Here is a 230,686-nt window from a genome sequence, read left to right as displayed (position 1 = left end):
GGCATCGAAATTCAACTGACCGACGCGCCGGAAGAGGCGTAATGACGACGATCCGCGAAGCCACGTCCGCCGATGTCGGCGCGATGCTGTCGCTGATGCGCGAACTCGCCGAGTTCGAAAGTCTCACGCACCTGTTCGTCGCGACGGAAGACGGCTTGCGCGATGCGCTGTTCGGCGCGCGGCCGGCAGCCGAAGCGCTGGTCGCGGAAAAAGCCGGCAAGCTGGTCGGCTATGCGCTGTTCTTCCACAACTACTCGACCTTCGTCGGCCGGCGCGGCCTGTATCTCGAAGACCTGTACGTGCAACCGGACCAACGCGGCACGGGTCTGGGCACCGCGCTGCTCAGGCGGGTGGCGGCACTCGCGGTCGAACGCCAATGCGGCCGCTTCGAGTGGACTGTCCTCGACTGGAATCAGCGGGCGATCGATTTCTACGAGAAGATGGGCGCGTCCATCATGCCCGACTGGCGCGTGGTGCGCGTCGCCGACGACGCACTCGAACAACTGGCCACCGGCGCCAAAGCCAGCAACGGCTGATTCGCCACGCCATTGCCAATCGCAAGAAATCTCGAAGCCGCATACGCGGCTTTTTTTGCGCGCGGCCGGCCGCGCTAGCCCTACCCGCGTTCGCCTATTCGTCCGCATCCGCGCCGGACAGCGCGTCTCCGAGCACGCCCGCCGCTTCATCGCCGGGCAACGCTTCGACATCGCGCAACTTGCGATTCATCACCCGAGCGCGCGTCTCGGCCGCTTCGATCGACCGCGTGACCGTTTCCAGTTGCGATTTCGTGCGCGCGAGAGCATCGCCGAACTTGCCGAACTCGGTTTTCACCGCCCCGAGCACCTGCCACACTTCGCTCGACCGCTTCTCGATGGCGAGCGTGCGGAAACCCATCTGCAAGCTGTTCAGCAATGCGGTCAGCGTGGTCGGACCGGCGATCGTCACGCGATAGTCGCGCTGCAGCATATCGGTCAAACCGGGCCGCCGAAGAATCTCCGCATACAGCCCTTCGGTCGGCAGGAATAGCAGCGCGAAATCCGTGGTGTGCGGCGGCGAAACGTATTTCTCCGCAATCGTGCGAGCCTCGGCGCGAATCCGCTGCTCGAGCGCGCGCGACGCTTCTTCGACTGCCGCCGGATCGGCCCGCTCCTGCGCATCGATCAGCCGCTCGTAATCTTCGCGCGGAAACTTGGCATCGACCGGCAACCACACCGGCTCGTTATCGCCGCCCGCCTGACTGCGTCCCGGCAACTTGATCGCGAACTCGACGCGGTCGTTGCTCTTCGGCACCGTCGCGACGTTTTTCGCGTATTGATCGACGGTCAGCAACTGTTCGAGCAGGGCTTCGAGTTGCACTTCGCCCCATGTGCCGCGCGTTTTCACATTGGTCAGCACTTTCTTCAGATCGCCGACGCCCGCCGCCAGCGTCTGCATTTCACCAAGCCCGCGATGGACCTGCTCCAGACGGTCCGACACCAGCTTGAACGATTCGCCCAGCCGCTGCTCGAGGGTTGCGTGCAGCTTTTCATCGACCGTGCGACGCATTTCCTCGAGCTTCGTCGCGTTATTGGCCTCGATGTCTTTCAGACGCTGTTCGATGGTCGTGCGCACTTCGGCGAAGCGACGGTCGTTCGCTTCCGTCAATTGCGCGAGTTGCAGCGTCAGCGTGTCGCCGAAACGTTTCAACGTGCCGCCCTGCTCGTCACGCGCCTGTTGCGCCTGCTGCTGCAAGCTGAGCCGCACGGCATCGAGTTGTTGCGCGTTGGTGTCGGTCAGCTTCACGAGTTGCTGCGCAAAGCCGTCGATCTTGCCTGCCTGCAACGTCGTCATGCTGGTGAATTGCGCTGCGAGCGTTTGCTGAAACTGCGCGAAACCGCCGTTCAACTCGACGCGCGACACGCGCGCCGTCTCCGTGATTTCGCCGCGCAATTCGCGTTCGAGCCGCTCATACGAGCGTGACTGCGCTTCGCCGGTGGCGGCGAGATGATCGGCGAGACTGTCGAACATCGCGTGCATGTCGTCGTCATCGTGGCCGCGACCGCGACCGCGCAACAGGATTGCCACTGCAATCAACAACGCGACCGCCAGTACGACGACGGCCGCTAACAGCAGAATCATCGTCATTGACGCGCCCGGCCCATCACGTCGGCGTTGATCGGGTTCGGCGGATTGCCCGCGCGCGGACCCTCGCCCAATGCGGCAATCAGGTTGTCAGCCGCGAGATTCGCCATCGCACGACGGGTGGCCTCGGTCGCGCTCGCGATGTGCGGCGTCAGCACGACATTCGGCACCGTCAGCAAAGCCGGATTCACCGACGGCTCGCCCTCGAACACGTCGAGCCCCGCCGCCGCAATCTGCTTCGTGCGCAGCGCTTCGGCCAGTGCCGCATCGTCGACGATGCCGCCGCGCGCGATATTCGTCAGCGTAGCGCTCGGCTTCATCAGCGCGAGTTCGGCCGCGCCGATCGTGTGATGGCTGTCCTTCGTGTACGGCAGCACCAGCACGACGTGATCGGCGCGGCGCAACAGCTCCTCTTTCGACACGTAGTGCGCGTTCAGGTCGGCTTCGATCTCAGGCGCGACCCGCGAACGGTTGTGATAGATCACCTGCATGTTGAAGCCGCGCGCGCGACGCGCCAACGCCTGGCCGATCCGCCCCATGCCGATCACACCGAGCGTCGAGCCGTACAGATCGCCGCCGAGAAAACCGTCGTACGACCATTTGCCCCACTTGCCCGCGCGCAACCAGTGCTCGGATTCGGCGATGCGCCGTGCCGCAGCCATCATTAGCGCCCAGCCGAAATCCGCGGTGGATTCGTTCAGCACGTCAGGCGTATTCGTGCCGAGCACGTTCGATGCGTTGAACGCCGCCATGTCGAAATTGTTGTAGCCGACCGCCATGTTCGACACCACGCGCAAGCGCGGCGCGGCGGCGAGCACCGAGCCGTCGATCGGATCGCCCGCGCTCAGCGCGCCGTCCTTGTCGGCGAGACGTTGCTTCAACGCGTCGGCGGGCAGCACGTCGCCCTGATTCCAGTCCACGTCGAAATACTGTTTGAGGCGATCGATCACGTCCGGAAAAATGGGACGAGCAACGAGGATCTTCTGCATTTGCAATTCTCCGATTCGCGCGCCGCACGTGTTGCGCGGCGCTGTCACATGCTTGATGAACGCGCTTGAAATGACACAGGACGGGCGAGAAAAACGACCCGCCCGTAAGAATGGACTCGTGCGACGCAGCGTGGACTCACATGACGCCGACGCCCGATGACGTGCGACGGAACGCGCGTGTGTGCCCGATGCGTGGCGATCTACCGAGGCCGACGCGCCGTCACGCGCCGCGAACGACGATCGCGTGGACGCGATACGGTCCGTGCGCGCCGAGCACGATGGTCTGCTCGATATCGCCGGTACGCGACGGGCCCGACACGAAGTTGACCGCGCGCGGCAGTTCGCCACGCTCGGAGCGGATCAGGCCGAACGCTTCTTCATGACCCGACACGATGCGCGAGACCGGCACGATGGCGATATGCGTCTCCGGCAGCAAGCCCGCCGATGCATAGGTCTCGGGACCGGACAGCAAGGCCAGCGTGCCGGTCTCGGCCACCGCGCAAAAACAGCCGGTGATACCGACGACATCGCTGTCTTGCGGCTTGCGGAATGCGACATCGATACCGGCTTCGGCCCACGCGAGACCGGTCAGCGTTTGCCATGCAATCGCCGTCGTGGACAGGCCGTGTTCCGACAGATAACGATGCGCGGCAGCCGGCACGTCGCTGAGAGTGTTCACGGTATCGACCGTGGTGGACATTTTCTGCGCCTGCTCGATGAAGCGCGCGGTGAGGTCGTCCGGCATGGGCGGACGCGGGCCGGGAGGATGACGCGAAAGATAGTCGGCTGCGGCTTCGCGACCTTGGGCAGCGCGAATACGCGCGAGGATGTTGCGGCGGGCGAGCGATGTGTCCATGGCGAAAATCCTCGTAGCGAAGGCCGTGTGAATCGCGAGAATTATACCGGCCGCAGCGGGCGCGAACAGTCGGCCGAATGGCCAGGTAGCGGCGCGCGGCGCACGCTGCTAATGTCGTGGATCGGGGTTGAACGACACCGCGCGCCGCTGCAGCGTGAATGCAGCATCGGCACGCGGCGTGCGGCGATCAGATCGCGTTTTCCTCAGGCTGCGGAATGCCGAAAACCTGGCGCAGATAGGCGAGATACGCCTTGTCCTCGCACATGTTCTTGCCCGGCGAATCCGACAGCTTCGCCACCGGCTGACCGTTGCAGCGAACCATCTTGATCACGATCTGCAGCGGGTTGTAACCGAGGTCGTTGGTGAGGTTCGTGCCCACGCCGAAGGCGAGCTTGCAGCGTCCGCGAAAGCGTTCGTACAGTTGCAGCACCTTCGGGATATCGAGTGCGTCGGAGAACACGAGAATCTTCGTGCGCGGGTCGCAGCGGTTCGCCTCGTAGTGCCTCAACAGGCGCTCGCCCCAGTCGAACGGGTCGCCGGAATCGTGACGCGCGCCGTCGAACAGCTTGCAGAAGTACATATCGAAGTCGCGCAGAAACGCCTGCATGCCGTACACGTCCGACAACGCAATGCCGAGGTCGCCGCGATATTCCTTCGCCCACATCTCGAAGCCGAAAATCTGCGAATCGCGCAGACGCGGACCGAGCGCCTGGCATGCCTGCAAGTACTCGTGCGCCATCGTGCCGAGCGGCGTGAGGCCGTGCTTCATCGCGTAGTAGACGTTGCTGGTGCCCGCGAACTGCTCGCCGAGGCCGTCTTTCAGCGTGAGGATCACTTCCTCGTGCCACTGCTTCGAGAAGCGGCGGCGCGTGCCGTAATCGGCGATCTTGCAGTCGGCGAATTCCGACCGCGCGCCGAGCAACTGGATCTTGTCCGTCAGACGCCCACGGCCTTCGGTGTAGGCCGGCTGCTGCTGCGTATTACGGAAATAGACTTCGTTGACGATCGCGAGCAGCGGAATCTCGTAGAGAATCGTGTGCAGCCACGGCCCTTTGATATCGATGTCGATCTCGCCATTGCCCTTCGGCGACGGCGTGATCGAAATGTACTTTTCGCTGAGATGGAACAGCGCGAGAAAGTCGATGAAGTCGCTTTTGATAAAGCGCATCCGCCGCAGATAGTCGAGCTCGTCGTCCGTGAAGCGCAGGTCGCAGAGCTTGCGGACTTCGCCGCGAATCTCTTCGATATACGGCACGAGATCGACATTCGGCGTGCGGCACTTAAAGCGGTATTCGACGTTCGCCGCCGGGAAATGATGCAAAACCACCTGCATCATCGTGAACTTGTACAGGTCTGTATCGAGCAGCGAAGTAATGATCATGATGTGGCAAACCAGACTGCGAAAACGGGAGGCTTGATGGCCGAGCCATGCGCTGGCGGTGCGCCCCTGCGTACCGTCTGTCGCATGTTACCCGAATGCGCGACAATGCTGCGGCAACTGGCCGCACGTTGCACCTCATAAACTAATCACGAAAACGTCTAAACCCGGTGGACCGATGGTGCATGTCCCACTTGACGTTACGATACAATACCGGTTTTGGCGTTTCGCCTCCCCCGATACACCATGCAGGAGCTGCCTGAATGACTCACGTTGTGACCGAAAGCTGCATCAAATGCCGCTATACCGACTGCGTTGATGTGTGCCCGGTGGACTGCTTTCGCGAAGGTCCCAACTTCCTCGCGATCGATCCCGACGAGTGCATCGACTGTGCCGTGTGCGTCGCCGAATGTCCGGTGAACGCCATCTATGCCGAAGAAGACGTGCCGGGCGACCAGCAAACCTTCATCGAACTGAACGCGGACCTGGCCAAGAACTGGCCGAGCATCACCAAGACGAAGGCGCCGCTTCCCGAAGCCGACGAATTCAAAGACATCAAGGAAAAGCTCGCGTTGCTGGCACGCTGAGCACGTAGCGGCTGACGCCCTGCCGTACCTGACGGAAGCGGTTTCTAAAACGGATAAATCCGCAGGTATTGACAGGTCATAAAGCAGCCCCTACAATTTCGCTTCTCTGCTGTTGATGTTCCCCGATAGCTCAGTTGGTAGAGCGCCGGACTGTTAATCCGTAGGTCCCTGGTTCGAGCCCAGGTCGGGGAGCCAAGAATTGCAAGAGCCCGTTAATCACAGCGGGCTTTTTTATGTAAGACAAGTTGTACTGCTGTTCCTCGATAGCTCAGTTGGTAGAGCGCCGGACTGTTAATCCGTAGGTCCCTGGTTCGAGCCCAGGTCGAGGAGCCAAAAAATTCGAAGGCCCGCATTCATCTGCGGGCCTTTTTCTTTTTGTGGCTCGGTTTCACCGATCGCCCTGCCCATTCGCTTCAAAGCAAAAAGATAGACCGCCGCGCACGTCGGCCTGCCGCTTTCGCGGTATAGGATGGCTGTTCCATTTCACGCGCCGCCTCGTCGCTCATCTTTATGCCCATTCTCCGATCCTCGCGCGTTTCAGCGCTGACTTCCACTTCCATTCACGCGTGTGCCGTCGCTGGGTTGGCGCTCGTCGCGTCGATTGCGCATGGCGAGGAAGTCGCCAGCGTCAACACCAACTTCCGGATGACCGGCTCCGACCGCGTCGTCGTCGAAGCGTACGACGATCCGCTCGTGCACGGCGTCACCTGCTACGTGTCGCGCGCGCGAACCGGCGGCATCAAAGGCACGCTCGGTATCGCCGAAGATCCGACCGAAGCGTCGATCGCGTGCCGGCAGGTCGGCGCGATCTCCTTCACCGGTCAGCTCAAGCAGCAATCCGACGTCTTCAGCGACCGCATGTCCTTGCTGTTCAAAACGCTGCACGTCGTGCGCGTCGTCGATCCCAAACGCAATACGCTGGTCTATCTGACCTACAGCGACCGGATCGCGACCGGCAGTGCAAAAAACAGTGTCACAGCCGTGCCGATGCCCGCCGGCACGACCATTCCGGTCAAGTGAGCGCAGCGGCGAATACCGCCGTTTCCGGCGCGCGTGCGGAAGGTCGCGAGACCGTCGATCGCGCGCTACACTGTCAGACCACATAGGACTTTTCCTATTTTCGATTGATCATGACCGTCAACCGTTTCCGCAATTCCGCCCGCTACTGGCGCACGCCGATCCTCCCCGGCGCGGATCTGGTCACGGCTGAATATCACGATCACACGTTCACGCCGCATTGGCACGACGCGTACACGATCCCGGTGATCGTCGCAGGCGCGGAGGGGTATCGCTATCGCGGCACGGATTACGTCGCCGAAACCGGCGGCGTGCCGATCATCAATCCCGGCGAACTCCACACCGGATCGCGCGCGACCGACGACGGCTGGCGCTATCGCGTGCTGTATGCGCCGGTGGATTTCATGCATCGACTGGCAAACGACGTCGCCGGACGCGCGTGCCCGATGCCGTGGTTCGAGCCCGGCGTGATCCGCGATCCGCAACTCGCGCGCAGTCTCGCCTATGCACATTGGGCGATGGAGCGCGCCACTACCGACGCACACTCAACCACCGCCGCACCCGGCACGGAAGCCGCCGAAGCCGCCGAAGCCGCGATGATCGACGCGCTGTCGATGCTGCTGATCCGCTATGCGTCGGCGTGTCCCGATACACCGCGCATCGCCGCCGACGATTCGCGCGTCGAGTCGATGAAAGCCCGTCTCGCCGACGATCTCGGCTCGCCGGTGCTGCTCGGCGAACTGGCCGAAGCGGTCGGCCTGTCGCCGTTTCATGCGGCGCGGCTGTTCAGTCAGACGACCGGTCTGCCGCCGCACGCGTGGCGCACCCAGTTGCGTTTGCAGCGCTCGCTCGCGCCGTTGCGCGCGGGCGTGCCGGTCGCCGATGTCGCCGTCGAAAGCGGCTTTAGCGACCAGAGCCATTTCACCCGACATTTCCGGCGCATGTTCGGCGTGCCGCCGGGCCGCTGGCAGTCCGCCTGACGCCGATACCGCAAGAACGTACAAGCGCCCGCGTCCTTCGCTCCGCTATGCTCCCGGCATAAAGGAGATGAGCTTGACCCAACGCACTACCGCCCCTTCCCGCCTGACCGAATTCACCGACGGCGCCCGCGACATCATTCCGATGATGGTCGGCGCCGCGCCGTTCGGCGTGATTTTCGGCACGCTCGTGAGTTCCGGCCCGCTGCATGCGTGGCATGGACAACTGATGTCGCTGCTGGTGTTCGCCGGTTCGGCGCAATTCATCGGCGTCGGACTGATCGCCGGTCACGCCAGCTTTGCCGTGATCTGGGCGACCACGCTGGTCGTCAATCTGCGTCACGTGCTGTACAGCGCAACGCTCGCGCCGTACGTCGCGCATCTGCCGATGCGCTGGCGCTGGACGCTCGGCGGCCTGCTCACCGACGAAGTGTTCGCGGTGGTCTGGTCGCGCTACCGGCTTCGCCCGACCGCCGACGCCAACCCGTACTACTTCCTCGGCGCGGGCGTCGCGATGTACGTGAACTGGCAACTCTGGACGCTCGCCGGTCTCCTGTTCGGCGCCGCGTTTCCCGGCCTGCAATCGCTCGGACTCGACTTCGCGATGGTCGCCACCTTTATCGCGATCGTCGTGCCGCAACTGGTCGCGCTGCGTTATCTCGCGGCCGCGGCGACCGCTGGCGCGCTGGCCTTTTTCTGGCAGGCGTGGCCGTACAAACTCGGCCTGCTCGGCGCGGTCTGCGCGGGCGTCGCGGTCGGCGTGCTGCTGTCGCGGCCGGGTTTTCATCAACCGAAAACGGCTGAGGCATCGTGATGAGCTACGCAATTCTGATCGTCGGCATGGCGCTGATTACGTGGCTGATCCGTTCGGCGGTTTTCGTCCTCGGCGACCGTCTGGTTTTTCCGCCGCTGGTACGCACCGCGCTCGGCTTCGTCCCGGTGACCGTGTTGACGGCGATCATCGTGCCGATGGCCGTTTCGCCCCACGGCGCAGACGCCGAATTGACGTGGCGCAATCCGCAGCTGGTCGGCGCACTGGCCGCCGTTGCCGTCAGCGCGTTGACACGACGCCCGCTGCTGACCATCGCGGTCGGGCTGGCGGTGTTTTTCGCGTGGCAAGGAATTGTTATCAAGTAGTGCGCAGACCCTAATTCTGCACACTCAAGTCCGACCGTCAACTGGCCGTAATGCTGGATACAGGTGTCAACCGAAACCGGGTCCAGCCGGTCCGGACAGATTTCAGCCAGACCACGCGCCCGTCCGCCGCACCGCCGGCGGACGCCGCTACGCGCACGCCCTCGCGGCATTTCCCGCCTCGCCGATAGTCCTCAAGTTTTCCCCCACCCTGCCGATAAACAGTCGAAGTCCGCTCGTCGGGAACGATTTTCGGGTTGGCGATGCCGTTGACGGCAACACCAGCGCGAAACACATCGGTGGCGCTCCGGGGTCGAGCGCCAGTCGCAGTCGGCGACACCCCACGATGCGGCGCGGCAGGACCAAACGGGATTACACATGGGTCAGATCACCCTCACACTCAAGCAGGAAACCCTTGTTTCGCTACGCAAGGATTTCGATGCATTTCTGCGCGTATCGCTGAAGCTCGATCCGCAGTTCGCGACGCCGTCGTTCGAAGACTTTTTGCGCGCCAAACTGCTCGACAACATGGTGCCGCTGACCGAACACGCGGTTCAACGGATGTTGAACGGCGGTCAGTACGCATGGGCGAAACGCACGCTGGACAAGGAATTTCCGGACGTCGTCGCGATCCTGATGCGGCAGGCGGCCGAATACGGTTTCGGCTTTGCGGTGCGTTCCGAATGGACGCCCGAGGAACTCGCGAAGCAGTGTCACGCGTGGGCGACGGCAATCGTCAAGGAAGCCGAAGGCGAAGAATCGCTGATCGAACCGCTGGCCGCGCAGATCAAGGGCGTCGCGCAGGACATCCAGGCGCTCGAAGAAGCCATGCAGACGCCCGCGTGGCGGCTGGCGGAGTCGCTGCGTCAACGGGTCTACGAGGCGAAAGTGGCGTGCGAGACCAGCATAGGCAGCGCCGCGCGCGAGAAGCTCGGCGAGTTGCGCGGGTTGTTGCGGCTCGGCTTGTCGCACGGCTCGTTTCAGAAGCAGGAAGCGCAGCAGATGATGGAATATTTGCGTCTGCTGAAGCCGGAAATTTTCGTCGAAGAGCCGTACGACGTGTTCTCGCGTCTGGCCGCATGGCTGCGCGCGTTTTTCACGCCGCCGCCGCGCCCCCAGCATCAACCGCAGCAACGCCAGCAGTAAGCCCGGACGCGGCTGCCTGACACCGCTCCGGTTCGCCGCGCTCAAGTCCGGCCTTCCCGATCGGGCGGCCCGGCGCCACGCTCAGTCCCACATCTTCCGCAACTTCGCGGCAATCTCGATCTTCGCCTGCGCGGCTGCTGCGAGGCCGGTTGCGCTCGGCGCGGACGGCACGGGCACCCGCGGCCACGCGTGAACATCGAATAGCGGCAACAACTCCGACGGAATGAAGCGCGTGCGCGACGCCCACACGTGCCGGTCGCCCAGGTGCGTCTGGTTGTGCACGTAAAAGCGCTGAGGCACGACGATATGCAGGTCTTCCTTCGCGCGCGTCATCGCGACGTAGAGCAGGCGGCGCTCTTCGTCGATCTCGGCCTCGGTGCCGGTGCCCAGATCGGACGGAATGCAGCCGTCGACGCCATTCAGCACGAACACGTTGCGCCACTCCTGCCCTTTCGCCGAATGGATCGTGGACAGGATCAGATAATCCTCGTCGAGCAGCGGCACGCCGGATTCGTCGCTGGTCGCGTCGGGCGGATCGAGCGTCAGTTCGGTCAGAAAACGCTCGCGCGACGCATACGTGCCCGCGATGCTCTCCATTTGCAGCAGATCGGCGTGCCGCACGGCGGCATCGTCGTGATTGCGCGCCAGATGCGGCTCGTACCAGCGACGCACCTGCTCGAACTCGGCCGGCCACGGCGACAGTTTTCCGCAGACGTTAGCCATCATCGCCGCGAACGCCGGCCAGTCTTCGAGCGCACGCGCCGGCGGCTGAAACGCGCCAAGCGCGCGTGCCGCGCCGCGCGAATGCGCGAGTGCGGCGTCCATCGCGCGGGCCGCTCCTGCGGGCGCTGCGGCCTCCGTGAACGCATCAGAGGCCGCCGACGCAGCGGCATTTGACGTCAACTGCCCGACCAGCTGCGCAGCCACGCCGCCATCCCTATTCATCGCGTCGAGCAGACGCGCCGCCGTCGCCGGGCCGACGCCCGGCATCAGTTGCGCGACCCGGAAACCCGCGACCCGATCGCGCGGATTTTCGGCCCATCGCAACACCGCCAGCACGTCCTTCACGTGCACCGAATCCAGGAATTTGAGGCCGCCGAACTTGACGAACGGAATGTTGCGCCGCGTCAGTTCAATCTCCAGCGCTGCGCTGTGATGCGCGGCCCGAAACAGCACCGCCTGCGACTTCAGCGTCATGCCCGCTTCGCGCGCCTCGAGGATCTGCCCGACGATGTAACGCGCCTGATCGGCGTCGTCGGCGACGGTGACGAGACGCGGACGCTGCGCCGACGCCGTCTCCGTCCACAGGTTTTTGGTGAAGCGCTCCGACGCCAGTTCGATCACCGCATTGGACGCGGCGAGAATCGGCGCGGTTGACCGGTAGTTGCGCTCAAGCGTGACCTGCCGCGCGGGCGGATCGAACTGCGCCGGAAAATCGAGGATATTGCGCACAGTCGCGCCGCGAAACGAATAGATGGATTGCGCATCGTCGCCGACGACGGTGAGACCGCGCCCGTCGGGCTTCAGCGCGAGCAGGATGGACGCCTGCAAGCGATTGGTGTCCTGGTATTCATCGACCAGCACGTGATCGAAACGCGCCGACAGATCCGCCGCGATCGACGGCTCGGCGGCCATATGCGCCCAGTAGAGCAGCAAATCGTCGTAGTCGAGCACGCTTTGCTGCTGCTTGGCCGCCACGTACGCGGCGAACAGGCGGCGCAAATCGTCTTCCCACTCGCAGCACCACGGAAACGCGTCGTTCAGCACGCCGCCGAGCGAGCCGCCCGTATTGACGACGCGCGAGTAGATCGAAAAGCAGGTGTTCTTCGACGGAAAGCGCTTCTCTTTGGCCGAAAACCCGAGTTCGTGACGCACCAGATTCATCAGATCCGCCGAATCTTCGCGGTCGTTGATCGTGAAAGTGGGCGCGAGGCCGATCAGATCGGCATATTCCCGCAATAGCCGCGCGCCGACGCTGTGAAACGTGCCCGACCACGTCAGCCCTTGCGCCAGCGACGCCCGCGCCCCGAGCGCGTGACTCGCGATGCGCGTCACGCGGCGCGTCATTTCGAGCGCGGCGCGGCGCGAAAACGTCAGCAGCAGGATACGGCGCGGATCGGCGCCCTTGACCACCAGATTCGCGACCCGATGCGCAAGCGTGTTGGTCTTGCCCGACCCCGCGCCCGCAATCACGAGCAGCGCGCCGGACGGCCGCGTCACGTCGTCGGTGTCGTGCTCGACGGCTTCGCGCTGCGCGTCGTTGAGCTTCGACAGCCACGCGGCGGCGTCGAACCGGGCGGAAGCACCGGATGCATCCGGCGCGTGGCGTGTGTCGGGTGTGTCGGACGAAGGAAAATCGGCAACGGAGAGCACGGGATCGGACAGGAAAAAGTCGCATCGCGACGGCGATGCATACTGTATATCCATACAACGATTGGCGACAAGCGACCCTTTTTCCCGTTCGTCCGCGCGTTGGCAGGCGTGCGCCCGTCGATCGCAAATAAAACGGCCCGACGACGCGTTCGCGTGCCGGGCCGTTCTCGTCTCCTCCGCGCTAAACCGTGGAGCGGGTGGCTGTGTGCGTGATCGCGATGCGATACACTTCCGCCGCCCTGCCTGAATCCGGGGTCGAAGGTCGAAGGCGGACCGTCAGTCCTTCTTCGCGTCCTTCAGTTTCGCGTCGGCGTTCGCCTTGTCGGCGTCCGATTGCGCGTCGGTTTTCTTCTTGTCGGCCTTCGCCTGCGCGACGGACGCCTTCTTGTCCGCTTTCGACTGCGCCTTCGCAGCCTTGTTGTCGGCGTGCGTCACGGGCGCTGCAGCGGGATCGCTGGCTTGCGCGAACGCGACGGACGACAGGCAACCGGCGATCAGCGCGGCGTAAATGCGGTTCATATTTGTGCGAGTCATGTGAAACCTCCCTGTTCTGTTTTTATGTGCGATCCGCCGACGTGGCTTCCACCCGGTGCTGAACCGGATGCGCCGCGCCGCCGGAGGTCATGCGCTGATTAATGCTTGATGTCGGCCGGGTCCGATTGGGTCGCGGCCTGACCTTGCATCTGCATCTTCATTTCGTTGTTGGCCGTCTGCTTGTCGGCCTTCTTGTTGATCTTCGCGTCGCGGACCTGCTCCTTGTACGCGTCCTTCGACGCCTTTTGCTGCGCCTTCAGATCCGCCTTCGACATCTTCTTCGACGCGCGATACTCGGCGTTCGCCTTCGCGTTCGCGTCACGCTTTTGCACCAGCGGATCGGTCGAACCCGACGCGGTCAGGTTTTGCGGCGCGGGCGTCGCTGGCTGCATGCCTTGCGCGGCCGGTGCCGTCAGGCCCGGTGTGCCGGTTGCCGGCGTTTGCGAATCGTTGGCGGTTTGCGCGAACGCAGCGCTGGTGGCACAGGCCGTCAAAGCGGCACCGATCAGAATCGAACGAATCTTGGTCATAGCTTCCTCTCTACAGTTGTCGGAATGGCGACCTGACCCGTAGGCCAATGACGTGACGCAAAGCGCGACGCCGGTCTTCCGGTCTTTATCGTGTCTACCGCAAAAAGCAGCAGGCTGTTCTTCGGAGTCTCAGTTTATGAGTGAAGTTCGGAGGAAACGACCGCTGTTACGCAAGGTTTCATTTCCAAACAATCGCATAACATCCACTTACAGACGCTCACCCGTATGAACCCGAGCCGCTTCTGGCTTATGATGCGAACCCCGTTCCGTTGCCGCAATCGCTATGCCTAACCTCCATTTCACGCTAACCGGCGACTACGTCGAACTGCATAATCTCCTGAAGATAACGGGTCTCGCGGACAGCGGCGGCTCGGCGAAAATCATCGTCGCGTCCGGTGCCGTGACCGTCGACGGTCAGGTCGAAACGCGTAAAACCTGCAAAATCCGCGCAGGTCAGGTCGTGTTGCTGGGCGACACACTGATCGCCGTTCACGAATAGCGCGACGGCGGCACGCACCAAAACCGTGCTCTAAGATCGACAGCCGTGTCGCAAAACAATAAGCTGTCCGTTTAGACAGGAAACAGGAAACGCGCGGACAGGCTCCGCGTCGTCCGACTTCGATGACCCACTCCACCTCGTCCCGGACCGCCGTCCGGGCGCCCTCGCTGTCCCGCCACGCCGCCGACACCGCGCGCCTCGCCGCGCCGCTCGCGATCGCCCAGTTGTCGCAGATGGCGATGGGCGTCACCGACACGATCCTGCTCGGCTCGCTCGGCCCCGACGCGCTCGCCGCCGGCGGACTCGGCGCCAACGTCTTTTTCGTCGTCGTCACGCTGTTGCAGGGCATGCTCACGTCGGTCAGCGTGAGCGTGTCGCACGCGCGCGGAGCGAAAGACGACGACCGGATCGCGCCGATCTACTGGACCGGCTTCGCGCTGTCGATCCTGCTGTCGCTGCCCGCCTTCGTGCTGCTGTCGTTCGCGCAACCGCTGATGAACGCGTTCGGCGAACCGGCGCTGCTCGCGCGGCAGGTCGGCGAATACGCGGCGGTGCTGCGCTGGGCCGCGCCCGGCAGCCTGATCGGGATCGGCCTGATGCGCTCGTTCCTGCCCGCGATCGGCGCGGCGAAGCGGCTGCTGTGGGTGTCGATTGCGGGCGTGGGCGTCAATGCCGTGCTGAACTACGGACTGATCCACGGCGCGTACGGCTTGCCGCGGCTCGGCTTTCTCGGCTCGGCGGCCGCCACCACGCTGACCGTCTGGATGACCGCGCTGGTGTTGATGGGGCTGTTGCATCTGCGCCCGCGTTTCCGCCATTTCGTCGTCGCGACGCGGCCGCAATGGCCGTTGATGGGCGAACTGTTCGGCATCGGCTGGCCGGTCGCCATCACATACGGCGTCGAATCGATGCTGTTTCTCGCGACCGGGCTGATGGTCGGTCTGCTCGGCGAGTCGCAACTGGCCGCGCATCAGATTGCACTGAACGTCGCGTCGGTGTCGTTCATGGTGCCGCTCGCGATCGGCCAGGCGGGCAACGTGCGGGTCGGTTACTGGGCGGGCGCGGGACAAGCGCTGGCGGCCCGGCATGCGGGCTTCGTCGCGCTGGCGCTCGGCGTCGGCTTTATGAGCGTGTCGGGGCTGGTGCTGATCCTCGCGCCGCATTCGATCGTCGGGCTGTATCTGCATCTCGACGACCCGAAAAACGCCACCACGGTCGCGCTCGCCAGCTCGATGCTCGGCGTCGCGGCAATTTTCCAGATCGTCGACGGCATGCAGACAGTGGCCTCGGGTTGTCTGCGCGGCCTGAAGGACACCCGCATTCCGATGATCGCAGCGGCGTTCGGCTATTGGGGCATCGGCTTTCCAACCGGCTACACGCTCGCGTTTCACTACGGAATGGGCGCGCGCGGCCTGTGGTGGGGGCTCGCCGCCGGACTCGCGAGCGTCGCAGCGCTGATGACGCTGCGCTTTCACCGGCTGAGCCTGCGGCAGATGCCGGGGCAGACGACGCCTCACACCGAACCCGCCGCACCACCAGTCTGAGCGGCGCACACGCCGGACCGCGAAAACCGGACGCCGCTCCCGGTAGAATGCGCGTCTGACCGCTCGCCCGCCGACTGGCGGCGATGCGCCGGCTCGATCCGATCGACCTGCCAGCCGGACATCGCCTCGTGCGCCGCGACTCACAGTCCGGCGCGCGACGCCGTGCAGCCGCGCGCCCCACAAGGCACCGCGCGGCGCCTGCCCGACACCGTTGCCTGAACCCGATGCCCCGAGGCCCGAACCCGCGTTCGGCCCGGCTATCCGGCTCCGTTTTCCATCTATCGACCGACCCTGTCTTGAGGACTGCTTTCATGCTTGCCCGTGTCACCCGACTTTTCCCGCTGTGGGCCGTGCTGGTCTCGCTCGCGGCCTACTTCTCGCCCGCTTCGTTCACGCCGATCGCGCCGCACGTCACCACGCTGCTGACGATCATCATGCTGGCAATGGGCGTCACGTTGTCCATCGCCGATTTCCAGCGCGTGTTCACGCGTCCCGCGCCGGTCGTGGCCGGCATCGTCCTGCACTACCTGGTGATGCCGCTCGCCGCGTGGGCGATCGCCAAAGCGCTGCGGATGCCGCCCGATCTGACCGCCGGCATGGTGCTGGTCGGCAGCGTCGCGAGCGGCACGGCGTCGAACGTGATGATTTATCTGGCGCGCGGCGATGTTGCGCTGTCGGTGACGATCAGCGCGCTGTCGACCCTGGTCGGCGTATTCGCGACGCCGCTGCTCACGCGCCTGTACGTGGACGCGTCGATCGCGGTGGACGTGCACGGCATGCTGATGAGCATCCTGCAGATCGTCGCGCTGCCGATCGTGGTCGGCCTCGTGATCCATCATCTGTTCACCAAAGCCGTCCGCGCCGTCGAGCCGATCCTGCCGCTGGTGTCGATGGTCGCGATCCTGCTGATTATCTCGGCGGTCGTCGCGGGCACGCAGAAGAGCATCGCGTCGGTCGGACTGGTGGTGATGATCGGCGTCGTGCTGCATAACGGTATCGGCCTGCTCGGCGGCTATTGGGGCGGTCGTCTGCTCGGTTTCGACGAAGCCGTCTGCCGCACGCTCGCGATCGAAGTCGGCATGCAGAATTCCGGTCTCGCGGCGACGCTCGGCAAGCTGTACTTCACGCCGATCGCCGCGCTGCCGGGCGCGCTGTTCTCGGTCTGGCACAACCTGTCGGGTTCGCTGCTGGCCGGTCATTGGGCGGCACGTCCGGCCAAAGGCTCGACCCACCAGGAAGCCGCCGACGCCATCGCCACCCCGCGTAGTTAACCGGCGTCATCCTGAACCGGACACGCGTAAAAACGCGTCGTCCGGTCCGACGGCGGACGGTGCCGTGCAGGCTTTCGAACCTGCGCGACACCGTCCGCCGTTTTCTTTTTGCGCGCCGCTCGCGCGCTTGCGCGGCATCGTCGCCACCGCGCCGATGCTCGCTATCCGGCGCGTCGTCCGATCGTGTCCGGCCCTCAATAGACTTAGAATCGTCGGGCACGCGGGCGTGGCGCTGCCGTGCGGCGCGATTCTTGCTCGAGTGCTGCGCCCAGACAGACAGAACAATCAAATGGAGGATTGCAGCGTGCCGGGGATCCATCGCAACAACCTGAGCGCGGCGCGCTGGCCAGGCGGCCACGACGCGTTGCAGACGCTTCGCCGGATGGTCGGGCTGACCATGCTCACGCTCGCCGCGGCGGCGCTGTCGGCGTGCGCGACGCGCCCGCCCGCGACCGCCTATCACCGCGACGTCACGCACGCGCTGGCCGCTACCGACACCACGCCGTTACGCACCGCGCTCGCGCCGCTCGAAGCGACGCATCCGGGGCAATCCGGCTTCCGGGTGCTGTCGAACGGTACGGAAGCGTTGCAGATGCGCATCGCGCTCGCGCGCGCGGCGACGAAAACGCTGGATATGCAGTACTACATCGCCAACGAAGACACCACCGGCAAGCTGCTGCTCGGCGCCGCGCTCTACGCGGCCGATCACGGCGTGCGCGTGCGGATGCTGGTCGACGATCTCAACTTCAAGGACATCGACAAGATCATGGCGGGGCTGAACACGCACGACAACATCGAGATCCGCGTGTTCAATCCGTACGGCAGCGGCCATCGCAGCGTCTTTCAGCGCAGCACCGACGTGTTCACGCAGATCGGACACTTCACGCGCCGCATGCACAACAAGGCGATGATCGCCGACAACCAGCTTGCGATCGTCGGCGGACGTAACCTCGGCGACGAATACTTCAGCGCCAGCCCGACGCTGCAATTCCGCGACCTCGACGTGCTCGCGGCCGGTCCCGTCACCGACGATATTTCGCAGAGCTTCGATGCGTTCTGGAATAGCGCCGGGTCGTATCCGTTGCGCGTTCTGAACCGGCAGACGTTCGCGCCGAAAGAGCTCGACGCGACCCGCGACGACCTGCGGCAACATTGGCGCACCAACGCCGATCCGTACAACGCCAAGCCGATCAACGCGACGCCGCTCGCCGCGCAGATCGCGAAAGACGATCTCGGGCTGATCTGGGCGCCGGCCGAGTTCAAGGTGGATTCGCCGGAGAAGATCGACCGGCCGTCGCCGGATTACGTGAGTCCGCCGATGCAACGTCTCGTCGAGCTGACGCACGACGCGCAGCAGGAAGTGCTGATCGTGTCGCCGTATTTCGTGCCGCACGACGTCGGCGTCAAGGCGCTCGCCGCGTTGACGAAGCGCGGCGTGCGTGTCGCCGTCCTGACCAATTCGCTGGCCGCCACCGACGCGGTCGCCGTGCAGGCCGGTTACGCGCCGTATCGCGTGCCGATGCTCGAACACGGCGTCGAGTTGTACGAGTTCAAGCCGGTGCAGCGCAGTCCGTCGGCGAGCGTGACGGGATCGCGTTCGCGCGCGAGCCTGCATGCGAAAACCTATGTGATCGACCGCAAGATTCTGGTGATCGGCTCGATGAACCTCGACCCGCGCTCGGCGAACCTGAACACCGAACTGGCGCTCGTGATCCACAGCCAACCGCTCGCCGATGAAGTCGCGACGATGTTCGATCGTGCGAGCGCGCCGGGCGTCAGCTATCGCGTGACGCTCGCCACGCCCGCGCAACTCGTCGGGCTCGCGCCCGTCGGCGATCCGTCCAGACAACTGGTCTGGACCGACGACGAAAACGGTCAGATTCATACGTACTCCGTCGATCCCGGCGCGGGCTTCTATCGCAATGCGATGACTGGACTGTTCTCGCTGCTGCCCGTCGACGGCCAGCTTTGATCCGGCGCATCGCAGCACGATCGACGCGCGACTGGAGTGAGATCGCGGCGTCGTGATCGGGGTCGAAAAAAAGCCGTAAGAATCCTAAAGACCCTGATCGCGTCATGGCCGGTTCGACGCACACGTCGTGCGACTTTGCTATGGTTCTGTTCGACGGCCGCGCGGCTGACGCTCGCGCCGGCCTGCCGTCTTAACCCGATCACCCAAGCGGAGTGGACCATGACTGACGATGTACGGATGGAGCGCGACACTTTCGGCGAGATTGCCGTGCCGAACGCGCGCCTGTGGGGCGCACAAACGCAGCGCTCGTTGCAGAACTTCAAGATTTCGACGGAAAAGCAGTCGCTCGAACTGATCAACGCGCTGGCCGTCGTCAAGCGCTCGGCGGCTGAAGTGAATCTCGGACTCGGTGTGCTCGCCGACGACAAGGCGCGCGCCATCATCGCTGCCGCGGACGAAATTCTCGCCGGCAAGCATCCGGAAGAATTCCCGCTCGCCGTGTGGCAAACGGGCTCCGGCACGCAGACCAACATGAACCTGAACGAGGTGATCGCCAATCGCGCGAGCGAACTGATGGGCGGCGAGCGCGGCGAATCGCGCAAGGTTCATCCGAACGACGACGTGAATCGCGGCCAGTCGTCGAACGACGTGTTTCCGACCGCCATGCACGTGGCCGCCGCCGACGCGATCGTCAAGCATCTGCTGCCTGCGCTGAAGACCTTGCGCGCCACGCTCGACGGCAAGGCGAAGGCCTTCGCGAAGATCGTCAAGATCGGCCGCACGCACTTGCAGGACGCCACGCCGCTGACGCTCGGTCAGGAGTTTTCCGGCTACGTCGCGCAACTCGACCACGGCATCAAACACGTCGAATCGGCATTGCCGCATCTGTATGAACTCGCGCAAGGCGGCACGGCCGTCGGCACGGGTTTGAACGCGCATCCGAAGTTCGCCGACAACGTCGCCGCGGCAATTGCGAAACAGACGGGCTTGCCGTTCGTGTCCGCGCCGAACAAGTTCGAAGTGATGGCCGCCGCCGATTCGCTGGTGTTCGCGCACGGTGCGTTGAAAACCGTCGCGGCGAGCCTGATGAAGATCGCCAACGACGTGCGCTGGCTCGCGAGCGGTCCGCGATGCGGGCTGGGCGAACTGTCGATTCCGGAAAACGAACCGGGCAGCTCGATCATGCCGGGCAAGGTCAACCCGACCCAATCCGAAGCGGTCACGATGCTGTGCTGTCAGGTGTTCGGCAACGACGTCGCGGTGAATATTCGGTGGCGCGAGCGGCAATTTCGAGCTCAACGTGTTCCGTCCGATGATCGCGCATAACGTGCTGCAATCGGTGCGTCTGCTGGCCGATGGCGCACTGAGTTTCAACGACAACTGCGCCGTGGGCATCGAGCCGAATTCGGATCGTATCGATACGCTGCTCAACGAGTCGTTGATGCTGGTGACCGCGCTCAATCCGCATATCGGCTACGACAAGGCCGCGAAGATCGCCAAGCAGGCGCACAAGGAAGGCACGACGCTGAAAGCGTCGGCGCTGGCGCTCGGCTTCGTCACCGAGGCGCAGTTCGACGAGTGGGTGAAACCGGGCGATATGGTCGGCGACGTGAAGGTGTGATACCTGGCGTTGCCGGGCGCTAGTCGGGCGCACGATGAAAAATGCCGGTCGGCGTCAGCGGACCGGCATTTTTTTTATGCGTCGGATGCAACCGGCATCCGCGTCAGATCTTGCCTTGCGCGACCTCTTCCGGCTTCATTTCGACGATCGCGTCGAGCGCTTCCTTCACGTCCATCGCGTATTTGGCGAGGCGCTTCTGTTCGTCCGTTTCCGGCACGAAGGTGGGCACCGGCACCGGATGACCGTTCTCGTTCACCGCGACCATCACGATCAGGCAATCGGTGGTTTGCAGCAGTTCGCCGCCCTTCGGATCGCCCGCATGCACCGACACATGGATATGCATGCTGGTGCGCCCGGTCGTCACCACGCGCGCGCGCAGTTCGACCAGATTGCCGACCAGAATCGGACGACGAAACCGGATATTGCCGACGCTGACCGTCACGCAATAACGCCCTGACCACACGGCCGCGCACGCGTAGGCGGTTTCGTCGATCCACTTCATCAACGCGCCGCCATGAACCTTGCCGCCGAAATTGACCGACGTCGGCTCGGCGAGGAAGCGGAAGGTCGTTTCCGAACGGTCCAATGGCGCGATTGCGGGGGTGCCCATGTTGACTCCAGTCAAACTCTATATAGGAAGGACTGAATTATACGGGGGCAATATTACCGGCGAGTCCGGCCGCCCGGCCCGCGTTCACGGCCCGCGTCAGCTTCTCACGCCCGCCGGCGCGGCTTCGCCGGTGGCCGACGCGAAGCGCTCGCGGTAATCCTGCGGCAACACGCCGAAACGTCGCACGAACGCGCGTCGCAGATTCTGTTCGCTGCCGAAGCCGCATTCGAGCGCGATCCGCTTCAGCGGCCGACGCGAACCCGCCAGCGCGCGCGACGCCGCTTCGAGCCGCAACGCCGACACCGTCTTCGCGGGCGTGCGGCCGACTTCATCGACGTAGCGTCGCGCGAATGTGCGTGGACTCATACGCGCCTGCCCGGCAAGCCGCTCGACCGACAGATCGTCGCGCAGGTTGTCCTCCATCCAGCCGTGCAATGCGTCGAACGGACCGCCCGCCGACGCCTGCGCAGTCAGCGCCGCGCTGAACTGGGACTGGCCGCCCGGCCGCTTCATGAACACCACCAGACGCCGCGCCGCCTCCATCGCGACCGCGTGACCGACATCGGCTTCGATCAGCGCGAGCGCGAGATCGATTCCCGCCGTGACGCCTGCCGAGGTCCAGACTTCGGCGGCGTCGCGCGCGGGGTCGCCGTCGTTGCGTACGTCGCGGATAAAGATCGGATCGGCATCGACGCGGACTTTCGGGAAAAGTCGCGCGAGCTGCGGCGCATCGCGCCAGTGCGTGGTCGCGCGCCGCCCGTCGAGCAGACCCGCTGCCGCGAGATAGAACGAGCCGGTGCACACCGCGCACACGCGCCGCGCCCGCGACGCGTTGTTCGCGAGCCACGCGACCAGTTCCGGCTGCAATGCGCGGCCGTCGGCGACGGGGACGCCGGGCACGATCAGCGTGTCGATCGGTTGATCGTCGAGTGCGTCGAGGCGCTGCGTGACGACCGGCAAACCGGGAAAAGTCTGCAACACGCCGCCATCGATCGACGCGACCGTCGTGCGATACGCGACCGCACCGGCGTGATCCGCCGCATCCCGCCGACGTCCCGCCGCAAGCGTCAACTCGGCGCGCCAGAAGGCTTCGAGCGGACCGCATGCGTCGAGCAGCACGAGGTCCGGCGCAACCGCGAACACCACATGCCGCACACGGTCGTGCGGACCGGCCGCGCCGGACGAACCGGATTTCGACGCGTCGATCAAAACGGATTCCATCGCCTCATCTTTCAAAAGAACCTCTCTGCATCACGCCGCCGCCGACGACGCCTGCCTGGCGCGCGACCACGCATAACCGAGCGTGGCCAGCGCCGCGAGCGCCAGTAACGGGAAAATCGCCGTATTGATCGCGGCCCAGCCGAAACGCGCCAGCAGTTGCCCGGCGAACAGCGAGCCGAGCGCGGACGCGGCGAAGGTGGTGAACTCGCTCGCCGCCTGCGTCCGGGCGCGCTCCGACGGCCGGTACGACTGCGCGAGCAAGGTCGTCCCGCCGACGAACATCAGGTTCCATCCGACGCCCAGACACGCGAGCGCCGCGTAGAAATGCGGCAGATCGGTCGAACCCAACGCCAGCACGCCGCAGAGCGCGGACAGCACGATCCCCACGCCGATCACGCGCAGCACGCCGAAGCGCCGGATCAGCCACGTCGACACCAGCGATGGTGCAAACATGCCGACCAGATGCCACTGGATGATCTGCGCGCCGTCGCCGATCGTATGCCCGCACGCGACAGCGGCAATCGGCGTCGCGGTCATCACGAACATCATCACCGCGTAGCCGAGCGCGTTGTTCGCGAGCGCCGCGATAAAGATCGGCTGACGGACGATCGCACCGAGCGGTCGCGCGGGCGACGCGTCGTGGGCGGCGTGGGGCACGGGCGGCGCGTTGCGATACGCCAGTGCCAGCAAGCCCGCCGACAGCAAACCGAGCACCGTGACGAGCGCGTACGACCCGGCGAACGTGACGGGCGCGAGCCAGTCGCGGCTCGATTCGGCCAGCCACGGACCGAGCACGGCGGCGACCACGCCGCCCGTCAGCACGGTCGAAATCGCGCGGCTTCGGGCGTCGGGGGCGACGGCATCGGCCGCTGCCAGCCGGTAGTACTGCGCGAACGCCTGAAACACGCCGACGGTCGCGGTTCCCGCGCAAAACGCCCAGAAGCTGTGATGGAAAATCGACCACACGGAGATCGCGCCGCCCAACGCGCCGACGCTCGCGCCGAGCATGAAGCCCGCGCGACGGCCGATGCGCGCCATCAGGAACGACGCGAAGATCGTCGTCATCGCGGCGGCGACGGTGATCAGCGAAAACGGCAAGGTTGCCAGCGACTTGTCGTCGGCGAGCGTGTAGCCGACGAGTCCCGTCAACGTCAGATCGATCGATACCGACGACGTGTACAACGCCTGGCACACGGCGAGCACGCGGGCGGCGCGGCGGCCGTGACGGTCATCGACGGCGGAAACGGAGGGGGCGGAAGGTGCGGAAGGTGGAGACGATACGGGCGATCCGGACATCGACGGGCCTCGGAAATGGGAACGATCAGCAGCGAAGTCGCTATCGTCACATGTCCGATTGTGGCAGAAATGACAATCACACTTCAATTTCTGCCACGCTGCGGCGTGCGTTATTTGCGGACGGACACGCCTTCGTCGATCGTGCCGTACATCGTGATGCTGCCGGAGCCGGGCGTCGCCGCCGACCCGCCGCCGCCCGCGCAGGCGCTACACAGCAGGACGACGGCGATGACTGCGAGAAGACGTTTCATGACTGCATGTTCCAAAAACCAAGGTCGGATACCGATTGTAGCGCCGGCGCATAGCGGCCCGCGAAAGCGCGCAGCGCGGCCGTCGCGCATTCGATATTTCACGTCAGGCTGAAACATCGAATCCGGCATCGGGCTACAGTAGACAGCGGTAAAGCATCGCCTTTGAAGGAGATCGAAATGGCCACCCTGCCCGACGAACAGCACGATCACAACCACTTTCCCGGTCTGAGCCGGATGGGCGCGTTGCTGGCCGACCCCGGCCGCGCGGCGATGCTGTGGGCGCTGATGGACGGCAGCGCCCGACCGGCAGGCGAACTGACGATGATCGCGCGCGTGTCGCCGTCGGCGGCGAGCGCGCATCTGTCGCGGCTCACCGATGGCGGGTTGCTGGAGGTCGAAGTGCGCGGGCGGCATCGCTATTTCCGGATTGCGTCGGCGGATATCGCGGCGTCGATCGAGGCGCTCGCGAACGTCGCGCAAGCTACCGCGCCGCAGCGCACGACGCCACGGCCCGCGCGTACGGTGCCGGTCGACATGCGCTACGCGCGCACCTGCTACGACCATATGGCAGGCGAACTGTCGGTGCGTCTGTTCGAGCGGATGGTCCACAGCGGACTGCTGGTCATCGACGGCAACGCGATCGACGCAACCCCGGCCGGTGCCGCACAGTTCGCCGAATGGGGCATCGACGTCGCAAGCCAGCAAACGCGCCGCCGACGTTTCGCCTGCACCTGCCTCGACTGGAGCGAGCGCCGCGCGCATATGGGCGGCGCGCTCGGCGCGGCGTTGCTCGCGTCGTGGTCGGAGCGCGGCTGGGTCGCACGCACCGACCGGCCGCGCATCTTACGGATCACGCCCGCCGGTCAGCAAAGCTTCGAAGCATTTCTCACGGCTTAATCGGCTTTGGCGTCGCTTTCTCACGAGGAATTACGCCAGGAAAGACTTTTTGTTACACGGTAGCGGCACGGCCTTACAAATGTGGCGGCCTTGAAACAGAGCGTTTGGGTACAGTCAATCCGGGATGTGGCAAACCGCTGCGTTCGCCGGAGACAACAATGAGACCTGACCGTAACGCTAACCGTGGCCGCCTGTCGGCGCGTATTTCATCGCATTTTTCGTCGCGTGATTCGTCGTGTGATGCGTCATGCGTCACGCCGGACGGCGGCTCGCAAGATTCACAACGCTCGCGCGCACCGCGCCGTTCGCGCGCGGCGATGGGCGTGACGGCCGCCGTGTTCGCGCTGATCGCGCAGACCGTTGCGACCCAGCCCGCGATGGCGCAGGAAGCGCCGCCCGTCGCGACCGCCGACGCATCGCAAGCCGTCGATCCGCCGGGACGGATCGCGCGCCTGAACTACATGGCGGGCACGGTCACCACCGAACCCGCAGGCGCGTCCGACTGGTCGTACGCGCAACTGAACCGGCCGCTGACCACCGGCGATCAGGTCTGGAACGACCGCAACGCCCGCTCGGAAATGCATATCGGCTCGACGGCCGTGCGGCTCGGCGCATCGACCAGCCTCGATGTCCTCAACCTCGACGACAGCAGCGCGCAACTGAAGGTCGCGCAAGGCACGCTGTCGGCGCGGGTGCGTGAACTGCCGCCCGGCGCCGCCTACGAAATCGATACGCCGAACCTCGCGCTCGGCCTGAACGGCCCGGGCGACTATCGCGTCGATGTCGCGCCCGACGGCAGTTCGACCACGGTGACGGTCAGAAACGGCAGCGCGACCGTCTACGGCGACAACGCGCAGGTGCCGGTTGCGGCAGGCCAGCAGATTCGCTTCGCAGGAACCAATCTCCAACAAATCGCCGACAACGGCGCGCCCGGTCCCGATCCGTTCGATCAATGGGTGGCATCGCGCGATGCGGCGGAAGACCGGTCGGTGTCGGCCCGTTACGTGTCGCGCGACATCCCCGGCTACCAGGATCTCGACGCGAACGGCACGTGGCGCGAGACGCCGCAATACGGCCAGGTGTGGACGCCGAACGCGGTGCCGGCGGGCTGGTCGCCGTATCACGATGGACATTGGGCATGGCAGGCGCCGTGGGGCTGGACCTGGGTCGACGATGCGCCGTGGGGTTTTGCGCCGTATCACTACGGCCGTTGGGCGCAGGTCGATAACGCGTGGGCATGGGTGCCCGGTCCGATGGTCGCCGATGCGCCGCCCGTCTACGCGCCCGCGCTGGTCGCGTTCGTCGGCGATGGCGGTGGTGGCAGCGGCGTCGATTGGGGCGTGAGTCTCGCGATCGGCGGTGCGGTGGCGGCGGGCGTCGCGTGGTTTCCGCTCGGTCCCGGCGAGCCGTGGCATCCGCGCTGGGGCGGCTACAGTCCGCGCTATTACGACGCGGTGAACCGCTACGGCGGCGGCTGGCATGGCCGTGGCGACGTCAACGTGACGAATATCAACGTCCACAACACCTATATCAACTACCGGCAAGGCGCGGTGACGGCGATTCCGGCCACGGCTTTCGTGCACGGACAACCGGCCGGACGGTACGCGCAACGCGTCGATCCGCGTCAATGGCACAACGCGCAGATCAATCCGGGCGGTCCGGGGATTGCGCCGGTCAAGGGCAGTTTCGGTCCGGGGATGCGCACCGCGAACTTCCGGCCGCCGTCGGCGGTGGCCGGCCGTCCGGTGATCGCGACGCGCAATCCGGCGACGCCCGCTGCATACCGCGATAACCTGGCGCAACGTTTTGCGAATGCTGGCGGACGGGTGCCCGGCGCCGGCCAACCGATCGTCCGCACGAATGTGCCTGCGCATTTTGCCGGTGGCTTCCAGCGTGGTGGCGCGACGCCCGCGCAGAACATGCAGAACGTGCAGAACGTGCGGGTGGTGCAATCGCATCTGCCGGGCGGGATGCCGGGTGCGGCGCCGCGTGCGCCGCAACAGAGCGTCGCGGGCGTGGCGAACGGGCGGCCGGGTCAGCCGGAGCAGCCCGGTCAGCATGGACAGGCGCCGCAAGCAGCCAACGGCGTGCCGCATCCGCCGCAAGCAGAACGCGGCAACGCACCCGGATTTGCGCAACAACACGGCGCGCAGCCGGGGCAGCCAGGACCAGGCGTCGCAGGCAACGTGGGTCAGGCTGCGCCAGGCGGACAGCGTCATGAACCGGCGTGGACGCAGCCGCATACGCCGATGGCGCAGCAGCCTGGGCGGCAGGGCTTCGAGCCGCACGCAGCCGCGCAACCGGGCGGCGTGCAGATGGGCCAACGACCGCCGCAGCAGCAAGCGCAGCGGGCGGAAGGCAATCCCGGCCTGGCGCAGCAACAGGCGCGTCAGCAACAAGAGGCGCAGCGGGCGCAGCAAGCTCAACAAGCGCAACAACACGCACAGCAGACGCAGCAAGCGCCCCGCCCCGCCGAGATCCACGCGCCGCAGACGCAGCAGGCTCAACGGCCGCAACCGCAGCAACAACCACGCGTCCAGCCGCAATCGGAGGCACACGTGCAGCCGCAGCCTCAACAGCAACGGCCTCAACCGCAGCAACAACAGGCACGTCAGGAATTCCATCCGCAACCGCAGGTTCAGCAACCGCGTCCGCAGCCTCAACCGCAGCAGGCGCGCCAGGAATCCCACCCGCAGCAGCAGCAGCAACCTCATCCTCAGCCGCAACAGCAACCGCACCCACCGCAACAGGCGCAGCAGCATTCGAACGGCGGTCATGACGAACATCACCACGGCTAAGCCCGCCGCCTTCCGGTGACGCCAACAAAAAAGCCCGCAGCTTGCGCTGCGGGCTTTTTTTCTCACTTCTGAATCGACTTCGACGTGTCGCGTTTAAAGCGCCGCCGATGCGCGTCGACTCAGGGTAAGCATCAGGTTCAAACCGCCATCGGCGCGGTCAGCGGCTCATGATGGCGATACCCTTCGAGCGCGAAATCGGACGGTTCGATCTGCTCCAGCCACTCCGGCGCATACACGCCGGTTTGTGCGTACGCCGGCACGCGATCCGAAATCGTCAGGCGCGGGCTTTCGTACGGTTCGCGCGTCAACTGCGTTTCCAGCATCGGCAGCTGGTTTTCGTAGATATGCGCATCGCCGATGAAATACGTGAACCAGCGCGGCGTATAGCCCGTCAGCCGTCCGACCAGTTCCAGCAACGCCGCGCCTTCGGTCAGGTTGAACGGCGTGCCGAGCCCGATATCGTTGCTGCGGATATACAGGCACAGCGAGATTTCCTTGCGCGTGACGTTCGGCAGAAACTGGTACAGCAGGTGACACGCGGGCAACGCAATCTGGTCGAGCACCGCCGGATTCCACGCGTGAAACAGAATGCGGCGGTCGGACGGGTTCTGCATGATGGTGTCCAGACACTGGCGAAGCTGGTCGATCGCCTTGTACAGCAACACTTTCGACACACCGTCTTCGTCGAATTGCGTGACCACGCTGAAGCCGCGCGATTGCGCGTCGGCGATCTGCGCGCCGGCCGACGCGTCGAGCACCTTGTAGCCCGGCCACTTGCGCCATTGCACGCCGTACACGTCGCCGAGATCGTCCGGGCCTTCGCGATACGGATTCGCCAGCCATTGCGGATTCTGGTTCGCGTTCGCGTCCCACACCTTGCAGCCGAGATCGCGGAAATCGGCCGCGCTTCGCGACGCGCGCAGGAAACCGACCAGTTCGCCGATCGCGGACTTGAACGCGAGTTTCTTCGTCGTCACCGCCGGAAAGCCTTGCTGCAGATCGAAGCGCAGCATCGCGCCGGGCATGCTGATCGTGCGGATGCCGGTGCGATTCTCCTGCCACGTACCGGTGTCGAGGATCGTGCGGACGAGGTCGAGATATTGTTTCATTCGGTTCCTGGGGGCGGCCGGGCCGCGCGCTGTTTTCGCGATAATCCGGGATTTTAACAAGCTGGCGGATCTGCCGCCGTCCACCGAAAAAGTCCGCGCCGATTTCCACGAACCACGCGACACGCGAACGCCCAATAAAAAACGCGGCTCACCGGCCGCGCTTTTCGCTGTCCTGCCCGCTCGCCGACGTCATCAGCCGATATGCGGCACCACCGACGCCACGTCGCCATGCGGCGCGAGCGGCTCGTTTTCCATATGCCGCATGCCGTGCGAGCACAGCAGACGGTACAAGGTCACACGCGAGATGCCGAGTTCCTGCGCGGCGTCGCCGAGGCGGCCGCGATGACGCAGCAATGCCAGTTCGATCGCCTGACGTTCGGCCGCTTCGCGCGCCTGCGCAAGCGACACCGGCACGATCTCCACGTATTCCGCGAGTTCGAGATCGCGCGCGGTGATTGCGCGCCCCTCCGACATCACGATCGCGCGACGCACGCGGTTGATCAGCTCGCGCACATTGCCCGGCCAGCTGTAGTTATGCAGCGCGGCAATCGCGTCCGGCGCGAAGCCGCGCAGACGGCGGCTCGCATCTTTCTTGAAACGTTCGAGCATGTGACGCGCGAGCAGTTCGATGTCCTTGCCGCGCGCGCGCAGCGGCGGTTCGTCGATTTGCAGCACGCACAAACGGTGATACAGATCGGAGCGAAACCGCCCTTCGATCATCGCCGCGTTCATATCGACGTGGGTGGCCGAAATGATCCTCACATCGACGTCGATCGCGCCGTGTCCGCCCAGCCGCTCGACCTTGCGTTCCTGCAGGAAGCGCAGCAGGCTCGCCTGGCTTTCCAGCGGCAGATCGCCGATTTCATCGAGAAACAGCGTGCCGCCGTTGGCCGCTTCGACGCGACCGATCTTGCGCTGGTTCGCGCCGGTAAAGGCGCCGCGCTCGTAGCCGAACAGTTCGGATTGCAGCAGATGCGGCGGGATCGCGCCGCAGTTGATCGGCACGAACGGCGCGGTACGCCGCGCGGAACGTTCGTGAATCGCGACCGCCGTGAGCTCCTTGCCAGTGCCCGATTCGCCGGAGATAAACACCGGCGCATCGGTCATCGCGACCTTGCGGATCGAGCGGAACAACGCGAGCATCGCGTCGCAGGTGCCGACCATTTCGCCTTCGGTACCGGCCGGCAGAACGTCGTTCGACGCGGGTTCGCCGAGCGAAATCATGCCGTACGCGTGGCCGATCGAATCGATGATCCGGTCGCCCGCGTCGGGCACGGTCACGTAGTCGAAACAGTAGTCGCGCACGAGGCGGCGCAACGCGGTGTCCTGCAACTGGCCGGCCATCGTCGCGGCCACCCAGCCGACATTCGGCAAGGTCAGACAGGATTCGAACGCGGCGATTTCATGCGGCTGAAACTTGCTCGACAGATCGAGCAGGCCGCCCGCTGCCATTCCATTACGTACTGCACGACGGACATCGCGTGCCGAAGCGGCCACTTCGACATGCCAGCCGCGTTGATGAAACCTTGAATGCAACTCCGCGCTCGGGTCGCGCGAAACATAAATCAATTGCCGCGGTGCCGGTTCCATTGTTCAGATCCTTTCGTCAGCGAACGTTAAGGATGACGGTGGCGTAACTCGTTGCGAAACTCACAATGCAGATACGCGGACTTAGTTCGGAATTCGCATAAAGTTAATAACCGAACGGTCATTCCATTCCGTGCGGACAGCTGATCTCCGAATAAGCGACGTGTGTAATGGCAGGCCGGAAGAAAGCCTTTTTTTATAAGCGATGCTCTTTTTTGAGAGCTTACTATAGCCGGGACCCGACGAAAACAGGTAAGCGCACTAAATCAACAGAGCCTTATCCCGTAAGGGTTCTAGGTATTTTCACCGTAGTCGCGGCGCAACGGGAAACGCTTCCATAGTTTCTTTCTCCGCGTAATCCCCAGGACTTTTCAAGAAGCGAATTTTCGCGAAAACACTGAAAACCGGGCCTCTCGTTTCAGGCCTGAAACGTTTTCGCCCGATTTTTGAATTAACCCCGCACCTCCGATCGGCACAAGCCAATCGCATCAATGGATTCCGCCTGATGGCACACGTTTCGCTAAATGTCTCACATCAAGGAGACACACCATGCGACACGTTTTCCGCATCGCCCTTCGTCATATTCCGCCACGCGCCGCACTGTATGTCGCGCTGATCGCAATCGGTCTGCCGGTTGCCGCGAATGCGCAGGAACCGGCGGCCAGCGTCGGCGGCGAAACCAGCGTCAGCACGGTTGCGGCCGCAACCATCATGACGGAACCGGCTACCGCCACCGAAATCGCCGGCGACGCCGCGCGCCTGCCGGACGCCACTGTCGAACAAGGCATCGCGTCCACCGACGATGCCACTAGCGTATCGGCCGATGCTTCATCGCTGAACGGCTTTGCACTCGACGACCAGATGCTCAACCGTCAACGCGGCGGCCGCAACGGCATGGTGATGGTCGCCGCGACGCCGCAACTGACGCACGGCATGGGCAGCGGCAACAGCGTGACCTTGTGGGACGAGATCGCGCCGCCGTCGCCGCTGCCGATACCGGTCGATGCCGCCGCGCGTGCCGCGCAAGGCAACGTCGCCAGCTACCAGCGTAAGTGACCGCCCGACGAACCAGGAACGTCACCGACCGACGCCCGCCCGACGCGGACCAGTAAGGAACCGACATGAACGCTTTGAACTCGACGCCGCGTCAGCGCGGCCCGCGTGTGGCCCTGCTCACCCTCGCGATTTGCGTAGTGGCAGCCGGCGCCGCCGCCAGCGCCTCGGCGCAGCAGGCCACGAACCCCGGCGACATCATCGTCGAGCGGACCATCACGCCGCGCAACGCATTCGATTCCGTGCCGAAAAGCCAGGATCCGGTCGCAGTCCGCGCCACGACCTTTCCGGCCAACAGCTTCAACCCGGCGATCGCCCAGATGGTCAGCGACACCGACCTGACCAACGCGCACGGTTCCAGCGGCGTCGCCACCGGCGGCGTGCTGGCTGCGGGCACCGGCGTTCAGGCGGTCACGCAGATCCTGTCGGGCAAGAGCACCGGCAACAACATCGCGTTGAATGCCGGACTCGGACAGCCCGGTCCGACCGGCGGCATCGGCAATCAGATCTCGTCGACGATCACCGGCTCGCTGGCGCCGCTGACCAACGCGCTCGGCTCGCTGGGAGCACTGAAATGAGCGCGCCCCGTCACGTCAGGCTGCGGGCGACCGTGACCGCATTCGCGGCATGCGCGGCATGCGCGGCGCTCACCTCGCTCGCAAGCGTCGACGCGCATGCGCAATCGTTTTCGCCCGACCGTCCGGCGCGGATTTCCGCCGACGCGACGATCGGCGACGGTGCCGCGGCCGGCGCGACCGGCGCGATCGCCGTCAACGAAACGGCCGGCATCAACAACGTGCAGGCCAACCAGCTGACGCTGACCAACGGCGGCGCGATCGCCAACGTCAACACGATCTCGCAGGAAGCGAGCGCGAACGCGAAGGTGACGTCGGCCAGCGCGTCGATCAACGGCAATGCATTTTCGAATTCGTCCGGGGCGGTGATGTTGAACCAGTCCGCGGGCGCAGCAAATCTCCAGCGCAACAGCGCCCAGTTGGGCACCGCGGCGATAGGAGGTGTCGAGACCGTCTCGGATGGGGAGCTATCCGCGACGGCCCCGAAAAACGGCAGTCAGGGGCAACCACTCGGGGTTCATAACGTACGCGAGGCAAACATCTCCAACGATGCCTTCAAGAACGTCAGCGGGATCGTCCAGATCAACCAGACAGCCGGCGCCGGTAATGCCACGGCAAACAGTTTTGTGCTCCGTCCCCCGGCGGGCACTTTTTTTAACTGACCACACTTAAAGTATCGGAGCGAAATCATGAAGCGCACTCTTATCGCCGCAGCCGTGTTGACCGCCGCCTCCAGCAGCGTGTTCGCAGCCAGCAATCCGTATATCTTCAATGCCACCATGGTCGGTACGGCCGTCGGCGTCGAAGGCTGGGTCGCGCTGTACGGTTGCGTTCACGTGTCCAGCAGCGCGGGCGCCGTGATCAACAACAATCAGTCCGTGAACTTCAAGGCATCGCTGGATCCGCAGGCGCAAAGCTACGTGACGGGTTCAGTGACGACGCACTTCAACAACGCCAACTATGCGGTGGTCGGTTCGGGCACCAACAGCACCTACGACAACCGCACCAACAGCGGCTCGCAGTCGGCGTCGTTCAGCGAATCGTCGTCCAGCTCGCGCTCGCAAAGCTCCAGCTCCAGCAAGAACTCGAGCAGCGCGTACGGCTATAACAACACGGCATCGTCGAGCATCGTGGGCGCCTATCACGCCACCAGCGACAGCGGCACCGCTCACGTGACCAGCAACACGTCCGGCCAGACCACCACCCACGTCGATGCCAACACGCATGCAGCCAGCGCCGGCGCGAACTACACGGCCTCGCATTCGCAAGGTGCACAAGGTTCGGTCACGCTCGGCGTCGCGACGTCGAGCAGCGGCAACATCGGCAACGGTCAGGCCGCGATCACGTTCGGTGCGGCAGAGCAGACGTCGTCGGGATCGAGCGGCGCGATCGCCGGCAACTTCGGATCGAGCCAAACCAACACGTCCGGCTCGCAAGACACGCATTCGGACGGCTCGACATCGACGGCAGCCAATGCCGGCTACGCGGACGGCACGCTGTCGGCTGGCGTGACGAAGGCGAACAGCGGCAACGGCAGCAAGTCGTATCAGGCCTCGCGCAGCGAATCGAGCAGCAGCTCGCGCTCGCAAAGCGCATCGGCATCCGAATCGTCGTCGCACTCCAGCCAGTCGTCGAGCGGCCATTCGTGGGGCTATAGCGTGAACGACACGCTGGCCATCACCGACCAGACGACCACCGGCAGCGTCACGCAGCACTACAACACGCAGGTCGCCGGCACGCTGAACGCCACGACTGGCACGAATGCTGCATCGGGAGTGTCCGGCAACCTCGGCATCAACATCGCGGAAGGCGCGAACAACGCCCAAAGCAACGATGTCGCGCTGGCGTCGGTGGATATCGGCAACGTGTTCGGCAACGCGCAGATCTTCAACACGCAGACGACGGCAGGCACGGCCAAGATCAACAACTTCAATCTGAATGCGTCGATCGGGGACGGCTCGCTGTCGAATGTTACGGGTAACGTCGGGGTGAATGTGGCGTCCGGGCTGGGTAACGTGCAGAACAACAGCCTTGCCGGTGCAGTCACGACGACGAAGGCAGGTCAGGCCAACACCACGGCCATGGTCGCAACGGATGAATCGACGCAAACGGCAGCACTCGACGTCAAGGGCCAGTTCCAGGGTACCGCGATGCTCGGTGCGAATGCACTTAACGGCGCGTCGGGCAACATCGGTGTGAACATCGCGGGCGGTGCGGGCAACCTGCAACACAACGGGCTGGCGATCGCCGCACTGAATAGCGGTCACTAAATCAGTACATCGCAGCACATCGGGTGGAGCGCGCCGGCGGCCGGTACAGCCGGCGGCGCGCAATGCAGGAGACCAGCATGACCGCGTTATATCGGTTTCCAGCGCTTCGGCTTGCCGTCGCGCTGGCAAGTTGCTCTGTGTGTGCGCAAAGCCACGCACAGGCCACTATCGATACGTCTACGCTGACGGGCGTCCCGTTGCATAAAACGGTCCGCTCGATGAGAGACATCCGCTACAGCCACATCGTCAATCAGCAATTCGACTACAGCTGCGGCGCGGCTGCGCTCGCGACCCTCCTCAAGTACGGCTACGGCATCGACATTCCGGAAACGGAACTGATCGGCCGCATGATGGCTTTCTCCTCGCCGGACGTGGTCGTGAAAAACGGCTTCTCGATGCTCGACATGAAGAAATTCGTCGAGACCATCGGGTTGCGCGGCCGGGGCTTCCGTGTCACCACGGAAGCGCTCTACCACCTGCAAATCCCCGTGATGGTTCTGATGAACATCGAAGGTTACGAGCATTTCGTGATCGTCAAGCATGCGCAGGACGGCCGCATCTTTATCGCGGACCCTGCCCTCGGCAATCGCATCGTGCTCGAAGAGGACTTCACGAAGACCTGGAACGGTCTCGTGTTCGCGGTCCTCGGAAAACCGTTCAGGGAGGATTCACCGCTGTTGCAGGACAACGAGTCGTTAGCCCTGAAGCTGCGCGCGAGCGCGCTGGCGAACGGGACGGCGGCGACTCCTTTTGTCGAATACGGCTTGATCAAGGCAGACCTGTTCTGAATCAACCATGAAGCGCCACCTCTCACAGTTTGGCCTGGCACTCTGCACGACGATGTGTGGCCTGACCAGCGGTGCCTTTGCCGCCGAAACCGCCGGGATGCCGGCGGCCTCGGACATTCTTTCAACCCGCGGACTCGATCCGCAAATGCTCAAGGTTCAACCGGTCGACGACGACGTGCTGTCGCAACAAACCGGCAAGTACGCCGGTTCGTCGATGATTTCCGGCTTTGTTCTGACCGTGTTGTCGCAATGGCAGGCCCCGAACGGCGCAACCGCGCTCGCGCAGGGCACGCTCACCGCAGTACAGAATGCGGCGGGGCAGATGCAGGCCACCGTCAGCACCCTTGCGAAAGTCACGGAAGGCGCGCTGGGCGACACCGGCGCGAATCCCAACGCACAGGTGAACGGCGGACAGAACGTCGCCGTGAACGGCGTGTCGCAGGTCACCCAGGTGGCCGGAGATCGCAACCTCGGTTCGAATTCGGCCGTGATCGATTTCAACAATAACAACGTTGCAAGCCTCGGCACCGCGGGACCCGCGGCATCGACGGCCACCAATTCGACCGGCACCGTCAAAGCCGGCATTGCATTCGGGAGCAACGGCGTGACCGTTGCCGTACAGACGCCAGCCGGCATCGCAACGCAAACCATCAAGCCAGGCAGCGCACAGATCGCCCAGTTACTCCAGATCGCAGGCAACAGCCAGCAGGTCGCCAATCAGTTGCAACTGCACTTGCAGACGCAACCGATGTCGGCGGCCATGCTCCGCCAGGTCGGCGTCCTGCAAGCTCTGCAAAGCTCGAGGAGATAACCCGGGCGGCAACCCGACAAGGACGGAGACAGGCACTCATGGACGGCACGACGCATAGGGAGGTTTGAGCGCCGTGTCGCCCGAATACCGGGGGAACAAAAATGAACAATATCAATGAAGCGAGGCAGCCGCGCATCCGGCTTGCGGCGATACCGGCCGCAGCCATGCTGTTCGCACTGTCGCAAGGCGCGGGCGCGCAGGCGCTCGGCAACCAGTCGCTCGAAGAGCGGCTGAACACGCTGATGCGGGTAGTGGACGAGCAGCAACGGCAGATTCACTCGCTCGAACGGCAGGTGACCAACCTGGAGATGTCGCAGCGCGGCCGGGGAGCGCCCGGCTACGGTGCGCCCGCGCCCGACGGCGCGACCATCGCCGAACAACCGGGCGCCGACGGATTGCCGGTGCCGTTGCCGCCGCTCGCGCAGGTGTCGCCGGGAGCGTCCGCGCCCGGCAGCGCGACCGGCACCGCGACCGGCGTGCCGGTCACGCCGCCGTCGCCCGAAGGCGGTGGCTCGATGGCCGCAGGCAGCCTGCCGGCCGCGACGGACGGCTCCGGCGCAATGGCGCCCGGCACCATCGGACAGACGCAGAAGGCGGCCGAACCCGTGCGCACGCAGGCGGAAAACGCCGTCGTGCAGAAAGAGCACGCCCCGCTGTTCGATCACAAGCTGACCCTCGACTGGGGCCTCAGCGATACGTACTACGACCGCCGTCAGTTGCAGTTGTCGGGCTTCCTCGCGCTCGACGCGATTTTCCTCGGCAACATCAATCTCGGCGAGACGAAGTCGCACCAGGTGATGGCGGACCTGGACACGCGCTACGGACTGACCGACCGGATGAGCGTCGACGTCGACGTGCCTTACGTGTACCGGCATAGCAACTTCATCGTCGGCGGCGCCGGTGGCGCGGCCAGCACGATGTCGGACGCGTCGGTCACGGGACACAACATCGGCGACGTGAACTTCGGGATTTACTACCAGTTCCTCAAGGAAACCAACAACTGGCCGGACGTGGTGGGCAGCTTGCGGATCAAGGCGCCGACGGGTTCGTCGCCGTTCGGCGACAAGGTCGTGCAGATCGATGCGAACAACACGAATCTGGTCGCGCCGAGCAAGCTGCCGACCGGCACCGGCTTCTGGAATATAACGGCCGGTATGTCGGTATTGAAGACGTACGACCCGGTCGTGCTGTTCGGCAGCGTGTCCTACACGTACAACATTGCCCGCTCGTTTGCGGACATCTCGTCGGTGCAAGGCCAGGTGCAACCGGCGACCGTGAAGCTCGGCGACATCATCCAGTTTGGTGCCGGTGTCGCGCTCGCTTTCTCGGACAAGGATTCGGCCAGCATCTCGTACACGATGGCGCTGGAACCCGAGTCCAAAACGAAAACGCCAGGCGGCGAATATTCGAAGGTGCCGGGCAGCGAAACCACCGCTTCGGCGATGAATTTCGGTCTGAACCACGTGGTGAACAAGCATCTGACGATCAACGGCTCGGTGTCGATCGGGCTGACGCCGGACGCGCCGAATTTCGTGGTCGGTGTGCGCTTTCCCTATACATTTTGACGTGCCAATACGAGGTTGATCGTGCGTGAATCACCCCATCTGAGTAACGTCACACCGCGTGTGGGCGCGGGTTCGCATCTGTCGATCGCGCGCCCGCCGCAGTCGTCGCAATCATCCGACGCGCTTTCGACTGCGTTGCCGGCCGCCAGCCGTGCGCACGACAGCGCGAAGCCGCGCGCCGACGACGCAGCCGTGCCGGACGGCGCGCTCGAACGCAGCCTGCTGTACGTGTCGCGCACCGCCGACGACGGCCTGATCGCGTTTCTGAAAAGCCGTGGCTGGCATGTGTCGGTGGCGCGCTCGGCGCATGAGCTGTCGCGCCTCGTCAAGCCGGATGCGAGCTGCGCCGGCATCGTCGATCTGGCGAGCTTTGCGCTGCGCGATATCGCCGGACTGGAAGTGGGTCTGCGCCAGCAGCAGATCGGCTGGATCGCGCTCGCGACGCGCGAGCGGCTTGCCGATCCGGACGTGCGCCGGATGATCCGCCATTACTGCTTCGACTACGTGAAGACGCCGGTTGCAAACGCAACGATCGATTACCTGGTCGGTCATGCGTTCGGCATGGTGACGCTGTGCGAACCCGATTTCAACGTCGCTGCCGCCCCCGCCGGCGACGATGAAATGGTCGGCACCTGCGAAGCGATGCAGCAACTGTTCCGCACCATCCGCAAGGTCGCTAACACCGACGCGAGCGTGTTCATCTCCGGCGAATCGGGCACCGGCAAGGAACTGACCGCGCTCGCGATCCACGAACGCTCGCCGCGTCGCAAGGCGCCGTTCATCGCGATCAATTGCGGCGCGATTCCGCACTCATCTGCTGCAATCCGAACTGTTCGGCTACGAGCGCGGCGCGTTCACCGGCGCGAACCAGCGCAAGATCGGACGCGTCGAAGCCGCCGACGGCGGCACGCTGCTGCTCGACGAAATCGGCGATCTGCCGCTCGAAAGTCAGGCGAGCCTGCTGCGCTTTTTGCAGGAAGGCAAGATCGAGCGGCTCGGCGGACGCGAATCGATTCCCGTCAGCGTGCGGATCATTTCCGCCACTCACATCGATCTCGAAGACGCGATGCGCGAAGGCCGTTTCCGGGCCGACCTGTTTCACCGGCTGTGCGTGCTGCGCGTCGACGAACCGCCGTTGCGCGCGCGCGGCAAGGACATCGAGATTCTCGCCAATCACATCCTGCACAAGTTCAAGGCCGACAGCGCGCGCAAGATTCGCGGCTTCGCGCCGTCGGCGATCGAGGCGATGTACAACTACAACTGGCCGGGCAACGTGCGCGAGCTGATCAACCGCGTGCGCCGCGCGATCGTGATGGCCGAAAGCAAGTTGATTTCCGCCGACGACCTCGACCTCGCCCACTTCACCGCGCAGGAAACCGTGAGCCTCGCGCAGGCGCGCGAAGCCGCGGAAAAGCGCGCGATCGAAGCGGCGCTGCTGCGTCACCGTCACCGTCTGAACGAAGCCGCCGCCGACCTCGGCATCTCGCGCGTCACGCTGTACCGGTTGATGGGCACGCACGGTTTGCGCGAACCCGGCGCCACCGATGACAAGGCGCTGTTCGGCGGCGAAGCGGCGGGAGCGTTGCAGGAGTCGTAGCGTGCGCGGCGGCGGTCGCGGCAACACGGTGGCGGGATCGTGGTGGCGGGATCGCCGATTGGCGGATTGGCGGCGCGCCGGGTGCGCGCGGTGCCGGACGGAACGCGTGCGTCAGGTAGAATCGGTTCGACCCAATTCCCTGTTTCCTCGATGACGACGCTCACCCTGATCGTCGCTCGCGCCCGCAACGGCGTGATCGGCCGCGACAACCAGTTGCCCTGGCGACTGCCCGAAGACCTCGCGTTTTTCAAGCGCACGACGATGGGCGCGCCTATCGTGATGGGTCGCAAGACGCACGAGTCGATCGGCCGGCCGCTGCCGGGACGGCGCAATATCGTCGTCACACGCGACGCCACGCGCCGCTTCAACGGCTGCGACACGGCCACCAATCTCGACGAAGCATTGGCGCTGGCAGGCCAGGACGGTGCGCCGGAAGCGTTTCTGATCGGCGGCGCGCAGCTTTACGACGAAGGCATGCGTCACGCGGACAAACTGATCGTCACCGAAATCTCGATCGATTTCGAAGGCGATGCGCATTTCCCGGCACTCGATCCGAACGAGTGGGAAGAAATCGCTCACGAGACCCATCGCGCGCACGCGCCGAACGATTTCGACTACGCGTTCGTCACGTACCGTCGCAAGGGTCAGGACGGCTGAGCGCGCCGCACGCATCGGGCGCGGGTCCGGTCCAGACGAAAAAACGCCACGAAAGCGCGAGCTTTCGTGGCGTTCTGTTTTGTTGCGCGGCTTCGCCGCGCGTGAACCGCGCGCTTATTGTCCGGCGATCGTCATGCGTTCGATCAGCACCGAGCCGGTCTGCTTGGTGCCGCGCACGAGCGTATCCGCGCCGATCGCGACGATGTGGCGGAACATCTCCTGCAACGTGCTCGCGACGGTGATTTCTTCGACCGGATACTGGATCTTGCCGTTTTCGACCCAGAAGCCCGACGCGCCGCGCGAGTAGTCGCCCGTCACGTAGTTGACGCCCTGCCCCATCAGTTCCGTCAGCAGCAAGCCCGTGCCGAGTTTCTTCAGCATCGCTTCGAAGTCGTCTTCGGGACGCGTGTTCGAGCTGAGCAGCGACAGGTTGTGCGAACCGCCCGCGTTGCCGGTGGTTTTCATACCCAGCTTGCGTGCCGAGTAGGTGGACAGGAAATAGCCTTCGACGACGCCGTCTTTGACGACCGAGCGTTTCTGGGTGCGCACGCCTTCTTCGTCGAACGGCGCGCTGCCCATTGCCCGCGCGACGTGCGGATCTTCGACCACCTGAATATGCGGCGCGAACACCGGTTTGCCGAGGCTGTCGGTGAGGAACGAGGTCTTGCGATACAGCGCGCCGCCGCTGACCGCTTGCGTGAACGCGCCGAGCAGGCCGGCCGCGAGTGGTGCTTCGAACAGCACCGGCACCTTGCGGGTATCGAGGCCACGCGCGCCGATGCGGGCCAGCGCGCGTTCCGCCGCGTAACGGCCGACCGCTTCGGGCTCGGCCAGTTCGCCGGCGCTGCGCTTGGACGTATACCAGTCGTCGCGCTGCATGTTGCGGCCGGAGCCCGCGATCGGCGCGCACGCGACGTAATGCCGCGAGTACGGATAGCCGCCGACGAAGCCGCGCGACGTGGCGAGCACGAATTGCGAGTGCTGCGCGGAGACGCTGGCGCCTTCGGAGTTACGGATTTGCGGGCTGGTGGCGAAGGCGGCGTCTTCGGCGCGGCGGGCGAGTTCGACGGCTTCGTCCGCGTTGAGATTCCACGGATGATAGAGGTCGAGGTCACGCGGATCGGTTTCGAGGAGTTCTGCTTCGGCGAGGCCCGCGCAGTCGTCTTCGGCGGTGAACCGGGCGATGTTGTAAGCCGCCGCGACCGTGTCCTTGAGCGCTGCCGACGAGAAATCGGACGTGCTGGCGTTACCGCGCTTGTTGCCGATGAAAACCGTGACGCCGACCATTTTGTCGCGGTTGTGCTCGATGGTTTCGACTTCACCGCGGCGCACCGAGACCGACAGGCCATCGCCTTCGGAGATTTCGGTGGCGGCGTCGCTCCCGCCGAGGTCTTTGGCGTGACGAAGGATATCGGAAGCGATCTGCTTCAGTTCGTCTTGGGTATGCGGAAAAAAGCGTTGCCGGGCGTCCATGTCTGCTGCCATATCGTTGCCGTCCTGTTCGAGGCCTTGGCGGCCCTGTTCTGTGGTCCGTCGGATGCGGTGTGTTGCTGCGCGGTTGGGCGTGGGCCGCGGCGCGGGCCGTGGCTTCGTTTTCGTTCGCTGCTGCGCATCCTGCGATCATAGCAAGGGTTGTGTTTGTGTACCCGGTGGGAGGTTTGGTTATTTGGGTTTTGGTTTGGGTTTTGGTTTGGGTTTGGTTTTGGTTTTGGTTTTGGTTTTGGGTTGCGTGGGTTGTGTTTGGTTGTTTGGTTGTCCCGTCTTCACGCTGGTCTGCCTGGATCGTCCCTGTGCGGGACCGCACCTACTTTTCTTTGCCCGCGCAAAGAAAAGTAGGCAAAAGAAAGCGCGTTTACCCCGCCGCTTCGTAGCGAGTGGCGTCCATCAATTTTCGGGTAGTGGACCGCGCACGTTTGGAGTTGCCGGTCCGTTTTTCCCGGTGGCGCGCGCCCGCACATCCCGCCCGCTTCGCGGCGGTAGCCTACTTCAAAAACCCATTTTCGCCACGCCGCTCGCCAGCCGTTTCGACGGTTCCAGCGGCCGGACCGAAGCCCGGTTTACGCCCGACGATCCGTCCGCTTTCCGACGGTTTCGACGTTTTGATTGGTCTGGAATTTTGCGCGCGACCAACCCGGCGCAGGCCTGGAAAGTGGGTTTTGTGACCGACGGAGTGCAGCGCGCGAATGACGCTGAGAGATGAAGACGGGGCTGTGCCCAACGGCTGTCGCGGAGCGAACAGCCGGAACGAATGACTACCTTGTCACCAAGACATGCGGTGCGGCAACTCAAATCGTGCGCGGTCCACTACCGGTAAATGAACCGACGCCACTCGCTACGGAGTGGCGGTGTAAACGCGCTTTCTTTTGCCTACTTTTCTTTGCGCGAGTGTACAGACTGGAGACATGGTTGACACATGTACGGGGACATCGTTGACACATGATGCTCAGGTTTTTACGGTCTTCAGGTCAAGTTCTGTGAGGCGGTGATGCGCAAACCAGAGCTCGATGACGCCATCTTCGCCGTCCTTCGGACGAGCCGCCACGTCGAGTCCCTTCAGCGCGATCGATAGCCGCAGCGCCCGCCCGTGCAGGCGCACCACGCCGTTTGAATTGACCCGCAGCACTTCGTCGCCGGGACCGTATTGCAGTTCGGGCAACCGATCCGGCATGGCGCGAGCACTGGGCCTGTAGCGCGTAATCGGCGTCGCCATTCCAAGCGCCTCATGCGGGCGCTGCGTGTTGTACACGTGGCGCCAGCGCTGCAGTTCCTGCTGCACGTGTGCGTGCGTAATGAATGCATGACGCGCCAGCACTTCTGCCTTCAGTGAGCGGTGAAACCGCTCATCCTTGCCGTTGGTCTGCGGGTGATACGGTCGGCTGTAGCTCACGTGGATACCCAGCCGGATCAGCCACACGGCCAGTTCCGTCAGCTGTCCAGGGGCACTGGGCGAGCCCCACGGTGCGCCGTTATCGGTGTTGATGCGCGACGGCAGCCCGTAGCAACGGAACGCCTGCGCAAGCTCGCCCTGCACCACCTGCGTGGTCGTGCGCGCGCACGCGGCCAGCACGATGTTAAAGCGTGAGTGATCGTCGATCACGGTCAGCGGCATGCAGCGCCCGCTCTCCAGCGTCTGAAATTCACCCTTGAAATCCATCTGCCAGAGCGAATTCGGATGCTCGTGTTCGAAGCGATGCCAGTGCTGGCGCTGCGCGCACTCGTTGGGCTGGAGCAGCCCGTGACGGCGCAGGATCTCGGTAATCGTGGCCGGCGCGGGCACGTGCGCATGGCCCAGGTCACGCAGGCGACGCTCGATCTTGCGTCCTCCCCAGCCGTACTGGCGACGCAGTTCAAGCACGACCTCTACGACGTGTTGCGGTGAGCGCGTCGGGCTGTGATGAGGGCGGCGCGACTGGTCGGCCAGACCCTGCACGCCCTGCGCCTTGTGGCGATCGAGCCATTTGTAGCCGGTCTGGCGGCTGATGCCAAAGCGCCGGCATAGCTCGCTGAACGGCAGATCCTGTGCAGTTGCCAGACTGACGAATTCCTGTCTGAGATTCATGGTGTCTTTTACGTTCCAGGGCATAGGTGGCTCCGGGCGTTCGATTGCCCGAAAGTGTCAACCATGTCCCTGTACACCTGTCAGCTATGTCTCCAGTCTGTACACGCGAGCAAAGAAAAGTAGGTGCGGTCCCGCACAGGGACGATCCAGGCATACCAGCGCAAAAACAGGCCACGCCCACCAACACAAGACCAACCAAACCAGCGCAAAAACACCGCCAAAACGCACCCGCCCCCGCGCAGGGCCAAACCACGCATACCGCCCCGAAACCGGAACAACCAAACACAAACCAGCCAAACCAAAGCGAAACCGACACAACCAGGCAACACGCTACAATACCAACATGACACGCAAAACCCGCATTCAACCCATGGAACCCGAAACCGTCGTCGACGAGAACGGGTACGATCGTCCGAGCAAATCGCAGCTCAAGCGTGATATGCACGCGCTGCAGGAACTCGGCGAAGCGCTTATCGCGCTGCCAAAAGACGCGCTCAAACGCATGCCGATGCCCGAAAAGCTCGACGACGCGGTCCGCGACGCGCGACGTATCACCGATCACGAAGGCAAACGCCGTCAGGTTCAGTACGTCGGCCGCGTCATGCGCACGCTCACCGACGAAGAAACCGGCGCTATCCGCACGGCCATCGATTCGTATAACGGTGTCAACAAGGCCGAAACCGCCAAACTGCACTGGATCGAACGCACTCGCGAAAAACTGCTCGCCAACGACGACGCGCTGACAGAATTCATCCGCCAGCATCCCGACGCCGATCCGCAAGCGGGCCGCACCCTGATCCGCAACGCCCGCAAGGAAGCCGAGCAGAACAAGCCGCCGCGCGCATTCCGCGAACTGTTCCAGTGGATCAAGTCCGCCGACGGCAAATCCGCCCAGGATGACGACGCCGAAGCAGAAGACCGCGACGACGATGAAGATCAAGCGTAACCACCCCGATGAAATCGTCATCGGCCTCGTGTCGATCAGCGATCGCGCATCGACCGGCGTCTACGAAGACAAAGGCATTCCCGCGCTGCAAGACTGGCTCGGACGCGCGCTCACGTCGCCGTGGCAAGCGGTCACGCGCCTGATTCAGGACGACGCACCCACGATCTCGGCCACGCTGATCGAACTGGTCGACACGATCGGCTGCGATCTGGTGCTGACCACGGGCGGCACCGGACCGTCGCGTCGCGATGTCACGCCGGAAGCGACGCTCGCCGTCGGCACCAAAGACATGCCGGGTTTCGGCGAACAGATGCGCCAGATCAGCCTGAATTTCGTGCCGACCGCCATCCTGTCGCGCCAGGTCGCGGTGATCCGCGAGACCTCGGACAATCCCGGCAGCGCCGGTTCGAACACCGCGCCTCACGCCGCGCTGATCATCAACCTGCCCGGTCAACCGAAATCCATCAAGGAAACGCTCGAAGGCCTGCGCAATGCCGACGGCAGCGTGAACGTGCCTGGCATCTTCGCGGCCGTGCCGTATTGCGTCGATCTGATCGGTGGGCCCTACGTCGAAACGAACGCCGAGGTGGTCGCGGCGTTCCGTCCGAAGAACGCGCAGCGAACGCCGCGCGCCTGATACCTGACTACGAACTTATTCCGAAACCGGCTGGCTCGCGGCCGGGATCAGGAAATGCTCGCGGTAGTACTTGAGTTCGTCGATCGATTCATGAATGTCGGCAAGCGCCGTATGCATCGCGCGCTTCTGGAAACCCTTGTAGATTGCCGGTTGCCAGCGGCGGCACAATTCCTTCAGCGTGCTCACGTCGAGATTCCGGTAGTGGAAAAACTGCTCCAGTTCCGGCATCCAGCGTGCCATGAAACGGCGGTCCTGGCAGATCGAATTGCCGCACATCGGCGACTTGCCCGGCGGCACGTACTGGCCGAGAAATTCGCGGATCTGCGCGGTCGCGTCCGCCTCGCTGACGGTCGACGCCTTCACGCGATCGATCAGTCCCGAACGGCCATGCGTGTTCTGATTCCATTGATCCATCTTCGCGAGCGTTTCGTCGCTTTGATGAATGGCCAGAACCGGCCCTTCGATCAGCTTGTCGAGTGTTGAATTCGTCACCACCACCGCAATCTCGATGATGCGGTCGCTATCGGGCTCGAGCCCGGTCATTTCCATGTCCAGCCAGATCAGGTTCATGTCGCTGCGAACGAGTGCAGGCTGGTCGGCGGTGTCGAGGATGTCGGTCATGAAGGAAACTTAGAAGGCAGCTTTGAAATTAGGCACGGTCCCGCCTTGCGGCGGGAAGAAACATATAATTCTCGCATAGATACCACGGATTCCCCGGATGCCCACTCTGTCCCTCACCATTCTGTTTGCCGTCGCCGTCATCGCGATGGTCGGCACGAAACTCTGGCTCGCGTCGCGGCAAGTCCGCTTCGTCGCCGCACACCGCGATCAGGTGCCGCGGCAATTCGCCGGCACGGTCGCGCTGTCCGCGCATCAGCGCGCGGCGGATTACACCGTCGAACGCACACGCCTGACCATGCTCGAAGTGGTCGTCAGCGCGGCGGTGCTGATCGGCCTGACGCTGCTCGGCGGCGTCCAGGCGCTCGACCTCGCCGTTTCCGGCGCGCTCGGGCGCGGCTATATCGGCCAGATCGCGCTGATCGCGGTCGTGATCGCCATCACCAGCGCGGTCGATCTGCCGTTCGACTACTACCGCCAGTTCGGCATCGAACAGCGCTTCGGCTTCAACCGGATGAGCAAAGGCATCTTCTTCGCCGATCGCCTCAAGGGCACGCTGCTCGGCGCCGCGTTCGGCCTGCCGCTGCTGTTCGTCGTGCTGTGGCTGATGAATCAGGCGGGCAGCCTGTGGTGGCTGTGGACATGGGTCGTGTGGGTCGCGTTCCAGATGCTGGTGCTGATCCTCTACCCGACGTTTATCGCGCCGCTGTTCAACAAGTTCGAACCGCTGAAGGACGAGGCGCTGAAAAGCCGCATCGAGGCGCTGATGAAGCGCTGCGGCTTCGCGGCGAAAGGCTTGTTCGTGATGGACGGCAGCCGCCGCTCCGCGCACGGCAACGCGTATTTTACCGGTTTCGGCGCAGCCAAGCGGATCGTGTTCTTCGACACGCTGCTCGCGCGTCTGTCCGGCAACGAGATCGAAGCCGTGCTCGCGCACGAACTCGGCCACTTCAAGCGCCGTCACGTGATCAAGCGGATGATCGTCACGTTCGGCATCAGCCTCGTGATGCTGGCGCTGCTCGGCTGGCTCACGCAATGCGTGTGGTTCTACGAAGGGTTGGGTGTGCGGCCATCGCTGACAGGCGGCAATAGCGGTCTCGCGCTGATCCTGTTCTTCCTCGCGTTGCCGGTGTTCCTGTTCTTCGTGACGCCGCTCGGCAGCCTCAGCTCGCGCAAGCACGAGTTCGAAGCCGACGCGTTCGCGGCAACCCAAACCGACGCGCAAGACCTCGTCAACGCGCTGGTCAAACTATACGAAGACAACGCATCCACCTTGACGCCCGATCCGCTTTACACCGCGTTCTATTACTCGCATCCGCCGGCGTCGCAGCGGATCGACCGTCTGTTGCGGCACGCATGACGAGCCGTCCTCCGAAGAAAGGCGCGGCGGCGCGCCAGGTCTCGAGCACGCGCATTCAAGGCGTCGTCGTGGCTGCGCACGGCCGCCACTATCTGGTCGCACCGGACGACGGCAGCACGCCGCTGCAATGCTTTCCGCGCGGCAAGCGCAGCGAAGTCGCAGTCGGCGATCGGGTCACCTACGAGCCGACATCCGCGGATCAGGGCGTGATCGTCGAGATCGGCGAGCGTCGCAACCTGCTCTATCGCTCGGATCAATACAAGTCGAAGCTGTTCGCGGCGAATCTCGATCAATTGCTGATCGTGCTCGCCACCGAACCGCATTTCAGCGAAGACCTGCTGGGGCGCGCGCTGGTCGCGGCCGAAGCGAACGAACTGAAGCCGTTGATCGTGCTGAACAAGATCGACGTCGAGGCCGCTGTGCCGGGCGCGCAAAAGCGGCTCGAACGGTATCGCGCGCTCGGTTATCCGGTGCTCGAAGTGTCGATCAAGATGCAGCCCGACGCGGCGCGCGCGATTCTCTCCGAGCATCTGCACGGTCACGCAACCTTGCTGCTCGGACAGTCGGGGATGGGCAAGTCCACGCTGGTCAACCTGCTGATTCCCGACGCGGATGTCGCAACCCGCGAGATTTCGACCGCGCTCAACAGCGGCCGGCATACGACGACGTTCACGCGTCTCTACCCGCTTCCCGACGATGCACACGGCAAAGGCGGCGCGTTGATCGATTCGCCGGGCTTCCAGGAATTCGGCCTGCATCATCTGACCGAAGGGCGCCTGGAACGCGCGTTCCCGGAGTTCCGGCCGTTGCTGCCGAACTGCAAGTTCTACAACTGCCATCATTTGCACGAACCCGGTTGCGCGATTCTCGAAGCGATCGACGATGGCCGGATCAGGCGCGAACGGCACACGCTGTACGCGCAACTCGTGCACGAAGCCAGCCAGATCGTGCGCTGAACGCGCCGTCGCGCTCCCGCCGTCCATCGCCATGATGAAACTGATGCTCGCACCGAATCTCGTCACCGGTCAGCACTGGATCAACGTGCTGGCGGCAGCGGGCGTGCAATGCGAGATGCACAACCGCTATCTGAACGGTGCGCTCGGCGACATCCCCGCGGATCAATGCGCGCCCGAACTGTGGCTCGCGGACGAACGTGACGAAATACTGGCGCGTCGCCTGATCGACGCGGCCCGGCAAGGCCCTGCCGCCGATGCCCCAGCGTGGCGATGTGGGCAATGCGGGGAATCGCTGGAGGCGCAGTTCACCGTGTGCTGGCAATGCGGTACGCCGCGCGATCCGCTGGACGGCTAGTCGCACGAGCGGTGCTGGATCGGGCGTAGAAATAGTCTTGTGTTGGGCGCGCTCAACGAAAAAGGCCGGTTCATTCTGAACCGGCCTTTTTTTATTTCATCGCGCGACGACGCGTAGGGATGCGTGGCATCACGCCAGCCATACGGCGATGGTCAGCATCAGCAGCAGAATCATCCACAGGATCACTGCGCGCCACACCAGCCCCACCGCCGATTGCAATGCGCGCGGCGTGCAGTCGTCGCCGACCGGCATCGGGCCGCCGTCGCCGGTGGCCAGCGCATCGATGCTCAACGGCTCGGCCAGCGGACCGGCGAGGCGCGCACCCAGCGCGCCGCTGCCGGCGGCGAGCAACACGCCGTCGTTCGCGTTCGGCCATTGACGCGCGTGATTGCGCCACGCGTAAATCGCATCTTCGAAATTACCGACGATCGCGAAACCCAGCGACGTCAAACGCGCCGGCACCCAGTCGATCACGAAAAAGGCCTTCTGCGCGAACGTGGAGAACGCGGGCGTACGGTCGACGGCCGGCTGCGACCATGTGCGTGCGAGATATTCGGCGATCCGGTACAGCACCGCGCCCGCCGGACCGACCGGCACCAGAAACCAGAAGAACACGCCGAACACGTGCCGATGCGACGCCACCACCGCGTGAATCAGAGTATGCCGGACGATTTCGCTTACCGGCATGTCGACGGTATCGAGGCCGGTCCATTCGTTGAGAATTTCGCGCGCGCGCGGCACGTCGTCGTTGTTGAGCGCGAGATGGATGTCAGTGAAATAGTGGCTGAACTGCCGGAAACCGAGCGTGAAATACACGATCACGACGTTCCACATGAACGCCAGCACGAAACTGATCCGGTACAGCACGTAATAGACGAGGCCGACGGCGAGCGTCCACGGCAACACGACCGCGAGCCATGCGAGCACGCCATGCTTCTGCTTGCCGGCGTCGAACCCGTGCGCCGCCGATTCCGCGTGGTACTGAAGCAGCGCCGACACCGGGTTGCCGGGTGACAGCGCGCGTAACTGTTCAATGATCAGGGCCAGCAATACGGAGAAAAAAGTCATGCGTTGCGCCGTGCTTTTCGAGTTTTACGATTGTTTTATAACGATAGCACAGGGCCGGATGGCGCTGAGCGAGTGTGGTGCATGGCGCATCAGCCGTCGCGCCGTGGGGACGTCAGTGTGCGCTTGCGCGTGGTCAGGCTTTCCTGACGAGCGGGTCGGTGTTTTCTGCGCCGCTTTCTGGGGGCGCTTACGCCGCCAGAAAGCGGTAGACGTTGCGCAGCATGCCGGCTGTCGCGCCCCAGATGAAATAGTCGCTGCCGAGATCGTGCGACGCGCCGTGCGGCACGTCGCGCTGGGCGCGTTCGCGCGGATACGGCATCGCGAAGAAGCGCCGCTCGCCGCCTTCCCAACGGAACACGCGCACTTCGTGGTGCGCCGGATCCATCAGAAACGACAGCGGTACTTCGAACACTTCTGCGACTTCGAGCGAATCGGCTTCGAGCGTGAACGGCGGATGAACGAGGCCAACGACGGGCGTGACCCGAAAACCCGTGCCGGTCAGATAGTCGGGCAACGCCCCCAGCACTTCGACTCGCGACGGATCGAGACCGACTTCTTCCTGGGCTTCGCGCAACGCGGTAGCGGTGGCGTCGGCATCGAAAGGTTCGTGACGGCCGCCGGGGAAACTCACCTGGCCGGCGTGGTCGTTCAGATGATCGGCGCGCTGCGTGAGCAGGACGGTCAAGCCGCCCTCACGCACCACCAACCCGACGAGCACGGCCGCGACGCGTGGATCGACATCGGTACGCCAGCGCACTTCGACAGCTTCCGGCGTCCACGGCAGGCGCTGGTCGAAACGCGCGCGCAAACCATCGGGCGTGAGGCGTCCGGCACTGACGGCCGGCAGATCGGCGCCCGTCGATTCGACAGGCAGGGATTCGGGCTCAAAGACGGGACGGGTCAACGGGACTCCAGCGATTATGTTGCCAGGCCAGAACCGGCCTACATGGGCTAACCGCTATTCTGACCTGGCAAACAAAAAAGCACCCACAAGGGGTGCTTTTTCTTACAGCTCTTACGCCTGGGAAGCAGCGCGGTCTTTCGAGACCAGCTTTTCCTTGATCCGGGCCGACTTGCCCGAACGGTCACGCAGGTAGTACAGCTTCGCACGACGAACGTCACCACGACGCTTGACGACGATGCTTGCCAGCAACGGCGAGTACGTTTGGAACGTACGCTCGACGCCTTCGCCCGACGAAATCTTACGGACGATGAATGCCGAGTTGAGGCCACGGTTACGCTTGGCGATAACGACGCCTTCGTAAGCCTGGACACGCTTACGCGTACCTTCGACCACGTTCACGCTAACGATCACCGTATCGCCGGGAGCGAATTCGGGGATGGTCTTTTCGCCCAATGCGCGGGCGATTTCTTCCTGCTCAAGCTTTGCAATCAGATTCATAACTGACTCCTAGTGCCATCTTGTCGGCGTTCGTACCTGCCTTGCTCAGGTTGCCCTGGTGCGCGGCGACGGCCCCGATAGAGGATGGGTTCACATCTGGCGCCGTACACGCATGTGCGACACCGCCTATGTCCGCCAGGAATGCCGGGGGCTTACGCCTTCGACGCTTCTTTCGCGAGACTTGCGAGCCATGCCTCGTCGGCACGACTCAACATCTTGTTCTTTCTGGCGCGCTCGATCAGATCGGGGCGCTTGTGCCACGTATTGCGCAATGCTTCACGACGACGCCACGCTTCGATTTCCTTGTGGTGACCGCCAAGCAGCACGTCCGGTACGCGCACGCCGTCGTATTCTTCGGGACGCGTGTAGTGCGGACAATCGAGCAGAACATCGACAAAACTGTCTTGTACCGCCGACTGCGAGTCGTTCAGCACGCCGGGCAACTGACGCACGACGGCGTCCATCAACGCCATTGCCGGCAATTCGCCACCGGACAGCACGAAGTCGCCGAGACTGACTTCTTCGTCGACGACTTTGTCGAGCAGACGTTGATCGATTGCTTCGTAACGGCCGCACAACAGGATCAAACCGGGTTCTTCGGCGAAGCGCATCACGCGTTCGTGGTTCAGCGTCTTACCTTGCGGCGACATCATCACCACACGTGAACCTGCAATGCCCTGCTCCGCCTGCGCTGCTTTTGCTGCGTCGATTGCGCTTTCCAGCGGTTTGGCCAGCATGACCATGCCTGGGCCACCGCCGTATGGACGATCGTCGATTGTCCGGTAGTTGTCGGTGGTGAAATCACGGGGATTCCACGTCCGCAAACCGTAGCGCGCCTGCTTCACGGCGCGACTGGTAATGCCCCAGTCGGTCAGCGCGCGAAACATCTCGGGAAAGAGCGTGACGATATCGAACTGCATCGCTCTCTCCAGTCAGCGAATCATTTAATAATCAGCTTCCCAGTCGACGATGATCTGCTTCGCCGCCTGATCCACTGTTTTGACATAGACGCCGACGAACGGGATCAAGCGTTCGCCGGTGACCGGCTTACCGTCTTTACCGGCGTCCGGGTACTCGATACGCATCACCGAATGCGCACCGTTGTCGATCATGTCCGCAACTTTGCCGAGTTCGACCCCGACTTCATTGACGACATTCAGGCCGAGCAGGTCGACCCAATAGAATTCATCGGACTGGAGCGCCGGAAATTCGCTGCGGCAGATGTAGATTCGATGACCACGCATCGCATATGCCGCATCGCGATCGGCGATGCCGCCCAGACGGGCAACCACGGTGTCGCTATGGATCTTCGCCTGCAATGCAGGTGTGGATTTGCGCTCGTGGCCTTTGACCAGCCACCACCGCTTTGCCGTCAGCAATGCGTCGCCGCCGCTGCCGGCATCGGCGTGCGCGATGACCTTGACCCAGCCTTTGAGGCCGTAGGCATCGACTATAGCGCCGACTTCGACGGCATCGTCCGGCCAACTCTGTTCGGTTTCTGCCCGCATTTCGCCGGCGTCGCGTGAGTCGCTGCCGGTTTCCGCTTTCGCGGAAGCGCGCGCGGCCGGTTTGCGAGCAAACACGCCGAACGAGGGTTGCCCCGCCGTTCGCGCGGTACCGGCTGCCTCGTTTGACGCCTTGGCGCGATCGGAACTATCGGAATCACGCGTAGACATCAGGCAACCTCACGGCAAACGTCGAAGCTATGCTTCTGTACAACTCGCGCATCGGACTTCTCGCCCATGACGCGCGAGCCACTCACGATGCGCATGCGAACTGGCATTAAGCAGCCGGTTGCGCCTTTTGCGCTTCCTTGACCAGACGCTCGACGGTCGGCGACAGTTGTGCGCCAACGCCTTGCCAATACGTCAGACGGTCTTGAGCGATACGCAGCGATTCACCCTTCGTAGCGACCGGGTTGTAGAAGCCGACGCGCTCGATGAAGCGGCCGTCACGGCGGCTACGCGAATCAGTTGCGACGATGTTGTAGAACGGGCGCTTCTTGGAGCCGCCACGAGCCAAGCGGATGATGACCATACTAGAATCCTTGAAAACCGGGGTTCGGAACCACTGAAACACGCGATTATAGCCCGAAACTGAAGCCATAACAAACACTTACCGGGATAAACTGATCAACCGCGCCGCCCCGCCCGTCCAGACGGGGCAAGCCCGCCGCGGTCGAGCGGCGGAATAACCGGATGGGAAGCCCGTGAAAAAGACGTCTTTTGTACCGGCTGTTTGGCGCTTGCACTTCATTCATAACTGGCGCGTCCAGCGTTGCTGCGCGCTGCTGCTATTCATATTGTCGGCGCCCGTGCTGGCCGCGTTGCCGGTCGACCGGATCAAGTTGCCGCCGGGTTTCCGGATCGACGTATTGTCCGACGCGGTGCCGAGCGCCCGCGAAATGGCGCTTTCACCGAAAGGCATCTTGTATATAGGCAGCACCGACGGCCATGTCTACGCGCTCGAACTGCGCGATAACCGCGTCATCGCGCGTCACGTGATTGCGTCCGGCCTGGAAATGCCGGCCGGCGTGGCCTGGCGCGACGGTGCGCTCTATGTTTCCGCGGCGTCGAAGATCATACGCTTCGACGCTATCGATACGCACCTGAACGATCCGCCCAAGCCTGTCACCATCAACGGCTCGTTGCCGACCGAAACGCATCACGGCTGGAAATTCATCGCGTTCGGGCCGGACGGCAAACTTTATGTACCGCAAGGTGCGCCGTGCAACATCTGCCTGCCCGACCGCGATCGCTACGCGATGCTCGGCCGGATGAACGCCGACGGCAGCCAGTACGAAACCATCGCGCGCGGCATCCGCAATACCGTGGGTTTTGCGTGGCATCCGACGACGCACGAACTGTGGTTCACCGACAACGGCCGCGATCTGCTGGGCGATGACGTCCCCGACGACGAACTCAACCGTGCGTCGAAACCCGGGATGGATTTCGGCTATCCGTTTTGTCACGCGGGCAACGTCCCGGACCCGGAATACGGCAAGAACCATCCATGCAGCGCGTTCACGCCGCCGGTTGCAAAGCTCGGCGCGCACGTCGCCGCACTCGGCATGCGCTTTTACACCGGCGCGATGTTCCCGCCCACCTACCGCGACAGCATTTTTATCGCCGAACACGGCTCGTGGAATCGCAGCAAAAAAAGCGGCTATCGCGTGGTGCGGATCACCGTGAACCCGGACGGCAGCGGCGCACAACAAGATGTATTCGCCGAAGGCTGGTTGATGCCGGACCAAAGCGTCTGGGGCCGCCCCGCCGACGTCCTGCCCATGCCCGACGGCTCCCTGCTGATCAGCGACGACTACGCGGGCGCGATTTATCGCGTCACCTATACAGCGCCGTGACGGGTGACATGGGCCGAGCCCCAACCCGTCCGCAACCTCAACCGCACCCGCAAAACCAATCCCGGGCATCCGCCCACACCATGCCTCAGCGTCGACGCCGGGCGTAAAATGCGCGACGGTTCAATGCGCCACGAACCATCCCTTCGACCGCCGTCAACTCGCTACTTGCCCACATGTCCAGTCACGCGCTGTCTTCCGTTCGATTCAGGTCAAAAACGATTACCGCAGCACTCGCGTTCTTCTTCGGCAGCCTCGGCGCGCACCGTTTCTATCTGCACGGCCCACGTGATGTATTCGGCTGGGCGCATATCGTCGGCACGCTGATCGGCATTCCGGGCGTTTTGCTTCTGATCGCCACCGAACGCGCGTCGATCGCCGGATGGGTTCTGGTGATGCCCGGCGCGATCTCGTTGCTGGCGGCATTCCTCGCGGCCATCGTCTACGGTCTGCGTCCCGATGAAAAATGGGACGCGCAATTCAACGCCGACACCGGACGCACCAGCCGATCCGGCTGGACCGTGATTTTCGTCGTGATCTTCTCGCTGTTGATCGGCGCGTTTTTGCTGATGACGGGTCTCGCGTTGTCGTTCCAGACATACTTCGAGTCGCAAGTCGAAGCGGCGAAAGCGCTTTCACAATAACGTCCACATCCCACCCGCATCACGCCGCGTGCCGTCCTAAAACAGCTTCAGCTGCGGGCTGACCGGTGGCGCTGGCGGCGGTTTGGCCTTGAATTGCGACATATCCAGAATGCCGCGCTGCCGCTCGTTCAACCCCAAACGCCGGACCGCTTGCTGGAAACGCTGTTTGAGAAGATCGGCCCACAACCCATCACCCTTCATTCGCGTAGCGAAATTCGAGTCGTAATCCTTGCCGCCGCGCATATCGCGCACACGGTTCATTACGCGCTCGGCCCGATCCGGGAAGTGTGCGGCCAGCCAGTCCTTGAACAGCGGCGCGACTTCCCAAGGCAAGCGCAGCACGATATAGCTCGCGCTTGTCGCGCCTGCATCGGCGCAAGCTTCGAGCACACGCTCGATATCCGGCTCGGTGACGAACGGAATCACCGGCGCAATACTGACGCCGACCGGCACGCCCGCTTCGCTCAGCGCGCGGATGGTGCGCAGACGCCGTGACGGCGTGGCCGCGCGCGGCTCGAGCGTGCGGGCGATGTCGGCGTCGAGCGTCGTGATGGTGATCGCGGCCATGACCTGACCGCGCGCCGCCATCGGCGCCAGCAAATCCAGATCGCGTTCGATCAACGATGACTTGGTAATGGCCGCAAACGGGTGATTTCGCTCGCTCAATACTTCGATCACGCGTCGCGTCAGCCGCAGATCGCGCTCCACGGGTTGCCACGCATCCGTATTCACGCCCAGCGCAATCGGCTCCGGCACGTAAGACTTCTTCGACAACTCGTGTTCGAGCAATTCCGGCGCATTGATCTTCGCGTAAATGCGGCTCTCAAAATCCAGCCCCGGCGACAAGCCGAGATAGCTATGCGTGGGCCGCGCGAAGCAATAAATACAGCCATGCTCGCAACCCCGATACGGATTCAACGACACGCCGAACGAAATGTCCGGCGACGCATTTCGCGTCAGGATGGTCTTGGCCCTTTCCTCGAACACCTCGGTACGCAGCGCAGGCGCCTCTTCCGGCACCTGCCCCGGCACGAGCCAACCGTCGTCGACGGACTCGCGCTGGTCGAGCTCGTAACGGCCCTGCACGTTCGTCACCGCCCCGCGCCCTTTTCGGGGCGCTGGCGGCGCAATAGGAAACTCCGGCACATCCGGGAAGTCACGGTCGAAATCAGTCACGGCACAGAACGAATAAAGGCGCAAACACTGTATAAATATACAGGGTTTGCGCCTTTTGTCGAGTAGGTCATTCGGCTAATTTCGCATGCCGACCGCCGCCCGATCAGTCCCCAACCGCAATGGTCAGCGTTTCCTTGATTTCTTCCATCACTACGTAGCTTTTCGACTGAACCGCGCCGGGCAGTTGCAAAAGAATGTCACCGAGCAGCTTTCGGTAGTCCGCCATTTCGCCAATCCGCGCCTTGATCAGATAGTCGAAATCGCCCGAAACGAGATGACATTCGAGCACCTCGGGAATCTTCTGAACCTCGCGTCGGAACTGGTCGAACATATTGCCGCTTTTGTGATCGAGCGTAATTTCGACGAATACCAGCAGCGCCGCGCCCAGCTCCGCCGGGTTCACGCGGGCGTGGTAGCCGGTGATAACACCGTCGCGCTCCATTCGTTTCACCCGCTCGATGCAAGGCGTGACGGACAGTCCGACCTGCTCCGCCAGGTCTTTCATCGCCATACGGCCGTCCTGCTGCAGCAGCTTCAGAATCTTGTGATCGAGCTTATCGAGGGCACGAACCGGCGCACGGGTTGTTCGCATGGTGTTTCACACTGAAAATCATGGAAAAAGATTAACAAAACCTACATCGCTGTTAATAGTATAGCGGTTAACACTGGGCTGACCGCCAAACACCTCCTGAATCGAGCGATCTGCAAAAGATCGACGCGCGAGGCAGGCGCCCGCAGCCCTGAAACCTTTTCCGGATCTGGAGCAGCTATGCGAGTCGTCGTTTTGGGCAGTGGCGTCGTCGGGGTAACGAGCGCCTTTTATCTTGCGCGGGCGGGACACGAAGTCACCGTGATCGATCGCGAGGCCGGTCCGGCGCTCGAAACCAGCTTCGCCAATGCCGGGCAGATCTCGCCGGGTTACGCCGCGCCGTGGGCCGCGCCGGGCGTGCCGCTGAAAGCCGTCAAATGGCTGTTCCAGAAACATGCGCCGCTCGCGATCAAGCTCGACGGCACGCAATTCCAGTTGCGGTGGATGTATCAGATGCTGCAAAACTGCACGTCGTCGCGTTATGCGGTGAACAAGGGCCGCATGGTGCGTCTGGCCGAATACAGCCGCGATTGCCTGCAAGCGCTGCGCGCGGACACCGGCATCCAGTACGAAGGCCGCACCGGCGGCACGCTGCAACTGTTCCGCACCGACAAGCAACTCGAAGGCGCGGCGAAAGACATCGCGGTGCTGAAGGACGCGAACGTGCCGTACGAACTGCTGTCGCCGGCGGAACTGGCGCGCGCAGAACCGGCGCTGGCGGCCGTATCGCACAAGCTGACGGGCGGTCTGCGTCTGCCGGGCGACGAAACCGGCGATTGCCAGATGTTCACCACGCGTCTCGCCGCGATGGCCGAGGAACTGGGCGTCACGTTCCGCTACAACACGCCGATCGACGCGCTGGCGCAAGCAGGCGGCCGGATCGCGGGCGTGCAGTGCGGCCCGGAACTGATCCGTGCCGATGCATTCGTCGTTGCGCTGGGTTCGTATTCGACCCGTTTCCTGTCGGGCATCGTCAAGATTCCGGTGTATCCGCTGAAGGGTTATTCGATTACCGCGCCGATCGTCGATGCGGCGGCGGCGCCGGTTTCGACCGTGCTCGACGAAACCTACAAGATCGCGATCACCCGTTTCGACGACCGGATTCGCGTCGGCGGCATGGCGGAAATCGCGGGCTTCGACAAATCGCTGAACCAGGCGCGTCGCGAAACCCTGGAAATGTGCGTGAACGACCTGTTCCCGGGCGGCGGCGATACGTCGAAAGCCACGTTCTGGACCGGTCTGCGCCCGATGACGCCGGACGGCACGCCGATCGTCGGTCGCACGCCGCTGCCGAACCTGTTCCTGAACACCGGACACGGCACGCTCGGCTGGACGATGTCGTGCGGTTCGGGTCAACTGCTCGCCGACCTGATCTCCGGCAAGCAACCCGCCATCAAGGCCGACGATCTGTCGGTGCATCGTTATCTCGGCGAAACGGGCGGCGCACACAAGCCCGCTTACGCGTAATCCGCACGCGTCTTCACGTCACACGCAGCAAATAAAAACGGCGCTTAAGGCGCCGTTTTTCACATCCGGTGGTCGAGTCGAAATCAGAACTGATCTTCCGACAACGCCAGCACACCTTCACCGCTCTTCGCGCTGACCGCCGACGCAGCCAGCCCGCTCGCCTGCGACAGCACGTGGTCCGCGTAGAACTGCGCGGTGGCGATCTTCGCGCCGTAGAACGACGGATCTTCGTCACGCTTGTCCGTCGCGATCAGCAACGCGCGCGCCATCTGCCAGCCGCCGAGCACGATGCCCGCGAGCTTCAGATACGGCACGCTGCCCGCGAATACCGCGTTCGGATCGCGCCGGGTATTCTCGACGACGAAATCCACCACCGACGCCAGCGCGTCGTGCGCCGCCGCGAGTTGCTTCTTCATCGAACCGAAGGCTGCGCCCTCTTTGCCACCGAGCGCCTCGACCGTTTGCGCCACGTCCGCCAGCAACTTCTTCGCGACCGCGCCGCCATCGCGCACGGTCTTGCGACCGATCAGATCGTTTGCCTGGATTGCGGTCGTGCCTTCGTAAATAGGCAGGATGCGGGCGTCGCGGTAGTACTGCGCCGCGCCGGTTTCTTCGATAAAGCCCATCCCGCCGTGAACCTGCACACCGAGGCTCGTGACGTCGATGGAAAGCTCGGTGCTCCAGCCCTTCACGATCGGCACGAGGAATTCGTAGATTGCCTGATGGTCGGCGCGCGTCGCTTCGTCGGCGTGACGATGTGCGATGTCGCAATGCGACGCGGCGACATACGCCAGCGCGCGTGATGCTTCCGTCAATGCGCGCATCGTCGACAGCATGCGTCGCACGTCCGGATGATGAATGATCGCCACCGACTGCTTCGCTGATCCATCGACCGGGCGGCTCTGCACGCGATCCTTCGCATACGCGACCGCTTTCTGATACGCACGATCCGACACGCCGATGCCCTGCATGCCGACCGCGAACCGCGCGGCGTTCATCATGATGAACATGTATTCGAGACCGCGATTCTCTTCGCCGATCAGGAAGCCCTTCGCGCCGCCGTGATCGCCGAATTGCAGAACAGCCGTCGGGCTCGCCTTGATACCGAGCTTGTGTTCGATCGACACGCAATGCACGTCGTTGCGCTCACCCAGCGAACCGTCTTCGTTGATCAGGAACTTGGGCACGATAAACAGCGAAATGCCCTTCACGCCTTCCGGCGCGCTCGGCGTGCGCGCCAGCACGAGATGGACGATGTTCTTCGCCATATCGTGTTCGCCCCACGTAATGAAGATTTTCGTGCCGAACACCTTGAACGAGCCGTCGCCTTGCGGCTCCGCGCGGCTGCGTACCAGCGCGAGATCGGAACCGGCCTGCGGCTCGGTCAGGTTCATCGTGCCGGTCCATTCGCCGGAGATCAGCTTCGGCACGAATTGTTGTTTCTGCGCTTCGGTGCCGGCCGTGAGCAACGCTTCGATAGCGCCGTCGGTCAGAAGCGGACACAACGCGAACGACAGGTTCGACGCGTTGAGCATTTCGACGCACGGCGTGCCGATCAGCTTCGGCAAACCTTGGCCTTCGTAGTCGACAGGATGCTGGACGCCTTGCCAGCCGCCTTCGGAGAATTGACGGAACGCGTCGGCGAAACCGGGCGTTGCGGTGACGACGCCGTCTTTCCACGCGCTCGGATTGCGGTCGCCTTCGATGTTCAACGGCGCCAGCACTTCGCCGCACAGCTTCGCGGCTTCGTCGAGCACGGCCTGCGCCGTGTCGAGGTTGGCGTCTTCGAAACCGGGCAAAGCCGCGATGTCGTCGAGGGCAGCCAGTTCTTTCATCACGAACAGCATGTCCTTGATGGGCGCCGTATAGCTCATGTCTTATCTCCTCCTGTCTGCGTATAAAAAAGGGGCGCCGGAACAGGTTCCTTGCACCCCTTCGTTTACTGCTTCACGCCCCTTGCGGGGCGTGGCGTCGATCGACCGGGTGTTAACCCAGTTCGCCGACCAGTTCAGGCACTACCGTGAACAGATCGCCGACCAGACCGTAATCGGCGACGCTGAAAATCGGCGCTTCCGGGTCCTTGTTGATCGCGACGATCACCTTCGAGTCTTTCATCCCGGCCAGATGCTGGATTGCACCCGAAATGCCGACCGCGATATACAACTGCGGCGCGACGATCTTGCCGGTCTGGCCGACCTGATAGTCGTTCGGCACGTAACCCGCGTCCACCGCTGCACGCGATGCGCCGAGCGCTGCGTTCAGCTTGTCGGCCAGCGGTTCGAGCACCTTCGTGTAGTTCTCGCCGCTGCCCAGACCACGACCGCCCGACACGATGATCGATGCCGACGTCAGTTCCGGACGATCGAGCTTCGTGATTTCACGGCTGACGAACGCGGAAATGCCTGCGTCCGCTGCGGCTTCGATCTTCTCGACTGCGGCGCTGCCGCCTTCGGCTGCAACCGGATCGAAACCCGTCGCGCGAACCGTGATGACCTTGATCGGATCGCTCGATTGAACCGTTGCAATCGCATTGCCCGCGTAGATCGGACGCTCGAACGTGTCGGCGCTGTCCACGGCGGTGATGTCGCTGATCTGCGCGACGTCGAGCTTCGCGGCGATACGCGGCGCGATGTTTTTACCGTATGCGGTTGCCGGCGCGAAGATGTGCGAATAATCCTTCGCGATATTCAGCACGGTCGCTTCGACGTTTTCCGCGAGGCCAGCCGCGAGTTGTGGCGCATCGGCCAGCAATACTTTCGACACGCCTGCGATTTTCGCTGCCGCATCTGCCGCGGCCTGTGCGTTGTGACCTGCGACCAGCACGTGCACGTCGCCGCCAACCTTGGCTGCAGCCGCAACCGTATTCAACGTCGCGGCTTTCACCGACGCGTTATCGTGTTCCGCAATTACCAGAATCGTCATTTCACCGGTCTCCTTACAGCACCTTGGCTTCGGTCTTCAGCTTCTCGACCAGCGTCTTCACGTCAGCCACCTTCACACCGGCCGAACGCTTCGCCGGCTCGACCACTTTCAGCGTCTTCAGACGCGGCGCGACATCCACGCCCAGGTCTTCCGGCTTGACGATTTCGAGCGGCTTTTTCTTCGCCTTCATGATGTTCGGCAGCGTCACGTAGCGCGGCTCGTTCAGGCGCAGATCGGTCGTGATGACTGCGGGCAGCGTCAGCGACAGCGTTTCCGCGCCACCGTCCACTTCGCGCGACACGGTCGCCTTGCCGTCGGCAACCGTCACTTTCGATGCGAACGTTGCTTGCGGCAGGTTTGCCAATGCGGCCAGCATCTGGCCGGTCTGGTTCGAATCGTCGTCGATGGCCTGCTTGCCGAGGATGATCAGCGACGGTTGTTCCTTGTCCACGAGCGCCTTGAGCAGCTTCGCGACCGCCAGCGGCTGCAGGTCTTCGTTCGACTCGATCAGGATCGCGCGATCCGCGCCGATCGCGAGCGCTGTACGCAGCGTTTCCTGCGATTGCGTCACACCGGCGGACACGGCGATCACTTCGGTCGCCACGCCCGCTTCGCGCAATCGCACCGCTTCTTCAACGGCGATTTCATCGAACGGATTCATCGACATCTTCACATTGGCAATGTCGACGCCCGTGCCGTCCGACTTGACGCGGACCTTCACGTTGTAATCGACCACTCTCTTGACTGGCACCAGGATTTTCATGCACACGCTCCAAAGTTACGAATACGTCAACCCAGCGGACATTATAGCGATAGCCCCTTGCGGGCCGCCGCGCCGCGGGTCGATTGCGCCGGGACCGCGCTCGATGCGCTTCCCGGCAGCGTGACGGCATTGAGATACATGCAGCAATGACAGCGATAACGAACGATCGTTCTATTTTAGTCGCGAAAAAACCCGGGGGACAACCCCGGGTCCCGACAGACGACTCTAATTCGAGACGCGCCGCCTCGTTGTCCTGCATCAACACCTGACGTCACGCGGATTTTTCTGCGCTACGCGCATTACCACGCGGTGATGACCGCGCCGCCGAACGTGCTGTCCACGTACTGCTTCACTTCCGGCGAATGATAGGCCGCGACCAGTTTCGCGACCCACGGCTTGTTGCGATCGGCTTCGCGGATCGCAATGATGTTCACGTACGGACTTTTCGGATCTTCGATCGCGATCGCGTCCTGGCGCGGCTTCAGGCCGGCCTGCATCGCGAAATTCGTGTTGATCGCGGCGGCATCGACGTCGTCGAGCGAACGCGGAATCTGCGCTGCGTCGAGTTCGACGATCTTCAGCTTTTTCGGGTTCTCGATGATGTCGAGCGGCGTCGCCTTCAGGCCCGCGTCCGCGCGCAGCTTGATCAAACCTTGCTTTTGCAGCAGCAGCAAACCGCGGCCGCCGTTGGTCGGATCGTTAGGCACGGCGATACGCGCGCCCGGCTTCAGTTCGGCCAGCGACTTGATCTTCTTCGAGTAGATGCCCATCGGATACGTGACGGTATCCGCAATACGGATCAGCTTGTAGCCGCGATCCTTGACCTGCGCCTGCAAGTACGGGTCGTGCTGATAGCTGTTCGCATCGAGATCGCCGCCCGCCAGCGCCGCATTCGGCTGCACGTAATCGGAGAATTCGACGATCTTGATATTCAGCCCGTTCTTCGCCGCGACGGTTTTCACGACTTCCATGATCTGCGCGTGCGGACCGCCGGTGACGCCGACCTTGATGGTGTCTTCCGCGTGAGCGCCGGTGGCGAACAACGCAGCGGCGCTGAATGCCGCGGCAAGCTTGAGTACGAAACGACGTTGCATTGACTGACCTCTTTTCCGATTGTTGCGGCGGGTTCGACGACCCGCGCTTATAGGTGTAGCCGGACGCGCCCGATTATTTGTGGCTCAGACGTCGCACCAGCCAATCTCCAAACGACTGCACCAGCTGCACGAAGACGATCAGGATCAACACGACCGTCCACATGACTTCCGGTTCGTAGCGCTGATAGCCGTAGCGAATACCGAGATCGCCGAGGCCGCCGCCGCCGATCGCGCCCGCCATCGCCGAATAACCGACCAGCGATACGAAGGTAATCGTCAGGCCCGCGACCACGCCCGGCCACGATTCCGGCAACAGCACCTTGAACACGATCTGGCGGGTCGTCGCGCCCATTGCCTGCGCGGCTTCGATCAGCCCGCGGTCCACTTCGCGCAACGCGGTTTCGACGAGGCGCGCGATAAACGGCGCAGCCGCGATGGTCAGCGGCACGACGGCCGCCGCCGTACCGATCGACGATCCGACGATGACCCGCGTGAACGGGATCACCGCGACCAGCAAAATAATGAACGGCGTGGAACGCACCGCGTTGATGACGACGCCCATCGCACGGTTCAGCGCGACGTTCTGCAGCACGCCGTTGCGATCGGTCAGATACAGCAGCACGCCCAGCGGCAAGCCCACCAGCGCGCCTACGACGCCCGAGATGCCCACCATCACGAGCGTTTCCCAGAACGACTGCACGAACATATCCAGCATTTCACTCAACATACGACAGCTCCTCCACCACCACACCCTGTTCGCGCAGATACGTGATTGCCTGCGACACCTTCAACGGCTGACCGCCCGCGAGCACCGCGAGCGAGCCGAACGCCTGCCCCTGGATCTCGTCGATCTGGCCGTGCAGGATATTGAAGTCGAGTTCGTAGCGACGAATCGTTTCGGAGAGGATCGGCTGATCGACGCCGGAACCGGTGAACGCGAGACGCAGCAGATGGCCACGGCCGTTCTTCAGGCGCTCGGCGACACGCGCTTTCATCGCCGGCGGCAATTCCTGCGCGATCACATCGCCGATCAACGCGCGCGTGACTTCGTGATGCGGTTGCAGGAACACGTCGATGACCTTGCCCTGCTCGACGACGCGCCCCGCGTCCAGCACCGCGACGCGATCGCAAACCTGCTTGATCACGTCCATCTGGTGCGTGATCAGCACGATGGTCAGGCCCAGCTCGCGATTGATCTTCTTCAGCAGATCGAGGATCGCGCGGGTGGTTTCGGGGTCGAGCGCGGACGTCGCCTCGTCGGACAGCAACACTTTCGGCTTGCTCGCCAGCGCGCGTGCGATGCCGACGCGCTGTTTCTGGCCGCCGCTGATCTGCGCCGGATAGCGATCCTTCTGTGCCGACAGGCCGACCAGATCGAGCAACGGCAGCACCGTCGCCTCGATCTCGGCCTTCTTCATGCCGGCCAGTTCGAGCGGCAGCGCGACGTTCTCGTAGACCGTGCGCGACGACAGCAGGTTGAAGTGCTGAAAGATCATGCCGATCTCGCGCCGCGCTTCGCGCAGTTGCGCGGCGGGCAGCGTGGTCAGATCGCGGCCGTTGACGACGATATTGCCTTCGCTCGGCCGGGTCAGCAGATTGATGGTGCGCACCAGCGTGCTTTTGCCCGCGCCGCTTCGGCCGATAATGCCGAACACTTCGCCCGCGGGGATCGTCAGATTGACGGAATGCAGCGCCTCGACCCAGCCCCGGGGCCCTGCGAAACGCTGGGAAATATTGCGTAGTTCGATCATGAAAAACGAAACGGCGGAACGTGCCAGCGAGCGTTGTGCGCTCCCGACAGGCGGCCGCCGTTACCTGTGTTGGATTTGAGACGCGATTCTACCGCAGCGTCGTCATTCCCTTTAATAATCAATTCCGATCTTTTCATAACCCAATCGAATTAGAGACAAGCATCCACTTTGCTTAACCGATGACAGGTCGCCTGTCATGGCGCGGCGTCTATCATCGTGCGGGCATCGCCGCACACCTGCACAACAAAAGGATAGCAATGGAGACGACCTGGCACGATCCAGCGGACCGACCGGCCCAACCTGCCGCGCAGCATCTCGCGCAAACGGGCGCATCGTCGCAACACGGCCAACCCGAACGCTCGACGGTGACGACCCGCGACCGCATCGAACTGCCGCTCTACCGCTGGCCGGCGAAAGCGCCTCGCATCGCCACCGTCGCACTGGTACACGGTCTCGCCGAACATGCCGGCCGCTACGCCGCGCTCGCCGCGCGCCTGAATGCGGCCGGCGTCGAACTGGTCGCGATCGATCTGCGCGGCCACGGCGACGCGCCCGGCAAACGCGCACGCATCCAGCGCTTCGACGACTATCTGCACGACACGGCCGCGTTGCTCGAAGACGCATCGCACAGCGACGCGCCGTTGTTTCTGATGGGTCACAGCATGGGCGGCGCGATTGCCGCGCTTTACGCGATCGAACGGCTTGGCGCGGGTGGACGGGTGCGCGGACGCGCGCTGTCGGGGCTGATCCTGTCGAGTCCCGCGCTCGTGCCGGGTCGCGACGTACCGCGCTGGATGCTCGCGCTGAGCCAGTTGATCAGCCGGATCTGGCCGGGATTTCCGGCGATGAAAATCGATGCGTCGCTGCTGTCGCGGATTCCGGCTGTCGTGAAAGCGAATCTCGACGATCCGCTCGTGCATCACGGTCCGGTTCCGGCGCGCACCGGCGCCGAACTGCTGCTGGCGATGAAACGGATCGAGCACGGACGCGACGCGTTGCGCGTACCGCTTCTCGTCTTTCACGGCACCGACGACAAACTCACCGAGCCCGACGGCAGCCGCGAATTCGCGACATACGCGGGCTCGCCGGACAAGACGCTGGCGTTGCACGCGGCCAGTTATCACGAAACGATGAACGATCTCGACCGGGATCGCGTGATCGGCGAGCTGGTTCAGTGGATCACGACGCACGCGACGCACGCAGTCTGAAACGTGCCGTTCAGCACGCGCCCGACCGGGCGCGCGAAATCCGTCAGATGCCGGCGAGCGCGCGCACGTGCGCGACCACGCTGCGACCGAGCGCCGACAGGTTGTAGCCGCCTTCGAGGCAACTGACGATCCGCCCGCGTGCATAGCGGTTCGCGATGTCGCGGAGCTGGTCGGTCATCCACACGTAGTCGTCTTCGACCAGACCCATGTTGCCGAGATCGTCCTCGCGATGCGCGTCGAAACCCGCCGAGATAAACAGCATCTGCGGCTTGAACGCTTCGAGTCGCGGCAGCCACAGCAGGTCCACCGCTTCACGCACGGCCATGCCTTTCGAGCGCTCCGGCATCGGCACGTTGCACATGTTCGGCGCCTGATGGTCCGCGCCGCTGAACGGATAGAACGGATGCTGGAAAAAGCTGCACATCAGCACCCGCGAGTCGCCCGCGAACGCGGCCTCGGTGCCGTTGCCGTGATGCACGTCGAAATCGATGATCGCGACGCGCTCCAGGCCATGCACATCGAGCGCATGACGGGCGGCGATTCCGACGTTATTGAAGAAGCAGAAGCCCATTGCGCGCGCCGGTTCCGCGTGATGGCCGGGCGGCCGCACACTGCAAAACGCGTTGTCGTAACGGCCTTCGATCACGGCGTCGGTCGCGGCGATCGCCGCACCCGCCGCGCGCAACGACGCCTGCCACGTGTGCGGATTCATCGACGTGTCGGGATCGATCGCGGCGTAGCCGGTTTCGGGCGCGAGATCGCGGATGTAGTCCACATGCGCCTGCGTGTGCACGCGCAACAGTGCGGTTTCGTCGGCAAGCGGCGGCGATTCGTGCTGGATCAGACTATCGATCCCGCTCGCGATCATCTGGTCGTCGATAGCCTGCAAACGGGCCGGGCATTCGGGATGCCATTGCCCCATCTCGTGCAGCAGGCAGTCTGCGTGGGAATAAAAACCGGTGGCCATAGGTGTATTTTTCAACGCGGCTGTTAAGCGCCGCCTGTCTCCGTCCACGGCGTGCAATGGTCGCGCGCCTCCTGTGCAGCAAGTTACCACACCATTTACAGAAGGCGCGACGATGCGGCGCGGACAACCGTTCTTGACCATTGATCCGAAGACCGTCGGGTATACTGCCCCGTACTGTCTCGCCTCTCTCGCCGTTTCCCTTTGTCTCCTTCCGCTTCAGTCAATCCGTCCACTATGACCGTCAAGCTTGCCCAGTCCGCACGAAACCGAGCACGCAACCCGCTACGCATCACGTCGTTGGTAGCCGCACTGTCCGTCGCATGCTGTGCCCTGACGGCCGTCACGCCGGCGACGGCGCAAACGGTCTCGCGCAAGCCGATGCTGCTCGCACAGGCGCAGCCGCAATCCGCAGTGCCGCAAGGGCAAACCTTCGAAGAAGAGATCATTCCGCAGCGCTACGCGAACAACCCGAATGTCGACGCGTTCATCAACGACATGACCGCGCGCTACGACTTCGATCCCGCCGCATTGCACACGCTGTTCGCGGGCGTCAGCTATTCGACCACGGCCGTGAAGCTGGTCACGCCGTCGGCCACACCGTCGGTGAAGAACTGGCGGTCGTATCAGGCGCGTTTTCTCGATCAGGTTCGCATCAACGCGGGCGTGCGCTTCTGGCGCGCGAACCAGGCCACGCTGCAACGCGCGTACGAGCAGTTCGGCGTGCCGCCGGAAGTGATCGTCGGGATCATCGGTGTCGAGACGATTTACGGGCGCTACATGGGCAACTTCCGTGTGCTCGACGCGCTGACCACGCTAACGTTTGACTACCCGGACACGAAGAACCGCGCCGAGCGTCAGACCACGTTCCGCAAGAATCTCGAAGACTATCTGGTGTGGACGCGCGACTCGCAAATCGATCCGACCACGGTGCTCGGTTCGTACACGGGCGCGATCGGTATCCCGCAATTTCTGCCGAGCAGCATCGTGCAATACGCGGTGGATTTCGACGGCAACAAGCAGATCGATCTGCGTAACAGCCAGGCCGATGCAATCGGCAGCGTCGCGAACTATCTGAAGCTGAACGGTTGGGAGACGGGTCGTCCGGTGGTGTGGAAAATTGGTAGCGACACCGGCAGTCTGGGCGTCGCGCAGGCCGCCGCCGACGGTCAGCCCGAACCGCACTGGCCGCTCGAACAACTGCTGCGCGCGGGCATGCTGATGGGCGATCAGAACGTCGACGTAGCAGCGGAGGCCGGCACGCCGGTCGCGGTCGTCGATCTGCCCACGCCGGGCCGCGCCACCGAATACATGCTGGGCCTGAAAAACTTCTACGTGCTGACGCGCTATAACCGCAGCTTCTTTTATGCGCTCGCGGTTTATCAACTGGGCGAACGCGTGAAGAGCCAGATGATGGCGACGGGCGGCGTCAGCGGTCCGGGTGCAGACATTCCGTCGTCGGCACCGCAGATTCAGCAAGCGCCGCAGATGCCGCAAGCGCCGCAATCGTCGCAGCCGCAATAACGGGCGGCCGCGCGCGGAACATCGCGCGCAACGCCAGCCGTAAAAAAAAGCGCCGGTTTTCACCGGCGCTTTTTTATTGCACGCGCGTCAGTCGATGCGACGCGCGACCGGCCATTTCCGCGCGGCTCAAGCCGGGAACACGCCCGTCGACAGATAGCGGTCGCCGCGATCGCAGACGATAAACACGATGGTCGCGTTCTCGACCTGGCGCGCGATACGCATCGCCACTTCACACGCGCCGCCCGACGAAATACCCGCGAACACGCCTTCCACCGATGCCATCCGCCGCACCATCGCTTCCGACGCGGCCTGGCTCACGCTCTCGACACGATCCACTCGGCTGCGATCGAAAATCTTCGGCATATACGCTTCCGGCCATTTGCGGATACCCGGAATGCGCGAGCCCTCTTCCGGTTGCGCACCGATGATCTCGATGGCCGGATTCATTTCCTTCAGATACGTGGACGTGCCCATGATCGTGCCCGTCGTGCCCATCGCCGATACGAAATGGGTGATGCGGCCTTCGGTATCGCGCCAGATTTCCGGACCGGTGGTTTCGACGTGCGCCGCGAGGTTGTCGGGATTCGCGAACTGATCGAGGATCACGCCCTTGCCTTCGCGCTGCATCTGCTCGGCGAGATCGCGCGCGTATTCCATGCCGCCCGTGACCGGCGTCAACACGATCTGCGCGCCGTATGCCGCCATGCTCTGCCGGCGCTCGACCGACAGGTCTTCCGGCATGATCAGCACCATCTTGTAGCCGCGAATGGCCGCGACCATCGCCAGCGCAATGCCGGTGTTGCCGCTGGTCGCTTCGATCAGCGTATCGCCCGGCTTGATGCGGCCGCGCGCTTCAGCCTTGCGGATCATCGACAGCGCCGGACGGTCTTTCACCGAACCCGCCGGATTATTGCCCTCGAGCTTGCCGAGAATCACGTTGTTGCGCGCGCGGATTTCGTCGTCGGGCAAGCGGACCATCTGGATGAGCGGCGTATTGCCGATCGTGTCTTCAATCGTTTTATAGGCCATAAGGATTCAGTAAAGCGGCTGCGCGGAAGTCTCAATCCAACGATTCTAAACCACGCCGCGCACGGCTGCCGCGCGTCTCCGCGTACGCCATTGGGCAGACTCGCCGTTGCGATGTTTTTCGGACCCAAAAAGCCCGCGGACGAGCGGCCGCGGGAGCCATTCACTCACATGACGGCTGAAGGAGCACCGGACAGATCGCTCCGACCTGAAGAAACTGGATCACACGCGGGCAGCGCGGCATGCCGGGGCACGACGCCCTGCGCGACGCTGCCCATAAAGGCACTACCGGTTGACCGCCACGCTGGCGTTTTTGGGCGCGGGCGACGCCGCTCTGGACGCGCCTGCCTGAGCGGGCGACGCGGCTGCCGCGGATTTAGCCGGCGCACCAGCAGCAGCGCCAGCCGGACCGACAGCGAGACCTTCCGCCTGCAAGCGCTCGACGGTATGCCCGCCCATGCCCTTGACGCGTTTGCCGAGATCCGCCGGATCCTTGAATGGACCGTGCGCGCCGCGCTCGTCGAGAATCGCCTTGGCTTTCGCCGGGCCGATACCCTTGATGCCCCGCAGTGCGCCTTCGTTGGCCGTGTTGACATCGACCGCCGCGTACGCGTGGCCGAACGCGGCCAGCATGGCCGCGGTAACGAGAATTTTTCGAATCATGTGGGATCTCCGTTGAGCTACCGGACGGTGACGATCACCGACCGGGAGATCCCAGTGTAAAGACGCTTACGAACGAATTACACCTGGCCAGATAGCCAACGCACGTAACGATCGACGCCTTCCTGGACGGTCAGGAACGGCGCATCGTAGCCGGCCGAACGCAGCTTCGTCTGGTCGGCTTGCGTGAAGCACTGGTACTTGCCGCGCAACGCGTCGGGGAACGGCACGTATTCGATCAGTCCGCTTTGCACCTGCTCGGCGAGCGACAGCGGCGCGTCGCCCTTCAACGCGCGCAGCGTGTTGACGACCGTGCTGGCGATATCGTTGAACGGCTGCGCGCGACCGCTGCCCAGATTGAAAATGCCCGACTTCTCCGGATGATCGAAGAAGAACAGATTGACCTTCACGACGTCTTCGACCGACACGAAGTCGCGCGTCTGCTCGCCGGCCGCATACCCGTTGTACTCGCCGAACAGCTTGACCTTGCCTTCCGCGCGGAACTGGTTGAAGTTGTGGAACGCCACCGACGCCATCCGCGCCTTATGCGTCTCGCGCGGCCCGTACACGTTGAAGTAGCGGAAGCCGGCAATCTGGCTCTTCGCGTCCGGCAACACGCGGCGGATCACCTGATCGAACAGGAACTTCGAATAGCCGTACACGTTCAGCGGCGCTTCGACCTCACGTTCTTCGACGAAGCGCGTCGAACCGCCATACGTCGCCGCCGACGACGCGTACAGAAACTGCGTGCCGTTCGCCTGACACGTATCGAGCACCGCGCGGCTGTAGCGGAAGTTGTTGTCCATCATGTAGCGGCCGTCGGTTTCCATCGTGTCCGAACAGGCGCCTTCGTGGAACACCGCGCGCACCTTGCCGAAATCGCCGCGCGCAAAGCGCTCGACGAACTCGGTCTTGTCGAGGTAATCGTCGATCTCGCAATCGACCAGATTCTTGAACTTGTCCGCGCGCGTCAGGTTGTCGACGGCGATGATGCGTTGCTCGCCGCGCTCGTTGAGCGCCTTGACGAGATTGCTACCGATGAAGCCGGCCGCGCCGGTGACGATCAGAGTCATGATGAAGGTTCTGTCAGTGTGAGTTCAGCGTGGAGCGTGTGCGTTGCGCATGCGCCCGGCATCAGGCGAAAAGTTCGTCGTAATCGACCGTGGCGGTGCCGAGCTTGCCGACCACGATCCCGGCCGCACGATTGGCCAGCGCGACCGCGTCGATCAGCGGCAAACCCGCGCCGAGCATGACGGCCAGCGTCGCGATCACGGTGTCGCCCGCGCCCGACACGTCGTACACCTCGCGCGCCTGCGCCGATGCGTGCCACGTGCCGTCGTTCGAAAACAGCGTCATGCCCTCTTCCGAGCGCGTCAGCAGCAACGCATCGAATTGCAGATCGGTGCGCAGCTTCGATACGCGCGCGTGCAGGTCTTCTTCCGACTTCCACTGCCCGACCACTTCGCGCAATTCCGCGCGATTCGGCGTGATGAGCGTCGCGCCGCGATAGCGTTCCCAGTCGTCGCCCTTCGGATCGACCAGCACCGGTTTGCCCGCCGCGCGCGCATTCGCGATCATCTTCGTCACGTGCGTGAGGCCGCCCTTCGCGTAATCCGACATCAGGATCACGTCGTGCGACGGCAGCAGGTCGTCGAAGCGCGCGAGACCCGCGAGCAGCACTTCGTGCGCGGGCAGATTCTCGAAATCGACGCGCAGCAACTGTTGCTGACGCGACAGCACGCGCAGCTTGATGGTGGTCAGCAACGCCGGATCGCGTTCGATGAACGGCGTGACGCCGCTGTCGCCGAGCAACTGGATGATGCGTTCGCCCGGTTCGTCGTGGCCGATCACGCATAGCAAACCGGCTTGCGCACCGAGCGCGACGGCGTTGCGCGCCACGTTCGACGCGCCGCCGAGCCGATCTTCCTGGCGTTGCACATGGACCACGGGCACCGGCGCTTCCGGCGATATACGATTGACGTCGCCGAACCAGTAACGGTCGAGCATTACGTCGCCGACCACCAGCACACGTGCGCCGCCCAGTTGCGTGCGCGGCACGACGCCGGTTTCAGGTACCGGCGTGGCGCCGATTGGCGTGCGCTCAGGCGCGGTCGGAGTTTGCGGAAGGTCGTGCATAAGGGCGTCCGATCGAGTGATAGTCAATGCCGAGTTCGGTCATCGCGTCCGGTTCGTACAGATTGCGGCCGTCGAAAATCAGCGGCGTTTTCAGCACCGACTTCAGATGCATGAAGTCAGGGCTCTTGAATTCTTTCCATTCCGTGACGATCACGAGCGCGTCCGCGCCCGTCAGCGTCTCGTCCTGCGTGGCGGCGAAATGCAGGCGGGCGAGATGTTCCGGCGCGTCGTGCAGATCGAGCGCGAACACGCGACGCGCTTCCGTCACCGCAACCGGATCATAGGCGCGCACGGTCGCGCCGCGCGCCAGCAGATCGGCGATCACGCGACGGCTCGGCGCTTCGCGCATGTCGTCGGTATTCGGCTTGAACGCAAGGCCCCACACGGCGAACGTGCGGCCGGTCAGATCGTCGCCGAGCTGCCCGGTGATCTTGCGCACCAGCGTTTCCTTCTGCTGGTAGTTCACTTCTTCGACGGCTTCGAGGATGCGCAGATTCTGGCCGATCTCGCTCGCCGTGCGGATCAGCGCCTGCACGTCCTTCGGGAAGCAGGAGCCGCCATAACCGCAACCCGCATACAGGAAGTGATAGCCGATACGCGGGTCGGAACCGATGCCGCGACGCACCGCTTCGATGTCCGCGCCGACGCGATCCGCCAGATTCGCCATTTCGTTCATGAACGAAATTCGCGTGGCGAGCATCGCGTTGGCCGCGTATTTCGTGAATTCCGCCGAACGCACATCCATGTACATCGTGCGTTCGTGATTGCGATTGAACGGCATGTACAGGCGCTTCATCAGTTCGCGCGCTTTCTGGCCGGATGCGTCTTCGTCGCTGCCGATCACGATCCGGTCTGGACGCATGAAATCGTCGACGGCCGCGCCTTCTTTCAGAAACTCGGGATTCGACACGACCGAGAAGCGATGTTGCTCGCTGTCCGACAGACCGCGCTTCGCGAGCTCTTCTTCGACCACGGCGCGCACACGCTGCGCAGTGCCGACCGGCACCGTCGATTTATCGACGATCACCTTGAAGCCGTTTGCATAACGTGCGGCCGATATTGCGCGCGGCCTCGAGCACGTACTGCAAGTCGGCGGAGCCGTCTTCGTCGGGCGGCGTGCCGACCGCGATGAACTGCACGTCGCCGTGCGCGACGCTGGCCTGGATATCCGTCGAAAACGTGATGCGGCCGGCTGCGCGCGTGCGCTTGATGATCTCGAGCAAACCCGGCTCGTGGATCGGCACGCCGCCATTGTTGAGGGTTTCGATCTTGCGCGGATCGACGTCGAGGCAAAAGACGTCGTGGCCGATTTCGGCGAGGCACGCGCCTGTGACGAGGCCGACATAGCCCGTGCCGATAATGGTGATTTTCATACGCGTTCCGGTAAAGGTTCCGGTCGTCTGTCCGGTTGATTCAGTGCGGTTTCGTGACGCCCCGGCGCGGAGTGCGCAGCCTGGGCCGCTTGTTCCGCTTGTGGTCTTTTGCCCTTTGCCGTCTCAGGCCCGGCGTTTCGCCGGACCCGTTGGCCGGGTTACATCAGCCGCACGCTGCGGCCCGCGTGCGACGAGGCCGGTTGCGGCCGTGCGGGCGCCGCGCGTTCAGTTCGACGCCGTGATCGGTTCGACCCGGCGCGGTGCGTAAGTTTCCCAGCCGCTACAGCCCGGGCATTGCCAGTAGAAGAGACGCGCCCGGAAACCGCAATTCTGGCATGTATAACGTGGCAAATTTTTGGTGCGCTGCCGCAGCAGCGTACGCATCAGTTCCAGTTCGCTGCGACGCGGTTCTTCAGCCGTTGCCTGCTGCGCTTCGAGCAAACGCGTCATGCCGGCGAGATTCGGCGACTTCTGCATCTGCGTGCGCGCCAGCGTGTGCGCCGCCTCGGGACCGCGCAACGTCGCGACGTGCTGATATGCGACATCCAGCAGATCGTTCGACGGATAACGGTCCACCCACGTGGTCAGCAGATCGGCACCCGCTTGCGGATTGCCGGTCGCGTCGTACGCTTTCATCAGCTTTTCGGCAACCAGAGGCAGATACGCGGCGTTCTGTTCCTCGACGCGCTGCCACTGCGTGATCGCCGCCTGCTGCTCGCCGCCCGCCGCATCGACGTCGCCAAACAGGATCGTCGCGCGCACGCTTTGCGGATTGGCCTTCAACGCGAGATTCAACTGGTTGCGCGCGTCGTCGGGCTTCTTCTGTTGTAGCGCTTCCTGCGCGAGTTCGCAGTGGAATTGCGCGATTTCCTTCGCCAGCGAATCCGCGCCCATCGTTTCCAGATGACGCGCGATTTCGATCGACTTCACCCAGTCTTTCTCGATGCCGTAGATCGTCAGCAGTGCGCGCTGCGCGCCGAGCGCGTAGTCGCCCGCTTCGAGCGACCGGAAGGTTTCTTCCGCGCGATCCAGCAGACCCGCCTTCAGGAAATCCTGGCCGAGTTCGTACATCGCGTGATCGCGCTCGGTGACCGGCAGGTCCACGCGGCTCAGCAGATTCTGATGGACGCGGATCGCGCGGTCGGTCTCGCCGCGACGGCGAAACAGATTGCCGAGCGCGAAGTGCAACTCGACCGTTTCCGGATCGAGTTTGACAACTTCGATAAACGCGTCGATTGCCTGATCGGGTTGCTCGTTGAGCAGAAAGTTAAGGCCGCGGAAATACGAACGCGGCAGATTGGCGCTCTCGGACAACAGCGTCTTGAGGTCGTAACGCGCGGCCATCCAGCCGAGCGCGAAAGCGACGGGTACGATGAGCAGCCACCAGAAGTCTAGATCCATGCGATTGGTCGGGAATGCAGAAGCGAAAGCCGCGTGCGGCGCACGCGGCGGAGGAATGGCTAGATCAGCGGCGGCATCGGCGGTTGCGGCTCGACGACGGTCGGCGCTTCACGCGCGACACGCAATTCGCGCTTCAGACGGCCGTTTTCGAGGCGCAGCCGAACCGACGCCGGCATCGACGAAATCAGTCCGGCCAGCAAGCCAACGACGAAGAACGCCAGGCCGATCAGAATCAGCGGTGCCGACCACGCGTAGCCGGCGAGGAAATTCAGCGTAGCGGTTTGCGTATTGGACAGTGCGAGCACCAACAGCAGCACGAACACCAGCACGCGGATCAACCAGACGATAAATTTCATGAATAGGTCTCTTGACGGCAGTTGCGGGGTGACGCCGGCTTGATGACGCGTCGCGCCACGGTGTTGCCCGCGCCGAAGTGACCCGTATTGTAAAGGAAGGCCTCGACGGTGGGCAGCAACACACGGGCTGACGCATGAACCGGCGGCTTACAGGAGTTTATGCGAACGCACGTTCCGTAACATCGAGCAATCTGCGGACCGCGCCGCACGCGCCCCCAAAATCACGATCGACAGACGAAAAAAAAGCGCCCGTAGGCGCTTTTTCTGGTCTTTGCCGTCTGGCTTTGGCCGCTGACGATCAACAACAACACTGCGAAACGTCACAGTGCCGATTTACAGATCGTCGTCCGGCTGTTCGTCTTTCAGCGGCTCGCCCGAACGTTGATCGACCCGTTCGCGCAGTTCCTTGCCAGGCTTGAAGTGCGGTACGTACTTCTCAGGTACCAACACCTTCTCACCCGACTTCGGATTACGCCCGACGCGGGAAGGACGACGATTCAGGCCGAAGCTGCCGAAGCCGCGAATTTCAATGCGATGGCCCTTGGCAAGTGCCTCGGACATCGCATCGAGCATCGTCTTCACCGCGAAATCCGCATCTTTAAGTACAAGCTGCGGAAATCGCGTAGCCAGCTGGGCGACCAATTCCGATTTGGTCATACTGCAGCAGACCTCTTAAGGCTTACTGATTCTGGCCGTCGAGCTTGGCCTTCAGCAGCGCGCCGAGGTTCGTCGTGCCGGTTGCGGCCGAGCTCGTATCAGCTGCCAAGCCGCGAATCGCTTCCTGTTGTTCAGCCGAATCCTTAGCCTTGATCGACAGGTTGATACCACGCGACTTGCGATCGATGTTGATGATCATCGCGTTGACCTTGTCGCCGTCCTTCAGCACGTTGCGTGCATCTTCCACGCGGTCTTGTGCGATTTCCGAAGCGCGCAGGTAGCCTTCGACTTCTGCCGACAGCTGAACCACTGCACCCTTTGCGTCCACCGACTTGACCACGCCGTCGACGATCGAACCCTTGTCGTTCATTGCAACGAAGTTGCTGAACGGGTCGCCTTCGAGCTGCTTGATGCCCAGCGAAATGCGTTCCTTCTCGACGTCGATGCCGAGAACAATCGCTTCCACTTCGTCGCCCTTCTTGTACTTGCGGACTGCTTCTTCGCCCGTTTCGCTCCACGACAGGTCCGACAGGTGAACCAGACCGTCGATGCCGCCCGGCAGACCGATGAAGACGCCGAAGTCGGTGATCGACTTGATTGCGCCTTGCAGCTTGTCGCCCTTCTTGAAGTTGCGGCTGAAGTCATCCCACGGGTTCGGCTTGCATTGCTTCATGCCGAGGCTGATACGACGGCGGTCTTCGTCGATCTCGAGAACCATGACTTCGACTTCGTCGCCCAGCTGAACAACCTTCGACGGTGCAACGTTCTTGTTCGTCCAGTCCATTTCCGACACGTGAACCAGGCCTTCGATGCCCGATTCCACTTCGACGAATGCGCCGTAGTCGGTGATGTTCGTAACCTTACCGAACAGGCGCGTGCCCGACGGGTAACGGCGGGAAATGCCTTCCCACGGATCGTCGCCCAGTTGCTTGATACCCAGCGAAACGCGGTTCTTCTCTTGGTCGAACTTGAGGATCTTCGCGGTAACTTCCTGGCCAACCGACAGAACTTCGCTCGGGTGACGCACACGACGCCATGCGATGTCGGTGATGTGCAGCAGGCCGTCGATACCGCCGAGGTCCACGAACGCGCCGTAGTCGGTGATGTTCTTCACCACGCCTTCCACGATCGCGCCTTCCTTCAGCGTTTCGAGCAGCTTTGCGCGCTCTTCGCCTTGGGTCGCTTCGATCACAGCGCGGCGCGACAGCACGACGTTGTTACGCTTGCGGTCGAGCTTGATAACGCGGAACTCCAGCGTCTTGCCTTCGTACGGGGTCGTGTCCTTGACCGGACGCGTGTCGACCAGCGAACCCGGCAGGAACGCGCGGATGCCGTTGACCATCACGGTCATGCCGCCCTTGACCTTGCCCGTGATCGTGCCGGTCACGAGTTCGTTGTTGTCGAGCGCTTTTTCCAGCGACAGCCACGAAGCCAGACGCTTCGCCTTGTCGCGCGACAGGATGGTGTCGCCGTAGCCGTTTTCGAGTGCGTCGATCGCGACCGAAACGAAGTCGCCCGCCTGCACTTCCACTTCACCCGCGTCGTTCAGGAATTCTTCGAGGGGGATGTAGGCTTCGGACTTGAGACCAGCGTTGACGACCACGAAGTTGTGGTCAACACGCACGACTTCGGCGGAAATCACTTCGCCGGCGCGCATGTCTTGCTTGGTCAGCGACTCTTCGAACAGAGCCGCAAAAGATTCGGTATTCGGGTTGGAGGTTTGCAGGTCGGACATAAAAATCAGAATTTGCATGGTCTTCGCGATGCCGGGCTTACCTGAACGGTGAGCCAGTACGGCTAGAGTGCGAACGCCAAGCGGGGTTAAGGGGTTAAAACACGCTCCACGCGTTACACGGAGCACCTACACGACTACGACTGCCTGAACTACGTATTACCTGGGATGCCGCCACACGCTCAACTGACACTGCGCGGCGTCACTACCCGGAACCACTTGATCACCTGTTCGACCGCCTGGTCGACCGATAACGCCGAAGTATCCAGCAGCTGCGCATCCGCTGCAGGCTTGAGCGGCGCGGCTGCGCGCTGACTGTCTCGCGCATCGCGCTCACGCAAATCCCGGAGCAAGTTATCAATATTAGCAGAAAATCCTTTTTGGATCAATTGCTTATGCCGTCTGGCCGCGCGGGCCTCCACGCTTGCCGTCAGAAACACCTTCAGCGGGGCATCCTGGAAGATCACCGTGCCCATGTCGCGGCCGTCGGCGACGAGGCCCGGCTCCTTGCGAAACGCCCGCTGGCGCGCCACCAGCGCGGCGCGCACGGGCGCATGAACCGCAATCGCGGACGCGCGATTGCCGATCTCTTCCTTGCGGATTTCAGCGGATACATCGACGCCGTCGAGTTGCGCGAGACCTTCGCGGAACGTGATGTGGAGATCGCCGACCAGCTTGGCAAGCGCGTCGGCGTCGTCGGATTCGATGCTGTAGCGCAGGCTTGCCAGCGCCGCGAGCCGGTAAAGCGCGCCGCTGTCCAGCAGGTGGAAGCCAAGTTCAGCGGCGACCAGCGCGGCCACCGTTCCCTTGCCGGAAGCGGTCGGGCCGTCGATCGTAATGACGGGCGTCTGGTGAAAGGGACGGGTCGGTTTCATCTAGGGAGTCGCACGTCGGTCGTCGGAGTCAGGGTTGGGCAAGCGCCAGAAAGCGCTCGAAATAGTCGGGGAAAGTCTTTGCCACGCACTTCGGGTCGTTGATGCGCACCGGCACGCCGAGCAGGCTCACCAGCGAGAAACACATCGCCATCCGGTGATCGTCGTAGGTATCGATTGCGGCGTTCGGGATCAGATCGGCCGGCGGCGTCAGTTGCGACGGCGGCGTGACGACCAGGTAATCTGCGCCCTCTTCGATCTTCGCGCCCAGCTTGCGCAACTCGGTCGCCATGGCCGCCAGCCGGTCGGTTTCCTTCACGCGCCAGCTCGCGATATTGCGCAAGGTGGACGTGCCGTCGGCGAACAGCGCCGCGACGGCGATCGTCATTGCCGCGTCCGGAATCAGGTTGAAGTCCATGTCGATCGGTTCGAGCTTGCCGTGATCGTGGCCCACACCGCGCACTTCGATCCAGTCGTCGCCCATCGTCAGGTTCGCGCCCATCCGGATCAGCGCGTCGGCAAAACCGACGTCGCCCTGAATGCTCTCCCGCCCGACGCCTTCGACGCGCAGCGGTCCACCGCCCAGCGCGCCGGCCGCCAGAAAGTAAGACGCCGACGACGCGTCGCCTTCGACCATGATCTTGCCCGGCGACTGGTAGCGTTGCCCGGACGGCACGACGAACCGATGCCAGCCGTGACGCTCGACGTTGATGCCGAAGCGCGCCATCAGCTTGATCGTGATCTCGATATAGGGCTTGGAGATCAGTTCACCGTCGACCTGCACGGTCGTCGCGCCACTTTCGGTGCGCAGCAACGGCAGCGTCATCAGCAGCGACGTCAGAAACTGGCTCGACACATCGCCGCGCACGCGGATCGGCGCGTCGGCGTTGATCTGCGCGGGACGAATCCGCAGCGGCGGATAGCCGTCGTTGGCTTCGTAGTCGATCACGGCGCCGATCTGACGCAGCCCGTCGACCAGATCGCCGATCGGCCGCTCATGCATGCGCGGCACGCCGTGCACGCGATAGTCGCCGCCGTTCACAGCCAGCGCCGCCGTCAGCGGACGCACCGCCGTGCCCGCATTGCCGAGGAACAGATCGGCGCGACGCGCGGTGAAAGCGCCACGCGTGCCGGTGACGACGCAGGTGTCGCCGTCGCGGTTGAGCTTCACGCCGAGCGTTTCGAGCGCGGCCAGCATCACGCGCGTGTCGTCGGAATCGAGCAGGTTGGTGATCGTCGTCTCGCCTTCGGCGAGCGCGGCTAGCAACAACACACGGTTCGAAATGCTCTTCGAGCCGGGCAGACGAATCGTGCCGGAAGCACGGGAGAACGGTCCGAGATCGAGGTAGTCCATGAGAGATCCTGTGTCGGTTATTTCGACGCGTCGTTGGTCACATTGACCGCGCCGCGTTGCGTCTGCCATTCGGTTCGGGCGATGCGCGAGCGGGCGAACACCGCTTCGAGCGCAGCGCCGTCGCCGGCTTCGATGGCCGCGCGCAGACGCGCGAGCACCGCCGTGTAAGCGTCCAGTTCGTCGAGCAGCGCGGCGCGATTGGCCACGCAGACATCGCGCCACATTTCAGGACTCGACGCCGCAATCCGCGTGAAATCGCGGAAGCCGCCGGCGGCAAAAGAAAACTTCAGCGCGGCATCGGACGAATTGAGAATCTGCTCGACCAATGCGAACGACAACACGTGCGGCAAATGGCTAACCGACGCGAACACGCGATCATGCTGCGCCGGATCCATTTCGCGGACGGTAGCGCCGGTGGCGCGCCACATCGCAGCGATCCGCGCGACCGAACCCGGTGCGTTTTCCGGCAACGCGCACAACACGACGTTGCGGTCGACGTACAGATCCGGCAACGCCGCATCGACGCCGCTCGATTCGCGTCCGGCAATCGGGTGGCCCGGCACGAACTGGACGATCCGCTCGCCCAGTGCTGCGCGCGCGGCCGCGACGACGTCGGATTTCGTACTGCCAGCGTCGGTGATAATCGTGTCGGACGACAGAAACGGCGCGAGCCGTTCGAGCAAAGGCTGCGTCTGCGCGACGGGCGCGGCAAGCAGCACGATGTCCGCGCCGTCCAGCGCGTCACGCAACGCGGCGTCGTCGGTCAAAGACGCACTCGCGTCGATCACGCCGAGTTCGAGCGCACGCGCGGTGGACGCGGCCGAACGGCCGACGCCGATCACCTGACGCGCGCCATCGACATCGCCGTGCTCGCGCAGTCCGCGCGCAAGCGATCCGCCGATCAGCCCGACGCCGAAAATCACCAGTTTGTTAAATGAGAATGCGGCCACGACGGTTATGGAAAAAGCGCGCCTGACGGCGCGCGGGGTGGATTCATCGCGTAGCGGCCGGACGCGACGCCCGGCCGGGATCGCACGTCACGATCAGGCAAGCGCCTTTTCGAGCGCGGCGATGAACGCTTCATTTTCTGCCGGCAGGCCGATCGTGATGCGCAACCATTGCGGCAAACCGTAGTTGCCGACCGGCCGCACGATCACGCCCTGCTTCAGCAGCGCGAGGTTCACGCGGTTGCCGGCGTCCGCGTCGTCGCCGACACGCACCAGCACGAAGTTGCCGTACGACGGCACATATTGAAGGCCGAGTGTGTCGAACGCTTCGGTCAGACGGCGATAACCTTGCGCGTTGAGCGTCGCGCTCTTTTCGAGGAATTCGGCGTCGTTCAGCGCGGCGATCGCAGCCGCCTGCGCGAGCGTGTTCACGTTGAACGGCTGACGCAGACGGTTCAGCAGATCCGTCAGTTCCGGCTGCGCGATCGCAAACCCAACGCGCAAACCGGCCAGACCGTACGCCTTCGAAAACGTGCGCGACACCATCAGATTCGGGTAACGGCGCGTCCAGCCAATCGCGTCGTAGCGCTTGTCTTGCGGCAAATACTCGGTGTACGCCTCGTCCAGCACGACGACAACGTGACGCGGCACCTTGTCCAAGAACGCTTCGAGCGCCGGACCTTCGATAAACGTGCCCGTCGGATTATTCGGATTCGCGACGAACATCAACCGCGTGTCGTCGGTGATCGCGGCAAGCATCGCGTCGAGATCGTGACCGTGATCGACGGCCGGCACGACGATCGCGCGTGCGCCGATCCCTTGCGTGGCCAGCGCATACACCGCGAACGAATACTGCGCGTAGACGATCGCTTCGCCCTTTTGAACCAGCGCGTGCGCGGCGATTTCGAGAATGTCGTTGCTGCCGTTGCCGAGCGTGATCCAGTCGGCCGGGACGTCGTAGCGTGCCGCCAGCGCCGCCTTCAGTTCGAATGCGTTCGAATCCGGGTAACGGCCGAGTTCGCTGGCCGCCTGAGTCATCGCGCGCAACGCGGATTCCGGCATGCCAAGCGGGTTTTCGTTCGACGCGAGCTTCACGATGGCCGCTTCGTCCAGACCAAACTCACGCGCGACTTCCGAAATCGGTTTGCCGGCGATATAAGGCGCGATCGCGCGCACGTAGGAAGGGCCGAATGGCGTAGTCATGAGTCTCTCCGGACAGCGATTGATTGAATGTGTGCGACGGCGGCGCGGCGGCGAATCAACGCGCGCGCGGGTACGAGCCGAGAATCTTCAGGAACGCGGCTTTCTGGCCGAGTTCGGCGAGTGCGGCGGCAACCGCCGGTTCGTCGCGATGACCCTCGAGATCGATATAGAAGTAGTACTCCCATCGACTGACGCGCGCGGGACGCGATTCGAAACGCGTCATCGACACGCCATGACGCGCGAGCGGCTCCAGCAGCTTGAACACCGCGCCCGGCTCGTTCTTCACCGACACGATCAGCGACGTCTTGTCGTAACCGCTGATGCCGACCGGGTCCTTGCCCATCATCACGAAGCGCGTGCGATTGTGCGGATCGTCCTGGATCAGCGCAAACGCGACCTGCAAGCCGTAATGCGTGGCCGCGCGGTCGCCCGCGATGGCCGCGACAGTCGGATCTTCCGACGCGAGACGCGCCGCTTCCGCATTGCTCGACACGGCCTGGCGCTCCAGATGCGGCGCATTCGCCGCGAGCCAGCCCTGACACTGCGCGAGCGCCTGCGCGTGCGCGCACACGCGCGTCACGCCCGACAAACCGCCGTTCAGCGTCAACAGATTGTGATGGATCGGCAAAGCCAGTTCGCCACCGATCAGCAGTTGCGATTCGAGCAGCAGATCGAGCGTGCGCGACACTGCGCCTTCAGTGGAGTTTTCGACCGGCACGACGCCGAATTCGGCAGCGCCCGCCTCGACCGAGCGGAACACTTCGTCGATCGACGGACACGGCAGCCCTTCGATCGAGCGACCGAAGTACTCGTGCATCGCCTGTTCGCTATACGTCCCGACCGGCCCAAGAAACGCGGCCTTGATGGTTTTTTCGAGCGCGCGGCTGGCCGCCATGATCTCGCGCCAGATTGCGCTGATGTGATCGTCGGCGAGCGGCCCGGCGCTCATATCCTGCAGACGTGCAATGACCTGCTGCTCGCGCTCGGGACGAAACACCGGCGCGTTGAAATGCTTCTTCACTTCGCCCACTTCGAGCGCGACGGCGGCGCGCTGATTCAGAAGTGCGATGAGTTGCGCGTCGAGCGCATCGATGCGCTCACGCAGAGGTTTGAGTCGTGAATTAAGTTCGTCGTCCATGCTGAATACGGCCTAGCCTGAAAATGCGCGGTAAGTGCGGGAAAGCGCGTGCCCGACAGTCTGAAGCTGACGCTCAGGCGCTGCGTTGTTCGAATTCCTTCATATACTCGACGAGCGCTTTAACGCCTTCGAGCGGCACCGCGTTGTAAATCGACGCCCGCATGCCGCCGACGGACTTGTGGCCCTTCAGCTGCACCAGCCCGCGCGCCTTTGCGCCGGCCAGGAAATCTTCGTTGCGCGATTCGTCGGCGAGGAAGAACGGAATGTTCATCCGCGAACGCGACGCGCGTTCGACCTTGTTCCGGTAGAAGCTGCTGGCGTCGATCGCGTCGTACAGCAATTGCGCCTTTTCGACGTTGCGCGCTTCCATCGCGGCAAGACCGCCCTGCTTCTTCAACCACTTGAACACCAGCCCGGCGACGTAGATCGCATAGGTTGGCGGCGTGTTGTACATCGAATTGTTATCCGCGACGGTCTTCCATTCGAAAGCCGACGGGCAAATGGGCATCGCGCGATCGAGCAGATCTTCGCGCACGATCACGAGCGTGACGCCCGCCATGCCGATATTCTTTTGCGCGCCGCCGAACATCACGCCGTAGCGCGCGACGTCCATCGGGCGCGACAGGATATGCGACGACACGTCGGCCACCAGCGGAATGTCGCCGAGATCGGGAATCTCGAAGGTTTCGACGCCGTGAATGGTCTCGTTCGTGCACAGATGCACGTAGGCCGGATCGTCCGACAACTGCCATTCCGCGCGGCGCGGCGCACGCGTAAAGCCTTCAGGCGTTTCGCCGGTCGCGGCGATGTGCGCGTTACCGTAGCGATGCGCTTCCTTGAACGACTTTTGCGACCACGAACCCGTGATCACGAAGTCCACGCGCGGCTTGTTGCCGAGCAGGTTCATCGGCACGATGGCGTTTTCGGCGAGACCGCCGCCTTGCAGAAACAGTGCGCGGTGCGTGGACGGAATGCCGAGCAGATCGCCCAGATCGGTCAGCGCTTCCTCGTGAATCGACATGAATTCTTTGCCGCGATGGCTCATCTCCATCACGCTCATGCCGCTGCCATGCCAGTCGAGCATTTCGTCGGCGGCCTGGCGCAGCACTTCTTCGGGCATTGCCGCAGGTCCCGCGGAGAAATTGAAAACACGCATCGTGGAGTTCCCGGAAGCAGGCGCGTAGCGAGAAAACAGCGAATTCGCGCCCGAAAAAGAAAATGGCCGTTTGCGCGTGTGCGCAAACGGCCATTATCGCATTGTCACCGGCAACCCGCCAAACACCGGGCACCGTGAAGCGCCCTCCGTGCATTGACCGCGATTGCGGTAACTCAGCCTGAACCGATTACTTGGCCGGCTTGACTGCGGCGACTTCCTTGTCAGCCTGGTCGCGCGTTGCCTTGATCGATTGCGGCATGTACTTCTGCATCAGACCGTTCACGACGTCGCGGCCAACCTGGTCCTGGACCTGGATGAACTTGCGGCCCGTCGGGCTCTTGTAGAACGTGGTCAGATCCTTGATTTCCTGCGTGCTGTAGTACTTTGCGTAAGCGTCGTACTGGGCAGCCATTGCGTCCTGACGGAACGAATCCGTTGCGAACACCTGACCTGCCGAGTCAACCAGCTTCGGCACGGCGTTCTTTTGCAGTGCCGGAACCGACGCTTGCTTTTGCTTGTCGTTCAGCGTCTTGTTTTCCGACAGTGCGTCGGACAGGATTGCCGGAACCAGTTGCTTCGCTTGCATTTGTGCGCTGTTACCGATTGCGCCGACGAGCTTTTGCGCGTCGATCGCATCCAGCAGGTCCTTGATCGCGGCTTGCTTTGCCGGATCGACCGGGGCTGCAGCGGCAGGTGCTGCCGGAGCGGCCGGTTGCTGGGCTTGAAGTGCTTGAGCCATCGCGAAGGTCGGCACGAAAGCGGCCAGCAACATCAATTGTTTGAATCGTTTTTGCATCATTACTCCCAAAGAGAAATTAGTCGTATAGCTCGCCACGCGGACTGCGCTCCGGTCATGCCGGATACGCCAGTCTCGTCCACGCGGCTTTCATGCAATTACTGAAACCGATGTGATGCAGATCAGGCTGCGCCACCTTCCTCACCGCTTCCGTCGACGTCAGCGGGACCTTCGGCGTCGCCTTCCACTTCTGCTTCCGCCTCGGCAACCTGTTGCAGACCGGAGAGCTTCGTGCCCTCATCGAGGCTGATGAGTGTAACACCTTGGGTTGCACGCCCCATTTCGCGGATTTCCGACACACGCGTGCGAATCAGCACGCCTGTATCGGTGATCAGCATGATCTGCCCCTCGCCATCCACCAGCGTTGCGGCGACCACCTTGCCGTTCCGCTCGGACGTCTGGATCGCGATCATGCCCTTCGTGCCGCGACCATGGCGCGTGTACTCGGTGATCGGCGTGCGCTTGCCGAAACCGTTTTCGGTTGCCGTCAGCACCGATTGCAGTTCGTCGCCCGCGACCAGCAGCGCGATGACGTTCTGACCGTCGTCGAGCTGCATGCCACGCACGCCGCGCGCTTCGCGGCCCATCGGACGCACGTCGTTTTCATCGAAGCGAACTGCCTTGCCCGAATCCGAGAACAGCATCACATCGTGCTGGCCATCGGTGATTGCAGCACCAATCAGGTAATCACCGTCGTCCAGACCGACCGCAATAATACCCTTGCGCAACACGCGGCTGAAGGCTTCTAGCGGCGTCTTTTTTACGGTTCCTAACGCGGTGCCCATAAACACGAATTTATCCGCCGAGAATTCCTTCACCGGCAAGACAACCGTAATCTTCTCGCCGTCCTGCAGCGGGAAAATGTTGACGATCGGACGACCGCGCGAGTTCCGCGAACCTTGCGGCACTTCGTAGACCTTCACGCTGTACACGCGACCACGATTCGAAAAGCACAGAATGTGATCGTGCGTGTTCGCGATGAACAGCGTGTCGATCCAGTCGTCTTCCTTCATCGCCGTGGCCTGCTTGCCGCGACCGCCGCGCTTCTGGGCGCTATATTCGGACAACGGCTGCGATTTCACGTAACCCGCATGCGACATGGTGACGACCATGTCTTGCGGCGTGATCAGGTCTTCGGTGTTCAGCTCGGTTGCGTTCAGCTCGATCTTCGAGCGGCGCGCATCGCCGAATTCGGCGCGAATGGACGTCAGTTCGTCGACGATGATTGCCGTAATACGCTCCGGACGCGCGAGGATGTCGAGCAGATCCGCGATTTCCGCCATCACGTCGCGATATTCGCCGATGATCTTGTCTTGCTCGAGACCCGTCAGGCGTTGCAAACGCATTTGCAGGATTTCCTGCGCCTGCGTGTCGGACAGACGGTACAGGCCGTCAGTCTGCATACCGAATGCCGGATTCAATCCGTCCGGACGATACGCATCGCGACCACCCATCGTGGCGTTATCCGTCTCGGCGCGCGACAGCATCTCGCGAACCAGCGACGAATCCCACGGACGCATCATCAATTCCTGCTTCGCGATAGGCGGCGTCGGCGCAGCCTTGATGATCGCGATGAATTCGTCGATGTTCGCGAGCGCGACGGCGAGGCCTTCGAGCACGTGACCGCGCTCGCGCGCCTTGCGCAGTTCGTACACCGTGCGCCGCGTCAGCACTTCCCGACGATGCGACAGGAAGCACGACAGCATTTCCTTCAGGTTCAACAACTTCGGCTGGCCGTCGACGAGCGCGACCATGTTCATGCCGAACGTGTCCTGAAGCTGCGTTGCTTTGTACAGATTGTTAAGAATGACTTCGGGCACTTCACCGCGCTTCAACTCGATCACGACACGCATGCCGCTCTTGTCGGATTCGTCGCGAATATCGGAAATGCCTTCGAGCTTCTTCTCGTTGACCAGTTCGGCGATGCGCTCGAGGAGTGAGCGCTTGTTCACCTGATACGGCAACTCGTCGACGATGATCGACATGCGCTGACCGCGGTCGATCTCTTCGAAGTGCGTGAGCGCGCGCATCAGGACGCGGCCGCGGCCCGTGCGATAGCCATCGCGCACGCCGGCGACGCCGTAGATGATGCCGGCGGTCGGGAAATCCGGCGCCGGAACGATCTCGATCAGTTCGTCGATCGTCGCTTCCGGGTTTTTCAGCAGATGCTGGCAAGCGTCGACAACTTCGTTCAGGTTGTGCGGCGGAATGTTGGTTGCCATCCCGACCGCGATCCCCGACGAACCGTTGATCAGCAGATTGGGAATCCGCGCCGGCAGAATGGCCGGTTCGTTTTCGCTGCCGTCGTAGTTCGGCTGGAAGTCGACCGTTTCCTTGTCGATGTCGGCGAGCAGTTCGTGACCGATCTTCGCCATGCGGATTTCGGTGTACCGCATGGCCGCGGCGTTGTCGCCGTCGACGGAACCGAAGTTACCTTGACCGTCCACCAGCATGTAGCGCAGCGAGAAGTTCTGCGCCATCCGGACGATGGTGTCGTAGACAGCGGTGTCGCCGTGCGGGTGATATTTACCGATCACATCGCCGACGATACGAGCGGACTTCTTGTAGGCACGGTTCCAGTCGTTGTTGAGTTCGTGCATCGCGTACAGCACGCGCCGGTGGACCGGCTTCAGGCCATCGCGGACATCGGGAAGCGCACGCCCCACGATCACGCTCATCGCGTAATCGAGATACGAACGGCGCATTTCCTCCTCTAGGGAGATTGGCAGAGTCTCTTTGGCGAATTGATCCATTATCCGTATCTTTTACGTGCCAGGACGCGCATGCTGCCGCGCCCTCGCGTAAGCATTGCAGGCGCAATGCATCACGCGATTCTAACACGTGCGACACCCCCGCCCGAGGCCTGGGGTCGTCACACGTATACCTATTAGTTGAAGACGCGCCGGACGCACCACGAGGCCGCATTTAAAACGGTGCCAGAAGCGGTGTCAGGCCCGTTTTATGCGTGGGCAAATTTCGCGCGAAGCCTTGACTGGCGGACCGCTGACGCCCCTCGCCGTGTGTTGCTCATGCACCACAATTGGATAGGGGGCGGGATGGGGTCTTGATTTTTTTATCGTCGGAAGGGAACGATATGGCAAAATGCCAACGCACAAAGTTAGACACGGCTCGAAGTCTACACAGCGCGTCTTTTGTTCCGCACCAATGTTATACTTCGAGCAATGTATGACTTGTCTTCGTCAACAAGCTCGCAGTAAACCTGCGGTAATCTCAATTTCGAGAGGAGAAATATGAATAAACTTTCAAAGCTCGCGTTCATTGCAGCTACCGCAGTTATGGCTGCATCCGCTATGGCGCAATCGGTGCCGGCGTCGCGACAAGCTACGAACGACAACTGGGTGAACGGCACCGGCGAATACGTGTGGATGAACGGCACGAACGAGCTTTGCTGGCGCGATGCATTCTGGACCCCGGCTACCGCTAACGCAAAGTGCGACGGCGCGCTGGTTGCCCAAGCTCCGACGCCGCCGGCTCCGGTTACGCCGCCGCCCGCTATCGTCAGCCAAAAGGTCACGTACCAAGCTGACGCGCTGTTCGACTTCGACAAGGCTATCCTGAAGCCGGCTGGCAAGGAAAAGCTGGACGATCTGGCATCGAAGATCGGCGCGCTGAACCTGGAAGTTGTGGTTGCGACGGGCTACACCGACCGCATCGGTTCGGACAAGTACAACGACCGTCTGTCGCTGCGTCGTGCACAAGCTGTCAAGGCATACCTGGTCAGCAAGGGCATCGAAGCCAACCGCATCTACACGGAAGGCAAGGGCAAGCGCAACCCGGTCACGACCGGTTGCAACCAGAAGAACCACAAGCAACTCGTCGCCTGCCTCGCACCGGATCGTCGCGTGGAAGTCGAAGTTGTCGGTACTTCGAAGCAGTAAGCTGCGAGTTACCGCAGAATCAAAAGCCCCGCCTCGGCGGGGCTTTTTTTATTGTGTCGCGTCAAATCAACGCGTGAAACGGGTCCGAATCATCCGCTGATACCACCCTTTGGATGCGCCGCTATTTTGCCCGGTGCGACGTCGGCCTATATACTCGGGGCTTTGATTGCCCGTCCCGCCCATTGTCTTCATCAAGGCCGCCTTTGCCATGACCAACGCCGATCCCCACGAACTACAAAAATTCAGCGATCTCGCTCATCGCTGGTGGGACCCGAATGCAGAATTCAAGCCCTTGCACGAGTTGAATCCCGTGCGCCTCGGCTGGATCGACGCCCATGCGCATCTGCCGGGAAAACGGGTGCTGGATATCGGATGTGGCGGCGGCATTCTGTCGGAATCGATGGCAGGACGCGGCGCGAATGTCAAAGGCATCGATCTGTCGACGCAAGCGCTCGGCGTCGCCGATCTGCATAGCCTCGAAAGCGGCGTCACCGTCGATTACGAAGAGATCGCCGCCGAAGCGCTCGCCGCCCGCGAACCCGGCACATACGACGTCGTCACCTGCATGGAAATGCTCGAACACGTGCCGCAACCGGCCGGTGTCGTCGAGGCATGCATGACGCTGGTCAAACCGGGCGGCTGGGTGTTCTTTTCGACGCTCAACCGGAATGTGAAGTCGTACCTGTTCGCGGTGATCGGCGCCGAATACATTGCGCGCATGTTGCCGAAGGGCACGCACGATTACGCGCGCTTTATCAAACCGTCGGAACTGGCGGGCTACGTACGTGCCGCTGGACTGCGCACGGTGGAGATCAAAGGCATCGTGTATCACCCTCTCAGCAAGCATTTCGCGCTGTCGGACGATACCAGCGTGAACTATATGCTCGCCTGCCGGCGCGACGTCTGACGCGCGCGACCTAACTTTCCTACACTGCCCATGTCCGATCCTACGCCCCTGCCCCAGCGCGAAGACAACGAAGCCTCGATCGGTCTCTGCCAGGCCGTTCTGTTCGATCTCGACGGTACGGTCGCCGACACCGCGCCCGACCTCGCCGCCGCCGTCAATAAAATGCGCCACGAGCGCGGCATGGACATGGTGCCGCTCGAAGATCTACGTCCGCTCGCCTCGGCGGGTGCGCGCGGATTGATCGGCGGTGCGTTCGGCATCGGACCGGACGATCACGAATTCGCGTCGATGCGCGAAGAGTTCCTCGCCAACTACGAAGCCGACCTCTGCATCGAAACGACGCTGTTCCCCGGCATCGACGCGTTGCTCGACGACCTCGACGACCGCAATGTCCGGTGGGGCATCGTGACGAACAAGGTCGCGCGACTGACCGATCCACTCGTCGCCCAACTCGGACTCGATGCGCGCGCCGGTTGTGTGGTCAGCGGCGATACCACGCCGCATTCGAAGCCGCATCCCGCGCCGTTGTTGCATGCGGCGCGCGAACTCGGTTTGCCGCCGGAGCGCGTGGTGTATGTCGGCGACGACCTGCGCGACGTGCAGGCCGGCTTCGCTGCGGGCATGGTGACGGTCGCGGCCGCCTACGGCTACTGCGGCAACGACATCCCGCCGACCCGATGGCACGCCACTTATGTCGTCCATTCGCCGATGGAACTGCAAAAGCTGCTGAGCGAAATCGGGCTGTGAGCGCGGCGAATCTGCGCGATTGATCATAGCGGCCGAGAACAATCGGGACAGGCTTACCGAACTATTGTAAAATCCTCTTTCGCCCAATATATCAGGGCATCTTAGCTGCGGGGGCGACCTGGTTTCGACAGGGGTTGCGAAGCGGCCAGGGCATGTCGAGGCCCCGTAACCTCGTAAATCAGCGGGAAAAACGTAACTGCAAACGACGAAACGTTCGCACTGGCAGCCTAAGGGCTGCCGTCCTCTGCCTAGTTCACTGACGGGCTAGAGTCGCAAGACCGGTAGCAATACCGACAGAGGTCATATACGTCAGTTAAGCCTTGGTGGTGTCACGACATCCGGGTCGAAAAATTAGTGAATCGCCGTAACGCAGCGTGTTCGTCCGCGTCGTTGCGGTTAAATCAAAAGACAGAACTACACATGTAGAACTGGTCGTAGAGTGCTTCTGGACGCGGGTTCGATTCCCGCCGCCTCCACCAATATCAATCGCTGGGAAAACCCGCCAGGCAAGGAAAACCAGCACTGGCAAGGGTTTCACGGGGATGACTAAGGGAAAGCGTGTCGGCGCAGTGTGTCAATCTGGAGCGACACACATGCCGTCCAAACTGCCCACCGGAGTCAGCCTTCGCGGCTCCGTCTATCAACTGCGGGTCGTCATTCCTGACGATATACGCCATCTGTTTCCACAGCAAGCGCACGGGAAACCGGCGACCGACGCATTCCGTGCAAGCCTAAAAACGTCCGATCCCAACGAGGCGTCCGCGCGAGCGCACGCGATCATTGCGGAGTGGAAGCGCCGATTTGAAGACATGCGGACTAGCACACGCCCTGCTCCGTTCACGCCGATTACAGACGAATTAATTGCGTTTATCTGCGACCGTGAGGCCCGAGCTATTCTCGCCTTCGATGATGGCATACGCTTCAACCCTGATGAGTTAGGGCAAGTGATGAGGCACATAAGCCCGACGCAGCCTGGCTGGCTCACGGGAAAGCCCGTAAGAAACACTACTTGGGACGCAATCGGTAGCTATCTCGGGGACGCCCAACATGACAGCCTTAGCGCCCTCCACCGGTCGATTGTGTTTGGCGTGAGAACCGACTTGAGCCGAGGCAGGCTCGACACAGCGCAGCAGGCCGCTCTGGCCGCATGCGCGGCGCTCGGGGTCGTTGTGGATTGGGGTCAACCGTCTGCGCGTGTGGGACTGGGGCGAATCATGCGAGCCATCGTGAAGGCATGGGAGGCCGTGGAAGCCCGCGATGCAGGGCAGTCGGTTGAGACGCCGCCCGCCCCCAAGCCTCCCGGGGACGCGACCGGGAATCAAGCTGCGCCGGAAACTCCGGTCAAGTTGGCCGATGTCCTGCCCGAGTGGATTACGCGGACCAAACCGCCAGCGAAGACCACCAGCGCGTGCAAGCGGGCGCTGGCGCTGTGGGCTCTAGCCACCAGCGACCCGAAGCTGAAAGACATCTCGAAGGCTACCGGCGCAAAGTTCGTGTCTTTCCTGCTCGATCCTAAACAGAAGTTTGGCAACAAGACCGCCCACAATCACGCCAGCTACATCAATGCACTATTGAATCTAGCCGTGAAGCTTGACCTGATCGAGCGCAACCCGGTGGACCTGACCTTTGACAAGACCGAAGGAGCGCAACGCCGAGAGCCGTGGTCGGACAAGGAACTCGCGACTATGTTCAGTAATTGCCTGTTCACAGACAAGATGGACGAAGTGCCCCACTGGCGCGGCGTGAGTCCCGCCGAGGGTCGCGCAATGTTGCTGCTGACCTTGCACACCGGGGCACGCATTGGCGAGATTGCCCAGCTACGCGCCCAAGACATTCAACAGCGCGGTGGCCTCACCGTGATTCGCATTACCGCCGAGGCGGGTACGGTCAAGACTGCTGAGTCCGAGCGAACCGTACCCCTACCCGATCATTTGCTCCAGAACCAATGGTTTGCAGTTTGGCTTCAGTCCACAGCGAAGCTAAGCGGTCCTTTGTTCCCTGCGATGCACGGGACAATCTCAGGCCCCAGCGATGTCGCAGTTAAGTGGCTCAGGGCGTTCCGTGCATACGCAGGCCTGCCCTCCGGTGGCCTGAACGGGGCGCACAGATTTCGCCACACCCTTCGCACGTGGCTCGCTGAGGTCGGCGTGAACACCGAGACCGCCGACGCAGTTACTGGGCACGCGGCAACGGGTTCAAGTGGACGGAGAGTTTATACCGCTAACGTTACGGTGCCCGCCATGAAGACGGCATTGGATCGCATCCCTTGGCCTAAGGCGTGAGCCGACTGCGACGTTTTGACCAGCCTCAATGCGTTCCCGCCTTCACCGATTAATAAACGTTCCGCATACTTTTATTGTTGTCTCTGCTGACGAAAATTGACGGTTCGGATTACACTGAGTGCTGCGAGCACTCAGTGGTCTCGGGGCGGCAAAAATTGCCGAGTGCGGTGGAATTGTTGCGATATCGACTGAAATCCACTTACGTCTGACTTGTGTGATTTTTGCGTATGGCGCACAATTCGCGACGCTAGAAAAAGAACGCATTGCAAGAAAGAGAGCGGCACAGAAAGTGCTGAAAAACAATGACAACGAACGTATTCGATGGGGCATCTGTGGTCGTTGCCACAGACTCGCGGTGGTCGTACAGGTACGGTAACTACTTGATTTATCTGGACGACACTGGCTTCGAAAAGATCGAGGTAGTTGAAGGCGCAGCCTTCATGTTTGCCGGACGGGGTGATCGGGTTCAGGAATGGAAGCACTGGCTGCGGACGAACCCGACCAGCCCTGAACACCAGCCCACAGAGACTAAAGGAATGTCTGTCTGTGTCGTTAGTAAGGCGACGGGGACGGTGATCATGTCGGTGGGCGACTATCACGTGCATGAGGTTTCCCACTTCGCGGGATCAGGTCGCGATCATGCGCGAGGCTGTTGGATCAAGAATCGCGACGCATTGAAGTGCGTCGAGACGGCGAAGAGTAAAGACATTTACAGCGGTGGTGAGGTGAAATATTTCAGTGTCAAGGACAGCAAGCACAATCTGTATCCTTCGGCACCCGTCACCATCCAGATGGTTAATAACGCACTGCACACGAGAGGACTCGTTATGTCTATCAATGACACAACCGCAACTCCTTCTGCTGTCCCTTTCAAGATGGCCGCTGCCAATGACGCGGGATTGGAAGAGTTTGGTCAGAAGATCGCTAACGGCGAAATCGCGCCGAGCGCCCCCTTTGACGGAATGGATCGCGACTGGACCGCTGCGGAAAAAAAGGGATTTCATGATGCGCTGGCCAACGTATTCGGTTGGAAGTGATTCATCTTCGTCAGCACGAGAAGCCGCCTTCGGGCGGCTTTTTTATTGGCGATAGTCACCGCTGGATGACCGGTCCGCTGCGTGCTCCCGGCCGTACAGATACGCGACCAGCGCTTGCGAAGATTCATCCATAAGCAATACTTCGTCACTGCCGTCGCCATCCATGTGTGATCCCCTCACGATAACGACCGCAGATGAGACAGAGCTAATCGCTCGCGGGCGCAAAGCCTGGGCGACCATCCAAGCGTCCCGACCTGTAATGCGATGGGAGTGGCAGGCTTTGGGGCGTGCGCTGCTCATTGGTCGCAGGGAGTGCCCCGACAACGCCAGCTTTGGCCGCTGGTGCCACGCCCACGATCTCGCAGGCATTCCGGCGCTCGCGCAGACCGGTGCCGAAGAGTTCGCGAGCGCCGCCAAGAGTCGTGTCACGCAGGGAACCGTTCCTGCCGGAATTCGAGAATGGTATCGAGATCGCGCCGTAAAACTTCAAACGCAACGAATCCACCGCACGGTCCAAGATGAAACCACATCCAAGCGCCCAAAATCTCGCGGAAGTACAAAGCGCATCAAACTGATGGACGACCTGACGCTGGTCACTCGCGGGCAGGCCGCGTGGGCGCGTATCAAAGAATCAGCGTCTGCTCGACGGTCAGTGTCGCGCGGCTCTGGACCAGCGGCAAAAGTCCGTCGCGAAAAATCTAAGAATGAACATATCCAATGGTGGCGTGAGGTCGGAGAGGCTCTAGAGGTCGGGAAGAATTCAACGGCCCTCGAACGTCACGGCGCTTACGGCGCATGGCTTAGGGCAAAAGGCTTTGATGACATCCCCGATCCACCTGCGGCGATTTGGCTCGCCGCCAACATCGAGAGCCTTGGGGAAATTCCCGGCAACATGACGAACCCGTCGTCTATCCGTAGTTGGCGGTATCAGCAGCAGACCACGAAGCGAGCGCCCGCGCCCGAAGACATAGCACTACAGGCCGCAGCAGACGCGCTTCGAGTCGCGACCGTCGAAATATCGCGCTGTGCGCGGGCGCTGCGTTCAGCGACGCAGATTGCCGAACGTGCGGAGCGGGAATTGAGAGACGTCTTGCGTCTTCGCGCCCGCGAGAAGCGAAAGGCTGCTTGGGAAGACGACTAACTCCGCACAGGGTAGAACCCTATCGCTCACAACGGCCCCTTCGGGGGCTGTTTTTCGTTTACGACCGGAAATGACAACAATCGAAGAACTCCCGCCGACCCAGGCCGACCCCGAGTCCACCGGCATCCCCACTCCCGGCATGCGCCTCACCAGCCTCGCGCTGGACATCCTGTGCGCCCGCCTGCAAGCCTATGGAAACCGCCTGGGCTCGGACCATCGCAAGGCCCTCAATATGATGCTGGACGGCTTCACTCGCCTCGCTGAGGGTGCCCGTGACCGCCGAGCCTTCGGCGCTCCCACCGGTAGCGGCAAGTCGCAAGCTATCGTTGCCTGGTGCGCTGCTGCGCATCGCCTTGGGCGTCTCGGGAGTCTCTCGGTCGCCATTGCATGCGAGCAGGTTGAATCCCTGTGCGACCTGGTTCGCGAGATGGTGAAGGCGGGCGTCCCGCGCGACAGCATCGGTCTGTTTCATAAATACGATCTGGACCCCACGAGCGGCGCCTGGACCACTGGAGCCCCGCCGCCTGGCTACTGCCCGCCCGATGGCAAATCGAGCATGGCCGCCGACTCTGCTCCGCACACACGCCCGATACTGCTGTGCACACACATGCGGGTGAAGAACGGGAACGCACTGGACTGGTATCACTATCAGGGCCTTCCCCGGTCGTTGCTCATCAATGATGAAGCCATGTTCCGATCCGAGGGCAAAGCGATGACCTGGCTCGACCTCGCGGACGCGATGGACGCCGCAACGCGTCGCCTGGCTTTCGGGGCCGCTCGGGATTTCCTGGCAGGCGTGGAGCAGACCGTTGAACGCGAATTGCGACGTCAGGCGAAGGCCGCCGAATCCGGTAAGGCATGCGAGCCCAAGCCGTTCCGTATCGAACTGTCGGAGCCCGAACGCGACCAGCACCGCCGAGAGCTTACCGACGCACTGCGGCAGACATCAGGCTCCAGGTCAGCGAAAGACCTACGGGCGCATACCCAGACGCTCAGGGACTTCATTGAAATGTGCGGCACGGACACCATTGTGACGGGCATAGGTCACGCTGACGCGCTTCTGACCTTCCGTCCATGCCTAGATGACGGTATCCAGGGCGTGGCGGTCCTAGACGCTTCCTTTCGGGTGCGTATGCTGTACCAATACGACAAGACGCTGAAGGACGCGCTGGTGGGCTACGATGCCCGCATTAAGACGTTCGAAAACGTCACCGTCCGGCACACGCATCTCGCAGCCGGTCGTGAATCCGTGACTGCTGACCTAGACGACAAGGGGCCGGGGCGTTTCATTGACTACGTGGTGAACGCCGTGAAGTGCGCGCCCGTCGATGAGCACGTGCTGGTGTTCACGTTCAAGACGCGGGAAACACGGAACGCCATGGACTACGAAGGCATTCTCAGGGACGGCCTGCGCCGCGCCGGGATCGACCCGAACGAGCAAATCCCGCTGAAGGCCGAGGTGGACCCGGTGAACGCAGGGAGTCTTCGCCCGCGCGTCAACTTCCTCACTTGGGGCCAGGAGACCTCTCGCTCTGACCTGAAGTTTTGTACAACGGTCGTGCTGGCGGGGCTTCAGTTCCTGCCTCGGGAAGCGGTCCACGCTCAGATGCGCGGCCAGGCGCGGGACATTGCGCTTTCAACGACCACCGCTGAGGTCAGCGACGTGCATCTATCGGAGACCATCTCCGCCATCTACCAGGCGAGCGCTCGGGGTTCGAGTCGGACCATGGACAATGGGAAGGCTTGCCGCATGGTCATGCACCTGCCTAACGCGACATCGACCCGCAAGGTCCGCTCTCGGTTGCGCGAAGTGATGCCAGGAGTCCAATGGGTCTCCGAGCCCGACCCGGTGGTGGATGTGGCGGAAGCGATGGAGCGGTATCTGACGGACCAGCCCAGCAACGTCACTAAGGTCTCGCTGAAGAAGCTGAACGACGAGGCGCTGGCGGGCCTGGCGGAACGCTGGGGCGACCGGTTGACCCGACGCGTCATCGAGACGGGCCGCGACGACATGGGGCGCGAGTGCGGCACCTGGCGTAGAGATGGCCGCTCGATGGTCCGCGTGTAGCGTTCACCTCTCTCTATAGGCCGATGTGCGTTATCTTTTTGATGGGCCGCAAACCCTTACCCAGCAAGGGTTTCAGAGATAACGCACAGAACCCTATAGAGAAGGAAAGACGCTATGTGAGCGTGTTGATTGTCGCTGGGAGATTCACGGGGACGACCAAGGAGCTATGCGAAGCGTGAGTGCCCCGTGCCGTCTCGACCACATACCCATTAGGTCGACCAATGTTTGTTTCTGAGGGGGTGTGTTCAGCGACGGCCTTCGGATTCTGGGGGGGCGAATGTAGTCGCAAACCCTTGCCCAGCAAGGCTCTCGAAGATAACGCACAGAACTCTATAGAGAAGGAGAGACGCTAATCCGGTCGATGCACCAAACGTCACTTGGGGTGGAGATGGATCAACAGCACGGCGAACCCGGCGACCATGCCTGCGGTCACTACGCCGCCCACGATAAACGCTCCCAGTTGCCTCGCGAACCCCCAAGGGCCTCTACTGCGTTCATATGCCCTCGCTGTGTCAGCGAACACCCGCTCGACCTGGGCTTGGTATTCCTTGTGATTCATGGGCCGCTCCTGAGGCGAGTTCTTGGGTCGCTGGATAACCGGACCCATTTTACTCACGAAAATCCGTGACAGGGTGTTGGTTGCCGCGCGAGCCAGATTCCCCCGTACCCTCCCCATGCCGCGTTGTGGGATGGTCGAGGGAATCTCCTGCTGCCACGGAGACGCAAAAAAGCCCGCCTTGCGGGCGGGCCTCGGGTATCGCTCCTCGGCGCTTTGGGCTCAGTGCGCCTCACGTCCGCTGAGACGGTCCAGCAGCGCCCGCTCTTCAGCCACCGTGAGCGCTCTGACTGATGAGGGCACCTGGGCCGCTGGGGCGTAGTGTTCCGTAAGCGCGACGATCATGACCTCCTGTACAAACGCCTCGTGCTCGGGGAGTGGATGCTTGCCACCGCCAAGGGCGCTCTGTTGATGTGCCAACTCGATGCCTTGGGCACGCAGTTGGCCTTTCGATATGGAGACGCCGTAATCACGGGCCAAGATGCGCGAAGCGATACCAGCGGCGCTGGTGACCGCTGCGACGACATGGGCGGGCAGTTGATTTGCATTTGCTTGCGTTGAGTTCATAATGCTGGTCCTAGTTGTTAGTCGTTTGCTGCATTCAAGGCGCGGGAGATTGTCGCCACGCCTACCCCAAAGTGTTCCGCCAGCGTCCGCACCGAGCCCCCATGCTCGGCGTGGTACGCCCGGACCTCTTCATAACTGACCGCTGGTTTGCGGCCCTTGTACTTCCCCTCCTGTTTTGCAATGGCGATGCCTCTTGCCTGCATCTCACGCCGGTTCCGATAGTCCGCCTCACCTTGGGCCGCCATGAAGGCCAAGATGGCGTCACGGATGGCCTTGCGCGTCGCATCGGTCTCTTGGCCGTCGAAGGCCATCTCGTTGAGCGTGCATTCCACGCGAACGCCTTTCTTCATTAGGCGCTGCATCGTCTCGTGTAGCTCGTCGTATCGCCGCGAGATGCGATCAAGCCAACGCACCACCAAGACAGCGCCCGTCGCGTGGTCCGTGCAAGGCGTTTCCGCGCGAGAGCACGGGCCGCAGCAACCTTCAAGGAACAACATGAGACAACGTAAAGAGCCCGAGAAGGCCCCGATTACCGGGCTGCCCCGTGGCATGCTGGCTACTTTCGCATTCCGCAAGGGCGAACTGGACGAAGCGACATACACCCAGATTCAACGCGAGGCCAGCGAGTGGCTCAACGCAAGCGGGAAGCGCTTAACGCCTACAAAGCCACCGCGGAATTCCGGCGCTCAGGCCGGAAGACCCTTGTGCCCATGCGGAACGTCGCAGGGACCGTCACGGTTCGCACCGAATCCCATCAACGCTTAATGGCGGAAGGATTCTGCGGGTCGGGCTGGGCATACGATGAAGAAGCCGGGTGCGTCCGTTGCCGTCTGCGGAACGTCCCGAAGACTCACCCGGACTACGGCGTATGGTTCGACGTCGGGGCGCTGCTTCTTGGATTGAGCGACGGCGAGGAATATCGCGTAAATGACCCGTTTGACCTGACGACGCTGCGGATGGCTCGGTGACTTAATCGACTGTCGCGTTCCTATCTTGGCAGCATCCGCTGCCGACGTTCTTTCAGTTGCGTCTCAGTCTTTAGGAGACTCGGATGGGACTTGCAATTCCGCAAGCAACATCTTTCGCGCTACAAATCGCAGCACGGGTATGCGCTGCGAACATTGTTTAATATCACCGTATTTGTCCGCAACCAAATGACTTTCCAGTGGGTTGAGGTGCGCTAAGGCATTGCGAACCGTTGCACGCATATCATCTATCACCGCATTGAAACGCTTTCCAGCGAGGCGTGTCGCGACGTTAGAGAGGACATCGGGGAACTCTGCGACCTCAGTCGGGAAGCGCTCCACGACTTCGGCGTTTGTCGGTCCATTTTTGCCATGCTTCTTTCGTCTGTGGGTGCGCAATTTATGCACCCCCTCTACGACCTTAAAGAACGAAAGGAACTGATAGAAGGGGTTGGTTGCGTTCGTCCCTTCCCTATACGCCGCCAACAGAGCACGGCGCTCTGGCGTGGAAGGCCCGCCAAAATTTATATCCAATACCTGCGGCGCTCCGACTATGCCAAAACTGGCTAAAAGTACATGCGACGCCTTTTCGCGTATCTGGTAACCGCTCACGTCGATCGCGCTGTCGTGTCGAAACGACCAGACACTGAGCATGTCACTGATGAGATTCCACGCTATTTCCTCTGCTTGTTCGAACGAAGGGGCATGAAAGGTCATTTCGGCACGCGCCACCCTGTTCTCAGCGTTGGGTGTGAAGCAGATTTGCGCAACGACACCGGCCCCTTCGATCATGCACTGCAACTGCACGGAGTCTGGGGGCATTAGAAAAAGTGAGTCCCCTGTCGTCAACAGCCTTGGAATATCCAGGCAATCCTGAAACAGCGTCGTGCCGGGTACGCCGAGTACAAAGATAGCCTCGTACTCTCCCTGCGAGCCAGAAGGCGAAGCGGGCGGCCGATCATTAAAAATCGGAACAATCGTTACTGACACTCGTTCGTTTACGGTCGGCCGAGGCAGTGACGCTGTAGTTCCCGCTGTTTGAATCACAGTTTCAGTCATTTTTTTGCTTTTATAATTTTGGAATTTGTTCGGGTCGGTCACCGACCTCTGGTTCGATTTTACGCGCCTATGAGACCGCATAGAGCAAGTCCGAGCTACCGTCGCGACTTTTTAGGCGGACGGGTACATCGGGACCGGCTGGCGACGCGACGAAGAGCCAGGGGCTATCCGCTACCGTCAACAGCGGCTTCCGAAAGACCGCCCAAACTTCGGCGTATAGTTCGATGTCGCTGCGCTAATTCTCGGGCTCAGGGGCGGTGAGGCGTACGCCATGACCGCCCCATTGGACCTCACGAACACTAGTGTCGCTTTGGATAAGTAATCAGACAGAGGCGGTATTAGCTTGTAGGATGCGCAGAAGTGAATCGAAGGGTATTGTATTCTTCTAAAAATAACCGATCGATTCTCGCTCGCACCCAACATGTCCTCCCGCGATCCCTCTCCCCCTCGTCGCCACTACTATTCCGTTAGAGCAGGAAAGCGCCCAGCCGACGAAGGCTTCACGCTTTCTGATTTCAAACGCTTTTTCAGGGAGGCTTTTAGCCGTCTTGAAGCAAACGGCCTCTTCCAAGAATGGTTTGGCTACGACTGTGTAGATGACGGCGGAGTATCGGGCAAGGCCGGTTTGGACCCGTCATTGTATGTATTTCGCAAACTACGCCGAAACGGGCCACAGCCCGTCCTACAGGGCTTGGATACGTACACCGAGGATGATCTCTTTGACATCATTGAGTTTCTTTACGACCATTCCTCCGAGGGCATCGAGGGTTATCACCACCAGTCATTCGACTGCGGATGGCACTACAAATCTTTCGATGGTCGCTCAGGTCGAGAAATCTTCAGGCGCGAGATGAATGACATCTTGGTCGATTACGGCTCAGGATTCGAGCTCTCGCATGCCGGTGAAATACTAGCGCTCCCAGACGACGAGTTTGCGCCTATGCTTGCAGCAGAACTACCGCACGCTGATGCAGCAAACATACGGGAAAAAGTTGAAGCTGCGAAACTTAAATACCGTCGAAGAGCGCTCTCGGAACGACGAGATGCCGTACGCGACTTGGCCGACATATTGGAGTTTTTAAGGCAGGAGGCGAAAACCGTCCTTAACTCAAAGGACGAAGCGGACCTTTTTAACCTCGCCAACAATTTCGGGATTCGCCATCACAACAAAGACCAGAAGACAGACTATGACCAATCAATCTGGCTCAGTTGGGCGTTCTACTATTACCTAGCCACGATTCACGCGTGCGTGCGCCTGATCGAGAAAGCAAAGAACTAGGATCAACGCGCTCGTCCTGAAATTTGTCATAGAGGCTCATGCGTCCAGTTGCGACCAAACTTGGGCTAACGTAGAGGGGTCCGATTCGTTCGGTGCTGCTGCGTCTTCGCTGCTCTAATGCTGTAGACTATGTGTCAATCAACCGCACATGCTGCGTCAACGCACTTTCGCTAAGCCATTGATTTTATTGGTCGGTTCGCGGGTTCGATTCCCGCCGCCTCCACCACTTGCTTTGGGAAAAATCCCGTAAGGTCAACGCCTTACGGGATTTTTTCTTTTTGGCGTGCAGCATTCAGGTCAGCGCTGGGATGCGGGGAACGGTGACTTGAGCGTGAAATGGCGGCCGGATCTACGGCGCGCGCTCCGCGTTCTTTTATTGCGTGACCATCCCGACTACCGTTCCCGCCGCGTCCTGTTACCGGGGAATTTCGTCCATATCCCTTCGCTTATTCCCTATGCGAGTATCGAGGTCGCGATTCGCGTCCTGGGTTCGTCGAAGATCATCCCGTAGCCGCTGCAGCCGCTGCTGTGCATCCGCGGGCGGGTTGGGATTTGAACGCATTGTCGCTTCGGTATTGTTGATATCACGCTGTATTTCCTGCTCGAGGCGTCGACCGTTGTCACGGTGCACCGGGTCGGCCATGACCTTGGTGTAAGCGGCATCCACGGCCGCGTCCACGTTCCTGGCCATGACCTGCTCGACCTTCTGTCGATCCGACGCCGTCGTCGCGGATTCGTATTCGCCAAGACCTTGTGTCTGCATTCCGCCAAACCGGTCGCGGTCCTGTCGCGACAACGCTTCGATCTTCTGGCTGGTCAGCGTCTGACGGGCTTTAAACCTGTTTTCATCCGGAGGACTGCCGCGTTGCTCGTCCGCCGCCATGTTTGCGAACGCGCGGGCATTCGTGCTGTCGTCGGGACGAGCCAGGCCGTTGTCGCGGCTGCCGATCAAGTGCTTCGCCTCGGACGCGGAAATAGCGGCTGGCGACGCAGCACGCGTGCCGGATGGCGTAGCCGGCGCATCGGCGGCTTGCGCGTGGTTGACTTGCGTGAGCGTCGGAATCGACTTGGGTTGTTCGGCCGCCTGGCCTTGCTGGGTTTGCCGGTTCTGCTGAGCGGATTGCGCCTGTTTGCCTTGCTGGCTTTGCTGGGTCTGTTTGCCTTGCGGGGTCTGCTTGCCTTGCTGGGTTTGCTCGCTCTGCTGGCTATCATCCAATGGTTGACCGGACCAGACATTGGGATCGCTACTGTTGATTGAAATCGACATATGCTCACCTCGCCTTGCTGTTGAGAACGTCCACGCCAGCGCGTGGACAGACTCATGACAACCGATTCGCCCGAACCCGAGGTAATAGCCAGGTATCGGCTCAGCCGCGCACATGTGAAGCAGCGGGATCGATCAGCGTCAGCGCAGCGTCGTCTGTGCGGGTGAGCGCGACGCACGCCACGCTTCAAGCGCGTTCACGGCAAACGAGTCCGAAGCATTGCGCGCTGCCCCTAAAGGCGCCGTGGGTGTGGGCGCGGGCGCCGCCAATGCCGTCGGTGCCCCAACACCCACTCGCACAGCCTCGCCCACAGCCATCGGCACCACCGTCGTCGCCACGACCTTCCGCACCGGCGCCTCAACCGCGCCGCCGCTCGCTGCGTCCCGCACAGACGCAGCCCCCGCAGCCCGCGCACTCCCTGCGACCAGCAACCCATTCACTCGCGCAACCTCGTCAAAGTCCAGCGACGCCGTCGCCGCCTTCAGTTGCAGCAACGCCACGATCGTCGAATAGCGCGCCCGGATCAGATCACGACGATTCGCATACAACGCATCGGACGCACGCAACACGTCGGCACTCGTACGACTGCCGACCTTGTAGCCGATCTGCGTCGCGTCGAGCGCCGCGCGCGAGGTCTGCACCAGACGCGTCAGCGCGTCCACCCGCACCACGCCCGCACGAAAGCGCGACCAGTATTCGCGCGCGGTCCCGCTCGCCATCCGCTGCGCCGCGAGCAGCTCGTCTTGCGCCTTGTCTTCGAGTGCGAGCTTCTCATCGACGATCGCGTTCGCCTCGCCGCCCTCGAACAAAGGAATCGTCACCGACACCATCGCGGTCGACGTCGTCGTGGGACGCGAGTAGCCGGATGCCGCGCCTGCGGGCGTGTGACTCGCGCTCAGGTTCACGACCGGCAGATGCCGCGCCCGCGCCTTCTCGACTTCGAGTTTCGCAATACGCCAGTCGATCTGCTTCAGCTGCACGAGGTAATCGTTCGCTTCCGCCTGACGCGCCCAGCTGTCCGCATCGACCGGATCGATTCCCGGCATCGGCGCGGTCTCGGACAGTCGCGACAGCGCCGCAAACGGCTGACCGGTGATCTGTTCGAGCGTGAGCCGTTTCAGCTGCAAGTCGCTGCTCGCGTCCTGCGACTGCAAACGGGCCTGCTCGCGCGCCGCCTCGGCCTCCTGAAGATCGATCACGGTCGCCTCGCCCGCCGCCCGCCTGCGACGAAGCTGCGCGAAGTGCACATCGAGCGCTGCCGTGTAGTCGTTTGCGCGCATCAGCTCGTCTTCCGCCGCGAGCGCGTCGAAATACGCGCGCACCGCCTGCACCAGCGTGGCCTGTTGAGCACGCGCCACATCGACGACGCCGCGCGCCTCGATCACGTCCGCCTGCCGGTACGCGGTCCAGCGGCTCCAGTCGAACACCGGCTGCGTCAGCGACACCGTCCAGCCGTTCTGCCAGTAACTCGTGCGCGGATAGCCGTCCATCACCGTGCTGTTGTACGCCCGCCCCCAGCCGCCCGACACTTGCGGCAACAGCCCCGCGCGGGCCTTCGGCACCGCTTGCCGCGCGGCTTGCGATGCGGCCCGCGACGCGGCAAGCTCGGCGTCGTGATCGCTTGCCTGCTCGACGACCGTGAGCAGGTCGACGGCACTCGCACTGCGCGCGTACGCGACGCACGCGAGCACGAGCAGCCATCCGGACGCGGTGCGCTTATTCATGATTCGCCACACTCGCGGCTGCGTCGCGCAGCAGTTCGCCGTCCACCAGCCGGTAACGCGTGTCGAACGACGCCGCGAGCGACATGTCGTGCGTAATCACGACCACGGTACGTTCGAGACGCTGCAGCAACGCCACGATATGACGCACCGAAGCAGGATCGAGATTCGACGTGGGTTCATCGAGCAACAGCAGTTCGCGTTGCTGATACAACGCCCGCGCGAGCAGCAGGCGTTGCCGCTGCCCGGCGGAAATATTCGCGATCGTGTCGCTGATTACGGTGCGCGTGCGCATCGGCAAGCGCATCACGTCGGCCAGCAAACCGACATCGTCGAGCAACGCGTGAACGCGGGTTTCGTCGGCGTTGCCGGCGAACAGCGACACATTGTCCGCAATCGATCCGTGCAGGATCAGGTCGCCTTGCCGCATATGCACCGCGTGGCGGCGGATTTCATCGACGGTGAGATTCGGCCATGCAATGCCGTTCAGCGTGATCTCGCCGTCCTGAAGCGGCTCCGCTGCCGCGAGCAATTTGAAGAGCGTGGATTTGCCGCTGCCCGACGAACCGGTGATCACGATCTTGTCGCCCTTGCGGATCACGATGTTCGCGTGCTTCAGCACCGGCTGATCCGACACGCCGTACCGGAACGTGACGTCACGCACTTCGATACGTTCGAAGCATCGCACTTCGACGGTTTTGTGCGTGTCGGCGGGCGGCGTGTACCGCTCCGGTTCGGCGTCGACGATATCGCCCACGCGTGCAACCGGCACGCTAAGCATGAAGTACTCGAAGGCCGCGTTGATCGAACGTGCAAAGCGCTCGGACAGCAGCGACTTGTAGATCAGAAACGAATAGAACACCCCGACCGAGATCACGCCGCCCACCATCAGCCGCGCCGCGAACCACGTGATCGCAACCATTTCCGCGTAGTTGACGAGCTTCAGGATCGCGTCGCGCGCGCTGGACAGGCGGCTGTTCTGCACGAGCGCCGCGATATACGCGCGGTACTTCGCCATGAACAGCGCGGTGCGCCGCGTTTCGCCCTGCGACAGCTTGATCAGCGATGCGGCGCGGATCGTCTCGATCAACGTATCGTCGCAACGCGCCGACTCTTCGAGCACGAGCGCGTGCGTGTCACGCATCCGCGAAAACAGCGCGAACGACACCGCCACGTAGAACACGAAAATCAGCAGCGCGATCGCGGTCAGCTGGCGGCTCTGCACCAGCATCAAGCCGAGCGCGAGCGTGCCGACCACGAGGTCGATGCCGAGCGAGATCATCGTGCGCGTGGCGTAGATGCTGACTTCGTCCTGCGCCTTCACGCGCGCGAACAGATCGCCGACGTGCCGCTTCTCGAAGTACGGAATCGGATTGCGCAGCAGCTTCAGCATCAGCCCCTCGGTCATGTTCATCTGCACGAGGCCGTGCAGCAGTTCGACGAGATAGCTCTGGATGTAGTGACTCAGCGCGCCCGCGATAAAGATGCCGGAAAACGTCAGCACGAGTACGTTGAGCAGGTTGAGGTTGTCGGCGGCGACGACGTCGTCGAGCACCAGATTGCCGAGGTACGGCATCGCGAGAATCGCGAACTGGCTGCCGAGCGCGACGAACATCACTTTCGCGATCTGCGCGTTGAGCAGCGGATTCAATGCACGCACCCGCGCGAGCGCAGCCGGCACGCGAGACTTGCTGCGGATACGCGGCATCAGCGGCGTCGGCGCGCATTCGAGCAGGTAGCCGGACACGTTGGTCACGAACGTATCCATCGAGACGCGCCGCCGGCCGGTGGCCGGATCGATCACCTGCACGTAGCCGCGCCCGCACTTCTCGAACACGACGAAATGCGCGCCGCCGAAATGCAGGATCGACCCGCGTTTGACCCCGGAGAGATCGGCGGTATCGAACCGGTAAGCCTGAACCGCCAGACCGAATTCGACGGCCACGTCGTAGAGGTCCATCAACGTCAGCCCATTGGCCGAGACCGGCTGGAACGCCTGCAACTCACGCACTTCGGTGGCCCGGCCGAAATGCGACAGCACCATCGCGAGACAGGCGTAGCCGCATTCGGCCACTTCGTTTTGATAGATCGCGCGCATGGTCAGCCTCGCAGTACCCGGAAGAGCGGCGCCAGCACCCACTCGGCGATGGTGCGGCGCTCGATCACGATGCTCGCCGTTGCAGCCATGCCCGGCAGGATGTCGAAGTGCTGCCGCTCGAAATTGAATGTGTTGCCGCTCAGCGTGGCCCAGGCCATGTAATCGCCGTCGGGGTTGGCCGACTTCGACGCGCCCGCGGGCGACATCGCCGAACGCACTGTCGTGCGCGAAATCGAGTCGATGCGCGCTTCGTAGCTGCCGAATTTCGCGTACGGAAACGCGTCGAACTTCAGCCGCACGATCTGCCCTTCGCGGACAAAACCCCGACGGCGCGACGGAATGCGCAACGCCGCGCGCAAGCTGCCCTTCTCGCCGGTCGAAATGACGATGGCGACGTCGTCGGGCGCGAGCGTGCGACCGGGCACCAACCCGGAGAACGTGACGACGCCGCCTTTCGGCGCGGAAATGGTCGCGTCCTGGCGAGTCTGTTCGAAGCTCACGCGAATATCCTGCAACTCGCGCGCGTGCCGCGCGTCCAGTTCGTTGAGCTGGGCGTCCAGGCCCGTTTGCGAGCCGATCGCCGCGCCAAGGTCGCCGCCCAGTTGCTGACGGCGCGCCACGCTCTGCGCGATCGCGACTTTCGCCTGATGCGTGTCGGCGCGCGCCAGCTCGACCCGTTCGGCGGTGATGTAGTCGGAAACGGACTCCAGCCGCGTCAGCTTGCGTCCCGCCTCGTCGGACAGCTGGCGGTTCTGCGCGAGCTGTTCGTCGAGCGCGGCGATTTCGGCGCGCCGGCTTTGCGCGGTCAGACGCGCAACGTCGCGCTGCGCGGTCAGCTCCGCCTTGCGTTGGCTGTATTGCGCGTCGCTCGACCGGATCTGTTCGTCGCGCATGCGCTCGTCGAAGGCGGGCCGCTGCTGGCCGTCGCTTGACAGCGACAGATCGCGATCCAGCCGGAACAGCGCAGTGCCCTGTGCGACGTGCATCGATGGCGTGACATACACCGCCGACACGAGGCCGTTCAGCCCTTGAATCTTGATTTCGGACGGCGACACGATTTCCGCGCGCACGTCCTGTTTCAGTTCGACCTCGTGAAAGAACGCGAAGACCGTCGCGGCGGTCACGAATGCGGAGGTCGCATACGCGATCCAGCGCCACGAGACGTCCTTGAACTGGGGAAGATTGATAGGTTCCATAGCTTCTTGCTGCCGGATGCCAGCCGGTATCGGGTCGGCGCATCAGGACGATGCCGACGTCGTGCCGCACGGCGAGGTGTGCGGGCGCGCGGGAAAAATAGCTAGCGAACGGGTGCGAACGCGTACATCGACGGATGTCCGGCGACCAGCCAGTCGGCATAGTTGTCGGTCACCGCTGCCTCGATGCAGTTCGCCAGATGTTGCGGTGCATCGGGCTGCGCCAGCGGCAACGGCTCGAACAGCTCGGCGCTGAAACGGCCGCGCTGGAACCGCAGATAGAACGGCAACAGCAGTGCGTCATACGGTGCGCCCAGCCGGAACACGCCGTTATGGATGCGCGCGTTGCGACCGAACAGCGACACGCTCACCGTTTCCATCGGATAACGGTGCAACGCGAACGGCGGCACGTCGGCAAACAGCACCGCGACGCCGGTGCGTCTCAACGCGCGCGCCACCCGCAAGCCGAGACCGTTACGGTCGTCGTCGCCATAGGTGTAGAGCACGTTGACGCCGGGAATCAGCGCGTGGTCGTTGCCATACATATCGCGCGGCACACCGGATACCACCGCGATCGACTCGAGCCCGAGCAGCGCCCGCAGCTCGTCGATGACATAAATATTCGCGTATTGCGACACATAGTGAAACGGCGACACGATGACCGGCCGACCCGGCGCGGTGGCCTGCAGTTGCCGGATTCGGTCCGCCAGTGCCAGGGCGACATCGCGCAGATCGGGCCACGTCTCGCTGCCGCGCGACAGCCGGCCGAAATAGATGCGCCGGTCGATCAGACTTTCGCGCAAGCTGCCCGCCGCGATGCGGCCGGGTTCGAGCCCGGAGAGCTTCAACACCTCCCGCGCGATCTCACAGCGCGCGGCGCCATGCCAGCGCGTACGGGCATTGACGAGGCTGCGCATGCGCCAGACGGCGGTGGACAACGGTTCGATCGCCGAAGCCGGCATACGCGCGATCAACGCGCATTGCACGTGCTGCCTGACGAACGCAATCCGGTTGCGCAGCGCTTTCAGCATGCTGGACGCCACGGCCCACGATTGCATGTTCGACTCCGTGTAGTGCGTGCCGGGACAGCCCATAAACGGACCGTCCCGGCACGCTCGCCTGATTACGCGCGAGCAACCGGAGCGGCAGCCGCCTTCACCGGTGCCGGCGACGACGAGCACTTGCAGCAGCCGCCTGCGACAGCGGATTTAGCCAATTCATTGCGATCGATCTTTTGCATTTCAATTACCTTTTTGAATTAAGAAATAAAGTTAGCCCACGAGAAAACTGCTTGTATCGTGAAGCGAAGCGGATCTTATCAGCGGGTTTTTTTGGTACGAAAATTTTTGCTTTATTTTACAACCCGTCTTATTTAACCAACCCACGCGGTTACAACGCGCCCCTCTCGAATTAATCAGACATTCGAATAAGATAAATACCTTACAAATTAATGACATGACGGGCATTCGCAGGCTGGCGAGCGCCGACCGTCTTTCACGTACAAAACGTCGGCTGGCGAGCTTTATCTCACACAAGTAAATGAACCGATCGTCGAATCAGCCATATAAAATACTCAGGTAATGCTCTCTTTCACAGAGCCAGGATTAATCCATCGCGCAATACGAAAATTCACGAAGCCAATTAGAAAAGGATTAAACCGATCGAATAAAACGCGCGCGAACCAGAAACCGGACAGTCGCCGGTGATTCGGGTTCTCCCGCACAGCCTGGAAGGGAATAAAGCGAGGAAACTGACCGTTTAGACTCGGCACGCGCAACGGCGGCGCACGGATTGCCCGCGCTGCCCAACCTAAACCGAACGCTGTCTACCAGGAGCCCGCACCATGCGCAAGACTCTCCTCTGCCTCTCCACGCTCACGCTGCTGACATTCCAGCACAGCGCGCTCGCCGATCCGCCGAAGGCCATGGACGGACGATTCGTCACCGCGGACGGCATGACGCTCTACACCTTCGACAAAGACACCACGCCGGGCGCCAGCGCCTGCACGGGTGGCTGCATGACTTACTGGCCCGCCGCGCTGGCCGGCCCGGGCGACAAAGCGTCGGGCGACTGGAGCATGGTCCCCACCGCCGACGGCAAACAGCAATGGGCGTACAAGGGTCATCCGCTGTATCGCTACAAATCGGATACGCAGCCGGGTCAAACCAGCGGCGACGGCTTCAAGGACATGTGGCACACGGCGAAACCATAAGCGCTACGTGAACCCGATCACCGCGCGACGGCACCCATAACGACACGCGCCGCTTTTGCCTGAGGCAAAAGCGGCGCGTGGACCAGCGCGTGCGTCAAACCAGCGGGACAGTCTTAGTTATCTTGCGGGCATTGCAGGTTGCAGCCGTTCGGATCGCCGTTGTCGCCGCGCTTGCGCATCTGCGATTTTTTGTCGGACTGATATTTGTTCGACGGCGCGGACGCCGCGAACGGCATTTGGGGATGCTCGGCAAGACGGAATTGATCTTGCAGAATGCCGCCCGGCACGCCCGGCGAGTTTTGTGCAAAAGCGGCGGGCATCGTCGCGAGCAACGCGGCGGCAGTACATGCGTGAACCAGATATTTCATGTCGATCGGGGGCGCGGGCTGTGCGCAGTTAAGGCGAAAACCGGACGGTCAAACGGAAGGCTAGAGAGTATCGCAAACCGCGGCGCGACGCATTGCAACACACGTCCAACGTGTTACGGTGGCTTACGGGTCGAGCCGGGGTATAGCGCGCCGTCCAACCCCGCGCCCCAGCCGAAAACCAGACCCTGCTAGTCCGCCGTCGCGGCCAGACCTTCGTCGAGGTCGAACAGCTTGCCGCAGTCGCGCGGATCGTAGCCGTCGAGCCGATCCACGCCTTCGCGATACGCATTGCTGCGCAGCAATGCCAGCACTGTGGTCAGCGGCACACGTTCGAGTCGCGCGCGATCGCATGCGAAGAAATAGTCCTCTTCCACGACCGGTATGAAGTCGAGACCGAAGTGATGCGCAGCCGGTTCGACGCCGAAACCCACGTCCGCCATTCCGCTTGCGACGAACGCGGCAATCGCCGAATGCGTGAGTTCGGTGGACGAATACCCGTTGACGCGATCCGGGTCGATACCGATCTCGCGCAGCGCGAGGTCGAGCAACATCCGCGTGCCCGATCCCGGTTGGCGGTTGACGAAGCGAATGTCGTCGCGCGCGAGGTCGCGCAATCCGGCGATCCGCTTCGGGTTGCCCTTCGCGAGAAACAGCCCCTGCTTGCGCCGCGTCAGATGCACGAGCACATGACGTTGCGGATCGAGCCAGCGACGGTAAGCGTCCGCGCACACCGCGCGAAACGCGCCGCGCGGCACATGAAAACCGGCCAGATCGCACTCACCGCGCGCGAGTGCCGTCACCGCTTCCGCGCTGTCGCGATACTTGATATCCACCGGCACTTCATCGGCTACCAGCGACGTCACCAGCGCCGCCACCGCGTAACCATGCGACGCGTGAATCCGCACGTCGTCGGCGGGTGGTGTGAGCCATCGGTTCAGGTCGCTCGCCACTTCGCTTGCCAGCGCCTGCATGTTGCCGTCGAGCCGCTCGCCGCACAGACGATGCGCACGCAATACCGCTTGCCCGAGATCCGACAGCACCGATCCGCGTCCGCGTTCTTTGTCGATCAGCGCACCGCCCAGGCGTTCTTCGACGCTGCGCAGCAAACCCCACGCGTGGCGGTAGGACAAACCCTTAAGCATCGCCGCCTGCGCGATGCTGCCGGATTCGTCGACGAGCGAGAGTAACGGCACAACGTCCGTCAGGCTTACCTCCCGGCCGTCTTCCCCCTCCACGATCAGCCTCGCATGGCATCCAATCCTGATCATATATGTGCTGTTATTTCCTATTGCACGCGGCTGACGTGCCGCCTATCGTTCGGATATCAAATCAAACAAACGAAGCATAGATGCGCACTTTATGAATAACAAGTGCATATTCGGACTTCGAAGGAGGCCCCACTGTGGAAGAGACAAACCGCCTCGAACCGGCCGCGCTGGTCGAGCGTCATGCACAACCTGGCCGGTCGCTGCTTGCCGTGTTGCACGGCATTCAGGATGAACTCGGCTACGTTCCGCCCGGCACGGTCGCGCCGCTCGCGAAGACGATGAATCTGTCGCGCGCGGAAGTCCACGGGGTCATCACCTACTATCACCACTTTCGTACCGAACCGGCTGCGCCCGTCACGGTGCAGCTGTGCCGCGCGGAGGCCTGCCGCAGCATGGGCACCGAAGCACTCGCGCAACATATCGAGGCGCGCACCGGTTGCCGCTTCGATGCCGCCCATCCGCACGCCCAGGCGCATGTGCAGGATCACGCGCACGCTGCCACGCACGACGACGCCGTCGAGTTGCAATCGGTGTTCTGTCTCGGCCAGTGCGCGCTGTCACCCGCGATGACGATCAACGGCACGCTGCACGCCAAAGTCACGCCGGTGAAGTTCGATGCGCTGCTCGCCGCCGCGCTCAAATGCGTGGAGGTGACGGCATGACGCGACTCTATATTCCCCGCGATTCATCGGCGCTCGCGCTCGGCGCGGATGCACTCGCCGAAGCGGTCGAACGCGAAGCGGCACGCCGTGGTCTGGAAGTCGAGATCGTGCGCAACGGCTCGCGCGGTTTGCTGTGGCTCGAACCGCTGGTCGAAGTGGCGACCGCGAACGGTCGCGTCGGTTATTCGAATGTCGAAGATACGGATGTCGCCGCGCTGTTCGACGCAGGCTTTCTCGACGGCAACGCTTCGCATCCGAGCCACGTCGGCATCGTCGACGAGATTCCGTATCTGAAGAAACAGCAGCGTCTGACCTTCGCGCGAATCGGCATCACCGATCCGCTGTCGATCAAGGACTACATCGCGAACGACGGTTTGCGCGGCCTCTACATGGCGCTCAACACCGACGGCGACGCGGCCTGCGCGGCATTGATCGAATCCGGTTTGCGCGGACGCGGCGGCGCGGCATTCCCGGCCGGGATCAAATGGAAGACCGTGCGCGGCGCGGTCGCGCAACAGAAGTACATCGTCTGCAATGCGGACGAAGGCGATTCCGGCACGTTCTCCGATCGCCTCGTGATGGAAAGCGATCCGTACGTGCTGATCGAAGGGATGATCATCGCGGGCATCGTGACGGGCGCGACGATCGGCCATATCTACGTGCGCAGCGAATATCCGCATGCGATCACGATGCTCGAAGCCGCGATCGAGAACGCACGCGCCGCCGGCTGGCTCGGCGACAGCGTGCTCGGTTCCGCGCATCGCTTCGAGCTGTTCGTGGCCAAGGGGGCGGGCGCGTATGTCTGCGGCGAGGAAACCGCGCTGCTCGAATCGCTTGAAGGCAAACGCGGCATCGTCCGCGCGAAGCCGCCGGTTCCGGCGCTGGTCGGTCTGTTCGGCCAGCCTACCGTGATCAATAACGTGATCACGCTCGCCACGGTGCCGATCATCTTCGCGAAGGGCGCCGCGTTCTACAAAGACTTCGGGATGGGACGCTCGCGCGGCACCTTGCCGTTCCAGCTCGCCGGCAATATCAAGTTCGGCGGCCTCGTCGAACTCGCGTTCGGCGTGACGCTGCGCGAACTGCTGTACGACTACGGCGGCGGCACGGCAAGCGGCCGTCCGGCGCGTGCCGTGCAGGTCGGCGGCCCGCTCGGCACGTATCTGCCGGAAAGTCAGTGGGACATTCCGATGGATTACGAAGCGTATGCGAAGGTGGGCGCGGTGGTCGGGCATGGCGGCCTGGTCGTGCATGACGACACGTCGAATCTCGCCGACCTCGCGCAATACGCAATGCACTTCTGCGCGCTCGAATCGTGCGGCAAATGCACACCCTGCCGGATCGGCTCGACGCGCGGCGTCGAAGTGATCCAGCGCATCCGCAACGGCGATACGTCGACGCGTCAGGTGCAACTGCTGCGCGATCTCTGCGACACGATGGTGTCCGGATCCCTGTGCGCGATGGGCGGCATGACGCCGTTCCCGGTGATGTCCGCGCTCGACCATTTTCCCGAAGACTTCGGTCTCGAAACCGTGCAGCCGCAAGCGGCCGCGTGACGGAGCCACACATCATGTCAGATGCAATGAATCCTTCTTCCGGCGGCTGCGGCTCGGGCAATTGCGCGTGCAAGTCGCAGGCGCGTCAATCGCAGGATCCGACGCAAAGCCGCAAGCGTTTCGATCCGTTCGACGACACCGATTACGGCACGCCGCTGCGTCACGCCGACATCGACGTCACGCTCGACATCGACGGTCAGGCGGTCACGGTGCCGGCCGGCACGTCGGTGATGCGCGCGGCGATCGAAGCCGGCGTCAACGTGCCGAAGCTGTGCGCGACCGATTCGCTCGAACCGTTCGGTTCGTGCCGTCTGTGTCTGGTCGAGATCGAAGGCCGGCGCGGTTATCCGGCGTCGTGCACGACGCCCGTCGAAGCGGGCATGAAAGTCCGCACGCAAAGCGACAAGCTGCAATCGCTGCGGCGCAACGTGATGGAGCTGTATATCTCCGATCACCCGCTCGACTGCCTGACCTGTCCCGCCAACGGCGACTGCGAACTGCAGGATATGGCGGGCGTGACCGGCTTGCGTGAAGTGCGTTACGGCTTCGACGGCAAGAATCACCTGAAGGACAAGAAGGACGAATCGAATCCGTATTTCACGTACGACGCGTCGAAGTGCATCGTCTGCAACCGCTGCGTGCGCGCGTGCGAAGAAACCCAAGGAACGTTCGCGCTGACGATCACCGGTCGCGGCTTCGAGTCGCGCGTCGCCGCGAGCGAGAACGTGCCGTTCATGGAATCGGAATGCGTGTCGTGCGGCGCATGCGTCGCGGCTTGCCCGACGGCCACGCTGCAGGAAAAGACCGTCGTGATGCTCGGTCAGCCCGAACATTCGAAGGTCACCACCTGCGCGTATTGCGGCGTCGGCTGCGCGTTCAAGGCGGAAATGAAGGGCAACGAGGTCGTGCGGATGGTGCCGTACAAGAACGGTCAGGCCAACGAAGGCCACGCCTGCGTGAAAGGCCGTTTTGCATGGGGCTACGCGACCCACAAGGATCGCATCACGAAGCCGATGATCCGCGCGAAGATCACCGACCCGTGGAAAGAAGTGAGCTGGGAAGAAGCGATCTCGTATGCGGCGTCGGAATTCCGCCGGATCCAGGCGAAGCACGGCCGCGATTCGATCGGCGGCATTACGTCGTCGCGTTGCACGAACGAGGAAACCTATCTCGTGCAAAAGCTGGTGCGCGCCGCGTTCGGCAACAACAACGTCGATACCTGCGCACGCGTGTGCCACTCGCCGACCGGCTACGGATTGAAGACGACGCTTGGCGAATCGGCGGGTACGCAGACCTTTGCGTCGGTCGACAAGAGCGACGTGATCATGGTGATCGGCGCGAATCCGACCGACGGCCATCCGGTGTTCGGCTCGCGTCTGAAGCGTCGCGTCCGTCAGGGCGCCAAGCTGATCGTCGTCGATCCGCGCAAGATCGACATCGTCGATACCGCGCACGTGAAGGCCTCGCATCATCTGCAACTGCGCCCCGGCACCAACGTCGCGATGGTCAACGCACTCGCGCACGTGATCGTCACCGAAGGCTTGCTGCAGCAGGATTTCATCGACGAACGTTGTGAAGCACGCGCATTCGAACAATGGCGCGACTTCGTGGCGCTGCCGGAAAACGCGCCCGAAGCCACCGCGAACATGACCGGCGTTCCCGCCGAAACGGTCCGCGAAGCCGCGCGTCTGTTCGCCACCGGCGGCAACGCCGCGATCTACTACGGCCTCGGCGTCACCGAGCACGCGCAAGGTTCGACCACCGTGATGGGTATCGCGAATCTGGCGATGGCGACCGGCAACGTCGGCCGCGAAGGCGTCGGCGTGAATCCGTTGCGCGGCCAGAACAACGTGCAAGGCTCGTGCGACATGGGCTCGTTCCCGCACGAACTGCCGGGTTACCGGCACGTCAGCGACGCGACGACGCGTGCGCTGTTCGAAGAGGCATGGAACGTCACGCTGCAACCGGAGCCGGGCTTGCGCATTCCGAACATGTTCGACGCGGCCACGCACGGCACCTTCATGGGTCTATATTGCCAGGGCGAGGACATCGTTCAGTCGGACCCGAATACGCATCACGTCGCAGCGGCGTTGTCGGCGATGGAATGTATCGTCGTGCAGGATATTTTCCTGAACGAAACCGCCAAGTACGCACACGTGCTGCTGCCGGGCACGACCTTCCTCGAAAAGGACGGCACGTTCACGAATGCCGAGCGCCGCATTTCGCGCGTGCGCAAGGTGATGCCGCCGGTGCCGGGCTATGCCGACTGGCAGGTGACGATGCTGCTGTCGGGCGCGCTCGGTTACGAGATGGACTACACGCATCCGTCGCAGATCATGGACGAAATCGCGCGACTGACGCCGAGCTTCCACGGTGTGTCGTACGCGAAGCTCGACCGGTTGGGCAGCATCCAGTGGCCGTGCAACGACGCTGCGCCAGAAGGCACGCCGACCATGCATATCGACGGTTTCGTGCGGGGCAAGGGCAAGTTCGTGATCACGAAGTTCATTGCGTCGCCGGAAAAGGTCACGCGCAAATATCCGCTGCTGCTGACGACGGGCCGCATCCTGTCGCAGTACAACGTCGGGGCGCAGACGCGTCGAACCGAAAACTCGCGCTGGCACGACGAGGATCGTCTGGAGATCCATCCGCACGACGCCGAGGAACGCGGCATCAATATGGACGACTGGGTGGGCATCGAATCGCGCGCGGGACAAACCGTGTTGCGCGCGAAGATCAGCGAGCGGATGCAGCCGGGCGTCGTCTATACGACGTTCCACTTCCCCGAATCCGGTGCGAACGTGATCACCACGGACAGCTCCGACTGGGCCACCAACTGTCCGGAATACAAGGTGACGGCGGTTCAGGTGATGCCGGTCGAGCAACCGTCGCAATGGCAGCAAGACTACTCACAATTCAACGCGGAGCAGCTCGAGCATCTGAAGAAGCGCGAACTCGCGACCACGTCCGGAAAGTGATGCAACGGGGATAGACATGAACGACGACAACCTGATCGACATGGCGAACCGGATCGGCGATTTTTTCGCGTCGATGCCGGATCACGACGAAGCGCTCGCGGGCATCGCGGATCACATCAAGCGCTTCTGGGAACCCCGGATGCGGCGCGCGCTGCTGAATACGCTCGATGTCGCGCCGGAGGCGCTCAACGTGCCGATGACGCCGATCGTCCGCGAGACGCTGAGCGCTCACCGCGAGATGTTGATGCCGGCGGCGGCGGTGGCCTGACAGGCCGTTGCCGACGACGTGCGCTCAGCCGGTCGCCTGCGCCGGGATCGGATTTTTCGCGAACCACGACTCGCAGTGGCGTTGCAGCGCGATCAGATCCGACGCCGGCCGGCCCCTGACCGCGATATAGCCATCCGGCCGCACAAGGTAAAACGCAGGACGGGTGCGTCCATACGATTCACTGAGCGACGGACCGCCCTCGCCGGTCGTGTCCGTCACGCGCCAGATCCGCACGGCGCCGGACAGCAGCGGATCGATCGCAGCAACCAGCCGGTCTATATCCGGATCGGGCGGCGCGCGACGGTCCGCGGCCGGATCGTTCGGCGCTTCGTCCGGATTCACGGCCGGGCTCAGTACGAACAGCGAGAAGTAGCCCGGATCGTGCAGATCGAAAATGCAGCCGACGCCCGGCGCACGTCCCAGCGGCCCGTCGATCACATGGACCAGCGCATCGGGCGCGCGCTCGCCCGCGCGCGGACCACCGTCGAGCACGCGTTCGAGCGTCAGCGGGCTGCGCCGGTACTGGATGGACAGTTCGCTGACGGTCAGCCGTGCGGCATCGCGTAACGGCCCGAGCGACGCCAGCACCGGCATCACCCGATCGCGCAGCAGCTTCAGCGGACCGTGATCGGCTTCCGCGAGATGCGTGACGAAACTGCTTTGCCGCAACACGTCGCGTTCGATCGGATGGCGTTCGACGTGATAGGTATCGAGCAGGCGGTCGGGCGCATCGCCACGCATCACGCGCGCCAGTTTCCAGCCGAGATTGAACGCTTCCTGGATGCCGGTGTTCATCCCTTGCGCGCCCGCCGGACTGTGCACGTGCGCGGCGTCGCCGGCCAGGAACACGCGCTCGCGGCGCAACTGCTCGACCATCCGGCTATTGAGCCGAAAGTAGCTCGACCACGTGAGATCCGACACCGTCACCGGATGATGAATGCGTCGCTTGATCAGCGCCTCGCATTCGATCAGCGACGGCGTCGGTTTGACGGCCGGGTCGGCCGTCGGCGGCGGCTCGATATTGGGCGCCTGCGCCGGATGATCGGCGATCAGCCGATGCCGGCCGTGCCCCATCGGAAACAGCGCCGCGAGACCTTCGCCGGATGCGAACAGATGGAACTCGTCGTCGCTCCACGGGGTGTCCGCGTGCAGGTCGGCCAGCAGAAAGGTCTGCTCGAACGTCTTGCCCGAGAAGTTCATTCCGAGCCGATGCCGGATCGCGCTATGCGCGCCGTCGGCGGCGATCAGATACGGCGGATGCATGGTCTGCGTGTGGCCGTCCAGACTCCGCAGCGTCACGTTCAAGCCCGCCGATCCTTGCGAGAACATCGTCATCTCGATACCGCGCTCGACCGTCACGCCGAGCGTCGCGAGATGCTCGGTCAGCAGCCGCTCGGTGACGGACTGCTCCAGAAACAGCATGTACGGATAGCGGGTTTGCAGCGGATCGAAATCGAGCCGGGTCAGACGCTGGCCGTTCGAATAGAGATTGGCGGCGCGCGCCCGATGCCCTAGCGCGAGAAACGGCTCGACGATCCGGTGCTGTTCGAAGAGTTCGAGCGTGCGCGCCTGAATGCCGATGGCGCGCGAATGCGGGTCGGGGTGCGGCGCCTTGTCGATCAGGCGCACGGGAATGTGGGCGCGCGCGAGACTCATCGCGGCGGCGAGTCCGGTCGGGCCGGCACCGACAATCAGCACCGGCGCGGCATCGAATGAGGCGTCAGCCATGCATCACTCCGGGGACGACAATGCCGTCTAGTGTACGCCGTCGGCCACGTCGTTCACGCGGCACTGCGGCATCGGCGCGGCGCGATGGCGAACGCGCGGCCGTGAGCCGGGTGGCCGTCGCCGTGGTCCCGCTTGAGGCCGTGGCCGTGGAAATGACGGAACCCGCGCCCGAGTGTGGGAAAATGCGCCGTTGCCCGATTTTCAAGCCTTGGCCCCTGTGATGGAACCTGTTTTTGACCGCGCTTTCGCAGCGCATCGTGACGGCCGCCTCGACGACGCCGAGCGAGGCTATCGCGCCGCGCTGGACGTCGATCCCGCGCACGTCGATGCATTGCATCTGCTGGGCGTGCTGCGTCATCAGCAAGGCCAGCACGCCGAAGCCGCCGACCTGGTCGGCCGCGCCGCGCATCTGCGTCCGGAAGATGCGGCGCTGCAACTGAATCTCGGCAACGCGTTGCGCGCGATGGGCCAGCTCGACGGCGCGATCGAACGCTTTCGCAACGCGCTGACCCTCGCGCCGACTTTCCCGCTCGCGCATTACAACCTCGGCAACGCCTACGCGGCGTCCGGCCGTCACGAAGACGCCGCCGACGCATTCAGCCGCTCGCTGCAGTTGCAGCCGGAAGACGCTTCCGCGCACAACAATCTCGGCAACGCGTTGCACGCGCTCGGCCGTCATCGCGACGCGATCGCGTCGTTTCATCGCGTGTTGCAACTGCGGCCCGGACACGCGGGCGCGCACAACAACCTCGGCATGGCGCTGAACGCGCTCGGCAACGTCGACGAAGCGATCGGCCATTTCCGCGCCGCGCTGGCCGCGCAGCCGGGTTTTTGCGCCGCGCAATTCAATCTCGCCAATACGCTCGACGCAACCGGTCAACACGAAGAAGCCGTCGACGCGTATCGCGGCGTGATGGCCGTGCAACCGAATCTGCCGCCGGTGCTGTTCGGTCTCGGTAATGCGCTGGTCGCGCTGCAACGTCACGCGCAAGCCAAACCGCATCTGGAACGCGCGATCGGTCTCGATCCGCAATTCGCGCCGGCATGGATGACGCTCGGCGCGATCCACGTCGCGCTGAACGCGCACGCCGCCGCCGTCCGCGCCTTCGATCAGGCGTTGCGCCTGCGCCCGGACCTCGCGTCCGCGCATCTGAATCGCGCGATCGCATGGCTGACGCTCGGCGATTTCACGCGCGGTTTGCCGGAATACGAATGGCGCCTGCAAGTCGCGGCGCAATCGGCGCTGTCAGCGGAACCGGCCACGGACGGAACCGCGGCGGGCGCAGCCGCGCTGGCGGCGATCCACACGTTGCCGCGCTGGCACGGCGAGCCGATCGACGCCCGCACGCTGTTTATTCACGCGGAACAAGGTCTCGGCGACACGCTGCAATTTATCCGCTTCGTGCCGTTCGCGGCCGAACGTGCAGCGCGGGTGATCGTCGAAGTGCAGCCGGCGTTGCTGCCGCTGCTGCAACCGGCGCTCGCCAGTTCGGCCGCCGCGTCGCGCGTGACGGTGATCGCGCAAGGCACGGCGCGGCCGTCGGCGGATCTGCAGATTCCGTTGCTGAGCTTGCCGCTCGTGCTCGGCACCCGCTTCGATGCGATTCCCGCGCCTTCGCGGCGGCTGCAACTGGGCGCGCCGCCCGTGTACCGCCGGAAATGGCGCGGCTCGATCGGCGGACACGCGAAGCGCAAGATCGGACTCGCGTGGTCGGGACGGATTCACCGCAACGAAACCCGCTCGATGCCGCTCGCCGCGCTCGATCCGCTGTTCGCGCTCGACGGAATCGACTGGATCGTGCTGCAACCGGATCTGAGCGACGCCGAACGCGTTGCGCTCGACGCCCATCCGCGCGCCCGCTCGATCCATCGTTTCGACACGAAGATCCAGGATTTCGCGGATACCGCCGCCATCGTCGAACGGCTCGACGCGGTCGTGTCGATCGATACGTCGATCGCCCACCTGGCCGGCTCGCTCGGCAAGCCGCTGTGGGTGATGCTGCCGTTCTCCGCCGACTGGCGCTGGTTCACGGGCAACGATCAAAGTCCGTGGTATCCGCACGCCACGCTGGTGCGTCAACCGGAAGCGGGCGCGTGGGACGACGTCGTGCAAACCGTCGCCGACGCGTTGCGCTGAACGCGGCGCGGTCCACGGTCAGAAACCCGCCGCCCATAAAAAAACCCCGCGAATGCGGGGTTTTTCTTTGCCGGATCGAAACGCCGACCCGAACCTCGCGCCCAGCGTCAGGCCGCGCGATACTGGTTGCGCGCCTCCGGCGTGCGATACAGCACCAGCGTCGCGATCAGACCACAGATCGCCGCTGCGCCCATCCACAGGCCCGGTGCAGCCTTGTTGCCGGTCGAGTGGATCAGCAGCGTCGAGATGGCCGGCGTGAAACCGCCGATCGTCGTCGCAAGGCTGTACGCGAGCGAGAAGCCCGCGGTGCGCACTTCCACCGGCATGATTTCGGTCAGCGCGACGACCATTGCGCCGTTGTAGCTGCCGTACAGGAACGACAGCCACAATTCGACTTCGAGCAGACGCACGAACGACGGCTCCGCGACCAGCCACTGCACCGCCGGATACGACGTCAAAATGGTGAGGATCGTCAGCGTCAGCAACACCGGACGACGTCCGATGCGGTCCGAAATCGCACCCGCCAGCGGCAGCCAGACCAGATTCGACAAACCGATACAGACCGTCACGACCAGCGTGTCGATCGACGACAACTTCAGCACTTCCTTGCCGAAGGTCGGCGTGTACGCGGTGATCATGTAGAACGACACCGTGGTCATGATGACCATGCCCATGCCGCCCAGCACGACGCCCCAGTTCGACACCATCGACCGCATGATTTCGCCCATTCCCGGACGATGCTTGCGCGCCTTGAATTCCTCGGTTTCCTGCAACGAACGGCGGATCAGGAACAGGAACGGCACGATCAGGCAGCCGATCAGGAACGGCACGCGCCAGCCCCAGGCGGTCATCTGGTCAGCTGGCAACATCCGGTTCAGCACCACGCCGATCAGCGCCGCGAACACCACCGCGACCTGCTGGCTACCCGACTGCCACGAGCAATAGAAGCCCTTGTTGCCCTTGGTGGCGATTTCCGACAGATAGACCGACACGCCGCCCAGTTCGACACCCGCCGAAAAACCTTGCAGCAACCGTCCGAGCAGCACGAGCACCGGCGCGAGCACGCCGATCGTCGCGTAGCCCGGAATCGCGGCCACCGTCAGCGTGCCGAGCGCCATCAGGCCGAGCGTCAGGATCAGGCCCTTGCGTCGGCCGTGGTGGTCGATATAGGCGCCGAGCACGATCGCGCCCAGCGGACGCATCAGGAAACCCGCGCCGAACACCGACAGCGACAGCATCAACGATGCGAATTCGTTACCGCTCGGAAAATAGGTCTTGGCGATCGCGGATGCGTAATAGCCGTAGACCATGAAGTCGTACATTTCCAGGAAGTTGCCGCTGACCACACGGAAAACCGTGCGGACCTTGGACTCTTCTTGAGATGCGTGTGATACAGACGCTGTTGACATGACATTCTCGTATTGTGGCCGCCGCCGAACCGGTGCCGGCGAATCAGGCAGTTGACAACTCTCCGCAGCCTCGGCAAACGGACGCCGCTCCCGCGACTTTCTGTCGCGGACAACGGGCGCCGCATTGTCGATCCCGGAGCGCCGCAGACATATCAGGGTTTACGCGATACCGCCTTACAGAATCGAACTTCCAGCTACATATTGTCGCAGCCATGCGCGATGTTACCGCCTCGGCGACGCTTGCGCAGCGAGCCCGGAATGTCCGCAAAAAACCGACGAATCGGACCTTCGACGGGACGTGCGCCAGCCTCGCCCGGGCCGCGCCGACGCAGTACACTTTTAGCCCGTCATCCGGATAAACCACTTCGATGCACACCGCTCGCGCTCTTTCGCTGCGTCCCGCCACCCCCGACGACGCCAGCCTGATCGCGTCGATTCACGCGACCAGTTGGCAAGCCGCTTACCGCGGACTGCTCCCCGACGCGTTTCTCGACAACGACGTGACCCACGAGCGCGCCGCGTGGTGGCAGGCGCGTCTGGTCGCGCCGGGCGCCGAGCGCCGCGTCGTGCAGATCGCCGAACAGGAACGCGAGCCGATCGGCTTTGTCTGCGTCGAACGGCAGCCGGAATCGCCATGGGGCGTGTTGCTCGACAATCTGCACGCGTTGCCCGGCTTTCAGGGCATCGGCGTCGGCAAACTGCTGATGCGCGCCGCCATGCAATGGACCCGTGAGCAAGGTGAATACCAGCTCTATCTGTATGTGCTCGAAGGCAACGATCCCGCAATCCGCTTTTACGAGCATCAAGGCTGGCGACTCGACGGCAAGGAACCGGATTCGATGGGCGGCATCGACGTGACGGCGCTTCGCTACGTATATCGGCTCGACGCGGCACGGGCTGGGTGAATGGGTGGTTTTTGGGCGATGCGGGTATGTCGCGTGTTTGTCGCGCGTCATTTCCGCAGACCTTTTCGGATCAATCCGAACCTTCGTCGCGCCCTTTCCTGGCATCATCGTTTGCATCCCAAATGGCTTCACAGCGATGCGAGCGTTCAGTTTGAACCCGCGTGTCGATCGGCGTATTTCTTCGCCGCGCGTTGCGCCCGGTAGCTTGCAGGCAACGCCCCGAGGCCACAGACCCTTCACCAGGCGTTGCGAAGAAAGATGTCCATTACGATTCCCCTTACCTTGATCGAAGGCGCGACGTCACTGCCGCTGCTGCGTCCATTGAACCGCGTGCCCAAACCGTTCGGGCATGAGTGGGCGCTGCTTCCGCCGAGCTATAGCTTGCGGCGCGAAATCAAGGCGCTATATGCGGCAGTCTTGCGCACCTTCTGCCTGAATCCTGAATCGATCCGCTCGTGGTGCCGCTGGGAACCTCAGCGGGAATCGGCGCGGCGCTCGCAGACGGCATTCGCGGCTGCGGGTGAAAGTGCCGTCGGCGTTGCGGCGAAAGCTCATCGCGAACCCGCAGCTTTCGGCGCGAACCGTTCGGTCGGAACGACGCAAATCGGCTTGAGCAAGCCCACGCGGCATTGGGGCAAGCGCGCCGGCGGCGCGGCGGCATTAGGTGGCGCGGCGGCGATCCTCGCGTGGCTCGCTTACGAACGGCCCATGCCCCAGCACGCGCCGGTGCTCGAATCGAAAGGTGCCGCAGATCGCGTCGTCGACTCGAAACGTGCGTCTGCGCATACGCCTGCCTCACCGATGGCAGCGGCGGCGGTAGCAACGAGCAACGCGCCGAAGCCCAACACCCTTTCCCGCGATCGAGCGAACACGCGCGCCGACACATCGGCGACCGTCGAAAACTCTCCGTCCATCACCACCGCGCGCGTTGCCGAGCGCAAGCAACCGGTATCCGTTGCCAGCGCCAACGCCGCGTCCGCTCAGCAGGCGGCGGCTTCTGCACAAAATCACGCTGGGAAAGCCAACGCGCATCGCCCGTCGAACACCACGGCGCGAGTGGAACCGTCGGCCTCTTCGTCGCAAAACCGCCGCGCGCTGTCTTACGCCGAAACCGAATCGAACGAAGCACGCGACGAACTTCGCGCGGCGAACCGTCTGAGTCGCGAACATCATCGCGCGGCGCAAGCTGCACTCGAGATCGCACAACCTGGCAGCGTCGCGTCGGCTGCGCGGCACGCTGCCAGCAGCGCCGCGCGCGTGTCGGCCGCTGGCGCTTACTCTCCGTTCACCCCGCCGCCGCTCGGCATCGACGAATACGCGTCGGTGACGACGTCAGCCGGCACACATCTACGTGGCATCGAATCCGCGCCGGTTCGCAGCACCGCGCCCGCAGAAAGCGCCGGTTCGGGCGAATGGATGAATCACATGACGCATCGTCGCGTGACCGACGTGCCAGACCAGTTCTCGCGATAACAATCGTCCACGCATCGCGAACAGCAATAAAAAAAGCCCGGCAATTGCCGGGCTTTTTCGTTGTCACCGCATTCGAATCACATCGCTTATTTCGACGCCGGCAATCCGGATTCGGTTTGTCGCTGTAATTGCATCACCTCGTTCTGCAACTGACGCAACTGCGCCTGCGCCTTCTCTTTCTCCGCCCGCAATGCGACAGCCTCGTCTTGCGTTTGCCGCTGATATTCGTTGACGCGTGCCTGCTGGGCGCGCGCCACGTCGAGGTCAGCCTGCAAACGACGCGCGCGATCTTCGGACAACGCAATCACATCTTGTATATAGGCCTTTTGCGCCTGCAATTGCGTGCGACGAATCTCGACATCGGCGAGTTGCGCAGTCTGCTGGACGAAGTTTGCATACAACGCGTCGGCACGACCCGAATCTTGCGTCTTGATCACCCGCCAGAAATGTTTGTCCTGAAATAGCGCAACGTAGTACGTCATGTCTTGCGCATAGAAAAACAGGCTCGCGCCGTAGCTGCCGTTATACGTGGTGCGCAATTCGCTCAGCTTGCCGTCGCGGATCATCTGCATCAACTCGGCCACGGTGCCTTGCGTTTCGGCATTCGGCGCGCCGGTCTGGTCACGCAGCGCGGCCGTGACCGGTTGCGGCGTCAGCGCGCTCATGGCTGGCCGCGTGCCGACCATCGGCGCGGAATCGGCGCTATCTTGCGCCAGTGCGTGACCGCTTTGCTGCACCAGAATGCAAGTGGTCGCAAGCAGCAATGCGCGTTGCAAAGATAAGGGGTACTTCATACGTGCATGCTCCATGCGAATCCAAAAATAACCACAGATTATCGCCCGGATTCAGCGCTGCGCGAAGCACTTCAAGTGTCATACGAGCACACTTTAATTCAAGATGAATTCGATCGGCGGGATGGGTTTCTTCTCAATAAAACTACTGCAACAAAGGATGATTCCGCGAACACGAATGAAATAATGCTTATGAAAAAAACGCATCGAAAGCAGGCTTTTCACGCGTCAGCATCAGCCGCAGATCAGCGGACTTTATGCATGCCGATCCTTCACATTTTTAATATTCGTCAGCGTCTATCAATAACGTTTCGAACGACGCTCAAAATAAAAAAAGCCCCGCTCGAAGCGGGGCTTTTTTCGACGTCTGACCGGCACCAGAACACGACGCGCATTTCAAAAGCGAGTTTCGCGTGCGACGCGCAAAAACGTATCGAGCAACGGCGTGCAATCGAGCAATTCGGCACCGCCCGCGCGATGAAACTCCGGATGCCACTGCACGCCCATCACGAACGGCGCGCGTCGATAACGAATGGCTTCGATGATGCCATCAGTAGCGGACACCGCTTCGATGTTCAGATCGCGGCCCAGCGTTTTCACGGCCTGATGGTGGATCGAGTTGACGATCGCGTCGCGACGGCCGGGGAACATGTTGGCGAGCGTCGAGCCGTCCGGGAAATGGATACCGTGACGATGCTGATCGTATTGCTCGTTGACGTGGATGCCCGCGGTCGGGACGTCGGTGGCGATGTCCTGATACAGCGTGCCGCCGAACGCGACGTTGATCAGTTGGCAGCCGCGACACACGCCGAGCACCGGTTTGCCCGACTCGACGAACTCATGCAGCAACTCCAGTTCGTACATATCCCGCACGCGATCGCCCGGCCACTCGTGACTCGTGGCCGCTTCGGCGTACGACTGCGGCGACACGTCGGCGCCGCCTTGCAGCAGCAGCCCGTCGAGATGCTTCGCGTAATCGCGCAAACGGATATTGCTCGGATGCAGCATCCCTTGGTGACCGACCGTCGGAATCATGAAGACGAGCACGTCGCGCGACATCACCCAATGCGCGATCGACTCTTCCAGATACTGCAGGGTCTTGCCGCGCAAGCCCTTGGCGCCCGGTTCCGGGTGAAAGATCCGCGCCGACACGCCGATGCGCAGCGTGCGCTGCGTGATCCGCTGACCGGCACGATCGAACAGCTGACGTGCGCGCGCCGCGATGATCCGCCCGAACACCGACCACGCGGAATCGTTGTGCTTCAGATACTTCGGCGCAGCGGGCGGCAACGCGCTGGCCGGTGGCGGATTGGACGCGCCGAAATCCGGCGCCGCGCCAAACCCCGGCGGTGGCGTGCCGGTCGACTTCGCCGTTTCCGCCGGCGGCTTGTGACCGGCAACCGGAAGATCGGTGGCGACCACGTCTTCGATGGTGGAGGCAGGGGAGCGGGCCGCTTCGATGGTTCGCGCGGATGCCGACGCGGGTGCGGCCTCGATCGTCGTCGCGGACGCTTGCGCCGACGACTTCGCGCGGCCCGCCTGCGCGGACGCTTCCTGCTTCGCCGTGGACTGCGCCGCCGACGCGCGCGCTTCGGCGGCGTCGCGCTTCTGCGCCTCGACCGGATCTGCCGGCGTCACAGTCGATGCGCTTTGCGGATCGTCGGTGGAAGAACGCGCAACCGCCTCTTCGTCTCCGGCAGACGGCGCGCCAGCGGGCGGCACGTCTTTGACCGGCGACTGGATCGCGTCTTCGTGAGAAATGGGTGTCGCGGAACTGGTGCTCGAAGCGGCGGCCGGCCCTGAAGGTGGCACGCGACTCGCGGCACCGGCCGTGGGATCGGACTTCGGGGTGCCCGCGGCCTGGTCAGGCGGGGTGGATGCGCCGGGTGTGCCGGCGGGATGCGGTGGCTTGTTTTCGCTCATGACTGTTGGACAGGCGCCTTGCACGCGAACGAATGGACATGGACCCATTATCCGCCAGCGGGCGATGTGCGGCAAACCCGCACACAATTGCTCACATTGTCAGTCGATCGTTCGGGAACCCGGTTCCGGTCATGGATCGGGGCGCTCGTCGAAGGTCTCGCGCAATGCGATCTGCATCGCCGCATGAATCTTCACGCACCAGCGCCACAGCAGCGTCACCAGCAACGCCGCGCAGACCAGCACCGCGACCAGCAGCCCGGCCGGCGGCAAGATCCCGCCCGACAGCGCCGCGACCAGCAGGAAAACGCCGATCATCGACACGACCGGCACCACGTCGGCAATCGCGTAACGCAACGGTTGGGTAAACCGCCCTGCCCGCGCCGGCTGCACGCTGATCTCGGCCAGCAAACAGCGCAAGCGACTGCGTCTTGCGATAGACCGCCACCAGAAACGGCAACGACACCAGCAGCGCGGCGCTCCACAGCACCACGCGTTGAATCGGATCGGCCTGAAGCCACGGCGGCAGGAAAGCGCTCGCATATCGCGCACCGTACGACACGCCGATGAAGATCGCCGCGACCAGCGCGAGGTTGATCGCGATCTGCAAAACAATGCGCCGCGTCAGGCTGAACACGGTCGGCTCGCCGGTTTCCGGACGCAAGCTCGCGAGCCATTGTCCGTACAGGCCGAAGACGTTCGCCACCGACGGCGGCATCGCGTGACCCAGACGGCGCGTTAGAGGATCGGCGGCGCGGATCAGATACGGCGTGAACAGCGTCGTCAGTGCCGACACGGCGACCGCGACCGGATACAGAAACGCGCTCGTCACGTTCAGCGTAAGGCCGAGCGACGCGATGATGAACGAGAACTCGCCGATCTGCGACACCGTCATGCCGACGCGCATCGCCGTGCGGCCGTCCTTGCCCGCGAGGAAGGTGCCGAGTCCGCACGACACGATCTTGCCGACGATCACCGCCACCGTGATCACCGCGATCGGCCACGCGTAGCCCGTCAGCACGCGCGGGTCGAGCATCAGACCGATGGTCACGAAAAAGATCGCGGAGAACGCATCGCGCAACGGCGCGATCAGATGTTCGATCCGGTGCAGATGCCGGGATTCGGCCATGATCGCGCCGATCAGGAACGCGCCGAGCGCGATGCTGTAGTCGAGCTTCACGACCAGCAGGCAAAAGCCGAAGCAGAAGCCAAGCACCGACACCAACAGCATCTCGTCGCTCTTCGACTTCGCGACGTAGTTCAGCGCGCGCGGCACCAGCAGAATCCCGACGACCAGCGACACCGTCATAAACAGCAGCAGCTTGGCGAGCGTGCCGAACGCGAGGCCCGCGCTCAGCGTGCCGCTTTGCGCAATGCCCGACAGCAGCACCAGCATCGCGATGCCGAGAATGTCCTCGACGATCAGAATGCCGAACACCAGTTGCGCGAAGTTTTCCTTTTTAAGCCCAAGTTCGGACAGTGCCTTGACGATGATCGTGGTGGACGAAATGGCGAGGATTGCGCCGAGGAACAGCGAGTCCATCGGTTTCCAGCCGAACGCGCTGCCGATCTCGTAGCCGATCCACAGCATCAGCACGATCTCCGACAAAGCCGCGACGATTGCGGTCGCGCCGACCTGGAAAAGCTTGCGCAAGCTAAATTCCAGCCCGAGCGAAAACATCAGGAACACGACGCCGAGTTCACCCAGCGTTTGAATGGTCTGCTCGTCATGGATCAGCTGGAACGGCGGCGTGTACGGCCCGATGATCACGCCCGCGGCGATATAGCCCAACACCACCGGCTGCTTCAGGCGATGAAACAGCACGGTGACGATGCCCGCAATGGCCATCACCACCGCCAGATCCTGAATGAAGCCGATTCCCTGATGCATGCGCGCGTACCTTTTCAAGAAAGACAAATGAAAGCCAATCTTAACGCAGACGGGCGTTGCGTCCATATTTTGAAACACTGGACCCCTGTGAAATATCACCATAATATTTTCCGGATATTTCCAGACGACGCCCGATCCAACGGCAGCCGCTTATCACTTCGTTCATGACGCTTTCGCAGACTTCCCGCTCGCCGGGCGCGGTCCGGCCGAATACCGCGAGTCTCGCCGACCAGGCGTACGAGTTCGTCAAGCGTGAAATCATCACAATGCGCCTGCGACCGGGCGAAGCGCTCAACGAAGCCGAATTGATGACGCTGACGGGCATTGGGCGCACGCCGGTGCATCAGGCGCTGCATCGGCTGGTACACGAGGGGATGCTGACGATCATGCCGCGCAAGGGCGTGATGGTGCGCCCCGTGTCGCTCGACGACGTGCTGGCGATCATCGAGGTGCGGCTGATTAACGAGAGCTACTGCGTCGAACTGGCCGCGCGTCATGCGCAGCCGCACGACTTCGCGACAATGGAAGCGCTGCTCGAACGCTCCGCCGCTTGCGTCGCCACGCACGACGTGGAGCGCATGATGGAGATCGACCGCGATTTTCATCTGGCAATTTCCACCGCATCGCGAAACGCCGTGCTCGCCGAGATCCTGCGAGGATTGCACGAGCGCTCGCTCCGCTTCTGGTTTATCTCGCTTTCCGAACCGCATCATCTGGAAGACGTACACGACGAACATCTCGACCTGTTCCGCCTGCTGCGCGAACGTGACGCCGACGGCGCGCGGCAGTCGGTGCAGCGCCATATCGAAGCGTTCCGCGCGACGCTTTTCAACCGGATCTGAACCGCCACGCCATTGCCATGACAACGCCGAATTCCGCTAATTTCATTCCGCCTGACGCCCTGCCGTTCCCGCCGCTGGCCCATCTCGCCGCCGAGCTGGCCGCCGGTCGCACCACCAGTCGCGCGCTGGTCGAAACCGCGCTCGAGCGGATCGCCGATCCTGCCGGACAAGGGTCCACCGCGTTTATCCACGTGGATGCGAACAACGCCCGCGCCGCCGCCGACGCGCACGATGCGTTGCGCGCGAGCGGCACGGTGCTGTCGCCGCTCGCGGGCATTCCGGTCTCGGTGAAGGACCTGTTCGATATCGAGGGCCAGCCGACCCGCGCCGGTTCCGTCGTGCTGGCCGACGCGCCGCCCGCGACGACCGACGCCGTCGCCGTCGCGCGACTGAAGCGCGCGGGCGCGGTGATCGTCGGGCGAACCAATATGAGCGAGTTCGCGTTTTCCGGACTCGGGCTGAATCCGCATTACGGACATCCGTTGTCGCCGTACCAGCGTCATGTGAAAGGCGACGAACGGATTTCGGGGGGCTCGTCGTCGGGCGCGGCGGTGTCGGTGTCGGACGGCATGGCCGCCGTGGCGCTCGGCACCGACACCGGCGGCTCGCTGCGCATTCCGGCCGCGCTGTGCGGCCTGACCGGCTTCAAGCCGACCGCCGCTCGCGTGCCGAAAACAGGCGGCGTGCCGCTGTCGACGACGCTCGATTCGTTCGGACCGATCGGCGTATCGGTTGCGTGTTGCGCACTGGTCGACCGGATTCTTGCCGGACTGCCGCCGGTCGTGCCGGCCGCGCGGCCGCTCAAAGGCGTGCGGCTCGGCGTGTTGACGAATTACGTGACGGACGGTGTCGAACCGGCGGTCGCCAGCGCGATCGATGCTGCGCTGAAGCACCTGGAAGCGGCAGGCGCGATCGTCAGCGAAGTGCGTTTCGCGCCGCTCGATCGTCTGGGCGAAATCAACCGTTTCGGTTTTGCGCCGATCGAAGCCTATGCATGGCATCGACCGTTGCTGGACGCGCATCGCGACGTTTACGATCCGCGCGTGCTGGTGCGGATCCTGAAGGGTCAGCCCGCCAGTGCCGCCGACTATCTGGATCTGATCGACGCACGGCGCGCGATGCTCGACACCGCGCGGGTGGAGTTGTGGCAGCGTTTCGACGCGGTGATTGCCCCGACCGTGCCGGTCGTACCGCCGCGCGTCGCCGACCTGATCACCGACGACGACGCATTCGGGCGCACCAACGCGTTGATTCTGCGCAATCCTGGCGTGTTCAATTTCCTCGATGCATGCGCGCTGTCGCTGCCATGCCACCGACGCGGCGACGCGCCGGTCGGGCTGATGCTGGCCGCCGCACCCCATGCCGACGACGCGTTGCTGGCGCTTGGGCGCAGCGTCGAAGCGGTGTTGAATCCGCTTCGTTGATGGACGACGCGTGACGCTTGCGTGTCAGCCGGACGTCAGCGAAATGCCAGGTGTTCGCGCTAGAATCGCGGGCACCTGCCTTCGGCTTTACCGGCGTTCTGCGTATGCAACGCCTTCAAGTACGAAGCCTTTGGTTTTCAGTGAGTGACCACACGATCCATGAATAACGACACCGCCTTGTTGCGCCGGGAGCGTTCCCTGCTGGTTTTACTCGGTTTGATCTGCCTCGCGCTGGTTGGCGGCGCGTTGTACATGCAGTACGTGGAGCACGAGGACCCGTGTCCGCTGTGCATTATTCAGCGCTATTTCTTCCTGCTGATCGCGATCTTTGCGTTTCTCGGCTCGCGCTTCAAGCGTTGGGGCAGCGTGCGGTTGCTGGAAGTGCTGGCGGCGCTGTCCGCGCTGGGCGGCATCGTCGCGGCGGCGCGGCATGTTTATGTGCTGGCGCATCCGGGGTTTAGCTGCGGGTTCGATGCGTTGCAACCGGTGGTGGACAGTTTGCCGCCGGCGCAATGGTTGCCGGGGGTGTTCAAGGTCGCGGGCTTGTGTGAGACGCCTTATCCGCCGATTTTCGGGTTGTCGTTGCCGGCGTGGGCGCTGGTTGCGTTTGGGGTTGGGTTTGTGGCTTTGGTGGGTTCGCTTGTTCGGAATCGGGGGCGGAGGAGTTGGTGAGGGGTTTGGGGTTGGGTTGGGATTGGTTTGGGTTCTGGCGGTTGTCCCGGTTTCGCGCTGGCCTGCCCTGGTTTGTGTTTGGTTGTCCCGGTTTCGCGGTGGTCTGCCTGGATCGTCCCTGTGCGGGACCGCACCTACTTTTCTTTGCTCGCGCAAAGAAAAGTAGGCAAAAGAAAGCGCGTTTACCTCGCGCTCCGTAGCGAGTGGCTTCCTTCCAGAACGGGTAGTGGACCGCGCACGATTTGAGTTGCCGCACCACAAGACCTGGTGACAAGGCAGTCATTAGTTCCGGCTGTTCGCTCCGCGACAGCCGACGGGCACAGCCCCGTCTTTTCTTTTTGGCGCTATTCGCTCTCTGCACTCCGTCGGTCACAACACCCATTTTCCTGGCATGCGCCGGTCTGATCACGCGCGCAAAATTCCAGGTCTATCGGAGCGTCGGAACCGTCGAGAAGGCGTGCAAATGACGTGGCGAAAATGGGTCTTTGAAGTGGGCTACCGCCGCGCAGCGGGCGGGATGTGCGGGCGCGGACCACCGAGAAAAACGGACCGCGAACTCCAAACGTGCGCGGTCCACTACCCGAAAATTGATAGACGCCACTCGCTACGAAGTACGAGGTAAACGCGCTTTCTTTTGCCTACTTTTCTTTGCGCGAGCAAAGAAAAGTAGGTGCGGTCCCGCACAGGGACGATCCAGGCAAACCAGCGTGAAAACGGGACAACCAAACCCAACCCAGGAAAAACCAGAACCAACCCAAACCCAAAACCCGCAAAAAAAAGCCAGCCTGCATAGGCCCCCGACCATACCCCCCATCACCCTCCCGAAATATTTTCCACCCCCAGTAGTGCTATCTTCAAATATGGATGGCGATCTACGTGCGCGAGTCCCGCTGCAACAACCAGCCCCTGCGTAACGCGCGCCCGGTCCGCAATGTCTTTCGGATTCCGCCATGACAACGCAAACCATCCGTTTCTATCACCGTGGGGCCGTCCGGGAAATCCAGAACGTGCCCGCTACGCGCACCGTGCTCCAGCACCTGCGCGAAGACCTCCATTGCACCGGCACCAAAGAAGGCTGCGCGGAGGGCGATTGCGGTGCCTGCACGGTCGTCATCGGTGAGCCGGATGGACAGGGCACACTGTCCCTCAAAGCGGTCAACGCGTGCATCCAGTTCGTCCCCACGCTCGATGGTCGCGCCCTCTTCACGGTCGAAGACCTCCGGTCCATCGCAATCGACGCCCAGCCACGCACCGAAACATCCGCCGATCCTCACCTGCTCCACCCTGTCCAGCAGGCCATGATCGATTGCCACGCGTCGCAATGCGGTTTCTGCACGCCCGGGTTCGTGATGTCGATGTGGGCGCTCTACGAAAACCAGCCCGCCGACGCCGGCCTGCCCACCCGCGATGAAATCAACGCCGCGCTGTCCGGCAACCTGTGCCGGTGCACCGGCTACCGGCCGATCGTCGATGCAAGCCAACGCATGTTCGACTACTCGCTCTACCCGCGCGTGGCGGTCGATCGCGCTGCGGTCCTCGACGCGCTGAAACCCCTCGCGCGTCGCGACACCTTCGAATACACCGCGCCCGATTCGCGCGGCGCGTCGTTTGGATCGCCGACGTTCTACGCGCCCATCACGCTCGACGCATTCGCCGCGCTGCGCGAACGCCTGCCGCACGCGCGCCTGCTGGCAGGCAGCACCGACGTCGGTTTGTGGGTCACCAAGCAGTTTCGCGAACTCGGCGACCTGCTGTACATCGGCAACATCGCGGAACTGAAAACCATCGCGCGCGACGCCCAAACGCTGACCATCGGCGCGGCGGTCACGCTCGAAACCGCTTACGCCGCGCTCGCCGCCGATTACCCCGAACTCGCCGAACTCTGGATCCGCTTCGCGTCGCTGCCGATCCGCAACGCGGGCACGCTCGGCGGCAACGTCGCCAACGGCTCGCCGATCGGCGATTCGATGCCCGCGCTGCTCGCGCTCGACGCACAGGTCGTCGCGCGGCGCGGCGCGCTCAGCCGCACGATCCCGCTCGACGCGTTTTATCCCGGCTATCAGAAAACCGCGCTCGAAGCCGGTGAATTCGTCGCGGCGATCCGCACGCCGCGCGCCGCGCCGGATCTGCGATTCCGCACCTATAAGGTGTCGAAGCGCTACGACCAGGATATTTCGGCGGTCTGCGCCGCGTTCGCGTTGCGCGTCGCCGCCGACGGCACCATCGCGTCGGCCCGGGTCGCCTTCGGTGGGATGGCGGCGACGCCGCAGCGCGCATCGCACGCGGAAGCCGTGCTGACCGGCGCGATCTGGGACGACGACACCGCCCGTCGCGCGATGGAGGCGCTCGGCGCCGACTACAAACCCATGACCGATATGCGCGCGTCCGACGCGTATCGTCTGAAGGTGGCCCGTAATCTGCTGCGACGTTTCTATCTGGAAACCCGCAACGACGCCCCGCTCGCGCTGCGCGACGTCAATGCATTCGCGTTCGACCTCGCCGATGCCGGCGGCGCGGCGCACGCGTATGCGCTCGCCGCGAAGGAGTCGCCGCAATGAACAGGCAATCCGAAGGCTTTATCGCCCAGTCACGCGATCCGCAACCGGCATCGGCCAGCGCGTCGATCGGCACGTCGTGGCCGCATGAATCGGCGGCGCTCCACGTCAGCGGCGAAGCCGCCTACACCGACGACATCGCCGAAATCCACGGCACGTTGCACGCGGCGCTCGGCTTGTCGCGTCATGCGCATGCGCGGATCGTCGCGCTCGACCTGAGCCGCGTGCGCGCCGCGCCGGGCGTCGTCGCGGTGCTGTGCGCAGCCGATATCCCCGGCGAGAACAATTGCGGCCCGGTGCTGCACGACGACCCGATTTTCGCCACCGACAACGTCCAGTACCTCGGCCAGCCGGTATTCGCCGTGATCGCCGAAAGCCACGAACTCGCCCGCCGCGCCGCCGCGCTCGCGAACAGCGACGACGTGGTCCGCTACGACGTACTCGACGCCGTCCTCACGCCCGCCGAAGCCAAAGCGAACAGGCAGTTCGTGCTGCCGCCCCTGCATCTGAAACGCGGCGACCCGGACGGAAAAATCGCCGCCGCGCCGCATCGGCTGAGCGGCACGTTCGAGGTCGGCGGCCAGGAACAGTTCTATCTCGAAGGACAGATCGCGTACGCCGTGCCGAAAGAAATGGACGGCATGCTGGTCTACAGCTCCACCCAGCATCCGAGCGAAATGCAGCAGGTCGTCGCGCATATGCTCGACTGGCCGACCCACGCGGTGATCTGCGAATGCCGCCGGATGGGCGGCGGCTTCGGCGGCAAGGAATCGCAATCGGCGCTGTTCGCGTGCGTCGCGTCGCTGGCCGCGCATCGGCTGCGTCGTCCGGTCAAGCTGCGCGCCGATCGCGACGACGACTTCCTGATCACCGGCAAACGCCACGACGCGATTTACGCGTTCGAAGCCGGTTTCGACGACGAAGGCCGGCTGGCGGGCGCGCGCGTCGAGATCGCATTGCGCGCGGGATATTCGGCGGATCTGTCCGGCGCGGTCGCGACCCGTGCGCTGTGTCACTTCGACAACGCGTATTACCTGTCCGATGTCGATATCGTCGCGCTGTGCTGCAAGACCAACACGCAGTCGAACGCCGCGTTTCGCGGCTTCGGCGGCCCGCAGGGCGCGCTGGTGATGGAAGTGATGCTCGACAGCATCGCGCGTCGCCTGAAGCGCGATCCGCTGGACGTGCGGCGCGTCAACTTTTACGGCGACGCGCACGACGGACGCAACGTCACGCCCTACGGCCAGACGGTCAGCGACAACATCATCGCGCCGCTGACCGACGAGCTCGTCGACACCAGCGACTACCACGCGCGCCGCGCGGCAATCGATGCGTTCAATGCGGGCAGTCCGGTGCTCAAGCGCGGGATCGCGTATTCGCCGGTCAAGTTCGGCATCTCGTTCAACGTGCCGTTCCTGAACCAGGCGGGCGCGCTGGTCCACGTCTACAAGGACGGCTCAGTGCTGGTGAATCACGGCGGCACCGAAATGGGCCAGGGCCTCAACACGAAGGTCGCGCAGGTGGTCGCGAACGAACTCGGCTTGCCGCTCTCGCGGGTCCGCGTCACGGCCACCGATACGTCGAAAGTCGCGAACACATCGGCGACCGCGGCATCGACCGGCAGCGATCTGAACGGCAAGGCCGCCGAAGCCGCTGCCCGCACGATCCGCGACCGGCTCGCCGCGCTCGCGGCGCAACAACTCGGCGGAGACGCCACCGACGTGCAGTTTTCCGACAGCATGGTGCACGCGAACGGCGCATCGTTGCCGTTTGCGCAGGTCGTCAACGCCGCGTACCTGGCGCGCGTGCAGTTGTGGTCCGACGGTTTCTATTCGACGCCGAAGGTCCACTGGGACGCAAAAACGCTGACCGGTCATCCGTTTTACTATTTCGCGTATGGCGCGGCCGTCTCCGAAGTCGTGATCGATACGCTGACTGGCGAATGGAAACTGCTGCGCGCCGACGTGCTGCACGACGCCGGACAATCGATCAACCCGGCGATCGATCTCGGCCAGATCGAAGGCGGCTTTATTCAAGGCATGGGCTGGCTGACGACCGAGGAACTGTGGTGGCGTCGCGACGGTCGATTGATGACGCATGCGCCGTCGACGTACAAGATTCCGTCCGTCAGCGATACGCCTGCCGCATTCGACGTGCGGCTGTACCGCAACCAGAACGCCGAGCCGACCGTGTTCCGCTCGAAAGCGGTCGGCGAGCCGCCGTTGCTGTTACCGTTCTCGGTGTTTCTCGCGATCCGCGATGCGATTGCCGCCGCCGTGCCCGACGCGGACGACGCGCCGCCGTTGCGCGCGCCCGCCACGCCCGAAGCGATTCTCGATGCCGTGGACGCGTTGCGCGCAACATGCGGATCGCAGGCAACGGCAACCACCACAGCCACAACCGCAGCCAGCGCCGACAGCCACACTTAACGGCATCGCGCGCGCTGCCCGCATAACCGGTCGCACGGAAAACCGTGCGGCCACGAAGGAGAAACGCCGGATGCAAGCCTGGCTCACCGATCTGCAACACCTGCTCGCGCATGGCGACGCCGCCGTGCTGGTGACGGTCGCTCGCGTCGAAGGTTCGGCGCCGCGCGAAGCCGGCACCAAGATGCTCGTCACGCGCGACTCCGCCCGCCACACGATCGGCGGCGGCCACCTCGAATGGAAAGCGATCGAAACCGCGCGACGTGTGCTGAAAGACGGCATGCGCGCGCCACGGATGCGCCGCCTCGAACGTTTCGCGCTCGGACCCAGCCTCGGCCAGTGCTGCGGCGGCGCGGTGATCCTCGCGTTCGAGCGGCTCGATATCGGCGATCTCGGCTGGATCACGTCGATCGCAAAGCGTGTCGCGGCGGGGCTTTCGACCGTCCGTAGCGTATCATTCGGCCCCTCGCCGGATGCGGTGATGCTGTCCGATCCCGAACCCGGCGTCGAAGGTCCAGACTGTCTGCTGTGGGACGGCGCGGGCTTCGACGAAAGCAGTGCGCTGCTGACCGAAACCATCTCGCCACGCGATTTCCCGGTCGTGCTGTTCGGCGCCGGTCACGTCGGCGCGGCACTGGTGCGCGTGCTGGCCACGTTGCCGTGTCATGTGCGCTGGGTCGACGAACGCGATGCGCAGTTTCCGCCACCCGAATCGCTCAACGCGCCAAACCTGATCATCGACGCGAACGACGCGCCCGACGAAGCCGTCGATCAGGCTGCGCCGCTGACGTACTTCATCGTGATGACGCACGATCATTCGCGCGATCTCGATCTCGCCGAACGCATCCTGCGGCGCGGCGACTTCGCGTTCCTCGGCATGATCGGCTCGCACAGCAAGCGCATGCAGTTCGAACACCGGCTGGCCGCGCGCGGCATCGATCCGATGCAGATTGCGCGGATGTCGTGTCCGCTCGGCGTAGACGGCATCGTCGATAAATCGCCGGAGATCATCGCCGTGTCGGCGGCCGCGCAGATTCTGCAAGCGGTCGAAGCGAATGCGTCGCTGACATCGAATCCGGGCGCCGCAGCGCAAACGGCCTGACTATTCCAGACAGCATTCAGCCTTAAAAACCCCACGCTCAAAGCAACATAGAAGCAATCACCATGACGACACTCTCCCCTATCGCCGCCAAAGCGGCCGGCGCACCGAAGGCCGAACTGCATATTCACATCGAAGGTTCGCTCGAACCCGAACTGATCTTCGCGCTCGCCGAACGCAACGGCGTGACGCTCGCGTACGACTCGATCGACGCACTGCGCGCCGCGTACGCGTTCACCGATCTGCAATCGTTCCTCGATATTTACTACGCGGGCGCGAGCGTGCTGCTGAAAGAGCAGGATTTCTACGACATGACGATGGCGTATGCGGAACGCGCACTCGCCGACAACGTCACGCACACGGAAATTTTCTTCGATCCGCAAACGCACACCGAACGCGGCGTGTCGATCGCCACCGCGATGGCCGGCATCGATCGCGCGCTTGCCGACGCGGAAAAGCGCGGGCTGACCAGCAAGGTCATTCTGTGTTTCCTGCGCCATCTGCCGGAAGAGGACGCGCTCGCCACGTTCGACGAAGCGTTGCCGCTGTTCGATCAATACAGCGACCGGCTGATCGGCGTCGGGCTGGATTCGTCGGAGCGCGGTCATCCGCCGTCGAAGTTCGAGCGGGTGTTCGCGAAGGCGCGGGCGAAGGGCCTGAAGCTGGTCGCGCATGCGGGCGAGGAAGGTCCGCCGTCGTATGTGTACGAAGCGCTCGATCTGCTGAAGGTGGATCGTGTCGATCACGGCGTGCGCAGCATCGAAGACCCGGCGCTGGTCACGCGCCTGGCCGACGCACGCGTCGCGCTGACCGTCTGCCCGCTGTCGAACCTGAAGCTGTGCGTGTTCGACGACATGACCAAACACACGCTGAAGGATCTGCTCGACCGAGGTGTCGCGGTGACGGTGAATTCGGATGATCCCGCGTATTTCGGCGGCTACGTCAACGAGAACTACATCGCGACCATCGACGCGCTGAAGCTCGGCGACGCCGACGTCTACACGATCATCCGCAACAGCTTCGAGGCGTCGTTCGTGACGCCTGAACAACGCGACGCCCAGATCGCGAAGCTCGACGCGTACTGGCACGGCACGGCCGCGCAGTAACGCTTCGGTCCGGGACGCGCCCGCGGATCGACCGCGGTCGCGCGTCCGCGCGCGGCGTTGCAGGCCCTCGCCGGCAACCTCGTCGCGCTTTCATATCAAACCAGAGACGGTGTTCCCCATGACTCAATCCGCCCAATCGGCGTACCGCGCACAACTGCTGACCTTCAATGGCGATCCGGCGCAATCGTCCAACGCCGCGGTCTTCAACGAAGACGGCCTGCTGATCGTCGAGGACGGTCATGTGGTCGCCGCCGGTTCGTATGCCGCGCTCGCCGCGCAACTCGCGCCGGGTGCGCAGGTGCACGACATGCGCGACAAGCTGATCGTGCCGGGTTTTATCGACACGCACATTCATTACCCGCAGACCGACATGATCGCGTCGCCCGCGCCGGGTTTGCTGCCGTGGCTGGAAACGTACACGTTTCCGACCGAGCGCGGCTTCTCCGATCCGGCGGTCGCGCGAGATACCGCGCGCTTTTTCGTCGATGAGTTGCTGTCGTGCGGCACGACGACGGCGTTGGTCTATTGCACGGTGCATAAGGAATCCGCCGATGCGCTGTTCACCGAAAGCGAATCGCGCAACCTGCGGATGGTCGCGGGCAAGGTGTTGATGGACCGCAACTGTCCGGATTTCCTGCGCGACACCGCGCAATCCGGTTACGACGACAGCGCCGAGCTGATCTCGCGCTGGCACAATCGCGGCCGCCAGATGTATGCGCTGACGCCGCGTTTCGCGCCGACTTCCACGGAAGCGCAGCTCGAAGCGTGCGGCGTGCTGGCGAAGCAGCATGCCGATGTGTTTATCCAGAGCCACGTCGCGGAAAACCCGGACGAGATCAAATGGGTCGAGTCGCTGTTTCCGGGCCATCGCAGTTACCTGGACATCTACGATCACTACGGTTTGCTGCGACGTCGCGCGGTGTACGGGCATTGCATCTATCTCGACGCGCAGGATCGCAAGCGGATGGCGGAAACCGGGACGGTCGCGTCGCATTGTCCGACGTCGAATCTGTTTCTGGGCAGCGGACTGTTCGACTTCGACAAGGCCGGCGAATCGGGCATGCCGGTCGCGCTGGCCACCGACGTCGGCGGCGGCACGTCGTTCTCGATGCTGCAAACCATGAACGAGGCGCATAAGGTCGCGCGAATGACGGGTCATCACCTGACCGCCACACGGATGTTCTGGCTCGCGACGGCGGGCGCCGCCGAGGCGCTCGACATGGCCGACAAGGTCGGCACGCTGAAGCCCGCGAGCGAAGCCGACTTCGTCGTGCTCGATCCGAAGGCGACGCCGTTGCTCGCACGCCGGACGGCGCGCACGGAATCGCTGGAAGAACTGCTGTTTGCGTTCGCATTGCTCGGCGACGACCGCGCAATTTACGAAACGTATGCAGCGGGCAAACGCGTGCATCGTCGCGGCCAGCCGCGTGCGGTCGAGCAGCGGGAAGTGGAAAGCGTCGCTTGACGGCTTTTTGAGGTTCCTGGTTATGCGGTTTGGCGAACGGCCCTTGTTTTACAAGGGCCGTTTCGTTTGTTTCGACTATTGCCGTTTCGTTTATTTCGAATTAGACTGGACGAATCGTCATCAGGAGACTCGTCATGCCGCCCGGAACCCCCATTTCCTTGCCGTCCGCGAGGGAAATCGAAACTGCGCGCGAGTCTGGCCGCGACCTGGCCGTGGTGATGACGAGTCGCGCGGAAACACAGCGCATCGATTTCAAGGACGACAAAGGTGAGACGCGAAGCGTCGAGCTGCCTACATCCGCACTCAAATTGCTGATCGAAGCGCTTGCGGAAATCGGCCAGGGCAATGCCGTGTCGATCATCCCGATCCACGCGGAACTGACCACCCAGGAAGCCGCCGATCTCCTCAACGTCTCCCGGCCCTATCTGGTTCAATTGCTGGAAAAAGGAGAGATTCCTTTTCGCAAGGTCAATACGCACCGGCGCGTCCGGTATCAGGATGTCGTCGAGTACAAGCAGCGTGTCGACACCGACCGTCTCAAGGCGTTGGATGAACTGACCGCACAAGCACAGGATCTGGATATGGGCTACTGATCGATGGCGTCACACTTCACCGTTATCTATGACGCTTGCGTTCTGTATCCCGCTCCTCTGCGTGACCTGTTGATGCATCTGGCGCTGACCGATCTGCAAGCCGCAGCACGACATCGACAATCCATGAAGAAGCCGCCCAGGTGTACGAACGACTATCTCGACACGCTCGCGGCACAAGGTCTGACGCATACCGTCCGCACGCTGCGGCCGCTGGCAATCGCGCTCTGAGCACCGCGCCGAAGCACGGATGCTCAGATGCCGATGCGCACGTCAACCCTGCGCACACACCTCATACAACGCATTCAACCGCCGCACCGGATCCGCGACGTACGGGTTCTTCTCATCCCACGCATAACCCGCGAGCACTGCGCTGATCATGCGCCGGATCGACGGTGTCTGTTCCGGATAGAAAATGATCTGCTGCAATTCGCCCGTGTACCACCGCTCGACAAACGCCCGGAACGTGTCGATGCCCTTGCGCAACGGCGCGTCGTAGTCGCGCTGCCAGTCCACGGCTTCGCCGCGCAACTGACGCTTCAATACCTCGACGGCCAGATGCGCGGAGCGCAGCGCAATCGTCACGCCGGACGAAAACACCGGATCGAGAAACTCGCCCGCATTGCCGAGCAACGCATACCCGTCGCCGAAAAGACGCTCGACGTTCGCCGAATAGCCACCGATATGCCGAACCGGCATCAGGAACGGCGCATCGCCAATCAACCGGGACAGCGTCGGCTCCTGACGAATCAACGCGCGCAACGTCGCATCGCGTTCCGCTTCCGGCACGTCGAAAAACGCCGCCTCCGCCACGCACCCGACCGACGAGCGCCCGCCCGCCAACGGAATCATCCAGAACCACACGTCGCCATGCTCGGGATGCACCGCCACCGTGATCTTGTTGCGATCGCTGGCCGACGGCGGCAGGTCGTCCTGAACATGCGAGAAAATCGCCGCGCGCGTCGGCATGCGGGTCGGCGCTTCGAGGTTCAGCAGACGCGGCAGCACGCGTCCAAAGCCGCTTGCGTCGAGCACGAACCGCGCGTGAACCCGATACCCGCGCCCGCCTTCGTCCGACACATCGAGCACATGCCGCGCGCCGGTTTCATCCGCGCCCGACACCGGCTCGCTGTAAAACGCATGCACGGTATGCTCGAAGCGCACGTCCGCACCTTGCGCCGCCGCACAACGAATCAGCAGATCGTCGAACTTCGCGCGCTCGACCTGATACGTGGTGCCCCAACCTTCCGTGGACTTGTCACGAAAATCGAACGACGACGCCCGCTCGCCGTGGATGAAATGCGCGCCGTTCTTGTACTGAAACCCGGCCTCGACGACAGCCTGCAACATGCCCGCCGCTTCGAGATAGGCCATGCTCTGCGGCAACAGGCTCTCGCCGATCGAAAACCGCGGAAACTGCTGACGCTCCAGCACTAGCACCGAATGGCCGGCGCGCCGCAACAACGCCGCCGCCACCGCACCGGACGGACCCGCGCCGATGATCGCGACGTCGACGGAATCGTGCTGACCGTCATCAGATTGGATCGTGTTCAAGGTTTCCTCAGTATGTTTGTCGGGCGGGCCAGCGGCGCCGCCATATCTGCCTTTACAATGACGCGCATTCCGCAAGTATCGTACCGACGTAGATCGGCCATCATCGGGGAGCCTCACGTGTCGTCATCGAATTCGTCCAGTGTGCCTTTCGTGCCGGAAACGGCGTTCGGAATCTGGTTTCTGCGCACTCACACCTGGGAACATCATGTCCTGCGTGTCGCGATCGACGACCTCAAACGGCTGATCGATGCGCCCTTGCCTGTTGCACCGGTGATCGTCGATGCGGGTTGCGGTCAGGGCAAGTCGTTCCGTCTGCTCGCCGAAGCATTCCAGCCGGCGCAAATCATCGGCGTGGACTTTCATCGGGAATCCGTGGCGCTCGCGACCGACGCCGCCCGCAGCGTGTCCGCGCCCATCGAAGTGCTGCACGGCGACTGCGCGAACCTGCCCTTGCCCGATGCCAGCGCCGATATCCTGTTCTGCCATCAAACCTTCCATCATCTGGTCGAACAGGACCGCGCGCTCGCCGAATTCCGTCGTGTGCTGAAACCGGGCGGCGTTCTGCTGTTCGCCGAATCCACCGACGCATACATCAAGTCGTGGGTGATCCGTCTGCTGTTCCGTCATCCGATGCACGTCCAGAAGAGCGCCGACGGTTATCTCGACATGATCCGCGCGGCCGGTTTCACGTTCGCGGCGCGCAACGTGTCGCTGCCGTATCTCTGGTGGAGTCGCGCGGCAGACTTCGGCCTGTTCGAACGACTCGGTCTGCATCGGCCGCAGCCGGGCAAGCGCCGCGAAACGCTGGTGAACGTCGCGGCGCGCAAAGCTGCGGCGTGATCCGCGTTACTTGCGCAGCGTCACCACGTCGCCCTTCAGCGCGACGCCCGCAATCACCGCACCCGCGCCGCAGGTGTACTGCGTCGCGCTTTCGCGGATCTCGTTGCGATAGTTGCTCTTGATATTGATCACCGCGTTGCCGCCTTCCTTGCGCGCGCGTTCCTGCAACTCGATCACCGCCGACAAAAACACATGCTTGCAGGCGGTTTCATCGCTCTTGCCGAACGCGTTGGTCTTCTTGTTGGTCGCGAATTCGCCCATCGACTTCACTACCGCCGGATGATTCTGTCCCGCGAAGTACAGCGGAATATCGTCGCCGACTTTGCCCGGTTCACTTTGCAACGCGTCCGCAACCGGATATTCGGCGACCGTATCGCGTGCGAAAACATGCGTGGATGCCAACGTCGCCGCGACGCTCGCGCACAGTACAGCCAGTTTCAGATGTCGTTTCATGGTGTTCCCCGTTTCGTTTAATCAGGATGGTTGCTGGTATCACTGCGCGTCGAGCACGACGATATCCGCCGTCACTGCAATCGCCGCCGCGCTGCTGCTTACGCCGCACGTGTACGACGTACTGGATGCCGACTGGGTCGAATGAAAGCGCGTCTTGATGTTGATTGCTGCGTTGCCGTGCCGGTCCTGAATCGCCTGGCGGACCTTTTGCAATGCCGTGGACAACGCTTCGCCGCATGCGGTGTCGGCGTCGTCGGTGCGACGCGCGATCCGCACCGAATACGACGCCGTACCCAACTGCGTCTTCACCGCCGGATGCGTCTGCTCGCCGTAAAACAGATCGCCGTGCCGCTCGCCCGACGACTGCAGCGGCAAGGTCTTCACCTGCGTGGCGCAGCCGCTCAGTGCCAACGCCGCGACCGCCGCCAGCGCATATGCCTTTTTCATTGTTCTATCCCCGGTTGATTTCGAATCGTTGGAAACTGCGACTGCTCCTGCCGTACTAACAAGCCACTGCCCGGCGATCAGCCGTCGCGCCACGCGCTGAACGCGAGGCTCGCGCAACTGCCGCCAAAACCGAACGACACCGACAACGCCGTGCCGATATCCGCTGCGCGCGTGTCTCTGACCAGCGGCAACGCATCGAGATCGAGCGCGGGATCCGGCGTACCAGCGTCCGCCGTGCCCGCGATAAAACCGTCGCGCATCATCAGCAACGTATAGATCGCCTCGTGCGCGCCGCACGCGCCGAGCGGATGACCGGTCAGCGCTTTCGTCGATGAAAACGCCGGCATGTCGTCGCCGAACACGTCGCGTAACGCGAGCAGTTCTTCAGCGTCGCCGCGCGGCGTGGACGGTGCGTGCGTGTTGATGTAATCGGGACGCGTGCCGCTGTCGTCCAGCGCGCCGCGCATCGCGCGCGCGATACCGTCCGCGTGCGGTGTCACCATGCCCGCGCCATCGGTGCAATGACCGAAACCCGTCAGTTCCGCGTAAATCCGCGCGCCGCGCGCGAGCGCGTGATCCAGCGATTCAAGCACCAGCACGCCGCCGCCCGACGCGATCACGAAGCCGTCGCGCGCGACGTCGTAAGGCCGCGACGCACGCGACGGCGTGTCGTTGAAGCGCCGCGACAACGCGCCCATCGCGTCGAACATCAGCGTCATGTTGTCGTGCAGCGATTCGCTGCCGCCCGCGAGCACGATGTCCTGCCGGCCGGTCTGGATCAGTTGCATCGCCTGACCGATCGCAAGCGCCGATGTCGTGCATGCCGACGACGGCGAATACGTGACGCCTTCGATGCCGAACACCTGCGCGACATTCGCCGACGCCGTGCTGCTCATCGCTTGCGGCACGGTGTACGGCGGCGTTTTCTCGACGCCGCGCGCGTTCGCGACGGCCATCGCCGCGTCGTACGTCGACATCGTGCCCACGCCCGAGCCGATCACCGCACCGACGCGCGGCGAACGCAGCGCCGCAGCGGCCAGACCGGCGTCGTCGAGCGCGTGACGGGCGGCGTGCGCGGCAAAGCGCGCGGTGTCGCCCATGAAGCGTTCGAGCTTGCGATCGAACGGCGTTTCACCCGCGACCGACGCCACGCCCGCTACCTGGCTGCCGAAACCGCGCTCGCGCCACGCGTCGATCCGCACGATCCCGCCGCGTCCCGCTCGCAATGCCGCCGAGACGCCGTCGAGCGTATTGCCGACGCACGACACGACGCCCATCCCCGTGACGACGACGCGCGACAGACTGCGAGTGCGTGTCATGCCGGCGCGACTCACGCGACGCGGCGGAAGATCAACGACGTGTTGATCCCGCCGAACGCGAAGTTGTTGCTCATCACATGCTGCGCATCGATCTCGCGGCCGCTGCCGGTGATGTAATCGAGCGGCGCGCAGGCCGGATCGACCTGGGTGAGATTCAGCGTCGGCGCATACCAGTTGCGCTTCATCATCTCGATGGTCCACCACGCTTCGAGCGCGCCGCACGCGCCGAGCGTATGGCCGACGTAACTCTTCAGCGAACTGATCGGCATCCGTTCGCCGAAAATCTGCGCGGTGGCATGGCTTTCGGCAACGTCGCCGCGATCCGTGGACGTGCCGTGCGCGTTCACGTATGCGATTGCCTGTGCCTGCAACTGCGCGTCGTCGAGCGCCAGTTGCATCGCGACGGCCATCGTCGCGGCAGTCGGCTGCGTCATGTGCGCGCCGTCCGAATTGCAGCCGAAGCCGACGATTTCCGCGTGAATCCGCGCGCCGCGCGCCCGCGCATGTTCGTATTCTTCGAGCACCAGCGTCGCCGCGCCCTCGCCCACCACCAGACCGTCACGCGCGGCATCGAACGGACGTGGCGTCAGATGCGCTTCGTCGTTGCGCGTGCTGGTCGCGTACAAGGTGTCGAACACCGCGACCGCCGGGCCGGACAGTTCTTCCGCACCGCCCGCCAGCATCAGCGTCTGCTTGCCGGTCGCAATGGTTTCGTACGCGTAACCGATCGCCTGGCTACCCGACGCGCATGCGCACGAAGTCGGCACGATGCGGCCTTTCAGATCCCAGAACAGGCTGACGTTGACCGCCGTGGTATGCGGCATCATCTGCACGTAACTGTTCGACGTGACGTCGCTCATCGAACCCGTTTCGAGCATCGTGCCGAACGCACGGATCGGTTGCACCGAGCCCGACGACGAGCCGTAGGCCACGCCCATCCGGCCGTCCGCAATCGATTTATCGCCGGTGAGGCCGGCATCGTCGAGCGCGAGTTCGCTGGCGCGCACCGCGTACATCGACACCGGTCCCATCGACCGCACTTTCTTGCGCGGATAGTGCGACGGCAGGCTGAAGCCCGGCAACGGACACGCAAGCCGCGTATGCAGCGATTCGAAGTAATCCCACTCGGCCATCCGGCGCACCGCATTGACGCCACCGCGCAACCGCGCCTCGATCTCGTCCCAGCGTTCGCCGAATGCGGTCACGCCACCCATGCCGGTCACCACGACGCGTTTCATCAGATCATCCCGCCATTGACGCCAATCACCTGTCGCGTCACATACGACGCAGCATCCGACATCAGGAATCCCACCACCGACGCCACTTCCGCCGGTTGCCCGACACGGTTCATCGGCACGGTTTTCAGCGCGTGTTCGAGCGGCATCTCGTCGAGCATGCCGGTTTCGATCAAGCCCGGCGCGACGCAGTTGACGGTGATCGACCGGCTCGCCAGTTCGACCGCGAGCGCCTTGGTCGCACCGATCAAGCCCGCTTTCGCGGCGCTGTAATTGACCTGCCCGCGATTGCCGATCACGCCCGACACCGACGCGATCGTGACGATCCGGCCGCCCTTGCGCGCGCGGACCATCGGCATCGTCAGCGGATGCACGACGTTGTAGAACGCATCGAGCCCGGTTTCGATCACGATGTCCCAGTCTTCGTCGGTCAGCGCGGGAAACGCGGCGTCGCGCGTGACGCCCGCGGAACACACGATGCCGTAATACGGACCGTTCGCGGCGACGTCGGCTTCGAGGATCTCGCGGCAGACGGCGCGCTCGCGCACATCGAATTGCAGCACGCGCGCCGCGCCGCCCTGCGCGGCAATGCCGGTCGCGACAGCGTCGGCTTCGGCGCGGCCGGTGCGGCAATGGACGGACACCGCGAAACCGTCAGCGGCCAGTTGGTAGGCAATCGCACGGCCAATGCCGCGGCTTGCACCGGTAACGAGAACACGCCGGCTCATGAACCGAAACTCCCTTCGATGAATGTCTGAAAATCGGTTGGCTGGAATACCTTGACCACGGCTTCGGCGCAGCACACGCCGTCGTGCGAGATCGTGCATTCGTACGCGCTGTGGCCTTCTTCGCTGCGCAGCAATTCCTTCGCGTCGATCCGTAACGCGGCGTCGCGCGCAAACGCCGCGACGTGCGCGTCGTAACGGCGCGCGCCGAGCAGTACGCCGGGTCGCGCGATGCCGCCCGCGCGCATCGCGAGCAGCGAGATATGCGCGGCGATCGTCTGCGCCATCAGTTCGATGCCGATCCACGCGGGCATCGCGCCGTCGCTGTCGGCGTACCACGCGGTGGCATCGACCTGCGCGTGCGCGGTCACGGTTTCGGCTTCGCACGCACTGACCGAGTCGAGCAACAGCATCGTGCCGCGATGCGGCAGGATCGTGTCGATCGGCGGAAAGGCGGTGTCGGGGATGTCGACGGTGGCGGTCATGGAATGCGTCATCGCGGAAAGATCAGCGGCCAAGGATCAGGCTGACATTGCTGCCGCCGAATGCGAACGAGTTGCTCATCACGTACTGCGGGCCCGCGCCGCGCGCGAGATAGCGGGCGGTTTCGACCAGATCGAGCGCGGGCAACGCGGGATCGGCTTCGCCGTCCCACAGATGACGCGGCAACGCGACACCGTCGCCCGTGAGCGCCAGCCACGCCAGACCCAGTTCGGTCGCGCCTGCCGCGCCGAGCTGGTGGCCGGTCAACGGCTTGGTGCCGCTCGACGGCACGCCGTCCGGAAAGACCCGCGCCATCAGGTGCGCTTCCATCTCGTCGTTTTTGCGGGTCGCGGTGGCATGCAGATTCACATAACCGATCGACGAAGCCGGTACGCCCGCCTGCGCGAGCGCGGCGCGCAATGCGCGTTCGCCGCCGACGCCCGCCGGATCCGGTGCGGAAATATGATGCGCGTCGCTCGATTCGCCCACGCCCGCGAGCCACACATCGCTTTCGTCGCGACTCATCAGGAACACGGCCGCGCCTTCGCCGACATTGATGCCGCAGCGATTGCGGCTCATCGGATTGGTGCGGGTCGGGCTGGTCGATTCGAGCGAGGCGAAACCTTGCACGGTCAACTCGCACAGCGAATCCACGCCGCCGACCACGACCGCGTCGCACAACTGCAATTGCAGCAGCCGTCGCGCCGACGCGAACGCTTTCGCGCTCGATGTGCATGCGGTCGAAATGGTGAACGCTGGGCCGTGCACGTCGAGCGCGGCGGCCGCGAACGGCGCGACCGTGCCGATTTCCATCTGCCGGTAATTGAAGTTGACCGGCAATTCGCCGGCCTGCGCCTGATAGACGAACGCGGCTTCGGCCGCTTCGATCCCCGACGTGCTGGTGCCGAGCACGACACCGATCCGGTGCGCGCCGTAACGCTCCCGCGTGGCCTCGAGTTGCGGCGCGATCTGCGCGAGCGCGGCCAGCAGCAGCCGGTTGTTGCGGCAGTCGTAACGCGCCAGCGACGGCGGCGGCGCGAGATCGAGCGGCGTCATCACGCTGCCGATAAACGCATCGCCGATACCGGTGTGCGCGAGACCCATGCCCGGCGCATCGAGCGCCGACAGCGCGGGCACGATCGTGGCCAGATCGCCGCCGAGCGCGTTGATCATGCCGAGCGCATGCAGATAAACCCGTGGCGCGTTCATGCCGCCTCCTTGCTTCGCGCGGGCATGCCGAGCGGTGCGAGCAGCACCGCGATCAGGATGCCCAGCGCCAATGTTGCGCCAAAGCTGCGCAGCGCGGGCATCGCGCTGACGCCGAGCATGCCGAACGACAGCAGCGTCGTCGCTGCCGACAACAACACGCCGGTCCAGACCGCGCCGAGTTCGTCCGGTGCGCGCAGCCAGCCTTCGCGCAGAAATACCGCGTAGTTTGCGCCGACGCCGAGCACCAGCATCAGCGCCAGCCAGTTGAACAGATTGAGCGGCACGCGCGCGTAGCCGAACACCGCCAGCGCGCCGCCGATCGCGAGCATCACCGGCAAGGTCACCGCTAGACCGCCGCGCGGCGTGTAGCGCAGCATCAGCAGAACCAGCACCAGCAGCAGCGCGCCCGCCAGCCACCAGCCGCTGTCGACGCGATATCGGCCGAACAGCCGCGACACGCTCGCCGCCTTGTCGACGAAACTGACGCCGGGCACGCTGCGCGCCGCCGCGATCAGCGCCGCTTCATTCTGCGGCGTCACGCCCTGCGGAATCACCACGGCCGCGACCGCGCCCGGTTCGACCGCGCCGAGCCACAGGTGGCGGTACGGTTGCGACCACGGCGCGGCGAGCCATTGCCCGACGCGTAACGGCGCGGCGCTGGACTGCGCGTAGGCGGCCAGCCACGCATCGGCGACCTCGTCGCGGAAACCGGCTTGCAGCAAGGTCTGGCGCAACGCGGCGCGGTCCGCGAAGACATGGTGTGCGAGCAGCGCGCGATCGGCTGCCTGGCGATGCGCGGACGGCACGAACGACGTCACCGATTGCCAGCCGCCGAGCTGGTTGCTGTCGTCGAGCGCGTCGAGTTTCGCGCCGAGCGCTTCGGCGCGTTGCAGCACGGTTTCGTCGTCGGCGCCGCGCACGACGAAAAACTGCCCGCTGTTGTCGATGCCGATCGCCGCGCCGATCTGCTGCTCCTGCGCCACCAGCGACGGATCGCGCTGGATCAGCAGATGAATGTCGTCGTCGCTGGTCAGACGCAGCCAGCCGGGCACCGCGACGATCACCAGCAGCGCCGCGACGAGCCACGCGCGCCGGCCGTCGAGCGCGCGCTGCCAGTGCGCGAGCAGCACCGACGCGCCGTCGAACAGACGTTGCGGACGACGCTTCGGCGCCCGCACCAGCAGCGCGGGCAACAGGCTCAGCACCGACGCGAACGCACTCGCCACGCCGACGATCGCGAAGCACGCGATCTGCTTGAGTGCCGGAAACGGCACCGCCGTCAGGATCGCGTAGCCGAGCAGGCTGGTGGCGAGCGCGACGCTCAACGCGGGACGCACCGCACGCGCGCCGCGTCGAGCGTCCCAGTCTTTCGGCGCGCCGAGATAGACGACGAAATACTGGATCGAATAATCGACGGCCTCGCCGATCAGGCTCGCGCCGAACACCAGCGTCAGCAGATGCAGCTTGCCGAAAATCAGCAAGGTCGCGGCCAGCGCGCAGACGATGCCGAGCGCGGTCGATACGAAACCGAGCAGCAGCAGACGCGGCGAGCGGAAGATCCACAGCATCAGCAACGCGATGCCCGCCATCGACGCGAAGCCGATCAGATGCACTTCCCGCTCCGACGCGCTGCGCGCGGCCTGCGCGTAGAACACCGCGCCGGTGCGCGCAACCGTGACGTCCGGATAGGCGCGGTGCAACGCGGTTTCGGCCCGCGCGAGTGCGTCGTGGACCGCGCGCTGGGTCGTCGATTCGTAGGCCGAGCCGGGCAAGCTCGCGACGATCAGCACGCTGGTGTCGGCGTCGTGTTGCGCGACCAGCAGGCCGTCGTCGATTTGCAGATTGGTGGTGGCGAGCGGCAGTCCGTTCAGCCAGTGTTCGAGCCAGCCGAATGGATCGTCGGCGAGCTGGGTGGATAACGGACCGCGCAGCGGGTTGTAAAGACGCTGCGCCAGCGCATCGTGCAGCGCGCCGCTCGATGGATCGGCAAGCGACGCGCGATCGGCGGCGCTCAACAAACCGAAACGGTATGGCTGATACAGCGCGCCGATCCGCGACAGATCGAACGGCGGCACTTCCGCCGTCACCGACGCAAACGCGCGGCTCGACGACAACGCCGCGCCGAGTTGCCGCGCCGCCGCCTTCGCGTGCGCCGCGTCGCGGCTCGTGACCAGCAGCACCGTGCGATCGCCGAGCGCGCTTGCGAGCGTATCCACCGCTTTTTCCGCAACCGGATCGGCTTCGGTGGCGGGCAGCAGTGCAAGCAGATTGGTTTGCAACGGCGAATCGCCGCGCGTGAAACGCCAGCCGCAATACGACGCCGCGACCAGCGCGAGCAGCAGCCACACGCCGCGCACCAGCCAGCGATGCCGCGCTTCGCGCCGCGCGCGTTGCGTCGCGGCGGGGTGCTGCGCGACCGGCATCAAGGCGCTCCGAGCAGCGTGCGCTCGGCCGCGCCCGCTTCGGCCGGTTCAGGACTGCGCGTGAAATCGATCTGCGTGACGTCGCCGTTCGCAAGCGCGATGCGGATGTGCTGCAACTGCTCGCCGCCGCTCATCTGCAAGCCTTTGATCGATTGCGCGATCTGCGGCTGGTTCGGTGTCAGCGTCATGTTCCACTGCGCGGGCGTGCCGTCGGCGCTGACGTCGAACTGCGAGTACAGCGCGGACAGATCGCCGCCTAGCATCGCACGCATCATCTTCGACACCTGCGCGACGCCGCGCGCGCCGTTCGCGCTATTCGGCTTGCCGACGCGATGCCCCGCCGCGTCGAGTTGCGTAACGCCTGAATCGGTGATGACGTAGGTGGTCTTGTACGGCGTTTCGATCCGCCAGATCACGCCGCGATCGCGCACCAGCAGCAGCGAACCGCTGCTGACGAGCGGTTGCTTCAGCGCGGCCATCGTCTGCGTCTGCGTAAACTGGGCGCGCACGCTTTTCGCCTGCGCGAGATGCGCGGCGACTTGCGACACGAGATTCGCGGACGCGTTGCTGTCCGCCGCGAAGGCGTCCACCGACACGCCCGGCGCGGCCGACAACGTAGCCGCCAAGATCAGCGCCGACGCGGCGAGGCGCAACCTGCGCGAGATCAGACGCCCCATACGCGCTCCAGTTTGTCGAACACGACGGGCGGCGACACGAACTGCAACGCCTGCGTCGCCGCTTCGACGGCGACCTGGATCGTGTAGCCCTTGGTCAGACGCTGACCCGACACGCAATCGACGATCTGATAACCGATCTTCAGCCGATTTTCGAATTCGAGCAGTTCGGTGCGCACGTCGATCCGTTGTCCATACGTGGCGGGACGCACGTATTTCAGATGCGCCTCGACGATCGGCCAGAGATAACCGGACGCCTGCATTTCCCGATAGTCGTAATCGAACGCGCGCAGCAAGGCCGCGCGGCCGATCTCGAAGTACTTCAGATAGTGGCCGTGCCAGCACACGTTCATCGCGTCGACGTCGTGAAACGGCACTTCGACCGTCGCGCTGGCGGTGAGCGTGCGGCGTGTCTGCTTCATATCGTTCTGCCTTGCGTCATGCCCGCTCATTCGCGCCCCCGTGAGGACGCGCCCAGAAATCGAAGAAATTGAACCATTGATACGGCGCCTTGCGGCAGTAGTGTTCGAGACGCGTGGCGTAGCGCTGCGCCCACGCGGCGACATGCTCGGCGCGCGCCTTGCGCGGCAGGTCGATGCGCTCCGCGAACGGCTCGAAATACAACCGGTAACCATCGCGCTCTTTCAGGCAGAAGAACAGATAAACCGGGCAGCCGAGCGCGTGCGCGAGCACGTACGGGCCTTGCGCGAACGGTGCGGTGGCGCCGAGAAACTGCGCGTCGGTGGTGCGACCGGCTTCGTGCGCCGGAACCCGATCGCCGACTATCACCAGCAGCTCGCCCGCATCGACGCGCTGCTGCATCATCATCGCCGTTTCCGGACCGAAATCGCCGACTTCCACGAGATGGTCCGCGAACTGCCGGTTCGCCGACGCCAGCACGCTGTTGAAGCGACGCGCGTGGCTCGTGTAGACGATCGCGGTGACTTTGGTGTGCGCGCCGCGCACGGCCAGCGCGCGACACATTTCGAGGTTGCCGAGATGCGCGCCGATCACCAGCGCGCCGCGTCCGCTCGCGGCCAGCGCCTCGAACGCGGACGGATCTTCGAAACGCACGTCGGTGTCGTTCACCTGCCCCGACCACGCGGCCAGTTTGTCGAAGCCGGATTGCGCGAACGCCAGCATATGCCGGTACGCGGAACACCAGCCCGGACGCGGCGTGAGTTGCTGCGGCGCGGCGTCGTGCAGACGCGCGAAATAGGCATTCGACGCGTCGCGCGCGGCTTTGCCCGTCAACAGAAAATAGGCGACGACCGGATGCAGCCACAAAGCGGTGAAGCGTCGGCCGAACAACCGGCAGCTCAGCGCCAGCAACGACATGCCGAGATGACTGCCGCGCTCGTTGATCCGCCACCAGTCTTTCGCGACGGCAGACCCGGACGAGGACGAAGTCGACGGCAGCGCCGGACCCGCGGCCTTGCGCGGCATGAACTTATGCGCGATCAGCATCGGCAGGCGCAGCAGCATGCCGGTCACGAGCCGCGTATGGCTGCGGCTGATCCGCACGTTGTCCCACAGCACGTCGAAATGCGACACGCCGTCGGTGGCGTAGACCACGCGGGTCGGGATCGCCCGGAACGCGATGCGCCGCCAGTACAGCCGCACCAGAATCTCGATGTCGAAATCCATCCGGGTCGGCAGCGTCACGCTGTCGATCAACGCACATGCGACGTCGAGCGGGTAAAGACGGAATCCGCACATCGAATCGCGGATCGTCAGCGACAAGGTTTCGATCCACACCCACACGTGCGTCAGATAGCGGCCGTACAGGCGCGACTTCGGCACGCTGTCGTCGTAGACCGGACGGCCGAGAATCACCGCGCCCGGTTCGGCGCGCGCGGCATCGAGAAAGCGCGGCACGTCGGCGGCGTCGTGCTGGCCGTCGGCGTCGATCTGCAACGCGTGCGTGAAACCGGCGTCGCGTGCGGCGCGCAAACCCGCCATCACGGCCGCGCCCTTGCCGCCGTTGACGGGCAGACGCAGCAGCGTCAGGCGACCAGCGTACTGCGCGGCGAGCGCGGCCAGCACGATTTGCGTCGCGTCGTCGCTACCGTCATCGACGACGATCAGCGGCAAATCGTGCACAGCCAGATTCGCGACCGTCCCGCCGATCGCATCCTTGTGGTTGTAGATCGGAATCACGATGCAGGCGTCGAGCGCCTTGACCGCGCCCGTGTCTTTCACGCTCATGCGGGCTCCCGATCCTGAACCTGAATTTGATCCTGATCCCGGTACACGATCACACCCGACGCGCAATCGCGCTCGCCCAGCCGAAACGCAAACTGCACGCGACGCCGCGCGCGATCCAGCGTCAAGGTCAGATCGAGCAACGCGCCCGGGTAGACCGGCGCGGTGAACTTCAGCTTTTCCAGCGAGCCGAAAGCGCGCGCATCGTCCACCTGTCCGGCGGCGAGCCGCATCGCCCAGTCCACCTGGACGACGCCCGGCAAAATCGGCAAGCCTGGAAAATGCCCGGCGAAATGGATCAGCGTCGGCGGCACGCGAAGCTCGTAGCGCAGCACGTCGCCGTCGCGGGTTTCGGCCAGCACTTCGACGCCGTCGGCGCGCGCATCGAATGCCGCCGCCACTGCCGCGGCGGGCAGCTTGCCGCGCGCGTCGAACGGCAACGCGACGCGGAACCGCCAGTGACGCGGCAACGCCACCACATCGACATACGCGGCCAGATGACGACGCAGCGTTTTCGCGAGCCGCACGCGCCCTTCCGCGCGCAACGCGCCGACGCCGTCGCCGCTCAGCACGACCACGGCGCCGACCCGATCGCGGTTCGCGCCGTCGAGCGGCACCACCGCCACTTGCGACACATACGGATGCAGCGCGAGCCGCGCTTCGAGTTCAGGCAGCGACACGCGTTTGCCGGCCAGCTTGATCACGCGATCGAGCCGTCCTTGCAGGCGGAAGCGGCCGGCGTCGTCGAACGCGATCAGGTCGTCGGTGCGATGCCAGTCGTCGTGACCGAGATGCGGCGACCGCACGCTCAGCGCGCCGTCGGCTTCCCGGCGCACGTCGATGCCGGTTACCGGCGTCCACGCGTCGCCCGCATCCTGGCGTCGCCACGCGATGCCGCCGGTTTCGGTGCTGCCGTAGATTTCGAGCGGTGCGGCGTCGAAGGTCGCGGCGTAGGTGCGCGCGGTCTCGGCGGCGAGCGGGCCGCCCGACGAAAAGAACCCGCGCGGCGCGGGATCGAGCGATGCGAAACCGGACAGCGCCGGCCAGCGCGACAGCTGCGCAGGCGTCGAGACGACCAGCGCGGTGCCGCATTGCGCGAGTCGCGTCTGCAACTGCAACGGCTCGATCATCAACTGACGATCGAACGCGCGGCCGGCCGCGAGCGGCCACATCACGCGAAACAGCAAGCCGTAAATATGATGGTGCGGCACGCCGGAGAGCATCGTCGCGCCGTCGGCGAGCGCGCCGAACTGCGCTTCGAGCGTATGGACTTCGGCGTCGAACTGCGCGAGCGTCTTGCGGATCGGCTTGGGCGTGCCGCTGCTGCCCGACGTGAACAACGTCAACGGCGCAAGCGGATCGATGCGGCGGGCGCGTGGTGCTGCGGCAGACGTGGACGCGGGATTCGCCAGCAACGCGGCAATCTGCGCGTCGTCGAGCAGAAGATCGTAGGCATCGGCGAGATCGGCCAGATAACCGGGCGTTGCGTTCGCCGGAATCACCGGATGCTTGCCGCTGCCGAACAGCGCGAACAGCGCGCACGCGAAATCGAACGGATCGTCGATGCACAGCGCGTAGCGCTGCGCGGCTTGCGTGTCGAATGCCGCGGCGAGCGTCGACACGCGCGCGACGAACGCGGCGAAGTCGAGCGTCGCCGCGCCGTCGCGACACACCGGCGTGCCGGCCGGATGCGCGAAAGGCGCGTCGGCGGATGCGTCGAGCAGATCGTGAAGATGGATCATGCGCGCTCCGTGCGCGCAGCGCGCGGCAACACGACGAGGTAACGCCAGATGATTTCGCCGACCAGCAGCACGCCGATCAGACCGTAAGCGATCGCGCCGTTATACAGCGACCACGCGTCGCCGGACCAGCAAAATGCGGTGTACGCGGAAAACGCGCCGTTCAGCGCGAAAAACGCGCACCAGATTTGCGTGACGCGCCGGGTATGGCGGATTGCGCCTTCGGTCAACTCGCGCGTGCCGAGACGCGCGAATTTTTCGATCATCGACGGGCCGCGCACGAGTGTCGCGCCGAACGCGACCAGCAGTCCGAGATTCACCAGCGACGGATACAGCCGCAGCAACAGTTCGCTGTTCGTGACGACGATCGCCGCCGACGCGCAGCTCAACAGCGCGGCGACCCACCAGTCGACCGCGGTCAGCCGGCGCAGCGAGGTCGCGACCACGCCCGAGCCTGCCCAGCGCTGCAGCCACAGCAACGCAAACAGCAGACACCCGATAAAGCGCGGCGAATCCCAGCGCCACGCCAGCAGAATCAACGCCGGATAAGCGAGCTTCAGCGCGATCTGAACAATCCCGCGCAGCCAGCCGCGCGCGCCGCTGGGCGCGCTGGGCGTTGCCGCGGCGGCGGTCTCCTCCACGTCGGACGGCACGGCGTGCGTCAACCCTGCGCGGCCAGCAACGACTCGACAGCGGCAATCACGTCGCCTACCGTGCGCACCGATTTGAACTCTTCCGGCTTGATGCGGCGGCCCGTCATTTCCTGCAGTTTGATCGCGAGATCGACGGCATCGATGCTGTCGAGATCGAGGTCTTCGAACAGGTTCGCGTCGGGCGTCACCTGCGCAGGGTCGATCCCGAAGTTCTCTTTGAAAATGGCGCGGATGCGCTCAAGAATCTCTACGTCAGTCACGGTTTTACTCCCCCTTGTCTTGCACGTGTTGCGTGTCTTGCGCAACGTCCGCAGTAGGCGCCGATGCGCGCTGGCTGGCGACGAACGCCGCCAGCGTGCTGATCGAGCGGAAATGCTCGCGCGTGCGCTCGTCGTTCGCTGCAACGGTCAATTGGTATTGTTTGCGCAGCACGATGCCGATTTCGAGCGCGTCGATCGAGTCGAGACCGATGCCGTCCGTATCGAACAGCGGCGCGTCGTCGTCGATATCGGACGGGCTCATGTCTTCCAGATCGAGCGCCTCGATCAGAAGCTGTTTAATTTCCAGTTTTAAAGAATCCATAATCGAACAGGTGCCGGGTAATGTGGGCTTCAATGGCATGCGTAACATGGCGCGCGGCCATCGCCGGCGACGCGTCGTGCGCGGCGAGCGGACCGACCGCGACCGGGTCGAGCACGTTCACACGCATCCGGAACGCGCGTGGCGGCACGTCGTACCAGCGCATCTGCTTGGTAAAAGCGGGCGGATCGCAATCCATCAGGACAGGCAACACCGGCGCGCCGGCTTGCAGCGCCATATGCGCGAAGCCGCGTGAAAAAGCATGCAGACGGTTCGGCGCGGGACTGCGCGTGCCTTCCGGGAATACGATCACCGTATAGCCTGCCGCCAGCTGACGCGCGCCCGCTTCGACCAGCGCGAGCGGGTCGGCATTGCTGACGTATTCGGCTGCGCGGACGATCCCCCAGAAACACGGATTGCCCCAATGCGCGTTTTTCACGACGCAGCATGCGCGCGGTGTCATCGACAGCAGGACCATCACGTCGAGATAGGTCGGATGGTTCGCGACCACGATGGCCGGGCTGCAATCGCGCAAAGCCGCCGCGCCGCTCGCATCGACGCGCATCACGCGTGCATGTTGCAGCACCGCGACCAGCAGCCGGAAAAAGCAGTAGATCACGAAGGTGACCGCGCGCTGCCGCGAGGCCCGATGCGGCCACAGCCACGCGAACGGAAAGACCAGCACCGAAAACAGCAGGCCGCACACGCCGAACACGACGAAAGCCAGTCCGGTTGCGAACAGGCGCCACAGGTAATCAAGCCGCGGTGTCATACCAGCTCCATTGCCAGCGCGAATGCGACCCTTGCCAGGACGAAAGCTGCTGCGTCGACAGACAGTGCAGCACGGCTTCGCTTTGTGTCGGGAACCGGTGCGACGCGTCGGCGGGAGCGGCTGCATCCGTATCGGACGGGGGCGCATCGCCCGTGCCCGCGCCGGTGCGGCACGTCAGTTCGCCTATGACCGCGCGATTGTCCAGCAAGATGGCGACGGCGCCGCCCTGCACCTCGTCTTCGATCGTGCCGAAGGACGGATCGGCGGGTTCGTCCGCATAGATCAGCAATACCGGCGAGGTCGGATCGGTTGCGTATTGCGCGTGCGCTTCGAGCAACGCGTAGCCCAGCGTCTCCGCGCCCGCCGACAGCGCGCTCGCCGCCGACCGGTCGCCGCGCGAAATGCCGAGGATGCCGGTCATCGCGTTCAATACGGACAGGCCGAAAGCCGTCGGCGAAACCGGCTCGCCGGCGCTGATCGCGCGCAGGATGTCGGTGGTGCGGCGCAACTCGCCGTGCCGCGACGCGAACACCACGCGCGCTTCGGGCTGATCCGCGACGCAATCGTGCGCAACCCGCAAAGCGATCTTCGACAGTGTGCTCAGACGACGCCGCACGATCGGCTCGATAAAACCGATGTCGGGTGCGGCGGCAGTTGCGGCTGGAACTGGGGTGGCAGGCCAGCAAGACCAGCGAGCAACCGGAATGGTCCAATGCAGATCGGGCATAGCGGTGTTCGCGCGCAGGGAAGAGACGTGACGGCAGCAAGCCGATCATCGCGCCGACCGGATCGGCGCATTCAGCGCGTCAACCCGGACCGACAAACTCAACCGGGCTGCGCCAGTATTTTGGTGTTCGTTATAAGTTCGTATGATTAACGGCAAGTGACCCTGATTACTTTACCCAGGCACTCACCATTGTCCGGATTCACTCAGACTCCCCGAGGACGCCGGAATCATACTCAAAATCCGCAATTAAATCAGCCATTGCTTGAGACAAGTATGGTGGATTAATTCGGCGATAAAAGACGTATCCATCTGTATCCATCTGAAACGTGGCCGCCAGCGTCGCGGGGACGCCCGGCGCGGCGGGCGTGCAGCGAGCGGCGATCGCGTGCGCGGTCTTTCGCGCGGCGCGACCGGCCGTCAATATTTCGAATTGCTTACAGAGGGCATGCACCCAATCCCGCGGTTTGACGCCGCGTGCGGGATTGGGTGAAAGGAGAGTCAGCAGGTGTAAGACAGACGCACAGGATGGCGTGGCGTTTATTGCGGCGGCTTGACCGTCGTGCCCGGCGGCGCTTGCGTGCCCGCGCCAACCGGTGCGACCGCGACTTCGTTCGATGCGCCGCCGTTCTTGTCGACCGGCAGACGCACCGTGCGCACGACGCCGTTGCCGAGCGGGAAATCCGCGAGCGCGCTGCGGGCCAGATACGGCAGCGCCCGAACCAGCGACGGCTCGTCGCCGGCCGTGCGCGCGGTCACGTTATAGACTTCCTTGCCGGTGGCCTTGTCCGTGATACGGATGCCCAGCATGTGCGAAAACACCGGATAGCTTTGATCCACGTAACCTGCCGGGAACGGACCGAACGGCCCCCACGGATCGAGCGGACGCCCCCAGCCCCAGTACGGACCCGGCCACGGGTTGTAATAGACCGGCTGCGACACCGTCACGGTATTGGTCCGCGAGCCGTAATTCAGCCCGACCATGTAATGCGCGCTGGCGGGATCGACCTCGCGGAAAGCATGCGTGGACAGTTCATTGGCGACTGCGCGCTCGTAGGTTGCCTGCTCCAGATTGTTCTGCTGCTCGGTGGCGCGCGAGAACGCATAGGTGCGCGTCGCGTCGCTGCCGCTCCAGTTGGAGAACGCCGTGACCTGACTGGTCACGTAGGTGGTGCAACCGGACAGCATCGCTGTCAGTGCGACGAGCGCCAGAGCGGCGCACCGGATCCATCGATCGAACATCATGGTCTGCCTCAGTTTCCTGTATTGCCGATGCGGCCTTCGCGGCCGCGCGTGCCGTCACGAATGGAACGATTTCGCGGGGCTGCTTATTCCCGCTTCTTCCGCACGGCATGCACACCCGATCCGGCCTCGATCGCCGCGCCGACGAGCGCGACAGACGTGCGCCAGATAATACGCTGACCGGTTCGACAGGTAAAAGGTTCGCCCGTGTACGCGCCATTTTGCTTGCCGATCGCTACCGTTGATGACGGCGCGGCGCACGGCACGCGTCGCGATCCGACGAGGGGGTTCCGCACAATCGGCCGAGCCTTTGTACAATGGCTCGACACGCCCGCCGTGCGCGATGCGCGCGAGCGGCTCAAGGTTGCCCCACTTTCCAGAACAACCCGAACGCTATGGCCGATACCGCAACGCCCAATGTGATCCGACGCGCCGACTACGCGCCGCCCGCTTTCCTGATCGATTCCGTCGAACTGGAGTTCGACCTCGTGCCGGAACGCACCGTCGTCAGGAACACGATGCGGATGCGCCGCAACCCCGACGCCACGCGCGCGGCTCACCTCGAACTGATGGGCGAACAACTCGATTTCGTGGGTGCGACGATCGACGGCAAGCCGTATCAGTCGGTGCATGCACACGAACACGGACTGATCGTCGACAGCGTGCCCGACCTGTTCGAACTGTCCATCACGAGCGTCTGCAACCCGGCGGAAAACACCACGCTGTCCGGCCTGTATGTGTCCGGCGGCAACTTCTTCACCCAGTGCGAGGCCGAGGGCTTTCGCCGTATCACCTACTTCCTCGACCGTCCGGACGTGATGGCGACGTACACGGTGACGCTGCGCGCGGACAAGTCCGCGTATCCGGTGCTGCTGTCGAACGGCAATCTGCTGGAAGAAGGCGACCTGCCCGACGGCCGCCATTTCGCCCGCTGGGAAGACCCGTTCAGGAAGCCGAGTTATCTGTTCGCGCTGGTCGCGGGCAAGCTGGTCGCGCTGGAAGAACGCGTGAAAAGCGGCTCGGGCAAGGAAAAACTGCTGCAGGTCTGGGTCGAGCCGCACGATCTCGACAAGACCCAGCACGCGATGGACTCGCTGGTGAACTCGATCCGTTGGGACGAACAGCGCTTCGGGCTGGAACTGGATCTGGACCGCTTCATGATCGTCGCCGTCAGCGACTTCAACATGGGCGCGATGGAAAACAAAGGCCTCAACATCTTCAACACCAAGTACGTGCTGGCGAACCCGGAAACCGCAACGGACACCGATTTCGCGAACATCGAGGCGGTGGTCGGTCACGAGTACTTCCACAACTGGACCGGCAACCGCGTCACCTGCCGCGACTGGTTCCAACTGAGCCTGAAGGAAGGGCTGACGGTGTTCCGCGACCAGGAGTTCTCGGCCGACATGGCCGGCGGCGCAACCGATGAAGCCGCCCGCGCCACCAAGCGCATCGAAGACGTCCGCGTGCTGCGCCAGATGCAGTTCGCCGAAGACGCCGGTCCGATGGCGCATCCGGTACGCCCGGAAAGCTACGTCGAGATCAACAACTTCTACACGATGACCGTCTACGAGAAAGGCTCGGAAGTCGTGCGGATGTATCAGACGCTGTTCGGCCGCGACGGCTTCCGCAAGGGCATGGATCTGTATTTCGAGCGGCATGACGGCCAGGCCGTCACCTGCGACGATTTCCGCTTTGCGCTGGCCGACGCGAACGGCCGCGACCTCGCGCAATTCGAACGCTGGTACAGCCAGGCAGGCACGCCGCGTGTGTCCGTGCGCACCCATTACGACGCTGCCCGGCAAACCTATCGGCTGACGCTCACGCAGGGTTACGGCGAAGGCTCGCCGGCCGCGCGCGAAACGCAGAAGGGACCGCTGCTGATTCCGTTCGCGATCGGCCTGATCGGCGCGGACGGCAAGGATCTGCCGCTGCGCCTCGAAGGCGAAACCGAAGCCGCGCCGTCCACCACGCGCGTGCTCGAATTCACGCAAATCGAACAAAGCTTCACGTTCACGGGCGTGACCGGCAAGCCGCTGCCGTCGCTGCTGCGCAATTTCTCGGCGCCGGTGATCGTCGAATACGACTATCCGGCTGAAGAACTGGCGTTCCTGCTCGCGCACGACAGCGATCCGTTCAACCGCTGGGAGGCCGGCCAGCGCCTCGCCACGCGTGAATTGCTCAATCTCGCGAGCCGCGCCGCCGAAGGCGCCGCGCTGCAACTCGACGACACCGTGGTCGCGGCGTTCGCGCGGGTTCTGACCGATGCATCGCTGTCGCCGGCGTTCCGCGAACTGGCGTTGATGCTGCCGTCGGAGACGTATCTGGCCGAGCAGATGACCGAATCGAATCCGGCCGCCGTCCATGTCGCGCGTCAGTTCGTCCGCCGTCGTCTTGCCAACGCGCTGAAGGCCGACTGGCTGAAGGTCTACGAGCAGAACCAGACGCCGGGCGAATACGAAGCGACGCCGGTGGCGTCCGGTCATCGCGCGCTGAAGAATCTGGCGCTGTCGTATCTGGTCGAAGCGGACGACACCGCCGACGCCGTGCGTCTCGCGTCCGCGCAATATGCGTCGGCGAACAACATGACGGATCGGGCGGCGGCCTTGTCGACGCTGCTGAACGTGTCGGCAGCGGGCGGCGACGACCACGCGCAAAAGGCGGCTCAAGCGGCGCTCGACGATTTCTATCGTCGCTTCGAAAAAGAACCGCTCGTGATCGACAAGTGGTTCGCGATGCAGGCAACCCAGCGCGGCAGCGCGCAACGTCCGGTGATCGACATCGTGCGCAAGCTGATGGCGCATCCGGCGTTCAACATCAAGAACCCGAATCGGGCGCGCTCGCTGATTTTCAGTTTCTGTGCGGCGAATCCGGCGCAGTTCCACGCAGAAGACGGCTCCGGCTATGCGTTCTGGGCCGAACAGGTGATCGCGCTCGACGCGCTGAATCCGCAGGTTGCGGCGCGGCTCGCGCGGTCGCTGGAGTTGTGGCGCCGTTTCACGCCGAAGCTGCGCGACGGCATGCGCGGCGCGCTGGAGAAGGTCGCGGCGCAAGTGAAGTCACGCGATGTGCGGGAAATCGTCGAAAAAGCGTTGGGCTGAACTCCGCGCCGACTCGTGCGCGTCCGTCGTCGCGCGAGTCTGTGTCTTTCTGTAAAAAGCCGGCCTTCGTGGCCGGCTTTTTGTTTTTCCGACGCGATGCCATGCGCCGGAGCGCGTCCGGTTGCGCGCCTGACGCCCGCAGCAGCTTGGCGCCGCCGCGAAAAGCGCGGGGCCGTCACGGTGAGCAGGTAAAATCGAGACAATCCTTTTGCCCTTCCGGAGTACAGCAATGAGTTTGCAACGACGTACCACTCTCACGAAGTATCTGATTGAGCAGCAGCGCGAGAACAATAACCTGCCGGCGGACTTGCGTCTGTTGATCGAAGTCGTCGCACGCGCGTGCAAGGCGATCAGCTACCACGTCAGCAAGGGCGCGCTGGGCGATGCGCTCGGCACGGCGGGCAGCGAGAACGTGCAAGGCGAAGTACAGAAGAAGCTCGACATCCTGTCGAACGAAATCCTGCTCGAAGCCAACGAATGGGGCGGCAACCTCGCGGGCATGGCATCGGAAGAGATGGAACAGTTCTTCCCGATTCCGGCCAACTATCCGAAGGGCGAATATCTGCTGGTGTTCGATCCGCTCGACGGTTCGTCGAACATCGACGTGAACGTATCGATCGGCACGATCTTTTCGGTGTTGCGTTGTCCGGACGGCCAGCAGCCGACCGAGCAATCGTTCCTGCAACCCGGCACGCAGCAGGTCGCGGCGGGTTACGCGGTGTACGGTCCGCAGACGGTGCTGGTGCTGACGACCGGCAACGGCGTGAACTGCTTCACGCTCGACCGCGAACTCGGTTCGTGGGTGCTGACGCAAAGCGACATGCGTATTCCGGTCGATACGCGCGAATTCGCGATCAACGCGTCGAACGAGCGTCACTGGTATGCACCCGTCGAGCAATACGTCGATGAACTGAAGGCGGGTAAAGAAGGCTCGCGTCAGGAAGATTTCAACATGCGCTGGATCGCTTCGATGGTCGCGGACGTGCATCGGATCCTGAATCGCGGCGGCATCTTCATGTACCCCGCCGACAAGCGCACGCCGGACAAGCCGGGCAAGCTGCGTCTGATGTATGAAGCGAACCCGATGGCATTTATCGTCGAACAGGCGGGCGGCGCGGCGACCAACGGCGAAAAGCGCATTCTCGATATCGTGCCGAAGAGCTTGCATGAGCGTGTCGCGGTGTTCCTCGGCTCGAAGAACGAAGTCGATCGCGTGACCCGTTACCATCTCGAAGCAAAAAAATGAGTGGGGGGCTTTACAAGCTCATAAACAGGTCACTATAATCTTGTTTCTCCTGATGCCGGAATAGCTCAGACGGTAGAGCAGCGCATTCGTAATGCGAAGGTCGGGGGTTCGATTCCTCTTTCCGGCACCAACAAGATTCGAGCAGTAGACGTATTCAGAACCCGCGCTAATCGCAAGATTGCGCGGGTTTTTGTTTTGGCGTCCCACTTCGCCGCGATGCATCTTTTTGCGCTGCCCTACTCGCGCGAACGCTCGCCTTCGTCGTTTCGTGGCACGTGATCTTCCCCCTTCATTTCCCCCGCCGCTCGCTCCGCATCCGCAGCATTCGCCGTGACCGTTTTCGCGGGCACGCAGTTTGCTAACTTGTTCCCTTGTGCGTCGCTTAACGAGATTCGCAAAATACTGATTGCCGGACGTCAACGATTTGCAGAAAGCGTCGTTAACCCGATTAGTGGAACTGTATCGATGGGCTTTCTATTTGCTTAAGGCATCCAGTAGAAAACACCGATCCCGCAGATGAATGGCAAGAAAGAATGACTGGTGCAGCACATTAGCGAGCGTGAAATGCTGCATCGAAGCACAGGCGTGGTGGCTGGGGAGAACCCGAATTACGCTGATAAATGCGCGTAAATGGTGCCCCGAAATCGGGCAATCGTTAAATTGTATTGAAACGGCTTCATTACAGGCGCGTCTGTGCCGTTAAAGCAACACACACACGTTGAAAGCCTGGATGCGGGATTCGCAGCATTGTGCGAATCCAACACCGAGGCAGATAATCAATCCGTAAAGGAGAACCGTCATGGATGCCAAACCACCGAAGATTCCGAGCCCCGATAAAGTTTTCACACCGGATACGGAACCCGCTGGCGTCGAGTTTCTCGGCGCTGAATTACCTGAGCATGTTCGTGCTTTTTTCGACGAGCAGCGTAAATCGTTTGAACAGAAGTAATCTTTAGCCGCATTGCAGCATGTGTGGTTTGCACGCGCTGTATGACGAACGTTCGCGCTCGCATTTTCCGGGAATGCGCGCCTGCTGTCGTTTAGCGGTATGTTTTATCGCTGGGTTGCCTGATCCGGCGGATGGGTGTGCACGCTTCGACGGCCTGCGCATCGTTCGCGTTGCTCGCGCGAAAATCTTCAATCGCGAATAATTCGCGCCAGTTCGTCTATCCTCTTGCTTTTCCGCTTCGCGCCGACCGGCGCAGTGATCTTCCATGAATCGTTCGAATCGCACGCGGCGCGTCATCGGCACGCTGACCTTGTGGACTCTTTTCGCGACGGCGCAAATTGTGCCCGGTCAGGCTTATGCGGACGGCGACGACACCTCGTTGACCAATCTGATCTCACTCGCGTCGCAACGGCTCGCGCTCGCGGAGCCGGTCGCGCGATGGAAATGGGCGAACCATCAGCCGATCACCGATGCACCCCGCGAAGCCGCGCTGCTCAAGGACGTGGTTGCCCGTGCCAAGTCGGCCGACGTCGATCCGGCCTTCGCGACTGCGTTTTTCCAGGATCAGATCGATGCCAGCAAGGACGTGCAGAACGGATTATTCGCGACCTGGCGCGCGACGCGGCCACCGGAAGGCACCCCGCCGGACCTCGCGACCAGCACGCGGCCGCAACTGGACACGCTAACGAAGGCGATGATCGCCGCGCTCGCGCGGGTGCAACCGCTTCGCGCGACGCCGGATTGTCCGACGCGGGTGGCACAGGGCATTTCCAACTGGCAATCGCTGACGCGCTACGACTCGGCGCGCTCGGCCGCGTTGAACCGCGCGTTGGGCCATGTTTGCGAGACAGGCGGCGTCGGCGCGACGGGCTGAGCGCCCATTCGGACGTCAGGCGACGCTTGCCACTCCGATCACGACAGGCAGCGTCACCGCCAACGGCATCACGCGCAGACCGCGGGCCAGATGCGATTGCAGAATCCGGAACGTGGACAACTCGAACGCGCCGTCGGTGTGGGATGCGTGCAGACGGCTCGCATCGTCGAGTGTCGGCGCATGGCCGACATAGCGCCAGCGATCGACAATATGAAACGCACGCGGTCCAGGCTCGGCGTCGCGCTCTTCGAACACGATCGGACCGTCGAACGGCCACGGCGCATCGGCCGGATCGCTCTTCGCGACACGCTGCACCCGGTTGTGCGGGGGCCGCATCGTCGCAATCCATTGCGCCTCGACCAGCATCGCGCCAAGTTCCCCGCCAGTTGCCCGCCATTCCACCCGACGGATCTGCTGCGCAAGCCGAAGATCCTTCGCCGACCGACGCTCGCCTGTCAGATGCGCCCGCAACCGCTGGCGCACACGCACGCTGCGTCCCACGTAGAGCGGCGCATCGGCTTCCCCGTAAAACACATAAACCCCACAACCGGCCGGCGCGGTCTCAAGCAGATCTTCATCGATATCGCCGGCCAGCCGATATCGACGCATCGTCCGGTCGATTTGCGCGCGCAGCGCATCGACCGGCACGAGGCCGGGCAAGCGTTGCCAGAATTGCCAGATCAGATCGGCATCCGCGAGCGCGCGATGTCGATCGGACGGCACCAGCCTGTGGCGTTCGACCAGCGCGTCGAGTCCGTGACGTTTTTCGGCGGGAAACAGCGCTCGCGACAGACGAACCGTGCACAACACGTCGGGATTGAATGCGAATCCCGCGCGGCGGAATTCGCTACGCAGGAAGCCCCGGTCGAAACTCGCGTTGTGCGCGACGAACAGCTTTCCGTCGAGGCGCGCGAACAACTCGGGCGCGATCGCGTCGAAAGTCGGTGCGCCGCGCACCATGGCGTCGGTGATGCCGGTGAGTTGCTGGATAAACGGTGGGATGGGCTGTTGCGGGTCGACCAGCGTGCTCCAGCGCGTCACGCCCTGCGGCCCGATCTCCACCACACCCACTTCAGTGATGCGATGTTCGCCGGTCGAACCACCGGTCGTTTCAAGATCGACGAATACGATCGGCTCGTCGAACGCGACGGCAGGCAAAGACAAATCAGACATGTGGACGAATAGAAGGAAGCGCGGCAATACCGAATAGCGGGAAGTATGCACCAGTTGACGCGCTCGCACCTGAAACAAGTTCGCCACGCGAGGTCACGCACGACGCGAGATCACCGATTATCTCCCGCGTCCAGAAAGCCCGACTTTCACCACATATTGCGAAGCTGCAGAGAATATATAAACCGTCCGGGCGGAATCTTATTAGCGGCTTCGGGGCGAAAGATTCTGAAAAAATAAAACACATAATTAGTTTAAACCCTGATTTCGATACTGCTCCGGACAAGCTGAAACCGCTTTGATGTCCGGTTGATGAAATTCATCATCTGGGCGAGCGGAAAAAGAAAAAGCCCTCGACGATGCGAGGGCTTTTTTCTTTGCGTCGCAGCGACCGTTGCCGGCGCCGCGTGATGCTGTCTGGTGCTACGTGCTTACAGCGGCTGGATGTTCGCAGCCTGCTTGCCCTTCGGGCCCGTCTTGACTTCGAAGGAAACGCGCTGGTTTTCTTTCAGCGACTTGAAGCCTTCGCTGCGAATTTCCGAGAAATGAGCAAACAGATCGTCGCCACCTGCGTCCGACGTGATAAAGCCAAAGCCCTTAGCATCGTTGAACCATTTTACGATACCGGTTTCCATATTCCAGTTTCCCTCGAGATTTTGAATGAATCGGGCATTGCCCTCACCGCCGACTACGATGCAATCCCCCAGTTTGACTGGAGGCCATGACAACCTTTACGCCGCCACATTTGCCAATCGAAAATTCAGCTTTGTTGTTATACGGTGGCCAAACATCGGGCGTCAAGCAATTTTTAGATAGCGACTTAACGTGAAGGGATATTAGTCAACCTTTAATAATGTTTCTCCGATTCACGCTAAGTGTTCCCGGTAGTTACTGAATGCGGTGCGTCATTATTACGTCATACCGGATCACACATCCGGGCAATAGAAAAATTTCCCGATTAATGTAACAAAATCTGTTTTTCGTAAGTGTTTGTCCCGGTTGTGTTCCAGGATTTGGGCTCGCAAGATGAATCTGTTGTCTGCAAAGGGAGGTTGCTATGCACATCCACGATATTCGCCACTTCATCGCCCGGTTGATGGGATCACGCGACGCGGTATCAGCCGATACATCGTCGGTTACGAAAAGCGCGCGTTCCACCCTGGAATTCGATCCGAACTGGCACGGGGATCACTGGCAGAACCTGCTGTCATCCCCAATGGACGCGCGGCATTACGTGATGGAAGATTGGACATTCGCGACACCGCTCGACTTCGAACCGACAGGCGTCGCTCACGCGCGCTAATAGATAGCGGTTTCGAACCAGCGGAAGCGAGTGATTAGCGGCAAATACGCGTGGCGAAAGCCGCGCGTTTCGTATGGACAAAAAAAGAGCGCGACTGGAAAGTCGCGCCGACAAAGGTTTGGAGATCTTTTTCTGCAACGAAAAAGTCTGCTTCGAGAAGCAGTGATCTCAGTGTACAGGGATTGCCCCTTTCAATTGAGCGCGCAATCGGCAATCAACCGTTCCACATTCAACAACAATCAGTGTTCACACATTTTTTCAGAGGTTACCTGTTGTTTTCACAGGTCATTTCTTGTAGTAAATCAGCAACGCAGTTTGATTGACACACCCCCTCCGTACTTCCCCGAATGCCCGGAAAGCCTTATGCATCAAGGCTTCAGCGGCGAAAATCCACAATTTCCGATCGAGTAATACGTTATTGCGGATTTCGGAATGTCCCCGCTGCGACCGCGTCTCTACACTTTGCCTGTCCGGAAACGAACGCGCTGTTGTCCTCATAGCGCGTTGTCATGCGAACCGTCGCCTCTCGCAGCGACCGCGTGACAGGTTTCCTTCAAGCCTGGGTTCAAGAAACCCACTCTGCTCTCGGAGTTATAAAGATGAAAAAGACACTCATGGTCGCGGCCCTGTCGGGCGTTTTCGCAACGGCAGCTCATGCACAAAGCAGCGTTACGCTGTACGGCCTGATCGACGCCGGCATCACTTACTCGAACAACCAGCACGGCCACAGCAACTGGCAAGAAACGAGCGGTTCGGTGAACGGCAGCCGTTTCGGCCTGCGTGGCGCTGAAGATCTGGGTGGTGGCCTGAAGGCTATCTTCACGTTGGAAAACGGCTTCGGCATCAACGACGGCACGATGAAGCAGAACAGCCGTCTGTTCGGTCGCCAGGCTTTCGTCGGTCTGTCGAGCAACCAGTTCGGTACGGTCACGCTGGGTCGTCAGTACGACAGCATGGTTGACTACGTCGGCCCGCTGTCGCTGACCGGCACGCAATACGGCGGCACGCAGTTCGCCCACCCGTTCGACAACGACAACCTGAACAACTCGTTCCGCGTCAACAACTCGGTCAAGTACCAAAGCACGAACTACGGCGGCTTCAAGTTCGGCGCGTTGTATGGCTTCTCGAACCAAGCTGACGGCTTCGCGAACAACCGCGCATACAGCGCCGGCGCGTCGTACAACTACGGCGGCCTGAATGTCGCAGCGGCTTACCTGCAACTGAACAGCAACGCAACGCTGGGCAACGCAACGGCGTTCAACTCGAGCGGCGCACTGTCGGGCGACAACACGTTCTTCGCTGGCCGCCAGCAAACGTGGGGCGCAGGCGCGAACTACACGTTCGGCCCGGCAACGGCTGGCCTCGTGTACTCGCAAACGAACCTGTCGCAACTGAACGGCATCGGCGCTTCGGCATCGGGCGTCAGCGGCGGTCTGGGTCTGAACGGCAGCAGCGCTCACTTCCAGAACGTCGAAGCGAACGCACGCTACGCGCTGACGCCGGCACTGAGCATCGCTGGTTCGTACACGTACACCCGCGCGAGCCTGGAAGGTACGCGTCCGCACTGGAACCAGTTCAACCTGCAAACGGCGTATGCGCTGTCGAAGCGCACCGACGTCTACCTGCAAGGCGAATACCAGCAAGTCAGCGAAAACAACATCGTCAACGCCGACATCAATGGTCTGGGCGCTTCGTCGAGCAACAACAAGCAAATCGCTGTGACGGCTGGTCTGCGTCACCGCTTCTAAGCTGCGAGCAGTATCCGCAGTATGAAAAAGGCGCCCTCGGGCGCCTTTTTTTATGGTCTCGCAGACGATGCGTTGATACGTGCGACCGTGAATGCATCACCGCGAACCCACACAGCCCGCGTCGGCCCATCAGCGCGCGTCAGCCGCCCTCGTCCGGCGGCGGATACGTGACGTCGAGCACCTCGATCGGCTCCTGTCCTACGGGCGTATAGAGCGTCACCTGATCGCCGATCTTCGCCTTCAGCAGCGCGCGCGCAACCGGCGAAATCCAGCTGACGTGCCCGCGATCCAGATCGACCTCGTCGACACCGACGATCGTCACCGTATGCGCCTCGCCGTCTTCCGTCGAATACTCGACGGTCGCACCGAAGAACACCTGATCGATGTTCTCCTGACGGCTGCTGTCCACCACTTCCGCGAGATCGAGCCGCTTGGTCAGAAAGCGGATACGCCGGTCTATTTCGCGCAGACGACGCTTGCCGTAGATGTAATCGCCGTTCTCCGAGCGATCGCCGTTCGACGCCGCCCACGACACCAGCTTCACGACCTCCGGCCGCGCCTCGTCGATCAGATGCAGCAACTCATCGCGCATCCGTCGATAACCCGGCGGCGTGATGTAATTCTTCGTGCCCGGCGGCATGGCCGGTTGGGCGGCGTCGAGATCGTCGTCGTTCTCTTCGCTCGACTCTTTAACAAAGGCCTTGTTCATGATGATCCGTTCGACTGCAGCGAAACTACTGCCTAGCAAGGGTACACGATTGGGCCAATCAGACAAATCGCAGAAGGGGCTTCCATTTTTGGTGGGACTTGCCTATAATCTCGTTTCTGCGTGCGGCTGTAGCTCAGTTGGATAGAGTACTTGGCTACGAACCAAGGGGTCGTGGGTTCGAATCCTGCCAGCCGCACCACTTATTAAGAGGGCCTCCCTCCGGGGAGGCCCTTCCGTTTCACCGGGTTTGCATTCATCGCAATCCGCGCTGTTGAAAGACAGCAAGCAGAATCAGTTGTTTAGTTTTAGCGTGCGGCTGTAGCTCAGTTGGATAGAGTACTTGGCTACGAACCAAGGGGTCGTGGGTTCGAATCCTGCCAGCCGCACCACCCTTAAAGGGCCTTCCAAACGGAAGGCCCTTTATCTTTTCTGCGACGGTTTTTCCACACGTCGCGTTAGTCGATCACAGTGCCCGTTCAACGCGGCGCCGACTGAATGTCCCCAATCTTGCCATCGGGTGTCGGAATATCTTCGACTGAACGGACGGCGGTCTGCTCACCGATCGGTTCCGCGCGCACGCCGACCAGCGCCTGCGCCTGATGCAAGACATCGTCCACACTATCGCCGAAGCGACTCGCGACAAACGCCCGCAACAACGCGATCCGCAACGAATCGCCGCGACCTTCTACCGTCCGATGCCCGCCTTCGAAATCCGCGACGCAATGCGACTCGCCGTGGCTCGCCCGCTCGCGTAATTCAAGCCGTTGCGCACGCTCGAGCACCGACGCCGCCGCTTCCCACGACGTCGAAGGCGTGAAGCGTCCGTCCCACGCGCGTCCGCGATCGCTGCCGCGAATCGCCACGGTTTCGCCGCTGTCGGTGAAGTGGATCTCGCGCACGAAGTCGTGCAGGCTGCGCGCGACCCAATAGTCGAGCGCCACGCCGTTCAAATCCGATACGTTCATTGCGTTCCCCCTAAAGATTCACGTGAGACTGCCGGCTGACGCGCGGGTTCAGACGCATTGGAACCCGGCCCGCGATCACAGCCATTCCTTCGACAATCGAACAAGCAATAAAAAGGCCGCGTCAGTGACGCGGCCTTCGATGCTTCGATCAACCGGAACGGAATGCAAATACGGAATCAGTAATCCGCGCGTTCGCGGTCGATCCGCATGCCGGTGCCGCCATCGTGACGGTGATGCCCTTCCTCGCTCGGCCGCTCGCGCGCGATGCGCATCACGTCCGGATTGGTTCGCACCCGACGCATCACGTTGGCCAGATGCACGCGGTCGCTGACCTGGATCACGAAGCGCAATACCGTGGATTCCTGCGACAGATCTTCGTCCATGGCGATGTGGACGATGTTCGCATCCGCCGACGTGATATCCGCCGCGACACGCGCGAACACGCCCTTCGTATTCTTGACCAGCACCTTCACCGCGACGTCGAACAGACGGCCCGGTTGCGGCGCCCACGCGACGTCGATCCAGCGGCCCGGATCGCGACGGTGAATACGTTGAGCGACGCGGCAATCCGTAGTGTGAATCGCCATGCCGAGACCGATGCCGATATAGCCCATGATGTCGTCGCCCGGAATGGGGCGGCAGCACGCGGACAGTTGCACCGACATCCCTTCGGTGCCGGTAATCACCACCGGCGGCGCATGCGACACGTGACCATGCTCGCGCCCGCTGTCGTCGTCGGCATCGCGGCCGGACATCAGCACTTCGATGCGCTTGGCCATCACCGCCGCTACGCGTCGGCCGAGCCCGATGTCGGCGAAAATCTCCTGACGATTCTTGTTGCCCGTCCACTGCACGAGCTTTTCCCACGTTTCCGGCGTCACGCCCGACAACGCCAGGCCGTAACCCTTCAACGCCTGATCGACCAGACGCTCGCCCAGCTGGACGGATTCGTTCAGACGCATCGTCTTCAGATAATGGCGAATGGCCGAACGCGCCTTACCGGTTCGCACGAAGCCGAGCCACGCGGGATTCGGTTTCGAGTACGGCGCGGTAATCACTTCGACGATATCGCCACTCTTCAGCTCGGTGCGCAGCGGCAGCAGTTCGTTGTTGATCTTCACGGCGACGCACTGGTTGCCCAGGTCGCTGTGGATCGAATACGCGAAGTCGAGTGCGGTGGCGCCGCGCGGCAGCGCCATGATCCGCGACTTCGGCGTGAACACGTAGACCGCATCCGGGAACAGATCGATCTTCACGTGTTCGAGGAATTCGCTCGAATCGCCGGCTTCGCTCTGGATGTCGAGCAGCGACTTCAGCCACTGATGCGCGCGCTTTTGCACGTCGTTCAGATCGGCGCCGCCGTTCTTGTACAACCAGTGCGCGGCCACGCCCGCTTCGGCGATCTCGTGCATCTTGCGCGTGCGCACCTGAAACTCGATCGGTGCGCCGAACGGACCGACCAGCGTGGTGTGCAGCGACTGATAGCCGTTCACCTTCGGGATCGCGATGTAGTCCTTGAACTTGCCCGGCACCGGCTTGTACAGCGCATGCAGCGCACCAATGCCCGTATAGCATTCGAGCGCGCTATCGACCACCACGCGAAAGCCGTAGACGTCGAGCACCTGCGAGAACGACAACTGCTTGTCGCGCATCTTCTTGTAGATACTGAAGATGGTTTTCTCGCGGCCGGTGACTTCGGCGTCGAGCTTCGCATCGCCGATTGCGCGCTGCACCGATTCGAGGATCTTGCCGACCACTTCACGCCGGTTGCCGCGCGCCGCCTTGACCGCTTTTTCGAGCGTCGCGTAACGGTGCGGGTTGAAGTTCGCGAAGCTCAGATCCTGCAACTCGCGATACGTATTGTTCAGACCGAGCCGGTGCGCGATGGGCGCGTAGATATCCAGCGTCTCGCGCGCCACCCGCCGACGCTTTTCCGGCGGCACCGCACCGAGCGTGCGCATGTTGTGCAGACGGTCGGCGAGCTTCACGAGAATCACGCGGACGTCGCGCGCCATCGCGAGCAGCATCTTGCGGAAGTTTTCCGCCTGCGCTTCCTCGCGGCTGCGGAATTCCATCTTGTCGAGCTTCGACAGACCGTCGACCAGTTCCGCGACCTTCGCGCCGAAGCGCTCGGCGAGTTCGGCCTTGGTGACGCCCTGGTCTTCCATCACGTCGTGCAGCAGCGCGGCCATGATCGACTGGGCGTCGAGCTTCCAGCCGGCGCAGGTTTCCGCGACGGCGACAGGATGGGTGATGTAGGGTTCGCCGCTCTGCCGGTACTGGCCGAGGTGGGCTTCGTCGCTGAAGTGGAACGCGGCCTTGACGTCCTTGATCTCTTCCGGCGACAGATAGCCGGCGAGCATCGTAGTCAGTTTGGCGATCGAAACGACGTCATGCCGGCGTGGCTTCTCCGGCGTCGCGGTCGGCCCGAACAGATGGCGAAACGACTGTTCGAGGACCGCGTCGATGTACTTGCGTGCAGACGAAGGCGAATCGCCTTCGTGACCGTCATGGTCAATGTGCTCCACTTCCGTGGCGGCGGGCGGGGTAGTGCTCATGGTCGCCTCCGTAGCGGGTGGGATGCCGTTCTGCACGCGTGATGGTTACACAAACTAAAACGAAACGACGAAGCGCCTTAAACCGGCACCTTCTTCAGCATTTCGACACCGACCTGACCGGCTGCGATTTCGCGCAACGCAACGACGGTAGGCTTGTCGCGGCTTTCGATCTTCGGCGTGTGGCCTTGTGCGAGCTGACGTGCGCGATACGTTGCGGCAAGCGCCAGTTCGAAGCGGTTCGGGATCTGTTTCAGACAGTCTTCGACGGTAATACGGGCCATGTTCGGTTTTCCTTCTCAGTATGCTGCTTATTCTACCTTATGTGCTCACCACCCCGCCGCGATCAGGCGTGCGGAAGGTGAATCCCGAGCTGCATGAAAAGCTGCGTGTGACGTGCGTATTGCGATGCGAAGCGCGAGCGCGTCGCGCCGACGAGGCAACGCAATTCAGCCAGCGCGCGATCGAAGTTTTCGTTGATCACGACGTACTCGGCTTCGGCTGCGTGCGCCATCTCGCCACCCGCTGCCAGCAGGCGACGCGTGATGACGTTCGGCTCGTCCTGGCCGCGCTTTTTCAGACGCTCTTCGAGCGCTTCCAGCGACGGCGGCAGGATAAAAATTTCGACGGCATTGTGAAACTGTTTCTTTACCTGCTGCGCACCCTGCCAGTCGATTTCGAGCAGCACGTCATGGCCGCTTTTCATCTGCTGCTCGATCCACACGCGCGACGTGCCGTAGTAATTGCCGTGCACTTCCGCGCTTTCGAGGAACTCGCCCGAATCGTGGCGCGTCATGAAATCTTCGACGGTGGTGAAGTGGTAATGCTCACCGTCCTGCTCTTTCGGACGCGGCGGACGCGTCGTGTACGAGATCGACAGACGGATCGCGGCGTCGCCCGCGAGCAATGCATTCACGAGCGTCGACTTGCCCGCGCCCGAAGGCGCGACGACCATGAACAGATTGCCGGGATATGCGCCGGCATACGGGTTGCGCGGCGCGGCGCCGTCGCGTGTGGATTCGGTCATGCCTGTGTCACTCCAGCCTTATTCGAGGTTTTGTACCTGCTCACGCATCTGTTCGATGAGCAGCTTCAAGGTCATCGACGAATCCGCGAGTTCTTTCGCGGCCGCCTTCGAACCGAGCGTATTCGCTTCGCGGTTCAGTTCCTGCATCATGAAGTCGAGCCGCTTGCCGACCTTGCCGCCCTTCTCGATCACGTGACGTGTTTCGTTCAGGTGCGCGGTCAGTCGCGACAGTTCTTCGGCGATGTCGATCCGGATCCCGTACATCGTCACTTCCTGACGGATCCGTTCGTTGATTTCTTCACGCGAGACGATCGTCGCGGCCTGATCCGGCGCGGCGATTCCAAGCGCTTCCTGCAAGCGTTCGACGATTTTCTGCTGATGCTTCGCGATCAGTTCCGGCACGAGCGGCGTGATCTTCGTGACGATCGCTTCCATCTCGGTGACGTTCGCGAGCAGCATCGTGGCGAGCTGCGCACCTTCGCGTGCGCGCACGTCGATCAGCTCGGTAATGGCCTGCTTGCCGCATGCGAGCACCGCATCGCGCAGCAGTTCCGGCGCAACGCTGCTTTCGGCCAGCACGCCCGGCCAACGCAGGATTTCACCGGTACGCAGACGGCCCGCTTCCGGGAAGCCCGACAGCACCGTGCGCTCCAGCAGCGCGAGTTGCGTCAGCGCTTCTTTATTGATCGCACCGGCGTTCGCCGTCTGTTCGCTACGCTGCAGATTGATACGGATATCGACCTTGCCGCGCGACAGCTTGTTCATCAACATTTCGCGCAGCGTCGGCTCACAGACGCGCACGTCTTCGGGCATCCGGAAGTTCAGATCGAGGAAGCGCGAATTCACCGTGCGCAGTTCCACCGACACGCTCACGCCACCGCTGCCGGTGGCGGCTACGAGTTCGCGCGTGGCGCTCGCATAGCCCGTCATGCTGTAGATCATCGTTAGTCTCGCGATAAAGGCCGGGTCCCGGACGGGATGGCCGCTGGATTCGAGGCGCCTGGCGTGTACGAGACGCGAGGCGTGGAAAAAGCATTATCCCATTTTTGACGGAGAGGCCCGCTGCGCGCGGCCATCGGCGCGCCCGACGGAGAACGCGATCGGCGGTAAAATCAGGGATTCCCTTCCGCCCTTTTCGAGCACCGTCCACGATGAACGACACGACCACCCAACGCCCCAGCGGCCGCCGCGCCAACCAGTTGCGCGAAGTCCGCATCACGCGCCATTACACGAAGCACGCGGAGGGCTCGGTGCTGGTCGAATTCGGCGACACCAAAGTGATCTGCACGGCGAGCATCGCCGAGACGGTTCCGGGCTTTCTGCGCGACCGCGGACAAGGCTGGCTGACCGCCGAATACGGCATGCTGCCGCGCGCCACCAATACCCGCAACGACCGCGAAGCCGCACGCGGCAAGCAGACCGGCCGCACCCAGGAAATCCAGCGTCTGATCGGGCGCGCGCTGCGTTCGGTGTTCGATCTGGAGAAACTCGGCGCGCGCACGCTGAATATCGACTGCGACGTGATCCAGGCCGACGGCGGCACGCGCACCGCGAGCATCACCGGCGCATTCGTCGCCGCGCACGACGCCGTGTCGAAACTGCTCGCGAGCGGCAAGCTGACCGAATCGCCGATCACCGACTACGTCGCGGCGATTTCGGTCGGCGTGTACAACGGCCTGCCGGTTCTCGACCTCGACTACGACGAAGATTCGCAGTGCGACACCGACATGAATGTCGTGATGACCGGCGCGGGCGGCTTCGTCGAGATCCAGGGCACCGCCGAAGGCGTGCCGTTCTCGCGTGACGAAATGAACGCGTTGCTCGACCTCGCCAGCGACGGCATCGCCACGCTCGTCGAGAAGCAGAAAGCCGCGCTGGGAGTGTCGGCGTGAGCGATCTGCACAACGACCGGATGTCGCCGGGGCAGCCATCGTCGTCCCTGGGGAAGGTCGTGCTCGCGTCGAACAACGCGGGCAAACTGCGCGAATTCGCCGCGCTGCTCGATGCCGCCGGTATCGAGCTGATTCCGCAAGGCGCGCTGAATGTGCCGGAAGCCGAAGAGCCGCATGTCACCTTCGTCGAAAACGCGCTGGCCAAGGCGCGTCATGCGGCGAAACTGACCGGCCTGCCCGCGCTCGCCGACGACTCCGGTTTGTGCGTGCGCGCATTGCGCGGCGCGCCGGGCGTCTATTCGGCGCGCTACGCGCAACGCGCGGGCGGCGAGAAATCCGACGCGGCGAACAACGCGCGCGTCGTCGAACAGTTGAGCGGCGAGACCGATCGTCGTGCGTATTATTTTTGCGTGCTGGTACTCGTGCGTCACGCCGACGACCCCGAACCGCTGATCGCCGAAGGCCGTTGGCATGGCGAAATGCTCGACGCGCCGCGCGGCGCGAACGGCTTCGGCTACGACCCGTACTTCTTTTTGCCCGCATTGAACGCGAGCGCCGCCGAACTCGATCCTGCGGTGAAAAACGCCAGCAGTCATCGGGCCATCGCGCTGCGCGAACTGCTCGCGCGTCTGACGGAGGTTGCGTGATTCCGATCGTTCCGGTGTCGTCCGCGACGCCTGCTTCCGCATCGCAGGACGGCGCGGGCGTGATCAAGGCCTTTACGTCGCCGGGCGGGATTCGCCTGACGTCGTTGCCGCCGCTCGCGTTGTACGTGCATTTTCCGTGGTGCGTGCGCAAATGTCCGTATTGCGATTTCAACTCGCACGAGTGGAAAGGCGACACGTTTCCGGAGACGGAATATCTCGACGCGTTGCGCGCCGATCTCGAACAGGCGTTGCCGCTGATCTGGGGACGGCAGGTGCATACGGTGTTTATCGGCGGCGGCACGCCGAGCTTGCTGTCGGCGGGCGGACTCGACCGGATGCTGTCCGATATCCGCGCGCTGCTGCCGCTCGACGCCGACGCCGAAATCACGCTCGAAGCGAATCCCGGCACGTTCGAAGCCGACAAGTTCGCGCAGTTTCGCGCGAGCGGCGTGAATCGTCTGTCGGTCGGTATCCAGAGTTTCAACGAAGCGCATCTGAAGGCGCTCGGCCGGATTCACGACGCCGCGCAGGCGCGGCACGCGGTGGAAGTCGCGTCCACCACGTTCGACAATTTCAATCTCGACCTGATGTTCGCGTTGCCCGGCCAGACGCTCGCCGAATGCCAGGCGGACGTGAATACGGCGCTGTCGTTCGCGCCGCCGCATTTGTCGCTGTATCACCTGACGCTCGAACCGAACACGCTGTTTGCGAAATTTCCGCCCGCCCTACCCGACGACGACGCATCGGCGGACATGCAGGACTGGATTCACGAACGCACCACCGACGCCGGCTACGCGCGCTACGAGGTGTCCGCGTATGCGCTGCCGCACAAGCAGAGCAAACACAATCTGAATTACTGGCGTTTCGGCGACTATCTCGGGATCGGTGCGGGCGCGCATACGAAGCTGTCGTTTCCGAATCGCGTGTTGCGCCAGGCGCGCTACAAGCATCCGACCACGTTTATCGAACAGGCGATGCTCGGCAACGCGGTTCAGGAAGAAAACGAAGTCGGCACGCGCGATCTGCCGTTCGAATTCATGCTGAACGCGCTGAGGCTGGTCGAAGGTTTTCCGGTGCACCGGTTTATCGAACGGACCGGCATGTCGATGACATCGATCGAACCCGCGTTGCAGGAAGCGGAGCGTCGCGGCCTGATCGCACGCGACCACGAAAAGATCGCGCCGACACCGTTGGGCCAGGCGTTTCTGAACGACTTGCAGGCGCTGTTTTTGAAAGATTCCGCGTAAGCGGGGTCGCATGGCGGGTTGTGACCGGCGGGTTTCGGGTTACAATTCGCGCCTCGGAGGGCTGGCAGAGCGGTTGAATGCACCGGTCTTGAAAACCGGCAACGAGGTCACTCGTTCGTGGGTTCGAATCCCACGCCCTCCGCCACCTTCAAAGCAAAAAGGCCCCGAAGGGCCTTTTTGCTTTTGCGGCTTTTGCGGCTTTTGCGGCTTTTGCGGCTTTTGCGGCTTTTGCGGCTTTTGCGGCTCCCGCGCCGCCCGGCACCCCCCGGTTACTCCATCACCACCCCGCACGCAAACCCACCCTCAACTTTTTCCGCAGACGGTCGTTAGCACAGGTATCTGGTCCGTCAGACCGCCTGGAAGCCGCCATGAAAGCTCGCTCGCTGATCGTTGCCCTGCTGTCGCTGTGTTCGTTCGCTGCGGGTGGATCGTCGGCATTTGCCGATACAGCCGCCGCGTCCATCGACGCCGACAGCGCCACGCTCTTCGGCGCGATCGCGTTGTCGGCAACGCAGGATATTGGCGGCACCGCCAACGCCGTCGGCACGACCAGCGCATCGGTCGGCGCGGACGCACTGGCTAAAGTGAGCGGGAATGTCGGGGTGAACGTGGCGGCCGGCGCACTGAACGTGCAGGCCAATCAGATCGCGTTGCTCAGCGCGTCTCAACCGGAAATCGACACGCAGCAAAGCGTGCATGGCGCCGTCAGTCTGACGGGCGGCGGCACGGCAATGCTGGGTGCAGGCGCACTCAACGGCGCAAGCGGAAATATCGGCGTGAATATCGCGTCGGGCGCGGCGAACGCGCAGATCAATTCGCTCGCCGTCCGGTAACGCGAATCCCAACCCGCCACTCACGCACTCAACGGTTCTTCGTTCACGCGCGTATCGCGATCGCGCTTTTCGCGGGCGTCGGCGCAACGCCGGTTCAGGTCACGATGCATCGCCTGGCTGTCCAGCAACGATGCCACGTCTGACAATCCACAATCGAAACGCAGAACATATTCGATGTCGGTGTAATCGAAATACTCGCCGCTATCGGCCAGCCTTTGCGCTTCGGCGATTGCGGCTCGGCGCCGCTCGCCCATCGTCAGATCTCTGATCGCCATGTTCACCGCTCCGGGAAACGATGGCTCCATCATAGCAATGCGCCGCAATCTCGCGGGTCGCGCGCGCGCAACAGACGGGTTTCCCGCAATGGCGCGCGGCGCGGGCCGGGTGCCATTGCGCGGCGCGAAATAGCCTCGCTGAAAAATACACGAAAGTAAGCAACTGTGAGTCGCCCGGAACCGGCAACCCGTGCCGCGCGCCCGCCGCACGCGCGTTTGCGCGGATCGGCAGACGTAACGGCGGTAATGCACGGTCACACCTGCACGCGAACAACGCCGCACGCCCTGTCTCCAAACAGAAGAACAGGGAGGTTCGCCATGATCCGACTTATCTGCATTGCATTGCTTGCGGCCGGTTTGGGCGGCTGCGTGGTCGCGCCGGGCCCTTATGGCTACGGCTACGGTCCAGCCTATTACGCGCCGGGCTACTACGCGGCGCCGTCGGTGTCGGTGGGCGTGGGGTTTGGCGGCGGGTACGGCGGATATGGCGGCTACGGCCACGGCTGGCGTCGTTGATCGCGCAAGCGCTATTCGAAAGCAAGCGCTATTAGAAATCGCCCGCGCCAAAGAAAAAGCCCGCGCGAAGCGGGCAAGAAAGACCTACCACCGATGCCTTCCACAAGGGAGGCGGAAGGCAATTCAAGTCTAGGGCGGAAAAGCGCGCTGCGGTGTTGCCGTCGGCTTTCACTGCATTACAGGATGCAGTGAACGTCGCGCCCGGATACGCTGGATTGCGCGACGCGCCGTGCGGTCAAGCCGCAATCACGCGCTCTTTACAGCCTTGCTGCTTGCCGCCGTCCGACCTGAAAACCGGTCCGTCGATCGTTCATCGTTCAGGATGCTCAGTAATAGCCCGGCGGCGGAGGCGGCATCATGCCCGGCGGCGGCACCGTCACGTAGCCCGGCGGATAAGCGGGCGCATAGGCCGGCGCGTAACCCGCCACCGGTGCGACGGTGCGCGTACCGCGCGACACCGGCACCTTCTCGCCCGCGGCATACATGCACTGCATATAGGCGTCGTCGTAGCGACGCTGCACGTCGTACGCCGAACCTTGCGCAGCGCCCGCGCCCACCATGCTCCCCGCCAGCAGACCGACACCTGCGCCGACGGCCGCACCCGGCCCGCCGTTGAATGCCGCACCTGCCGCTGCGCCGAGCGCCGTGCCGACCGCCGCGCTTCCGATCGCGCTCGACGTCGCCGCCTGATTCGCCGACACGCCGCCCGTCTGCTGCGACGCGTACTGACGGCACGAGCCGTCGTCCGCGCGGAACTGGTCGAAGGTCTTGCCGGTGCCGGGCAGCGCCGCCATGCTCGGACCTTGCGGCGGCATCACCGCACACGCGCCGAGCACACCCACGGACATCAACAACGCAACCGGCAAACCCAAACGGCGCACACCACGCGAAACTTTTATCAAACCATTCATGGATATCACCTGTTCACCGTCGTCAGTTGGACGGTGCCGGCGGCTGCGCAGGCACTTCGCGCCAGCCGGCCTGACATGTCTTTACATAGGGGTAATACGTTTTCGACGCGTCGCAGTAATACCAGGTGCCTGCCGACGCCGCTTGCGGATCGGCGGCGACGCCGGGTTGCTGCGCCGGACCTTGCGGCTGGCCCTGTTCGATATATTCCTGCGGCTCGGCATCCTGTACGACGACGGGCGGCGGTCCGTAGTAATACGGCACCGGCGCGACCGGGTAGTAGTACGGCACGCCCCCGCCGATATACACGCCGACCCGCGCAGCCTGCGCCGCCCCGCTTGCACACAGCGCGGCCGCGACCGGCACCGCGAGCAGTAGTTTTAGCCTCTTCACAACGATCTCCACGTCAGGGATGGCAGCACCGAACCCGGTGCGATACACGCCAGACACAACGCTAAGCCATTGCTGGCGCAAATGCGTTACGACGCCGCTTGCGCTTTTTTCCGCGTATTACAGCGTTAGAGAACCGCGCCGTCGCCGACGCGTCATCGCATCGTCCGGCAGCCACGACGCACGGCGTCGGCGGGACGTGACGGCGCACGATCCGGGCGGCATCGGCGGCTTGCGCCGTAACATTTCGACAGACGCGATACACATGCGCAACGCGTGAAGCGTCGCGCGCACAAAAGCATCGCCAACGAGGGCGAACGCGCATTGCTTCCATGCACCGATTGGCTACCATGAAAATCACATCCCGCCACTGCGCGAGTCATCATCATGCTCACCCGTTCACGTCATGTCCGCCTGCCGGATTACCGGCTTGCAGCCGTCTGCGCGCTTGCGCTCATCGCATCGATGACGGCGTGCACGATCACGCCGCCGCATCAGGAAATCAGCATCACGCCGATCGCCGCGATCAACAGCGCGACGCTCGATCAGTACCGCAGCGCCGTCGCCAAACGCATCCTCGACCGTAACCAGTCGTACGTGCTGCGCGGTACGCCGCAAGCGATGCTGCGCTCGCTGGTGGTCGTGTCGTTCACCGTCGACCGCAACGGCCAGGTCGTCGCGTCCGAGGTCTACCGGACCAACGGCGACGACGAAGCCGAAGGCACCGCGCTCGCCACCTTGCGCCGCTCCGCGCCGTTCCCGCAGCCGCCCGCGAAGCTGCTGAACGCACGCGGCCAGGTCGAGCTGTTCGAAGACTGGCTGTTCAACGACGACGGCAAATTCCAGTTGCGCACCTTTGCGAATCCGCAGGCGCAAGTGATCGATTGAGCCGCGCTATAATTTTCGGATTCCTCGCCGGACTTTCCGGCATCGCTGCCGCCGCCGGTCATCCATCGACGGCCCGCAGCGCGAACGTGTATCGCCGCGCCATCCGCGCTCACGGCCACACGTCGAATCGTTGCCGATGCAACAGACGCAATAGCGCCACCTGACGCATCGGTAAAGCCGGACCGCGCATCGCGCGCCGTCCGGGCCACTCAATCAAACAAAAGACACAGCGTTGCCAGGGGCAGCGGATTGGCGTTCGCGCGATGCGCTCGCGTCTCCGATGCCCGTTTGCGCGATGCGCGCCCGGCACCAGGCTGTGTCACGAAAACCGGAGACACCATGTCCACTTCACCGCTTTCAGCGGCCCCGTCGTCCTCATCCGGACAGCCCAGCAGTTCGCGGATCATTTTCGCGAGCTTCATCGGCACCGCGATCGAGTTTTACGACTTCTACGTTTATGCCACCGCCGCCGCGCTCGTCATCGGCCCGGTGTTCTTCCCGCACGGTTCGGCGACCGCGCAGGCGTTGTCCGCTTTCGTCACGTTCGGGATCGCGTTCGTCGCGCGACCGATCGGCTCGTTCCTGTTCGGTCACTTCGGCGACCGGATCGGCCGTAAATCGACGCTGGTGGCGTCGCTGCTTGTGATGGGCGTGTCCACTACGCTGATCGGTTTCGTGCCCGGCTACGACTCGATCGGCAGCCTCGCGCCGATCCTGCTGTGCGTGCTGCGCTTCGGTCAGGGCATCGGCCTGGGCGGCGAATGGGGCGGCGCTGCGCTGCTCGCCACCGAAAACGCGCCGCCCGGCAAACGCGCGTGGTTCGGGATGTTCCCGCAACTCGGACCGTCGATCGGCTTTCTCGCGTCGAACGGGCTGTTCTTCGGGCTCGCGCTGTCGCTGTCGGACGAACAGTTCCGCAGTTGGGGCTGGCGCGTGCCGTTTATCGTCAGCGCGGTGCTGGTCGCGCTCGGCCTGTACGTGCGTCTGAAGATCACCGAGACGCCGGCGTTCCGTGCCGCGATCGAGCGCAAGGAACGCGTGCGCGTGCCGATCGCGACGCTGCTGTCGCAACACTGGCTGCCGACCGTGCTCGGCGCGCTGTCGATGGTGGTCTGCTACACGCTGTTCTACAACGCGACCACGTTCTCGCTGTCGTATGGCGTGTCGGTGCTGCACATTCCGCGTCCGACTTTCCTCGGCATGCTGTGCATCGCCGTGGTGTTCATGGCGATCGCCACGCCGTTGTCGGCGCTCGCCAGCGACCGCTTCGGCCGCAAGCCGGTGCTGGTGGTCGGGATTGTCGCGGCGGTTGCGTCGGGCTTCACGATGGCGCCGTTGCTCGGCAGCGGCTCGATGCCGATGGTGCTGCTGTTTCTCGTGATCGAACTGTTCCTGATGGGCGTCACGTTCGCGCCGATGGGCGCGCTGTTGCCGGAGCTGTTTCCGACTCACGTGCGCTATACCGGTGCAGGCGTGTCGTATAACCTGGGCGGCATTCTCGGCGCCTCGGTCGCGCCGTATATCGCGCAGGTTCTCGCGGCGCACGGCGGCTTGCCGTACGTCGGCGCGTATGTGTCGGGCGCGGCGGCGGTCAGTCTGATCGGCGTGTTGTGCATGCGCGAAACGCGCGATGCGAAGCTGATGTAAGTCACTTGCAAGTGCGGCGCAAAGGGCGATGAAAGCCCGCTGCGCCGCGCCTGTCTCCGATGTTTTCCGATTTCGCCGGAGCCCCTTCGACGGCATCCGCATCGCACCGCTGAATCGGTGCACATCCGGGCCTTGCGCCGAATTTTGGCTTACCTATACTCGACTCAACACACCCCATTCGAGCAGGGAGGCTACCGTGGCCATTCATCTTCATAACGCCGATATCGTGACGATCATCGCGCTTGCGTTGCTGTGTTCCCTACTGCTCGCCTATCGCTTCCGCCCCGCTACATGGAAGGGCATCGTCGTCGAGGCGGTGGTCGCGAACGCCGCCGCGATCGCGGCGGTCGTGTCGTTCGAAATGATGCTGGCCTGAGCTTATCGATAGTAATAGCCGTGGTGGTAACCGCCGCCGTAGCCGCCACCCGGCACGACGATGCAGCCTCCAAGCAACGAAGCCAGTAGCGCACCTGCAATCAAAGTCAGCGTCAAGCGTTTCACAGTGTTCTCCCTTCGAGTCATAAGCATTCGAGCGGTCCCGAATGAACTCGATTGAACACGACGCCGGCTACGTCCAACGTAGCAAAGTGTAAGCATTGATCCGCGCGACGTTACATCGTCGGTGGCCGATGCACGCGTGTCACGCTGTCAGAATTGCCGCTCCGCGCGAGCGACACGTAACCGTCGTATCGTTTGAAACGGCGGGGCAAGCATTGCCGCGATGGCGCCAGGCCACGCCGGCTGCGCGGCCGATCCGCATGACAGCAGAAACGCCTTCTGTATTTCCGGCCATTACGAGTGTGTAACGTCCCAGCCGACGCGCGCGGCCGCGATAAAAATCCACGTGACGCGAATCCTGCGGCCAACGAAAAGCCACAGTTTTAACAGGCTTGTAATGCGCCGAAGCCGGCCACGACACGCGATACGTCCGCGCGCGACGCCTTCTTTCTGGTGCGACCGGGAACGGAGAAAAGAGGAACAGCGAGGATCTGAGGAAGGAATGCGGGCGTGGCGCGCGGCGCCAGCCCGTTGAAACGCGAAGCGACGGGTGTGCGGCTCAGGCGGCCGCGACGACCTTCGGCGCGCCGGCAGAAGATGCCGGATCGCTGTGAACGTAATCGATCGCGGCGAGCGCCTGCTCGACGGTCGGCACCGAGCGGCCATCGCCGATCGACATCGACCGGTACGGCGAATCGATGCCGCAATGATCCGGCGAGGTCGCGACGAACACCATCACCGTGCGCTTTTGCAGCGCATGCGCGAGATGCACGAAGCCGGTGTCGGTGCCGACCACCAGCGAGCACGCATCGATCATCTGCGCGATTTCCGTCACGCTGAGCTTCGGCAACACGGTCGCGCCGGGCACGCTCGCGGCGATTCGCGCGGCTTCCTCGCGCTCGCCCGTCGAGCCCCACGGCAATACCACGCTAAAGCCACGTCGCACCAGTTCCTGGCCTACCGCGATCCAGCGGTCGGCGGGCCATTTCTTGTCGTCTTTCGAGGTTGCGTGGAACAGCGCCGCGACCGGACGTGTCTCGTCGCCGAATACCGGTTGCGCGGGTGGCGGCACTTCGAGGTTGTAGTCGGGCGCGCCTTCGACCTGATAGCCGAGCGCTTCGCTGGTGCTCACGCGCATGCCGTGCCACGCATCGCATGCCGGACGCGGACCGAAGCGGCCGGTGTACGCGAACGCCGCGCCCACTTCGCCGAGATCCTTGTTGCGGTAGCCGAAGCGTTTCGACGAGCGCGCGAGGAACGCGATGATCGCGCTCTTGTAGACGCCGTGAATATCGACGACGGCGTCGTAACGGTACGCGCGCAGTTCCGCGATCGATGCCCAGATCGCCTTCAGATCGGACCAGTTGCGCGCCTTCTTGAAACGACGCAACGGCGCGCACAATACGCGATCGACACCACGACACCAGTGAATCACTTCGGCAAACGATTCGTCGGCGGCCCAGTCGACCTGGACGCCCGGAAATGCACGCTGGATATCGGCAGCCACCGGCAGCGCCTGCACGATGTCTCCGAGTGACGTCACCTTGACGATCAAAATTCTCTTCATTGGCGATCCGTCGTTGTTGCGGCTGCGCTGCGCTGATCGTGTCTTTCGGACACGTTTCGCGCTGTATCGCGCGTATTTCGTCAGGGCAAACGGCCAGAAATAGTACCGGCGAACGCTCCCGTGCGACGCGCGGTCTTTGATACGAAACGTAACTGAAAAGTGCCTTCTCGTGACATTTCGCATTAATACCGCGAATTACACCACGATCCGAGAAAACCCGTACACCACACTTCGAGAAATCCGACAGTTTGATCGGCCGCTACAATCGGGCATCCCATCCCGAGCTCGCCACCATGCAGCGGCCCTCCTCGCTTCCTTCGATCACACCCACCAGTCTTCGACGGCAGGCGCGACGCCTGTGGCGGCAGTTCGGCATCTTCTGGCTGGGCGCGATCGCGGTCGGCCTCGTCGCGGTGCTGTATGCACGTCTGATCGACGTTGGCTACGACGCGTTCCAGTCGCTCCAGCATCGGCACGGCTGGCTGACGTTGTTCATCACGCCCGCGCTGACCGCGTTGTGCGTGTGGATCACGCGACGCTATTTTCGCGGCGCGGAAGGCAGCGGGATTCCGCAGGTGATTGCGACGCTGCATGAAAAACCCGGCGACGCGACCGGCGCACGGCTGCTGACGCTGCGCATTCTCTGCGGAAAGATCGGCGTGTCGTTTCTGGCGATGCTCGGCGGTCTGACGATCGGTCGCGAAGGTCCGACCGTGCAGGTTGGCGCGGCGCTGATGTTCAACCTGCGTCGCCTGTATCCGCGCTCGAATGCGCTGATCGAGCGGCAAATGGTGCTGGCGGGTGCGGCGGCCGGTCTGTCGGCCGCATTCAACACGCCGCTCGCGGGCATCGTGTTCGCCATCGAGGAACTCACGCGCAGCTTCGAAGCGCGCACGAGCAGCGTACTGATTACGGCGATCATCATCGCAGGCGTGATCGCGCTCGGCATGAACGGCAACTACACGTATTTCGGCACGATCTACGTCGGTGCGGATTTTCCGAAAATGCTGGCGCTCGCGGTGCTGGTGACGGGCATCGTCACGGGCATCGGCGGCGGTTGTTTCGGCTGGCTGCTGCTCAACACGGCTCGCTGGATTCCCGCGCCGCTGCGTCAGTTGCACGGCGAGCGCCCGGTCGCGTTCGCCGCGCTGTGCAGCCTCGTGATTGCGGTGATCGGATTGATCTCGGGCGGCACGACGTTCGGCAGCGGCTATGCGGAGGCGCGCGGTCTGTTGAGCGGACACGAGCATCTGTCGCTCGCGTATCCGTTCCTGAAGATGGCGTCGATGGTCGGCTCGTATCTGCCGGGCATTCCGGGCGGGATTTTCGCGCCGTCGCTATCGATCGGCGCGGGCTTCGGCAATCTGCTGCACGAACTGTTCGGCAGCATGCAGTTGCAGATGCTGATCGCGCTGGCGATGGTCGGTTATCTGGCCGCGGTTACACAGTCGCCGATCACGTCGTTCGTGATCGTGATGGAGATGATCGACGGTCACGCGCTGGTGATTTCGCTGATGGCGACCGCGTTGATCGCGAGTCGGGTGTCGCGCTTTTTCGCGCCGCCGTTGTACGAGTCGCTCGCACAACGTTATGCGGCGCCGTTGCCGCAACCGGCGCCCGCGCCGGTTCCCGAAGTGCCGCAGGTGTCGGCGGCATCGGAGATGTCCGATGCGTCCGATCCCGGCCGGGATGACACCGGTTCTGATCCCGACCGGCCACCGGCTTCATAACGCGCGCCACCGCGCGACGCATCGGGTCGATGCGCCAGCCCGGTTCAATAGATGACGACGGCAGGCCGCAGATGCACCGGTCGCACCGGCACGACCACGCAGCCCGCCAGCATGCACGCCAGCGCGACGATCGCGAGCAGGTTTCGCTTCATCGGTCCGCTCCGCGCTCAGGCCCAATGGCCCGGCATCCAGTGGTAGTTCGGACCGTGCGCGACCCAATGTCCCGGCACCCAGTGATAACCGACGCGTTCGGCTTGCCAGTGTCCGCCGATCCACACATAGCGGCCATGCTCCCAACGCCAGTGACCGTGATCCCACACATAACCGACACGAGCAGGCGGCGCGGCTTCGTAGCGGACGGGCGGCGGCGCGGATGGCGCAATCACGACGACCTCGGCAGCGGACGCCGCCATCACACTGCATGCACCGGCGACGATCAGCGCAGCCTGAGCGATCCGCACGCGAATATTCCTGTTCATAGCCATGACTCCTTCTATCGACGACACCGTATCGGTGTTGTCCGTTTAATGCGCGAGACGCGGTATTGGCTGACGTCGCGCGTGTAACGCCGAAGGCTCAAGTGCTACGGAATATTTCGCCAGGGTAAGCGCAAGGTAAGGGAAAGGCGCGCGGCGACGCATGTGCGCGCGCAGACGACAACGCCCCACGTCGCGGCAAGGCACGACGTGGGGCGCGGGTGTTGGCGTAACCTCGACGCCGATCTGAAAACCGCGTCAGGCCTGCGGAATTTCGATCTTCACTTCGAGGACTTCGAGATTGTCCTGGCGTTCGAGGCTGACGCGAATATCGTCGTCGGAGATTTTCACGTACTTCGAAATCACGGCGACGAGTTCGCGTTGCAACGCGGGCAGGTAATCGGCCGGCGCGTGGCCGCCGGCGCGCTCATGCGCGATGATCAGCTGCAGGCGTTCCTTCGCTACCGACGCGGACTTCTTCTTCTCGCCCAGCAAAAACGAAAGAATCGACATGACGTGCGCTCCCCTTACTTGGTGCCGAAGAGGCGCTGCAACAGGCCCGGCTTCTGGTAGTCGGTAAAGCGAAGCGACTTCTCTTCGCCGAGGAAACGCGAGACCACGTCCTTGTACGCTTCGGCGACGTCGGTGCCGTCGAGGTGAACGGCCGGCAAGCCCTGGTTCGACGCGTGCAGCACGGCTTCCGATTCCGGAATCACGCCGATCAGATCGATCCGCAAGATTTCCTGGATGTCGGTCAGCGACAGCATTTCGCCTTCGCTGACGCGCTTCGGGTTGTAACGCGTAATCAGCAGATGTTCCTTGACCGGGTCCTTGCTTTCGATCGCGCGCTTGGTCTTCGACGACAGGATGCCGAGAATGCGGTCCGAGTCACGCACCGACGACACTTCCGGGTTGGTCACGATCAGCGCTTCGTCGGCGAAATGCATCGCCATCAGCGCGCCCGATTCGATCCCTGCCGGCGAATCGCAGACGATGAATTCGAAGTCCATCGCGATCAGGTCGTTGATCACTTTCTCGACGCCTTCGAGCGTCAGCGCGTCTTTGTCACGCGTTTGCGAAGCGGGCAGGATGAACAGGTTCTCGCACTTCTTGTCCTTGATCAGCGCCTGGTTCAGGTTGGCTTCGCCCTGGATCACGTTGATCAGGTCGTACACCACGCGGCGTTCGCAGCCCATGATGAGATCGAGGTTACGCAGGCCGACGTCGAAATCGATCACGGCCGTCTTGCTGCCGCGCAGCGCCAACGCCGACGCGAAACTCGCGCTCGTGGTGGTCTTGCCCACGCCGCCTTTGCCCGATGTCACCACAATGATTTTTGCCATTACCCTACCCTGTGTTCGTCAGATTCGTTTCAATGATGCGGCAACTGCCTGTGTACCACGGCGCGCGTCAGCGACAACGCCGCGCGCGCGACGCAGCGTCACGTCAGCCGCAGCGGTTCGATTACCAGTTTTTCTTCGTCGAGCCAGATCTGCACCGGCTTGCCGAGCACGTCGGCCGGTAGCGGGAATTCGGTAGTACGGTAGATGCCCGCAATCGAAATCAGTTCAGGTTCGAGACACGTACAGAAGATGCGCGCGTCGTGATTGCCGTGCACGCCGGCCAGCGCCCGGCCGCGCAACGGCGCATAAATATGGATGTTGCCTTCGGCGATCACTTCCGCGCCGTAGCTGACGAGGCCGAGCACGACCAGATCGCCCTTCGCGTAGATCCGCTGGCCGGAGCGCAGCGGCTTGTCCACCACCGTGGTTTGCGACGAGGTGGCGAGCCGTACCGGGTCGGCGGTTGGCGTGACGATGACGGCGGGATCGGCGTCTTTCGCGTCGGCGGCGGATGCCTGCTTCGATGCGGCGGGCGCGGACGGTTTGTCGTCGATGGAGGCGGTGTCGTCGGTGGACTTCGCGTTTGCGCCGCGCTTGTCGCGCGCTTCGAGCAGCGGCAATGCACTGTCCGACGCCCACGCGTGCTGCGACGCCGATGCCACCACGCCGACCGGACGCATGCTCACACTTTCGAGCAGTTGCGCGATCTCCGCGAGCGGCACGCGTTCGTCGTCGGCGAGACGGCGTACGTCGATCGCGACGACATCATTGGCGAAAAACTCCGGGGTCGCCTCGAAGCGCCGGGTCAACTCGGCACGCATCTCGGTCAGGTTCGTGGTCTTGACCACGAACAGGAGCGTGTCGACGGAGCCGCTGCGAAGTTCGAAAAAGGGCGATTTCTTGGGCGACATAGCGTTCGGCAAAAAATTTTGCGTATTTTACAGGCGTCCTGGCGCGCAGCGGGCTTTTTTGCGGGGAACGCGCACGCCGCGCATGCAGCGCAAACAGGCGATGCCGGAACGACGAATGGGGAAGCTGGGCGGCGCCGGAAAACGCCGCCCGAAGGATCACTGCGACGACGCGTGTGAAGCGTCGCCGGAGGCTTGCTGAACATGCCGCACGAGCAGGCTTTCCAGCTCGCCCGACGCACCCGCCGAGCGGGTGTGGTCGCCGGTCGGGCCGAAACCGAGACGCTCGTAGAAGCGCATGGCATTGCGGTTCGAATCGGTCACCCATGCGAAGACTTCATGCGCGCCTTCGGACGCGAGCCATTCGCCGGCCGTGTTGACCAGCAGCTCGCCGCCGCGCAGATGGCGCACGGCAGGCGCAACCCATAACTCGCCGACGAATGCGCGGCGTTGCGGCGTATCTTCGAAGTGCGCTTCGATCAGACCGGCGGGATGCCCTTCGGTGTAGAGGATGAAGGTGGTAGCGTCGCTCGACACCGCGTGCTGTGCGGCGGTGGCATCGAAGCGAGCCGCATCGGCCGACAAGGCATCTTCGAGCGTTTCGCCAAAAGCATAGGGTGCTTCCCGCAATGACGCAGTGCGGAGCTCGCGAAATGCGGCACCCTGGTCAGCGGCAATACGGCGAACGGTCAATGACGGACTCATGCAGACGGAAACCCTGTGGAACGCTAAGCCGTAGCTTTAACCGAACCGGCGCGCGAGTCAAATCCTTATTTCATCGGCGTGTGCGGCGGGCACTGTCGCTACGGGCCACGGCGCACGTAGTGTGCACCGCAACATTCGTTGACGACGGCGCGCGCGCGACGCCATCCGGATCGTCCACTCCGGCTGGGCCGAAGCGGTCTCGCGAATGGCGTCCGGCCGTGGATTCGACGGGCGTGGGACGGCGTGGAAAGTCGGGTCGCGACGCTTACGGCGACTCGTAATTGCCGGTGCCGTCGGGCCACGGTGTGAGCAGCTCATAGCCGTCGTCGGTGACGGCGACCATGTGCTCCCATTGCGCGGACAGCGAACGGTCCTTGGTCACCACGGTCCAGCCGTCGCGCAGCACCGTCGTGCCGGCGCGGCCCGCGTTGATCATCGGCTCGATCGTGAAGACCATGCCCGGCTTCAGACGCAGGCCCTGGCCCGGCTGTCCGTAGTGCAGCACCTGCGGCTCTTCGTGATAGACCTTGCCGATGCCGTGACCGCAGTAATCGCGGACGATCGAAAAGCCGTCGCGTTGCGCGGTCTTCTGAATTGCATGGCCGATATCGCCGAGCGTCGCGCCCGGCTTCACTTCGCGGATACCCGCGAGCATCGCTTCGTAGGTCGTGTCGATCAGTTGACGCGCAACCGGGCTGGGCTCGCCCACGACGTACATCCGGCTGGTGTCGCCGAAGTAGCCGTCCTTGATGATCGCGACGTCGATATTGACGATGTCGCCGTCTTTCAGCACTTCGCCGCGGTTCGGAATGCCGTGGCAGACCACTGAGTTAACCGACGTGCACACGGTTTTCGGGAAGCCGAGATAGCCGACGTTCGCCGGTGTCGATTGCTGATGATTGACGATAAAGTCGTTGCAGATTGCGTCGAGCTGCTCGGTGGAAACACCGGCCTTGACGTGTTCGCCGATCATCGCGAGGACGTCGGCGGCGAGGCGGCCGGAGACGCGCAGCGCGGCGAGATCGTCGGGAGTCTTGTAGGTGATGGGCATGGATCGTGTACGGTTAGGTCGCGTCGCGGACAACGCGCGCGCGGGGACTCAATCCCGGAATTGTACAGAGGATGACGCGAAGCCCCGGCGAAGCGCCTCACGCTGCATCCGGCACAACGCGGCTTGCGTACATGAAAGAGCCTGACACGCGCCACCCGCGTCCGCCCAACCGATTCCGGAACCGACCCGCATGACTCGACGCCCGACCGACCGCCCCGCGCCCCGTTCGCGCCAACGCCTCCCGCAGCGGTTACTCAGGCGCGCCGCCGCGCTGGCGCTCGCGCTGCTCGGCGGGTGCAGCGCGACCGGCCTGCTCAACGCCGCCGCGTCGCATTCGACCTTCACCGTCAGCACCGCCATCCCGTACGGCGACGGCCCGCGCCGCAAGCTCGACGTATACGTGCCCGCATCACCGGTCGATGCCGCGCAGGACGGCGCGCAGCATCGACCGGTGGTGGTGTTTTTCTACGGCGGAAGCTGGCAAGGCGGCGACCGGGCAAGCTATCTGTTCGCGGGCGAAGCGCTGGCGTCGCGCGGCTTCGTCGTGGTGGTGCCCGATTACCGGACCTATCCGCAAACCACCTTCCCCGGCTTTATCGACGACGCGGCCGCCGCTGTCCGCTGGGCGCGCGATCATGCCGCCGGATTCGGCGGCGATCCGTCGAAGCTGTTTCTGATGGGTCACTCGGCCGGCGCGCAGATCGCCGTTCTACTCGCCACCGACGGCCGCTACCTCGCCGCGCAACAGATCGGCAAGCGGGAGATTCGCGGCGTGGTCGGTCTCGCCGGTCCCTACGATTTTTTACCGCTGACCGATCCGGTGCTCGAAGACGTGTTTCCGCCCGCGACCCGCGCCGCCAGCCAGCCGATTAACTTCGTCGGCGGCGACGAACCGCCGATGTTTCTCGCCGCCGGCAAGCGCGACAAAGTGGTCGATCCCGGCAACACCGACCGGCTTGCCGCGAAGCTCCGCGCGACGGGCGACACGGTCGAGGTCCGGCACTATCCGTCGGTGGGGCATGCGTTGCTGGTCGGCGCGCTGGCGCGGCCGTTGCGCGGCGTCGCGCCGGTCCTCGCCGACGTGACGCGCTTCATGAACCGGCAACTCGACGAAGACCGCGCTTCGTCGAAGCCCGTTCATTCCGCCGGCGACAACACGAACTGCATCACGTCGGTGCGCTGCTCGTCGAAACCCGCTTCGCAATACGCGAGATAAAGCCGCCACGTGCGCAGGAACACGTCGTCGAAACCGAGCGCGCGAATCGCGTCGATCTCCGATTCGAACGACGCGCGCCACCGCCGCAAGGTTTCCGCGTAATCGCGTCCGAACGACAGCGACGCGAACGCGTCCAGCCCCGCGCGCCGCGCCGCTTTCACGAAGCCTTGCGGACCCGGCAGCATGCCGCCCGGAAAAATGAATTCGCGGATGAAGTCGCTGGTTGCGCGATACGCGGCGAAATGCGCATCCTCGATCGTGATGGTTTGCACCAGCGCCCGCGCGCCCGGTTTCAGCCGCGCCCGCACCACGTCGAAATAGGTCGGCCAGAAACGCTCGCCGACAGCCTCGAACATCTCGATCGACACCACCGCGTCGTACTGTCCTTCGAGCGACCGGTAATCGCGCATTTCCAGTTTCACCCGATGCCCGAGCCGCGCCTCCATCACGCGGGCTTGCGCCAGTTCGAGTTGCGCTTTGGAGATCGTGATGCCGTGCACGCGAATCCCGAGCCGCGCCGCGTGGATCGCAAAACCGCCCCAGCCGCAGCCGATTTCCAGCACGCGCATCCCCGCCGTCAGCCCCAGCGTATCGACGATCCGCTGATACTTCGCCCGTTGCGCGGATTCGAGCGGCGCATCGAACTGGCCGTCGAACAGCGCGCTCGAATACGTGTAGGTCCGGTCCAGCCACAGTCCGTAAAACGGATTGCCGATGTCGTAATGCGCGTGGATATTGCGACGGCTGCCGACCTGCGTATTCGGCCTCAACCGATGCCGCAAGCCGTACCAGAGTTGCGCCAGCCAACCGCCCGAGACAGTCCGCTGCAACGCGCGCTCGTTGCGGATCGCGACCCGCAGCAACGCCGCGAGATCGGGCGTATCGACCCAGCCTTCGCGCCATGCGTCCGCGAAACCGATATCGCCCTTGCGCAGGATCGCGCCGCACGCGCGCCAGTCGTGAATTTCGAGTCGCGCGCTCGGTTGCTGATGCGAGTCGCCGTACATTTTCTGCTGGCCGTCGGGCGTCACCAGCACCAGATGCCCGACCCGGATCCGCTCCAGCAGCGACAGAAACAGCCGTCCGGACGTCGGAATCGTTTGGTGCCCGCGAAGGGTTCTTGAGACGGCCATGTCTAGCTCTCCTCGATCGATGTGGGACGAACGGCGTGCGAGTCCTGCGCGCGTGGCGACGGCGCCGGCGCCGGATGTTTGCCGTAGAACGGCACGCGCTTGATAAACAGCCGCAGTGCCTGCCAGTGAATCCGCGCGACCACGCCCAACGTCAGCAACGGTTGCCGCGCGAGCGCGCCGAGTGCGGCGGCGCGCGTCAACGGCGCGAGCCGTCCGCCGAGCATCGTGCGGATCAGCAGACCATCGGCGTCGTGATAGTCGATCGCAACCGATGTCCGCTGCCGCGACTCGTGTACGCGAAACGTGTAGCCGCCTTCGACGCGGCAAAACGGCGACACATGCAGCACCTTGCGACACTGCAATTCAGTGGACGACGTGATCGGCGCGTGGTCCGGCGCGCTCAGCAGATAGCCGTGCCGCGCGCCGAAGGTATTGCGGACTTCCGCGAACAACGCACGCAACGCGCCTGCGCTGTCGTGGCAAAACCAGAAGCTGACCGGATTGAACGCGTAGCCGAACACGCGCGGAAACGCTTGCAGCCAGATCGCGCCGTCGGCGGGAATGCCTGCGTCCGACAGTTGCGCGCGCATCCAGTCGCCGAGATCGCTGCCGTCGCACGGACCGTGATCGCGCGCGTGCAGACTCAGCGGTGCCCAGCGATTCACGCCGAACCACGCGCTGTCGAGCGAGTCCAGCCGTGCGAGATCGCAACGCACGCAAAACACCGGATAGGCGAAGCGATGGCGCGCCGGCCGCAAGCGTTCGTGCATCACGCGGCCGGTCAGCAACCACGCGGCGGGACGCGGATCGCGCACGTCGGTCATAGCGTCGCCCATGCCGGCGATGCGCCGAAATCCGCCGCGACCCGCAACGCCGATTTCAAACCGTCCTCGTGAAAACCGTAGCCGGTCCACGCTCCCGCGAACCACGTGCGGCGCTGGCCTTGCAGCGACGGCAGACGCTGCTGCGCATCGATTGCGGCCAGATCGAACAGTGGATGATCGTAGGTAAAACGTTGCAACTCGGTGCCCGGCGCGGGTTCGGCAACCGGGTTCAGCGTGACGACCACCGGCGTCGAAAACGGCAACGCCTGCAACTGGTTGACCAGATAGCTGACGCAGACCGGACGCGCGCCGTCGATGCCGCGTCCGCCGAGGTAGTTCCACGCGGACCAGACGCGGCGGCGGCGCGGCAGCAGGTTGATGTCGGTGTGCAAGACGGCCGTGTTCGGTTGATAGCGCACGGCGCGCAGCACGCTGCGTTCCGCGTCGTCGGCGTCGGACAGCAGACGCAGCGAGTCGGGCGCGTGGGTTGCCAGCACCAGCGCGTCGAAACGCTGCGCGCCGCGATCGGTCAATACGTCCACGCCGTCGGCATCGCGGCGCACGCCGTACACCGGCGTGCCGATCCGCACGTCGTCGAGCGTATCGACGATCTTGCGCACGTAGGTGCGTCCGCCGCCGATCACCGACCTCCATTGCGGTCGGCGGTTCACCTGCAACAGCGCGTGATTCAGACAGAAGCGCAGAAAGGTCGTGGCCGGAAACCGCAGCACGTCGGCGGTCGCGCTCGACCAGATCGCGGCGGCCATCGGCAGTAAATAGTGCTGCTGGAACGCGCCGCCATAGCCGCCCGCGGCGAGCAGATCGCCCATCGAGGCGCCGGTCGCGGCGGCCACGTCGAGGTTCTGCTGCGCGCTGCCGTTGAAGCGGACAATGTCGCGCAGCATGCCGATAAAGGTCGGCGAAAACAGATTGCGCCGTTGCGCGAACACCGTGTTCAGATTGGTGCCCGCCCATTCGAGCCGCCCTTCGTCGAGCGACACCGAAAACGACATCTCGCTCGGATGCGAGGCCACGCCGAGTTCGTCGAACAGTGCGATCAGGTTCGGATACGTGCGGTCGTTGAATACGAGGAAACCGGTATCGACCGGATGCGTGTGACCGTCGAGCGTCACATCGACGCTATTGGTGTGGCCGCCCGCGTACGAACCGGCTTCGAACAGGGTCACCTGATGATCGCGCGCCAGCAGATAGGCGCTCGCCAACCCGGCGATGCCGGCACCGACGACGGCGATCCGCTGGCCGCGCGGCAGATGGGGTGAAGCAAAGCGGGCATCGGCATAAGCCATCGACGCGTCTCCGGTAGCGATTCGGCTGGGACGCGTGGCGCATGTTGCCTTTGCCGCCGCGCGTCCATGCCTGAATTACGCGAAGCGCGGGGGATTGGATGCAGCGGGCGGGAAAATCCTGACGAATGCGGATGGGCGGCGCCAAACCAGGCGCGACCACCGGCCGGCGGTCAATGCGACGACACGTAGATCGACGGCGGTCCGGCTTGCGGAATCGCGAATGCCCGTTTCATGCGCTCGACTTCGTCGACGGGGCTCAAACCAAACAAACGCTTGAACTCGCGGCTGAATTGCGACGCGCTTTCGTAGCCGACCTCCGCGCATGCCACGCCCGCGGTTACGTCGTTTCTGACCATCAACAGACGCGCCTGATGCAGGCGCGTCGACTTCAGATATTGCATCGGCGAGGTCTGCGTGACGGCCTTGAAGTGCGTGTGGAAGGACGGCACGCTCATGTTCGCCTCGAGCGCGAGTTGTTCGACGTCGAGCGGCTCGCCGAAACACTGGTGAATCTTGCGGATCGCGCGCGCAATCCGTCCGAACTGCCCTTGCCGCGTCAGCGCGGCACGCATCGAACCGCCCTGCTCGCCGGTCAGCACCCGGAAATAGATTTCGCGTACCAGTGAAGGGCCGAGCAGTTCGGCTTCCAGCGGCACCGTCATCGCTTCGAGAAAACGCAGCACGGTGTCGCCGAGCCGCGCATCGAGCGGCGTCGAGACGAGGCCTTTGGGCTTCGCATGGGTATCGCCGACGCGTTCGTCGAGTTGCAGCATCAGATCGGCGGCGACGTTGAAATCTAGCCGCAGATAGATCGCCAGCATCGGTCGCCCGGCGCTGGCCTCCGTCTCCATCGTGAAAGGAACCGGCACCGACACCGCCAGATAGTGCTGCTCGTCGTACACAAACACCTGATCGCCGAGATAGCCGCGCTTGCGTCCCTGACAGACGATCACGATGCCCGGGTCATACAAAACGGGCGTCCGCTGCAACGGCCGGTTGGAGCGTAGAAACCGGACGTCCGGCAACGGCGACAGGTTGTAGCCTTCGTCGGGCGCGAGGGCGCCCAGCAAGGTCACCATCCGGCGCTGAATCTCCGGCGTAGGTGGCGGCTGGACAGACGGATGCTTCAGCGCATCGTGGGATCGGGCGGAATCGTACGGCACAGCGGCTCTCGCGACAGGTCAGGACAGGCTTCAATGTACGTCCGGTCTGCGTGGAATTCCAGACACTCATAGGATTAGGCAAACATCGCAGATGAACCGGTATTCGCTTCACATTGGCGCGCGCCTACCATGCGCAACATGTCCCGGCGATTCGCAGTGCCGCGTCGGGTTCCTGGAGTTCGTTACGAGGAGCGCATCAGCATGAGCAATGAAACCAGCAAGATTTTCCTGATTACCGGCGTCAGCAGCGGCTTTGGTCGCGCATTTGCCGAAGCAGCATTAAAGGATGGTCACACGGTCATCGGCACCGTGCGTGACGAGCCGGCGCGCCAGGAGTTCGAAGCGCTCGATGCGAGCCGCGCGCATGCGCTGGTGCTCGACGTGTCGGACTTCGACGCGATTCCGGCAGCAGTCGACGCGGTGTCGAAGCGCGTCGGTCCGATCGACGTGCTGGTGAATAACGCGGGTTATGGCCACGAAGGCACGATGGAAGAATCGCCGCTCGACGAACTGCGCCGCCAGTTCGACGTCAACGTATTCGGCGCGGTCGCGATGACGAAAGCCGTGTTGCCGTCGATGCGCGAGCGGCGCAGCGGCCACATCATCAACATCACGTCGATGGGCGGCTTCATCACGATGCCCGGCATCTCGTACTACAACGGCAGCAAGTTCGCGCTTGAAGGCATTTCGGAGTCGCTGTCGAAGGAAGTGGCGGGTTTCGGGATCAAGGTGACGGCGGTTGCGCCGGGCGGTTTCCGCACGGATTGGGCCGGTCGCTCGATGGTCCGCGCCGGGCGCAGCATCGCCGATTACGACACGCTGTTCGATCCGATTCGCGCGGCCCGTCAGGCGCGCAGCGGCAAGCAGGCCGGTGATCCGGCGAAAGCCGCGCAGGCGTTGCTGAAGATCGTCGCGGCGGACAACCCGCCGGTGCATCTGCTGCTCGGCAACGACGCGCTGTCGATGGTCAACGACAAGCTGGCCGAGTTGCATGCGGAAATCGCGGCGTGGGAAAGCGTGACGCGCTCGACGGATTTCACCGAATAGGGGGCATCGGCGCCGGGCCGGGCGCGGCGGCGGCCGTTACGGCGCGGTGATGTCGCCGCCCGGCACGCCGTGATCGTGCGTGCCGATGGTTGCGACGAAACAGGTGCCTTCGTCGAGCGACGAGCGGACTTCCAGCGCGCCGCCGTGCGCCTTGACGATCTGTTTGCAGATATACAGACCGAGCCCGAGACCGCCGCCGGGCTTGCTCGACGCCGGCCGCCAGTACGGTTCGAACACGCGTTCCAGCGTATCCGGACCGATCAGGTCGCCGCCGTTGATCACCGCCATCGACAGCTTGCCGTCGTGCACGCCGACCTTGACCGTCACCGGCGCCGACGGCGAACCGTGCGTCAACGCGTTGGCCAGCAGGTTCGACAGCAGTTGCTGGATGCGCGCCTTGTCGCAGCGGACCGGCACGTTCACCGCGATCTCATCGACGACGATCCGGTCTGGATTCGCCTCGCGCAATTCGTTGACGACGTTTTGCAGCGACGCGCCGAGTTCGCTCTCGGTTTCGATCGACACACCGATTCCCGAGCCGAGGCGGCCGCGCGCGAAATCCATCACGTCGTCGATCAGACGCGACATCCGTTGCGTGGTGGACTTGAGCCGCTGACCGATCCGCATCAGGTCCGGCTCGTTCTTGCGCAGCGTCAGCAGTTCCGCGTTCGCACTCACCGCCGACAGCGGATTGCGCAAGTCGTGGCCGAGCACGGCGATGAACTGCTCGCGCAGCTTCGCGGTTTCGCGTTCGTCCAACAGCGCATTTTCCGCCGCCTCGCGACGCATTTCGTTGACGAGTTGCAGCGCGATCAGGCTCGCGAACACTTCGAACATGCCGAGTGTGCGGCCGTCCTTGATGGGCGCGGGATGCGCATCGATCGCGCAGAGATTGCCGAAGTACGAGCCGTCGGGCAGCACGATCGGCACGGAGATATAACTGCCGAGCTTGTAGATGCGTGATGTGTGATGACCGCGATAGACGGGATCGGCGTCGAAATTGTCGATCACGATCGGCACGCGCGCCGTGCGCGATTCGTAGCACAGCGTGGTGCGCAATTCGAGTTGACCGCCGACCTTCAGACCGAAGTTCACGGTGTCGCGAACCGCGCAGGCGGTCCACGTACCGTCGGTCACGCGCGCGACCGCCGCGAATCCCATGCCGGTGTTCTCGCAGATCAAACGCAAGATCGCGGGAATCGCATCGATACGATTCACCGCGGCCACGACCTGCGAAATGGCGTCGGCGCTATCGTCCGTGCCAGCTAATGTGTTCATGCGCCCCCGCCTGCAATACTGACTCAAGCGCTAATTTTTACACGATTCCCGGATCGGCTAAAAGTGCGGCAGCGCACTGGACGACCGGAAGATATCGAAGGCCCGAACCGGGCACGCATGACTGGATTATCGCGGCGCAAAAAGCAAAAACCCCGCAGATTTTACCCTGCGGGGTTTTCATAATTTTGGCGGAAAGGGTGAGATTCGAACTCACGGTACAGCATAACTGTACACCGGATTTCGAGTCCGGCGCATTCGACCACTCTGCCACCTTTCCGGCATTTCTGATGAACGCCTGACTGCGCTGCTCACCATCTACAAGCGGGTCGCTGCTTGGAGAAAAAAGATTATAGAACAGCTAATCTCACTTTCCAAGCCCCCTCTCGAAAAAAATCGTCAAACAGCGGCGACCACTTCAAGCCGTTCGAGTCCGCCCAGATACGGACGCAACGCGGCCGGCACCGTCACCGAGCCATCGGCGTTCTGGAAGTTCTCCAGCACGGCGACCAGCGTACGGCCCACCGCGAGACCCGAACCGTTCAACGTATGCACCATCTCCGGCTTGCCTTGCGCATTGCGATAACGCGCCTGCATCCGGCGCGCCTGGAAGGCTTCGGTGTTCGAGCAGCTGGAGATCTCGCGATACGTGTTCTGCGCCGGCAACCACACTTCGAGGTCGTAGGTCTTGGTGGCGGAGAAGCCCATGTCGCCGGTGCACAGCGTGATCACGCGATAAGGCAGCTCCAGCTTTTGCAGGATCGCCTCCGCGTGCGTGACCATTTGCTCGAGCGCGTCGTACGACGTTTCGGGCGCCACGATCTGAACCATTTCGACCTTGTCGAACTGATGCTGACGGATCAGACCGCGCGTGTCGCGGCCATACGAGCCCGCTTCCGAGCGGAAGCACGGGGAATGCGCGGTCAACCTGATCGGCAGCGCATCTGCTTCGACGATGCTGTCGCGCACTGTGTTCGTCAGCGAAATTTCGGACGTGGAGATCAGATACTGCGTAACCGTATTTTCTTCGCCGCCCTTCTCGACACGGAACATGTCGTCGGCGAACTTCGGAAGCTGGCCGGTGCCATACAGGACTTCCGGATTCACGATGTACGGTGTGTACATTTCCGTGTAGCCGTGATGCTGCGTGTGCGTGTCGATCATGAACTGCGCAAGCGCGCGATGCAGACGCGCGATCTGACCGCGCAGCACCGTGAAGCGCGCGCCCGACAGCTTCGCGCCGGTCTCGAAGTCGAGGCCGAGCGGCGTGCCGACATCCACGTGATCCTTCACTTCGAAATCGAACTGACGCGGCGTGCCCCAACGGCGCACTTCAACGTTCTCCGATTCGTCCTTGCCGGCCGGCACGCTTTCGTGCGCCAGGTTCGGCATGCCGAGCAACAGGTCGGACACACGCTTTTGCGTGTCTTCCAGTTGAACGGCCGACGCCTTCATTTCGTCGCCGAGACCGCCGACTTCGGCCATCACCGCCGACGTGTCCTCGCCTCGCCCTTTCATCGCGCCGATCTGCTTCGACAGACTGTTACGACGCGCCTGGAGTTCTTCGGTGCGGGTCTGGATGGCACGGCGTTCCGCTTCGAGCGCGGTGAACGCCGCGACGTCGAGCGTGTAGCCGCGGTCGGCGAGGCGCCTGGCGACGCCGTCGAGGTCTTTGCGCAGCAGCTGGATATCGAGCATGGGATGGGGCGGGTGTTCGTTGTATGAATCTGCGATTTTAGCGCACCGGCGAGGCCGGACGGGGCTTCCAGGTGATTGCGTGTTGCTGCGTTGCGGCGCGCGGTGCCGTGCGGGCCACAACGCGCACGCCGCTCACCCTTTCTTCGGCTTGTTCTCGCTGCGCCATTGCGCGTCGAGTTCGGCCAGCCGGGCCATCTTGTCGCCGATCTTGCCTTCGAGCCCGCGCGGCGTGGGCTGGTACCAGTGCGGCTCGCGCATCCCGTCGGGCAGATACGTTTCGCCCGCCGCATACGCGTCGGGTTCGTCGTGCGCGTAACGGTATTCGTGACCGTAGCCGAGTTCCTTCATCAGTTTGGTCGGCGCGTTGCGCAAATGCACCGGCACCGCCCGCGACTGATCCTTGCTGACGAAGCGCCGCACTTCGTTGTACGCGTTGTAACCCGCGTTCGACTTCGGCGCGACCGCCAGATAGATGAGCGCCTGCGCGAGCGCCAGTTCGCCTTCCGGCGTGCCGAGACGCTCGTAGGTTTCGGCGGCGTCGAGCGTGATGCGTGCCGCGCGCGGGTCGGCCAGACCGATGTCCTCCCACGCCATGCGCACGATGCGCCGCGCCAGATAACGCGGATCGGCGCCGCCGTCGAGCATCCGGCAGAACCAGTACAGCGCGCCGTCCGGGTTGCTGCCGCGCACCGACTTGTGCAGCGCGCTGATCTGGTCGTAGAACGCGTCGCCGCCTTTGTCGAAGCGGCGCAGATTTTCCGCGAGCGCGCTGCCGAGCAACGCGCCGTCGATCTCCGTGGTCTTTTGCTGGGCGGCTGCGCGCGCGACGATTTCGAGGTTGTTCAGAAGCTTGCGGCCGTCGCCGTCGGCGGAACCGACCAGCGCGTCGCGGGATTCGTCGGTGAACGTGAGCCCGCCGAGTTCCTGTTGCGCACGGTCGAGCAACTCGCGCTGCTCGTCGTCGGTCAGGCTTTTGAGCACATAGACGGCCGCCCGCGACAGCAGCGCGCTGTTCACTTCGAACGACGGGTTTTCCGTCGTCGCGCCGACGAACACGAACAGCCCCGACTCGACGTGCGGCAAGAACGCGTCCTGCTGGCTCTTGTTGAAGCGATGCACTTCGTCGACGAACACCAGCGTCTGATGGCCGTTCGCGCGATGGATCTGCGCGGTTTCGACGGCTTCACGAATGTCCTTCACGCCCGACAGCACCGCCGACAGCGCGATGAACTGCGCGTGGAACGCGTCGGCCATCAGGCGCGCGAGCGTGGTCTTGCCGACGCCGGGCGGACCCCAGAGGATCATGGAATGCGCCTCGCCGGACTCGAACGCGACCCGCAGCGGCTTGTTCGGGCCGAGCAGATGCGTCTGGCCGATCACTTGATCGATATTGCGGGGCCGTAGCCGCTCGGCGAGCGGAACGTTGGCACGGGGTTCTTCGAACATGGCGTTTTGGCGATAATCTCGGCGTTGCGGATCGGCTGGCGGGCTCGCCTTGGTTCGAACGACTCGAACGGAAGCGTGACGCAGACGCCGCATCAGGTCATGCATTATGACAGCCGGCGCGGCAGCGCGAGCCCTGGCCGAATGGCTAACGCGCAGTCGAAACCGTCGCGAGCGGGCAAACCGCGGCTAGACTCCTGGCTATCGTCGCTAAACCGCGCAGCACACCGCACACCCAAACAGACAACAACATCCAGCAACACGGACAGGAACGACATCAGATGGCAAACGATCCGCTCACCGGCGACGCCGGTTCCACTTACGCGCCGCTTACACCGGTGCCCGATTCGCGTCGCGAATTCCGCACCGGCGACGCGTTCGCGCTCTGGTTCTCGCTCGGCATCGGCTTGCTGGTCGCGCAGGCGGGCGCGTTGCTCGTGCCGGGCCTGTCGTTGCCGCACGCGCTCGCGGCCATCGCGATCGGCAGTGTGATCGGCGTGGTGCTGCTGGCGCTGGCGGGCGTGATCGGCACGGATACGGGGCTCGCGGCGATGTCGTCGTTGCGGCCCACGCTGGGCGTGCGCGGCGCGTCGGTGCCGGCTGTGCTCAATGCCGTGCAACTGGTCGGCTGGGGCTCGTTCGAAGTCATCGTGATGCGCGATTCGGCGGACGCGCTGGCCAAACAGGCATTCGGTCTGTCGATGCCGCTGGTGTGGACGATCGTGTTCGGCATTCTCGCGACGCTGCTCGCAATCAGCGGGCCGCTGTCGTTCGTGCGGCGCTTTCTGCGCACGTGGGGCATCTGGTTGCTGCTCGCGGGCGCGGTGTGGCTCACCTACAACCTGCTGTCGAATCACGACCTGGCAGCGATGATGCGTCGTCCGGGCACGGGCGAGATGTCGTTCGGCGGCGCAATCGATCTGGTGGTCGCAATGCCCTTGTCGTGGCTGCCGCTGATCGCCGATTACACCCGTTTCGGCAAGCGCCCCGGCGATACCTTCCGTGGCACGCTGCTCGGCTACGGCATCGCGAATATCTGGTTCTATGCGCTGGGCGCGGTATACGGACTGGCCGCCGGTGGCGGCGATGCGCTGCTGACGGGTGCGCTCGCGCAGGCAGGCGGCGGTCTTGCGCTGCTGCTGATCCTGATCGACGAGATCGACAACGCGTTCGCGGACATTCACTCGGCCGCCGTATCGACGGGCACGTTCTGGACGCGCGGCAATGTGCCGTGGCTGTCGGCAGGATTCGGCGCGCTGTGCACGGTGATTGCGCTCGCGATTCCGATGGCGAAGTATCAGAACTTCCTGCTGCTGATCGGCTCGGTGTTCGCGCCGCTGTTCGGCGTCGTGCTGGTGGATCACTTCATCGTGCGCAAGCGCCGGATCGAAGCGGCCGTACTCGCCGACGTGCGGGGTCGCTACGGCTATTCGGGCGGCTGGCATGTCAGCGCGTTTATCGCGTGGGCGGTCGGGATCGCCGCGTATCAGGCCATCAATACGTGGCTGCCGAATCTCGGCGCGACGCTGCCCTCGCTCGCGATCGGCGCTGTCTGCTATCTGGCGCTGGTGTCGGGGCGTCGCGCGGCGTATGCGTGAGGCGTGAGACGTGAGACGTGAGGCGTGCATCGGATCGATGCACGGCCGCGCAGGAACGAGAACGGCAACGGACAGATTCCGGGCGGTCTAAGGCCGTATGGCCATCCATCGCTCGTGACAAAAAATGACGTTTTCGACGGCTCGAACGCCGTTTTAGAGATCCTCGTCGGCGCTAGACTGTAGATACGCTAGCGTATATCCATGAGGATCGTATGAAGCTACAGGTCGCGAAGTGGGGAAACAGCCTCGCGTTGCGCTTACCCGCCGAGTTCGTGCGTCGGCCTGACATCAAGGAAGGAGATTCCGTGCAAGCAAATCTGACTGTAGACGGCGGCATTCATATCCGCTCCGCCGAATGGAATCGCGGCGTGTTCGCGCAAGAACTGGAAACGGTCCGCGCAGCCATGCCCATGACCGAACCCGTCGTCGAGGTCATGCGTCAAGGCGAGCGTTACTGATGGTGTACGTCGACACAAGCGTGCTGGTCGCGCTTTTCGTCAACGAGCCGATGAGTCGCGCGGTCGCCAACTGGTATGCGGCATGCACGGAAGAGCTGGGATCGGCGGCATGGTGCGTGACCGAGTTTGCGAGCGCGCTTGGCATCAAGCAACGCGCCCAGCAGATTTCGGCGGGCCAGGGTGCGTCGGCATGGGGCGCGTTCGAACGGCTTTGTGCGAATGACCTGCGACTGTTGCCGCTTGAACAGCAAGACTTCCATCAAGCCGCCAAGCTCACCCGGAACGCCGCGGCCGGCTTGCGCGCGGGCGATGCCTTGCATCTTGCCGCCGAACGGGTGGCAGGCGCACGGTCCATCGCCACGCTCGACAACCAGCTTGCGCGCGGTGCAAAACGGTTGAAGATCAAGCCGCTGACGTTTGTCGCTTCGGCTTGAATACCGGATGCGAATGCAAAACGGCCCGCGTTAAACGCGGGCCGTTTTTTCATCCAGCATCACATCGCCGCGATCGCACGCTCAACCGTTGATCACGTCCGCGCCCTTCGGCACCGTGAACTTGAACGCATCCGCGCCCAACGGCGGGTTCTTCTGAATGTTCGAGAACGTCAGCAGCGTGACGTTGCCGAACACGTCATGCAATTCCATCGCCTGGAGATTGCCGTCCTTGAAGCCGATACCCACTTTCTGGAACTGCGTGTCCTTCGCTTTCGGCGTCAACTCCAGCCAGTCGATGCCGGCCTTCACGCCTGCATCCTTCAGCGTGAAATTCTTGTCGAGGTCGTTGCTGCCGAACAGGATCGCAGCCGGGCTCGCGCCCAACGCGCCGCCAAGAGCACGCACCGTCACCTGATTCAGATCCTTGTCGTACACGTAGAGCTTGTCGCCGTCGGCCTGAAGCAGTTGGCTGTAAGGCTTCTCGTACGACCAGATGAATTTACCCGGACGCGCAAACACGAAGGTTCCGCTCGACGTGCCCGTGGACTTCATCATCGGCGTGGCGTCGCTGCCGCTGGCGGGCTTGCTCGGCGCGCGCACTTCCTGCTGCACGAAATTGCCGCGCGCGGACTTCACCTGCGCGACGAACGCCTTCAATTGCTCGGTGCCGCTTGCGAACGCCTGCGACGCAACCAGCATCGACGCGCCGACTGCGAGCACCCGAACCAGTTGACCGAACCGGCCAGAGTGGCGGGCAGTGTGCCCGGCGTTAAGCTGCATATCGATCTCCGTGAAAAACAACGCTAAATAGGAAAGTGTGAAGACGAACGGGCGGCGGGCGACCCGCGCCGCGCCCTGTCGAAAGCGATGCGCGTTTTATTCGGCCTCGCGGGCCGGCGCGAGAATTTCGCGGTTGCCGCTCGACGACATCGTCGATACCAGCCCCGACTGTTCCATCTGCTCCAGCAGCCGCGCCGCGCGGTTGTAGCCGATCCGCAAATGCCGCTGCACCAGCGAAATCGACGCGCGGCGATTCTTGATCACCACCTCGACCGCCTGATCGTATAGAGGATCGGACTCGCCGCCACCCGCGCCGGTTCCCGCCGCACCTTCGCCGGCTTCGTCGCCTTCGCCTGTCACGCCGCCTTCGAGAATGCCTTCGATGTAATTCGGCTCGCCCTGCTCCTTGAGCTTGTCGACGACACGATGCACTTCTTCATCGGAGACGAACGCGCCGTGCACGCGGACCGGTATGCCGCTACCCGGCGGCAGGTACAGCATGTCGCCCATGCCGAGCAGCGATTCCGCGCCCATCTGGTCGAGAATCGTGCGCGAGTCGATTTTGGACGACACCTGGAACGCCATCCGGGTCGGCACGTTAGCCTTGATCAGGCCGGTAATCACATCGACGGAAGGACGCTGCGTGGCGAGAATCAGGTGCAGCCCGGCCGCGCGCGCCTTCTGCGCAATCCGCGCGATCAGTTCTTCGACCTTCTTGCCGACCACCATCATCAGGTCGGCCAGTTCGTCGATGACGATCACGATATTCGGCAGACGTTGCAGCGGCTCCGGCTCTTCCGGCGTCAGGCTGAACGGATTCGGCAGCTTTTCGTCGCGCTTCGCGGCTTCGTCGATCTTGTTGTTGTAGCCCGCCAGATTGCGCACGCCGAGCTTGCTCATCAGCTTGTAGCGCCGTTCCATCTCCGCCACCGCCCAGTTGAGCGCGTGCCCGGCCTGACGCATATCCGTGACAACCGGACACAACAGATGCGGAATGCCTTCGTAGACGCTCATTTCGAGCATCTTCGGATCGATCAGGATCATGCGGACCTGATCGGCGCTGGACTTGTACAGCAACGACAGAATCATTGCGTTGATGCCGACCGACTTGCCCGAGCCCGTCGTACCGGCGACCAGCAAGTGCGGCATCTTCGCGAGATCGGCGCAGACCGGCTTGCCGCCGATATCCTTGCCGAGGCCCATCGTCAGCGGCGAAGCGGCGTCCGCATAGACCGCCGAGCCGAGAATTTCCGACAGGCTGACCGTCTGGCGACGCTGGTTCGGCAACTCCAGCGCCATGAAATTTTTGCCCGGAATCGTCTCCACGACGCGGATCGACACCAGCGACAGCGAACGCGCCAGATCTTTCGCGAGCCCGACGATCTGGCTGCCCTTCACGCCGGTGGCGGGTTCGATCTCGTAGCGCGTGACGACCGGCCCCGGATACGCGGCAACCACGCTGACCTCGACGCCGAAATCCTTCAGCTTCTTTTCGATCAGGCGGGACGTGAATTCGAGCGTGTCGGCGGAAATGGTTTCCTGCGCGGCGGGCGCGGGATCGAGCAGCGAAATGGGCGGCAATTTGGAATCACCGGGCAGGTCCGTGAACAGCGGCACCTGGCGTTCTTTCTCGACGCGCTCCGATTTCTCCGGCTTCGTGACGGGCGGCACGATGATGACCGGCTCGTGTTCTTCGATCCGTACGCGGCCTTTTTCGACCTTGCCTTCGCGTTTGACGGCGGCCGCTTCGCCGAGTTTGCGGTCGCGGCCGGCCTCGCGGCGCAGCTTCGCGAGCGTGACGGCGTTGATGATCGATTCGCCGACCTTCTCGCACACCGACAGCCACGAAAACCGGAAATACAGCGACAACCCGATGGCGAGCAGGATCAGCAGCGCGAGCGTGCCGCCGGTAAAGCCGAGCGCATGCGTCATGCCCTTCGCGACCGCTTCGCCGATCACGCCACCCGGCGCGCGCGGCAACTGCACTTTCAGCGACCACATCCGCATGGCCTCGATGCCGTCGCACGCGAGCAGCACCAGCACGAACGCGAACACTTCGGCGAGCCAGGTGGTGTCGCGCGGCTTGTCTTCGTCGTCGGGGAGCGCCTCGTGGCGCGTGATGCGGCGGTAGTTGGCGGAGATGCGCCGGACCAGTACGACCACCCACCAGTAGGCGGACAGCCCGAACAGCAAAAGGAGAATATCGGATGTCCACGCGCCGACGCGGCCCGCCCAGTTGGCGATGTGATCGACCTGCGCGGCGTGCGTCCAGCTGGGATCGCGGCGGCTGTAGCTAACCAGCGCCATCAGCAGGAACACGCCGAGCGCGACCTGCAAAATCCAGCGGATTTCGGTGAACAGGCGCGACATGCGGTGCGGCAATGCCTGCGCGCTCGGGGAATAAGGTGCTTTTGCCATTGATCCTGTTGCGTGGCCCGTTGCTCGTGCGGCTTTTGATCCTGCCTTGATCCAGCTTTTTGGTCCAACTTGTTGCGGGCTATTGTAAACGCAGTGTTGTGGCGGAGGCTGTAAATGACGGTAACTGAAAACGGGGAACGAAAACCCGCCCGCAAACCCAAACGGAGAGCCGGTGGGACCGCGTTGTGAGTTAACGCTATCGCCGCGATGAGAAAGCCTCATGGAGCAGCCCTGCGCCCCGCCCTTTATAATGCTCGGCTGATACCCATCTACTGGTTCAGCCCGAGTTCTGGCTGAAACTGCGCGGCCTCGCCACAGCGAGTCCGGCGCCTTTTTACGGATTTCGATCATGCCCGCTATCACCAAACACGCCAAGGTTCTGATTCTCGGTTCCGGCCCTGCCGGTTACACGGCTGCCGTCTACGCTGCGCGCGCCAATCTGGCGCCGGTGATGATCACGGGCCTCGCGCAAGGCGGCCAGCTGATGACCACCACCGACGTGGAAAACTGGCCGGCCGACGCGAAAGGCGTGCAAGGCCCGGAACTGATGGCCCGTTTCCAGGAGCACGCAGAGCGCTTCAACACGGAAATCATCTTCGACCACATTCACACGGCCAAGCTGACCGAAAAGCCCATCCGTCTGATCGGCGATTCGGGCGAATACACGTGCGACTCGCTGATCATCGCGACGGGCGCGTCGGCGCAGTATCTCGGCATGCCGTCGGAAGAAGCGTTCATGGGCAAGGGCGTGTCCGCGTGCGCCACGTGCGACGGTTTCTTCTACCGCAACCAGCACGTGGCCGTGATCGGCGGCGGCAATACGGCGGTCGAAGAAGCGCTGTATCTGTCCGGCATCGCGAAGAAAGTGACGGTCATCCACCGCCGCGACAAATTCCGCGCGGAGCCGATCCTGATCGACCGTTTGCTGGCGAAAGAAAAAGAAGGCGTCGTCGAGATCAAGTGGAATCACGTGCTCGACGAAGTCACCGGCGACGATTCCGGCGTGACCGGTCTGCGCATCAAGCACAAGGACAGCGGCGAAACCACTGACCTCGCGCTGCAAGGTCTGTTCGTCGCGATCGGCCACAAGCCGAACACGGACATTTTCGCTGGCCAGCTGGAGATGAAGAACGGCTACATCATCACCAACGGCGGTCTGACCGGCAATGCAACCGGCACCAGCATCGCGGGCGTGTTCGCCGCGGGCGACGTGCAGGATCACATCTACCGTCAGGCCATCACCAGCGCCGGCACGGGCTGTATGGCCGCGCTCGACGCGCAGCGCTATCTGGAAACGATCGACGAAATGGCCGGCGACCACGCAATGAGCGCCGAAGCCGATCGTTAAAACGGACCGGTAAAATAGCGTTCGGGCATCGTCCCGGACGCCGTTTCGCACCATCGACCCGAAGAGGGCCGCGGCGACACGCCAGCGGCCCTTTTTGCATTTTGCGACGTCCCGTGCGCGCTGAAGCCGACGACGCACGGCGACACATAACCGCGCGCCGACGATGTCTTTTCCGCGTGACCGATGCACGAAGCGTTCTTGTCGTGTATGACGTTCAAGGTCACTCACGCAGTTTTAATCCGCCCGTCTCACGCCATGCCGAAGAATCTGCCCCACCCTGCCGAACCGAAGCGCCGCCAGGCCGCGAAGCCTGCCGCGCCCGTGGCCGCACCGGCCGCCGCCGCGCCGACCGTCGATCCGAAAGCCGGTCTTGCCGGACTCGGCGCGTTGCGCGATGCGTTGAAGGTCGACACGAAGCGTCGCGAGGTAGCGAAAGCGGTGGCCGTGCAGGCACAGCGCGAAGCCACCGCCGACGCCGATCTGTTCCGCCGCGAGATTGGCGCCGTGGCACCGCTGGTCGCACCGCCGCGCGTGCCACCGGTTCGCACGCCGCCATCGACGCTGCCCGTCCAGACGCAACGCGACGAAGAAGCGGTGCTGCACGAAGCGATCTCCGACGAATACGATCCCGAGATCCTGCTCGACACCGACGAAACCCTCTATTACCACCGTCCCGGCATCGGTCAGGGCGTGGTGCGCAAGCTGCGCAGCGGCACGTGGATCGTGCAGGCGCAACTGGATCTGCACGGCATGCGTCGTGACGAAGCGCGCGAGGCGCTGGCGGAGTTCATCCGCGAATCGGTGAAGCGCGGGCTGCGTTGTTTGCGCGTGATTCACGGCAAGGGGCTCGGATCGATCGGCAAGGAGCCGGTGCTGAAGGGCAAAGTGCGTGCGTGGCTGGTGCAGAAGGAAGAAGTGATCGCGTTTTGCCAGGCGCGCGCGCATGACGGCGGCGCGGGCGCGGTGCTGGTGTTGTTGCAACCCGGCGCGCATCCGCATCCGCATGCGCATCCGGCGTCGCATCCTCAAGACTGATTTCGCGGCGAGGTTCCCTTGATTCATCCTCGATTGACGCTGGCGCTGACCATCATGGAGGCGCTGGCCATTTTTGCGTATGCGATTTCCGGCCTGATCGAAGCGCGGACGCGGCGGCTCGATGCCGTCGGCACGTTTCTGGTCGCGATGGCGACTGCGTTCGGCGGCGGGACGATGCGCGATATTTTGCTGGAGCGTCGGCCGTTCTATTGGGTCGAGCATCAGGGTTATATGCTCGCGATTTTTGCGCTGGCGCTGTTTGCGCCGACCGTGCTGAAGGCGACGTCGCGGGTGCTGTCGAATCGCGTGTTACTGGTCGCGGACGCGATCGGGCTGGGACTGTTTTCGATTTCGGGGACGTCGCTGGCGCTGGATGCGCAGATGCCTCGATTCACGGCGGTGATGCTTGGGGTGATTACCGGCGTGTTTGGCGGCGTGATTCGCGACGTGCTGTGTAATGAGGTGCCGCTGATTTTGCGGGACTCACGGCCTTATGCGACGTGCGCGTTTGTCGGGTGCTGGGTTTATGTCGGGCTGGATTATGTGGCGTTCGATACGGTTTACTCGGTGATGGCGGCTGCGGGGTTTATTTTGTTGGCGCGGCTCGTTACTTTTAGGTTGGATGTGAGGTTGCCGCATTGAGGCGACCATTTCGTCTGATATCCAGCGGCAATCAGTTCGATTCCCCACTGGGCCACTCAGGCCAGCTTTTTTGATGTGATATCAAATAAACTTCAATTCTGTGGGACAAACCCATTTTTCTACGCTCGAGAAGCCGCATCGACAATCATGTGCTCAGCATTGGCTGAGGCACGCCACAGATGCGGACATACCACATCCTGCTCTAAAAACCTACCCAAACCGATTTTCCACCCAAAATCCCACTCTTTACATAAAAAACTTTCTAAACCAAGTCCGAAGCCCCGAGGAACGCCGGTCGAAACGAAGCTTGAATGCGCGCCTCGGTTTTCCGAGCAGGATTGAACTCGCTGCAATTGTTTGATATTTTAAAGAGTGACGAAGTATTTAGCGCACTAGCGTAAGGATGCAAACGGGCTACCAACGGTTTCCGACCACCGTGAAGAAATGCGCTGAAATGCCCATGCGGACACAGCGGTCGTGGCAAGCGCGAAGCACCACAGTTAGCATCGCGAGCCGCGACAAGCTCGGCTGTTCGACTCGAGACTAAGCAACACACCGTAGCTGAAGGATATGAGGGCGCTATATACGAGTGGCATCTTTTATTTCCCATATTATTTCACACGCAACCAGAACAAACAAAGGAATGCCCGGTGTACGACCAGTCCTTCAGTCCGGCCACACTTGGCCGCCTTTTACGGAAATCAGATTTTCACGATTTTCCGACTATCTACGACGATGCAGTTAAAATCGCTCGAATCCAAGCCGCCTCCGATCTAGCACACGCCGATTTTTCCGGGGTCAATCCGTTAACGTTTTTCGTGAAGGCCAATAAGAGAATTCATCACGCGACGAGCCTTTCAGCTGAGTTGGTACTGCGCAAAATAACGCTAAACCTTCGGCGAGTGACAAGCGTAAGACACCCTGACAGACAAATGATCGTATCGAGCTTAAGGCACCTCTTAACCGAAGGCACTCCGTTTAGAATTTACAGGTTAGATATAAAATCTTTTTATGAATCGTTTGTCACAAATGACGTTATCGCCACGATAAATGAAATTAACAGTTTAAGCCCACAAACGAAAAGCTTGATTGCCAAGATTTTCGAATTCTTCACGGCCACAGGGGGACAAGGAATTCCACGTGGATTATCAGTTAGCGCCGTAGTGTCAGAGCTAATGATGACAACGTTTGACGAAAAAATAAAAAATTCCACCGGCGTATTTTTTTACGCGAGGTACGTCGATGATATCGTTGTAGTAACGCACGCGCTTGAGAATAAGACTAGTTTCTTGCGAACCATCGTCAAAAGCCTACCCCATGGTCTTGCTTTAAATGAAACCAAACAGAAAATTCGATCTGCTAGCGAACGCGTCACCCCAGCTGTAATAAGCAGTACAGTTTTTTCGTTTAGCTATCTCGGCTATGAGTTTTACGTCAAAGAGCCACTAAAAAACAAAACTATTCCTCCGAAAAGACAGTTTAGAGAGATCAACGTAGATATCTCGAGAAATAAGCTTACGCGTTACAAAACGAAAATATGTCGTGCCTTTTTGGATTTCGCGAGGACAGGAAACTATCAACTTCTCTCGGATAGGATCCAGTTTTTGACGTCAAACTTTAGTTTGCGCGATATCAATACCGGGCGACGGAAGCTTGCCGGAATTTTTTACAACTATCCATATGTGTCTTACAACACCGGGAATGGTCTTGAACAGCTTGACAAATTTCTTCGTGACGCTATCCGGGGGGGACATGGTCGCCTTTTTTCTCAGAGTTCAGCGATATTGACAAAGCCGCAAAAACGCGAGCTCCTCACTCTGAGTTTCAAGAGGGGACACGAAAATCGGACGTTTCGCCATTTTCATCCAAAACATATAAATGTGATGCAGGAGTGCTGGGCGCATGAGTAAACCAATAAAACCCAAAAGGATTAATAAGCGTGATTACTGCCGTGTGCTCGCAACGGAGACCCTGCCGTATGAAACGCCAATTATTTTCTCTAACGAGGGCTTGTATAACAACGCTTCGCGAGTGGGGCGAGTCAATGGGGTGGCGAAGGTATTGCTAGACGGTCTTATCACGGGAGAGGGCGCGCCGAAATTTTCCCCTACCACCCCGCACTCCTTCAAAATACGAAAAAATGCATTAGAATTTCGGCGTCTGGCTCTAGTACATCCAACTTCGCAATGGCGGATTAAGAATTTCTATGAAAAGTACGAAACCCTTATTCTTCATTACTGTGGATTGAGTCCTGCATCAATTCGCGCCCCCAAGCGCGTCGCAGCAACGTTCTACACCAAAAGTTCTTGGGAAAATATTAATCAGTACAAGAACGGAGGTGTTGCGGACACCGGAACCGATAGGTATACAAAGTACAGCCCTTCCTTCTTCGCCTATCGTGGGCACGATCGTCTTTACAAGTTCTACGATTCAAGAGATTTCCTTGAGCTAGAAAAGGCGTATGGATTTCTATGGACTCTCGATGTTTCAAAGTGCTTTGATAGCATCTATACGCATTGCATGTCCTGGGCCGTAAAAGACAAAGAATTTACCAAGGCACATGTTGATATAGACTCAACTTTTGGCCAAGCATTCGACACCGTAATGCGACACGCGAATCATAACGAAACAAATGGAATTGTTATCGGGCCGGAGGTAAGTCGCATATTTTCCGAAATTATATTTCAAGCTGTGGATAGACGCGCCATAGTTCGCCTCAAGGAAATCGATCAACTTTCATTCGGCATTGATTACGATATTCGCAGGTACGTTGACGACGTTTTTGTATTTGCGAAGAGTGAAGTCGCAGCGAAAACGATTTACGAACGCTACAGCGATATACTAACAACATTTAATCTACACACAAACTCCTCAAAATCCCTTCGACTTAATCGTCCATTTTTCACTAAGAAATCAAGAATTACCCGCGACATAAGCAACAAAGCAAATGAATTTTTCGAGAAATTTACCGAAGATGTTGGCGATGTATCACGCTTAATTCCAAAAAAGATCTTCTATCCGTGGAAGTTGACGCGCAGTTTTATCGACGTTGTCAAATCGATTTGCTCATATAATGACGTGACTTATGATGATGTTTCATCTTATCTAATTTCGACATTTACCGAGCGCATAAAAAAACTTGCGAATACAAATTTGATCTCTGCGGATGAGGACACGATCTTAAATTACAGAGATAGTTGCCTCGTACTACTCGACGTACTATTTTTCCTTTACTCAGTCGCGCCCTCGGTCAGCTCATCATACAAACTAGCCACGTCGATTATTGTTCTCATAAGATTTTCGGAACGAAATTTGGGAGACTACAAGGAAACGGTTAAGCAAAGGATATTTGACTTAGCAAATTCTTTTCTCTCCAAGAGGGCCGACGGCAAGCGGGCAGCTGTCGAAGGATTTACTTGGCTAGAGACAATTAATGTTCTTTTAGCTATCAGAGAATTGGGGGAGAACTATCTTCTACCCGAAAAGACAGTGAGGTCTCTTTTTGATGATGCAAGTGAGTTTTCATACTTTGATATCGTCTGCGGATTATTTTATGTTCGCAAGGAGCCAATGTATCGGGCGTTGCGCCGAAGCCTTGTTAAAGCCGCAGATACGAAGCTAAGGAACTTAAGCGATATTTTTACCAATTCCGAAAAAGCCCACCTGTTTCTGGATATGTTGACTTGCCCGCATATATATCATACGCAACGGCGTCGCTGGATCGAAAATCTTTACGCGCAAATGAAACTTGATATGCCCTCAGTAGAAGATCTGGCCGAATTTATAGGCAACACCACGATGCACTATTGGTTTGTAAACTGGACGGAAGTCGACTTGCTCAATTCATTGGAAAAGAAAGAATTGAAGCGCGCCTACTGACGATGTAGACTTTCGGTCGAAGGGTAGCCAGCTCCTCCACAGGAGCCGCTAGTACAGCGGTGACTGTACTTCTATTCCGGGTACATGTAGCCGCTCCAATCTGGAAGCGCTAAGCAGACCGGCATATGAGCGACGAAAGTCGCACACACTCAGCGGGCTTGGCTGCCCTTCACCTACAGTCAAAACTGCACTTTACGCTACTAGCTCCTAGCGCTTGGTTCGTAGTTGAAAACAGCACGGCTTCAAGGTTGGCAGGCACCGGTCTGCATGAAGCCGGGAATCCGTGTCGATCGTTCCCACCGGAATGCACGACCCGGATAACGGCCGTCGTCAACTGCCGATTTCGGCGTCTGACTTTCGGCAAGCAGCCAGAAGGGACGTTCGCTAACAATGGATCCCTATGGTCGAGCGAAAAGCGCCGCCGCGGAATCGACGCATGACGAAGGGCCGACCTAGCTCGTCGAACGACAACGTCGACCACTGAGCATCGGAAAAAACGACATCGATTTATATTCATGAAGAAACTACACGATCCGAATGGATTTAATTAAATAAGAGCTTGAATCTAAATCGTCAGTTTTTTCGAAAAGACACATCTCATGTTTATCCTTCAATTTCACCAATCGAGTTCGGGAAAATTAGACCAGTGTTAATATCTGGAAAGATCCCTCCAATCTAATTTTGAAATCTGGTAGCATCAACGAATATAACAACGTTGCTGAGCTGTTCAATTTTGACTTGAGATACCACCCTGGACGCTCTTGGCCGCCGCGCCAAATCAAAAAAGACATCAAACGTACCCGATAAAATGGCAAAAAAAACAAAATCTCTGCATAAATTCCTTAATCGTGTCGATCACTTCATAGCCGACATTGAACTCATAGATGTGTTAGCAATCGCATCGGCGGACGGCGCATTGTCTACCGATGTAGGTGCGCACCTATTTACTGCAGTCGATCGAGGTCGGCATCCCACGCTAGCGCGAAGAAAAAACAGCGATCATAATCGACGTCTCGCCGTTCGACACCTCAAAACAAGTTTGTGCTCCGGATTTATAAAAGATCTCTACGAAGACTTCAGCGAATACATGCAAGCAATCCTTGAAGCGGCAGCAAGGAATGGTGTAAATCCAAATCGGTTAATCGGAAGTCACAAAATAAACATGGAAGCAAACGAGTTACTTGCGGCAGGGGGATGGGATAACGTAGTCCACTTGGTAGCTCGGTCGATCTTTCGGAAACTGGAAGATGAGCGAAATACAAAATCGTTGATTCAATCTATGGACGCCAAGTTGGGACTTGAAATTGACATGAGTATTCTCGATGCGGCTCTGCCATATTTTGAACTTCGCCATCTCCTTGTTCACCACGATGGAATCGCAGACGCAGATTTTTGCCAACGATTTCCAACCTTCAGCGCCACGGTTGGGAGCAAAATATCGGTCGAGTTTGTCATGACATCATCGGCGCGAAACGCCATCATTGCCTTGGCGAAACATTTTGATTCAAAGGTCGTGCAGAACCAACTAGTATCAGACGCCGAATACCACTGAGCTAAGCGTCCGGCTTGGTAACTGGGTAACTTCAACGCAAACCTCTCCGCACCTTTTCTTATCGCGCGAAAACCAATGGAGGTCTTCCGTCGGTGCGGTCAAACTTCTTCGGTCCTGCTTTCCGTCGGAATAGACCAACCACTCCAACACTGTGCATGAGTTGTACGCACCCGCTCCCTGCGGGACGGTTGCTCGACCCAATCCGAAGCAGTCAAAGTGTTCGCCATCATTTCGACCACCGCCTACACGTCCCGTCCCCTAAAAGTCGGGATCAGACAATTCGGTGGTCATAAAACGCGCAAGGGCGATCTGCTCGCGCTGAGCCATCATCCGATTGTTCGCGTGACTTAGCCGCACAAGCACAGCTGAGGCGACTGGATGGCTTCCCACTTGAAGTGCTTTGTAGGTATGTCGACCAACCATTTCAAGTTAAGTAAATCTCGCTATTTTTCGGATGCGTTTTGCGACACGCGATACTACCGCCGACAAGCACATCGTACTTGGCTTCTATCGCACGACGTGAGATGACCTTCCAACCTAACAGCTGAAGGGTCATTTTTTCGCTCTTTACGATATGCCAGTGGCTAGTGCTGGCAAGTCGCTGCAGAAAACTCCATTTCCGCCATGTCCCGCTCTCGCCGCAACCCGTGCTTCACCAACTGCCCCGCGAGCAGCCCTTGGAAAACCTCAACATCAAGCTGCGCATTCGCCTCGGCGTCATTCGCCACTGACTCCAGCATCGAAAGCAACTGCGCACGATCCGTCGGCGGCACATCGCACGCTTCGATCGTCCGCGCTAACGCCGCAAGTTGCGCGAATTGTTGAACATGGCGCTCGCCCGCGAGCAGCGCTTTTTCAAGCAGCGTCTCAAGCAAATCAGCGCGTTTAGAAGAACCAGAACGGTTTTGAACAGCAGAAGAAATCGTAGACATGATGCGAACCTCGGGGTGGTTGGATAAAAGCACCCGACACTCGCTTCCAAACGGGTGAGCGGGCACATGACAAGGTTGGAAGACCGGAACCACCGCACACCGGCGAGCCTTGCGGCTCCCTCGCCAAGGCCCGCCCATAGGCGTGCGAAGGCAACGCGCAGCGACCTGAAAAAAACAGGCCAGTGCGGCAGTGGTGTACGGGCTTCCAAACCCGGCTATCGCTGTTTCGATAGCGAGGCAAAGTATAAAACAGCGCTCCCTTAGCCTGGCCAACCACCCAAGCAAAACCCGCATATTTCAGGCCCAAAAATGAAAAAGCCCCACGCATCTAACGACGCATGAGGCTTTAACGAACTACGACCGCTACCAACTCCAACCGAAACCAATTCAACCTGAAAACGACCCCGCTCAGGTCACCTCAGCTCAGCCGGCAAAATCTAAAACTCCTCAAGCAATCCGCTCTTCCGTAGCCGGATCAAACAACACCGCCTTCGACACATCGAACAACAACGTCGTCGTAGAAAGCGGCTGCGGGTTCGACGCCGGGTGCACGCGGCTCACGATCCGCTTGCCGTTCACCTGCGCGAACACCAGCGTGTCCGGACCCGTCGGCTCGATCACGTCCACCTTCACGTCGATCGGTTGCAACTTGCCGCTCTCGGCATCGTGCGCGCCGCGCGCATCGGTGATCCGCTCCGGACGCAGGCCCAGAATCACTTCCTTGCCCACATACGCCTTCGTGTTCGCGGCGTCGAACGGCAGCGTCAACACCGCGCGCTTCACGCCCGTATCCAGTTCGATGCCCACGCCCGAACCCGCCTCGACCAGCTTGCCCTGGATGAAGTTCATCGGCGGCGCGCCGATGAAGCCGGCCACGAACAGGTTCGACGGCGAGTCGTAAATCTCTTGCGGTGCGCCGAACTGCTGCACCACGCCATCCTTCATCACCGCAATCCGGTCGCCCAGCGTCATCGCTTCGATCTGATCGTGCGTAACGTACACGATCGTCGTGCCCAGACGCTGATGCAGCAACTTGATTTCCGAACGCATCTCGATCCGCAGCTTCGCGTCGAGGTTCGACAGCGGCTCGTCGAACAGGAACATCACCGGATCGCGCGCCAGCGCACGACCCATCGCCACCCGCTGACGCTGACCGCCGGACAGTTGACCCGGCTTGCGATCCAGCAAATGCTCGATCTGCAACAGCTTCGACACGCGACCGACAATCTCCGCCTGCTCGCCCTTCGGCACCTTGCGAATGTTCAGGCCGAACGAAATATTCTCGCGCACCGTCATCGACGGATACAGCGCGTACGACTGGAACACCATCGCGATATCGCGATCTTTCGGCGACAGGTTGTTCACCGTCTTGCCGTCGATCTGGATCTCGCCCTTCGTCACGGTTTCGAGGCCGGCGATCATATTGAGCAGCGTCGACTTACCGCAGCCCGAGCCGCCAACCAGAATCAGGAACTGGCCGTCTTCGATGTCGATGTTGACACCCTTCAGAACCGGCACCCCGTTCGGGTAGGTCTTGTACACGTCACGGATGGAAAGACTTGCCATGCTGTGAATCCTCTTTGTCTCTTACTGCGTCGGGCGCGCCACACCTGATCTTTTGATAGTGCGGCCGTGCCGGTTGCCGTTCGGGTCGCGCGGCGTGCCGTGAAGGCCGCCGCGCAACGTTCGTTTAAGTTCTTTGCGTCAGCCCTTCACCGCACCCGCCGTCAGGCCGCGCACGAAGTAGCGTCCGGCGACGATGTAGACGAGCAGCGTCGGCAGCGCCGCGATGATCGCGCCCGCCATGTCGACGTTGTATTCCTTCACACCCGTCGACGTGTTCACGAGGTTGTTCAGCGCCACCGTGATCGGCATCGAATCGACACCGGAGAACACGATCCCGAACAGGAAGTCATTCCAGATCTGCGTGAATTGCCAGATCAGGCAGACCATGAAGATCGGCAGCGACACCGGCATCAGGATCTTCGTGAAAATCACGAAGAACCCGGCACCGTCGATCCGCGCGGCCTTCACCAGCTCGGCCGGAATGCTCACGTAGAAGTTGCGGAAGAACATCGTCGTGAACGCGATACCGTAGATCACGTGCACCACCACCAGACCGGTCGTCGTGTTCGACAGGCCCATGAGGCCTTCGAAACGCGCCATCGGCAGCAGGATGGCCTGGAACGGAATGAAACAGCCGACCAGGATCATCGTGAAGATCGGGTCCGCGCCACGGAAGCGCCAGTGCGTCAGCACATAGCCGTTGAACGCGCCGATAATCGACGAAATCAACACGGCCGGAATCACCATCTTCACCGAGTTCATGAAGAACGGCTGCATCCCGTCGCATCGCACGCCGGTACACGCTTCGCTCCACGCCTTGATCCACGGCGCAACGGTGAAGTGCGTCGGCGGCGTCAGCAGATTGCCGGTGCGCAACTGGTCGATGTCCTTGAACGACGTGGACAGCATCACGTACAGCGGGAACAGGAAGTACAGGGCAAACAGAACCAGCGCCGCATAAATGACGGCACGGCTGATCGTCATCTTAGGCTGCATTGCGGGTGCTCCTCGATTCCAGATACATCAGCGGCACGAGCACAGCCACGACCGTCGCGAGCATCATCATCGACGATGCTGCGCCGACGCCAAGCTGCCCGCGATTGAACGAAAACGTGTACATGAAAATAGCCGGCAACGACGACGACGTGCCCGGACCGCCAGCGGTCAATGCAACCACCAGGTCGAAGGTCTTGATCGTGATGTGGCAGAGAATCAGCAGCACCGAGAAAAACACCGGACGCATGCTCGGAATCACAATCTTGCGGTAGATGGTCGGCAAGCCTGCGCCGTCCATTTGCGCCGCCTTGAAGATCTCACCGTCCACGCCACGCAGACCGGCCAGAAACAGCGCCATCACGAAACCGGTGGATTGCCACACGGCCGCGATCACGACGCAGAAAATCGCCTTGTCGGGGTCGCCCAGCCAGCCGAACGAGAAGCTCGTCCAGCCCCAGTCGTGGAACACTTTTTCCAGGCCGACGGACGGCGTCATGATCCATTGCCACGCGGTGCCCGTCACGATGAACGACAGCGCCATCGGGTACAGGAACACGGCACGCAGCGCGCCTTCGTTACGGATCTGCTGATCGAGCAGGATCGCGAGGAACAGGCCGAGCCCGATGCAGATACCGATAAACGGAATGCCGAACCAGCCGAGATTGGCGGCGGACGTCCAGAACACGTCGTTGGCGAACAGCTCCCGGTAACGGTCCAGACCGACGAATTCATAACGAGGCATCAGTCGCGAATTGGACAGCGACAGATAGCCGGTAATACCGATAAAGAAGTACACGAAGACCAGGCTGATCGCGACGCTGGGTGCGAGCACCAGCTTCGGAATCCAGCGATCGGCCAGCGCCGACATCGGCGATGCGCGGCGGGTCACGGAGGCCGTGCTCTTTCCGTTTCCGCTGATAGAAGCAGTCACTACTCGACTCCTGCTGAAACTGTGCGTTGGGGAGACACGCGTTGACGAAGTTCGCGCCCGGCGTCCGCCATATCGCGGAAGACCGGGCGCGCTACTTCGCTTACTTCGCTTCAGACGGCAATTACTTCGTCTTTGCTGCCTTCGCGAGCGCGGCAACGGCGGTCTTCGAATCTTCCTGCGAGTTCATGAACTTCGTGACCACGTCGGAGATCGCGCCCGCTGCTGCGTCCGGTTGCGCCATGCCGTGAGCCAGCGACGGCACATAACCGCCCGACTTGATCGCGACCTGTTCGTCGGCGTACGACTTCTTCGCGCAGTCGTCGAACTTCGCCATCGACACACCCAGACGAACCGGAATCGAGCCCTTGTTCAGGCTGAACTGTTCCTGGAAGTCCGGCGTCATGATGGTCTTGGCCAGCGCCAGTTGACCCGGCGTTGCGGTCTTCGAACCCTTCTGCTGGAAGAACACGAACGAGTCGACGTTGAACGTGTAGGCCTTTTCCGTGCCCGGCACAGCGGCGCAGACGTAGTCCGTGCCCGACTTCTTGCCGGCGTTGGCGAATTCGCCCTTCGCCCAGTCGCCCATGAACTGCATGCCGGCCTTGCCGTTGATGACCATGGCCGTTGCCAGGTTCCAGTCACGGCCCGTACGGCCCGTGTCGAAGTAACCCTGGATCTTGCGCACGGTATCGAACACGCCGACCATCTGCTCCGACGTCAGCGTCTTTTCGTCGAGGTCGACCAGCGCCTTCTTGTAGAAGCCCGCGCCTTGCGACAGCACGACGTCTTCCCACAGCGTCAGGTCTTGCCACGGCTGACCGCCCATCGCGATCGGCTGGATGCCGGCCGCTTTCATCTTGTCGGCGACAGCGAAGAACTCCGGCCACGTGGTCGGCACCTTGCCGCCTGCCTTGTCCAGTGCTGCCTTGTTGATGTACAGCCAGTTCACGCGGTGCACCGAGAACGGCGCAGCGACGTAGTGACCGTCTGCGTGCATGATCTTGTCGATTTCAGGCGGCAGATTCTTCTTCCAGTCGCCGGCGACGGAGTCGATCGGCACCAGCACGCCCTGCTCTGCCCAATCCTGAATCAGCGGACCCTTGATCTGCGCAGCGGTCGGTGCATTGCCCGAGATCACCTGCGTCTTCAGTGCCGTCATGGCTGCCGCACCTGCGCCGCCAGCGACCGCGAAGTCCTTCCACGTATAGCCTTGCTTGGTCATGTCGTCCTTCAGGACGCCGACCGCCTTCGATTCACCACCCGAAGTCCACCAGTGCAGCACTTCAACCGACTCAGCGGCTTGAGCTGCGGACACACCGCACATCAGACCTGCGGCGCACAGTGCGCCCATGATCGCGCGAACTTTCATTGCTTATCTCCTCCAGACACCAGAACAAAAAACGAATGGCCCTCGCGTATACGAGGTGCAGTGGTTGGTTCTATACAGGCAAAACACGGGGGCGATCGAGCTTCGGCGAGCGCAGGGTTTACCCACGCGCAAGCGTGCCGATGTTCGGCCGCAGGAAGCTCAAGAGATGAGTGGTTCGGGATGCAACTGACTGTCTCCTCTTTTGATTTTTGCCTGCCCGCGTCGCGCGCAACAGACTCGAGGCAACCACGCATGTTCCGCACGCACCGCACGGCGCAAACGCCCTGTTTCCGTGGCTTCCGACCGCTTATCACGCTGCCTTGGAAGCCTTGCTGGCGCATGCGTCAACGGTTTGTCCGTTAACATGCAAAGGTGCTGCGCCACCTCGGGAAAACGCGCATTTCGCCTTGACGGCTGTGCTTTTTTCATCGATTTAGCGCTACCTCTTGATTTGGATTGTAGTTAAACTACAATTCAGTGTCAAAAAAAATTTTATCGGACTACGGTCGCGTTTTCACTGACTTTGGCGACCTCCAGGACATCGATGGAGACTCATGTTTACCGACTCTAGCTTCACCTTCGTTCTCTTCGGCGGAACCGGCGATCTGTCGATGCGCAAGATCCTGCCGGCGCTGTATGAAGCGCACCGTGCAGGCATGCTGGCCGAAAGCGGCAGCATCGTCGCAGTGGCCCGCCATGCTGCGGACCGCGACGGTTACATCGAGTGGGTCAACAGCCACGTCAAGAAATACGTATCGAAGAACGGTCTCGACGAAACCGCGTGGGCGTCGTTTCTCGAACGCATCAAGTATGTGAAGCTCGACCTCGGCAAGCCCGAAGATTTCGTATTGCTGCGCGACGCCGTCAATCAGTTGACCGGCACGCGCGTGTTCTACCTGGCCACCGGCCCGTCGCTGTTCGTGCCGATCTGCCGCGCGTTGGCCGATGTCGGTCTGAACGAAAACGCGCGCATCGTGCTCGAAAAGCCGCTCGGCTACGACCTGCGTTCGTCGAACGCGATCAACGACGCAGTCGGCCAGATGTTCCGCGAAGAACAGATCTACCGGATCGACCACTACCTCGGTAAAGAGCCGGTGCAGAACCTGCTCGCGCTGCGCTTCGGCAATGCGCTGTTCGAACCGTTGTGGCGTCGCGAATGGGTCGAAAGCATCCAGATCACGATTGCGGAAGAACTCGGCGTCGAAGCGCGCGGCGACTTCTACGACAACACCGGCGCGTTGCGCGACATGGTGCAGAACCATTTGCTGCAACTGCTTTCGATCGTCGCGATGGAACCGCCGCATTCGATGGATTCGGATTCGGTCCGCGACGAAAAGCTGCGCGTGCTGCGCGCGCTGAAACCGATCGACCCGAACGAAATCGGCAAGGTCGCGGTGCGCGGCCAGTATCACGCGGGCGGAATTCGCGGCACCGCCGTGCCCGCGTATGCGACCGAACCCGGCGTGAAGCCGGACAGCACCACGGAAACCTTCGTCGCGCTGAAAGTCGAGATCGAAAACTGGCGCTGGTCGGGCGTGCCGTTCTTTCTGCGCACCGGCAAGCGGCTGGCCGACCGGGTCGCGGAGATCGTCGTCAACTTCCGTTCGGTGCCGCACTCGGCGCTTGGACCGACGGCCTTGCGCCCGGGCGCGAACCGCCTCGTGATCCGCTTGCAGCCGAACGAAAGCATCCGCCTCTACTGCCTCGCGAAGCAGCCCGGCGAAGGCATGAATCTGGCAAGCGTCCACCTCGACCTCGCGTTCGACCAGTTCTTCCGCGAAGGCCAGATGGAGGCGTATCAGCGCCTGCTGCTCGACGTGATCAACGGACGCCTCGCGCTGTTCGTGCGACGCGACGAACAGGAAGCCGCGTGGAAATGGGTCGAGCCGATCCAGAACGAATGGAATGCGTCGAACCGTCCGCCGAAGCCGTATGCGTCGGGCACCTGGGGTCCGGCCGCCGCGAGCGCGATGCTGGCGCAGCACGGCACCTGCTGGCTCGAAGAAGAGAACTGACGAACGGATTGACGGCATCGCGCGGCGGCGGGTTGTCCTGCCAGGCGGCGCGATGCCATGACCGCCACGATGAACTGACGGGCAGCGCCACCAGGCACCGCATGCCGCGTCGCCGTATCGACGGCGCAGCCCGCAGACCTAACAAGAAAGCTGTACGGAGGAGAAGTGATCGAACTTCATACTTTCGACGATCCCCGCGTCCATTCCGATGCGCTGGCGCAGGCTGTCGGCGACGCGTTGCAGGCGTCGCTCGCCGCGAAGGCCGGCACGTCCGGCGCGCATACGACACTCGCCGTGTCGGGTGGCACCAGTCCGCGTCCGTTCCTTCAAACGCTGTCCACGCAGACGTTCGACTGGGCGCACATTGCCGTGACGCTGGTCGACGATCGCTGGGTGCCGGAATCCGATAACGCGAGCAATGCGCGGCTCGTCCACGAAACGCTGCTGCAAAACGCGGCGCGCAATGCCGCGTTCCGGCCGCTGGTGGATGTGTCGACGACGCTGGACGCGCAGATCGCCGCGTTGAATGCGGACGCCGCTTTCGCCGTTCCCGACGTTGCCGTACTGGGCATGGGTGAAGACGGTCATACCGCGTCGATTTTCGCGGACGCGCCCGAGTGGGACGTCGCGATCACGACGCCTGAAAAATTTGTCGCCGTGCATCCGGGCAATGCGCCGCATGCACGCGTGAGCTGGTCGATGTCGGCGTTGAAGCAGGTCGACCGGTTGTTTTTGTTCATTGCAGGACAGCGCAAGCTCGACGTGTTGAACGCCGCCGCAGCCGCGCCACAAAAAAATGCCATCTCGAAGCTGGCAAACGACAAGGGAGTGAGACTCGATGTCTACTGGTGTAACTAAAGCTGTCCCGGGCGCGGGCCAGCACGCCGACGGACCGCGTTTGCTCGCGGATATCGGCGGCACCAATGCGCGCTTTGCGCTGGAGACGGGACCGGGCGAGATTACGTCGGTGATCGTCTATCCGTGCGCCGACTATCCCGGCGTCGCGGACGTCATCAAGAAGTATCTGAAAGACACGAAGATCGGCCGTGTGAATCACGCGGCGATTGCGATTGCGAATCCGGTCGATGGCGACACGGTCAGCATGACCAATCACGACTGGAGTTTTTCGATCGAAGCCACGCGTCGCGCGTTGGGTTTCGACACGTTGCTGGTCGTCAACGATTTCACCGCGCTGGCGATGGCGCTGCCCGGTCTGACCGACGCGCAACGCGTGCAGGTCGGCGGCGGCTCGCGTCGTCCGAACAGCGTGATCGGTTTGCTGGGCGCCGGCACGGGCCTCGGCGTGTCGGGCCTGATTCCCGCCGACGACCGCTGGATCGCGCTGGGCAGCGAAGGCGGTCACGCCACCTTCGCACCGGCCGACGAACGCGAAGAACTGGTGCTGCAATATGCACGCAAGAAGTGGTCGCACGTGTCGTTCGAGCGTGTGGCGGCGGGCCCGGGCATCGAGGTCGTGTACCGTGCGCTGGCAGCGCGGGACAAGAAGCGCGTCGGCGCGAACTTCGACACCGCGGAAGTCGTGAAGCGCGCGCTCGACGGCGATCCGTTGTGTGCGGAAGCGGTCGATTGTTTCTGCGGGATTCTCGGCACGTTCGCCGGCAATATCGCGGTGACCTTGGGTTCGCTCGGCGGCATCTACATTGGCGGCGGCGTGGTGCCGCGTCTGGGCGAGTTCTTCGAGAAGTCGTCGTTCCGCGCGCGTTTCGAAGCGAAGGGTCGTTTCGAGGCGTATCTGAAGAACGTGCCGACGTACGTGATTACGGCGGAATATCCGGCGTTTCTGGGCGTGTCGGCGATTCTCGCGGAGCAGTTGTCGAATCGCGCGGGCGGGAGTTCGTCGGCGGTGTTCGAGCGGATCCGTCAGATGCGCGATGCGTTGACGCCGGCCGAGCGTCGCGTCGCGGATCTCGCGTTGAATCATCCGCGTTCGATCATCAACGATCCGATCGTGGACATCGCGCGTAAAGCCGATGTGAGCCAGCCAACCGTGATCCGTTTTTGCCGGTCGCTGGGATGTCAGGGCTTATCGGATTTCAAGCTGAAACTCGCGACGGGTTTGACCGGCACGATTCCGGTCAGCCATAGCCAGGTGCATCTCGGCGACACCGCGACGGATTTCGGTGCGAAGGTGCTGGACAACACCGTGTCGGCGATTTTGCAGTTGCGCGAGCATCTGAATTTCGAGCATGTCGAACGTGCGATCGACATGTTGAACAGTGCGCGACGCATCGAGTTTTACGGCTTGGGCAATTCGAACATCGTTGCACAGGACGCGCACTACAAGTTCTTCCGGTTTGGCATTCCGACCATTGCTTACGGCGATCTTTACATGCAGGCAGCTTCGGCTGCGTTGCTGGGCAAGGGCGACGTGATCGTGGCGGTATCGAAGTCGGGACGCGCGCCGGAATTGCTGCGGGTGCTGGAAGTGGCGATGGCCGCGGGCGCGCAGGTGATTGCGATTACGTCGAGCAATACGCCGCTGGCGAAGCGCGCGACCGTTGCGCTTGAAACCGATCACATCGAGATTCGCGAATCGCAGTTGTCGATGATTTCGCGGATCTTGCATCTGGTGATGATCGATATTCTCGCCGTGGGTGTGGCGATCCGGCGGGCTGCGCCGAATGCGGAGGTGAACGAGGCTGTCGTTAAGGCTCGGCGTGGCGCCGATGATGATAGTAGTGCGGTGCTGGATTGGTTGAGTCATGGGGTGGCTTCTTCAGCGAGGGAGTAAAGGGGTTTTCACTCCGTGGGGGCTTTGGTTGGTTGTCCCGTTTTCACGGTGGGTTGCCTGGTTTTGCTCGCTTGTCCCGAGGTTCCGCTGGTCTGTCGGGTTTGCTGTGGTTGTCCCGTTTTCGCGTCGGTTTGCCTGGATCGTCCCTGTGCGGGACCGGGTGCGTTATGCGGTTCGCATGGCGGTTGGTTTGGTTGCTCCTGGCTTGGCGTGCGCGTCCTGTATTCACGCTGGTCTGCCAGGATCGTCCCTGTGCGGGACCGGGTGCGTCATGCGGTTCGCATGGCGGTGGTTTGGTTGCTCCTGGGTTGGCGTGCGCTTCCTGTATTCACGCTGGTCTGCCTGGATCGTCCCTGTGCGGGACCGCACCTACTTTTCTTTGCTCGCGCAAAGAAAAGTAGGGGAAGGTCTGCAAAAGTCCTGACATTGACGCGAGCATGGACTATCCTGGGCTCAGGGGAATTCAGGGAGTGACGTGATGACGCAACTTGGTCTGGGTCTGGATCTTTCGACGAAGCGCACCCGCAAGCGCGAATTTCTCGACGAGATGACACGCGTGGTGCCATGGCAGAAGCTGATTGCGCTCATTGAGCCGCACTACCCTAAAGGCCGCACTGGCCGTCCGCCGTTTGCGCTTGCGACGATGCTGCGGATTCACTTCATGCAGCAGTGGTTCAGTCTCTCGGACCCGGCCATGGAGGAGGCGTTGCATGACATTCCGCTGTATCGGGAGTTCGCGTTGCTGGACGCTGGCATGACGCGCCTGCCCGACGAGAGCACGATCCTGCGGTTCCGGCACCTGCTTGAGGAACATCAACTGTCGGCCAGAATGCTGGCGACGGTCAACGAACTGCTGGAGGCGAAAGGCCTGATGCTCAAGGTGGGCTCGGCCGTCGACGCGACGTTGATTGCCGCGCCCAATTCAACGAAGAAGCCCGGCACGCGAGACCCCGAGATGAAGCAGACGCAAAAGGGCGGCAGCTGGCACTTCGGGATGAAGGCGCATATCGGGGTCGATGCCGAATCGGGTCTGGTGCATACGGTCAAATGCACGTGTCGGCGAACGTCCACGACGTCACGGTGGCGCACGCGCTGCTGC

At 62.7% G+C, this 230,686-nt stretch carries 202 protein-coding genes, 7 tRNA genes, 1 other RNA gene and 5 pseudogenes (2 of these 215 cut by a window edge); 98 read left to right on the top strand and 117 right to left on the bottom strand.

Going from position 1 to position 230,686, the window contains the following annotated elements:
* Positions 1-42, top strand: the 3' portion of a protein-coding gene (locus PW947_RS24990) for a hypothetical protein (protein ID WP_299635069.1). The gene continues 234 nt to the left of window position 1, outside the view; 42 of the gene's 276 nt are visible here — the last part of the coding sequence; its start codon lies beyond the left edge, outside the window; it ends in the stop codon at positions 40-42.
* Entirely contained in the window at positions 42-536 is a 495-nt protein-coding gene (locus PW947_RS24985; protein WP_299635068.1) for a GNAT family N-acetyltransferase, read from the top strand. The genes PW947_RS24990 and PW947_RS24985 overlap by 1 nt, the downstream gene beginning before the upstream one ends.
* A gap of 94 nt (positions 537-630) precedes the next feature.
* On the opposite strand, the gene rmuC is transcribed toward PW947_RS24985, so the two are convergent.
* The 4 genes from rmuC to pncB form a co-directional block, all read right to left on the bottom strand.
* Entirely contained in the window at positions 631-2,124 is a 1,494-nt protein-coding gene (gene rmuC, locus PW947_RS24980) for a DNA recombination protein RmuC (RefSeq protein WP_299635067.1), read from the bottom strand.
* Complete coding sequence (locus PW947_RS24975; protein ID WP_299635066.1) at positions 2,121-3,110, bottom strand: D-glycerate dehydrogenase; 990 nt, start codon at positions 3,108-3,110, stop codon at positions 2,121-2,123. The genes rmuC and PW947_RS24975 overlap by 4 nt, the downstream gene beginning before the upstream one ends.
* Before the next feature lie 220 nt (positions 3,111-3,330).
* Complete coding sequence (locus PW947_RS24970; RefSeq protein ID WP_299635065.1) at positions 3,331-3,966, bottom strand: lactate utilization protein C; 636 nt, start codon at positions 3,964-3,966, stop codon at positions 3,331-3,333.
* Positions 3,967-4,153: 187 nt separating this feature from the next.
* A complete protein-coding gene (gene pncB / locus PW947_RS24965) occupies positions 4,154-5,347 on the bottom strand; it encodes a nicotinate phosphoribosyltransferase (RefSeq protein WP_299635064.1) in 1,194 nt (397 codons plus the stop codon).
* A gap of 260 nt (positions 5,348-5,607) precedes the next feature.
* Here pncB and fdxA point away from each other — a divergent pair, with 260 nt between their 5' ends.
* The 8 genes from fdxA (at position 5,608) to PW947_RS24925 (ending at position 10,205) form a co-directional block, all read left to right on the top strand.
* Positions 5,608-5,931 (top strand): ferredoxin FdxA, encoded by a 324-nt coding sequence (fdxA, locus tag PW947_RS24960; RefSeq protein WP_299635063.1) that lies wholly within the window; start codon positions 5,608-5,610, stop codon positions 5,929-5,931.
* A gap of 119 nt (positions 5,932-6,050) precedes the next feature.
* Positions 6,051-6,126: transfer RNA gene (locus PW947_RS24955), tRNA-Asn, on the top strand.
* 62 nt (positions 6,127-6,188) lie between these two features.
* Positions 6,189-6,264 (top strand) — tRNA-Asn (locus PW947_RS24950).
* A 177-nt stretch (positions 6,265-6,441) separates the two neighbouring features.
* Positions 6,442-6,951 carry a CreA family protein gene (locus PW947_RS24945; protein WP_299635062.1) on the top strand — a complete coding sequence of 170 codons (510 nt, stop codon included), beginning with the start codon at positions 6,442-6,444 and terminating at the stop codon, positions 6,949-6,951.
* Positions 6,952-7,058: 107 nt separating this feature from the next.
* Positions 7,059-7,928, top strand: a complete 870-nt coding sequence (locus PW947_RS24940; protein WP_299636005.1) for an AraC family transcriptional regulator — start codon at positions 7,059-7,061, stop codon at positions 7,926-7,928.
* A gap of 142 nt (positions 7,929-8,070) precedes the next feature.
* A complete protein-coding gene (locus tag PW947_RS24935; RefSeq protein WP_299636004.1) occupies positions 8,071-8,739 on the top strand; it encodes an AzlC family ABC transporter permease in 669 nt (222 codons plus the stop codon).
* Positions 8,739-9,062 carry an AzlD domain-containing protein gene (locus PW947_RS24930; protein ID WP_299635061.1) on the top strand — a complete coding sequence of 108 codons (324 nt, stop codon included), beginning with the start codon at positions 8,739-8,741 and terminating at the stop codon, positions 9,060-9,062. Before PW947_RS24935 ends, PW947_RS24930 begins: the two co-directional genes overlap by 1 nt.
* A 375-nt stretch (positions 9,063-9,437) precedes the next feature.
* Positions 9,438-10,205, top strand: coding sequence for a DUF4088 family protein (locus tag PW947_RS24925; protein WP_299635060.1), 768 nt, complete (start codon positions 9,438-9,440; stop codon positions 10,203-10,205).
* A gap of 81 nt (positions 10,206-10,286) precedes the next feature.
* On the opposite strand, the gene PW947_RS24920 is transcribed toward PW947_RS24925, so the two are convergent.
* The 3 genes from PW947_RS24920 to PW947_RS24910 form a co-directional block, all read right to left on the bottom strand.
* Positions 10,287-12,632, bottom strand: coding sequence for an ATP-dependent helicase (locus tag PW947_RS24920; protein ID WP_299635059.1), 2,346 nt, complete (start codon positions 12,630-12,632; stop codon positions 10,287-10,289).
* A 222-nt stretch (positions 12,633-12,854) separates the two neighbouring features.
* Positions 12,855-13,112: a hypothetical protein gene (locus tag PW947_RS24915; RefSeq protein ID WP_299635058.1), complete on the bottom strand. Its 258-nt coding sequence runs from the start codon at positions 13,110-13,112 to the stop codon at positions 12,855-12,857.
* Positions 13,113-13,210: 98 nt separating this feature from the next.
* Positions 13,211-13,642: a hypothetical protein gene (locus PW947_RS24910; RefSeq protein WP_299635057.1), complete on the bottom strand. Its 432-nt coding sequence runs from the start codon at positions 13,640-13,642 to the stop codon at positions 13,211-13,213.
* A 283-nt stretch (positions 13,643-13,925) separates the two neighbouring features.
* Between PW947_RS24910 and PW947_RS24905 the strand changes: the two genes are divergently transcribed.
* From PW947_RS24905 to fumC, 5 genes and pseudogenes are all read left to right on the top strand, one after another.
* Positions 13,926-14,141 (top strand): RNA-binding S4 domain-containing protein, encoded by a 216-nt coding sequence (locus tag PW947_RS24905; RefSeq protein ID WP_299635056.1) that lies wholly within the window; start codon positions 13,926-13,928, stop codon positions 14,139-14,141.
* 122 nt (positions 14,142-14,263) lie between these two features.
* The gene (locus PW947_RS24900; protein ID WP_299635055.1) at positions 14,264-15,685 is read left to right on the top strand and encodes an MATE family efflux transporter; all 1,422 of its coding nucleotides are present in this window, start codon (positions 14,264-14,266) and stop codon (positions 15,683-15,685) included.
* Positions 15,686-15,996: 311 nt separating this feature from the next.
* On the top strand, positions 15,997-16,956 hold the full coding sequence (locus PW947_RS24895; RefSeq protein ID WP_299635054.1) for a bile acid:sodium symporter family protein: 960 nt from the start codon (positions 15,997-15,999) through the stop codon (positions 16,954-16,956).
* Between the two features lie 382 nt (positions 16,957-17,338).
* A complete protein-coding gene (locus PW947_RS24890; RefSeq protein ID WP_299636002.1) occupies positions 17,339-18,928 on the top strand; it encodes a phospholipase D family protein in 1,590 nt (529 codons plus the stop codon).
* Between the two features lie 219 nt (positions 18,929-19,147).
* A pseudogene (gene fumC, locus PW947_RS24885) lies at positions 19,148-20,549 on the top strand (class II fumarate hydratase).
* Between the two features lie 103 nt (positions 20,550-20,652).
* On the opposite strand, the gene PW947_RS24880 reads toward fumC, so the two are convergent.
* The 4 genes from PW947_RS24880 to PW947_RS24865 form a co-directional block, all read right to left on the bottom strand.
* Positions 20,653-21,159, bottom strand: coding sequence for an acyl-CoA thioesterase (locus PW947_RS24880; protein ID WP_299635053.1), 507 nt, complete (start codon positions 21,157-21,159; stop codon positions 20,653-20,655).
* Positions 21,160-21,255: 96 nt separating this feature from the next.
* Entirely contained in the window at positions 21,256-22,380 is a 1,125-nt protein-coding gene (locus tag PW947_RS24875; RefSeq protein WP_299635052.1) for a helix-turn-helix domain-containing protein, read from the bottom strand.
* Positions 22,381-22,410: 30 nt separating this feature from the next.
* The gene (locus PW947_RS24870; protein WP_299635051.1) at positions 22,411-23,676 is read right to left on the bottom strand and encodes an MFS transporter; all 1,266 of its coding nucleotides are present in this window, start codon (positions 23,674-23,676) and stop codon (positions 22,411-22,413) included.
* A gap of 110 nt (positions 23,677-23,786) precedes the next feature.
* Entirely contained in the window at positions 23,787-23,927 is a 141-nt protein-coding gene (locus PW947_RS24865) for a hypothetical protein (protein ID WP_299635050.1), read from the bottom strand.
* Positions 23,928-24,104: 177 nt separating this feature from the next.
* Here PW947_RS24865 and PW947_RS24860 point away from each other — a divergent pair, with 177 nt between their 5' ends.
* Together PW947_RS24860 and PW947_RS24855 are read left to right on the top strand one after the other, a co-directional pair.
* Positions 24,105-24,824: a helix-turn-helix transcriptional regulator gene (locus PW947_RS24860; RefSeq protein ID WP_299635049.1), complete on the top strand. Its 720-nt coding sequence runs from the start codon at positions 24,105-24,107 to the stop codon at positions 24,822-24,824.
* A 317-nt stretch (positions 24,825-25,141) separates the two neighbouring features.
* Positions 25,142-27,622: a DUF6600 domain-containing protein gene (locus PW947_RS24855; RefSeq protein WP_299636000.1), complete on the top strand. Its 2,481-nt coding sequence runs from the start codon at positions 25,142-25,144 to the stop codon at positions 27,620-27,622.
* A gap of 137 nt (positions 27,623-27,759) precedes the next feature.
* Here PW947_RS24855 and PW947_RS24850 read toward each other — a convergent pair whose 3' ends face one another.
* Together PW947_RS24850 and PW947_RS24845 are read right to left on the bottom strand one after the other, a co-directional pair.
* Positions 27,760-28,731, bottom strand: coding sequence for a thymidylate synthase (locus PW947_RS24850; protein ID WP_299635048.1), 972 nt, complete (start codon positions 28,729-28,731; stop codon positions 27,760-27,762).
* Positions 28,732-28,923: 192 nt separating this feature from the next.
* Positions 28,924-30,321: a sigma-54 dependent transcriptional regulator gene (locus PW947_RS24845; RefSeq protein ID WP_299635047.1), complete on the bottom strand. Its 1,398-nt coding sequence runs from the start codon at positions 30,319-30,321 to the stop codon at positions 28,924-28,926.
* Between the two features lie 546 nt (positions 30,322-30,867).
* On the opposite strand from PW947_RS24845, the gene PW947_RS24840 reads away from it, so the two are divergent.
* The 9 genes and pseudogenes from PW947_RS24840 to PW947_RS24800 all read left to right on the top strand — a co-directional run bounded on the left by PW947_RS24840 (position 30,868) and on the right by PW947_RS24800 (position 39,634).
* Positions 30,868-31,374: a hypothetical protein gene (locus PW947_RS24840; protein ID WP_299635046.1), complete on the top strand. Its 507-nt coding sequence runs from the start codon at positions 30,868-30,870 to the stop codon at positions 31,372-31,374.
* 65 nt (positions 31,375-31,439) lie between these two features.
* Positions 31,440-31,949 carry a hypothetical protein gene (locus tag PW947_RS24835; protein WP_299635045.1) on the top strand — a complete coding sequence of 170 codons (510 nt, stop codon included), beginning with the start codon at positions 31,440-31,442 and terminating at the stop codon, positions 31,947-31,949.
* A 32-nt stretch (positions 31,950-31,981) separates the two neighbouring features.
* Positions 31,982-32,608, top strand: coding sequence for a hypothetical protein (locus tag PW947_RS24830; RefSeq protein WP_299635998.1), 627 nt, complete (start codon positions 31,982-31,984; stop codon positions 32,606-32,608).
* A 27-nt stretch (positions 32,609-32,635) separates the two neighbouring features.
* Positions 32,636-34,216, top strand: coding sequence for a hypothetical protein (locus tag PW947_RS24825; RefSeq protein WP_299635044.1), 1,581 nt, complete (start codon positions 32,636-32,638; stop codon positions 34,214-34,216).
* 77 nt (positions 34,217-34,293) lie between these two features.
* Complete coding sequence (locus PW947_RS24820; protein WP_299635996.1) at positions 34,294-35,004, top strand: C39 family peptidase; 711 nt, start codon at positions 34,294-34,296, stop codon at positions 35,002-35,004.
* Between the two features lie 7 nt (positions 35,005-35,011).
* Positions 35,012-35,815 carry a peptidase C39 gene (locus tag PW947_RS24815; RefSeq protein ID WP_299635043.1) on the top strand — a complete coding sequence of 268 codons (804 nt, stop codon included), beginning with the start codon at positions 35,012-35,014 and terminating at the stop codon, positions 35,813-35,815.
* Positions 35,816-35,916: 101 nt separating this feature from the next.
* Complete coding sequence (locus tag PW947_RS24810) at positions 35,917-37,380, top strand: hypothetical protein (RefSeq protein ID WP_299635042.1); 1,464 nt, start codon at positions 35,917-35,919, stop codon at positions 37,378-37,380.
* Positions 37,381-37,401: 21 nt separating this feature from the next.
* A pseudogene (locus PW947_RS24805) lies at positions 37,402-38,977 on the top strand (sigma-54 dependent transcriptional regulator).
* Between the two features lie 150 nt (positions 38,978-39,127).
* Complete coding sequence (locus PW947_RS24800; RefSeq protein WP_299635041.1) at positions 39,128-39,634, top strand: dihydrofolate reductase; 507 nt, start codon at positions 39,128-39,130, stop codon at positions 39,632-39,634.
* Between the two features lie 114 nt (positions 39,635-39,748).
* On the opposite strand, the gene pmbA is transcribed toward PW947_RS24800, so the two are convergent.
* On the bottom strand, positions 39,749-41,119 hold the full coding sequence (gene pmbA / locus PW947_RS24795) for a metalloprotease PmbA (RefSeq protein WP_299635040.1): 1,371 nt from the start codon (positions 41,117-41,119) through the stop codon (positions 39,749-39,751).
* 181 nt (positions 41,120-41,300) lie between these two features.
* Between pmbA and PW947_RS24790 the strand changes: the two genes are divergently transcribed.
* Positions 41,301-41,834, top strand: coding sequence for a hypothetical protein (locus PW947_RS24790; RefSeq protein WP_299635039.1), 534 nt, complete (start codon positions 41,301-41,303; stop codon positions 41,832-41,834).
* A gap of 243 nt (positions 41,835-42,077) precedes the next feature.
* Here PW947_RS24790 and PW947_RS24785 read toward each other — a convergent pair whose 3' ends face one another.
* Positions 42,078-43,217, bottom strand: a complete 1,140-nt coding sequence (locus PW947_RS24785; RefSeq protein WP_299635038.1) for an IS481 family transposase — start codon at positions 43,215-43,217, stop codon at positions 42,078-42,080.
* A gap of 319 nt (positions 43,218-43,536) precedes the next feature.
* On the opposite strand from PW947_RS24785, the gene yjgA reads away from it, so the two are divergent.
* Positions 43,537-44,139 (top strand): ribosome biogenesis factor YjgA, encoded by a 603-nt coding sequence (yjgA, locus tag PW947_RS24780; protein WP_299635994.1) that lies wholly within the window; start codon positions 43,537-43,539, stop codon positions 44,137-44,139.
* Positions 44,123-44,776, top strand: a complete 654-nt coding sequence (gene mog / locus PW947_RS24775; protein WP_299635037.1) for a molybdopterin adenylyltransferase — start codon at positions 44,123-44,125, stop codon at positions 44,774-44,776. Before yjgA ends, mog begins: the two co-directional genes overlap by 17 nt.
* A 15-nt stretch (positions 44,777-44,791) precedes the next feature.
* On the opposite strand, the gene orn is transcribed toward mog, so the two are convergent.
* A complete protein-coding gene (gene orn, locus PW947_RS24770; RefSeq protein ID WP_299635036.1) occupies positions 44,792-45,397 on the bottom strand; it encodes an oligoribonuclease in 606 nt (201 codons plus the stop codon).
* 97 nt (positions 45,398-45,494) lie between these two features.
* Between orn and PW947_RS24765 the strand changes: the two genes are divergently transcribed.
* Genes PW947_RS24765 through PW947_RS24755 form a run of 3 tightly spaced genes read left to right on the top strand, consistent with a single transcriptional unit; the run spans position 45,495 to position 48,065 of the window.
* Positions 45,495-46,754: a M48 family metallopeptidase gene (locus PW947_RS24765; RefSeq protein WP_299635035.1), complete on the top strand. Its 1,260-nt coding sequence runs from the start codon at positions 45,495-45,497 to the stop codon at positions 46,752-46,754.
* The gene (gene rsgA, locus PW947_RS24760) at positions 46,751-47,710 is read left to right on the top strand and encodes a ribosome small subunit-dependent GTPase A (protein ID WP_299635034.1); all 960 of its coding nucleotides are present in this window, start codon (positions 46,751-46,753) and stop codon (positions 47,708-47,710) included. The genes PW947_RS24765 and rsgA overlap by 4 nt, the downstream gene beginning before the upstream one ends.
* Positions 47,711-47,744: 34 nt before the next feature.
* Positions 47,745-48,065 (top strand): DUF2007 domain-containing protein, encoded by a 321-nt coding sequence (locus PW947_RS24755; protein WP_299635992.1) that lies wholly within the window; start codon positions 47,745-47,747, stop codon positions 48,063-48,065.
* Between the two features lie 129 nt (positions 48,066-48,194).
* Here PW947_RS24755 and PW947_RS24750 read toward each other — a convergent pair whose 3' ends face one another.
* The 6 genes from PW947_RS24750 to rpsP all read right to left on the bottom strand — a co-directional run bounded on the left by PW947_RS24750 (position 48,195) and on the right by rpsP (position 52,572).
* Positions 48,195-49,133: a CobD/CbiB family protein gene (locus tag PW947_RS24750; protein ID WP_299635033.1), complete on the bottom strand. Its 939-nt coding sequence runs from the start codon at positions 49,131-49,133 to the stop codon at positions 48,195-48,197.
* Between the two features lie 187 nt (positions 49,134-49,320).
* Positions 49,321-50,037 carry a CoA pyrophosphatase gene (locus tag PW947_RS24745; RefSeq protein ID WP_299635032.1) on the bottom strand — a complete coding sequence of 239 codons (717 nt, stop codon included), beginning with the start codon at positions 50,035-50,037 and terminating at the stop codon, positions 49,321-49,323.
* A 111-nt stretch (positions 50,038-50,148) separates the two neighbouring features.
* Positions 50,149-50,535 carry a 50S ribosomal protein L19 gene (rplS, locus tag PW947_RS24740; protein ID WP_299635031.1) on the bottom strand — a complete coding sequence of 129 codons (387 nt, stop codon included), beginning with the start codon at positions 50,533-50,535 and terminating at the stop codon, positions 50,149-50,151.
* Positions 50,536-50,687: 152 nt separating this feature from the next.
* Positions 50,688-51,455, bottom strand: coding sequence for a tRNA (guanosine(37)-N1)-methyltransferase TrmD (gene trmD, locus PW947_RS24735; RefSeq protein ID WP_299635030.1), 768 nt, complete (start codon positions 51,453-51,455; stop codon positions 50,688-50,690).
* A 24-nt stretch (positions 51,456-51,479) separates the two neighbouring features.
* Positions 51,480-52,211 (bottom strand): ribosome maturation factor RimM, encoded by a 732-nt coding sequence (gene rimM, locus PW947_RS24730; RefSeq protein WP_299635029.1) that lies wholly within the window; start codon positions 52,209-52,211, stop codon positions 51,480-51,482.
* A gap of 106 nt (positions 52,212-52,317) precedes the next feature.
* Positions 52,318-52,572: a 30S ribosomal protein S16 gene (gene rpsP / locus PW947_RS24725; RefSeq protein WP_013090118.1), complete on the bottom strand. Its 255-nt coding sequence runs from the start codon at positions 52,570-52,572 to the stop codon at positions 52,318-52,320.
* A 250-nt stretch (positions 52,573-52,822) separates the two neighbouring features.
* Here rpsP and PW947_RS24720 point away from each other — a divergent pair, with 250 nt between their 5' ends.
* Positions 52,823-53,896, top strand: coding sequence for a sorbosone dehydrogenase family protein (locus PW947_RS24720; protein WP_366146148.1), 1,074 nt, complete (start codon positions 52,823-52,825; stop codon positions 53,894-53,896).
* 173 nt (positions 53,897-54,069) lie between these two features.
* Entirely contained in the window at positions 54,070-54,537 is a 468-nt protein-coding gene (locus tag PW947_RS24715) for an NINE protein (protein WP_299635028.1), read from the top strand.
* Positions 54,538-54,573: 36 nt separating this feature from the next.
* Here PW947_RS24715 and PW947_RS24710 read toward each other — a convergent pair whose 3' ends face one another.
* The gene (locus PW947_RS24710) at positions 54,574-55,713 is read right to left on the bottom strand and encodes a PA0069 family radical SAM protein (RefSeq protein ID WP_299635027.1); all 1,140 of its coding nucleotides are present in this window, start codon (positions 55,711-55,713) and stop codon (positions 54,574-54,576) included.
* Positions 55,714-55,816: 103 nt separating this feature from the next.
* The gene (locus tag PW947_RS24705; RefSeq protein WP_299635026.1) at positions 55,817-56,305 is read right to left on the bottom strand and encodes an Lrp/AsnC ligand binding domain-containing protein; all 489 of its coding nucleotides are present in this window, start codon (positions 56,303-56,305) and stop codon (positions 55,817-55,819) included.
* Between the two features lie 177 nt (positions 56,306-56,482).
* Here PW947_RS24705 and PW947_RS24700 point away from each other — a divergent pair, with 177 nt between their 5' ends.
* The gene (locus PW947_RS24700; RefSeq protein ID WP_299635025.1) at positions 56,483-57,769 is read left to right on the top strand and encodes a D-amino acid dehydrogenase; all 1,287 of its coding nucleotides are present in this window, start codon (positions 56,483-56,485) and stop codon (positions 57,767-57,769) included.
* 83 nt (positions 57,770-57,852) lie between these two features.
* On the opposite strand, the gene PW947_RS24695 is transcribed toward PW947_RS24700, so the two are convergent.
* From PW947_RS24695 to PW947_RS24670, 6 genes are all read right to left on the bottom strand, one after another.
* The gene (locus tag PW947_RS24695; RefSeq protein ID WP_299635024.1) at positions 57,853-59,643 is read right to left on the bottom strand and encodes an acyl-CoA dehydrogenase; all 1,791 of its coding nucleotides are present in this window, start codon (positions 59,641-59,643) and stop codon (positions 57,853-57,855) included.
* A 112-nt stretch (positions 59,644-59,755) separates the two neighbouring features.
* On the bottom strand, positions 59,756-60,691 hold the full coding sequence (locus PW947_RS24690) for an FAD-binding protein (protein ID WP_299635023.1): 936 nt from the start codon (positions 60,689-60,691) through the stop codon (positions 59,756-59,758).
* Between the two features lie 13 nt (positions 60,692-60,704).
* Complete coding sequence (locus PW947_RS24685; RefSeq protein WP_299635022.1) at positions 60,705-61,454, bottom strand: electron transfer flavoprotein subunit beta/FixA family protein; 750 nt, start codon at positions 61,452-61,454, stop codon at positions 60,705-60,707.
* Between the two features lie 299 nt (positions 61,455-61,753).
* The gene (locus PW947_RS24680) at positions 61,754-62,548 is read right to left on the bottom strand and encodes a MetQ/NlpA family ABC transporter substrate-binding protein (RefSeq protein WP_299635021.1); all 795 of its coding nucleotides are present in this window, start codon (positions 62,546-62,548) and stop codon (positions 61,754-61,756) included.
* A gap of 73 nt (positions 62,549-62,621) precedes the next feature.
* Positions 62,622-63,275, bottom strand: coding sequence for a methionine ABC transporter permease (locus PW947_RS24675; RefSeq protein ID WP_299635020.1), 654 nt, complete (start codon positions 63,273-63,275; stop codon positions 62,622-62,624).
* The gene (locus PW947_RS24670; protein ID WP_299635019.1) at positions 63,265-64,299 is read right to left on the bottom strand and encodes a methionine ABC transporter ATP-binding protein; all 1,035 of its coding nucleotides are present in this window, start codon (positions 64,297-64,299) and stop codon (positions 63,265-63,267) included. Before PW947_RS24670 ends, PW947_RS24675 begins: the two co-directional genes overlap by 11 nt.
* A gap of 257 nt (positions 64,300-64,556) precedes the next feature.
* Here PW947_RS24670 and PW947_RS24665 point away from each other — a divergent pair, with 257 nt between their 5' ends.
* Entirely contained in the window at positions 64,557-65,507 is a 951-nt protein-coding gene (locus tag PW947_RS24665) for an alpha/beta hydrolase (protein ID WP_299635018.1), read from the top strand.
* A gap of 43 nt (positions 65,508-65,550) precedes the next feature.
* On the opposite strand, the gene PW947_RS24660 is transcribed toward PW947_RS24665, so the two are convergent.
* Positions 65,551-66,474 carry a histone deacetylase family protein gene (locus tag PW947_RS24660; protein WP_299635017.1) on the bottom strand — a complete coding sequence of 308 codons (924 nt, stop codon included), beginning with the start codon at positions 66,472-66,474 and terminating at the stop codon, positions 65,551-65,553.
* A gap of 234 nt (positions 66,475-66,708) precedes the next feature.
* Between PW947_RS24660 and mltB the strand changes: the two genes are divergently transcribed.
* Positions 66,709-67,995 carry a lytic murein transglycosylase B gene (mltB, locus tag PW947_RS24655; RefSeq protein WP_299635016.1) on the top strand — a complete coding sequence of 429 codons (1,287 nt, stop codon included), beginning with the start codon at positions 66,709-66,711 and terminating at the stop codon, positions 67,993-67,995.
* A gap of 126 nt (positions 67,996-68,121) precedes the next feature.
* On the opposite strand, the gene cysM is transcribed toward mltB, so the two are convergent.
* The 17 genes and pseudogenes from cysM to gyrA all read right to left on the bottom strand — a co-directional run bounded on the left by cysM (position 68,122) and on the right by gyrA (position 87,555).
* Positions 68,122-69,024 carry a cysteine synthase CysM gene (cysM, locus tag PW947_RS24650; RefSeq protein ID WP_299635015.1) on the bottom strand — a complete coding sequence of 301 codons (903 nt, stop codon included), beginning with the start codon at positions 69,022-69,024 and terminating at the stop codon, positions 68,122-68,124.
* Between the two features lie 282 nt (positions 69,025-69,306).
* Positions 69,307-69,684, bottom strand: coding sequence for a helix-hairpin-helix domain-containing protein (locus tag PW947_RS24645; RefSeq protein ID WP_299635014.1), 378 nt, complete (start codon positions 69,682-69,684; stop codon positions 69,307-69,309).
* Positions 69,685-69,761: 77 nt separating this feature from the next.
* Positions 69,762-70,754 (bottom strand): ADP-glyceromanno-heptose 6-epimerase, encoded by a 993-nt coding sequence (gene rfaD / locus PW947_RS24640; protein WP_299635013.1) that lies wholly within the window; start codon positions 70,752-70,754, stop codon positions 69,762-69,764.
* A gap of 61 nt (positions 70,755-70,815) precedes the next feature.
* The gene (gene rfaE1 / locus PW947_RS24635) at positions 70,816-71,817 is read right to left on the bottom strand and encodes a D-glycero-beta-D-manno-heptose-7-phosphate kinase (protein ID WP_299635012.1); all 1,002 of its coding nucleotides are present in this window, start codon (positions 71,815-71,817) and stop codon (positions 70,816-70,818) included.
* A pseudogene (locus tag PW947_RS24630) lies at positions 71,783-73,190 on the bottom strand (UDP-glucose/GDP-mannose dehydrogenase family protein). Before PW947_RS24630 ends, rfaE1 begins: the two are co-directional and overlap by 35 nt.
* Positions 73,191-73,415: 225 nt before the next feature.
* Positions 73,416-74,591 carry a lipopolysaccharide assembly protein LapB gene (lapB, locus tag PW947_RS24625; protein ID WP_299635011.1) on the bottom strand — a complete coding sequence of 392 codons (1,176 nt, stop codon included), beginning with the start codon at positions 74,589-74,591 and terminating at the stop codon, positions 73,416-73,418.
* A gap of 59 nt (positions 74,592-74,650) precedes the next feature.
* Complete coding sequence (locus PW947_RS24620) at positions 74,651-74,947, bottom strand: lipopolysaccharide assembly LapA domain-containing protein (protein WP_299635010.1); 297 nt, start codon at positions 74,945-74,947, stop codon at positions 74,651-74,653.
* 333 nt (positions 74,948-75,280) lie between these two features.
* Positions 75,281-75,604: an integration host factor subunit beta gene (locus PW947_RS24615; protein WP_299635009.1), complete on the bottom strand. Its 324-nt coding sequence runs from the start codon at positions 75,602-75,604 to the stop codon at positions 75,281-75,283.
* Between the two features lie 22 nt (positions 75,605-75,626).
* A complete protein-coding gene (gene rpsA / locus PW947_RS24610; RefSeq protein ID WP_299635007.1) occupies positions 75,627-77,357 on the bottom strand; it encodes a 30S ribosomal protein S1 in 1,731 nt (576 codons plus the stop codon).
* A 161-nt stretch (positions 77,358-77,518) separates the two neighbouring features.
* Complete coding sequence (gene cmk, locus PW947_RS24605; protein ID WP_299635006.1) at positions 77,519-78,211, bottom strand: (d)CMP kinase; 693 nt, start codon at positions 78,209-78,211, stop codon at positions 77,519-77,521.
* Between the two features lie 28 nt (positions 78,212-78,239).
* A complete protein-coding gene (aroA, locus tag PW947_RS24600; protein WP_299635005.1) occupies positions 78,240-79,562 on the bottom strand; it encodes a 3-phosphoshikimate 1-carboxyvinyltransferase in 1,323 nt (440 codons plus the stop codon).
* A gap of 17 nt (positions 79,563-79,579) precedes the next feature.
* Positions 79,580-80,521, bottom strand: a complete 942-nt coding sequence (locus PW947_RS24595; RefSeq protein ID WP_299635989.1) for a prephenate dehydrogenase/arogenate dehydrogenase family protein — start codon at positions 80,519-80,521, stop codon at positions 79,580-79,582.
* Positions 80,522-80,605: 84 nt separating this feature from the next.
* Positions 80,606-81,712 (bottom strand): histidinol-phosphate transaminase, encoded by a 1,107-nt coding sequence (hisC, locus tag PW947_RS24590; RefSeq protein WP_299635004.1) that lies wholly within the window; start codon positions 81,710-81,712, stop codon positions 80,606-80,608.
* A gap of 55 nt (positions 81,713-81,767) precedes the next feature.
* Entirely contained in the window at positions 81,768-82,850 is a 1,083-nt protein-coding gene (gene pheA / locus PW947_RS24585; RefSeq protein WP_299635003.1) for a prephenate dehydratase, read from the bottom strand.
* A gap of 73 nt (positions 82,851-82,923) precedes the next feature.
* Positions 82,924-84,006 carry a 3-phosphoserine/phosphohydroxythreonine transaminase gene (gene serC / locus PW947_RS24580; protein ID WP_299635002.1) on the bottom strand — a complete coding sequence of 361 codons (1,083 nt, stop codon included), beginning with the start codon at positions 84,004-84,006 and terminating at the stop codon, positions 82,924-82,926.
* Positions 84,007-84,193: 187 nt separating this feature from the next.
* On the bottom strand, positions 84,194-84,802 hold the full coding sequence (locus PW947_RS24575; protein WP_299635001.1) for a DUF2059 domain-containing protein: 609 nt from the start codon (positions 84,800-84,802) through the stop codon (positions 84,194-84,196).
* A gap of 122 nt (positions 84,803-84,924) precedes the next feature.
* Positions 84,925-87,555 carry a DNA gyrase subunit A gene (gene gyrA / locus PW947_RS24570; protein ID WP_299635000.1) on the bottom strand — a complete coding sequence of 877 codons (2,631 nt, stop codon included), beginning with the start codon at positions 87,553-87,555 and terminating at the stop codon, positions 84,925-84,927.
* Positions 87,556-88,053: 498 nt separating this feature from the next.
* Between gyrA and ompA the strand changes: the two genes are divergently transcribed.
* From ompA to PW947_RS24530, 8 genes are all read left to right on the top strand, one after another.
* Positions 88,054-88,701 (top strand): outer membrane protein OmpA, encoded by a 648-nt coding sequence (ompA, locus tag PW947_RS24565; RefSeq protein WP_299634999.1) that lies wholly within the window; start codon positions 88,054-88,056, stop codon positions 88,699-88,701.
* Positions 88,702-88,909: 208 nt separating this feature from the next.
* A complete protein-coding gene (gene ubiG / locus PW947_RS24560) occupies positions 88,910-89,608 on the top strand; it encodes a bifunctional 2-polyprenyl-6-hydroxyphenol methylase/3-demethylubiquinol 3-O-methyltransferase UbiG (RefSeq protein ID WP_299634998.1) in 699 nt (232 codons plus the stop codon).
* A 30-nt stretch (positions 89,609-89,638) separates the two neighbouring features.
* Positions 89,639-90,355, top strand: coding sequence for an HAD-IA family hydrolase (locus PW947_RS24555; protein ID WP_299634997.1), 717 nt, complete (start codon positions 89,639-89,641; stop codon positions 90,353-90,355).
* Positions 90,356-90,464: 109 nt separating this feature from the next.
* Positions 90,465-90,834, top strand: a transfer-messenger RNA (tmRNA) gene (gene ssrA / locus PW947_RS24550).
* A 114-nt stretch (positions 90,835-90,948) separates the two neighbouring features.
* Positions 90,949-92,637, top strand: coding sequence for a tyrosine-type recombinase/integrase (locus PW947_RS24545; RefSeq protein ID WP_299634996.1), 1,689 nt, complete (start codon positions 90,949-90,951; stop codon positions 92,635-92,637).
* A 380-nt stretch (positions 92,638-93,017) separates the two neighbouring features.
* The gene (locus tag PW947_RS24540) at positions 93,018-93,674 is read left to right on the top strand and encodes a hypothetical protein (RefSeq protein WP_299634995.1); all 657 of its coding nucleotides are present in this window, start codon (positions 93,018-93,020) and stop codon (positions 93,672-93,674) included.
* 259 nt (positions 93,675-93,933) lie between these two features.
* Entirely contained in the window at positions 93,934-94,815 is an 882-nt protein-coding gene (locus PW947_RS24535) for a hypothetical protein (protein WP_299634994.1), read from the top strand.
* Positions 94,816-94,885: 70 nt separating this feature from the next.
* Entirely contained in the window at positions 94,886-96,883 is a 1,998-nt protein-coding gene (locus tag PW947_RS24530) for a hypothetical protein (RefSeq protein ID WP_299634993.1), read from the top strand.
* Between the two features lie 373 nt (positions 96,884-97,256).
* Here the strand turns inward: PW947_RS24530 and PW947_RS24525 are convergent, their stop codons facing one another.
* The 4 genes and pseudogenes from PW947_RS24525 to mauJ all read right to left on the bottom strand — a co-directional run bounded on the left by PW947_RS24525 (position 97,257) and on the right by mauJ (position 100,072).
* A complete protein-coding gene (locus PW947_RS24525) occupies positions 97,257-97,442 on the bottom strand; it encodes a hypothetical protein (protein WP_299634992.1) in 186 nt (61 codons plus the stop codon).
* Between the two features lie 219 nt (positions 97,443-97,661).
* Entirely contained in the window at positions 97,662-98,006 is a 345-nt protein-coding gene (locus tag PW947_RS24520; protein ID WP_299634991.1) for a hypothetical protein, read from the bottom strand.
* 17 nt (positions 98,007-98,023) lie between these two features.
* A pseudogene (locus PW947_RS24515) lies at positions 98,024-98,434 on the bottom strand (recombinase family protein); the annotation flags it as partial.
* A 603-nt stretch (positions 98,435-99,037) separates the two neighbouring features.
* Positions 99,038-100,072, bottom strand: a complete 1,035-nt coding sequence (gene mauJ, locus PW947_RS24510) for a methylamine utilization protein MauJ (RefSeq protein WP_299634990.1) — start codon at positions 100,070-100,072, stop codon at positions 99,038-99,040.
* Positions 100,073-100,451: 379 nt separating this feature from the next.
* Here mauJ and PW947_RS24505 point away from each other — a divergent pair, with 379 nt between their 5' ends.
* The gene (locus PW947_RS24505) at positions 100,452-101,309 is read left to right on the top strand and encodes a hypothetical protein (protein ID WP_299634989.1); all 858 of its coding nucleotides are present in this window, start codon (positions 100,452-100,454) and stop codon (positions 101,307-101,309) included.
* Positions 101,310-101,724: 415 nt separating this feature from the next.
* On the opposite strand, the gene PW947_RS24500 is transcribed toward PW947_RS24505, so the two are convergent.
* The 5 genes from PW947_RS24500 to PW947_RS24480 form a co-directional block, all read right to left on the bottom strand.
* Positions 101,725-102,576, bottom strand: a complete 852-nt coding sequence (locus PW947_RS24500; RefSeq protein ID WP_299634988.1) for a hypothetical protein — start codon at positions 102,574-102,576, stop codon at positions 101,725-101,727.
* Positions 102,577-102,714: 138 nt separating this feature from the next.
* Positions 102,715-104,298 (bottom strand): TolC family outer membrane protein, encoded by a 1,584-nt coding sequence (locus PW947_RS24495; RefSeq protein WP_299634987.1) that lies wholly within the window; start codon positions 104,296-104,298, stop codon positions 102,715-102,717.
* Complete coding sequence (locus PW947_RS24490) at positions 104,291-106,393, bottom strand: peptidase domain-containing ABC transporter (protein WP_299634986.1); 2,103 nt, start codon at positions 106,391-106,393, stop codon at positions 104,291-104,293. The genes PW947_RS24495 and PW947_RS24490 overlap by 8 nt, the downstream gene beginning before the upstream one ends.
* 2 nt (positions 106,394-106,395) lie before the next feature.
* Positions 106,396-107,589 carry an HlyD family efflux transporter periplasmic adaptor subunit gene (locus PW947_RS24485; protein WP_299634985.1) on the bottom strand — a complete coding sequence of 398 codons (1,194 nt, stop codon included), beginning with the start codon at positions 107,587-107,589 and terminating at the stop codon, positions 106,396-106,398.
* A gap of 101 nt (positions 107,590-107,690) precedes the next feature.
* On the bottom strand, positions 107,691-108,644 hold the full coding sequence (locus PW947_RS24480) for a hypothetical protein (protein WP_299634984.1): 954 nt from the start codon (positions 108,642-108,644) through the stop codon (positions 107,691-107,693).
* A 785-nt stretch (positions 108,645-109,429) separates the two neighbouring features.
* Between PW947_RS24480 and PW947_RS24475 the strand changes: the two genes are divergently transcribed.
* Positions 109,430-109,798: a hypothetical protein gene (locus tag PW947_RS24475; RefSeq protein WP_299634983.1), complete on the top strand. Its 369-nt coding sequence runs from the start codon at positions 109,430-109,432 to the stop codon at positions 109,796-109,798.
* Between the two features lie 113 nt (positions 109,799-109,911).
* Here the strand turns inward: PW947_RS24475 and PW947_RS24470 are convergent, their stop codons facing one another.
* Positions 109,912-110,166: a hypothetical protein gene (locus PW947_RS24470; RefSeq protein ID WP_299634982.1), complete on the bottom strand. Its 255-nt coding sequence runs from the start codon at positions 110,164-110,166 to the stop codon at positions 109,912-109,914.
* A gap of 188 nt (positions 110,167-110,354) precedes the next feature.
* Entirely contained in the window at positions 110,355-111,434 is a 1,080-nt protein-coding gene (locus PW947_RS24465; protein WP_299634981.1) for a substrate-binding domain-containing protein, read from the bottom strand.
* Positions 111,435-111,568: 134 nt separating this feature from the next.
* Between PW947_RS24465 and PW947_RS24460 the strand changes: the two genes are divergently transcribed.
* The 4 genes from PW947_RS24460 to PW947_RS24445 are packed head-to-tail and all read left to right on the top strand — an operon-like array spanning position 111,569 to position 116,898.
* On the top strand, positions 111,569-112,096 hold the full coding sequence (locus tag PW947_RS24460) for an NAD(P)H-dependent oxidoreductase subunit E (protein WP_299634980.1): 528 nt from the start codon (positions 111,569-111,571) through the stop codon (positions 112,094-112,096).
* Positions 112,093-113,652 carry a formate dehydrogenase beta subunit gene (locus tag PW947_RS24455; protein ID WP_299634979.1) on the top strand — a complete coding sequence of 520 codons (1,560 nt, stop codon included), beginning with the start codon at positions 112,093-112,095 and terminating at the stop codon, positions 113,650-113,652. The genes PW947_RS24460 and PW947_RS24455 overlap by 4 nt, the downstream gene beginning before the upstream one ends.
* A gap of 14 nt (positions 113,653-113,666) precedes the next feature.
* Positions 113,667-116,630 carry a formate dehydrogenase subunit alpha gene (gene fdhF / locus PW947_RS24450; protein ID WP_299634978.1) on the top strand — a complete coding sequence of 988 codons (2,964 nt, stop codon included), beginning with the start codon at positions 113,667-113,669 and terminating at the stop codon, positions 116,628-116,630.
* Between the two features lie 16 nt (positions 116,631-116,646).
* Positions 116,647-116,898: a formate dehydrogenase subunit delta gene (locus PW947_RS24445; protein ID WP_299634977.1), complete on the top strand. Its 252-nt coding sequence runs from the start codon at positions 116,647-116,649 to the stop codon at positions 116,896-116,898.
* Between the two features lie 24 nt (positions 116,899-116,922).
* On the opposite strand, the gene PW947_RS24440 is transcribed toward PW947_RS24445, so the two are convergent.
* Entirely contained in the window at positions 116,923-118,626 is a 1,704-nt protein-coding gene (locus PW947_RS24440; RefSeq protein WP_299634976.1) for an FAD-dependent monooxygenase, read from the bottom strand.
* A 220-nt stretch (positions 118,627-118,846) separates the two neighbouring features.
* Here PW947_RS24440 and PW947_RS24435 point away from each other — a divergent pair, with 220 nt between their 5' ends.
* Positions 118,847-120,763, top strand: a complete 1,917-nt coding sequence (locus tag PW947_RS24435) for a tetratricopeptide repeat protein (RefSeq protein WP_299634975.1) — start codon at positions 118,847-118,849, stop codon at positions 120,761-120,763.
* Positions 120,764-120,870: 107 nt separating this feature from the next.
* Here the strand turns inward: PW947_RS24435 and PW947_RS24430 are convergent, their stop codons facing one another.
* The gene (locus PW947_RS24430) at positions 120,871-122,172 is read right to left on the bottom strand and encodes an MFS transporter (protein WP_299634974.1); all 1,302 of its coding nucleotides are present in this window, start codon (positions 122,170-122,172) and stop codon (positions 120,871-120,873) included.
* Positions 122,173-122,540: 368 nt separating this feature from the next.
* Between PW947_RS24430 and PW947_RS24425 the strand changes: the two genes are divergently transcribed.
* The gene (locus PW947_RS24425) at positions 122,541-123,077 is read left to right on the top strand and encodes a GNAT family N-acetyltransferase (RefSeq protein WP_299634973.1); all 537 of its coding nucleotides are present in this window, start codon (positions 122,541-122,543) and stop codon (positions 123,075-123,077) included.
* A 258-nt stretch (positions 123,078-123,335) separates the two neighbouring features.
* A complete protein-coding gene (locus tag PW947_RS24420; RefSeq protein ID WP_299634972.1) occupies positions 123,336-124,550 on the top strand; it encodes a hypothetical protein in 1,215 nt (404 codons plus the stop codon).
* 86 nt (positions 124,551-124,636) lie between these two features.
* Here the strand turns inward: PW947_RS24420 and PW947_RS24415 are convergent, their stop codons facing one another.
* From PW947_RS24415 to PW947_RS24405, 3 genes and pseudogenes are all read right to left on the bottom strand, one after another.
* The gene (locus PW947_RS24415) at positions 124,637-125,344 is read right to left on the bottom strand and encodes a DUF2968 domain-containing protein (RefSeq protein ID WP_299634971.1); all 708 of its coding nucleotides are present in this window, start codon (positions 125,342-125,344) and stop codon (positions 124,637-124,639) included.
* Positions 125,345-125,737: 393 nt separating this feature from the next.
* Entirely contained in the window at positions 125,738-127,264 is a 1,527-nt protein-coding gene (locus PW947_RS24410) for a gamma-glutamyl-gamma-aminobutyrate hydrolase family protein (protein WP_299634970.1), read from the bottom strand.
* Positions 127,265-127,393: 129 nt separating this feature from the next.
* Positions 127,394-129,152, bottom strand: a pseudogene (locus tag PW947_RS24405) (cation:proton antiporter).
* A 164-nt stretch (positions 129,153-129,316) separates the two neighbouring features.
* Between PW947_RS24405 and PW947_RS24400 the strand changes: the two are divergent.
* The 9 genes from PW947_RS24400 (at position 129,317) to PW947_RS24360 (ending at position 141,334) form a co-directional block, all read left to right on the top strand.
* Positions 129,317-129,994 carry a GntR family transcriptional regulator gene (locus tag PW947_RS24400; RefSeq protein ID WP_299634969.1) on the top strand — a complete coding sequence of 226 codons (678 nt, stop codon included), beginning with the start codon at positions 129,317-129,319 and terminating at the stop codon, positions 129,992-129,994.
* A 17-nt stretch (positions 129,995-130,011) separates the two neighbouring features.
* Positions 130,012-131,418, top strand: coding sequence for an amidase (locus PW947_RS24395; RefSeq protein ID WP_299634968.1), 1,407 nt, complete (start codon positions 130,012-130,014; stop codon positions 131,416-131,418).
* Between the two features lie 159 nt (positions 131,419-131,577).
* Positions 131,578-132,090, top strand: coding sequence for a disulfide bond formation protein B (locus PW947_RS24390; RefSeq protein WP_299634967.1), 513 nt, complete (start codon positions 131,578-131,580; stop codon positions 132,088-132,090).
* A gap of 950 nt (positions 132,091-133,040) precedes the next feature.
* Positions 133,041-134,648: a xanthine dehydrogenase small subunit gene (xdhA, locus tag PW947_RS24385; RefSeq protein WP_299634966.1), complete on the top strand. Its 1,608-nt coding sequence runs from the start codon at positions 133,041-133,043 to the stop codon at positions 134,646-134,648.
* Positions 134,645-137,074, top strand: coding sequence for a xanthine dehydrogenase molybdopterin binding subunit (gene xdhB / locus PW947_RS24380; RefSeq protein WP_299634965.1), 2,430 nt, complete (start codon positions 134,645-134,647; stop codon positions 137,072-137,074). The genes xdhA and xdhB overlap by 4 nt, the downstream gene beginning before the upstream one ends.
* Before the next feature lie 70 nt (positions 137,075-137,144).
* Positions 137,145-138,173, top strand: a complete 1,029-nt coding sequence (gene xdhC / locus PW947_RS24375; RefSeq protein ID WP_299634964.1) for a xanthine dehydrogenase accessory protein XdhC — start codon at positions 137,145-137,147, stop codon at positions 138,171-138,173.
* Between the two features lie 62 nt (positions 138,174-138,235).
* A complete protein-coding gene (locus tag PW947_RS24370) occupies positions 138,236-139,276 on the top strand; it encodes an adenosine deaminase (RefSeq protein ID WP_299634963.1) in 1,041 nt (346 codons plus the stop codon).
* A 118-nt stretch (positions 139,277-139,394) separates the two neighbouring features.
* Positions 139,395-140,741: a guanine deaminase gene (gene guaD / locus PW947_RS24365; RefSeq protein ID WP_299634961.1), complete on the top strand. Its 1,347-nt coding sequence runs from the start codon at positions 139,395-139,397 to the stop codon at positions 140,739-140,741.
* Positions 140,742-140,875: 134 nt separating this feature from the next.
* The gene (locus PW947_RS24360) at positions 140,876-141,334 is read left to right on the top strand and encodes a helix-turn-helix domain-containing protein (protein ID WP_299634960.1); all 459 of its coding nucleotides are present in this window, start codon (positions 140,876-140,878) and stop codon (positions 141,332-141,334) included.
* Between the two features lie 270 nt (positions 141,335-141,604).
* Here PW947_RS24360 and PW947_RS24355 read toward each other — a convergent pair whose 3' ends face one another.
* Positions 141,605-142,876, bottom strand: coding sequence for an NAD(P)/FAD-dependent oxidoreductase (locus PW947_RS24355; RefSeq protein WP_299635987.1), 1,272 nt, complete (start codon positions 142,874-142,876; stop codon positions 141,605-141,607).
* A 126-nt stretch (positions 142,877-143,002) separates the two neighbouring features.
* Here PW947_RS24355 and PW947_RS24350 point away from each other — a divergent pair, with 126 nt between their 5' ends.
* Positions 143,003-143,725, top strand: coding sequence for a class I SAM-dependent methyltransferase (locus PW947_RS24350; protein ID WP_299634959.1), 723 nt, complete (start codon positions 143,003-143,005; stop codon positions 143,723-143,725).
* A gap of 6 nt (positions 143,726-143,731) precedes the next feature.
* Here the strand turns inward: PW947_RS24350 and PW947_RS24345 are convergent, their stop codons facing one another.
* The 18 genes from PW947_RS24345 to PW947_RS24260 form a co-directional block, all read right to left on the bottom strand.
* Positions 143,732-144,178, bottom strand: a complete 447-nt coding sequence (locus PW947_RS24345; protein WP_299634958.1) for an excinuclease ABC subunit A — start codon at positions 144,176-144,178, stop codon at positions 143,732-143,734.
* A 39-nt stretch (positions 144,179-144,217) separates the two neighbouring features.
* A complete protein-coding gene (locus PW947_RS24340; RefSeq protein WP_299634957.1) occupies positions 144,218-144,625 on the bottom strand; it encodes a signal peptidase in 408 nt (135 codons plus the stop codon).
* Positions 144,626-144,702: 77 nt separating this feature from the next.
* Entirely contained in the window at positions 144,703-145,944 is a 1,242-nt protein-coding gene (locus tag PW947_RS24335; RefSeq protein WP_299634956.1) for a beta-ketoacyl synthase N-terminal-like domain-containing protein, read from the bottom strand.
* Between the two features lie 11 nt (positions 145,945-145,955).
* Positions 145,956-147,182 carry a beta-ketoacyl-ACP synthase gene (locus PW947_RS24330; RefSeq protein WP_299634955.1) on the bottom strand — a complete coding sequence of 409 codons (1,227 nt, stop codon included), beginning with the start codon at positions 147,180-147,182 and terminating at the stop codon, positions 145,956-145,958.
* The gene (locus tag PW947_RS24325; protein WP_299634954.1) at positions 147,182-147,907 is read right to left on the bottom strand and encodes a 3-ketoacyl-ACP reductase FabG2; all 726 of its coding nucleotides are present in this window, start codon (positions 147,905-147,907) and stop codon (positions 147,182-147,184) included. The genes PW947_RS24330 and PW947_RS24325 overlap by 1 nt, the downstream gene beginning before the upstream one ends.
* Positions 147,904-148,389, bottom strand: coding sequence for a hotdog family protein (locus tag PW947_RS24320; protein WP_299634953.1), 486 nt, complete (start codon positions 148,387-148,389; stop codon positions 147,904-147,906). Before PW947_RS24320 ends, PW947_RS24325 begins: the two co-directional genes overlap by 4 nt.
* A 22-nt stretch (positions 148,390-148,411) precedes the next feature.
* A complete protein-coding gene (locus PW947_RS24315) occupies positions 148,412-149,596 on the bottom strand; it encodes a beta-ketoacyl-[acyl-carrier-protein] synthase family protein (protein ID WP_299634952.1) in 1,185 nt (394 codons plus the stop codon).
* Positions 149,593-152,019: an MMPL family transporter gene (locus tag PW947_RS24310; protein WP_299634951.1), complete on the bottom strand. Its 2,427-nt coding sequence runs from the start codon at positions 152,017-152,019 to the stop codon at positions 149,593-149,595. The genes PW947_RS24315 and PW947_RS24310 overlap by 4 nt, the downstream gene beginning before the upstream one ends.
* Positions 152,019-152,696: an outer membrane lipoprotein carrier protein LolA gene (locus PW947_RS24305; protein WP_299634950.1), complete on the bottom strand. Its 678-nt coding sequence runs from the start codon at positions 152,694-152,696 to the stop codon at positions 152,019-152,021. The genes PW947_RS24310 and PW947_RS24305 overlap by 1 nt, the downstream gene beginning before the upstream one ends.
* A complete protein-coding gene (locus tag PW947_RS24300; protein ID WP_299634949.1) occupies positions 152,684-153,115 on the bottom strand; it encodes a thioesterase family protein in 432 nt (143 codons plus the stop codon). The genes PW947_RS24305 and PW947_RS24300 overlap by 13 nt, the downstream gene beginning before the upstream one ends.
* Positions 153,116-153,131: 16 nt before the next feature.
* Positions 153,132-154,901 (bottom strand): glycosyltransferase family 2 protein, encoded by a 1,770-nt coding sequence (locus tag PW947_RS24295; RefSeq protein WP_299634948.1) that lies wholly within the window; start codon positions 154,899-154,901, stop codon positions 153,132-153,134.
* Positions 154,898-156,640, bottom strand: coding sequence for an AMP-binding protein (locus PW947_RS24290; protein WP_299634947.1), 1,743 nt, complete (start codon positions 156,638-156,640; stop codon positions 154,898-154,900). The genes PW947_RS24295 and PW947_RS24290 overlap by 4 nt, the downstream gene beginning before the upstream one ends.
* Entirely contained in the window at positions 156,637-157,278 is a 642-nt protein-coding gene (locus PW947_RS24285; RefSeq protein WP_299635985.1) for a hypothetical protein, read from the bottom strand. The genes PW947_RS24290 and PW947_RS24285 overlap by 4 nt, the downstream gene beginning before the upstream one ends.
* Before the next feature lie 20 nt (positions 157,279-157,298).
* Entirely contained in the window at positions 157,299-157,550 is a 252-nt protein-coding gene (locus PW947_RS24280) for an acyl carrier protein (protein ID WP_299634946.1), read from the bottom strand.
* A gap of 4 nt (positions 157,551-157,554) precedes the next feature.
* Positions 157,555-157,872, bottom strand: a complete 318-nt coding sequence (locus PW947_RS24275; protein ID WP_299634945.1) for a phosphopantetheine-binding protein — start codon at positions 157,870-157,872, stop codon at positions 157,555-157,557.
* Positions 157,847-158,641: a lysophospholipid acyltransferase family protein gene (locus PW947_RS24270; protein ID WP_299634944.1), complete on the bottom strand. Its 795-nt coding sequence runs from the start codon at positions 158,639-158,641 to the stop codon at positions 157,847-157,849. Before PW947_RS24270 ends, PW947_RS24275 begins: the two co-directional genes overlap by 26 nt.
* Positions 158,625-159,368 carry a beta-ketoacyl synthase chain length factor gene (locus PW947_RS24265; RefSeq protein ID WP_299634943.1) on the bottom strand — a complete coding sequence of 248 codons (744 nt, stop codon included), beginning with the start codon at positions 159,366-159,368 and terminating at the stop codon, positions 158,625-158,627. The genes PW947_RS24270 and PW947_RS24265 overlap by 17 nt, the downstream gene beginning before the upstream one ends.
* A gap of 537 nt (positions 159,369-159,905) precedes the next feature.
* On the bottom strand, positions 159,906-160,610 hold the full coding sequence (locus tag PW947_RS24260; protein ID WP_299634942.1) for a DUF4136 domain-containing protein: 705 nt from the start codon (positions 160,608-160,610) through the stop codon (positions 159,906-159,908).
* Between the two features lie 392 nt (positions 160,611-161,002).
* Between PW947_RS24260 and pepN the strand changes: the two genes are divergently transcribed.
* The 5 genes from pepN (at position 161,003) to PW947_RS24235 (ending at position 166,777) form a co-directional block, all read left to right on the top strand.
* Positions 161,003-163,708 (top strand): aminopeptidase N, encoded by a 2,706-nt coding sequence (gene pepN / locus PW947_RS24255; protein ID WP_299634941.1) that lies wholly within the window; start codon positions 161,003-161,005, stop codon positions 163,706-163,708.
* A 229-nt stretch (positions 163,709-163,937) separates the two neighbouring features.
* Entirely contained in the window at positions 163,938-164,954 is a 1,017-nt protein-coding gene (locus PW947_RS24250) for a class 1 fructose-bisphosphatase (protein WP_299634940.1), read from the top strand.
* A gap of 54 nt (positions 164,955-165,008) precedes the next feature.
* Positions 165,009-165,084: transfer RNA gene (locus tag PW947_RS24245), tRNA-Thr, on the top strand.
* Positions 165,085-165,753: 669 nt separating this feature from the next.
* Positions 165,754-165,903, top strand: coding sequence for a hypothetical protein (locus PW947_RS24240; RefSeq protein WP_299634939.1), 150 nt, complete (start codon positions 165,754-165,756; stop codon positions 165,901-165,903).
* 265 nt (positions 165,904-166,168) lie between these two features.
* Entirely contained in the window at positions 166,169-166,777 is a 609-nt protein-coding gene (locus PW947_RS24235) for a chorismate mutase (RefSeq protein ID WP_299634938.1), read from the top strand.
* 15 nt (positions 166,778-166,792) lie between these two features.
* On the opposite strand, the gene PW947_RS24230 is transcribed toward PW947_RS24235, so the two are convergent.
* On the bottom strand, positions 166,793-167,950 hold the full coding sequence (locus PW947_RS24230) for an exonuclease domain-containing protein (RefSeq protein ID WP_299634937.1): 1,158 nt from the start codon (positions 167,948-167,950) through the stop codon (positions 166,793-166,795).
* Positions 167,951-168,378: 428 nt separating this feature from the next.
* On the bottom strand, positions 168,379-168,582 hold the full coding sequence (locus tag PW947_RS24225; protein ID WP_299634936.1) for a cold-shock protein: 204 nt from the start codon (positions 168,580-168,582) through the stop codon (positions 168,379-168,381).
* Positions 168,583-169,004: 422 nt separating this feature from the next.
* Here PW947_RS24225 and PW947_RS24220 point away from each other — a divergent pair, with 422 nt between their 5' ends.
* A complete protein-coding gene (locus tag PW947_RS24220) occupies positions 169,005-169,250 on the top strand; it encodes a hypothetical protein (protein WP_299634935.1) in 246 nt (81 codons plus the stop codon).
* Between the two features lie 599 nt (positions 169,251-169,849).
* Positions 169,850-170,998 carry a porin gene (locus PW947_RS24215; RefSeq protein WP_299634934.1) on the top strand — a complete coding sequence of 383 codons (1,149 nt, stop codon included), beginning with the start codon at positions 169,850-169,852 and terminating at the stop codon, positions 170,996-170,998.
* 139 nt (positions 170,999-171,137) lie between these two features.
* Here PW947_RS24215 and greB read toward each other — a convergent pair whose 3' ends face one another.
* The gene (greB, locus tag PW947_RS24210; RefSeq protein WP_299634933.1) at positions 171,138-171,707 is read right to left on the bottom strand and encodes a transcription elongation factor GreB; all 570 of its coding nucleotides are present in this window, start codon (positions 171,705-171,707) and stop codon (positions 171,138-171,140) included.
* Positions 171,708-171,829: 122 nt separating this feature from the next.
* Between greB and PW947_RS24205 the strand changes: the two genes are divergently transcribed.
* Positions 171,830-171,906 (top strand) — tRNA-Arg (locus tag PW947_RS24205).
* Positions 171,907-172,019: 113 nt separating this feature from the next.
* Positions 172,020-172,096, top strand: a tRNA-Arg gene (locus PW947_RS24200).
* A gap of 87 nt (positions 172,097-172,183) precedes the next feature.
* Here the strand turns inward: PW947_RS24200 and PW947_RS24195 are convergent.
* The 5 genes from PW947_RS24195 to PW947_RS24175 form a co-directional block, all read right to left on the bottom strand.
* Positions 172,184-172,672, bottom strand: a complete 489-nt coding sequence (locus tag PW947_RS24195) for a phage protein NinX family protein (protein ID WP_299634932.1) — start codon at positions 172,670-172,672, stop codon at positions 172,184-172,186.
* Between the two features lie 176 nt (positions 172,673-172,848).
* A complete protein-coding gene (locus PW947_RS24190; protein WP_299634931.1) occupies positions 172,849-175,230 on the bottom strand; it encodes a bifunctional (p)ppGpp synthetase/guanosine-3',5'-bis(diphosphate) 3'-pyrophosphohydrolase in 2,382 nt (793 codons plus the stop codon).
* A 77-nt stretch (positions 175,231-175,307) separates the two neighbouring features.
* Positions 175,308-175,511 (bottom strand): DNA-directed RNA polymerase subunit omega, encoded by a 204-nt coding sequence (rpoZ, locus tag PW947_RS24185; RefSeq protein WP_006025620.1) that lies wholly within the window; start codon positions 175,509-175,511, stop codon positions 175,308-175,310.
* 62 nt (positions 175,512-175,573) lie between these two features.
* Positions 175,574-176,254, bottom strand: a complete 681-nt coding sequence (gmk, locus tag PW947_RS24180) for a guanylate kinase (protein WP_299634926.1) — start codon at positions 176,252-176,254, stop codon at positions 175,574-175,576.
* Positions 176,255-176,272: 18 nt separating this feature from the next.
* Positions 176,273-177,196, bottom strand: coding sequence for a YicC/YloC family endoribonuclease (locus tag PW947_RS24175; RefSeq protein ID WP_299634925.1), 924 nt, complete (start codon positions 177,194-177,196; stop codon positions 176,273-176,275).
* A 209-nt stretch (positions 177,197-177,405) separates the two neighbouring features.
* Between PW947_RS24175 and rph the strand changes: the two genes are divergently transcribed.
* From rph to PW947_RS24150, 5 genes are all read left to right on the top strand, one after another.
* Positions 177,406-178,146 carry a ribonuclease PH gene (gene rph / locus PW947_RS24170; protein ID WP_299634924.1) on the top strand — a complete coding sequence of 247 codons (741 nt, stop codon included), beginning with the start codon at positions 177,406-177,408 and terminating at the stop codon, positions 178,144-178,146.
* Positions 178,147-178,166: 20 nt separating this feature from the next.
* Entirely contained in the window at positions 178,167-178,793 is a 627-nt protein-coding gene (gene rdgB / locus PW947_RS24165) for an RdgB/HAM1 family non-canonical purine NTP pyrophosphatase (RefSeq protein ID WP_299635984.1), read from the top strand.
* A gap of 5 nt (positions 178,794-178,798) precedes the next feature.
* Positions 178,799-180,040, top strand: a complete 1,242-nt coding sequence (gene hemW / locus PW947_RS24160) for a radical SAM family heme chaperone HemW (RefSeq protein WP_299635983.1) — start codon at positions 178,799-178,801, stop codon at positions 180,038-180,040.
* A 55-nt stretch (positions 180,041-180,095) separates the two neighbouring features.
* Positions 180,096-180,185: transfer RNA gene (locus PW947_RS24155), tRNA-Ser, on the top strand.
* A 223-nt stretch (positions 180,186-180,408) separates the two neighbouring features.
* A complete protein-coding gene (locus PW947_RS24150; RefSeq protein ID WP_299634923.1) occupies positions 180,409-180,873 on the top strand; it encodes a hypothetical protein in 465 nt (154 codons plus the stop codon).
* A gap of 20 nt (positions 180,874-180,893) precedes the next feature.
* On the opposite strand, the gene PW947_RS24145 is transcribed toward PW947_RS24150, so the two are convergent.
* Positions 180,894-181,148 (bottom strand): hypothetical protein, encoded by a 255-nt coding sequence (locus PW947_RS24145; RefSeq protein ID WP_299634922.1) that lies wholly within the window; start codon positions 181,146-181,148, stop codon positions 180,894-180,896.
* A 318-nt stretch (positions 181,149-181,466) separates the two neighbouring features.
* On the opposite strand from PW947_RS24145, the gene PW947_RS24140 reads away from it, so the two are divergent.
* Positions 181,467-181,664 (top strand): hypothetical protein, encoded by a 198-nt coding sequence (locus tag PW947_RS24140; protein WP_299634921.1) that lies wholly within the window; start codon positions 181,467-181,469, stop codon positions 181,662-181,664.
* A 326-nt stretch (positions 181,665-181,990) separates the two neighbouring features.
* Here the strand turns inward: PW947_RS24140 and PW947_RS24135 are convergent, their stop codons facing one another.
* Together PW947_RS24135 and PW947_RS24130 are read right to left on the bottom strand one after the other, a co-directional pair.
* Positions 181,991-182,575 carry a YMGG-like glycine zipper-containing protein gene (locus tag PW947_RS24135; RefSeq protein WP_299634920.1) on the bottom strand — a complete coding sequence of 195 codons (585 nt, stop codon included), beginning with the start codon at positions 182,573-182,575 and terminating at the stop codon, positions 181,991-181,993.
* Between the two features lie 22 nt (positions 182,576-182,597).
* Positions 182,598-182,966 carry a hypothetical protein gene (locus tag PW947_RS24130; protein ID WP_299634919.1) on the bottom strand — a complete coding sequence of 123 codons (369 nt, stop codon included), beginning with the start codon at positions 182,964-182,966 and terminating at the stop codon, positions 182,598-182,600.
* A gap of 384 nt (positions 182,967-183,350) precedes the next feature.
* Here PW947_RS24130 and PW947_RS24125 point away from each other — a divergent pair, with 384 nt between their 5' ends.
* The 3 genes from PW947_RS24125 to PW947_RS24115 all read left to right on the top strand — a co-directional run bounded on the left by PW947_RS24125 (position 183,351) and on the right by PW947_RS24115 (position 185,874).
* Complete coding sequence (locus tag PW947_RS24125; RefSeq protein WP_299634918.1) at positions 183,351-183,851, top strand: energy transducer TonB; 501 nt, start codon at positions 183,351-183,353, stop codon at positions 183,849-183,851.
* A gap of 339 nt (positions 183,852-184,190) precedes the next feature.
* Positions 184,191-185,498 (top strand): MFS transporter, encoded by a 1,308-nt coding sequence (locus PW947_RS24120; protein ID WP_299634917.1) that lies wholly within the window; start codon positions 184,191-184,193, stop codon positions 185,496-185,498.
* A gap of 196 nt (positions 185,499-185,694) precedes the next feature.
* Positions 185,695-185,874 (top strand): hypothetical protein, encoded by a 180-nt coding sequence (locus PW947_RS24115; protein WP_299634916.1) that lies wholly within the window; start codon positions 185,695-185,697, stop codon positions 185,872-185,874.
* Between the two features lie 2 nt (positions 185,875-185,876).
* Here PW947_RS24115 and PW947_RS24110 read toward each other — a convergent pair whose 3' ends face one another.
* Together PW947_RS24110 and waaC are read right to left on the bottom strand one after the other, a co-directional pair.
* Positions 185,877-185,999 (bottom strand): hypothetical protein, encoded by a 123-nt coding sequence (locus PW947_RS24110; protein ID WP_299634915.1) that lies wholly within the window; start codon positions 185,997-185,999, stop codon positions 185,877-185,879.
* A 556-nt stretch (positions 186,000-186,555) separates the two neighbouring features.
* On the bottom strand, positions 186,556-187,563 hold the full coding sequence (gene waaC, locus PW947_RS24105; protein ID WP_299634914.1) for a lipopolysaccharide heptosyltransferase I: 1,008 nt from the start codon (positions 187,561-187,563) through the stop codon (positions 186,556-186,558).
* A gap of 293 nt (positions 187,564-187,856) precedes the next feature.
* On the opposite strand from waaC, the gene PW947_RS24100 reads away from it, so the two are divergent.
* Complete coding sequence (locus PW947_RS24100) at positions 187,857-189,293, top strand: chloride channel protein (RefSeq protein WP_299634913.1); 1,437 nt, start codon at positions 187,857-187,859, stop codon at positions 189,291-189,293.
* A gap of 167 nt (positions 189,294-189,460) precedes the next feature.
* On the opposite strand, the gene PW947_RS24095 is transcribed toward PW947_RS24100, so the two are convergent.
* From PW947_RS24095 to map, 6 genes are all read right to left on the bottom strand, one after another.
* A complete protein-coding gene (locus PW947_RS24095; protein ID WP_299634912.1) occupies positions 189,461-189,772 on the bottom strand; it encodes a YXWGXW repeat-containing protein in 312 nt (103 codons plus the stop codon).
* A 255-nt stretch (positions 189,773-190,027) separates the two neighbouring features.
* Positions 190,028-190,282 (bottom strand): cell division topological specificity factor MinE, encoded by a 255-nt coding sequence (minE, locus tag PW947_RS24090; RefSeq protein WP_017774528.1) that lies wholly within the window; start codon positions 190,280-190,282, stop codon positions 190,028-190,030.
* 14 nt (positions 190,283-190,296) lie between these two features.
* Complete coding sequence (gene minD / locus PW947_RS24085; RefSeq protein WP_299634911.1) at positions 190,297-191,112, bottom strand: septum site-determining protein MinD; 816 nt, start codon at positions 191,110-191,112, stop codon at positions 190,297-190,299.
* Between the two features lie 98 nt (positions 191,113-191,210).
* Positions 191,211-192,023, bottom strand: a complete 813-nt coding sequence (gene minC, locus PW947_RS24080; protein WP_299634910.1) for a septum site-determining protein MinC — start codon at positions 192,021-192,023, stop codon at positions 191,211-191,213.
* Positions 192,024-192,179: 156 nt separating this feature from the next.
* The gene (locus tag PW947_RS24075) at positions 192,180-192,725 is read right to left on the bottom strand and encodes a GNAT family N-acetyltransferase (RefSeq protein WP_299634909.1); all 546 of its coding nucleotides are present in this window, start codon (positions 192,723-192,725) and stop codon (positions 192,180-192,182) included.
* Positions 192,726-192,990: 265 nt separating this feature from the next.
* Positions 192,991-193,776: a type I methionyl aminopeptidase gene (map, locus tag PW947_RS24070; RefSeq protein ID WP_299634908.1), complete on the bottom strand. Its 786-nt coding sequence runs from the start codon at positions 193,774-193,776 to the stop codon at positions 192,991-192,993.
* A 190-nt stretch (positions 193,777-193,966) separates the two neighbouring features.
* Between map and PW947_RS24065 the strand changes: the two genes are divergently transcribed.
* Positions 193,967-194,992, top strand: a complete 1,026-nt coding sequence (locus PW947_RS24065; protein WP_299634907.1) for an alpha/beta hydrolase — start codon at positions 193,967-193,969, stop codon at positions 194,990-194,992.
* Here the strand turns inward: PW947_RS24065 and PW947_RS24060 are convergent.
* The 4 genes from PW947_RS24060 to PW947_RS24045 form a co-directional block, all read right to left on the bottom strand.
* Positions 194,914-196,125 carry a cyclopropane-fatty-acyl-phospholipid synthase family protein gene (locus PW947_RS24060; protein WP_299634906.1) on the bottom strand — a complete coding sequence of 404 codons (1,212 nt, stop codon included), beginning with the start codon at positions 196,123-196,125 and terminating at the stop codon, positions 194,914-194,916. The genes PW947_RS24065 and PW947_RS24060 overlap by 79 nt on opposite strands.
* A gap of 2 nt (positions 196,126-196,127) precedes the next feature.
* Positions 196,128-196,961, bottom strand: coding sequence for a DUF1365 domain-containing protein (locus PW947_RS24055; RefSeq protein ID WP_299634905.1), 834 nt, complete (start codon positions 196,959-196,961; stop codon positions 196,128-196,130).
* Positions 196,946-198,256 carry an FAD-dependent oxidoreductase gene (locus PW947_RS24050; RefSeq protein ID WP_299634904.1) on the bottom strand — a complete coding sequence of 437 codons (1,311 nt, stop codon included), beginning with the start codon at positions 198,254-198,256 and terminating at the stop codon, positions 196,946-196,948. Before PW947_RS24050 ends, PW947_RS24055 begins: the two co-directional genes overlap by 16 nt.
* Positions 198,257-198,426: 170 nt before the next feature.
* Positions 198,427-199,335 carry an AraC family transcriptional regulator gene (locus tag PW947_RS24045; protein WP_299635982.1) on the bottom strand — a complete coding sequence of 303 codons (909 nt, stop codon included), beginning with the start codon at positions 199,333-199,335 and terminating at the stop codon, positions 198,427-198,429.
* 285 nt (positions 199,336-199,620) lie between these two features.
* Between PW947_RS24045 and PW947_RS24040 the strand changes: the two genes are divergently transcribed.
* A complete protein-coding gene (locus PW947_RS24040; protein ID WP_299634903.1) occupies positions 199,621-200,466 on the top strand; it encodes an oxidoreductase in 846 nt (281 codons plus the stop codon).
* 36 nt (positions 200,467-200,502) lie between these two features.
* Here the strand turns inward: PW947_RS24040 and PW947_RS24035 are convergent, their stop codons facing one another.
* The 4 genes from PW947_RS24035 to PW947_RS24020 form a co-directional block, all read right to left on the bottom strand.
* Positions 200,503-201,744 carry a HAMP domain-containing sensor histidine kinase gene (locus PW947_RS24035; protein ID WP_299634902.1) on the bottom strand — a complete coding sequence of 414 codons (1,242 nt, stop codon included), beginning with the start codon at positions 201,742-201,744 and terminating at the stop codon, positions 200,503-200,505.
* A 186-nt stretch (positions 201,745-201,930) separates the two neighbouring features.
* Positions 201,931-202,021: transfer RNA gene (locus PW947_RS24030), tRNA-Ser, on the bottom strand.
* A 119-nt stretch (positions 202,022-202,140) separates the two neighbouring features.
* Positions 202,141-203,439, bottom strand: a complete 1,299-nt coding sequence (serS, locus tag PW947_RS24025; RefSeq protein ID WP_299634901.1) for a serine--tRNA ligase — start codon at positions 203,437-203,439, stop codon at positions 202,141-202,143.
* Between the two features lie 132 nt (positions 203,440-203,571).
* The gene (locus tag PW947_RS24020) at positions 203,572-204,885 is read right to left on the bottom strand and encodes a replication-associated recombination protein A (protein WP_299634900.1); all 1,314 of its coding nucleotides are present in this window, start codon (positions 204,883-204,885) and stop codon (positions 203,572-203,574) included.
* A 278-nt stretch (positions 204,886-205,163) separates the two neighbouring features.
* Here PW947_RS24020 and cytX point away from each other — a divergent pair, with 278 nt between their 5' ends.
* The 3 genes from cytX to PW947_RS24005 all read left to right on the top strand — a co-directional run bounded on the left by cytX (position 205,164) and on the right by PW947_RS24005 (position 207,372).
* Entirely contained in the window at positions 205,164-206,480 is a 1,317-nt protein-coding gene (gene cytX / locus PW947_RS24015) for a putative hydroxymethylpyrimidine transporter CytX (protein ID WP_299634899.1), read from the top strand.
* 212 nt (positions 206,481-206,692) lie between these two features.
* Positions 206,693-206,938, top strand: coding sequence for an AbrB/MazE/SpoVT family DNA-binding domain-containing protein (locus PW947_RS24010; protein ID WP_299634897.1), 246 nt, complete (start codon positions 206,693-206,695; stop codon positions 206,936-206,938).
* On the top strand, positions 206,938-207,372 hold the full coding sequence (locus PW947_RS24005) for a type II toxin-antitoxin system VapC family toxin (protein WP_299634896.1): 435 nt from the start codon (positions 206,938-206,940) through the stop codon (positions 207,370-207,372). The genes PW947_RS24010 and PW947_RS24005 overlap by 1 nt, the downstream gene beginning before the upstream one ends.
* A gap of 81 nt (positions 207,373-207,453) precedes the next feature.
* Here PW947_RS24005 and lolA read toward each other — a convergent pair whose 3' ends face one another.
* The gene (gene lolA / locus PW947_RS24000; protein ID WP_299634895.1) at positions 207,454-208,152 is read right to left on the bottom strand and encodes an outer membrane lipoprotein chaperone LolA; all 699 of its coding nucleotides are present in this window, start codon (positions 208,150-208,152) and stop codon (positions 207,454-207,456) included.
* A 96-nt stretch (positions 208,153-208,248) separates the two neighbouring features.
* Positions 208,249-210,570 carry a DNA translocase FtsK gene (locus PW947_RS23995; RefSeq protein WP_299634894.1) on the bottom strand — a complete coding sequence of 774 codons (2,322 nt, stop codon included), beginning with the start codon at positions 210,568-210,570 and terminating at the stop codon, positions 208,249-208,251.
* A 349-nt stretch (positions 210,571-210,919) separates the two neighbouring features.
* On the opposite strand from PW947_RS23995, the gene trxB reads away from it, so the two are divergent.
* The 6 genes from trxB (at position 210,920) to PW947_RS23965 (ending at position 219,026) form a co-directional block, all read left to right on the top strand.
* Complete coding sequence (gene trxB / locus PW947_RS23990) at positions 210,920-211,918, top strand: thioredoxin-disulfide reductase (protein WP_299634893.1); 999 nt, start codon at positions 210,920-210,922, stop codon at positions 211,916-211,918.
* A 255-nt stretch (positions 211,919-212,173) separates the two neighbouring features.
* Positions 212,174-212,953, top strand: a complete 780-nt coding sequence (locus PW947_RS23985; RefSeq protein WP_299634892.1) for a Smr/MutS family protein — start codon at positions 212,174-212,176, stop codon at positions 212,951-212,953.
* Between the two features lie 21 nt (positions 212,954-212,974).
* On the top strand, positions 212,975-213,595 hold the full coding sequence (locus PW947_RS23980; RefSeq protein ID WP_299635981.1) for a trimeric intracellular cation channel family protein: 621 nt from the start codon (positions 212,975-212,977) through the stop codon (positions 213,593-213,595).
* A 650-nt stretch (positions 213,596-214,245) separates the two neighbouring features.
* On the top strand, positions 214,246-215,505 hold the full coding sequence (gene drt3a, locus PW947_RS23975; protein ID WP_299634891.1) for an antiviral reverse transcriptase Drt3a: 1,260 nt from the start codon (positions 214,246-214,248) through the stop codon (positions 215,503-215,505).
* Positions 215,498-217,474, top strand: coding sequence for an antiviral reverse transcriptase Drt3b (gene drt3b, locus PW947_RS23970; RefSeq protein WP_299634890.1), 1,977 nt, complete (start codon positions 215,498-215,500; stop codon positions 217,472-217,474). The genes drt3a and drt3b overlap by 8 nt, the downstream gene beginning before the upstream one ends.
* Positions 217,475-218,282: 808 nt before the next feature.
* On the top strand, positions 218,283-219,026 hold the full coding sequence (locus PW947_RS23965) for a hypothetical protein (RefSeq protein ID WP_299634889.1): 744 nt from the start codon (positions 218,283-218,285) through the stop codon (positions 219,024-219,026).
* A 584-nt stretch (positions 219,027-219,610) separates the two neighbouring features.
* On the opposite strand, the gene PW947_RS23960 is transcribed toward PW947_RS23965, so the two are convergent.
* The 5 genes from PW947_RS23960 to PW947_RS23940 all read right to left on the bottom strand — a co-directional run bounded on the left by PW947_RS23960 (position 219,611) and on the right by PW947_RS23940 (position 224,820).
* Positions 219,611-219,958 carry a hypothetical protein gene (locus tag PW947_RS23960; RefSeq protein ID WP_299634888.1) on the bottom strand — a complete coding sequence of 116 codons (348 nt, stop codon included), beginning with the start codon at positions 219,956-219,958 and terminating at the stop codon, positions 219,611-219,613.
* Between the two features lie 447 nt (positions 219,959-220,405).
* On the bottom strand, positions 220,406-221,524 hold the full coding sequence (ugpC, locus tag PW947_RS23955; protein ID WP_299634887.1) for a sn-glycerol-3-phosphate ABC transporter ATP-binding protein UgpC: 1,119 nt from the start codon (positions 221,522-221,524) through the stop codon (positions 220,406-220,408).
* Positions 221,525-221,662: 138 nt separating this feature from the next.
* Positions 221,663-222,520, bottom strand: a complete 858-nt coding sequence (locus PW947_RS23950; protein WP_299634886.1) for a carbohydrate ABC transporter permease — start codon at positions 222,518-222,520, stop codon at positions 221,663-221,665.
* Positions 222,510-223,451 carry a sugar ABC transporter permease gene (locus PW947_RS23945; RefSeq protein WP_299634885.1) on the bottom strand — a complete coding sequence of 314 codons (942 nt, stop codon included), beginning with the start codon at positions 223,449-223,451 and terminating at the stop codon, positions 222,510-222,512. Before PW947_RS23945 ends, PW947_RS23950 begins: the two co-directional genes overlap by 11 nt.
* 121 nt (positions 223,452-223,572) lie before the next feature.
* Positions 223,573-224,820: an ABC transporter substrate-binding protein gene (locus PW947_RS23940; protein ID WP_299634884.1), complete on the bottom strand. Its 1,248-nt coding sequence runs from the start codon at positions 224,818-224,820 to the stop codon at positions 223,573-223,575.
* A 554-nt stretch (positions 224,821-225,374) separates the two neighbouring features.
* On the opposite strand from PW947_RS23940, the gene zwf reads away from it, so the two are divergent.
* From zwf to PW947_RS23920, 4 genes are all read left to right on the top strand, one after another.
* Complete coding sequence (gene zwf, locus PW947_RS23935; RefSeq protein WP_299634883.1) at positions 225,375-226,835, top strand: glucose-6-phosphate dehydrogenase; 1,461 nt, start codon at positions 225,375-225,377, stop codon at positions 226,833-226,835.
* Between the two features lie 165 nt (positions 226,836-227,000).
* Positions 227,001-227,693 (top strand): 6-phosphogluconolactonase, encoded by a 693-nt coding sequence (gene pgl, locus PW947_RS23930; RefSeq protein WP_299634882.1) that lies wholly within the window; start codon positions 227,001-227,003, stop codon positions 227,691-227,693.
* Positions 227,674-229,587, top strand: a complete 1,914-nt coding sequence (locus tag PW947_RS23925) for a bifunctional transcriptional regulator/glucokinase (protein ID WP_299634881.1) — start codon at positions 227,674-227,676, stop codon at positions 229,585-229,587. Before pgl ends, PW947_RS23925 begins: the two co-directional genes overlap by 20 nt.
* Before the next feature lie 478 nt (positions 229,588-230,065).
* A protein-coding gene (locus PW947_RS23920) for an IS5 family transposase (RefSeq protein WP_299634880.1) occupies positions 230,066-230,686 on the top strand; the annotation gives its coding sequence in 2 pieces (ribosomal slippage) (positions 230,066-230,641 and positions 230,644-230,686; 951 coding nt in all); it runs 332 nt beyond the window's last position.

This window comes from Paraburkholderia sp. (genome assembly GCF_028283785.1).
In the GTDB taxonomy this organism is placed as follows: domain Bacteria; phylum Pseudomonadota; class Gammaproteobacteria; order Burkholderiales; family Burkholderiaceae; genus Paraburkholderia.
Note: the sequence above shows the minus strand (reverse complement) of the source record. Positions and strands in the feature narration are given on the sequence as shown.

Coding starts and splice junctions, on each gene's coding strand:
- PW947_RS24985 (WP_299635068.1), top strand. CDS start 42: ATGACGACGATCCGCGAAGCCACGTCCGCCGATGTCGGCGCGATGCTG.
- rmuC (WP_299635067.1), bottom strand. CDS start 2,124: ATGACGATGATTCTGCTGTTAGCGGCCGTCGTCGTACTGGCGGTCGCG.
- PW947_RS24975 (WP_299635066.1), bottom strand. CDS start 3,110: ATGCAGAAGATCCTCGTTGCTCGTCCCATTTTTCCGGACGTGATCGAT.
- PW947_RS24970 (WP_299635065.1), bottom strand. CDS start 3,966: ATGGACACATCGCTCGCCCGCCGCAACATCCTCGCGCGTATTCGCGCT.
- pncB (WP_299635064.1), bottom strand. CDS start 5,347: ATGATCATTACTTCGCTGCTCGATACAGACCTGTACAAGTTCACGATG.
- fdxA (WP_299635063.1), top strand. CDS start 5,608: ATGACTCACGTTGTGACCGAAAGCTGCATCAAATGCCGCTATACCGAC.
- PW947_RS24945 (WP_299635062.1), top strand. CDS start 6,442: ATGCCCATTCTCCGATCCTCGCGCGTTTCAGCGCTGACTTCCACTTCC.
- PW947_RS24935 (WP_299636004.1), top strand. CDS start 8,071: ATGATGGTCGGCGCCGCGCCGTTCGGCGTGATTTTCGGCACGCTCGTG.
- PW947_RS24930 (WP_299635061.1), top strand. CDS start 8,739: ATGAGCTACGCAATTCTGATCGTCGGCATGGCGCTGATTACGTGGCTG.
- PW947_RS24925 (WP_299635060.1), top strand. CDS start 9,438: ATGGGTCAGATCACCCTCACACTCAAGCAGGAAACCCTTGTTTCGCTA.
- PW947_RS24920 (WP_299635059.1), bottom strand. CDS start 12,632: ATGGATATACAGTATGCATCGCCGTCGCGATGCGACTTTTTCCTGTCC.
- PW947_RS24915 (WP_299635058.1), bottom strand. CDS start 13,112: ATGACTCGCACAAATATGAACCGCATTTACGCCGCGCTGATCGCCGGT.
- PW947_RS24910 (WP_299635057.1), bottom strand. CDS start 13,642: ATGACCAAGATTCGTTCGATTCTGATCGGTGCCGCTTTGACGGCCTGT.
- PW947_RS24905 (WP_299635056.1), top strand. CDS start 13,926: ATGCCTAACCTCCATTTCACGCTAACCGGCGACTACGTCGAACTGCAT.
- PW947_RS24900 (WP_299635055.1), top strand. CDS start 14,264: ATGACCCACTCCACCTCGTCCCGGACCGCCGTCCGGGCGCCCTCGCTG.
- PW947_RS24895 (WP_299635054.1), top strand. CDS start 15,997: ATGCTTGCCCGTGTCACCCGACTTTTCCCGCTGTGGGCCGTGCTGGTC.
- PW947_RS24890 (WP_299636002.1), top strand. CDS start 17,339: ATGGTCGGGCTGACCATGCTCACGCTCGCCGCGGCGGCGCTGTCGGCG.
- PW947_RS24880 (WP_299635053.1), bottom strand. CDS start 21,159: ATGGGCACCCCCGCAATCGCGCCATTGGACCGTTCGGAAACGACCTTC.
- PW947_RS24875 (WP_299635052.1), bottom strand. CDS start 22,380: ATGGAATCCGTTTTGATCGACGCGTCGAAATCCGGTTCGTCCGGCGCG.
- PW947_RS24870 (WP_299635051.1), bottom strand. CDS start 23,676: ATGTCCGGATCGCCCGTATCGTCTCCACCTTCCGCACCTTCCGCCCCC.
- PW947_RS24865 (WP_299635050.1), bottom strand. CDS start 23,927: ATGAAACGTCTTCTCGCAGTCATCGCCGTCGTCCTGCTGTGTAGCGCC.
- PW947_RS24860 (WP_299635049.1), top strand. CDS start 24,105: ATGGCCACCCTGCCCGACGAACAGCACGATCACAACCACTTTCCCGGT.
- PW947_RS24855 (WP_299636000.1), top strand. CDS start 25,142: ATGGGCGTGACGGCCGCCGTGTTCGCGCTGATCGCGCAGACCGTTGCG.
- PW947_RS24850 (WP_299635048.1), bottom strand. CDS start 28,731: ATGAAACAATATCTCGACCTCGTCCGCACGATCCTCGACACCGGTACG.
- PW947_RS24845 (WP_299635047.1), bottom strand. CDS start 30,321: ATGGAACCGGCACCGCGGCAATTGATTTATGTTTCGCGCGACCCGAGC.
- PW947_RS24840 (WP_299635046.1), top strand. CDS start 30,868: ATGCGACACGTTTTCCGCATCGCCCTTCGTCATATTCCGCCACGCGCC.
- PW947_RS24835 (WP_299635045.1), top strand. CDS start 31,440: ATGAACGCTTTGAACTCGACGCCGCGTCAGCGCGGCCCGCGTGTGGCC.
- PW947_RS24825 (WP_299635044.1), top strand. CDS start 32,636: ATGAAGCGCACTCTTATCGCCGCAGCCGTGTTGACCGCCGCCTCCAGC.
- PW947_RS24820 (WP_299635996.1), top strand. CDS start 34,294: ATGACCGCGTTATATCGGTTTCCAGCGCTTCGGCTTGCCGTCGCGCTG.
- PW947_RS24815 (WP_299635043.1), top strand. CDS start 35,012: ATGAAGCGCCACCTCTCACAGTTTGGCCTGGCACTCTGCACGACGATG.
- PW947_RS24810 (WP_299635042.1), top strand. CDS start 35,917: ATGAACAATATCAATGAAGCGAGGCAGCCGCGCATCCGGCTTGCGGCG.
- PW947_RS24800 (WP_299635041.1), top strand. CDS start 39,128: ATGACGACGCTCACCCTGATCGTCGCTCGCGCCCGCAACGGCGTGATC.
- pmbA (WP_299635040.1), bottom strand. CDS start 41,119: ATGGCAGCAGACATGGACGCCCGGCAACGCTTTTTTCCGCATACCCAA.
- PW947_RS24785 (WP_299635038.1), bottom strand. CDS start 43,217: ATGCCCTGGAACGTAAAAGACACCATGAATCTCAGACAGGAATTCGTC.
- yjgA (WP_299635994.1), top strand. CDS start 43,537: ATGACACGCAAAACCCGCATTCAACCCATGGAACCCGAAACCGTCGTC.
- mog (WP_299635037.1), top strand. CDS start 44,123: ATGAAGATCAAGCGTAACCACCCCGATGAAATCGTCATCGGCCTCGTG.
- orn (WP_299635036.1), bottom strand. CDS start 45,397: ATGACCGACATCCTCGACACCGCCGACCAGCCTGCACTCGTTCGCAGC.
- PW947_RS24765 (WP_299635035.1), top strand. CDS start 45,495: ATGCCCACTCTGTCCCTCACCATTCTGTTTGCCGTCGCCGTCATCGCG.
- rsgA (WP_299635034.1), top strand. CDS start 46,751: ATGACGAGCCGTCCTCCGAAGAAAGGCGCGGCGGCGCGCCAGGTCTCG.
- PW947_RS24755 (WP_299635992.1), top strand. CDS start 47,745: ATGAAACTGATGCTCGCACCGAATCTCGTCACCGGTCAGCACTGGATC.
- PW947_RS24750 (WP_299635033.1), bottom strand. CDS start 49,133: ATGACTTTTTTCTCCGTATTGCTGGCCCTGATCATTGAACAGTTACGC.
- rplS (WP_299635031.1), bottom strand. CDS start 50,535: ATGAATCTGATTGCAAAGCTTGAGCAGGAAGAAATCGCCCGCGCATTG.
- trmD (WP_299635030.1), bottom strand. CDS start 51,455: ATGCAGTTCGATATCGTCACGCTCTTTCCCGAGATGTTTCGCGCGCTG.
- rimM (WP_299635029.1), bottom strand. CDS start 52,211: ATGTCTACGCGTGATTCCGATAGTTCCGATCGCGCCAAGGCGTCAAAC.
- rpsP (WP_013090118.1), bottom strand. CDS start 52,572: ATGGTCATCATCCGCTTGGCTCGTGGCGGCTCCAAGAAGCGCCCGTTC.
- PW947_RS24715 (WP_299635028.1), top strand. CDS start 54,070: ATGTCCAGTCACGCGCTGTCTTCCGTTCGATTCAGGTCAAAAACGATT.
- PW947_RS24705 (WP_299635026.1), bottom strand. CDS start 56,305: ATGCGAACAACCCGTGCGCCGGTTCGTGCCCTCGATAAGCTCGATCAC.
- PW947_RS24700 (WP_299635025.1), top strand. CDS start 56,483: ATGCGAGTCGTCGTTTTGGGCAGTGGCGTCGTCGGGGTAACGAGCGCC.
- PW947_RS24695 (WP_299635024.1), bottom strand. CDS start 59,643: ATGAGCTATACGGCGCCCATCAAGGACATGCTGTTCGTGATGAAAGAA.
- PW947_RS24690 (WP_299635023.1), bottom strand. CDS start 60,691: ATGACGATTCTGGTAATTGCGGAACACGATAACGCGTCGGTGAAAGCC.
- PW947_RS24685 (WP_299635022.1), bottom strand. CDS start 61,454: ATGAAAATCCTGGTGCCAGTCAAGAGAGTGGTCGATTACAACGTGAAG.
- PW947_RS24680 (WP_299635021.1), bottom strand. CDS start 62,548: ATGCAACGTCGTTTCGTACTCAAGCTTGCCGCGGCATTCAGCGCCGCT.
- PW947_RS24675 (WP_299635020.1), bottom strand. CDS start 63,275: ATGTTGAGTGAAATGCTGGATATGTTCGTGCAGTCGTTCTGGGAAACG.
- PW947_RS24670 (WP_299635019.1), bottom strand. CDS start 64,299: ATGATCGAACTACGCAATATTTCCCAGCGTTTCGCAGGGCCCCGGGGC.
- PW947_RS24665 (WP_299635018.1), top strand. CDS start 64,557: ATGGAGACGACCTGGCACGATCCAGCGGACCGACCGGCCCAACCTGCC.
- PW947_RS24660 (WP_299635017.1), bottom strand. CDS start 66,474: ATGGCCACCGGTTTTTATTCCCACGCAGACTGCCTGCTGCACGAGATG.
- mltB (WP_299635016.1), top strand. CDS start 66,709: ATGACCGTCAAGCTTGCCCAGTCCGCACGAAACCGAGCACGCAACCCG.
- cysM (WP_299635015.1), bottom strand. CDS start 69,024: ATGGCCTATAAAACGATTGAAGACACGATCGGCAATACGCCGCTCATC.
- PW947_RS24645 (WP_299635014.1), bottom strand. CDS start 69,684: ATGATTCGAAAAATTCTCGTTACCGCGGCCATGCTGGCCGCGTTCGGC.
- rfaD (WP_299635013.1), bottom strand. CDS start 70,754: ATGACTCTGATCGTCACCGGCGCGGCCGGCTTCATCGGTAGCAATCTC.
- rfaE1 (WP_299635012.1), bottom strand. CDS start 71,817: ATGCACGACCTTCCGCAAACTCCGACCGCGCCTGAGCGCACGCCAATC.
- lapB (WP_299635011.1), bottom strand. CDS start 74,591: ATGGATCTAGACTTCTGGTGGCTGCTCATCGTACCCGTCGCTTTCGCG.
- PW947_RS24620 (WP_299635010.1), bottom strand. CDS start 74,947: ATGAAATTTATCGTCTGGTTGATCCGCGTGCTGGTGTTCGTGCTGCTG.
- PW947_RS24615 (WP_299635009.1), bottom strand. CDS start 75,604: ATGACCAAATCGGAATTGGTCGCCCAGCTGGCTACGCGATTTCCGCAG.
- rpsA (WP_299635007.1), bottom strand. CDS start 77,357: ATGCAAATTCTGATTTTTATGTCCGACCTGCAAACCTCCAACCCGAAT.
- cmk (WP_299635006.1), bottom strand. CDS start 78,211: ATGAAACCGACCCGTCCCTTTCACCAGACGCCCGTCATTACGATCGAC.
- aroA (WP_299635005.1), bottom strand. CDS start 79,562: ATGGACTACCTCGATCTCGGACCGTTCTCCCGTGCTTCCGGCACGATT.
- hisC (WP_299635004.1), bottom strand. CDS start 81,712: ATGACTACGCCATTCGGCCCTTCCTACGTGCGCGCGATCGCGCCTTAT.
- pheA (WP_299635003.1), bottom strand. CDS start 82,850: ATGGACGACGAACTTAATTCACGACTCAAACCTCTGCGTGAGCGCATC.
- serC (WP_299635002.1), bottom strand. CDS start 84,006: ATGCGTGTTTTCAATTTCTCCGCGGGACCTGCGGCAATGCCCGAAGAA.
- PW947_RS24575 (WP_299635001.1), bottom strand. CDS start 84,802: ATGCAAAAACGATTCAAACAATTGATGTTGCTGGCCGCTTTCGTGCCG.
- gyrA (WP_299635000.1), bottom strand. CDS start 87,555: ATGGATCAATTCGCCAAAGAGACTCTGCCAATCTCCCTAGAGGAGGAA.
- ompA (WP_299634999.1), top strand. CDS start 88,054: ATGAATAAACTTTCAAAGCTCGCGTTCATTGCAGCTACCGCAGTTATG.
- ubiG (WP_299634998.1), top strand. CDS start 88,910: ATGACCAACGCCGATCCCCACGAACTACAAAAATTCAGCGATCTCGCT.
- PW947_RS24555 (WP_299634997.1), top strand. CDS start 89,639: ATGTCCGATCCTACGCCCCTGCCCCAGCGCGAAGACAACGAAGCCTCG.
- PW947_RS24545 (WP_299634996.1), top strand. CDS start 90,949: ATGCCGTCCAAACTGCCCACCGGAGTCAGCCTTCGCGGCTCCGTCTAT.
- PW947_RS24535 (WP_299634994.1), top strand. CDS start 93,934: ATGCGATGGGAGTGGCAGGCTTTGGGGCGTGCGCTGCTCATTGGTCGC.
- PW947_RS24530 (WP_299634993.1), top strand. CDS start 94,886: ATGACAACAATCGAAGAACTCCCGCCGACCCAGGCCGACCCCGAGTCC.
- PW947_RS24525 (WP_299634992.1), bottom strand. CDS start 97,442: ATGAATCACAAGGAATACCAAGCCCAGGTCGAGCGGGTGTTCGCTGAC.
- PW947_RS24520 (WP_299634991.1), bottom strand. CDS start 98,006: ATGAACTCAACGCAAGCAAATGCAAATCAACTGCCCGCCCATGTCGTC.
- PW947_RS24505 (WP_299634989.1), top strand. CDS start 100,452: ATGTCCTCCCGCGATCCCTCTCCCCCTCGTCGCCACTACTATTCCGTT.
- PW947_RS24500 (WP_299634988.1), bottom strand. CDS start 102,576: ATGTCGATTTCAATCAACAGTAGCGATCCCAATGTCTGGTCCGGTCAA.
- PW947_RS24495 (WP_299634987.1), bottom strand. CDS start 104,298: ATGAATAAGCGCACCGCGTCCGGATGGCTGCTCGTGCTCGCGTGCGTC.
- PW947_RS24490 (WP_299634986.1), bottom strand. CDS start 106,393: ATGCGCGCGATCTATCAAAACGAAGTGGCCGAATGCGGCTACGCCTGT.
- PW947_RS24485 (WP_299634985.1), bottom strand. CDS start 107,589: ATGGAACCTATCAATCTTCCCCAGTTCAAGGACGTCTCGTGGCGCTGG.
- PW947_RS24480 (WP_299634984.1), bottom strand. CDS start 108,644: ATGCAATCGTGGGCCGTGGCGTCCAGCATGCTGAAAGCGCTGCGCAAC.
- PW947_RS24475 (WP_299634983.1), top strand. CDS start 109,430: ATGCGCAAGACTCTCCTCTGCCTCTCCACGCTCACGCTGCTGACATTC.
- PW947_RS24470 (WP_299634982.1), bottom strand. CDS start 110,166: ATGAAATATCTGGTTCACGCATGTACTGCCGCCGCGTTGCTCGCGACG.
- PW947_RS24465 (WP_299634981.1), bottom strand. CDS start 111,434: ATGATCAGGATTGGATGCCATGCGAGGCTGATCGTGGAGGGGGAAGAC.
- PW947_RS24455 (WP_299634979.1), top strand. CDS start 112,093: ATGACGCGACTCTATATTCCCCGCGATTCATCGGCGCTCGCGCTCGGC.
- fdhF (WP_299634978.1), top strand. CDS start 113,667: ATGTCAGATGCAATGAATCCTTCTTCCGGCGGCTGCGGCTCGGGCAAT.
- PW947_RS24445 (WP_299634977.1), top strand. CDS start 116,647: ATGAACGACGACAACCTGATCGACATGGCGAACCGGATCGGCGATTTT.
- PW947_RS24440 (WP_299634976.1), bottom strand. CDS start 118,626: ATGGCTGACGCCTCATTCGATGCCGCGCCGGTGCTGATTGTCGGTGCC.
- PW947_RS24435 (WP_299634975.1), top strand. CDS start 118,847: ATGGAACCTGTTTTTGACCGCGCTTTCGCAGCGCATCGTGACGGCCGC.
- PW947_RS24430 (WP_299634974.1), bottom strand. CDS start 122,172: ATGTCAACAGCGTCTGTATCACACGCATCTCAAGAAGAGTCCAAGGTC.
- PW947_RS24425 (WP_299634973.1), top strand. CDS start 122,541: ATGCACACCGCTCGCGCTCTTTCGCTGCGTCCCGCCACCCCCGACGAC.
- PW947_RS24420 (WP_299634972.1), top strand. CDS start 123,336: ATGTCCATTACGATTCCCCTTACCTTGATCGAAGGCGCGACGTCACTG.
- PW947_RS24415 (WP_299634971.1), bottom strand. CDS start 125,344: ATGAAGTACCCCTTATCTTTGCAACGCGCATTGCTGCTTGCGACCACT.
- PW947_RS24410 (WP_299634970.1), bottom strand. CDS start 127,264: ATGAGCGAAAACAAGCCACCGCATCCCGCCGGCACACCCGGCGCATCC.
- PW947_RS24400 (WP_299634969.1), top strand. CDS start 129,317: ATGACGCTTTCGCAGACTTCCCGCTCGCCGGGCGCGGTCCGGCCGAAT.
- PW947_RS24395 (WP_299634968.1), top strand. CDS start 130,012: ATGACAACGCCGAATTCCGCTAATTTCATTCCGCCTGACGCCCTGCCG.
- PW947_RS24390 (WP_299634967.1), top strand. CDS start 131,578: ATGAATAACGACACCGCCTTGTTGCGCCGGGAGCGTTCCCTGCTGGTT.
- xdhA (WP_299634966.1), top strand. CDS start 133,041: ATGACAACGCAAACCATCCGTTTCTATCACCGTGGGGCCGTCCGGGAA.
- xdhB (WP_299634965.1), top strand. CDS start 134,645: ATGAACAGGCAATCCGAAGGCTTTATCGCCCAGTCACGCGATCCGCAA.
- xdhC (WP_299634964.1), top strand. CDS start 137,145: ATGCAAGCCTGGCTCACCGATCTGCAACACCTGCTCGCGCATGGCGAC.
- PW947_RS24370 (WP_299634963.1), top strand. CDS start 138,236: ATGACGACACTCTCCCCTATCGCCGCCAAAGCGGCCGGCGCACCGAAG.
- guaD (WP_299634961.1), top strand. CDS start 139,395: ATGACTCAATCCGCCCAATCGGCGTACCGCGCACAACTGCTGACCTTC.
- PW947_RS24360 (WP_299634960.1), top strand. CDS start 140,876: ATGCCGCCCGGAACCCCCATTTCCTTGCCGTCCGCGAGGGAAATCGAA.
- PW947_RS24345 (WP_299634958.1), bottom strand. CDS start 144,178: ATGAAACGACATCTGAAACTGGCTGTACTGTGCGCGAGCGTCGCGGCG.
- PW947_RS24340 (WP_299634957.1), bottom strand. CDS start 144,625: ATGAAAAAGGCATATGCGCTGGCGGCGGTCGCGGCGTTGGCACTGAGC.
- PW947_RS24335 (WP_299634956.1), bottom strand. CDS start 145,944: ATGACACGCACTCGCAGTCTGTCGCGCGTCGTCGTCACGGGGATGGGC.
- PW947_RS24330 (WP_299634955.1), bottom strand. CDS start 147,182: ATGAAACGCGTCGTGGTGACCGGCATGGGTGGCGTGACCGCATTCGGC.
- PW947_RS24325 (WP_299634954.1), bottom strand. CDS start 147,907: ATGAGCCGGCGTGTTCTCGTTACCGGTGCAAGCCGCGGCATTGGCCGT.
- PW947_RS24320 (WP_299634953.1), bottom strand. CDS start 148,389: ATGACCGCCACCGTCGACATCCCCGACACCGCCTTTCCGCCGATCGAC.
- PW947_RS24315 (WP_299634952.1), bottom strand. CDS start 149,596: ATGAACGCGCCACGGGTTTATCTGCATGCGCTCGGCATGATCAACGCG.
- PW947_RS24310 (WP_299634951.1), bottom strand. CDS start 152,019: ATGCCGGTCGCGCAGCACCCCGCCGCGACGCAACGCGCGCGGCGCGAA.
- PW947_RS24305 (WP_299634950.1), bottom strand. CDS start 152,696: ATGGGGCGTCTGATCTCGCGCAGGTTGCGCCTCGCCGCGTCGGCGCTG.
- PW947_RS24300 (WP_299634949.1), bottom strand. CDS start 153,115: ATGAAGCAGACACGCCGCACGCTCACCGCCAGCGCGACGGTCGAAGTG.
- PW947_RS24295 (WP_299634948.1), bottom strand. CDS start 154,901: ATGAGCGTGAAAGACACGGGCGCGGTCAAGGCGCTCGACGCCTGCATC.
- PW947_RS24290 (WP_299634947.1), bottom strand. CDS start 156,640: ATGATCCATCTTCACGATCTGCTCGACGCATCCGCCGACGCGCCTTTC.
- PW947_RS24275 (WP_299634945.1), bottom strand. CDS start 157,872: ATGGATTCTTTAAAACTGGAAATTAAACAGCTTCTGATCGAGGCGCTC.
- PW947_RS24270 (WP_299634944.1), bottom strand. CDS start 158,641: ATGACACCGCGGCTTGATTACCTGTGGCGCCTGTTCGCAACCGGACTG.
- PW947_RS24265 (WP_299634943.1), bottom strand. CDS start 159,368: ATGCCCGATCTGCATTGGACCATTCCGGTTGCTCGCTGGTCTTGCTGG.
- PW947_RS24260 (WP_299634942.1), bottom strand. CDS start 160,610: ATGATGTTCGATCGATGGATCCGGTGCGCCGCTCTGGCGCTCGTCGCA.
- pepN (WP_299634941.1), top strand. CDS start 161,003: ATGGCCGATACCGCAACGCCCAATGTGATCCGACGCGCCGACTACGCG.
- PW947_RS24250 (WP_299634940.1), top strand. CDS start 163,938: ATGAGTTTGCAACGACGTACCACTCTCACGAAGTATCTGATTGAGCAG.
- PW947_RS24240 (WP_299634939.1), top strand. CDS start 165,754: ATGGATGCCAAACCACCGAAGATTCCGAGCCCCGATAAAGTTTTCACA.
- PW947_RS24235 (WP_299634938.1), top strand. CDS start 166,169: ATGAATCGTTCGAATCGCACGCGGCGCGTCATCGGCACGCTGACCTTG.
- PW947_RS24230 (WP_299634937.1), bottom strand. CDS start 167,950: ATGTCTGATTTGTCTTTGCCTGCCGTCGCGTTCGACGAGCCGATCGTA.
- PW947_RS24225 (WP_299634936.1), bottom strand. CDS start 168,582: ATGGAAACCGGTATCGTAAAATGGTTCAACGATGCTAAGGGCTTTGGC.
- PW947_RS24220 (WP_299634935.1), top strand. CDS start 169,005: ATGCACATCCACGATATTCGCCACTTCATCGCCCGGTTGATGGGATCA.
- PW947_RS24215 (WP_299634934.1), top strand. CDS start 169,850: ATGAAAAAGACACTCATGGTCGCGGCCCTGTCGGGCGTTTTCGCAACG.
- greB (WP_299634933.1), bottom strand. CDS start 171,707: ATGAACAAGGCCTTTGTTAAAGAGTCGAGCGAAGAGAACGACGACGAT.
- PW947_RS24195 (WP_299634932.1), bottom strand. CDS start 172,672: ATGAACGTATCGGATTTGAACGGCGTGGCGCTCGACTATTGGGTCGCG.
- PW947_RS24190 (WP_299634931.1), bottom strand. CDS start 175,230: ATGAGCACTACCCCGCCCGCCGCCACGGAAGTGGAGCACATTGACCAT.
- rpoZ (WP_006025620.1), bottom strand. CDS start 175,511: ATGGCCCGTATTACCGTCGAAGACTGTCTGAAACAGATCCCGAACCGC.
- gmk (WP_299634926.1), bottom strand. CDS start 176,254: ATGACCGAATCCACACGCGACGGCGCCGCGCCGCGCAACCCGTATGCC.
- PW947_RS24175 (WP_299634925.1), bottom strand. CDS start 177,196: ATGATCTACAGCATGACGGGCTATGCGAGCGCCACGCGCGAACTCGTA.
- rph (WP_299634924.1), top strand. CDS start 177,406: ATGAACGACACGACCACCCAACGCCCCAGCGGCCGCCGCGCCAACCAG.
- rdgB (WP_299635984.1), top strand. CDS start 178,167: ATGTCGCCGGGGCAGCCATCGTCGTCCCTGGGGAAGGTCGTGCTCGCG.
- PW947_RS24150 (WP_299634923.1), top strand. CDS start 180,409: ATGAAAGCTCGCTCGCTGATCGTTGCCCTGCTGTCGCTGTGTTCGTTC.
- PW947_RS24145 (WP_299634922.1), bottom strand. CDS start 181,148: ATGGCGATCAGAGATCTGACGATGGGCGAGCGGCGCCGAGCCGCAATC.
- PW947_RS24140 (WP_299634921.1), top strand. CDS start 181,467: ATGATCCGACTTATCTGCATTGCATTGCTTGCGGCCGGTTTGGGCGGC.
- PW947_RS24135 (WP_299634920.1), bottom strand. CDS start 182,575: ATGAATGGTTTGATAAAAGTTTCGCGTGGTGTGCGCCGTTTGGGTTTG.
- PW947_RS24125 (WP_299634918.1), top strand. CDS start 183,351: ATGCTCACCCGTTCACGTCATGTCCGCCTGCCGGATTACCGGCTTGCA.
- PW947_RS24120 (WP_299634917.1), top strand. CDS start 184,191: ATGTCCACTTCACCGCTTTCAGCGGCCCCGTCGTCCTCATCCGGACAG.
- waaC (WP_299634914.1), bottom strand. CDS start 187,563: ATGAAGAGAATTTTGATCGTCAAGGTGACGTCACTCGGAGACATCGTG.
- PW947_RS24100 (WP_299634913.1), top strand. CDS start 187,857: ATGCAGCGGCCCTCCTCGCTTCCTTCGATCACACCCACCAGTCTTCGA.
- PW947_RS24095 (WP_299634912.1), bottom strand. CDS start 189,772: ATGAACAGGAATATTCGCGTGCGGATCGCTCAGGCTGCGCTGATCGTC.
- minE (WP_017774528.1), bottom strand. CDS start 190,282: ATGTCGATTCTTTCGTTTTTGCTGGGCGAGAAGAAGAAGTCCGCGTCG.
- minD (WP_299634911.1), bottom strand. CDS start 191,112: ATGGCAAAAATCATTGTGGTGACATCGGGCAAAGGCGGCGTGGGCAAG.
- minC (WP_299634910.1), bottom strand. CDS start 192,023: ATGTCGCCCAAGAAATCGCCCTTTTTCGAACTTCGCAGCGGCTCCGTC.
- PW947_RS24075 (WP_299634909.1), bottom strand. CDS start 192,725: ATGAGTCCGTCATTGACCGTTCGCCGTATTGCCGCTGACCAGGGTGCC.
- map (WP_299634908.1), bottom strand. CDS start 193,776: ATGCCCATCACCTACAAGACTCCCGACGATCTCGCCGCGCTGCGCGTC.
- PW947_RS24065 (WP_299634907.1), top strand. CDS start 193,967: ATGACTCGACGCCCGACCGACCGCCCCGCGCCCCGTTCGCGCCAACGC.
- PW947_RS24060 (WP_299634906.1), bottom strand. CDS start 196,125: ATGGCCGTCTCAAGAACCCTTCGCGGGCACCAAACGATTCCGACGTCC.
- PW947_RS24055 (WP_299634905.1), bottom strand. CDS start 196,961: ATGGGCGACGCTATGACCGACGTGCGCGATCCGCGTCCCGCCGCGTGG.
- PW947_RS24050 (WP_299634904.1), bottom strand. CDS start 198,256: ATGGCTTATGCCGATGCCCGCTTTGCTTCACCCCATCTGCCGCGCGGC.
- PW947_RS24045 (WP_299635982.1), bottom strand. CDS start 199,335: ATGGTGACCTTGCTGGGCGCCCTCGCGCCCGACGAAGGCTACAACCTG.
- PW947_RS24040 (WP_299634903.1), top strand. CDS start 199,621: ATGAGCAATGAAACCAGCAAGATTTTCCTGATTACCGGCGTCAGCAGC.
- PW947_RS24035 (WP_299634902.1), bottom strand. CDS start 201,744: ATGAACACATTAGCTGGCACGGACGATAGCGCCGACGCCATTTCGCAG.
- serS (WP_299634901.1), bottom strand. CDS start 203,439: ATGCTCGATATCCAGCTGCTGCGCAAAGACCTCGACGGCGTCGCCAGG.
- PW947_RS24020 (WP_299634900.1), bottom strand. CDS start 204,885: ATGTTCGAAGAACCCCGTGCCAACGTTCCGCTCGCCGAGCGGCTACGG.
- cytX (WP_299634899.1), top strand. CDS start 205,164: ATGGCAAACGATCCGCTCACCGGCGACGCCGGTTCCACTTACGCGCCG.
- PW947_RS24010 (WP_299634897.1), top strand. CDS start 206,693: ATGAAGCTACAGGTCGCGAAGTGGGGAAACAGCCTCGCGTTGCGCTTA.
- PW947_RS24005 (WP_299634896.1), top strand. CDS start 206,938: ATGGTGTACGTCGACACAAGCGTGCTGGTCGCGCTTTTCGTCAACGAG.
- lolA (WP_299634895.1), bottom strand. CDS start 208,152: ATGCAGCTTAACGCCGGGCACACTGCCCGCCACTCTGGCCGGTTCGGT.
- PW947_RS23995 (WP_299634894.1), bottom strand. CDS start 210,570: ATGGCAAAAGCACCTTATTCCCCGAGCGCGCAGGCATTGCCGCACCGC.
- trxB (WP_299634893.1), top strand. CDS start 210,920: ATGCCCGCTATCACCAAACACGCCAAGGTTCTGATTCTCGGTTCCGGC.
- PW947_RS23985 (WP_299634892.1), top strand. CDS start 212,174: ATGCCGAAGAATCTGCCCCACCCTGCCGAACCGAAGCGCCGCCAGGCC.
- drt3b (WP_299634890.1), top strand. CDS start 215,498: ATGAGTAAACCAATAAAACCCAAAAGGATTAATAAGCGTGATTACTGC.
- PW947_RS23965 (WP_299634889.1), top strand. CDS start 218,283: ATGGCAAAAAAAACAAAATCTCTGCATAAATTCCTTAATCGTGTCGAT.
- PW947_RS23960 (WP_299634888.1), bottom strand. CDS start 219,958: ATGTCTACGATTTCTTCTGCTGTTCAAAACCGTTCTGGTTCTTCTAAA.
- ugpC (WP_299634887.1), bottom strand. CDS start 221,524: ATGGCAAGTCTTTCCATCCGTGACGTGTACAAGACCTACCCGAACGGG.
- PW947_RS23950 (WP_299634886.1), bottom strand. CDS start 222,520: ATGCAGCCTAAGATGACGATCAGCCGTGCCGTCATTTATGCGGCGCTG.
- PW947_RS23940 (WP_299634884.1), bottom strand. CDS start 224,820: ATGAAAGTTCGCGCGATCATGGGCGCACTGTGCGCCGCAGGTCTGATG.
- zwf (WP_299634883.1), top strand. CDS start 225,375: ATGTTTACCGACTCTAGCTTCACCTTCGTTCTCTTCGGCGGAACCGGC.
- PW947_RS23925 (WP_299634881.1), top strand. CDS start 227,674: ATGTCTACTGGTGTAACTAAAGCTGTCCCGGGCGCGGGCCAGCACGCC.